Below are 226,731 nucleotides of genomic sequence, written 5' to 3' on the forward strand. Positions count from 1 at the left end.
CCACCGAGCTGTCCGCGCCGAGCAGCACGCGATCGCGGTCGTGCGCGGTCCGTACGGTGAACACCGATCCGACCGGCACGGCGTTCCGCCGGGGGCCCCGGAACACCGAAGACTCCAGTGCCATTCCTTTCTCCTAGAACCTGTTCTATCTTGACGCACCGTCAGATCACCGACCCCGTCGGAGGGACAGGCCGTGGACTTCACCTTCAGCGAGGAGCAACGGGCGGCGGCCGAGGCGGCGCGCGGGGTGTTCGCCGGCGTGGCACCGGACGCGGTGCCCAGCCCGGCACTCACCACAGGTGCCGTGGCCGAGGGCTTCGACCGGGAACTGTGGTCCCGGCTGGCCGAGGCGGATCTGCTGAGCCTGCTGCTCGACGAGGCGCACGGCGGTTCCGGGCTGGACGCGATCGCGCTGTGCCTGGTGCTGCGGGAGTCCGCCAAGGTGCTCGCCCGGGTGCCGCTGCTGGAGCACAGCGCGGCGGCAGCGGCCGTACAGGCCTACGGGAGCGCGCAGCTCGCGGACCACGTGCTCGCCCGGGCCGGGCGGGGTGAGCTGGTGCTGACCGTCGCGGCGAACGGCCGCAGTGGCCACGACCCGGCCGAACTGGCCGTCGGCGCACGGCGGGACGGTCCGGTGTGGGTGCTGGACGGGATGCAGACGGCGGTGCCGTGGGCGTACGACGCGGACCTCGTCGTCGTACCGGCGCACCTCGAGGGCACGGCCGCCGAGCGGACCGTGCTCGCGCTGGTACCGCGCGAGCTGGACGGGGTGGTGCTCGCCGAGCAGGTGTCCACCAGCGGGGAGCGGCTGGCCGAGCTGCGGCTGACGTCCGTGCGGATCGACGCGGACGACGTCATCGAGGCCGACGGCGCCTGGGAGTGGCTGTACGCACTGCTCGCCACCGGCAGCTGCGCGCTGGCGCTCGGGCTGGGCGAACGGGTGCTGAGGATGACCGCCGAGTACACCGGAAAGCGGGAGCAGTTCGGGTATCCGATCGCGACCTTCCAGGCGGTGGCCGTGCAGGCCGCGGACCGGTACATCGATCTGCGCGCGATGGAGGCCACCCTCTGGCAGGCCGCCTGGCGGATCGCCTCCGGGGCGCCGGGGGCGCTGCCCGCCGCCGGGGATGTCGCGGTGGCGAAGATCTGGGCGGCGGAGGGGGTGCGCCGCGTGGTGCAGACGGCACAGCATCTGCACGGCGGGTTCGGCGCCGACACCGACTACCCGCTGCACCGCTATCACGCCTGGGCCAAGCACCTGGAGCTGGCGCTCGGCCCGGCGGCGGCGCACGAGGAGAGGCTCGGGGACCTGCTGGCCGCCCATCCTCTGGGCTGACCACGCGACCCCGGGACCGCGGGGAATCGAGCTACAGGACGAAGCCGGGCCGGCCGTCGTCGGCGATCACGGGGCGGCCCGCGGCCTGCCAGACCTGCATGCCGCCGTCGACGTTCACCGCGTCGATGCCCTGCTGGACCAGGTACATGGTGACCTGCGCCGAGCGGCCACCGGAGCGGCAGATGACGTGGACACGGCTGTCCTGCGGGGCGGCCTCGGTCAGCTCGCCGTAGCGGGCCACGAACTCGCTGATGGGGATGTGCAGCGCTCCCTCGACGTGGCCCGCCTGCCACTCGTCGTCCTCGCGGACGTCCAGCAGGAAGTCGCCGTCCTTGAGGTCCGTGACCTCGACCGTGGGCACACCAGCTCCGAAACTCATGTCCCCGACGCTACCCGAAGGTCCCCGAAGCCTGCCGAGGCGAGTCTCGGCTCAGCCCTGCTCCAGCAGGGCCGCCAGCTCCGCCTCCCGCTGGGCGATGTCGGAGCGCAGCTTGGCGGCGATCTCCTCGAGCAGCCCGTCGGGGTCGTCCGGTGCGAGCCGGAGCATGCCGGCGATCGCGCCCTCCTCCAGTTCACGGGCGACGAGGGTGAGCAGTTCCTTGCGCTCGGCGAGCCATTCGAGGCGGGCGTACAGCTCATCGGCCGGGCTCGGGCGCCGCTCCGGCGGCACCGGGCCTGCCGCCCACTCCTCGGCCAGATCCTTCAGCAGCGTCTCGTCGCCGCGGGCGTAGGCGGCGTTGACGCGGCTGAGGAACTCCTCACGCCGCTGCCGCTCCTCTTCCTCCTGTACGAGGTCGGGGTGCGCCTTGCGGGCCAGCTCGCGGTAGAGCTTGCGGGCCTCCTCGCTGGGCCGCACCCGCTCCGGGGGCCGTACGGCCTGGTCGGTGAGCATGGCGGCGGCTTCCGGGAACAGGCCGTGGCCGTCCATCCAGCCGTGCAGCAGCTCCTCCACACCGGGGATCGGCAGGATCCGCGCGCGGGCCTCCTCGGCGCGGCGGAGGTCCTCCGGGTCCCCGGTGCGGGCGGCTCTGGCCTCGGCGATCTCGGCGTCCAGCACCTCGATGCGGGCGTAGAGCGGGCCCAGCCGCTGTTCATGCAGCCGGGAGAAGTTCTCGACCTCGACGCGGAACGTCTCCACGGCGATCTCGTACTCGATCAACGCCTGCTCGGCGGCCCGTACGGCCTGTTCGAGCCGCTCCTCGGGGCGCGGGGACTGTTCGGCATCCGGGGTCGTCACGCGAACAGGGTAGGCGGTGGGGATGCGGCAGGGCGCCGTAGGGGCTACCGGTCGTCTGCCGGGTGCGCGTCCGTCGTGGTTGCTCGGGCAGTTCCCCGCGCCCCTGACGGGGCGCTGCGGCTCCGCCCTGGAAAGCCCCCCTCGCCTCACACGCCCAGCTCCGCCGCGATCCGGCCCGCCCGGATCCCCGTCACCAGCTCCGCATGATCCGCCTCCGTGCGGTCGGCGTAGGTGACGGCGAAGGCGGCTATCGCCTCGTCCAGCTCCTCGTTCTTGCCGCAGTAGCCGGCGATCAGGCGGGGATCGGCGCTGTGCGAGTGGGCGCGGGCCAGCAGGGCACCGGTCATGCGGGCGTAGTCGTCGATCTGGTCGGCGGCGAGGGCGGCGGGGTCGACGCTGCCCTTGCGATTGCGGAACTGGCGGACCTGGAAGGGACGGCCACAGGCCGTGGTCCAGCCGAGGAGGATGTCGCTGACCACCTGCATCCGCTTCTGGCCGAGGACGACCCGGCGGCCCTCGTGTCCCACCGGCGGCGCCTCGAAGCCGGCCGTGGCCAGATGCGGGACGAGCGCCGAGGGGCGGGCCTCCTTCACCTGGAGGACCAGCGGCTGCTCACGGTGGTCGAGGAGCAGGACGACGTAGGACCGGGTGCCGACGCTGCCGGTGCCGACCACCCGGAAGGCCACGTCGTGCACGGTGTGCCGGGCGAGCAGAGGGTGCCGGTCCTCGGACAGCGTCGTCAGGTAATCCTCCAGGGACGCGGCGACCGCCGCCGCCTCGGCGTCCGGGATGCGACGCAGGACCGGCGAGGCGTCCACGAAGCGGCGTCCGCCGTCCGCCGCCGCCTCGGTCGACTTCGCCGCGAACCGGCCGCTGGTGTTGGCGCGGGCCTTCTCCGAGACCCGCTGCAGGGTGCCGAGCAGGTCGTGGGCGTCGGTGTGGGAGACAAGTTCCTCGTCCGCGATGGCGTTCCACGCCTCCAGCACCGGCAGCTTGGCGAGCAGGCGCATGGTGCGGCGGTAGGCGCCGACCGTGTCCCGTGCGGCCGCGCGGCAGGTGTCCTCGTCGGCGCCCGCCTCCCGCCCGGCGAGCACCAGCGAGACGGCGAGCCGCTTCAGATCCCATTCCCAGGGGCCGTGCACGGTCTCGTCGAAGTCGTTGAGGTCGATGACGAGGTCACCGCGGTGATCGCCGTACAGGCCGAAGTTGGCCGCGTGCGCGTCTCCGCATATCTGGGTGCCGATCCTGGTCATGGGGGTGCGGGCCAGGTCGTACGCCATGAGTCCGGCCGAACCGCGCAGGAAGGCGAAGGGGCTCGCGGCCATCCGTCCGACGCGGATGGGGGTCAGCTCCTCGATACGTCCGGCGTTGGACTCTATGACCGCGCTCACCGCGTCGGGGCGGGAGGCGTCCAGGTCGAGCGTGCGGTGCGCGCCGCGCGGCACGCTCGTCCGCAGCGCCTTGCCCTCCTCCTTCGGCGAGCCCTGCCGCGGCCACTGGGCGAACCCGCGCACCCACGGCAGCCGCCGTGTCTCCCGGTCCACCGCGTCCGCCAGCGCTTCCCGACCGGTTCCGGTCACCGCGACCGCCTCCCCCGAACGCCCTTCGGCGCGAACATCGACACGAACATCAACTCGTGCAGACCGTACAACCGGCGCCCGTAACGCGTCAGACCCTGTGGATGACGGTCTGTGGATGAGGGCGTGTGGATTACGACAGCCTGTGGATGACGCCTTGTGGACAACCCGCGCCGCACGGCGAGGCACCGACCACCATGTGAGGAAGCTCTCGCCCATCAGCCGGTGTGCGTCAAGTGCTCGGCCCTGTCGCACGGGGTGGGTGGAGCAGGGAGAGCGAACGGTACGAACGGCAACGCGCCGGGCACTCGAAAGCACGTGCCGCGCCGGACACCCGCACCCACCTTCGGCATCGGCTCCGTCATCGTCATCGTCATCGTCATCGTCATCGGCCCAGCGCAGCGAGGAGGCTGCCATGGACCTGAGGCACAAACGAGCGTCCGCGACCACATCCGCTCCGGCTCCCGCACCCACACCCACACCCGCTCCGACGTTTCTCCCCCGTCAGGCCCCGGGCGTCGTAAGCCGCCGCAAGGACGTCCGCCATGCCTGAGCTGCCGGACGACGAGGGGTTCCGCAGGGTGCTCGTGTCCTGCGCGAAGGGCAGGGCCATCGCCCGCGTCGACGTGCGCGACGCGGGCGTCCTGCACGGGGTGAGCGCACAGCGGCTGCGCGACGCGCTGGAGGGCCGGCGGTTCACCGAGCCGGAGCGGCACGGCAAGTGGCTGCTCGCCCACACCGGCGGCCCCACCCTCCTGCTGCACTTCGGCATGACCGGCCGGCTGCTCTGCGCCCGTCCCGACGACGCCGTCGAGGCACATGACCGCGTCCTGTTCGACCTGAGTGGCGACCGCCAGCTCCGCTATCGCGACCAGCGCAAGCTCCAGGGCCTCTGGCTGGCCGACGACGACTCCGGTGTCGCCCGGCTGCTGGACCGTCAGGGTCCCGATGCGCTGGCGGTGGACCGTGAGGACTTCGAGGCCGTGCTCGGCGCCCGCCGCGGTCACATCAAAACGGCGCTGACCGACCAGTCCGTCCTGGCCGGTCTCGGCAATCTGCTCGCCGACGAGATCCTGTGGCGTGCGGGGCTGCACCCCGGCACCCGGGCCGGCGATCTGACCGAGAGCGAACGCCGGCACCTGTACACCCAGATGCGGCGCACGCTGCGTTCCGCGGTCACCGCCGGCTGCGTGCCACCGCGCGATGCGTGGCTCACCGGCCACCGCGACGCCCCCGACCCGATCTGCCCCCGCTGCCACACCCACCTGCGCCGCTCCCGTCTGGGAGGCCGCGGGACGGTGTGGTGCCCACGGTGCCAGCCGAGCGAGACCTGAGCCCCAGGAGAACCGAGGATCCGGCGCCGACCGGCCACCTCACCCCGGCGCACGCCCCGCGCCGGGACCGCACCCTGTGCACAAGCCCGAACACCCAGCCGGCCCCGGAGGCCCGACCGGCCCCTTCCGTGAGATAGCTCACCGATGGCCCGGCCCCGTCCGTCCACAGCCTGTGCGATCCCTCACGGCACGGAGCAAAACGCGAGACGGGTCTCTGCCGTGACTTCCGTCACCGGCAGAGACCCGTCTCGTCTCTGTGCGCGAGGGGGGAGTTGAACCCCCACGCCCTTGCGGGCACTGGAACCTGAATCCAGCGCGTCTGCCTATTCCGCCACCCGCGCATTGGGTGCGTCTTCCGACTCCCGCCCTTTCAGGCTGGCCCCTTCCGACACCCAGAACATTAGCACGTCGTACGGGGTGGGTTCACATCCCTTCCCTCCGCCCCACACCCGGCCCGAGACCGCCCCAACACCCGAGAAGGCCCAGTCCCGCCACGCCCCGGCAGACCGCCGACGCAACCCGCCACGCCCAGCGCCGGCACCCGCACTCGCGCCCGCGCCCGCGCCCGCGGCCAAGACGCAAGATCAAGCCCAAGAACCCCAAATCAACCCAACGACCCAAGGACCCCAAGGACCCCAAGGACCCCAAAGCGCCCCTCCTACCCACCCCCTCCACCCCCCACGTATCAGGGAGACCCAGTTCACGTATCAACCTCGTACCGGTCCCCGGCATCTCCCCAGGAGGCGGCCCGGGTCCACAGCCAGGTGCGGGACACTGGTCTGCGCCCCCCTCTACGATCCATGGCAGCAGGAGCGCGTACCGGGAGTTCGAAGGGGAGCCGCTGGGGGAACCGGCTGATTGCCGGGCGCGTAGATACGATCAGTAGCAGTACCAGCGGAACCAGCAGTACAGGCAAGGCAGCGGCCACACAGCAGGGCAAGGCAACGGCAAGGATTGAGGAGGTGCCCCATGGGAGTCCTGAAGAAGTTCGAGCAGCGTCTCGAAGGTCTGGTGAACGGCACCTTCGCCAAGGTCTTCAAGTCCGAGGTCCAGCCCGTGGAGATCGCCGGCGCGCTCCAGCGTGAGTGCGACAACAACGCCACGATCTGGAACCGCGACCGGACCGTCGTACCGAACGACTTCATCGTGGAGCTGAGCACGCCGGACTACGAGCGCCTCAGCCCCTACTCCGGGCAGCTCGGCGACGAGCTGGCCGGCATGGTGCGCGACTACGCCAAGCAGCAGCGCTACACCTTCATGGGCCCGATCAAGGTCAACCTGGAGAAGGCCGACGACCTCGACACCGGCCTGTACCGGGTGCGCTCGCGCACCCTCGCCTCCTCCAGCAGCCAGCAGGCGCAGCAGGCCCCCGCGGCCTCGGCCCCCGGGCGTCCCGGGCAGGGCGCCCAGGGCGGGTACGGCTACCCGCCCGCCACGCCCGCCGGCGCGCCCCCGATGCCGTCCGCGCCGCCGCCCGGCGCCCGCCCCGGCGGCTACGGCTATCCCCAGCCCGCCACCCAGCGGCCCGCGGCCGCTCCGATGAGCGGCGGGCGCACCCGCTACTGGATCGAGATCAACGGCACCCGCCACCAGATCTCCCGCACGACGCTGGTGCTGGGCCGCAGCACCGACGCCGACGTGCGGATCGACGACCCCGGCGTCTCCCGCCGGCACTGCGAGATCCGGACCGGAACGCCCTCGACGATCCAGGATCTCGGTTCCACCAACGGCATCGTGGTGGACGGGCAGCACACCACCCGCGCTACGCTCCGCGACGGCTCGCGGATCGTCGTGGGCAGCACCACCGTTATCTATAGGCAAGCCGAAGGGTGAAGCGGGGGCAATGTCAGAGCTGACCCTCACGGTCATGCGGCTGGGTTTCCTGGCCGTACTGTGGCTGTTCGTGATCGTGGCCGTGCAGGTCATCCGGAGCGACCTGTTCGGTACGCGCGTCACCCAGCGCGGATCACGCAGGGAGGCCGGGCGTGCGCAGGCGCCGGGCCGGCAGCAGGCGGCCCGGAAGCAGTCCGCGCCCCCGCCGCAGCGCGCCCAGCAGGGCGGCGGCCGGCGCGGTCGTAACGCTCCCGCCAAGCTGGTGGTGACCGAGGGCACGCTGACCGGCACGACGGTCGCGCTGCAGGGCCAGACGATCACGCTGGGCCGGGCCCACGACTCGACGATCGTGCTGGACGACGACTACGCCTCCAGTCGTCATGCCAGGATCTACCCGGACCGCGACGGCCAGTGGATCGTCGAGGACCTCGGCTCCACCAACGGCACATACCTGGACCGGTCCCGGCTGACGACCCCCACGCCGATCCCGCTGGGCGCGCCGATCCGCATCGGCAAGACCGTCATCGAGCTGCGGAAGTAGTACGACAATGAGCGAGCGGAGCGAGCACGCAGAAGCAGGCCGCACCCCGGCCTCCGGCGCGCTCCCGACCGGAGGGTGGGCAGTGTGGCTCGACACGACCGGCTGCATTCGGAGCCGACGGGCGAGGTGCGCATGAGTCTGTCACTGCGCTTTGCCGCCGGATCGCACAAAGGCATGATCCGGGAGGGCAACGAGGACTCGGGTTATGCCGGCCCGCGGCTGCTCGCGATCGCCGACGGCATGGGCGGCCAGGCGGCCGGCGAGGTCGCCTCCTCCGAGGTGATCTCCACCCTGGTCACGCTCGACGACGACGTGCCCGGCTCCGACATCCTCACCTCCCTCGGCGCGGCCGTGCAGCGCGCCAACGACCAGCTGCGCGCCATGGTCGAGGAGGACCCCCAGCTGGAGGGCATGGGGACGACCCTCACCGCCCTGCTGTGGACCGGCCAGCGGCTCGGCCTGGTGCACGTCGGCGACTCCCGCGCCTATCTGCTGCGTGACGGAGTTCTCACGCAGATCACCCAGGACCACACCTGGGTGCAGCGGCTCGTCGACGAGGGCCGGATCACTGAGGAAGAAGCCACCACTCACCCCCAGCGTTCCCTGCTGATGCGCGCCCTCGGCAGCGGCGACCACGTCGAGCCCGACCTGTCGATCCGCGAGGTCCGGGCCGGCGACCGCTATCTGATCTGCTCCGACGGTCTGTCCGCGGTCGTCTCCCACCAGACGATCGAGGAGACCCTCGCCAGCTACCAGGGCCCGCAGGAGACCGTGCAGGAGCTGATCCAGCTCGCGCTGCGCGGCGGCGGCCCCGACAACATCACCGTCATCGTCGCCGACGTCCTGGACCTGGACACCGGTGACACCCTCGCCGGGCAGCTGTCCGACCAGCCGGTCGTGGTCGGCGCGGTCGCCGAGAACCAGCACCATCTGCACGACAACGGCATCATGCAGACCCCGGCCGGCCGAGCCTCCCACCTGGGCCGCCGGGGACCCGGGCACGGCGGCGGCGAGTTCGGCCCGCCCGGCTCCGGCGACACCACCGGGTACATCCCGGCGGGCAGCTTCGACGACTACGCCGACGGCGACTTCACCAAGCCGCGCGGCGGGCGCAAGTGGCTGAAGAGATCCCTCTACAGCGCGCTCGCCCTCGCCGTCGTCGGCGGCGGCCTCTACGGCGGCTACCGCTGGACGCAGACGCAGTACTACGTCGGCGCCAACAGCGAGCACGTGGCGCTGTACCGCGGGATCAGCCAGGACCTGGCCTGGGTGTCGCTGTCGAAGGTGGAGAAGGACCACCCCGAGATCGAACTCAAGTACCTGCCGCCCTACCAGCAGAAGCAGGTCAAGAACACGATCGCGGCGGGCGGTCTGCAGCAGGCCCAGGCGAAGATCGAGGCACTGTCGGTGCAGGCCTCCGCGTGCAAGAAGCAGGCGGAACGCACGGCGGCCGAGTCGCAGCAGAACGCCAGGACGGGCCAGGGCGAGGCCGGAGGCACCACGGGAGCCACCCGTACCGCCTTCACGTCCAAGGCGTCACCGACACCGCACCCATCCGGTTCGGCGCCCGCTACGAAGAACCCTTCGAAGCCCCCGTCCGCATCCGCCACTCCGAACCCCGGCCCGAGCCTCTCCGAGGATGAGCAGAAGGTCGTCGATCAGTGCGGCAAGCAGTAGCGAAGCCGCGAGAGGCCCTGTCACACGATGAGCAGTACGACTAACTCGCCGACGCACCACACGTCCACGATCGGCGCGATCGGCGCGCCGAGCCGCCGCAACACCGAACTGGCCCTGCTGGTCTTCGCCGTGGCCATCCCGGTGTTCGCCTACGCCAACGTGGGTCTGGCCATCAACGACTCGGTGCCCGCCGGGCTGCTGAGCTACGGCCTCGGTCTCGGTCTGCTGGCCGGCGTCGCCCATCTCGCCGTACGGAAGTTCGCCCCGTACGCCGACCCGCTGCTGCTGCCGCTGGCCACGCTGCTCAACGGGCTCGGGCTCGTCGTCATCTGGCGGCTGGACCAGTCGAAGCTGCTGCAGTCGCTGCGCGGCTTCTCCCCGGCCGCGCCCCGCCAGCTGCTGTACACGGCGCTGGCCATCGCCGTGTTCGCGGCGGTGCTGATCTTCCTGAAGGATCACCGGGTCCTGCAGCGCTACACCTACATCTCGATGTTCTGCGCTCTGGTCCTGCTCATCCTGCCGCTGGTGCCGGGCCTCGGGGCCAACATCTACGGCGCCAAGATCTGGATCAGGATCCCCGGCCTGGGCTCCCTCCAGCCCGGTGAGTTCGCGAAGATCATCCTCGCGGTCTTCTTCGCCGGCTACCTGATGGTCAAGCGCGACGCCCTGGCCCTCGCCAGCCGCCGCTTCATGGGCCTGTACCTGCCGCGCGGCCGCGACCTCGGCCCCATCCTGGTCGTCTGGGCGATCTCGATCCTCATCCTGGTCTTCGAGACCGACCTCGGCACCTCGCTGCTGTTCTTCGGAATGTTCGTCATCATGCTGTACGTCGCCACCGAGCGGACCAGCTGGATCGTCTTCGGTCTGCTGATGTCCGCGGTCGGCGCCGTCGGCGTGGCGAGCTTCGAACCGCACATCCAGACGCGTGTGCAGGCCTGGCTCAACCCGATGCGCGAATACCAGCTCAGCCGCCAGGTCACCCACGACGGCATCCTCCACTCCGACCAGCTTCAGCAGTCTCTGTGGGCGTTCGGCTCCGGCGGCACCCTCGGCACCGGCTGGGGCCAGGGCCACTCGGACCTGATCAAGTTCGCCGCCAACTCCGACTTCGTCCTCGCGACCTTCGGCGAGGAGCTGGGTCTCGCGGGCATCATGGCGATCCTGCTGATCTACGGCCTGATCGTGGAGCGCGGCGTGCGCACCGCCCTCGCCGCCCGCGACCCGTTCGGCAAGCTGCTCGCTGTCGGCCTGTCCGGCGCCTTCGCCCTGCAGGTGTTCGTCGTGGCCGGCGGTGTGATGGGCCTCATCCCGCTGACCGGCATGACCATGCCGTTCCTGGCCTCCGGTGGCTCCTCCGTGCTGGCCAACTGGGCGCTGATCGGCATCCTCATCCGCATCAGCGACACCGCCCGCCGCCCGGCGCCTGCCCCCGCCACGAACCCCGACGCCGAGATGACCCAGGTGGTCCGCCCGTCATGAACAAGCCCCTGCGCCGGATCGCGATCTTCTGCGGCCTCCTCGTGCTGGCCCTGCTGATCCGTGACAACTACCTCCAGTACGTCAAGGCCGACCAGCTCGCCGGCGACCAGGACAACCTCCGGGTCCGCATCGAGCGCTACTCCCACCCGCGCGGCGACATCATCGTCGACGGCAACCCGATAACGGGCTCCGCCGAGTCCAAGGGCAGGCAGTTCAAGTACCGGCGCACCTACAAGGACGGGCCCATGTGGGCGCCGGTCACCGGCTACTCCTCTCAGGCCTTCGACGGCAGCCAGCTGGAGAAGCTCGACGACGGCATCCTCACCGGCAACGACGACCGGCTCTTCTTCCGCAACACCCTCGACATGATCACCGGCAAGCCCAAGCAGGGCGGCAACGTCGTCACCACGCTGAACGCGGCCGCGCAGAAGGCGGCGTTCAGCGGGCTGGCCAAGCAGGGCGGCAAGGGCGCGGTCGTCGCCCTGGAGCCCTCCACCGGCAAGATCCTGGCACTGGCCTCCTACCCGTCGTACGACCCCTCGTCCTTCGCGGGCGACCGCGACAGCGACTCCAAGGCCTGGACCAAGCTCCAGAAGAAGAACAACCCCTCCGACCCGATGCTGAACCGCGCACTGCGCGAGACCTACCCGCCGGGCTCCACGTTCAAGGTGGTCACCGCCGCGGCGGCGCTGGAGAACGGGCTGTACAACTCGGCGGACCAGGCCACCGACTCCCCGCAGCCCTACACGCTGCCGAACACCACGCGCGAGCTGAAGAACGAGGGCAGCATCCAGTGTAAGAACGTGTCCCTGCGGGAAGCGCTGCGCATCTCCTGCAACACGGTCTTCGGTCACATCGGTGACCAGCTCGGCAAGGACAAGATGCTGAAGGAGGCCGAGAAGTTCGGCTTCAACGCCGAGCAGTTCACCCCGGTGCGGTCGAACGCGTCGGTCTTCCCCAAGGAGATGGACCGCCCCCAGACGGCGCTCAGCTCGATCGGCCAGTTCGACACCGCCGCGACCCCGCTGCAGATGGCCATGGTCGCCTCGGCGGTCGCCAACGACGGCAAGCTGATGAAGCCGTACATGGTCGACGAGCTGCAGTCCTCCAACCTCGACCCGGTCCAGAAGACCCAGCCGGAGGAGATGAGCCGGCCGCTGTCGCCGGCCAACGCGCAGATCCTGCAGTCGATGATGCAGACGGTGGTCGAGAAGGGCACCGGTACGAACGCGCAGATCAACGGTGTCACCGTCGGCGGCAAGACCGGTACCGCCCAGCACGGTGTGGCGAACAGCGCCAACCCGTACGCGTGGTTCATCTCCTACGCCAAGCTGCCCGACGGCAGCTCGCCGGTCGCCGTGGCCGTGGTGATCGAGGACGAGAGCGCCAACCGCGACGACATCTCCGGCGGCGGCCTGGCCGCGCCGATCGCCAAGAACGTGATGCAGGCGGTCATCAAGAGCAAGTCAGGTTCCTGACATCCGTCCGGTTCTCGACTCCCTTCGGTGATCACGACGGCACTACGATCTTCACCGTTCATGACAACGACGGGGGAGATGTGAACAAGGTTCGCGCGGGCGTGCTCGCCGCGGCGATGACCGCTTCGGCCCTCGCCCTTGGAACGACGCAGGCACAGGCGGCCGCCCTGGCCTCGCCGGCCTCCCAGTGCGGTTCGGGCTACTCCGTGATCGACAGCCACGTCGTCACCGGTTACGGCGCCACCGTCTACCTGCTCTTCAACGGGACCAGGAACTGCGTGGTGACGCTCAAGACGAGCAACCTCGACAAGAAGACCGTGACGATGGCTCTCGTCCAGACCCCCGGCAACCCGAGCCACGAGGACTCCGACTACTACTACGAGTACGCGGGTCCGGTCTACTCCGAGCCGTCCGCGGGCAAGTGCATCCGCTGGGGCGGCGGCCAGACCTACAAGTGGGAGAGCAACTGGGAACACTGCGGCTGAGCGGGAGAATTCCCTCCGATGCCCTGCCCGGAACCCGGGGCAGGGCATTTTTTCGTCTCTTTTCACCCCCCTTCATTCCCCACATTCGGAATGAACGCTTCCGATTTTTTACTGTGCTTGAAGCGAACAGTTCAAACCCGTAAGATCCACAAGCGCGCCATCGAACACATCTACGAAGGAGGGGTTTCCCATCTCCGGAATCCGCCGCGCGGTTGCCGTCGCTTGCTCCGCCGCAGCCCTTTTCGCGATAGCCAGCGGGACGTCGTACGCCGGTAGCTACAACGGCAGCTGTGAAAGCTCCAACGGCGGCGAAGTCTGCCTCTACTACAACGCCAACTACTCCGGTGCTGTTTACGACACGCTGTACAGCAAGCCGGACTACACCGGTACCTATTACGGCACCAATACGTCGATCGACAACTCCGTCTCCTCTTCCTGGAACCGCGACCCCGACACCACGGTCTGGTTCTTCACCTACTCCAACTACACCGGCTTCAGCCTGGGTCTGAGCGGTGGCGGCAAGCAGAACTGGGGCTCCCTGGGCGAGGACAACACCTGGAGCTCGCACTGCTTCGCCAGTAATTCGACCTGCCCCAAGTAAGCATTTCCCCGGAATACCGGCCGGGGCAGCAGGTCGCCGGGCCGCCGGAAGCCAGCCGGCGGCCCGATCTTTCTGGAAGGCTCATGAACAAGAAGTACGGTCTCGCTCTCCTGGTCGTCCTCCTCACGACGTCGTGCACATTCGGCTCCGCGACGACGAACCGCGCCGAGTCCACGTCCCGGGTGAAGGTCTCCAGCGACCCGGATCTGTACAACGGCACACGCTTTCGGATGCCGTTGGACGACTACTTCTTCGATCAGGACCAGATGGGCGACCTGGAGATCGCGGTGGACAAACTGGCCGGCGCCTGTATGAACCGCCTGGGCCGGAAATGGCCCGCCAAGCCCGAGAAGTCCGCGAACATTCCCTGGAACTCGCGCCGCTACGGAGTGACCGATCTGAATTCGGCCCGCCGGTACGGATACAAAGCGCCGCTCCCCGCGGGCATGTCCGCCAAGCAGGCAACCGAGCTGGACAAGAAGGCCAACCACAGGCTCGACCATGTCAGCCGCCGCACGATAGCCATCTACACCGGCGAAGACAGCGCGAAGATCACAGGCGTCGAGGTCCCGGCCGGCGGATGCCGCGGGGAGGCCTACCGGAAGCTCGGGCTGCCGGGCCCCGACCTGCCGTTCCAGACGCGGGTCACCGTCCTGCAGAAGAGGATCTGGGACGACGCGCTGAAGACCGGCCCCGTGCTCTACGCACAGAACAAGTGGCGTGACTGCATGAAGGCAAAGGGCTACCCGTACAAGAACCCCGTGGAAGCCCTGGAGGACCCCAAGTGGTCCGCCCCGGGCACGAAGTCCTCCGTCGCGGCAAGCAGCTACACCGCCGCCCCGCAGGAGACCGCCACCGCGGTCGACGACGTCGAGTGCAAGAAGAAGTCCTTGTACGCAGAGACATGGCACACAGTCGAGGTGGCCCTGCAAAAGCGCGCCATCCGGCAGAACGCCAAGCCCCTGAAAGCGGCCGCCGCACAAGCCAGGGCGGCGCTCGCCAAGATTGACTCGGAAATCCGCTGACATCTACCGTTTTGCGCGAAGACCACCAGTCGAATGAGCTGTACCGGTCCGGTATCAGCTTTCCCTGCCGTGCCGAGCACAAGGGTGACGCCCGGTAGCGTATGCCAGGGACAGCACACCGCCGGACCACACGTGGGTGTGGTCGGGACCGACGGAGAGGGCTGGTAGGTAGCTATGGAAGAGCCGCGTCGCCTCGGCGGCCGGTACGAGCTGGGCCAGGTGCTCGGCCGTGGTGGCATGGCCGAGGTCTACCTCGCGCATGACACCCGCCTGGGCCGCACCGTGGCAGTGAAGACCCTGCGCGCCGACCTGGCACGCGACCCTTCCTTCCAGGCCAGGTTCCGCCGGGAGGCCCAGTCGGCCGCCTCGCTCAACCACCCCGCGATCGTCGCGGTCTACGACACGGGCGAGGACTACATCGACGGGGTCTCCATCCCCTACATCGTGATGGAGTACGTCGACGGCTCCACCCTGCGTGAGCTTCTTCACAGCGGCCGCAAGCTGCTGCCGGAGCGCGCGATGGAGATGACCATCGGCATCCTCCAGGGCCTGGAGTACGCCCACCGCAACGGCATCGTCCACCGCGACATCAAGCCGGCCAACGTCATGCTCACGCGCAACGGCCAGGTCAAGGTGATGGACTTCGGCATCGCCCGCGCCATGGGCGACGCCGGCATGACCATGACCCAGACGGCCGCGGTGATCGGCACGGCCCAGTACCTGTCGCCGGAACAGGCGAAGGGCGAGCAGGTCGACGCCCGCTCGGACCTGTACTCGACGGGTTGCCTCCTGTACGAGCTGCTGACGGTACGGCCCCCCTTCGTGGGCGACTCCCCCGTCGCGGTGGCCTACCAGCACGTCCGCGAGGAACCCCAGCCCCCGTCGGTCTTCGACCCCGAGATCACGCCCGAGATGGACGCGATCGTCCTGAAGGCACTGGTCAAGGACCCGAACTACCGCTACCAGTCGGCCGACGAGATGCGCGTCGACATCGAGGCCTGCCTGGACGGCCAACCGGTCGCGGCGACGGCCGCGATGGGCGCGGTGGGCTACGGCGGCTACCCCGACGACCAGCCGACGACGGCCCTGCGCCCGGACGCCGGCGCGGGAGCGACCAGCATGCTCCCGCCGATGAACCCGGACGACGGCGGCTACGGCTACGACGAACCCACCGGCCGCCGCCGCCAGCAGAAGAAGTCCAACACCTCCACGATCCTCCTCGTGGTCGCGGGCATCCTGGTCCTGATCGGCGCGATCCTGATCGGGAAGTGGGTCGCCAGCGGCGGCAACACGGGCGACGGCAAGGTGCCGGTGCCGACGTTCGTCGGCCAGCCGGCGGACACGGCCAGGAAGATGGCCGAGAACGTCGACCTGAAGGTGTCGATCACCAGGAAGCCCTGCGACGACCAGCCCAAGGGCAACGTCTGCACCCAGGACCCGCAGGCGAAGACGGAAGTGGACAAGGGCAGCACGGTCAACTTGACGGTGTCCACGGGCGCGCCGAAGGTCACCGTGCCGGACGTCCGCGGCATCCAGTTCGACCAGGCCCAGTCCCAGCTGACGGACAAGGGCTTCAAGGTCGAGAAGAAGACCCAGGTGTCCTCCCAGACACCCAACGTGGTCATCAACCAGGACCCGGCGGGCGGCACAAGCAAGCAGAAGGGCACCGTGATCACCCTCACGGTCGCCAAGGCCGAGGACAAGGTCACCATCCCCAGCGACATCGTCGGCAAGTCCTGCGACGAGGCGAGGGCCGAGCTGCAGCAGCTGGGCCTGGCACCCAGCTCCACCTGCACCCCGACCCCCACCCCCAACCAGGACGACGACGGCAAGGTCCTCTCGACCAACCCGGCGGTGGGCCAGCAGGTCAGCAAGAACACACCCGTAACGGTCAACGTGGGCCAGTTCCAGGGCCAACAGCAGACGCCGGTGCCGAACGTCACGACCCTGACCCTGAAGCAGGCCCAGGACATCCTGCATCAAAAGGGCTTCACGAACATCCAGGTCAACGGCCCGAACGACGACAAGGCCCGGGTCGTCCAGCAGACCCCGACACAGGGCACCCCGGCCGACCCGAGCAACACCCAGATCATCCTGCAGACCGTCGACGTCGGCGGCGACAACGGCGGTAACAACGGCGGCATCTTCGGCGGCATCAACGGCTGACCCAGCCACCGACATACGGGTCAGCCCAGGAACCTGGTTCCTGGGCTGACCCGTATTCGTGCGGGTGATGCAGCGGGACCTTGCCGTGATCGCACCGCGGTGCCCCTACCGATCCTGTCTTCGCATGACACGGCTCGTTGATCGGGTGGGGTGGGGAATCGAGTCTCTGCCCAGGCCAGATGGCCACGACGACCCGAAGGGCAGAACGTGATCAACGAATCGGCGCTGCTGGAATCCAAGACACTGCGCAGCAGCGTGCTGAACCGCACGGACGTGCTCGACAGAGTCAAGGCGCTGTCACTGCTGCCGGACGGGATGCATGTGACGACGGCGATGGTGGCGGCGTACTTCAATGTCGGCCTCAAAGCCATCGAATCGGTAGTTGTCGACCACCGGGAGGAACTGGAAGCCAGCGGGTACCGAGTTTTGGCAGGTACAGAACTGACTTCCTTCAAGGAGGTCTGTGGGATCCGTTCACGCTCCCGATCACTCGCGCTGTATCCCCGCCGCGCCGTCCTCAACGTCGCCATGCTGCTCCGCGACAGCGAAGTCGCACGTCAGGTACGTGTGTACCTCCTCGACATGGAGTACCTGGCCCGTACCCAGCCTGTGGAAAACCCGGTCCACACAGCGCCGCTGTCCCTCGACGACCGCATCGACCAGCGCATCACCCGCATCCTCGGCAAGACGGTCGTGCCGATGTTCAACGCCTTGATCGAAACGTCGGGCGAGCATCGCAGGGAGCTGATCGCTCTGCGGGCGGGAGTTCAGCGCATCGAACGACGGCTCCACCAACACCATGCCCGGCTGGAGCGGCTCGAAGGGACGCGAGACGACCGACCCGCCGGCGGAGTCATGGCCTCCATGGACGCCATGAACGGACGCACATTCGAGCAACACATCGCCACACTGCTGCGCCGTGACGGATGCACCGACGTCGTCGTGCAGGGCGGGCATGGAGACCGGGGTGTCGACATCACCGGGCGCACGGCCGGCGGTCGACGCCCTGTCGTCCAGTGCAAGCGGTTCGCGCCCTACCTCGACATCACCAGCCCCGACGTGCAGAAGTTCGTCGGCGCTGCCAAGGTTCTGTACAGCGCGGAAGTGGCGCTCTTCGTGGCGACCTGCCCCTTCACCCGTGACGCTGTGCGCATCGCCGCCGAGACGGGGATCACGGCCGTACACCGTGGGCTGCTTGAGGAATGGAGCTCCGGGGAGCCGTTGAAGGTGCTGGAGTAGCACGGCCTGACACAAAGAGGTCCGAAGCCGCAATGAGTGGTTGCGGCTTCGGACCTTCGACATGCTAGAGGACAGAGGTACTCGAAGAACCTCTGTCAGCCTCGCAACTCCGCCGGAGGCGTCCGCTCACTGTCCACCTTCTCCACCCGGACCAGCTCGCCCCACACCACGTACCGGTACTCCGAGGTGTACACCGGCGTGCACGTCGTCAGCGTGATGTAGTGCCCCGGCTTCTTCTTGCCGGACTCCTTCGGGACCTGGTCGATGACCTTGACGTTGTACTTCGAGGTCTCCGGCAGGATCGAGTAGACCTTGTAGACGTACCAGTCGTCCCGCGTCTCGAAGACGATCGGATCGCCCTTCTTCAGCTTGTCGATGTTGTGGAACTTCGCGCCGTGCCCGTCCCGGTGGGCGGCGAGGGTGAAGTTGCCGTCCTTGCCGGTCATGGGGAGGGCCGCCTTGACGGGGTCCGTGTAGTAGCCGGCCACACCGTCGTTCAGGACGTTCGTGCCCGTGCCCTTCTCGACCAGGACCTCGCCGTTCTTCATGGCCGGCACGTGCAGGAAGCCGATGCCGTCCTTGGTGTCCAGTGCACCGGGCCCGGAGTCCGTGGCGTGCACCCAGTGCTGACGCACCTTTTCGGCCTGCTTGTCCGCTTTGCGGTCCGCTATCACGTTCGTCCACCACAGCGAGTAGACGACGAACAGGGCGAGCAACAGCCCGGCTGTGATGAGGAGTTCACCGAGGACGCTGACAGCCGTCGCTATACGGCCCGGACGCCGGCCCCGCCGCGCGGGTCTCGAATCGGACGCGTCCGTGTGTTCTTCGGTGTCGTCGGCGGTCGCTGCCACAGTGTCCTCTGCCTCTGCCCTAACTCGCGTCAGCCCTGTTCGATGAGCGCGTCCGGCTTGCCCTTGCTGCGCGGGCGTTCCTCGACCATCTTGCCCCAGACGATCAGCCGGTACTTGCTGGTGAACTCCGGCGTGCAGGTGGTGAGGGTGATGTAGCGGCCGGGCTTGGTGAAGCCCGAGCCCTTCGGGATGGGGTCCAGCACGCTCGTGTTGGCCGGCGAGGTCACCGGCAACGTCGAAGTCACCTTGTACACGAAGTACGAATCCTGCGTCTCGACCACGACAGCATCCCCCGGCTCGAGCCTGTTGATGTACCGGAACGGTTCGCCGTGCGTGTTGCGATGGGCGGCGAGACCGAAGTTGCCGGTCTTCGCATCGGGCATCGCCGTCTTCAGCGGGGCCTCGCCGTAGTGCCCGACCATGCCCTTGTTGAGCACCCTCTCGGTGCTGACGCCCTCCGCGATCGGCGCGACCACGTCCAACTTGGGTATGTGCAGGATGGCGAAACCCTGACCGGGCGCGAAGACCCCCGGGTTGCGCTTGCCGCTCGCCCAGTCGTTCTGGAGCTGGTGCGTCTCGCTGCCCGCCTGCGCGTTGGCGCGGACGTTGGTCCACCACAGCTGATAGGTGACGAACAGCAGCATCAGCACGCCGGTGGTGATGAACACCTCGCCGATCGCCCGGCTCGCGATGACGCCCGGACTCGGCTTGCGCAGCCGCGCCTGCCGCCGCGCCTCCATCCGGGACAACGGCCGGCCGGGCTCCCCGGTCTCCGCCGTCTCCGTGGCTGCCGCCTCCCGTCCGCCGCCATGGCGCCCTCCACGGCGCTTGGCGGCCTTTCTGCGGGCCGCACGGCCACCGACCGGGGGTGCGGTGGCGAAGGAGGCGGAAGGGGCCCTAGAGGCCACAGAGGCGGCGCCCACGGGCTCCCCATCGGCACCCGGCCGCGGATCACCGGGAATCCGCAGCGCCATCGTCTCGTCGTCCGGGACAGGCCGGTACACGTCGTCATACCGATCGTCGTACCGATCCCCGTGCCGATGGCCGTAGTGATCGGCGTACTGATCGCTGTACGACGCCTCAAATGACCCGCCATACGGTTCACCACGCGACTCGCCGAACTGCTCGCCGTACTGCTCCTGCTGCGCCGCGCCCGCCGCGTCCCAGTCCCCAAGCGCACCGGAAGCCTCGTACGACTGATCCCCGTACGAGGCATCGGTCTCGCGCTCCGGGCGCAGCGCGGTCACGCCGTGGCCCTGCCCACCACCGGGGCCAGCCCCGTCGACCTCGCCACGGCACCCTGATCGCCGCACTCCACCAGCCAGTTGGCCAGCATCCGGTGCCCGTGCTCGGTCAGGACCGACTCGGGGTGGAACTGGACGCCCTCGACCGGAAGTTCACGGTGCCGCAGGCCCATGATGATGCCGTCGTGGGTGCGGGCGGTCACTTCCAGCTCGGCCGGTACCGTCGCCGGCTCGGCGGCCAGGGAGTGGTAGCGGGTCGCCGTGAACGGCGAGGGCAGGCCCGTGAAAACACCCTTGCCCTCGTGCTCCACCAGCGAGGTCTTGCCGTGCAGCAGCTCCGGCGCCCGGTCCACCACACCGCCGTACGCCACCTGCATCGACTGCATGCCGAGGCAGACACCGAAGACGGGGACACCGGTCGACGCGCAGTGGCGAACCATGTCCACACACACGCCCGCCTCCTCCGGCGTCCCCGGTCCGGGCGAGAGCAGCACCCCGTCGAAGCCGTCCTGGGCGTGCGACGTCGACACCTCGTCGTTGCGCAGCACCTCGCACTCGGCCCCCAGCTGATACAGGTACTGGACGAGGTTGAAGACGAAGCTGTCGTAGTTGTCGACGACGAGAATCCGCGCACTCACTGGTTGTCCACCGTCACATCGTTGAAGGGCAGCAGCGGTTCGGCCCAGGGGAAGACGTACTGGAAGAGGATGTAGATCACGGCCAGGATCAGGACGAGGGAGATCAGCGCCTTCATCCACGCGTTTCCCGGCAGATGCCGCCAGATCCAGCCGTACATGCCGTTCCTTCCGTATCCCCACGGCACCTGACTCACGCCGTACGCCACCAGACTAACGGCGCAGAGCCCTCGGTTCGCCTGCCTCCACAGACTGTGTCGAGTCCAGGTGCGCCCAGACGATCAGCCGGTGACTGTGTCCCCATTCCGGATCGCACGTGGTCAGCGTCAGATACCGGCCCGGACGCGTATACCCGGACTTACGTGGCACAGGGTCGATCACCTCAACGTCCGTGGGCACGGTTTTGTAGGGCCCTTTGTCGATCCGATACGTGAACCAGGTCGTCCCGTCCGTGAGGACAACGGCGTCCCCACGCCGCAACTTGGGGAAGTCCTTGAACGGGTCACCGTACGTGCGCCGGTGACCGGCCACCGCGAAGTTCCCCTCCTGTCCGAGCTGGGCAGTGCCCGCGTAGTGGGCGAGTCCCTTCGCCAGCACATCCCGGCCGGTGCCCTCCAGGACCGGCTTGTTCCACGTGAAACCGAGCCGTGGGATGTACATGATCGCGAAGGCCTTGCCGTAGTGGTACGGCGCCGGTTTCGTCACGGCGACCGTCTGCTCACCCGCGGCGGCCGCCTTCTTGCCCGGTGCGGCCGTCGGCCGCACGCTCCCCTGCGACCACTGCCGGTGCAACTGGTCGATCTGGTCGTTCATGGCGCCGTCGGCCCGCACGCCCGTCCAGAACAGCACATAAGCAACGAACAGCACGATCAGGGCACCGACGGTGATGCACAGCTCGCTGACGGTCCGGACGATCACGCGCACCGGCGCCTCCGTTGACGGACGGCTGGCGGACGGCCGACGAATGGCTACTGCCGGCTACTTCACGGGCTTCGCGTAGTGCAGATCCACTGTGCCCGAGTAACCGGGAAGAGTCACCGTCCCGTCGTCGGCGACTTTCCAGCCGAGGCCGTAGACGTTGACGTACACCATGTAGGTCTGGATCGCCTTGCTCGCCGCCAGCGCCTGCTGCAGCCTGTCCGGATCACCGATCGCCGTGATCTTGTACGGCGGCGAGTAGACCCGGCCCTGAAGGATCAGTGTGTTGCCGACGCAGCGCACCGCACTGGTGGAGATCAGCCGCTGGTCCATGACCTTGATGCCCTGGGCGCCGCCCTGCCACAGGGCGTTCACCACGGCCTGCAGATCCTGCTGGTGGATGACCAGGTAGTCGGGCTGCGGCTCGGGATAGCCGGGAAGCTTGGCCGTCGCGTTGGGCGGGGCGTCATTGAGGGTGACGGTGATGGCGTGACCAGTGAGCTTCTGCGTGCCGGCGCTCTTCTCCAGCCCGCTGAGCCTGCGGTCCTGCGCCTTGCTGCTGCCGGCGTCGCTCTCGGCGAGGGACTCCACCCTCCCACGCAGGGCCGCGTTGGACTCGTCCAGCCCCTTGTTCTTGCGGCTGCGCTGCTGGATCAGGTCGGACAGCTTCAGCAGGGAGCCGTCCTGACGGATGTCGGTGCCCTTGGCCGTGTTGAAGCTGGTGAAGAAGATCAGTCCCGCGAGCGCGAAGACGGCCGCCGTGAGAATCCGCGCGGGGCGGACACGCAGGCGGCGGCCAGGGCCGGAGCCCGTTGATTGCGTCCCGGGGGAGTCGGCAGAATTGCTCAACGTACCCTTATCTCCTTCGGCGCCACGGAAGCACTACGCTAACGGACGCCCCGGGGAGCACACAGAGCCGCCATATTGGCCCCTTGTACGCTGCCCCGAGCCCCGAACCGGTTACCTGCGCGGCCACGCAGCGCATCGACAGGAGAGACCCTCGTGCCGAAGTCACGTATCCGCAAGAAGGCCGACTACACGCCGCCGCCGGCGAAGCAGGCACAAGCGATCAAGCTGAACAGCCGCGGCTGGGTCGCGCCTGTCATGCTGGCCATGTTCATCATCGGTCTGGCCTGGATCGTCGTCTTCTACGTGACCGACGGCTCGCTGCCCATCGATGCGCTGGACAACTGGAACATCGTGGTCGGCTTCGGCTTCATCGCCGCCGGCTTCGGCGTCTCCACCCAGTGGAAGTAGCTCTACCCAGGGCTATCCACTGAGTTATCCACAGGGTTGTCCACATGGGGAAAAAGAACGACGATCTGTGGATAACCCATCGGGCGTTGACGCCGGTATGACTGGCCCACCCCCTCTCATACACCTGTTGGCCCCCTGTCTCACCTGCGGAAACACATCCGAGCGACAGGGGGCACAACTGTGCCCGCACACGGAGCACAAGATCCGCCACGCCCTGTGGACAACGGTTCGGCATCAGGTGAGCTGAGCGGTCCTGACCAGCGTGAGAACCACCACGACGGCGAGTACGACCGCACAGGCGCCGTACTGGACCAGCGTCCGCCTCCGGCGCGGGGCGTGGACCATCGCATAGCCGACGGCGACACCGGCGACGAGCCCGCCGATGTGGGCCTCCCAGGCGATGTGCATGGCCGGGGTGAAGGTGATGATCAGGTTGATCACCAGCAGGGCGACGAGCGGGCGCAGGTCGTAGTTGAGCCTGCGCATCAGCACGCCGGTTGCGCCGAAGAGGCCGAAGATCGCTCCGGAGGCGCCGAGGGACTGCTGGGTGGGGTCGGCGATCAGATAGGTGAGGGCGCTGCCCGCCAGGCCCGAGACGAAGTACAGCGCGAGGTAGCGGGCGCGGCCGAGGGCCGCTTCCAGGGGGCCGCCGATCCACCACAGGCTGAGCATGTTGAAGAGGATGTGGGCGTAGCCGCCGTGCAGGAACATCGAGGTCAGCAGGCGGTAGTACTGTCCCTCGGCGACGCCTTCGACGGGGCCGAACAGGGAGAACTGGGCCCGGCCGATCAGCTCGAACCGGTCGGTGAAGCTGCTGCCCAGGGCGAGCTGCGCCAGGAACACGGCGAGGTTGATGCCGATCAGCACCTTGGTGAGCAGCCGCGGGTCGGCCGTGACCGGGCCGCCGGCGACCGTGCGGGGCCGGGACGCCGCCGGTGCGGGTCCGGTGGCGCTGCCGCCGCGTACGCACTCGGGGCACTGGAAGCCGACCGAGGCGCTGACCATGCACTCGGGGCAGATGGGGCGCTCGCAGCGGGTGCAGCGCACACCGGTTTCGCGGTCCGGGTGCCGGTAGCACACGGGCACGCGGTGGGCGGCGTCCTGCGTGCTGCCTTCGGCGTGGTCCATCGGTTCCCCTTGTCGGTCGTCGTGGGACTGCCCCCGGCAATGCCCCGCCCCGCTCATCCTTGGTACGGACGAGCGGGGCGTTTTGTTCCCTGCGGGAGGTTCCGGTGTGTCGCCGTGGGACGTGCCGGCGTTTTCCAGCGGGGCGGTGCGGGAGCGGTGGGCTCAGCCCTCGCGCTTCTCGACGACGACCTCGTTGATCACGACGTCGTTGACCGGGCGGTCGTTACGGCCGGTGGGCACGCCGATGATGGCGTCGACGACCTTCTGGCTGGCCGGGTCGGTGACTTCGCCGAAGATGGTGTGCTTGCGGTTCAGCCACGTCGTGGGGGCGACGGTGATGAAGAACTGCGAGCCGTTGGTGCCGGGGCCGGCGTTGGCCATGGCCAGCAGGTACGGCTTGTTGAAGGACAGGTCCGGGTGGAACTCGTCCCCGAACTTGTACCCGGGGCCGCCGATGCCGCTGCCCAGCGGGTCGCCGCCCTGGATCATGAAGCCGCTGATGACACGGTGGAAGATCGTGCCGTTGTAGAGCGGCTTCTTGCTCTTCTCACCCGTGCCGGGGTGGGTCCACTCGCGCTCGCCCTGCGCCAGCTCGACGAAGTTCTTGACCGTTTCCGGCGCGTGGTTCGGGAAAAGCTGGATCACGATGTCGCCGTGGTTGGTCTTCAGGGTGGCGTAAAGCTGCTCAGCCACGATCTGCCTTCCGTTGTCTTCCTGTGACTCCCCGATCCTCGCACGGTCGGGCCCGTACGTCGCCCGGCAGCCACGAGTTCCGCCCGTAAGGCAGCGCTCGCCGGTGATTCGTGGCAGTGTCGACGGCAGGATCAGGTTGTCCGGGAATTACCGGAATGGCTCCGAAGGGAGCAATCGACACCCATATGCCCCGCCCTCGCATGCCGCGCGAACCGTTGGCAGGCATGATCCGTAAAAGGGTGGAAAGTCGAAATACCGTACGCCACCGAGGAGGAGGAACCCGTGACCCGCATCGACAGCGTGCGCGCCGCGACCGGCTCGGCGAAGGACAGCGTGCTGCACGCCGCGGAAGTGGTGGCGCCTTACGCCGACACGGCCAAGGAGCGTGCCGCGCTCTACGCGCAGGAGGCACGCGTACGGCTTGCCCCAGTGGTGTCGCAGGCAGCCGAACAAGCCCGCGTGCAGTACGGCGCCCGGCTCGCCCCGCGTCTGGAGCAGGCTCGTGCGCATGTGCCGCCGAAGGTGGACCTGGCGGCGCAGGAGGCCGCCGTCCGCGCCCGTAAGGCTGCCCGGCAGGCGGCCGAGTACTCGCGTCAGGCCGCCGAGTACTCGCGTCCGAGGATCGAGCAGGCCGTGGCCGCGACGGCTCCGGCTCGTGAGGAGGCCGCCGCGCGTGGCGCGGCCGCGCTGGCCGCACTGCGTGGCCAGGTCTCGGCGGAGGAGATCCAGAAGCTGGCCCGCCGGAACGCGCGTCGGTGCAGGGCCGGACGGGCCGTGAAGGCGCTGGCGCTGCTGACCCTGCTGGCCGGTGGTGCCGTCGCGGCCTGGAAGTGGTGGGACAAGCAGGCCAACCCCGACTGGCTGGTCGAACCGCCGGCCGCGACGGAGGTACCGGAGTCGGGCGGCCGGCTCAGCTCGGTGGACGGCAGTGGCACCTCGGCCCTGGACCCCGAGGTCCAGGCGAAGCAGGCCGAGGAGGACGCCGCGAACCAAGACGACGAGCAGTAGCCGGCCGGAAAGCACCGGAGGTCATCGGGTAGCACAGGACACGGATCACATACCGTCGGCCGTCAAACGGGCCGTGGGACAGGCGAGTTGATTCTTGCCGCCCTCGGCCCGTTTCACGTGAAACGGGCCGGGCCGTCCGCCGGGTCAGGCTCAATAGCCCAGGGGGCAACCGGACTTCATCCTGGGTGAACCTGGTCGGTCAGCCTGGTTGCCGGGCAGGAGAGGCCGCACTCACCCACCCCCACCTACGGCCAAGACCTCCACCCTCATCCGGGCAGGCCGTCCACACCGGGTCCGGCTGCTGTCCGGCTGAGGCGGTTTCCGGCTGGGTCGGCGTCCGGCTGGTCCGGCGTCCATCGCGGCCCCCGGCCCGAGCCCTCACTCGCCGAGCGACAGCCCCGCTTCCCGGGTGACCGCTCCACCACCTTGGGTACAGCTAGTGGCCTGCGCATGAAAAATGCCTCCCGAATCGACGTTTCCGCAGGTCGGGAGGCATTTCGGGGTGGAGCCTAGGGGAGTCGAACCCCTGACATCCGCCATGCAAAGACGGCGCTCTACCAACTGAGCTAAGGCCCCGGGAAGCAGCGGCCGACCGGAGGAATCGCGTTCCGGTGGTCGCCGCAGACCAGAGTACCGGGTCACCCCCGGTATCCCGCAAAAAGATTGGGGGGTCCCCGCGAATGACCACGCTCCGTAAGATGCTCGACGTGGTTCGCTACAGCGAACCGCGCGGTTTTTTGGGGAAGCGATGGGGAGACGCAATGGACGCCGCACAGCAGGAAGCCACCGCGAGAGCGCGGGAGCTGCAGCGGAACTGGTACGGGGAGCCGTTGGGGGCGCTCTTCCGTAAGCTCATCGACGATCTCGGGCTCAACCAGGCCCGTCTCGCTGCGGTCCTGGGGCTGTCCGCTCCGATGCTCTCGCAGCTGATGAGCGGCCAGCGCGCGAAGATCGGCAATCCTGCCGTGGTCCAGCGGGTGCAGCTGCTGCAGGACCTGGCGGCGCAGGTGGCGGACGGCAGTGTGAGCGCGGCCGAGGCGACCGAGCGCATGGACGAGATCAAGAAGTCGCAGGGGGGCTCCGTGCTCAACAACACCACCCAGACCACCAGCGGTTCGGGGGCGCCGACGGTCAAGCGGGTGGTCCGCGAGATCCAGTCGCTGCTGCGCTCGGTGGCCGCCGCGGGCGACATCATCGACGCCGCGGACAGCCTTGCGCCGACGCATCCCGAGCTGGCGGAGTTCCTCCGCGTCTACGGCGCCGGCCGCACCTCGGACGCCGTCGCGCACTACCAGTCCCACCAGAACTAGGACCCACGTCCCGGTCCACGGAGGGGGTCCGTGGGCCGGGCCGGGGCCGAGTCCGGTGAGGGGGCGACTGGGCGCGGGGTGTCGGTCCATGGGGGTGGACCGGTCCTCGGACGTGGAGCGGGGTCGTATCACTCATCACGGGGGAGACCAAGGGGGAACCGAGGGGGAGCGGGGAACCAAGGGGGCGGGGGGACCGGCGCGGGTTCCGGGGGAGGAGCGATGGGCTGCCATGGGTGAGGTGTTCGCCGGCCGGTACGAGCTGGCCGACCCGATCGGACGCGGGGGCGTGGGCGCCGTATGGCGTGCCTGGGACCACCGCCGGCGGCGCTATGTGGCCGCCAAGGTGCTCCAGCAGCGCGACGCCCACTCCCTGCTGCGCTTCGTGCGGGAGCAGGCTCTGCGCATCGACCACCCTCATGTCCTCGCCCCGGCCAGCTGGGCGGCCGACGACGACAAGGTGCTCTTCACCATGGACCTGGTCGCCGGTGGCTCCCTGGTCCACCTCGTCGGCGACTACGGGCCTCTGCCGCCGGCGTTCGTGTGCACCCTGCTCGACCAGCTCCTGTCCGGTCTCGCCGCCGTGCACGCCGAGGGCGTCATCCATCGGGACATCAAGCCCGCCAACGTCCTCCTGGAGGCGACCGGGACCGGTCGGCCGCGGCTGCGGCTGTCCGACTTCGGTATCGCCATGCGGCTCGGCGAGCCCCGCCTGACGGAGACCAACCTCGTGGTGGGCACGCCCGGTTACCTCGCCCCCGAGCAGATTCTCGGCGCCGAACCCGACTTTCCCGCCGACCTGTTCGCCGCGGGCCTGGTCGCGCTGTATCTGCTCGAAGGCGCCAAGCCTGACGCCAAGGCGCTCGTGCAGTACTTCGCGGAGAACGGGACGCCCGGGCCGCCCAAGGGCATCCCGGAACCGCTCTGGCAGGTCGTGGCCACCTTGCTCCAGCCCGACCCGGCCGCGCGTTTCCGTACCGCCACGGGCGCGCGCAAGGCGCTTGCCTCTGCGGCGGAACTCCTGCCGGAGCCCGAGCCCGACGACGAGCTGATCGAGATCTTCGACCAACTCGGCCCGCTTCCACCCGGGTTCGGCCCCGACGGCCCCGTCAAGAGGGCCTCTGGGATCGCCCTGGAACTTACCGAGGACACGGATACGAGTCCGGCGGCGGGCGACGGTGCCGGCGGCGGTCCCCGTGCCGGTGCCGACCCCAGTACTGGTACCGGTGCCGGTGGCAGCACGGATTCGGGTGCGGACGCGGGCACCGGCTCTCTCTCGGACACCGGCAGTTTCCGTCTGCCGCCGCCCCAGGAGCCCCAGGCCTCGGCCCGGGAACCCCAGGCGCCGGCCCAGGAGCCCCCCACCCACGAGCCGTACGCCCCGCAGGCACGCCAGCGCGCCGACGAGCAGAGCACGTACAGCCCGCCGCAGGTATCGCAGGCCGTAGCCCCATCCCCGTACCCCCCACACGTCCACCAGCTCCAGCCCCCCTCGCACCACTCGCACGCCTCCCGCCCAGCTCATCCCCCTCGGCTCCCCCTCCACGAGCCGTACACAGACCCCCAGGCCCACGGCCCCTACGCTCACCAAGGTCCTCGGACTCTGCAGGCCCCCTGGAGCGCCGCGCCGACCCCCTGGTCGATGGCGGGTCATCGCGTCGATGCCTCTACTGCTTCGTACACCGCTCAGGACGCCCAGGTTCCCTCTCCGGCTCAGCCGTTTTCGGGCGTGCCCGCGCAAGGGCGCGCAGCGCGCCGGGCCAGGCGGAATCGGCGGCCCGGCCCGCCGGCCAAGGTCGCGATCCCGATCCTGTTGCTGGCGCTGGCCTGCTACGCGGTGGGCTTCTGGGCGTTGACCCGCGTCTGAATCCGCTGAGTCCGCCGCGCCGTCACCGTCCAGCCGGCGAGCACCAGCAGCAGCGCCGTCCCCAGGCCGAACCCACCGATCGCGACCAGCCTCATCACGGAATCGTGCCCGCCTTCGGTGGTCCCGGTGAGCGCCGCCTCCCGATCCTGCTCCGAGACCGTGAACACCTCCCCCGGCACGGGTCGCCCGGCGTATTCCGGGCCGGCGTGCGCTCGTCCGGCCACCCGGACCCGCAGGGTCACCCCGAAGGGCCCCCGCCCGAAGGAGTCGGCCGTCTGCTCGCTGAGATGCAGCACCAGGTAGTAGTCGCCGGCGAAGCGGACGGAGGTCATCCCGGCGGGAACGGCGTAGCGGTTGGCGTACTCGACCGGCGGGAGCGGGGCGAGTACGGCTGGCTTCTGTGTTCCGGTGTAGCCGAGGGCGGCGTCCTCGACGTAGCCGCGGACGGGGTTGTAGAGGGAGAGGTTCAGGGCGCCGCCCACATAGCCGTGACCGGTGGCGCTGCCCAGTTCGGCGGAGGCGTGGAGCTGTCGGCCCCAGTCGAGCGGCACCTTGTAGAACCGTGTCTGGCCAGGCACGAGGGATGTCCGCCAGACTCCTTGGCCCAGGGGGCTCGCGGAGGCGAATCCGGTGCCGCCGAACCGGTCGCGGGGCTCACCGGTGAGCGGCTCGGGCGTGGCGGAGTCCCAGGTCTGCGGTGCGGAGGTGGTCTCGGCCCGGGCGGTACGCGGTTCCGTGGCGGGCGCGATCTCCAGGTCCCAGCGCTGCGTGGGGGCGGTCGTACCGGAGCCCTGGGCGTCGAGGCGTCGGACGACCACGTAGTACGTGCCCCTGCCCTGGCACACCGCCTTGCCGGTCTCCCGCTGGCCCAGCGCGGTGACCGGGCGCGGGCTGAGGCCGGCGCCGAAGCGGGCGCTGGCGAAGGAGCAGGGCGTGCCGGTGGCATCCTGGACCGACACGGTGATGCCGTCGGTGGCGGAGACGGTGGCGTTCGCCGGAGGGACGGCGGTGACGGGGACGTAGGCCGTGTCGGTGGACCCGAGCTCGAGCCGGTAGTAGAGCTTGCCGTTCCTCGGGAGGGAGCTGCGGTAGGTGCGGCCGGCGTCCAGCCGTGGTGCCGTCGCGGTGCCCGGCGCGCCCGCGACGGTCCGGGCGCCGGGCGTGAAGGCGTACGACTGCGGCGACCCGTTCTCGGCGGCGGTCGGGTTCCCGTACGCGGCCGCCGTACCGGCCGGCAGGACGAGCAGCGCGCACAGTCCCGGCATCAGGGCGGTCCGCAGGGCCGTCCGCAGGGCGCCGGAAACCGCCCGGCGGCCGTTGCGCCGCCACCACTCCGTACGCCGCCCTCGCTCCCGCACGTGCCGCCCTCCCCAGTCGTACCGGACCGCGCTCCATCCTGCCCGCTACGCCCTTGCACCATCCGGACAACGCGTACAGCCGTCCGAAACGCCCGGGCAAGGCCCGCAAGGCCCTGTAGGGCCCGGCCGCCCGGTGGGGCACGGATCGGCGTCTACAGCACCCCGCGAGCCCCCGCAACACACAGGCGGGACCGCGGGCAGCACAAAGCCCCGACCGCGAAGGCGGTCGGGGCCTGTTTCAGATTCTGGTATCGGCACTCACGAACCCGTGGGCACGGAGTCAGTCGCCTCCGTCCACAGGTCCTGCTCGGCGCGATCCGCCTGGATCTGGCGGTACACGAGGAGCCCGCCGATGGCGGCCAGTGCGACCAGGAGCAGCTTCTTCACCGCGCGACCTCGTCTTTCCTTGACGTAGGGGACCTCTGGCGCCCGACTATACACACCGACCGATATCGATCGGTGACCTGCGTCGGGCCCCAACTCCCGCCTCGGACAGCGCATTAGGCCAGGTCCGGCGCCATTCCGATCGGAGGGTGATCACACCTCCACGGACGGTTACTTTGCTCCCCCTTCGCTCGCGCTCGTCAGCATTTGGGAGCTTTCCGCTGCTCTTGCGGCCATCCGAGTGGTGTTGATCTGAACATCGACGCGCCACGGGCGTCGGTCCACCACTTCGCGGCCCCGATACACATCATGAGGAAAGTACGCAAATCGCCCAACCCGAAAGTGAGGGGCCATGACCAAGAACAAGGTCATGCAGCTGTGGACCGCCATCGTCACCGCCTTCCTCGCGCTGTGCACGGCGCTCGGACTCGTCACCACCACGACCGCCACGACCGCGGCGGCCGCGACCCGGCCCGAGAGCCCCAGCACCGGCACCGCGCACAGGACCATCCCGACGATCCCGGCGCCACGCCACTGGTCCTGGTCCCATACCAGGGCCCTGCCCCCCACGATGAAGCAGCGGATCCGGGCCGAAGCCCACGGGAAGTCTCCCCGCTGCCGGCAGCGTCCCCTCCTCGACACCCAGGCGGAGACCGCGACCACCCCCGCAGAGCACTCGGCGTCCACGCTCGACTGCTGATCTCCAGCCGCCACGTAGTACCGCAACGTCTCGACACCACGGCGACTTGCGTACGCATCAGTCGACACGAAATGACCCCCGGCCGGGTTCGGCCGGGGGTCTTGCACTGTTGTTGGGTGGATGACCTGGGAGGATGATCGACAACACCCCGGAAAGGTGGTGAGTGCTGCCGTGACCCGGCGCGTCACCGTTGTCACCGCTGTCCACGGCCCGTCCGCGCGTTTCCTGCCGGACGCCCACGCGTCCCTGTGCGAGCAGCGGCTTCCCGGTGGCTGGGAGTGGGAGTGGGTGATCCAACAGGACGGTACGACGGACGAGGTCCGCCCGTACGTCCCGGACGACACGCGTGTGAGCTTCGGCCAGAGCCGGCCGGGCGGGCCCGGAGTCGCCCGCACGATCGCGCTGGCGCGCGCCGATGGCGCGTACGTGAAGGTGCTGGACGCCGACGACCGGCTCACGCCGGGTGCGCTGGCCCGCGATGTGGCGGTACTGGAGGCGCACCACAGCGTCGGCTGGACGGCGTCCCGGGCCCTGGACCTGCTGCCGGACGGCTCGACGGTGGGTTTTCCGGGCGATCCGGGCGAGGGCCCGCTCGAACGCGGTGCCATGCTCGATCACTGGAAGCGGAACGACTTCCGCGCATCGGTCCATCCGGCGACCCTGTGCGTTCGGCGTGAGCTGCTCATCGCGCTCGGCGGCTGGATGGCCCTGCCGGCGTCCGAGGACACGGGCCTGCTGCTGGCGCTGGACGCGGTGAGCCGCGGCTGGTTCTCGGCGGATGTCGGCCTGCTGTACCGAAAGTGGGAGGGTCAGGTCACCGGCCAGGCGTCCCACGTCGATCCCGTCGAGCGCACGGCCCGGATGGCGGTCGTCGAGGCCCGGGCCCGCGCACTGGCCGACTTCGAGTGGTCCTACCCGGCCGGGACGGCCGCCACGTCGTCGACGGCTCGCCGGGTCACTGCTCCGTGAGCCCGATCGCCTGCGAGGGGCACTTCTCGGCCGCCTCCTGGACCTGCGGGTCGTCCGCGGACTCCTCCCGGCCGGGCCGTACGACGCCGTAACCGTCCTCGAACACGAACACGGCCGGCGCCCGGTGCGCGCACTCGGCAGAGCCGTAGCACAGGGAGCGGTCGACGGAGACCTTCATGCGTCCTCCAGCCCTAGACGGTGGCTTCGTGGACGTCACTGCCCGGCGAACCGCCCGCTGAACCGGCCCAGTTCGCGCTGCCGCCTGCCGAACCGGCCCCGCTCGCGCTAGCGCCCGCCGAACCGGGCCGGTACGCGCTACCGGCAGCCGGACCGGGCCCGTTCCCGCTGCCACCCGCCCGCACGCTCGCTGAAACAGTCCTGTTCGCGCTGCCGGCGGCGGAATCGGACCTGTTCCGCAACCGCCCGCCGGACCGGACCCGTCCCGGCCACCGCCCGCTCGCCGGACCTGCCCTGCGCACGCTACCGTTCCGCGCCCGACCGCTCCGCGCCCGCCACCGAGAGCCAGTGGGCCACCCGGCGGACCGTGGGTTCGTCGAGCAGGTCGGCCATCGTCTGCACCGCCTCGCCGTCCTCGGCGCTCAGGTCGTACAGGCCCGCCTTGCTCAGGCCGGCCATGAGCACCTGGTGCCGCCGGTCCGTCATGCGTTCCGTGAGCTTGGCCGGTGTACCGGCGCCGGGCGCGGGCGGGTCGGCCGAGGTGACCGGGGCGGGAGCGGACGCCTTGCCGGACGGGGTGTCGAAGAGGTGCCAGGCACCGTCCTCGGGCCCCCACAGCGCGACCGTCACCTCCTCGCCGCGCGCCCGCACGGTCTGGGTCATGTCCCCGACGGCGTACAGCACGGGAGCCCGGTCGGGAGACTCGGCACCCACCGTCCAGGAGTCCTGGGAAGGCTGGTGGAACATCGCGACCCAGCGCGGAGCACCGGGCGGTCGCGGGCACGGAGGACGCTTGTGCATGACACTCACCCCTTCGGGAACAGCCGCCGGCACGCACGGTATCTGGCAGACCGTCAGATATCCAGGGCGTGGGGCCTGCCCGGGCCACACCCGCGCTTCTGGCATCTTCACGGTCGACGTGGCACCCTGCCCGTCCCCAGGACCAGGGTGCGGTGTCGTCCCGGACGAGGGAGGCCGAGGATGAGCGGACCGGAAGAAGCGGCGGCGGAGCGGTCACGGAGGAGGCCGAGGCGCTGCGCAGGCTCCACGGACCCGTGCGCACAGCGCCTACGACCGCGCGGTCGCCGCGTGCCGGTACGCCGGTGTCGGCCAGCACGCGGCCGAGGTCGTCCCGAGGGACCCCGTCGGCCGGGCGGCCAACGCGCTGCGGCTGTCGGCCAAGTCGCTCGCCGCGCTCACCGTGTCCGCCCCCGACCCGGCCGCGGACGCCCGCTGCGCGCGCAACGCCGCACTGGCCGCCCAGGTGCCCGCGACACGGGACGGCGCGGACACTTCACCCTCTGCCACGACCTCAGCCAAGTCGTCCACCACCGCCTCCGCCGCGGCCCTGCGCCCGGCACTGGGGGCGTCCCCGGCCGCCGCACTCGCGGCCGGTGGTAGCGCGGGGGCAGGACGCGTCCCTGAACGCCGCCGCCGGGGAGGCCGAACGCCACGCCATTGCCACGGCCCGCGCGGCTGGATAGCTCGAGGTGAACACCACGGCCGACTGAAACAGGGGCAGAAGTAGAAACAGAGGCAGAAGCAGCAGATGCGGCAGTCGTCCGAGATCCCCCGGTGTTTCACGTGAAACACCCACCCGTCCGGCGCCGGTCCCTCCCCTCGTGGGGACCGGTGCCGGACGGTGCGGGGCGTCGACCGGTGCCGCGTCGGCTCGGTACCGGTCGAAGTAAAGAAGTTGGCCGAGATCGTTCGGCGCCAAGGGCTGTCCGTCCGAGCTCGGCGCCGTGGCCTGTTCAGACGGTGTGTGACGGGTCCGCTACCGGGTCCGGATCCTGCCATCTGTTGCCCACGCCGAGGAGACCACGGCCTCCGGTCCGATGCTTATCCGCAGGTCAGGCGTATAGGGTGGGTTTTCCGGTCCGGACGTCCAGATACGGGGGGAAGTAAAGGGGTGGGACCTTGAGTTCCGACTCAGGGGCACGCACAGCTTTCGCCGAGCGCCTCGCGCTGCTGTACAAGGAGGCTGGAAACCCTCCCCTCAAGAGCGTCGCCGAGGCGGTCGTACGGCTGCAGCGGGTCGATGAGCGCGGGCGGCCCGTACGGGTGTCGGCTCAGCGGATCAGCGACTGGCGCCGGGCCAAGAACGTGCCGGCCCAGTTCACCGCCCTCGCGGCGGTGTTGCACATCCTGATTCCGGAGGCGCGGCGGCTGCGGCCCGCGCCGGTGTCCACGGGCCTGTACGACCTCGCGCACTGGCAGCGGCTGTGGGAGCGCGCGCTGGCCGACCCGGTGGGCGACCGGCCCGCGCCGACGCCCGAGGAGATCCGGCAGCCTCCCGCTCAGGCCCCGCCCGTCACCGGAGGCGTCTGCCCCTACCGGGGGCTCGCCCCCTACCGGCAGGAGGACGCCCGGTGGTTCTTCGGCCGGGACCGGAGCACGGGCACGCTCATAGCCCAGCTCCGCGCCGCCGAGTGGACCGGCGGTCTGGTGATGCTGGTGGGCGCCTCGGGAGCGGGGAAGTCCTCCCTGCTGAACGCCGGCCTGGTCCCCGCCGTACGCGGAGGCGCGCTGCGCGACGGACGCGGCACCGGCACACCGCACACAGGCGCCGCATCACCCCAGGCTCCGCGGGACACCCCCGCCGACTGCGTCCTGCACCTCGTTCCCGGCGCCGACCCCCTCGGTGAGCTGGTCCGCCGTATCCCTGATCTCGGCACGGTCGCCGCCGCCGCGCGCCGGGCCGAACAGGAGGCCACGCAGAATCCGGTGGTTCCCGGCTCCCCACGAGTGGCAAAGGCGGCCCGCGAGGCCGTGTCGGAGTGGGCCCGCCGCGAGACGTCCGGCAAGTGCCGCGCGGTCGTCGTCGTGGACCAGTTCGAGGAAGCGTTCACCCTCTGCTCCGACGAGACGGACCGGCGTACGTTCATCCAGCTCCTGCACGCCGCCTGCACTCCGCCCGCCGACTCGGGCGAGCCGGCACCGGTGGTCGTCGTCCTCGGCATACGCGCCGACTTCTACGAGCAGTGCCTCGGCTACCCGGAACTGGCCGACGCGCTCCAGCACCGGCACATGGTGCTCGGCCCGCTGACCAGCACCGAGCTGCGCGAAGCGGTGACCGGTCCGGCCAAGGCGGTGGGTCTGGAGCTGGAACCGGGGCTCGCCGAGCTGATCGTCCGCGAGGTCAGCGCCGACGGACCGCGCGGTGCGCACGACGCGGGCGTGCTCCCGCTGCTCTCGCACGCCCTGCTCGCCACCTGGCAGCGCCGCAAGGCCGGACGGCTGACGCTGGCCGGCTATCGCGCGGCGGGCGGGATCCAGGGGGCGGTCGCGGCGACCGCCGAGCGCGCCTGGTCGGGGCTGGACCCCGCGGCCCGTACGGCAGCCCGGCTGCTCCTGCTGCGGCTGGTCCGGCTGGGCGAGGACACTCAGGCCACGCGGCGGCGGGGCACCCGGCGACAGCTGGCGGAGGAGTCGGCGGACCCCGGCAAGACGGAGGAGTCCCTGGAGGCCCTCGTACGGGCCCGGCTGGTGACGCTGGACGCGGACACCGTGGAGATCACACACGAGGCACTGCTGCACGCCTGGCCCCGGCTGCGGCACTGGATCGACGACGACCGCAACGACCATCTGCTGCGCCAGCGGCTGGAGGAGGACGGCCGGGCCTGGGAGGACTCGGGCCGGGACAGCTCGCTGCTCTACCGGGGCTCCCGGCTGGAGCAGGCGCGCAGCTGGGCGCGATCGGCCGGGGACACATATCTGACCCGCAGCGCGGTGGAATTCCTGGCCGCGGCCGTCCGGCTGCGCAAGCGCACGGTGTGGATCAGCCGCGCCGCGGTGGCGGCGCTGGTGGTGCTGGCCCTGGTCGCGGGCGGGTCGTCGGTGATCGCCCGGCAGCAGCGGGACGACGCCGTCTTCGAGCAGGTGCTCGCCGAAGCCGACCGGGTCCAGCGCACGGATCCGTCCCTGGCCGCCCAGCTCGACCTGGTCGCCCACCATCTGCGCCCGGGCGACGAGGGAACGTACAGCAGGCTGATCTCGATCGTGAACGAGCCGCTGGCCACCCCCCTGTCCGGCCACACCGGTGCCGTCTACCTCACCTCCTTCAGCCCCGACGGCGAGACGCTGGCCACGGCCAGCTACGACCGGACCGTCCGGCTGTGGAACGTGGCCGACCCACGCCATCCCAAGCCGCTCGGCAGGCCGCTGACCGGCCACACCAGCTGGGTGAGCAGCGCCGTCTTCAGCCCGGACGGGCGCACCCTCGCCAGCGCCGGCGACGACGGGACGATCCGGCTGTGGAACGTGGCCGACCCCGCCCACCCGAAGCCGCTCGGCAAGCCGCTCACCGGCCACCGGGGCACGATCTACCTGGTCGCCTTCAGCCCTGACGGCCGCACCCTGGCGAGTGCCGGCGAGGACCGCACGGTACGGCTGTGGAACGTGGCCGACCCGCGGCGGCCGAGCGAGCTCGGCGCCCTGCGCGGGCACAGCGCCGCGGTGCGCAGCGTGGCGTTCAGCCCCGACGGGCACACCCTAGCGGCGGGCGGTGACGACGACGCGATCCTGCTGTGGAACACGGCCGACCCGCGCCGCCCCAAGCCGTACCCCACCACGCTGAAGGGCCACACGGACCTCGTGCACTCGGTGGCGTTCAGCCCCGACGGCCGCACCCTCGCCTCCGGCAGCGCGGACGACACGATCCGCCTCTGGAACGTCAGCGACCCCGCCCACCCGGCCGCGCTCGGCTCGCCGCTGGCCGGGCACACCGGCCCGATCTGGTCGGTGGCCTTCAGCCCGGACGGCAACCGGCTCGCCGCCGCGAGCGCGGACAGCACCGCCAGCCTGTGGAACGTGACCGATCCGTCGTCCCCGTCGCAGGTCGGGGAGCCGCTCGCGGGCAGCAGCGGGGAGATGTACGCCCTGGGGTTCAGCCCCGACGGGCGGACCCTGGCCACCGGCAGCGGCGACAGCAAGGTGCGTCTGTGGTCACTGTCGACCTCGGACATCATTGGCCGCACCGGCGCGTTCCGGCCGGACGGACGGGTGCTGGTCACGGCGGCCCGGGACGGCAGGCTGCGGCTGTGGAACGTGACGCGGCCCGAGCGGACCGTGCCGCTGGGGAATGCGTTCATGCAGGCGGACGGCGGCCATCGCGCCCCGCTGTTCTCCCCCGACGGCCGCACCCTCGCCGTCCTGACCAACAACCAGGCCGTGTATCTGTGGAACGTCGGCGATCCGTCCCATCCGGTCGCCGCCGGCCCGCCCCTCCGCTTGCGGACGCGCTTCGCGGGGCCGGGCACGCTCACATTCAGCCCGGACGGCCACACCCTGGCCACCGCCTACGACGACAACACGATTCAGCTGTGGAACGTCGCCGACCCCGCGCACCCGGTGGCGCTCGGCAGACCGCTGACGGGCCACCGGGGCTACGTCAACGCGCTCGCGTTCAGCCCCGACGGCCGCACCCTCGCCTCCGGCAGCGCGGACAGCACGATCCGCCTGTGGAACGTCACCGACCCGGCCCGACCGACCGGGCTCGGCCGGCTCACGAAGCACTCCGGCCCGGTCAACGCGATCGCCTTCAGCCCGGACGGCCAGGTTCTGGCCAGCGGCAGCGACGACGACACGGTCCGGCTGTGGAATGTCGGCCACCCCGCCTCGGCGACCGCGCTGGGCGCGCCGCTCACCGGCCACACCGAGGCGGTCAAGTTGCTGACGTTCAGCCCGGACGGGCACGTTCTGGCCAGCGGCGGCAACGACAACACGGTCCGGCTCTGGAACGTCGGCGACCCCGCCTCGGCGACCCCCATCGGCCAGTCGATGAGCCCCAACGCCAAGTCGGGCACGTTCCTTTCCTTCAGCTCCAGGAGCCGCGTCCTCGGGGTCTCCAGCGGCACGGACACGGTCCGCCTGTGGAGCCTCGACTCCGACGCGGCGATCGACCACATCTGCTCGGTCACCCGGGGCGTACTGACCCCGCAGAAGTGGCACGAGTACCTGCCCCGTCTCTCCTACGACCCTCCGTGCGACCACTGATCGGCCAACCTGACTTATTCCCTCCCGACTTTCCCCCGCGAGGCCTCTGGGCTTGTTACCCTTGGCCACAGCCCGATCGCTGGTGCATCCCCCGTCGCCAGCGGTCGGGCCCTTTTCGTTCCAGTTGGTTGTGGTCAGTGGGTGTTCCACCTGGTCGCTGCCGGAGACGCAGAAGACCCCCGATCCATCAGGACCGGGGGTCTTCGTGCTGGTGGGGCTAACAGGATTTGAACCTGTGGCCTCATCCTTATCAGGTCGATCACTGCGGGCGGGCGGCTTCGGTCAACCGCCTCTGTGCCTCGGCAGCTCGTTCGCTGAGGTCCGGCATCGACCGGTGCTGTCCGTGTCTGTTGGTGTCAGTTGTTGGTGTCAGCTGTCCGATGCAGCCTTGACAAGCCCCTCAGGGCCCGCATCACCAGTTCGGAAGATCGTGTAACCCCTAGCGATACGTCCACCAGGACGTCTCTGGCAGCCTCACCGGAGTTCCCCCGTGCTTCCTGGGCCACTACGGCGATGGCGCCGGCTTCCTGCGCCGGATGAACCGACGCAAGGCCACCCAGAGATTGATCAGGAACAGTGCTACTCCCGCGATGGGCCAGCCCACAGATCCACCGTTGCGGTAGGTGTCGATACCCAGCGCCAAGAGCATTACTCCGCCCGCCACGCCCATCAGGTCGAGGAGGATCTCAGCCTGCCTCGCGATCTTGGGAAGGTTGACCACGGCTTGATCGTGACAGGTGAACGGCTCGCCGCCAAGTGCGAGTTCTTCCCCCACCTCTACCCACCACTCTCCCCAGCTCCCATCCCGTCCGCCGTCGACCCACACACCGTGGAGCGGGCGTGGTCCATGGCGTCCAGGTGGAGCGCGCCACTGTACGAACGACCTGGACGCCATGGGCCGCGTCTGCTCGGCTTTGCCTGGGTCGACGGTGGATGGGATGGGAGCACCCGGCGCGCGCCACTACGTGCCCGCGGTCGGCGACGGCGCCCCCTCCATCCCGGTGTCGGCCGATCCCCCGCCGGAGGCATCGTCTTGACCCTGGGCCGCGCCCCACGGTGCTCGACTCATGACCACCGGCCCTATCCACATGTGGGCGCGCGTCGGCGCAGCGCGGGCGGAGCGGGCCGGAGGCAGGAGCGTCGCCCGCAGCGGAGCCGGGAAGCGCGCCCGGCGGAGCGGAGCGCAGCCGGGGCTTGATGAGGTAGAGAAACCTGTAACAGCTCATGGCCAATACGGGCCTTGGTGCTGGTCATGCCTCCGTGGTGATCTGGCAGCAAAGCGCAGGCAGGGGCAGGGTGCAGCCAGTACAGATGCTTAGCGCGTTAGACCGAAGGCTTGTCGGTGGCGAGGAGTCGGCTGGTGAATCCCGTACGGCACAACCGCTCGTAGGCCTCACGCACGTCATCCGGTACAGGCTGGCTGATCATGAAGCCCTGCTCCGGGTAGATCAGCAGTCGCTGTAGCGCGCCCACAAGCATGTCGATCACCAAGCGAGCGTTACCGATGGAGTCGACGTACTCGTCCAGCGTCATCGGGCTGGACGCGCTGACGATCTCAACTTCGGGCCACAGTTTGCGCGCGGTGGCGTAGGCCCGCCTCTCCTCGTACGGCTTGCTGATCAGCAGGACGGAGGAAACGTCGACGCCGGCCTCTTCCAAGAGCTCTCGGGAGAAGCGGATGTTCTCGCCCGTGTTCCGAGCGCGCGGCTCCACAAGGACGGCTGAGCTGGGGACGCCAAGCTCAAGCGCCCGCTCTCGGTAATGAACGGCTTCGCCTCGGGGCATGCGTTCCCTCGTCGTTGGGCTGGTGGCTCCGGTGAACACGAGCAGTGGAGCCATGCCGCGCTTGTACAGGTCGACCGCGGCATCGGCCACCCCCAGGTCGTGGCTGCCGAGTCCGATGGCAACCGAGCACGGCCGGGGCGCCTGGCCCATCTGGTGGTAGTCCCACAGGCGCCGCGTGTCCGCCCAATCCTGTGCCGTGATCATTGCTGACCTTCCCTGTCCTTCGCCGAGTCGGGGACCTTGAAGTCGTACTCCCACGCGAAGCGTGAAGCCGCGTGTACCCCGATGGCGAACTCGACCACCGTGCCGTCGGCCGTATAGGTCGTCCGATGCAGCTCCACGACCGGTTCCCCGGGTGGCAGCTGCAGGAGCTTCACTTCGTCCGGGGTAGGGGTACGGGCAAAGAGCTCTTCCTTCATGTGATCGATCTCGTAACCCGCGTCGTACAACACGCGAAATCCGCCGCCTCGGCCGGCTGGGCCCGGCGTCGGGTCCACCAGGCGCGTTCCTTCAACGTGCTCGGGCCGGTAGTAGCTGGTCAGCGTGTGCGTTGGCTGCTCGCCTTCCTTCACCAGCCGTGCGCGTGCGTAGACCTCGGCGCCGACCGGTAGCCCGTGAGCGGCTGCCACCGCGGGGGGTGCTTCAACGAGGCTGACTGTCTGGGTCTGCTCGTTGCGGCGGTACGCCCGGCCGGTAGCCACTCGGTCCGCGATGAACGCCACCTCGTCCCCGTCCCGCCACTTCGCCTTGTCGTACCGGGCGATGCCAAGTCGCTTGAGTGGGACCTGTTGCCGCACGACAGTGCCGTGGCCTCGGGACGAGGTGACCAGCCCTTCCGCTTCCAGCGCCTTGTAAGCGGCATGGACGGTGGCCTTGGAGCCCTCGCCGGCCTCGACCAGCTCTCTGATGTGCGGCAGCTGCTGGCCTGGTGCGTAGTCACCCCTCTTGATCTGCTCGGCCAGCTTGTCCGCTAGCTCTCGCCACTTGGGCGCCATCACGAACCCCTCTCGACAGGGTCTAGTGAAGCACATAGTCCTAGGACTGTTGACAGTCCTAGGACTGCGATGCAGTATCTCTCTTGTTGCTCGCAGTCCTAGGACAGCGGCGGCAAGCAGTCCTTCTTTGGGCTGTCCGACATCAACGCAAGGAGTACTGATGCCGTCCTTCAAGATCGACCTCTCGACCGCCGTGGTATTCGTGGCGACCGCCCCGGAACCCAAGATGGTCAACAAGAAGACCGGTGAGCGGGCCGTGGACCGGGAGTCCGGTGCGGACCTGTCGACGGTGGGCCTGCTGGTCTCGGACGAGGGGGAGGGCAACCTCTACCAGGTGGTCGTTCCGGAGACGGGCTACCCGGAGGGGCTGGCGCCGGGTATGCCGGTGCGGGTCACGGGGCTGAAGGCTCGTGACTGGGAGAACACGTTCAACGGCGAGAAGCGGCACGGCATCTCGTTCCGCGCCATCGCGATCACTCCGGTGGCCTGACCATGACCGACCTGACGATGTGGCTGGAGGCCACGGGGGGCCTGACGGCCGCTGGTGGTGTCGGCTACGCGAAGGTGCGGGCGCCGCGCGCCTATTGGGCGCTGGTGGGTCTGCCGGTGACGCTGACGCGGTTCGGGTTCTCGTACCGGTCCACGATGGACGTGTGCGGGCTGACAGTGCGGCCGTCGGGTCTGCGGGCGTTCGTGACGCGGAACATGGCCCGTCGTGAGGTGCAGCCGGTTCCGCCGAAGATTCGCCGGGTGCGGGGTACGTCGACCGGGCTGCGGGTGACGCTGCGGCTTCCGGCTGGCCTGGAGCCCGCCGATGTGGCCGCCGCCTCAGAACGGCTGCGTCACGCCTGGGGTGTGCACTCGGTGACTGTGGCGGAGACGAAGCCGGGCTTCGTTGAGCTGCGGATGACTGGGTATGACGTGCTGCGCCGGGTGCGGATGCCCCGCAAGGCCGTGCCGCACGACATGATCGTGCCGGTGGCGCTGCGCGATGACGGCACCGCCTTCGAGCGGGACTACCGCAAGGCACCCATGGCGCTCACCTTGGGCGCGAACGGGTCGGGCAAGTCCATGTACCAGCGCAACCTGATCAAGGGCTTGGCTCAGCTCCCGATCGCCCTGGTCGGGGTGGACTGCAAGCGAGGGGTAGAACAGTCCGGCTACGCGCCGCGTCTGTCGGCACTGGCCACCACCCCGGACGATGCCTCGTCACTGTTCGGCGTGCTGGTCGCCGAGATGGAAGACCGCTTCGACCTGCTGAGCAAGCACGGCGCCTCCGACATATGGGACCTGCCCGGGGGCCTGCGGCCGGTGCCCGTGGTCGTCCTGGTGGACGAGGTCGCGGAACTGTTCCTGATCTCCTCGAAGAAGGATGAGGAGCGGCGGGAGCGGATCGTGACCGCGTTGATCCGGCTGGCGCAGATGGCCCGTGCGGTTGGGATCTACCTGGAGGTCTGCGGTCAGCGGTTCGGCTCCGACCTGGGCAAGGGCGCCACGATGCTCCGCGCTCAGCTCACGGGCCGGGTCGTGCACCGGGTCAACGACAAGCAGACCGCCGAAATGGGCCTCGCCGACGTCGCCCCGGACGCCGTACCGGCCGCGAGCCTGATCCAGATGGACCGCCCCGGCACCGCCGTCGCGGCGGACACCTCCGGCGGCTGGTCGAAGATCCGCACCCCGGCCATCACCCGAGACGAAGTGATCGCCGTCTGCCGGGACTTCGCCCACCTGGTCCCGGACCTTCCGTTCCTCGAACCCTTCCGCCCCTACGTGCCCGCCGAGGCGCCGGCGAACGGCCCGTCGCTGGTCAAGCCGCGACCGGTCGCCGAGTAACGCCCCCTTCCACGGTCGGCGCGACCGTCCTTCGCGCCACGTCCCTACCCCCTCCATGCCTGAATCCGAAGGGAACCCCGATGTTCTGCGAGTACTGCGGCGACGTCGACGGCGAGGAAACCGGCGTCGACCACGACGAACGCGACTGCCCCTGGTACGACACCGACAACGGCACGGTGACGATCGACGCTGACCAGCTGGCCGACACCCTGACGGCCACGGCGGACGGCGTCCCCGCCCAGCGGGCCGCGATCGGCCTCCTGGTCGCCCACGGCCTGTGGATCAACCGCCTCGCCGAACGGCCCGGACTGCTCCTCATCGACTACTCCGGCCCCACCCCTGCGCCCTACGGCGTCGACTGGGTCAAGGTCGTCGAAGCCCTGGACGCGAAGGAGTTGCCCGCCTCCAGCGGGGAGCTGCGCATCCTGGCACTCGCCGCCTCCCTCGCCCACCCTGCCGCCCGGATCCCGCTCGGGGATGCGGTCAGCGGACTGGACGCGGCCAACCTCGACCTGATCCTGACGGCCATCGCCGAAGCCAACGGCCGCCCCAGGGTGCAGTGATGGCCTCCCGACCGCGCCCGGACGCCGTTCTCATCCAGGCCGTCATCGCGGGCGCGCTGTCTTTCGCCCACCTGCACGACCTGGCCGAGGCGGCCGGCCAGTCCGGGTGGAAGGCCTGGGCCTACCCGGTCTCCGTCGACTTACTGTTGGTCGCCGCCTGGCGCCGACTGCGCAACGCCCGGCGCGACCGCTCGGCCTGGACCTGGTTCGTCATCGCCCTGGGTGCCTCGCTCGGCGCCAACATCGCCACCGCCGGACTCCTCGACCTGCACCAGGTGCCCTCCTGGCTGCGCATCCTCGTGGCTGGCTGGCCCGCCCTGGCCTTCCTCGGCGGCACCCTGCTCGTCCACTCGCCCACCACCCCGGCCCCGGCCGTTGCTGAACCGGAAGTTGCGGAACCGGCCGTGCCGGACGTGGAGGTCGAGCGCGCCGATGAACCCGCCGCGTCGGCTCCGGAACTGGCTCCCGCGCCGGACCCGGCGCCCGTGAAGCCCGCGGTTCCTGCCCTCGTCGTCCCGGCGGCTCTGCTGGATCACGCCCGCAAGCTCGCCGAAGCCCACCGGGCCTCCACCGGCTCCCCGATGCCCGCCGACACGCTCTCCGCCCGCCTCGGCCTACCCGAGGACATGACCCGCGCCATCGCCGATCAACTCCAACTCGCCTGACCCAAGGGGGATTCGCCGTGACCGTCTACCGCCGATTCCGTGACGTGATCCGCATCGGCCCCGTCCAGGTCGCCACGTACTTCGACGGCCGTGGCCGGGACAAGCACACCGCCGCCTGCACTGCCCCCGGCTGCGGCTTCTCCGCCGATTACCCCGACCGCTCCGCCGCCGAACTCGCTGCCCGCACCCACCGCTGCAAGGCCTAGGAGGACAGCTCGTCATGAACGTTCCGCTCTGGCTCGCCGTGATCGGCCTCGGCTACCTCGGCGTCAAGCACGTCCGCCCGCCGTGGTGGCTCGTGGCCCTGCTCCTCCTCGGCGGCTACCTCCTCGCCCACAGCGCCCTCGGCCCCGTCGTCGGCTCCCTGGTCAACTAACCCACCGAAGGGACACCTGCCGTGTTCACCCCGAAATACCCGCCCCCGGACACCGCCCCGGCCCCGGCCGTCATCCAGCCGCAGACCACCGCCCCGGCCCCCGTCCAGACGGCCCCGGCCCCGGTCGCCCCAGCCCCGAACCGGCCCACCGTCCAGCTCACCCCCGGCAGCGCGCTCGCCCTCGCCGCCGGCGGAGGCGCCGTGGTCCTCGTCGTCGGCGCGGTCCTGGTCTCGCTGCTGCTGGCGGTCGCCATCACCGGCGTCTCCGTCGCCGTGGTCGCCGTCGTCCTGCGCCTGCTGATCAAAGACCTGAACAAGGGGCGGTGACCGACATGGACACGAACCTGATCGCTGCGGGCTTACCGGCCCTCGGCTGGACCCTCCACGGCGGAGTGCTCCTGCGCCGCCTGGCCACCGCCCGCCGCGACCCCCTCACCGGTCTGCACACCCGCGACGGCTGGACGGCCCGCGCCGAACGCCTGCTCGCCAGGCACCCCGGCGCCCTGGTGCTCCTGATCGACCTGGACGACTTCAAGGCGATCAACGACACCCACGGCCACGCCGCCGGAGACGCCGTGCTCACCGCGACCGCCCGCCGTCTGAGCACCTGGTGCGGACGCAACGGCATCGCCGCGCGCCTCGGCGGAGACGAGTTCGCCGCGATCGTCACCCACCCCGACCACACGGACGGGCTCCCCGCCCTGCGGCACGCCTTGGACCAACCGGTCGACCACCACGGACACGCCCTGCCGGTCTCCGCCTCGGTCGGCTTCTGCCACCGCCTCCACCTGGCAGTCCCGACCCTCACCGACGCTCTCTCCGCCGCCGACTGCTCGATGTACGCGGCCAAGGGCCACGGCAGGCGCAACACACGCTAAGCGGCCCCCGGAGCGGCCTCGGTCGCCAAACTTCCGCCGCTCCGGGCGCCTGGACCCCTTCAAATCCAACGGACCCGAAAGGGAGACCCATCATGCCCCAGCACGCCTTGCGTCGGCGGATCTGCCGCGACTGTGACGGCTTCGCCGCCGTCGCGATCAGCACTGGCACCCGCCACCGCGACGGCTCCCGCGTGACCATCCGCGTCACCTGCCCGACCTGCAAGGGCACCGGCACGGCTCGCCGCGTGCGCACGCAGGAGGTGACCGTCTGATGCCCCGCAACTGGAGCCGTGGAGTCGACCGCATCCACTACGAGGGGATCGACGGCGACTACGACCGCTTGAAGAAGACCGCCAAGGCACACGAACTGCACGACCACCAGCGGAACGCGAAGCCGTCCCGGCCGGGCCGCACGGATCTGTCCGGGCCGACCAGCAACGACGCCAACACGCCCAAGAAGCGGCGTTGGGGCCGGTGATCAAGTGACCGACACCGCCACCATGGCGGGCCTGGACCCGGCCACCCTCGCCGACGTGCTGAGGCTGGCCGGGTCCACCGGCTTCGACCGCCTCCAGGAACAGATCCGCCGCACAGGCGGCTGTTCCGACCCGATCCACCTGATGGGCTCCACCGTCACTCGCGATACTTCCACCGGGCAGGTACTCCACGCCTATGCGACCGACGGCGAACCCGGCGGCCGACTCCGCGTCGCCTGCGGCAACCGCCGCGCCTCGCGCTGCCCTTCCTGCGCCTGGACCTACGCCGGCGACACCTACCACCTCATCCGCGCCGGCCTCGTCGGCGACCCCGCCAAGGGCACACCGCACACGATCCGGGATCACCCCCGCGTCTTCGCCACCCTCACCGCGCCCTCGTTCGGCCCGGTCCACAACCGGCCCGGCAACCGGCCCTGCCGCTGCGGCACCCGCCACCCGGAGGACGCGTCCGAACTCGGCACCCCTCTCGATCCCGAGTCGTACGACTACGCGGGCGCGGTGCTGTGGAACAACCACGCCCCCGAGCTGTGGCGCTACTTCACGATCTACCTGCGCCGCGAGATCGCCCGCCGCGCCGGACTCACGCAGAAGGAAGCTCACGAAGAGTCCCGCGTCTCCTTCGGCAAGGTCGCCGAGTACCAAAAGCGCGGAGCCGTCCACTTCCATGCCGTGATCCGCTTCGACGGCCCCGACGGACCCGACAGCCCGCCCCCGGCCTGGGCCACCCTCGACCTGCTCACCGACGCCATCCGCGCCGCAGCCGCCCGCGTCGCCGTCGACATCGACCCGGCTGGAGACCAACCCGCACGCACGCTCACCTGGGGCACGCAGCTGGACGTGCGCCCGATCCGGTCCTTCGGCGAGGGCTCCGAGATCACCGAACAGGCGGTTGCCTCCTACGTCGCCAAGTACGCCACGAAAGCCGCCGAGATCTCCGGCGCCGCCGATACTCCGGTCCACTGCCGCAAATGCCGGGGCTCCGGCCGGTCCGCCGTCTACGACCGCGCCAGCTCCTCGCTCAGCCGCTGCACCGGCTGCCACGGCACCGGTCTGGGCGAAGACCTCGCCCGCCTGGAGATCTCCGAACACGCCCGGCGCCTGATGGCAGCCTGCATCGACCTCCAGGCGCTCTACCCCGAACGCCAACTGGCCCGCTGGGCTCACATGCTCGGCTTCCGCGGCCACTTCTCCACCAAGTCCCGCCGCTACTCCACCACCCTCGGCGCCCTCCGCAAGGTCCGCGCCGACTACCGCGCCGCCCAGCAACGCGCCGCCCTCGGCCTTCCCGACCCCGACGACGAGGAGGCAACCACGCTCACCCTCGCCCACTGGGCCTACGCCGGCCACGGCCACACCCCCGGCGAATCCTGGCTCGCCGCCAACATCCGCCGCGACATCCAGCACAACCGCGAAATCGCCCGCGAGGAACTACCCGCCCTGCTCGATCTGGAAGGAGCCGCCGCATGACCACCGCTACGCCCGTGCTGCTGACCGTGGATGAGGTGAAAGTGCGGCTCAAGGTCGGCCGGACCAAGGTCTACGACCTGATCCGCACACACCGCCTCGTCTCCCTCAAGGTCGACGGCTGCCGTCGCATCCCCGAGAGTGCCGTGAGCGACTTCATCGCAGGCCAGATCGAGGGAGCCGCCTGATGGCCAAGCGTCGCCCCAATGGCGGGGGAACGATCAGCAAGCGCAAGGACGGCCGCTACCAGGGCGCTGCCTACGTCACGGACACCGACGGCAACCGGGTCCGCAAGTACGTCTACGGCGCCACCTGGGACGAAGCGAACGAGAAGCTCGGCAAGCTCCAGGACCAGGAGCGCAACGGCATCCCCGTACCCTCCCGCTCATGGACGCTCGGTGAGTGGCTGACGTACTGGCTGGAGCACATCGTCAAGCCGGAGCGCGAGTACAACACGTACGCCAAGTACGAGTCGAAGATCAGGCTCTACCTGCTGCCGCATCTCGCCAAGAAGCCGTTGGTCAAGCTCACACCGGCGCAGGTCCGCACCTTCATGGCCGCGCTGAAGCGTGAGGAGGTCGGCGCCTCGACCCGTTTCGAGACGCTCCGAGTCCTCCGCAACGCCCTAAACCGGGCCATCCATGAAGAGCTGCTGACGCGCAACGTCGCGCTTCTGGTGGACATGCCCAAGGTCACCAAGGACAAGGGCAAGGCGTGGAACGCCCGTGAAGCGATCACGTTCCTCCGCTCGATCCGTGCTCACCGCCTCTACGCGGCCTGCGTGCTGGTGCTCGTTCTCGGCCTCCGCCGGAGTGAAGTCCTGGGCCTGCGCTGGCAGGACATCGACTTTGAGGCTCGTCAGTTCACACCGATCAAGCAGGTGCAGCGGGTCAAGGGCGTCGGCCTGGTCCTCAAGGACCTCAAGACCGAGTCCTCACAGGCGGTGCTGCCCCTGCCGGAGTTCTGCGCCCGTGCCCTGGAAGAGCGGCGGGAGTTGCAAGAGCTGGAAGAGAAGATCGCTGGTGAGCACTGGTCGCAAGAGCCGGACCGTGACCTGATCTTCTCCTCGGAGCACGGCGGCATGATCGATCCGGTCGGCTTCTCCCGGACCTTCGAGCGGCTCGTGAGGCGCGCCGGCGTCCGCCGGATCACCGTCCGGCTCGCCCGGCACACCTGCGGCACCCTGCTCGCCTTCCTGAAGGTGCACCCCAAGGTCGCTCAGGCGATCCTCCGGCACAGCCAGATCAGCATGACCATGGACGTCTACACGCACGTGGTGGGTGACAGCGAAAGGGAAGCTGTCGGGATGCTCGCCGAACTCCTGGAAGACCCGCTCATAGGCTGATCGCCGCAATTCGCGGCCGTTGATGTCAGCCGTAGATGTCAAAGACCCCCAACCATGATCGGTTGGGGGTCTTTTCGCTGGTGGGGCTAACAGGATTTGAACCTGTGGCCTCATCCTTATCAGGGATGCGCTCTAACCAACTGAGCTATAGCCCCGCCGCGCTTTGCGGTGTGCGTTCCGCGCGCTGACTCCTGAAGATTAGCGCACGACCACGGCAGTCCCAAAATCGGTTGTCGGGGGACCGTCAGGTCAGGGGACCCGCAGTACGTCCGCAGGCCCTCCGCAGGGCCTATTCGTCCTCCGCCAGGGTCAGCTCGACGCCGCCGACGAAGCCTGCCGAGAGGTTGTAGATGAACGCGCCGAGCGTCGCGAGCGCCGTGGCCAGGACCACGTCGATGACCGCGATGATCGTCGTGAACGTCAGGACGTGGGGGAGCGACAGGAACGCCTGGAGGTCGAAGCCGTTCCCCTCGTTCGAACCGGTCGCCTCCGAGATCGTGCCGCCCACCGTCGAGAACACGCCCATCGCGTCCATGACCATCCACAGCACCGCCGAGGCGGCGATCGTGCAGATGCCGAGCGCGATGGAGAGCAGGAAGCTGACCTTCATCACCGACCAGGGGTCGGCTTTGGCCACCCGCAGCCGCGCCTTACGGGTGCGCGGCGCCGTACGCGCGCCGGTACGGGGCCGTCGTACGGCGCCGGCGGGCGGCTGGGCCGGGTAGGCCTGCGGCGGGTGGTACGGCCCGGAGGGCTGCTCCGGGCGCCGCTCCCCGGGGAGCGGAGACGACGACTGCGCCTCGCCGGCCGCGGCCGGGCCTCGGGTGTCCGTCACAGTTCCCCCCTGGGATCCAGACGTGCCGGCGGAGTCCTTCGCGGACACCTTCACCGGCTTCAGGTTGGTCGTGTGCGGGTCGGTCACGCTCCCCGCACCCGCCCCGTGCGCGGCGGAGCCACGGCCGCCGCCGTCCGTCTCCGTACCCGTGGGGGTACCAGCCGATCCGGCGCCCGTGGCTCCGCTCACGATGACTCTCTCCTCGTGCTACTCGGCCGAGGGCGCCTCACCCTCGTCCGTGCCGCTGGCCTGGGCACCCTCGGCGGCATCGACGGCCTCCTCGCCGTCGACCTCCTCCGCCTCGCGCCCCGCCTCGGCGTTACGTGCGATACCCACCACGGCATCGCGCTTGCCCAGGTTGATCAGCTGGACGCCCATGGTGTCACGGCCCGTCTCCCTGATCTCATTGACCCGCGTACGAATCACACCGCCTGACAGGGTGATCGCAAGGATCTCGTCGGTCTCCTCGACGACCAGCGCCCCGACGAGCGAACCACGGTCCTCCACGATCTTGGCGGCCTTGATACCGAGGCCGCCGCGGCCCTGGACGCGGTACTCGTCGACTACGGTCCGCTTCGCGTACCCGCCGTCGGTGGCAGTGAACACGAACGTACCGGGTCGAACAACATTCATCGACAGAAGTTCATCGCCTGCGCGGAAACTCATACCCTTGACGCCGGAGGTGGCGCGGCCCATCGGGCGCAGCGACTCGTCGGAGGCCGTGAACCTGATCGACTGTGCCTTCTTGCTGATCAGAAGCAGGTCGTCGTCGGCCGAGACCAGCTCGGCACCGATCAGCTCGTCGTCCGTTCCGTCCTCGCGCTCGCGCAGGTTGATCGCGATCACGCCGCCGGAGCGGGGCGAATCGTAATCCTTCAGAGGCGTCTTCTTGACCAGACCGGACTTGGTCGCGAGGACCAGGTACGGCGCCGCCTCGTAGTCGCGGATGGCGAGGATCTCGGCGATCGCCTCGTCCGGCTGGAAGGCCAGCAGGTTCGCCACGTGCTGCCCGCGCGCGTCCCGGCCGGCCTCGGGCAGTTCGTACGCCTTCGCCCGGTACACCCGGCCCTTGTTGGTGAAGAACAGCAGCCAGTGGTGGGTGGTGGAGACGAAGAAGTGGTCGACGATGTCGTCTTCCTTCAGCTTCGTGCCGCGCACGCCCTTGCCGCCGCGCTTCTGCGCCCGGTAGTCGTCCGTCTTGGTCCGCTTGACGTAGCCGCCGCGGGTGACCGTGACGACGATGTCCTCCTCGGCGATCAGGTCCTCGATGGACATGTCGCCCTCGTACGGGATCAGCTTCGTCTGGCGGTCGTCGCCGTACTTCTCGACGATCGCGGCCAGTTCCTCGCTGACGATCCCGCGCTGACGGACCGGGGAGGCGAGGATCTCGTTGTACTCGTTGATCTTCGCCTGGAGTTCGTCGTGCTCCTGGACGATCTTCTGCCGCTCCAGGGCCGCCAGGCGCCGCAGCTGCATCTCCAGGATCGCGTTCGCCTGGATCTCGTCGATCTCCAGCAGGCCCATCAGGCCGTTGCGCGCGATCTCGACGGTCTCGCTGCGCCGGATCAGCGCGATGACCTCGTCGATGGCGTCCAGGGCCTTCAGCAGACCGCGCAGGATGTGCGCGCGCTCCTCGGCCTTGCGCAGCCGGAAACGGGTACGGCGGACGATGACCTCGATCTGGTGCGTCACCCAGTGGCGGATGAACGCGTCCAGGGACAGGGTGCGCGGCACGCCGTCGACCAGCGCCAGCATGTTGGCGCCGAAGTTCGTCTGCAGGTCGGTGTGCTTGTACAGGTTGTTCAGGACGACCTTGGCGACCGCGTCCCGCTTCAGGACGATGACCAGGCGCTGGCCCGTACGGGAGCTGGTCTCGTCGCGGACGTCCGCGATGCCGCCGATCTTGCCGTCCTTCACCAGGTCGGCGATCTTCTGCGCCAGATTGTCCGGGTTCACCTGGTACGGCAGCTCGGTCACCACCAGGCACTGCCGGCCCTGGATCTCCTCGACCTCGACCACCGCGCGCATCGTGATGGAGCCGCGCCCGGTGCGGTACGCCTCCTCGATGCCCTTGCGGCCCACCACCAGGGCGCCGGTCGGGAAGTCCGGGCCCTTGATGCGCTCCATGAGCGCGTCCAGCAGCTCCTCGTGGGAGACCTCGGGGTTCTCCAGGTACCACTGGGCGCCGGCCGCGACCTCGCGCAAGTTGTGCGGCGGGATGTTGGTCGCCATGCCGACCGCGATACCGGCCGAGCCGTTGATCAGCAGGTTCGGGAAGCGGGCCGGCAGGACGGTCGGCTCCTGGGAGCGGCCGTCGTAGTTGTCCGTGAAGTCGACGGTCTCCTCGTCGATGTCACGGACCATCTCCATCGACAGCGGCGCCATCTTGCACTCGGTGTACCGCATGGCGGCCGCCGGGTCGTTGCCCGGGGAGCCGAAGTTGCCGTTGGAGTCCACCAGCGGCATCCGCATCGACCACGGCTGGGCGAGGCGCACCAGGGCGTCGTAGATCGAGGAGTCGCCGTGGGGGTGGTAGTTGCCCATGACGTCACCGACGACACGGGCGCACTTGTAGAAGCCGCGGTCGGGGCGGTAACCGCCGTCGTACATCGCGTACAGCACGCGCCGGTGGACGGGCTTGAGACCGTCCCGGACGTCGGGCAGCGCACGGGACACGATGACGGACATCGCGTAGTCCAGGTACGAGCGCTGCATCTCCGTCTCGAGCCCGACGGGCTCGACACGCATCACGAGCTCGCCGCCCTCGGTCTCAGGGGTTTGCGGAGTGTTCTCGTCGGCCATTGCTGGTGAAGATCCTTCCTGGTGCGGTCAGCTGAGACCGACTCAGATGTCGAGGAAGCGGACGTCCTTGGCGTTGCGCTGGATGAACTGGCGGCGCGCCTCGACGTCCTCGCCCATCAGGACCGAGAACAGGTCGTCGGCCTGGGCGGCGTCGTCCAGCGTGACCTGGCCGAGGACCCGGTGCTCCTGGTCCATCGTGGTCACACGCAGCTCCTCGGCGTTCATCTCGCCGAGGCCCTTGAAGCGCTGGATCGAGTCCTCACGGACGCGCTTTCCGCGCTGGCGGCCCATCTCGATCAGTGCGTCGCGCTCGCGGTCCGAGTAGGCGTACTCCGCGTCGTCCCGGCCCCACTTGATCTTGTACAGCGGGGGACGGGACAGGTACACGTGCCCGGCCTCGACCAGCGGCCGCATGAAGCGGAACAGGAAGGTCAGCAGGAGGGTGCTGATGTGCTGACCGTCGACGTCGGCGTCCGCCATCAGGATGATCTTGTGGTAGCGGAGCTTCTCGATGTCGAAGTCCTCGTGCACACCCGTGCCGAAGGCCGAGATCAGCGCCTGGATCTCCTGGTTCTGCAGGATCTTGTCGATCCTGGCCTTCTCCACGTTGAGGATCTTGCCGCGGATCGGGAGGATCGCCTGGTACTGCGGGTTGCGGCCGGACTTGGCCGAGCCGCCGGCGGAGTCACCCTCGACGATGAAGATCTCGCACTTGGTCGGGTCGTTCGACTGGCAGTCGGACAGCTTGCCCGGCAGGGACGCCGACTCCAGCAGGCCCTTGCGGCGGGTCAGGTCGCGGGCCTTGCGGGCCGCCACGCGCGCGGTGGCCGCCTGGATGCCCTTGCGGATGATGTCCGCGGCCTCGACCGGGTTGCGGTCCAGCCAGTCGTTGAGGTGCTCGTAGACCGCCTTCTGCACGAAGGTCTTGGCCTCCGTGTTCCCCAGCTTGGTCTTCGTCTGGCCCTCGAACTGCGGCTCGCTCAGCTTGACCGAGATGATCGCGGTCAGACCCTCACGGATGTCGTCACCGGTGAGGTTGTCGTCCTTCTCGCGCAGCAGCTTCTTGTCGCGCGCGTACTTGTTGATCAGCGACGTCAGCGCGGCCCGGAAGCCCTCTTCGTGCGTACCGCCCTCGTGGGTGTGGATGATGTTCGCGAAGGAGTACACGCCCTCGGTGTAGCCGCTGTTCCACTGCATCGCGACCTCGAGGGACAGGCTCTTGTCCTTGTCCTCCGCCTCCAGGTCGATGACGGTGGGGTGCACCACCTCTCCCTTGCGGGAGTTGAGGTACTTCACGAAGTCGACGATGCCGCCCTCGTAGTAGTACGTGACGGCCTTGACCTCGGCCTTCTCGTCCGCGCCCGCCTCGTCCGCGCCGCTGGTGGCCTTCGCCGACTCGCGCTCGTCGGTGAGTTTGATCGTCAGACCCTTGTTGAGGAACGCCATCTCCTGGAAACGCCGCGACAGCGTCTCGAAGGAGTACTCGGTGGTCTCGAAGATCTCCGGGTCGGCCCAGAAGGTGACCGACGTGCCGGTCTCCTCGGTCGCCTCGTGCTTGTCCAGGGGGGCGGTCGGGACGCCCATCTTGTAGTCCTGCGTCCACCGGTGCCCGTCGGTCCTGACCTCGACGGAGACCTTCGTGGACAGCGCGTTCACGACGGACACGCCCACACCGTGCAGACCGCCGGAGACGGCGTAACCGCCGCCGCCGAACTTGCCGCCCGCGTGCAGCACGGTCAGCACGACCTCGACGGCCGGCTTGCCCTCGGAGGGCACGATGCCCACCGGGATGCCACGGCCGTTGTCGACGACCCGGACGCCGCCGTCGGCGAGGATCGTGATGTCGATCGTGTCCGCGTACCCGGCCAGTGCCTCGTCGACCGAGTTGTCGACGACCTCGTACACCAGGTGGTGCAGGCCGCGCTCGCCCGTGGAACCGATGTACATGCCGGGCCGCTTGCGGACCGCGTCCAGCCCTTCGAGCACGGTGATGGCACTGGCGTCGTACGAAGCCGAGGCGGTTGCCTCGGCGTTCACGCCGGCGTCGGTGGACGGGATGTTCTCGTTGGGGTTGCCGGAATCGGCCACGAAGCGCCCTTTCTGGCACAGCACGAGCCGGGCTCGTCGGCGGGTTGCCGGAGCGGCTGCGGCATGTTGCGGTGGTAAGCCTTGATCAGCGTTGCTCAGCTTTTCCCGGGCGGTCCCCACAGTGGGGCGGGATTGTCTCCCAGTCTACCGGTAGCTCCGACATCGATGGGGGTTTGCCGGTACCTGAGTCCCCATGTGCCGCCCTGAACCGACCTCGATCGGGTCCCGATATGCGGATGGGGGCTCCGAGGGGCTCACAGCGGCACTCAGCGCTTCGAGTCGTCAACCCTTGGCTACTGGGGGGTCAGATGACGATCCGCCGGTGCCGCGGCAGCTCTCCACACCTGTGTTACGGCGCCACGCCGACGGCACGGTCCCACTTTGCGACGTGATGTACGTCACCCGTACGTATCGCCGGGCCCGGAGCTCCCCGGAGCCCGCAGCGGGCCGTAGCGCCGGGCCGGGCCGCCCGGATTGAGCACCTTGATCATCCGTACGGTGCCGTGCCCCAGATCCTCGTTGAGGCGGGCGACCAGCGCGGGCGCGAGGTGGCGCAGCTGGGTCGCCCAGGCCGTCGAGTCGCAACCCACGACCAGCACGCGCTCGTCCTCGTCGTACCGCTGCGGCACACAGTGCTTGGCCAGGTCCTCGCCGACGATCTGCGGCCAGCGGCCCATCACCCCGCCGACCGCCGCGGGGGTCTCCCAGCCGCGCTCGGTCAGCAGCCGGTTGATCGCGGCGCCCAGCGCCATCGGGTCGCGGCCGTCGGCGCGCGCGCCGGAGCGCAGCCCGCCACCGCGACGGGCCTGCTTCTTCTGCCGCGCCGCGTCCCCACGCGCGCGTGCCTGTTCTTTCGCCGCGCGCAACGCCACGCGCGCGAGGTCGACGCCGGAGGGTTCGTTCCCGCTCTTCTTCGGATTCTGGGGGGTGGGTCCGTCGGCGCTCATACGCGCTCCACCGTCCCGCCGGACACGGCGTACCGCGCCCCGGCCAGTACCTGCGGGACGTCGTCGTCCACGGCGGCGGTGACCAGTACCTGCTCGCCCGGTGCGACCAGCTCGGCCAGCCGCTCCCGGCGGCGCGTGTCCAGCTCGGCGAAGACGTCGTCCAGGACCAGCACCGGCTCGTTGCCCTCGGCCCGCAGCAGGTCGTAGGAGGCCAGGCGCAGGGCGAGCGCATAGGACCAGGACTCGCCGTGGGAGGCGTACCCCTTGGCGGGCAGCTGACCGAGTTTGAGTATCAAATCGTCCCGATGAGGGCCTACGAGAGTGACACCGCGCTCGATCTCCTGCTTGCGCGCCTCCGCCAAAGCCGCCATCAGCTGGGCGTAGAGATCCTCGCGCGCGTGAGCCTCGCCGGGCGCGGACGGCTTGTACTCCAGCGCCAGCGGCCCGCCGCCCGGGGCCAGCTGCTCGTACGCCTTGTCGGCCAGCGGCTGCAGCGCGGCGATCAGGTCCAACCGCTGGGCGAGCAACTCGGCGCCCGCGCGCGCGAGATGCTGGTCCCACACGTCGAGCGTGGACAGATCCATGGACCGCCCGCCGTGCCGGCGCGCCAGGGCGGCCGTCTTGAGCAGGGTGTTGCGCTGCTTGAGGACGCGCTCGTAGTCGGAGCGCACCCCGGCCATGCGCGGCGACCGGGCCGTGATCAGCTCGTCGAGGAACCGCCGCCGTTCGCCCGGGTCGCCTTTGACGAGGGCGAGATCTTCGGGCGCGAACAGCACGGTCCGTACGATCCCCAGGACGTCCCTGGGCCTGGCCTGCGAGGACCGGTTGATGCGGGCGCGATTGGCCCTGCCCGGATTCAGCTCCAGCTCGACCAGCTGCTGCCGCTCGCCCTGCCGCACCTGCGCCCGGATGACGGCCCGCTCGGCGCCCATGCGGACGAGGGGCGCGTCGGAGGCGACCCGGTGGCTGCCGAGGGTGGCGAGGTATCCGACCGCTTCCACCAGGTTGGTCTTGCCCTGCCCGTTGGGGCCGACAAAGGCGGTGACGCCCGGGTCGAGCGGAACCTCGGCCCGGGCGTACGAGCGGAAGTCGGCCAGCGAAAGATGCGTGACGTGCATGGTCGTTTCGCCGGCCTTCCCCAGAGTGCTGATGAACTGTGGATCCACAGGACTCACGACTGCGACTCTGTGGATCTGTGGATTACTTCTTCTCTACGGCGTGACCGCCGAACTGGTTGCGCAGCGCGGCGATCATCTTCATCTGCGGCGAGTCCTCCTGGCGGGAGGCGAACCGCGCGAACAGCGACGCGGTGATCGCCGGCAGCGGCACCGCGTTGTCGATCGCGGCCTCCACAGTCCAGCGTCCCTCGCCCGAGTCCTGTGCATAACCGCGCAGGCCCTCCAGGTGCTCGTCGTCGTCCAGCGCGTTGACCGCGAGGTCCAGCAGCCAGGAACGGATGACAGTGCCCTCCTGCCAGGAACGGAAGACCTCGCGGACGTTCTCCACGGAGTCGACCTTCTCCAGCAGCTCCCAGCCCTCGGCGTAGGCCTGCATCATCGCGTACTCGATGCCGTTGTGGACCATCTTCGCGAAGTGGCCCGCGCCGACCCTGCCGGCGTGCACCGACCCGAAGTCGCCCTCCGGCTTCAGCGCGTCGAAGATCGGCTGCACCTTGGCGACGTTCTCGGCGTCGCCGCCGTACATCAGCGCGTACCCGTTCTCCAGGCCCCAGACGCCCCCGGAGACGCCGCAGTCGACGAAGCCTATGCCCTTGGCCGCCAGCTCCTCGGCGTGCTTCTCGTCGTCCGTCCAGCGGGAGTTGCCGCCGTCCACGACCACGTCACCGGGCTCCAGCAGCTCGGCCAGCTGGTCGATGGTCGACTGGGTCGGCTCGCCGGCCGGGACCATCACCCAGACCACGCGCGGACCGCTGAGCTTGCCCACAAGCTCTTCCAGGCTGTGGACATCCGCGAGGTCCGCGTTGCGGTCGTATCCGATGACGGTGTGGCCCGCGCGGCGGATCCGCTCGCGCATGTTGCCGCCCATCTTGCCGAGGCCGACGAGACCGAGCTCCATCAGTTGTGTTCCTTAGATCGCTGTGTGGCGTGAGAGGCACCGGTGTGCCGAGCCGAGCCTAAACCCGACAACTCGCGCACAGCTGTGGGCATACGCGCTCATCCGTATCCCCTGCGACCTGCACTTTTCCACAGACCGCCGCCGCTGCGAGCAGTCGCGGCCCCACCGCCGACCAGCCACAGCGCCGGGCACCCACAAGAGCGCCCGACGCTGTGCACAGCTGTGGACGAACGGTCAGCCGCTGAGCCGCACCGGCATGATCAGGTACTTGTACGCGTCGTCGGCCTCGGCATCCACCGCGGGCTTACCGCTGAGCAGCGCCGGCTTCGTGGACGTCGTGAACGACAGCTGAGCGACCGGGGAGTCGATCGCGCTCAGACCGTCCAGCAGGAACGTCGGGTTGAAGGCGATGGAGATGTCGTCGCCGTCCAGCTGGGCGTCGACCCTTTCCACAGCCTGTGCGTCGTCGCTGGAGCCCGCTTCCAGGATCAGCACGCCCTGCTCGAAGCTCAGCCGCACCGGGGTGTTCCGCTCGGCCACCAGCGCCACACGCTTGACGGCCTCCACGAACGGCGCGGTCTCGATCACGGCGACGGAGTTGAACTCGGTCGGGAACAGCGTGCGGTACTTGGGCAGGTCGCCCTCGAGCAGACGCGTGGTCGTACGCCGCCCCGCGCCCTCGAATCCGATCAGGCCCTCGCCCGCGCCCGACCCGGACAGCGCCAGCGTCACGCTGTCCCCGGCACCGAGCGACTTGGCGGTGTCCAGGAGCGTCTTGGCCGGGACCAGGGCGACCGCGGAGGCGTCCGGGTTCTCCGGCTTCCACAGGAACTCACGGACGGCGAAGCGGTAGCGGTCGGTGGAGGCCAGGGTGACCGTGTCGCCCTCGATCTCGATGCGCACACCGGTGAGGACGGGCAGCGTGTCGTCACGGCCGGCGGCGATGGCCACCTGGGACACGGCGGCCGCGAAGACCTCGCCGGGGACGGTGCCCGTGGCGTTCGGCATCTGCGGCAGCGCCGGGTACTCCTCCACAGGCAGGGTGTGCAGGGTGAACCGGGAGGACCCACAGACCACGGTCGCCCGTACACCGTCTGTGGAAATCTCCACCGGCCGGTTGGGGAGGGCGCGCGAGATGTCGGCGAGCAGCCGGCCGGAGACGAGGACGGTGCCCTCCTCCTCGACCTCGGCTTCCACGGACACGCGCGCGGAGACCTCGTAGTCGAAGCTCGACAAGCTCAGCTGGCCGTCCTCGGCCTTGAGAAGGAGGCCGGCGAGGACAGGCGCCGGCGGACGGGCCGGGAGGCTGCGTGCCGCCCACGCCACTGCCTCCGCGAGTACGTCGCGTTCCACCCGGATCTTCACCGTAAGCCGCCTCCTGCTGTTGCTACTGAGTCCTCCGACTCGGTGTCACCGCCCACTGCGAAGGGAAGGACACCGGGGACCAGTCTGACGCACCGCACTGACAGTAGGTGCCCGTCGGGGTCAAGTCGCTCCGGGAGGCAGCCGGACGCGAGACAGCGAGTTGTGCACAGGCCCCGCTTCAAAGCGATTCCCGAACTCTCTCTAGTCGGGAGTAGTAGTAGGGGCTGTGGATACCGTGGATAACCGCGTTTGCCCAGCTCAGGGCCAAGATTTTGTCCACGGGGCCTGTGGGTGACGGCGGTGGACAACCGGGGGCATCTGTGGAGAACGGAAAGTTCTGCACACCCCGCCCACAGCCCGAGGTCAGTTCTCCCCAGCTGCGTCCCCAGGTTTACCCACGTTTCCCACACCCCAATCCGGCACCTTCGTGTGACGGCTTTCACTCGACGCGGTGAGCGGGTGCGTCGCGTTGCCGAACAGTGGACAGCCATGTGGAGAAGCGGGCGATCACTGGGGACAACCGGCTCCAGCCTGTGGGGCGCCGGTGGAAAACCTCGTACACAGCCTGTGGATCTTCGCTCGGTCCACAGCCTGTGGAGATCGTTCGTCCACGATTCCACAGGCAGCTGAGCTGGGCGAACGCCGTATGAACAGGCTCCCTGTGGACGCCGCTCGGGACAACTCCACAGTCCCCAGGATGTGGACGGAAGAAACCCAGCGAATCTGTGGAGGATGGCCGTAACCCGGCTGAAATTCGAACACCCGGTGGCGTAGGAGGAACACTCCACCCGTACCCAGCGGCACCCCCGCCGGCGCGGGCAAGCCCCCGACCCTCGGCCGGCCACAGCACGGGGTGCCGACACCAGGCACCCGCCCCTGTGGACAGTGACCATGCCAAAGGGCGCCCTCAGGAGTCGTGTCCCGAAGGCGCCCTCAATGTCGGCGCGAGCCAGGCGCAGCCGCCGTCAGCCGTTCTTGATCCGGTTCGTCAGCTCGGTCACCTGGTTGTAGATCGACCGCCGCTCGGCCATCAGCGCACGGATCTTGCGGTCGGCGTGCATGACGGTGGTGTGGTCACGGCCGCCGAACTGCGCCCCGATCTTCGGCAGCGACAGGTCGGTCAGCTCCCGGCACAGGTACATCGCGATCTGCCGCGCGGTGACCAGCGCGCGCCCGCGCGACGTGCCGCACAGGTCCTCCACCGTGAGCCCGAAGTAGTCCGCGGTGGCCGCCATGATCGCCGTGGCCGTGATCTCCGGGGCGCTGTCCTCGCCGCCGGGGATGAGGTCCTTCAGGACGATCTCGGTCAGGCCGAGGTCGACCGGCTGCCGGTTCAGCGAGGCGAACGCCGTCACCCGGATCAGCGCGCCCTCCAGCTCACGGATGTTCCGTGAGATCCGGGAGGCGATGAACTCCAGCACCTCCGGCGGGGCGTTGAGCTGCTCCTGCACCGCCTTCTTGCGCAGGATCGCGATACGCGTCTCCAGCTCGGGCGGCTGCACGTCGGTGATCAGACCCCACTCGAAACGGTTCCGCAGCCGGTCCTCCAGCGTGACCAGCTGCTTCGGCGGCCGGTCGGAGGACAGCACGATCTGCTTGTTCGCGTTGTGGAGCGTGTTGAAGGTGTGGAAGAACTCCTCCTGCGTCGACTCCTTGTCCGCGAGGAACTGGATGTCGTCGACGAGCAGGATGTCCATCTCGCGGTAGCGCTTGCGGAAGCTGTCGCCCTTGCCGTCGCGGATGGAGTTGATGAACTCGTTGGTGAACTCCTCCGAGCTCACGTACCGCACGCGCGTGCCCGGGTAGAGGCTGCGCGCGTAGTGCCCGATGGCGTGCAGCAGATGCGTCTTGCCGAGCCCCGACTCCCCGTAGATGAACAGGGGGTTGTAGGCCTTCGCCGGTGCCTCGGCGACGGCGACCGCGGCCGCGTGCGCGAACCGGTTGGAGGCGCCGATGACGAACGTGTCGAAGAGGTACTTCGGGTTCAGCCGCGCCGTCGGCTCGCCGGGACCGCTCGCCGGCGCGGGCTGCGCGGCCAGCGGGCCGGGCGCGCCGGTCGTGGGCAGGTCCGGTCGGCCGGGGCCACCGCGGCGCGCCGGGCCGCCGCCCGTCGGCTGCTCGGGCAGCTCACGGCGGACGGCGTCGCGTTGGTCGTACTCGGTGCGGGACGGGTCGTACTCGGGGCGTGCGGAGTCGTAGTCCGGGCGCCCCGAGTCGTAGTCGGCGCGCGGGTTGTCGTAGTCGCCGCGCTGCTGCTCGTACGACGGCCGGTCCATGCCCTGCGAGCGGTAGTCCGAGGCCGGCGAGCCGTAGGCCTCGGGGCCGGAGCCGTAACCCTCCGGGCCGGAGCCGTAGGCGTCCTGGGACGACGGCGAGGCGTACGGGTCGCGCTCGGGGAAGCCGAGCCGCGGCTGCTGCCAGCTGTACTCGTCCTGCGTGGGCCGCGGCCAGGTGCCGGGCTCGCGGCGCTGGTATTCGGAGGGATACGCCGGGCGTACGACGGGGAGCTGGTCGGCGCGGCCGTTGGGCCGCTGGTCGGCGCGGTGCTGCTGCTCGGCCGGCGGCTGCTCGGCGGCGCGATGGCGGCCGTAGCCCTCGTAGGACCGTTCCTCGTACGACGGGGCGGACGGCAGCTCGGGCTCTTCGTAGCGCGGCTTGGGCGGCTGCTGCACCGGCGCCGCGGGAGCCGGGGGCTCGCCCGCGGAGTCGTCCACGGTGATCGCGATACGGATGGGGCGGCCGCACTCGCGGCTCAGCGTCTCGCTGACGACCGGCGCGAGCCGGCCCTCCAGTACGCCCTTCGCGAATTCGTTCGGTACGGCGAGCAGAGCGGTGTCCGCGACCAGCGCGAGCGGCTGGCAGCGCCGGATCCAGTGCTCGTCCTTCGCCTCGACACCCTGTCCGCGGCCCTCTCCGAGGAGCTGCTCCAGTACTCGCGGCCACACTGCGGCAAGATCGGCGGGTACGTCAGCCACAGGGCACGCTCTCTCACAGGTCCCACGAACGTGTGATCGCGGAACGGGTCGGGGGGTACTTCGGGTGATCGGTGGGTCAAACCCGCCGGGGCGGGGGACAAAAGAACGAATCGGAGTTCAGCCACGGTAGTCAGCGCGGCGGGTGCGGTTCAAGTTGTTGTCCCCAGCCTGTGGATAGTGTCTCTCTGTGACCCCCGGTTTGACCGGATGGCGCAGCCCCGCGTACCGTAACCAGGTCGAGTTGTCGATGGCTGCTGCCGCCTGCCTCCGATGGGCACAGATCACGTCAGGTGATCGGGAAGCGGTGCACTCGGGCGTGACGCGAGCTACTCGTGGGCGCACGGTGACAGCCAGGACGGCACCCCGCCACCACCGATTGATTTCTGGAGCCCCCGAGTGAGCAAGCGCACCTTCCAGCCGAACAACCGTCGTCGCGCGAAGACCCACGGCTTCCGGCTGCGTATGCGCACCCGTGCCGGCCGCGCGATTCTCGCGTCCCGCCGTAGCAAGGGTCGCGCCCGCCTGTCCGCCTGATCCCGATCAGGTCATGACGTCGTGCTGCCCACCGAGAACCGGCTGAGGCGGCGCGAGGACTTCGCGACCGCGGTTCGGCGAGGTCGCCGGGCAGGACGCCCGACCCTCGTCGTCCACCTTCGTAGCGGTGCCACGGACCCGCACGCGCCTGGGGAGAGCGCTCCCCCGACGCGTGCGGGTTTCGTCGTGAGCAAGGCTGTGGGTGGAGCGGTCGTGCGCAACAAAGTGAAGCGCAGACTGCGTCATCTGATGCGTGAGCGAGTCGCCCTGTTTGCCCCCGGTAGCCTGGTAGTCGTACGAGCGCTGCCCGGAGCGGGCGACGCAGACCACGCACAGCTGGCCCGAGACCTGGATGCCGCCGTTCAGCGGCTGCTGGGAGGGGGCGCGCGATGAAGTACCCGCTGCTGGCTCTGATCAAGCTGTACCAGTGGACGATCAGTCCACTGCTGGGGCCGGTGTGCAAGTACTACCCGTCGTGCTCCCACTACGGGTACACGGCCATCGACCGGCACGGTGCGATCAAGGGAACGGCACTTACCGCCTGGCGCATCCTCCGGTGCAATCCGTGGTCGCTGGGTGGTGTGGACCATGTCCCGCCGCGCAAGCGCCCACGGTGGCACGAAATGCTGCGGAACGCTTGGCGTGCACGCAAGGGCGGGCCCTCCGCCGCCGAACCGGCCACCGAAGTGAAGCCCGAGAGTCCTTCTTCCGAGCTTCCTTCGAGCCCGGCCGCAGAGACCTCGTCCCATGCCCAAGGAGCATGATTAGTGGACACGATTGCCAGCCTCTTCAGCTTCATCACGACACCCGTTTCATGGGTCATCGTCCAGTTCCACAAGGTGTACGGCGCCATCTTCGGCGCTGACACCGGGTGGGCCTGGGGCCTGTCCATCGTGTCCCTGGTGATCCTGATCCGCATCTGCCTGGTCCCGCTCTTCGTGAAGCAGATCAAGGCCACCCGCGCGATGCAGACGCTCCAGCCGGAGATGAAGAAGATCCAGGAGCGCTACAAGAACGACCGGCAGCGCCAGTCCGAAGAGATGATGAAGCTGTACAAGGAGTCGGGTACCAACCCGCTCTCCTCGTGCCTTCCCATCCTGGCGCAGTCCCCGTTCTTCTTCGCCCTGTACCACGTGCTCAACGGCATCGCGACGGGCAAGACGATCGGCGTCATCAACGAGCCGCTGCTCGCCAGCGCCCGTAAGGCGCACATCTTCGGCGCCCCGCTCGCGGCGAAGTTCACGGACAGCGCGGACAAGGTCGCCTCGCTCGGCGCCACGCTGACCGACGTCCGGGTCGTCACCGCGATCATGATCGTCCTGATGTCGGCGTCGCAGTTCTACACGCAGCGTCAGCTGATGACGAAGAACGTCGACACCACGGTGAAGACGCCGTTCATGCAGCAGCAGAAGATGCTGATGTACGTCTTCCCGGTCATGTTCGCCGTCTTCGGTATCAACTTCCCGGTCGGTGTCCTCGTCTACTGGCTGACCACGAACGTGTGGACCATGGGCCAGCAGATGTACGTCATCCACAACAACCCGACCCCGGGTTCCAAGGCCCAGGCCGCCTACCTGGAGCGTCTGACCAAGCACGTCACGCAGCACGGCAAGGTCCGCCGGCGCAGCGAGAAGGCCATCGTCAAGGCGATCGTCGCCAAGGGCCGCGACCGCAACGAGTTCGAGCGCAAGTTCATCAACGCCGTGAGCAAGGCCGGTCTCGCCGCCCAGGCCGACGGCACCGTGCTGAAGAGCACAGCCCAGGCAGAGGCGCAGACCGCGGACGCTGCGGAGACCAGCTCGGCGGCCGGCGCCGGCACCGCCGCCCGGCGCCAGCAGCCCAAGCGCCAGTCCAAGTCCCAGCGTCAGTCCGGCGGGCCCAAGCAGGCGGGCGGGTCCGGCTCGTCCACCTCGCTGGAGAAGTCCGACGATCCGCAGGACGACAAGCCCGCCGCTGCCCAGCAGGCCGAGAAGCCCGGCTCCGGCACCCGTAGCAAGGCCCAGTCCGGCCAGCGCAAGGGTGGCCCGCAGCGGCCCAAGTCCCCGTCCAAGAAGTAAGAAGGAGCCCATCCCGTGACGGAAGGCACCACCTCTGCCGCTGCCGAAGGTGCAGACGCCCTGACCCGCCTGGAGCAGGAGGGTGAGATCGCGGCGGACTACCTGGAGGGTCTGCTGGACATCGCCGACCTCGACGGCGACATCGACATGGACGTCGAGGCCGACCGCGCCTCCGTGTCGATCATCAGCGACACCGGCAGCCGCGAACTGCAGAAGCTCGTGGGCCGGGACGGCGAGGTGCTGGAGGCACTGCAGGAGCTGACGCGCCTGGCCGTGCACCGGGAGACCGGCGACCGCAGCCGGCTGATGCTGGACATCGCGGGTTACCGGGCCAGGAAGCGGGCCGAGCTGTCCGAGATCGGCGCCAAGGCCGCCAGCGACGCGAAGAACACCGGCGAGCCCGTGAAGCTCAAGCCGATGACCCCGTTCGAGCGCAAGGTCGTGCACGACGCGGTCAAGGCCGCGGGACTGCGCAGCGAGTCCGAGGGCGAGGAGCCGCAGCGGTTCGTCGTCGTGCTGCCCGCCTGATCGGCCCCCACGTTCCACCGGCCCCGTCTGTTGAGCAGACGGGGCCGAACTTTGTCAGCCTGGTAGTTCTGGTGGCCGGTGCCCGAAGCGCCGGCGCTGTACGGAAGGACGGTCCCCGTGACGGAGGCAGCGGAGCTTCCCCCCGTGCCCGAGCAGGCGCGGCAAGTTTTTGGTGATCGCTTCGCCGATGCGGTCCGCTACGCGGAGCTGCTCGCCGAGGCGGGGGTGCAGCGCGGCCTCATCGGCCCGCGGGAAGTGCCCCGTCTGTGGGAGCGGCACCTGCTGAACTGCGCGGTGCTCTCCGAGGCCGTCCCCGAGGGAGTGACGGTCTGCGATGTCGGCTCCGGTGCCGGTCTGCCCGGGATCCCGCTGGCCCTGGTCCGGGACGACCTGAACATCACCCTGCTGGAGCCGCTGCTGCGGCGCACCAACTTCCTCACTGAGGTCGTCGAGCTGCTCGGCCTGGATCACGTCACGGTGGTGCGAGGCCGGGCCGAGGAGGTCCTGGGCAAGCTGCCGCCGGTCCATGTGGTGACCGCCCGGGCCGTGGCCCCGCTGGATCGCCTGGCCACCTGGGGCATCCCGCTGCTGCGTCCCTACGGCGAGATGCTTGCACTGAAGGGAGACACCGCCGAGGAGGAGCTGAAGGCGGCGGCCACGGCACTCAGCAAGCTCGGTGCGGTGGAGACGTCGATCCTGCATGTGGGTGAGGGCATCGTGGACCCGTTGTCCACGGTGGTGCGGGTCGAGGTCGGGGAGAGCCCGGGTGGTGTGCGGTTCGCGGCCAAGCGTGCTAAGGCGGCCCGGACGGGCCGGGCCCGTCGTCGCCGTTGAGCAGGGGCAGGGGCGTCTCGGATCCGTCCTGAGGACGAGACGTACTCCACACAAGCTGCCAAACCTACGCAGGTCGGAGTGTCGCGAAGGTCCGGTCGCCGCCGCTGTGCATCGTGTTTCACGTGAAACGTCGCTCACTTCTCCACGGCATCATCAGTCGCGGCCGCGCTGCGGCCGAACCTCGTGACCGCAAGCCCCTCGGTTCCTTGGCGGAGGATCCCGTCTCCCAGGGCACTCCGGTCCTCTCCAGGGGCACGGAGTTGTCCACAGAGGTGGATTTCTCCACAGAACACCAGGCCTCACTGGTTCACGACCCCGAAGACATGGGAGGCTCTGTTCATTGCGAGCCTGAAGTCGAGGAGAGTGAATCCTTGCGGTCCGACGCCAACATCGCGGGACCGATGACCGATCCGGTCCCCGGTCCCCGTACCGAGTCGATGGGGGCGGATGTTTCACGTGAAACACCGCCTCCGATGGACGACACTCCGATCGGTCGTGCGGCCCAACTGGCGGTAGAGGCTCTGGGCCGCGCCGGCGAAGGCCTGCCTCGGCCGGAGCAGACCAGAGTCATCGTGGTCGCCAACCAGAAGGGCGGCGTGGGCAAGACGACGACCACCGTCAACCTTGCTGCTTCGCTGGCTCTGCACGGCGGCCGCGTCCTGGTGATCGACCTCGACCCGCAGGGCAATGCGTCCACCGCCCTCGGGATCGACCACCACGCCGAAGTTCCTTCGATCTATGACGTGTTGGTGGAGAGCAAGCCTCTCGCCGAGGTGGTCCAGCCGGTCCCCGATGTAGAGGGTCTCTTCTGTGCCCCCGCCACCATCGATCTCGCCGGTGCGGAGATCGAGTTGGTGTCCCTGGTGGCCCGTGAGAGCCGACTACAGCGGGCGATCCAGGCCTATGAACAGCCGTTGGACTACGTCCTCATCGACTGCCCGCCCTCGCTCGGCCTGTTGACGGTCAACGCGCTGGTAGCGGGCCAGGAGGTCCTCATCCCGATCCAGTGCGAGTACTACGCACTCGAGGGCCTGGGGCAGCTGCTGCGCAACGTCGACCTGGTGCGGGGGCACCTCAACCCTGCGCTGCATGTGTCGACCATCCTGCTCACCATGTACGACGGCCGGACGCGTCTCGCTTCCCAGGTCGCGGAAGAGGTGCGCACCCACTTCGGTGACGAGGTGCTGCGGACGAGCATTCCCCGCTCCGTCCGTATCTCCGAGGCGCCGAGCTACGGGCAGACGGTACTGACATACGATCCTGGATCGAGCGGTGCTCTCTCGTACCTTGAGGCGGCCCGGGAAATCGCGCTGAAGGGCATCGGCATCAGCTATGACGCGAGCCAGGCCCACATCGGCGCCCAGAACGACCCAAGCATGGTGGAGGGGATCCAGTGAGCGAGCGACGGAGGGGGCTGGGCCGTGGTCTAGGCGCACTGATCCCCGCTGCCCCGACGGAGAAGACCCCGGCTCCGGCCGCGCTGGGTGGTGGAGTCTCCACCTCCCCCGCAGCCGTCCCGGCGCTGACGACCGACCGCGGGGTTGCCGCGGCGAAGGTGGCCGCGCTGCCGCCTATTTCACATGAAACCGAAGAGCCCCCCGCAAGCCCCCTCACGGAGGCGCCGGCTGCTCCGATGGGCGCGCACTTCGCCGAGATTCCGCTCGACACGATCTCGCCCAATCCGCGCCAGCCGCGTGATGTCTTCGACGAGGACGCGCTCCAGGAGCTGGTCACCTCCATCAAGGAGGTCGGTCTCCTCCAGCCCGTCGTCGTACGGCAGCTGGGACCCGCCCGCTATGAGCTCATCATGGGCGAGCGCCGCTGGCGGGCCTGCCGCGAGGCCGGTCTGGAGGCCATCCCGGCGATCGTCCGGGCCACGGAGGACGAGAAGCTCCTCCTGGACGCGCTGTTGGAGAACCTGCACCGCGCGCAGCTGAACCCACTGGAAGAGGCCGCCGCCTACGACCAGCTGCTTAAGGACTTCAACTGCACGCACGACCAGCTGGCCGACCGGATCGGGCGCTCCCGGCCCCAGGTCTCCAACACGCTGCGTCTGCTGAAGCTCTCGCCAGCCGTCCAGAAGCGCGTGGCTGCCGGTGTCCTGTCCGCCGGGCATGCCCGAGCCCTGTTGTCCATCGAGGACTCCGAGGAGCAGGACCGGCTGGCTCACCGCATCGTGGCCGAGGGGCTGTCGGTGCGAGCCGTCGAGGAGATCGTGACCCTCATGGGTTCGCGGCCCCAGAAGCCTCAGCGTCCCAAGGGGCCGCGCGCCGGCTCCCGGCTCTCCCCGGCCCTGGACGAGCTGGCGACCCGTCTGTCGGACCGCTTCGAGACACGGGTGAAGGTCGACCTCGGCCAGAAGAAGGGCAAGATCACCGTCGAGTTCGCCTCGGTGGACGATCTTCAGCGGATCTTGAGCACGCTCGCTCCGGGCGAGGGGCCGGTGCTGCATCAGGAGCTGCAGAACGCGACTGACGAAGAGGACGACTGATCCCGGCCCGCCCGCTCGGCCGCATAGGAGCGGGCCGTGTCCGGTGTGTACCGGAACACGGCCCGCTCTTTGCTTTGAGGCGGTATCGAGCGAATCACATCGTGGATACGATGCGAACGGGTATGGCGCATCCACCGGACAGCATCTGCATCTCTGAGTGGGGAGACGGGGGCCATGCGATCGATGAGCCGCACCGGACTGGTGAGCGCGGGCCTGAGCCTTGGAGCGGTCGGCGGATTCGTCGGCAGCCTGCTCAGGCAGCGGAGCGCTCTGACAGCCGCGCGTGATGCGGCAGGTGAAGGAAGCGAGGAACAGCCTTCATGGGGCGTCGGCTCGTGCCGCTCACGCTGGACAACCTTCAGGACGTTCCCCAACGCTGTCGGTCGTGTGTCTTCTGGGAGCTGGATCCCGTCAGCGGCGAAGCGGCGGTAAGGACGGGCACCTCGGCATTGGAGAAGGAAGCCTGGATCTCCGCCGTTCTGCTGGACTGGGGTTCGTGCGGCCGGGTGGTCTACGTCGATGACGTACCGGTGGGATTCGTTCTCTACGCCCCTCCGGCCTATGTCCCGCGCTCGTCGGCCTTCCCGACGAGTCCCATCTCGCCCGACGCCGTGCAGTTGATGACGGCGTTCATCATGCCCGGCTATCAGGGGCAGGGGCTGGGCCGAGTGCTCGTGCAGACGGTTGCCAAGGATCTGCTGCGCCGAGGCTTCAAGGCGATCGAGGCCTTCGGTGACGCTCGCTGGAAGGAACCCGCCTGCCTGCTACCGGCGGAACATCTTCTGGCCGTCGGCTTCAAAACGGTCCGGCAGCATCCCACGCATCCCCGGCTGCGGCTGGAGCTGCGGTCGACGCTCTCTTGGAAGGAAGACGTGGAGATGGCGCTCGACCGGCTTCTCGGAGCGGTCCAGAAGGAACCGGCGCTGAGGCCGCTGTAGCTGCTGGGTCAGTGGAGGGACATAAGCGAATGGGCCAACCCGTGAGGGTTGGCCCATTCGTGTTTCACGTGAAACATGCACCGTAGCTCGGACGGCACCGCACGGTTCTCGCCTTACTCGGCGATGAACTCATCGAGGTCGCGCACGATCGCGGCCTTCGGCTTGGCACCGACGATGGTCTTGGCGACCTCGCCACCCTGGTAGACGTTCAGGGTCGGGATGGACATGACGCCGTACTTGGCGGCCGTACCCGGGTTCTCGTCGATGTTCAGCTTGACGACCTCGATCTTGTCGCCGTACTCGGCGGCGATCGCCTCGAGGGACGGGGCGATCTGGCGGCAGGGACCGCACCAGGCGGCCCAGAAGTCCACCAGGACGGGCTTGTCGCTCTTGAGGACGTCCTCGTCGAAGGAAGCGTCGGTCACGTTCTTCAGGTTGGCCACAGCGGGCTCCTTGATCATGCGGTGGGGCAGGGGAAGAAGGGGAAGGTCAGACGGCGGCGGTTTTCTCGGGCTCCGCCTTGTCCTCGTCCGCGAGGGCGGAGAGGAAGCGCTCGGCGTCCAGAGCGGAGGAGCAGCCGGTTCCGGCCGCAGTGATCGCCTGGCGGTAGGTGTGGTCGACCACGTCACCGGCGGCAAAGACACCGGTCACATTGGTGCGGGTGGACGGAGCGGCGACCTTCAGGTAGCCCTCCTCGTCCAGGTCCAGCTGACCCTTGAACAGCTCGGTGCGCGGGTCGTGGCCGATCGCGATGAACAGACCGGTCACGGGCAGCTCCGACAACTCGCCGGTCTTGACGTTGCGCAGCCTCAGACCCGAGAGCTTCTGCTCGCCCTGGACCTCGGCGACCTCGCTGTCCCACACGAACTTGATCTTCGGGTCGCCGAAGGCGCGCTCCTGCATCGCCTTCGAGGCGCGCAGCGTGTCCCGGCGGTGGACAATCGTCACGGACTTGGCGAACCGCGAGAGGAAGGTGGCCTCCTCCATCGCGGTGTCGCCGCCACCGATCACGGCGATGTCCTGGTCCTTGAAGAAGAACCCGTCGCAGGTCGCACACCAGGAGACACCGCGACCGGACAGGGCGTCCTCGTTCGGCAGGCCCAGCTTGCGGTGCTGCGAGCCGGTGGCCACGATGACGGCCTTCGCCTTGTGGATCGTGCCCGCGGTGTCGGTCACGGTCTTGATCTCACCGGCGAGGTCAACGGAGACGATGTCGTCCGGGATGAGCTCGGCGCCGAAGCGTTCGGCCTGTGCCCGCATGTTGTCCATGAGCTCGGGGCCCATGACGCCGTCGCGAAAGCCCGGGAAGTTCTCGACCTCGGTGGTGTTCATCAGGGCGCCACCGGCGGTGACGGCGCCCTCGAACACCAGGGGCTTCAGCGAGGCACGGGCGGTGTAGAGCGCCGCCGTGTAGCCTGCGGGCCCGGAGCCGATGATGATCACGTTACGGACGTCGCTCACGGCTTGATTCCTCGTCTCTGGTCTGTGTCAGTCGACCGGTGGGAGCCCCTTTCAGGACTCTCACCCCACCCAACGGATCCTACGGGGCCCGCATTCCCGGTGTGCCGGGGCACACGCATGCGTCGGGTGACAGCGGGAGCGGCCCGGCAGATTCAGGGGCAGGCGTGACTCAGAGGCGGGCGGTCTCAGGGACCGGGGGCACTCATGGGCGCGCGAAGGAATGCTTCAGAAGAACCGTGCCGGCGGAGCCGGGCTGCTGTCCGATACAGGCCGCGTCGACGATGTAGACCGTGACACGTGTCCTGTCGGCGGCGTCGGGCACCACCACCAGGTAGGCGGACTTCCCGTCGTACGTTCCCGTCTTGGCGCCCAGGACGTCGTCGCCCCGGTGGAGCGCCGCCCGGACGCAGTCGGGGACGGCGACGTCGGTCTGGATCAGGGTGTTGGGACTCTCGGTCGGCTTGGGGGTGTTCTGCTCGGACTCAAGGCCCGATCGAGGCCGCTGGCCCTGCTGCCCGTTCTTCTTGTTGGTGAGCAGATCCTTCACCTGGCTCCGGACACTCGCGCCGGAGAACGGGCCGACGGAAGGCGTCGGCTTTCCATGGGCAGTGGTGGTGTCGGAGGAGTGATCGCCGAGCGACTGCAGCACCAGTGACCCCACCCCCAGGACGGCCGCGGTCAGGACAGCCCCCAGGACCACTCGCCTCCGGCGGCGGCCCCGCTCGTGCCCCTTTCGTCCCGGACCGGTCGCCGCCTGAGGACGGCTGGCGGGCCGGTCCGAGGGGAGCGATGTTTCACGTGAAACATGACCCTCGCCGGCCCCATGCGTCAGCGCGGTCTCCGGAGAGACCTGGGCGCTCAGCGGTTCCGGAGCCGAGGCGCTGAGCAGTGCCTCTGCGGCCAGCGCGGCGTAAATGCGTTCGGCCACGTCGGCCGGCATGCGCTCCGCTCCCGATACGGCTCCCAGGAGCCCCCGGATCTCCTCCAGCGAGGCACGCACGTCCGCGCACAGCTCACACGTCTCCAGATGGCGCCGTACGTCCGCGCTGCGGTCCGGAGGCAGAAGGCCTTCGGTGAGGTCGGAGATCTCCGCGACGTCCGGGTGCCCGGCAGTGTCTGTCGTGGAAGTCACGCTCGCCCACCTCCGCCCTTCACTACGGCTGAATCACTCGGTCCCGTGTCCTTGGGGCTCCCACTCGGAGCCCCCGTTGCCGGTGGGACGGATGTCCCCTCCACCCGGTTCCGTCCCACGCCGGGTTCTTTTCCGCTTCCGGAACCCTCGGGCCGTAGATGAGTGAGGAGAGGTAGCAGCCGGGCTCTGCCCCGGGCACACCGGCTCTTCACGGTGCCCGTCGGCACATCGAGGATCCGTGCGGCCTCGGCCACGGGATACCCCTGCATGTCCACCAGGACCAGGGCGGCCCGCTGGTCGTGCGGGAGGGTGCCGAGCGCTTCGAAGAGCTGGCGCTGGACATCGTTGCGTTCGGCCGGCGCCGAGGCCGACTCGTGTGGTTCCAGCAACTGTTCCAGCCGCTCGGTGTCGTCGACCGGAGCGGTCTTCCGTGAAGCCGCCTTGCGGGCGCGGTCCAGACAGGCGTTCACCGTGATTCGGTGCAGCCAGGTTGTGACGGCCGACTGGCCCCGGAAGGTATGGGCGGCCCGGTAGGCCGACACCAGGGCGTCCTGGACCGCGTCGGCGGCCTCCTCGCGGTCCCCCAGCGTTCGCAGCGCGACTGCCCAGAGCCGATCCCGATGCCGCCGCACGATCTCACCGAAGGCATCGGGATCGCCTTCCACATGACGGGCGAGGAGATCCTTGTCGCTCACCCGGTCGTATCCGGCGCCCTCCGCCATCTGCCCCTCCCGAGTGGAGACCTCAGCTGGTCACCTTGACGTCTGCCACTCTGCCCCGCCAGTGGCCCGCCCCGTCCGAGGGCAGCTCGGTCAGCCACACCAGGAGGTACCGGGTCTTGAGGGGCTTGTCGGGCATGAGTACCACCGTCGTGCCCGAGCCGCTGGCAGCCTTGCCGTAGGCGTCGAACGACGTCGGTTGCGAAACGGCGTCAGCGCTTGCGGCGCGGAGCTCGACCGAGGTGTCCCCCAGGAAGGTGACGGTTGCCTTTCCGACCTGCTGGACCTTGCCCAGATCGAGGATGACCCCGACGCCCGGCTTCAGGTTTCCGAACTTGGGGCTGAGATAGAAGTCCGTCTGCCAGTAGGTGGACGGGCTGTTGTCGTAGACCTTTCCTACGTCTGCGGGCTTCTCGGAGTGGTCCGCGCTGAACGGGTCGAAGTCGCGCGCCTTCTGGATGGCGATCGGCTTGCCGGAAGCCGAAGTCTTCGACCCCTTGTCCCCGTCGTCCGTCGTCTGGCTCTTGTTGGTGTCGTCGGACTTGCCGCCCTGGTCCATCAGTGCGTCCGCCAACTGCCAGCTGCCCAGACCGAGGGCGGCGATGAGGAGGGCGGACACCGCCCACTTCAGCACCTTGCCGGTACGGCTCTGCAGCGGGGGAGGCGGGGTGGTGATCGGCTGGGCTGCGCCGGGGTGGGGCGCCGGGCGGCCGTACGTGCCCTGCTGGTAGGTCGTGCGCTGGTACTCCGGCGGGGCCGTGAACGCCGGCTCCGGCGGGCGGATGCGCGGCATCTCGCCGACCGCCTTCACCAGCTCCTCCGGCGTGGTGCACGGGGCCTCGTGACGGGAGGCGGTGGCCCCGTCGTTGGCGAGTGCGCGCATGGACAGTTCGGACAGGCCCCGGTGAACTCCGGCCCGCACCTGGTCCGGTGCGATGAGGCCGACGCCCTTGGGTAGCCCGGACAGGCCGTAGGCGTCGCTCTCGTACGGCCAGCGCTGGGTCAGCGCCGCGTACAGCAGGGCGCCGATCGCCTCGGTGTCGGTGCGCTGTGGGGTGTCGGAGCTGATGCCGCGCAGCGCGGCGTTCACGGCGAGGCCCCGGATGCGCCACTGGCCGGTCGAGGTGCGCAGGACGGCGTTGGGGTTGAGCCGCAGATGGGCGAGGCCCTCGCGGTGGGCGGCGGCCATGGCGGAGCCGACCTGACTGACCATCTGGTAGGCGTCGTGCGGTTCCAGCGGGCCGTTCGTGAGGAGCGTGGTCAGCTCGGTGGCGTCGGGCAGCCACTCGTGCACGACGTAGACGAGGTCGTTCTCCTCGACGGCGTCGAGGACCTGGACGAATCGGGGGTCGCCGAGCAGCGCGGAGGAACGCGCGGCGGCGAGGACAGAACGGGCCCGTACGTGCTCCGCGGGCAGGATGTGGACGCCGACGGCACGACGAAGTTTCTCGTCGACCGCACGCCAGCTGCTGAATCCGTCCAGACGGGTGACGCACTCCTCCAGGCGGTAGCGTCTGGCGAGCTTGTGACCGCTGTGCATTTCGGGAGGCGCGGCCTTCTGTCCGGAGCTCTCGATCCCGCCGCTCCCCTGTGCCTCGTCGCTGTCCGTGTCCCGCTCCGGGTTCTTGGCCACCCCGTCGGCCGTGGACTGGTCCGCCTTGGCGGTCAGCGGCTGCTCGCCGCTGTTGTCTGCCACGTCGACGGCAGCTGTGCTCCGTTCCGCCACCGTCGTCCCTGCCTCCCCATCCGTTGCACGCTGTCCGACGCCGAAACCAATTGTGCCCACAGTCCGCCGCTATGCACGACACGCGGCGGCGGACGATGGTTGTGCGCCTACCCCTGCTTCAGCGGCCCAGACGCCCGCGGACCATGCCCACGAGCGAGTTGAGTTCCTCGATGCGCATCCGCCGGGCAGCGACGAAGAAGATGCCGAGCAGAACGGCCCCACCGACGAGCAGCGCGGCGAAGGAGCCGATGACGCCCTGGCCGAGGGTGTGCCCGATGCCGTAGCAGGCCGCGCCGCTGAGCAGGGCCGCGGGCACCGAGGCGATGCACAGGCGCGCGTAGGTCCGCAGTACCCGGGCACCGTCCAGGTCACCGCCGAGCCGCTTGCGCAGCCGCCGCCAGGCGACACCCACACCGATCGCGTAGGCGAGGCCGTACGCGGCCGCCATGCCGGCCACCGCCCAGCGGGCGGGCAGCAGGAAGTAGCAGAGCGCAGAGGCGCCCGCGTTGACCGCGGCGACGATGACGGTGTTGTAGAAGGGCGTGCGGGTGTCTTCGTAGGCGTAGAAGGCGCGCAGGACGACGTACTGCACCGAGTACGGGATCAGGCCGAGGCCGAAGGCCATCAGCATGTAGCCCATGTTGGTGGCCTCGCCGGTGCCCGAGGAGCCGAAGATCAGCGTGCACATCGGGATGCCGAGCGCGAGGAAGCCGAAGGCGATCGGGACGATGGCTACCGCGGTGGTCCGCAGGCCCTGGGAGATGTCGTCGCGGACCGCGCCGCCGTCGGCCTCGGCGGCCGAGCGCGCGATGCGCGGTAGCAGGGCGGCCATGAGGGACACCGTGATGATGGCCTGTGGCAGGCCCCAGATCAGCTGGGCGTTGGCGTAGGCGGCGAAGCCGGTGCCTGCGACGCCGGAGTCCTTGGCGGCCGCCGTGGACAGCTGGGTGACGATCATGGCGCCGGCCTGGTTGGCGAGGACGAACAGGACCGTCCACTTGGCGAGCATCGCGGCCTTGCCCAAGCCGTGGCCGCGCCAGTCGAACCGCAGCCGGATCCGGAAGCCCGTCTCGCGCAGGTACGGGATCATCGCCAGTGCCTGGACGACCAGACCGAGCAGCACACCGATGCCGAGCAGGCGCTGGCCCTCCGGCGGGATGTTCGTGACGGTCATGTGGGAGTTGGCGGCGGTGCCGTAGACCCAGATGAACATGCCGAGCGTCACGATGATGACGATGTTGTTCAGGACCGGCGTCCACATCATCGCGCCGAACTTCCCGCGCGCGTTGAGGATCTGACCCATCACCACATGGATGCCCATGAAGAAGATCGAGGGCAGGAAGTATCGGGTGAAGGTGACCGCCACGTCATTGGCCGCAGGGTTGGAGGCGACCGGGTTGGACAGCATGCGCACCAGCAGCGGCGCTGCGAACATCGCGAGACCGGTCAGCGCGGCCAGGGCCACCATCACCAGGGTCAGCAGACGGTTGGCGAAGGCCTCACCGCCGTCGTCGTCCTCCTTCATCGCCCGCACCAGCTGCGGCACGAAGACGGAGTTGAGACCGCCACCGACGGTGAGGATGTAGATCATCGTCGGCAGCTGGTAGGCGACCTGGAAGGAGTCGCCGAGGAAGCCGAGGCCGAGCGCCGAGACGATCAGCGCCGAGCGGATGAAGCCGGTGAGGCGGGAGACCATCGTGCCCGCCGCCATCACGGCACTGGACTTCAGGAGCCCGGCGGCTTTGCCGCCCTTCTTCGCGGGTGCGGCGGAAGCTGCGGGAGCCGCCGCCGGCTCCGCGTCCCGGTACGGACCGGCGGGATCCGGCGCCGCTGCCGGGGCGGGCACCGGCGGCTGACCCGGGTTCCCCGGAGCAGCCTGGTAGGGACCCCCGGCGTACGGGGTGCCCTGCTGGGCGCCCTGACCGGGCGCGGGCGGGTACTGGCCGACGGGGCCGTACCCGGTGCCCGGAGCGGCGGCCGGCCGGGAGTAGCCGGGCGGATCCATGGGCGCGTGCCCACCGCCGTGCTGCTGGTCCTTGAAGAGATGCGCGAAGGCGTCCGGCTCCTGGTACGTCTCTCCCGAGTGCGTGACCAGGTCGTCGACGCCCACGAACTGGGTCGTGCGCGGGTCGTCGCCGTACGGCAGGTACGGGGTCGCACGATCCGCCTCCGGCGCCGGCGTCTGTGCCCACACCTGCGGGTCGGGCGCGTACGGCGACTGGGCGGGCTGTCCGTAGAGCGGCTGCTGCCCGTGGCTGCCCTGTGGGGGCGGCGGGTGCGCGGCGCTGTCGTAGAGCGCCTCGGCGACCGGGTCCTGGGCCGCGAGGTCGTGCCCTCGGTAGGGGTCCTGGTCGTAGGCGTCCTGGAGGTACATGTCGGCCGCCGGCTGCGGCGGTACCTGGCCGGGCTCCTGCGGCGTCTCGGGGTAGCCCGAGCCGGCCGCGCCCTGGCCGCGATCACCGTCGTACGGCGCGTTCATGCTTACCCCACCTCATCGTCCCTGGCCCACGGGCCACGACATCGCTCAACGGTCCACTCTCTCACCCGTCCCGGACGGGTCGGGGCTTTCCGGTGCGGTGTCCGGAGCGGGGTCACTCGGGTGCTCCGGGTCGTCTGCCCCGGTCGGAGAGCCGGAATCCTCCGGTTCCTCCGGGAGACGGTCTGCGGGAGCGTCGGGGTTCCCGGACTCCTCGGCGGCCAGCTCTTCCGCGTCGGGTCCGTTCTCCTCAGTCTGGCGGGCGGATGCGCGCTTGCGCTGGGTGTACATCCGGAAACCGGCGAGGACGAGGAGGAGCACACCGCCGCCGATGACCAGCATCACGGTGGGCGTGATCTCGGTGACCTTCACATCGAAGCTGACGGCGTCGCCGTACTTCTGGCCGTCCTCGGTGTACAGCTGGGCGATCACCGTGACCCGGCCGTTGGCGTTGGCCGACGTGGTGAACTTCACGGACTGGCTGTGCCCGCCGGAGATCTCCACCGGCTGCTCGGAGTAGGCCTTGCCGCCGATCTTCAGGCGGGTCGGCATGGTCGAGGTCAGGCGCAGGACCAGATGGCCCACCGGCTGGACGAGGTTGTTCTGGACGGTCACCGGGATGGTGGCACTGCGTCCGGAGAGCTTGGTCTCCGACTTGTCGATCAGCTTGACCTGGTCGGCCAACTCGTCGAGCCACCCCTCCACGCCGTCGCGGTAGCTCTGGGCGTCGCCGCTCCTGCCACTCCACGACGTGGACATCTCACGGTTTATGGCTCGCCCGAACGGTGTGACGACGCGGGACTGGTCGGAGAGGATCACCTGGAAGCTGTCGAGCTTGTCCTGGGTGCGCGCGATCTGCTCGAAGGCCGTCCGCGGCAGTTCCTGCGAGCGCAGCGAGGAGGGGTAGGCGGACCCCGACGGGATGTGCGTGTTGGCGTTCGGGTCCGGCTCGTCCTTGGCCGCCGCGGAGAGGTCCTGGGACTCGGACCAGTTCCCGCCCTGGAGCGCCTTCAGCGCCGCCGCCATCGCCTGGGCCTGGCTCGCGGTGGGCATACGCTGCGGGGCGACCACGATGCTCCGCTGCTTGTCCGTCTGCGCGTTCACTTCGAGGCTCTGCGCCAGGAACTCCTGCACGGCGAGCGTGGTCGAGTCCGCCTTCGTCAGGTCGCCCTCGAAGGCCGTGGACAGCCGGGCGTCGGAGACCACCGCCGTGGTGCCGCCGCCGACCGGGCGGGCGGCGGAGGGCGTGTACGGCAGCCCGGCGGTCTCCTGGAGGCTGTCGCTGCGGGCGATCACGCGGTCGGCGCCGGCGGAGGTCGCGACCTTCATGATCGCCGGGTCCACGGCGCCCTCCACCGGCCAGGCGAAGTCGGTGCTCGGTGTGACGTGGAGCACGGTCTTGACGGTGGTGGCGGCGACGTCGGTGGCGTCCTTGAGGTGGCTGAGCGAGCCGGTGACGCTGGTGCCGTTGTGTGCGAGGGACGCCAGGTCCGGGTCGGCGAAGGGCAGCGCGACGACCTCCTTGCCCGTCACTGCCTTCTGGAGGCTGGCCAGCCACTGCTTGGCCAGTGCCTGGTGTTCCTTCGGGCCGGGCGTGGTGGTGCCCCCGTCACCCGGCAGCCGGTAGTTGCCGGTCGCCATCGCATCCACCGAGGCCAGCAGGTCCGGGTCGATCACCCAGGTGACGTCCAGGTCCTTGCCCAGTTCCACCATCTGGGCCAGCCGGCCTCCGGGCGCGAGTTCCTTGGCCAGGTTGTCGTTGCGGAACACCGGCGTCTGTAGCTCGCCGGCGCCTGTCTTGGCCGTCATGTGGACCGTGGAGATCAGCGGCCACAGGTACGTCGTCTTCGTCTTGGTGTCGGCCTCGGACGGCTGCCACGGCAGGAACGTCCGCTGGATGCCGAGCACCTGGTCCCAGGGCTGGGCGGCGGTCTTGCCGGAGAGGGAGACATCGAACTCGTAGACGCCGTCGTTGCCGAGGTCGAGCTTGTCCACGGGGACGGAGATGCTGAAGTGCTCCGCGACGCCAGGGGACAGTTTGGAGAACTTCTCCACGTACTTGCCGCCGACCTCGGAGCCGGTTCCGCCCGTCAGGTCGTCGGAGTGCTGGGCGACGGAGTCGATCCCCGAGCGGGTGTCCAGCATGGGGCCCACCCGCAGGCCCACGTGGGCGCCGGTGACGGTCTGCTTGCCGTTGTTGGTCACAGTGCCCGAAACGGTCAGCGTGTCCCCGTCGGTGGGGGCGCTGGGGGTCAGTGAGTCCAGGGCGACGGACACCGTGTCCGAGGAGGCGGCCTGGGCGGGCGCCGCGGCGGGCAGCTGGAGGAGCCCGGCCAGCAGCGGCGCACCAGCGAGCAGCCCGCCGGCGCGTCGCAGCCACCGGCGGGCAGGTGAGGCACTGGTCCCCTGGAATTCAGCCGCCTCGGCCACGCGCTCGCCCGTCCCTCGTCGTCAGTGGTCGTCGGAATGTGCGTCCACGCATGGTAACGATGCGCGCTGAGGGGAAGTGCCGCGGTCTACGTCACAAGATCGAAGAACACCGGCGTCCCGTCCTCTATATCCAGTATCGAGCGGAGAGGATCCGTACGCCGCGAGGGCAGTGCTTGCGGCGGGTATGAAGGGAGCTGTCCGCGGCCGTGCCGGCCGGCCGCCCCTCGGCCAAATGGAGGGCGCCCCTGGTCGCCGGGGCACGTACCCTCTTCTGTTGTGCCGAACCCGAACGAAGACACTCCCTCTGCCCTGAGCCAGGCGCAGCAGCGCGCGGTCGCCGAGCTGCTGCGGGTGGCCCCCGTTGCCGACGATCTCGCTCGCCGATTCCAGGAGGCGGGGTTCTCCCTCGCCCTGGTCGGCGGGTCGGTGCGGGACGCGCTGCTCGGCCGGCTCGGCAACGACCTGGACTTCACGACCGACGCCCACCCCGAGGACGTTCTGAAGATCGTCCGTCCCTGGGCGGACGCCGTCTGGGAGGTCGGTATCGCCTTCGGCACCGTCGGCGCGCACAAGGGCGCCCGTGTCGGTGACACTGATTGGCAGTTTCAGATCGAGATCACCACCTACCGGTCGGAGGCCTACGACCGCACCTCGCGCAAGCCCGAGGTGTCGTACGGCGACTCCATCGAGGAGGATCTGGCCCGCCGGGACTTCACGGTCAACGCAATGGCCGTGGCACTGCCGGAGAAGGAGTTCATCGACCCGCACGGAGGCCTGGAGGATCTCGCGGCGCGCGTGCTGCGGACGCCGGGCACACCCGAGGAGTCCTTCTCGGACGATCCGCTGCGGATGATGCGGGCCGCCCGGTTCGCCGCCCAGCTGGACTTCGCGGTCGCCCCCGAGGTCGTGACCGCGATGATGGAGATGGCCGGACGCATCGAGATCGTCTCGGCCGAGCGGGTTCGGGACGAGCTGAACAAGCTGATCCTTTCCGCGCACCCGCGCAAGGGGCTGGGTCTGCTCGTCGAGACCGGGCTTGCTGACCATGTGCTGCCCGAGCTGCCGGCGCTGCGCCTGGAGCGGGACGAGCACCATCGGCACAAGGACGTCTACGAGCACACGCTGATCGTCCTGGAGCAGGCGATCGCGCTGGAGCAGGGCGGTCCCGACCTCACGCTGCGGCTGGCCGCGCTGCTGCACGACATCGGCAAGCCGCGCACGCGCCGCTTCGAGAAGGACGGCCGGGTCTCGTTCCACCACCACGAGGTGGTCGGCGCCAAGATGACCAAGAAGCGCATGACCGCCTTGAAGTACTCCAACGAGCTGGTGAAGGACGTCTCACGGCTGGTCGAACTTCACCTCCGCTTCCACGGCTACGGCACTGGGGAGTGGACGGACTCGGCCGTGCGCCGCTACGTCCGTGACGCGGGCCCGCTGCTGGACCGCCTGCACAAGCTGACCCGCTCGGACTGCACCACCCGCAACAAGCGCAAGTCGGCCGCGCTGTCCCGGGCCTACGACGGCCTGGAGGACCGGATTGCCCAGCTGAAGGAGCAGGAGGAGCTGGACGCGATCCGTCCGGACCTCGACGGCAACCAGATCATGGAGATCCTGGGTGTCGGCCCGGGCCCTGTCGTCGGCGAGGCGTACAAGCACATGCTGGAGCTGCGTCTGGAGAACGGCCCGATGGAGCACGACGCGGCGGTGGCGGCCCTCAAGGACTGGTGGGCCGAGCAGAGCTGATCTCTGCTGGGCCGGGTTCGGCGATGTTTCACGTGAAACACCGGTCCGCACCAAGTGCAACGGAGGGGCGACGTTTCACGTGAAACATCGCCCCTCCGCGTGTTCGAGCGCTACTTGTTGTCTCCCAGGCACAGAACGAACGAGTCGCTGCCTTCCTTCCACTCGAGGGCCGCGGTCGTGCCCTTGACCGACTGGCAGGCGAGCTGGGCGATGCTGGTGCTGCCATCCTTCTTGAGCACCTTGTAGTCCGCCTTCGAGTTGCTGCAGTCCAGCTGCTCGATCTGCGGGTCGCTGTCGCTTCCCTTGTTCGTCAGGCAGTCACCAACAGCGAGCTTCTTGGTGTCGTCGCTGTTGTTGAAGTACCAACCGCCGGCGATGACGACGAGGGCGACGGCGACGCCGGCTATGCGCAGGTACTGCCTGACGCTACGCTTCGGCCGCTGAGGAGGCACCGGTGCATACGGTGCCGTGCCCTGCTGGGGGAATCCGGGCTGGCCCGGCTGCTGCGGGTAGCCGCCCTGGGGCGGGTACGGGGCCTGGGGCTGGGGCTGGCCGTATGGCTGCTGGCCCTGGGGTGGCGTGGTGGTCACTTGGGGGTCCCCCTATAGGAGTTGCTGAGCGCTCGCATAAGAAGCGCATAAGACGCAGGTAAGTTACCGGTTGCCACTGACGCTCCTGAAGCTCAAGGGGACTCTGTGGCTTTGATGTGACACTCACCGGCGTTCAAAGCGGGCCATAGTCCCAGCAACTGCCCCGTAGATGACGGCGACTGTGACGACCAGCGTGGCCGAGCGTCCATCCGGCGGCAGCATCAGGGCCGCCACTCCGGCCGCTCCGACGAAGGCCACGTTGAACAGCACGTCGTACACGGAGAAGACCCGGCCGCGGAAGCCGTCGTCGACGGCGGCCTGCACGATCGTGTCCGTGGAGATCTTCGCGCCCTGGGTGACCAACCCCAGGACGAACGCCGCGACCAAGAGGGGCCCGGTGGCGAACGGGAGGCCGAGGGCGGGCTCCATCACGGCGGCGGCCCCGGAGCACACCACGATCCAGCGCCCCGGACCAAGGCGTCCCGCCGCCCACGGCGTCACCGCGGCCGCCGCGAAGAATCCCGCACCCGACAGCGCCAGAGCGAGACCGAGCAGCCGGAGCCCGTCCTCGGGGCTCGCGGACAGGGCGTACCGGCACAGCATCAGCAGAAGAACGAGGAGCGCGCCGTAGCAGAAACGCATCAGCGTCATCGCGGCCAGCGCCCATGCGGCTTCCCTGCGCTGCGGCGCGGCCAGATGACGGACGGCTGCCCTGAGCTCGCGAGCCGTCTCGGTGAGGGCGGTCGCCATACGTGGCCGTGTCGGCTGCCGGTCGGGGCCGAGCAGTGCGGGAGGCATGGTCAGGGATGCCAGGCTGGCACACAGATAGAGGAGGGCGCCGAGGAGTACCACCGCCGCGTCGGAGTCGGACGCCACGAGCCGTACGGCGAAGGCGAGACCGCCGCCCGCGGTCGCGGCGAGAGTCCCGGCCGTCGGGGACAGGGAGTTGGCGAGCACCAGACGCTCGGCGTCCACCACCCGGGGCAGGGACGCGGACAGCCCGGCGAGGACGAAGCGGTTGACGGCCGTGACACACAGCGCCGAGACGTAGAAGAGCCAGTCCGGAACCTGGCTGACCATCAGCACGGCGGTGGCCGCGGCCAGCAGGGCACGCAGCAGATTGCCGTGGACGAAGACCTGCCGGCGGCGCCAGCGGTCCAGCAGGACGCCCGCGAACGGGCCGACCAGTGAATAGGGGAGGAGCAGGACCGCCATCGCCGAGGCGACGGCGGTGGGCGAGGTCTGTTTTTCCGGGGAGAAGACGACGTACGCGGCGAGCGCGACCTGGTAGACGCCGTCGGCGCCCTGGGACAGCAGGCGGATGCAGAGCAGGCGTCGGAAGTACCGCAGGCGCAACAGGACGCGCAGGTCACGGACGACGGGCATGGGGCACAGCCTCACACATGCGGAAGGTCCCCGGGTCAGGGAACCCGGGGACCTTCACAGCCCTGGCAGGAGCGTTCTCGTGCGCGCGATCGGCCGCTGCGGCGCCTCAGCGCACTGTGCCGCGCCGAGCCGGCGCGCCGCGTCTTGTCGAGCTAGCGCTCGACCTCGCCGCGGATGAACTTCTCGACGTTCTCGCGGGCCTCGTCGTCGAAGTACTGGACCGGCGGGGACTTCATGAAGTAGGAGGAGGCCGACAGGATCGGGCCGCCGATGCCGCGGTCCTTGGCGATCTTCGCGGCGCGCAGGGCGTCGATGATGACACCCGCGGAGTTCGGGGAGTCCCAGACCTCGAGCTTGTACTCCAGGTTCAGCGGGACGTCACCGAAGGCGCGGCCCTCGAGGCGGACGTAGGCCCACTTGCGGTCGTCCAGCCAGGCCACGTAGTCGGACGGGCCGATGTGGACGTTCTTCTCGCCGAGGTCGCGGTCGGGGATCTGGGAGGTGACGGCCTGCGTCTTGGAGATCTTCTTGGACTCCAGGCGCTCGCGCTCGAGCATGTTCTTGAAGTCCATGTTGCCGCCGACGTTCAGCTGCATCGTGCGGTCGAGGACGACACCGCGGTCCTCGAACAGCTTCGCCATGACACGGTGCGTGATGGTGGCGCCGACCTGGGACTTGATGTCGTCACCGACGATCGGCACACCAGCCGCGGTGAACTTGTCCGCCCACTCCTTGGTGCCGGCGATGAAGACCGGGAGGGCGTTGACGAAGGCGACCTTGGCGTCGATGGCGCACTGGGCGTAGAACTTCGCCGCGTCCTCGGAGCCGACCGGCAGGTAGCAGACCAGGACGTCGACCTGCTTGTCCTTCAGGATCTGGACGACGTCGACCGGCTCATCGGCGGACTCCTCAATGGTGGCGCGGTAGTACTTGCCGAGGCCGTCGAGGGTGTGGCCGCGCTGGACCGTCACACCGGTGTTGGGGACGTCGCAGATCTTGATGGTGTTGTTCTCGGAGGCGCCGATCGCGTCCGCGAGGTCGAGGCCGACCTTCTTGGCGTCCACGTCGAAGGCCGCGACGAACTCCACGTCCTTGACGTGGTAGTCACCGAACTGCACGTGCATCAGGCCGGGGACCTTCGACGCCGGGTCGGCGTCCTTGTAGTACTCGACTCCCTGCACCAGCGACGCGGCGCAGTTGCCCACGCCGACGATGGCTACGCGAACCGAACCCATTCCGGTTGCTCCCTGTGTGTACGAGTGAGGCCCTGAGTGGGTCTCACGTGGCGGTGTCGCCGGGCGTATCCGTCCGGGGGGTGTCCCCGTGACGGGGCAGGTCGCCCGTCGATCCATTGGTGGTGTCCTGCTGAGCGGACCCCCCGGACGCGGAACCCCGCAGATCCCGCCCGGCCCGCTCGCTCTCGATGAGCTCGTTCAGCCAGCGCACTTCGCGCTCCACGGACTCCATCCCGTGGCGCTGGAGCTCAAGCGTGTAGTCGTCGAGGCGCTCCCGCGTGCGCGCCAGGGAGGCCCGCATCTTCTCCAGACGCTCCTCCAGGCGGCTGCGCCGGCCCTCCAGCACGCGCATGCGTACATCGCGCGACGTCTGCCCGAAGAAGGCGAAGCGTGCGGCGAAATGCTCGTCCTCGTACGCGTCGGGACCGGTCTGCGAGAGCAGCTGCTCGAAGTGCTCCTTACCTTCTGCTGTCAATCGGTACACGATCTTCGCTCGGCGTCCGGCGAGCGGAGCGGCGTCCTCGTGGGTGCTGCCCGGCTCCTCGATCAACCAGCCGTTGACGACCAGCGTCTTGAGGCAGGGGTACAGGGTCCCGTAGCTGAACGCCCGGAACACCCCCAGGGACGTGTTGAGTCGTTTGCGCAGCTCATAGCCGTGCATCGGGGACTCGCGCAGCAGGCCGAGCACGGCGAACTCGAGGATGCCGGAACGTCGGCTCATCGTCGCCTCCTCTCGGTCCCGCGGGTCTCGCAGCGCTCCTCGGCGTCTTTATCTCGCGCTGATGTATCGACTCGATACATCAAGACGATAGAACGGCCGTCCGCGGGCGACAAGAGGGACGGTGGTGAACGGGGTCACATCACCGATTCATACGAGGCAGGTTGCCTGTTTTGGGGTGAAGTTCGGGGCTCGGCAGGTTTTGGCGGTGCGTAGTCTGTGCGGCATGCACAGCACCGGGAACCAAGTGGCGCCTGGGGAGCGTCGTTGTCCCCGGTGCAGTACGGGTGAATGCAGCACCGACCACATCCGTACTTCGGGGGGACCGGAAAACAGCCGCCGTTCCAGGCGCGCACGGGTGCGCCTGCCCGAGGAGTAGTCGTTCGATGAGCGAGCACCGTCGCAAACCGCCGCAGCCGCAGGGAGGCGGACGTGCCGCGGCCCGACGCGGCCAGCCCGGCTCGTCCTCCGGTCGCCGTGCGGCACCGCGAGGCGCCACCGGGTCTCCATCCGACTCCTATGGGTCCAGTTCCTATGGGTCGGATTCCAGCAGTCCGGGAGGTGAAGAGCGTCCCTATGGCGGCCGTGCCGAGGCCCGCCGTGCGGCGCAGAGAGGAACCCGCCGCAGAGACGCCGACGCAGGCCCTGGCGGCCGGCGCGGCGCCCCTGGCGGCCGGACCGGTCCCGGGCGCGGCAGAGGCCGTGCGTCGACCGCTCCCGGCAAGAATCGGCTGATCGACTATCCCCGAGCCGGGAAGTACGGCTGGCGTCGCTGGATGCCCTCCTGGAAGCTCGTCTCCGGGCTCTTCATCGGCTTCGTCGGAAGCCTGGTGGTGCTGGTCGGCGTCAGCTACGCGATGGTCTCGATCCCCAACGAGAACGACGCCGCCAAGTCCCAGAACAACGTCTACTACTGGGCTGACGGCAAGCAGATGGTGGCCACGGGCACGGGCGTCAACCGGCAGAACATCGACATCTCCCAGATCCCCGACGCCATGCAGTGGGCCGTGATCTCGGCTGAGAACAAGAGCTTCTACCAGGACTCGGGCGTGGACCCCATGGGCATCGCGCGCGCCGTGTTCAACATGGCAAGTGGTGGCCAGACCCAGGGCGGCTCCACGATCACGCAGCAGTATGTGAAGAACACGTACCTGAGCCAGCAGCAGACACTCACGCGTAAGTTCAAGGAGATGTTCATCTCCATCAAGGTGGGGACGAAGCTCGACAAGAAGCAGATCTTGCAGGGCTACCTGAACACTTCGTACTTCGGACGGGGTGCGTACGGCATCCAGTCGGCCGCACAGACGTACTACGGCAAGAACGCCGTGGACCTCACGCCGAGCCAGTGCGCGGTGCTCGCGGCGCTGCTCAAGGGCCCGACGTACTTCGACCCGGCGGGCAACGCGGACCTCGACCAGTCGGCGACCCCGGATGCCAACAAGAAGCGTTCGATGGATCGCTGGGGGTGGATCCTCGAGCAAATGCACAACGATCACCATCTGAGCGACGCCCAGTATCAGGAAGCCAAAGCGCAGTACCCCATGCCCGACGGCCGCAAGGCGACCAGGGGGATGACCGGCCAGATCAGCTACCTGGTGGACACGGCGAAGAAGTACGTCCTCGCACACTCCGACATCACGGAGGCGCAGTTCGACCGCGGTGGCTACCAGATCTACACGACGTTCCAGAAGAACAAGGTCAACGAGCTGACCTCGGCCGTGAAGAAGGTCCAGGCGGCACGCCTCGACCCGAAGCATCGTGCCCTGGACAAGTACGTGCAGTTCGGCGCCGCCTCGGTGAAGCCCAACGACGGCGCAATCGTCGCGCTGTACGGCGGTGACGGCTACGAGAACGGTCACTTCACCAACAACGCCGACACCTCGGGTGTGCCCGTCGGTTCGACGTGGAAGCCGTTCGTGCTGGCCGCAGCCATGGAGTACGGGACGTACAAGTCGGACGGTGCCGGCATTTCGCCACTGAGCAAGTACAACGGCAACGACCATCTCAAGGTCCGCAGGCCGGATGGGTCGTACTACCTCAACAAGGACAACTCGACCTTCTACCAGAACAACGAGTCTCCTCACCGCTGGGGATACATCACCCTCCGCAAGGCGATGGAGCAGTCCATCAACACGCCGTTCGTGCAGCTCGGTGTCGATGTCGGGATGACGCACGTCCGGGATGTGGCCAAGTCGGCCGGCATACTCCCCCAGAGCATGTCGGTGGACCTCAACCCGTCCTTCGCGATTGGTACGTCGACTCCGAGCGCCATCCGTATGGCCGACGCCTACGCCACGTTCGCCGCGTCGGGCAAGCAGACGGACCCGTACTCGGTGACGGCAGTGAAGACCAACGGCGTGGATGCGCCCAGCTTCACCAAGCCCAAGCCGAACCCCAAGGAGACGATGGATTCGAACATCGCCAACAACGTCACGGACGTCCTGCAGAACGTGATCCAGAACGGTACGGGTCAGAACGCCAAGGCTCTCGGGCGTACGGCGGCGGGCAAGACCGGTACCACTGACAAGAACAAGTCGGCCTGGTTCGTGGGCTACACCCAGCAGCTGTCCACCTCGGTGGCGATGTTCCGCGAGAACCCCAAGGACCACAAGCTGCTGTCCATGAACGGCACGGCGGGCGTGGACTCGATCCACGGTGGTGACATCCCGACGCTGGTGTGGACCGAGTACATGAAGGCCGCGCTGAAGGGAGCCAATGACCTTGGCTTCCCGAACGCCACCGAGATCGGCAAGGTCCAGGACGAGGCGGGTGCCCCGTCCCCGACCCCGAGCGTCACCATCACGCCGAGCCCGACGCCGAGCGACACCCCGAGTCCGACGCCCAGCGAGACGACCCCGTCTCCGTCCCCGTCGGCGAGCGACACCTGCCAGTGGAGCTGGGGCAACACCTGCAACGGCAACACCAACGGTGGCAACAACACGGGCGGTACCGACGGAGGCACCACTCCCACGCCGACCGTCACGGACACAACCGGCAGCGGCAGCACCCGTGGCAACGGCAATGGAGGCATCTTCGGAGGTCAGACCGGTTAGCCACCGAGCCTGACCGGTTGGCGCCCCTTTCGCCCGCCGCGGGTGTTTCACGTGAAACATGGGCCGTCGCACCCACCAGGTGCGGCGGCCCTCGGCGTTTCCCTAGACAGGTACGGCAGGATGTGCCCCATGCCCAGTGCAGAGATGACGCCCGCGAGCATGCCCGATCCCGAGCCCGTGCGGCCCACCACGGCAGAACCGGTGCGGCCGACTAGTGAGGACGAGATCGCCCGGGCCGGCAGTGAGCTGATCGGCGGCCCCCTGGGGCAGCGCGCCCTTCTCGGGATCTCCTGGTGGACCCCCGTTCGGGTTGTCGCGCTCGTGGCGATCGGCATGTTCGCCCTCGGCCTGGTCCAGAAGGCGCCCTGCTACCACAGCGCCTGGTTCTTCGGCGCGAGCAGTCAGTACACAAAGGCCTGCTACTCGGACATCCCGCACCTCTACCAGGGCCGCGGGTTCGCCGATCACCTCGTGCCGTACTTCGACAGACTCCCGGACGACATGTCCGGCGGCATGGGCTACCTCGAATACCCGGTGCTGACCGGTGTGTTCATGGAGGTGGCCTCCTGGCTGACCCCGCACAGCGGCACCATCCAGTACCAGGAGCAGTGGTACTGGTTCGTCAACGCCGGGATGCTGATGGTGTGCGCGGCCGTCATCGCCGTCTGCGTGGCCCGCACCCACCGTCGGCGCCCCTGGGACGGCCTGCTGGTCGCCCTGTCGCCCGCGTTCCTGCTCACCGCGACCATCAACTGGGACCTGCTGGCGGTGGCGCTCACGGCCGCCGCGATGCTGATGTGGTCCCGGAGCCGTCCCGTCGCCTTCGGTGTCCTCCTGGGCCTCGCCACGGCCGCCAAGCTCTACCCCGTGTTCCTGCTGGGTCCACTGCTCGTGCTGTGCTGGCGGGCCGGCAAGTGGCGGGAGTATGCCCAGGCCGTGGGCGGCGCGGTGATCGCCTGGCTCGTGGTGAACCTGCCGGTGATGCTCTTCGCCTTCCATGGCTGGTCGAAGTTCTACACGTTCAGCCAGGAACGGGGCGTCGACTTCGGCTCGTTCTGGCTGATCTGGGCGCAGAACTCCAGCAACCCGCCGAGCACGGGCTTTGTGAACACCGCCGCGATGGTGCTGGTGGTGCTGTGCTTCCTCGGCATCGCCGCGCTGGCGTTCACCGCGCCGCGCCGGCCGCGCTTCGCCCAGCTGGCCTTTCTGCTGGTGGCGGCCTTCATCCTCACCAACAAGGTCTACTCCCCGCAGTACGTCCTGTGGCTGGTACCGCTGGCGGTCCTCGCCCGGCCCAAGTGGCGCGACTTCCTGATCTGGCAGGCCTGCGAGGTGGCGTACTTCCTGGGCATCTGGATGTACCTGGCCTACACGACCAGCGGCGACGCCCACAAGGGTCTGCCGACGCAGGGATACCACTGGGCGATCGTGCTGCACCTGGCCGGCACGCTCTACCTGTGCGCCGTCGTCGTACGGGACATCCTCATGCCGGAACGCGACGTGGTGCGCCGGTCCGGCGACGACGACCCCTCGGGCGGGGTGCTCGACGGCGCGCAGGACCTCTTCGTGCTCGGCGCGGCTGCCCATCCGCCGCGGCACGCCGCCCACTTCGAGGGACCTCAGGTGGACTGGGGCAGGGCGGAGCAGCCATACCTCGAGGATCGTTCGCTCTGAGCGAACACGCGGTCGGAAGGCCATGAAGAAGGCCGTACACGCGGGGTGCGTGTACGGCCTTCTCGCTGTCCTGGGCCGGGCTCAGTGGTCCACGAGCCGGTCGAACTGTGTGGTCGTGTGCCGCAGATGGGCCACCAACTCGTCGCCGACCTTCGGCTCCGGGGCGTCCGAGGGGACGAACAGGATCGACACCTGCATGTGCGGCGGCTCGGCGAACCAGCGCTGCTTGCCGCCCCAGACGAACGGAGAAAGGTTCCGGTTGACCGTGGCGAGGCCGGCCCGTGCGACGCCCTTGGCGCGCGGCATGACGCCGTGGAGGGCCTTCGGGGCCTCCAGGCCCACCCCGTGCGACGTACCGCCCGCCACGACCACAAGGAAGCCGTCGGAGGCCGCCTTCTGCTGCCGGTAGCCGAACCGGTCGCCCTTGGACACGCGCGTGACGTCCAGGACGGCACCGCGGTACTCGGTGGCCTCGTGGTCCCCCAGCCACAGCCGCGTGCCGATGCGGGCGCGGAAACGGGTCTGCGGGAACTGCTGCTGGAGCCGGATGAGTTCATCGGCCTTGAGATGGCTGACGAACATCGTGTGCAGCGGCAGCCGGGCCGCGCGCAGTCGGTCCATCCAGCCGATGACCTCCTCCACGGCGTCCGAGCCGTCGGTGCGGTCCAGCGGCAGATGGATGGCGAAGCCCTCCAGCCGGACGTTCTCTATGGCCTGGTGCAGCTGTGGCAGGTCCTGCTCGCTGATGCCGTGCCGCTTCATCGAGGACATCACCTCGATGACGACACGCGCGCCGACGAGGCCGTACACGCCGTCGACCGACGACACCGAGCGCACCACCCGGTCGGGCAGCGGCACCGGCTCCTCGCCACGCCGGTACGGCGTCAGCACCAGCAGGTCACCGCCGAAGAAGTCCTTGATGCGCGCGGCCTCGTAGGTCGTGCCGACCGCGAGCAGATCCGAGCCCAGCCGCGTGGCCTCTTCCGCCAGCCGTTCGTGCCCGAAGCCGTAGCCGTTGCCCTTGCAGACCGGGACGAGGCCCGGGAACTGCTCCTGCACGTGCTTGTGGTGCGCCCGCCAGCGCGCGGTGTCGACGTAGAGCGTGAGCGCCATGGCCGGACCCGGAACCTTTCTCGTGGCTGCGGTGTATCAGAGGTGTGAAAGCTGTGAACCCTATGGAATCAAACGCCCGTGGCTCAGCGGCGCGACATGTAGATGTCGAGCGCCTTGTGAAGCAGCTTGTTCAGCGGGAAGTCCCATTCACCGAGGTACTCGGCGGCCTGACCGCCGGTGCCGACCTTGAACTGGATCAGGCCGAAGAGGTGGTCCGTCTCGTCCAGCGAGTCGGAGATGCCGCGCAAGTCGTAGACGGTGGCGCCGAGCGCGTAGGCGTCGCGCAGCATCCGCCACTGCATCGCGTTCGAGGGCCGGACCTCACGGCCGATGTTGTCGGAGGCGCCGTAGGAGTACCAGACGTGTCCGCCGACGATCAGCATCGTCGCCGCGGACAGGTTCACGCCGTTGTGCCGCGCGAAGTACAGCCGCATCCGGTTCGGGTCCTCGGTGTTGAGGGCCGTCCACATGCGCTGGAAGTACGACAGCGGGCGGGGCCGGAAGTGGTCGCGCACAGCGGTGATCTCGTACAGCCGCTGCCATTCGGCCAGGTCCTGGTAGCCACCCTGGACGACCTCGACGCCGGCCTTCTCGGCCTTCTTGATGTTGCGGCGCCACAGCTGGTTGAGGTTCTTGTGGACCTCTTCCAGGGAACGGTTCGCCAGCGGCACCTGGAAGACATAGCGGGGCTGCACGTCGCCGAAGCCGGCGCCGCCGTCCTCACCCTGCTGCCAGCCCATACGGCGCAGCTTGTCCGCCACCTCGAAGGCGCGCGGCTCGATGAAGTCGGCCTCCAGGTCCCGCAGGCGCTTGACGTCCTGGTCCTGGATGCCCTTCTTGATGGTGTCGGCGTTCCAGCGCCGGATGATCACCGGCGGGCCCATCTTCACGGAGAAGGCGCCCTGCTGCTTCAGGTGCGCCAGCATCGGCTGGATCCAGTCGTCCAGATTCGGCGCGAACCAGTTGATGACCGGGCCCTCGGGGAGATACGCGAGGTAGCGCTTGATCTTGGGCAGCTGGCGGTAGAGGACCAGACCCACACCAACCAGCTCGCCGGTGCGGTCGTCGAACCAGCCGAGATTCTCCGAGCGCCACTCCGCCTTCACATCGGCCCAGGCCGGGACCTGCATGTGGCTCGCCGCCGGCAGGCTCTGGATGTAGGCCAGATGTTGCTCGCGGCTGATGGTCCTCAGGGTCAGGCTCATGTCGGGGCGCTCCTCGGGCTGGTGTGTCCCCATGGGTACAGGGGCTCCGGCTCTCGCGCCGAAGCCTACTGCGCCGTGCGAGCGCCCCGACTGGGCGTACGGCTTAGAAGAGGCCGCCGAACAATCCGCCGTTCGCCATGCTGATGAGGAAACCGACTCCAGCGGCGCCCATTCCCACTACGAGCCCGAAGCGCTCCCGCGTGGTTACCGAGATCCACTGCCCGTAGATACCGACGAGCAGCCCCACCAGCCCCGTCCACGAGGACAGCAGGTGCAGGCTGGAGAAGAAGGACGTGATGAAGGCCAGCACGCCGAGGACGAGCGTGCCCGCCGTCAGAGCGTCCTGGACTGGACGGCGCTTGCCGTCCGTGGCGAAGAGGGAACCGGCGACGTTGGGATGCAATACCTGTGCCATGGGCACCTCCTGCGGAAGGCGGCGCACAGTAGCGCCGTACACACCCGACGTGTACAGGGTGACGGCCTTCACGGCCGGATTTCAACCCGAAGCGGGTGTGCGGGTAGTCTGTACCGTCTGCACTGGTGTCTGCCCATGCCTGCCCAGGTAACACTGCGGGATCCCTCAGAGGCCCCCGATTGTCAGTGGTGGCCGATACCGTTGCGTACGCATCACAACCCTCCTGCCACGGAACGACCGTGGCCGCTGAGTCCAAAGGAGGTGGGTTCCACATGCGTCACTACGAGGTGATGGTCATCCTCGACCCCGATCTCGAGGAGCGTGCGGTCTCCCCGCTGATCGAGAACTTCCTGTCCGTCGTCCGTGACGGTGGCGGCAAGGTTGAGAAGGTCGACACCTGGGGCCGTCGTCGTCTCGCCTACGAGATCAAGAAGAAGCCCGAGGGCATCTACTCGGTCATCGACCTGCAGGCCGAGCCTGCGGTCGTCAAGGAGCTCGACCGCCAGATGAACCTGAACGAGTCGGTCCTCCGGACCAAGGTCCTCCGCCCCGAGACCCACTGAGCCCTTCCGCTCAGCTGATCTCGGGATTCGAGTAGCAACCAAGCAGCCAGAGCAGCAAACCCGCCGAGAGGTTCCCCCATGGCAGGCGAGACCGTCATCACGGTCATCGGCAATCTTGTCGACGACCCCGAGCTGCGCTTCACCCCGTCCGGTGCGGCGGTCGCGAAGTTCCGTGTCGCGTCCACTCCCCGCACCTTCGACCGCCAGACGAACGAGTGGAAGGACGGCGAGAGCCTGTTCCTGACCTGCTCGGTCTGGCGTCAGGCGGCGGAGAACGTCGCCGAGTCGCTCCAGCGAGGCATGCGCGTCATCGTGCAGGGCCGGCTGAAGCAGCGGTCCTACGAGGACCGTGAGGGCGTCAAGCGCACGGTCTACGAGCTGGACGTCGAGGAAGTCGGCCCCAGCCTGCGCAACGCCACGGCCAAGGTCACCAAGACCGCCGGTGGCGCCCGCGGTGGCCAGGGCGGTTACGGCGGCGGTGGCGGCCAGGGTGGCGGCGGCTGGGGCGGAGGCCCCGGTGGCGGCCAGCAGGGCGGCGGCGCTCCGGCCGACGACCCGTGGGCGACCGGCGCTCCCGCCGGCGGCCAGCAGGGTGGCGGTGGCTGGGGCGGAGGCTCCGGCGGCGGTGGCGGCTACTCGGACGAGCCCCCCTTCTAGGTCTTCGGACCAGGGGCGGGTCGTACCCCAAACTTCTTGATCACACAGGAGAAACACCATGGCGAAGCCGCCTGTGCGCAAGCCGAAGAAGAAGGTCTGCGCTTTCTGCAAGGACAAGGTCACGTACGTGGACTACAAGGACACGAACATGCTGCGGAAGTTCATTTCCGACCGCGGCAAGATCCGTGCCCGCCGCGTGACCGGCAACTGCACGCAGCACCAGCGTGACGTCGCCACGGCCGTCAAGAACAGCCGTGAGATGGCGCTGCTGCCCTACACGTCCACCGCGCGCTAAGGGAAGGGTGACCGACACATGAAGATCATCCTCACCCACGAGGTCACCGGCCTCGGTGCCGCGGGCGACGTCGTCGACGTCAAGGACGGTTACGCTCGCAACTACCTGATCCCGCGGAAGTTCGCTATCCGCTGGACCAAGGGTGGCGAGAAGGACGTCGAGCAGATCCGCCGCGCTCGCAAGATCCACGAGATCCAGACCATCGAGCAGGCCAACCAGGTCAAGGCCCAGCTCGAGGGCGTCAAGGTCCGCCTGGCCGTCCGCTCCGGCGACTCCGGCCGTCTCTTCGGTTCCGTCACCCCGGCCGACATCGCTTCCGCGATCAAGGCTTCCGGTGGCCCCGAGGTCGACAAGCGCCGCATCGAGCTGTCCGCCCCGATCAAGACCCTGGGCGCCCACGAGACGTCCGTGCGTCTGCACCCCGAGGTTGCCGCCAAGGTCAACATCGAGGTCGTCGCGGCGTGACGCTGCGCTCGGCTTGAACAGCTGAGAGAGGGGCCGTCCCTTGCGGGGCGGCCCCTCTTCACGTGCGGTGTCGGGATGCGCAGCGCGCAGTGCGGCATGTTTCACGTGAAACCGGGACTGTGTGACCCTGCCGGTCCGTTCAGCGGGTGGCGCCGGTCACGATCCAGCGACCCGAGCGTGCGCGCAGCCACAAGGTCAGCATGCGGACGGTCATCATGAGCGTCATGGCCGCCCACAGCGCAGTAAGACCGCCGCCGAGGGTGAGCACGAGCAGGGCGACCGGAGCGAACACCACGAGGGTGACGACCATGGCCCAGGCCAGGTACGGCCCGTCGCCGGCTCCCATCAGGACTCCGTCCAGCACGAAGACGATCCCGCAGATGGGCTGCGAGAGCGCCACCATCAGCAGCGCGGGCAGCGCCGCGTCCTTGACCACGGAGTCACTGGTGAACAGCGGCAGGAACAGCGGACGGGCAGCCACCACGAGCAGACCCAGGACCACACCGGTGGCGATGCCCCACTGGACCATGCGACGGCAGGCTTCACGTGCTCCTTGGGCGTCGTTCGCACCGAGATAGCGACCGATGATGGCCTGTCCCGCGATCGCTATCGCGTCGAGAGCGAAGGCCAGCAGGCTCCACAGGGACAGGATGATCTGGTGGGCGGCGATGTCGGCGTCGCCCAGATGTGCCGCGACCGCCGTCGCGATCATCAGGATCGCCCGCAGCGACAGGGTGCGGACCAGGAGCGGAACGCCTGCCTGGGCTGAGGCCCGGATTCCGGCGGCGTCCGGGCGCAGGGAGGCACCGTGCCGATGGGCCCCGCGGATGACCACGGTCAGATAGACGGCAGCCATGCCGCACTGGGCGATGACCGTGCCCCAGGCCGAACCGGCGATGCCGAACCCGGCGCCGTAGACGAGTCCCGCATTGAGGGCGCCGTTGGCGACGAAGCCCGCGACGGCGACATAGAGCGGGGTCTTGGTGTTCTGCAGTCCGCGGAGCACTCCGGTCGCGGCGAGGACGATCAGCATCGCCGGGATGCCCAGCGAGGAGATGCGCAGATACGTCGTGGCATAGGGGGCCGCGGTTGTGGAGGCGCCAAAGAGGTCCACGATGCCGGGGGCCAGCGGAAGGACAACGGCGATGACGCCCATGCCGAGCAGCAGCGCCAGCCAGATACCGTCCATGCCCTGGCGAATCGCGGCCTGCAGATCGCCGGCGCCGACGCGCCGGGCCACGGCGGCAGTGGTGGCGTAGGCGAGAAAGACGAAGACGCTCACCGCGGTGGTGAGCAGGGCCGAGGCAATACCGAGACCGGCGAGCTGTGCGGTCCCAAGATGGCCGACGATGGCACTGTCCGCCATGACGAAGAGAGGCTCGGCGACGAGTGCGCCGAAGGCCGGGACGGCCAGCGCGACGATCTCTCTGTCGTGCCGCCGTCGGGTGGCCTGGGGTATCGCGGGAGCCTGTGTCATGAGCACTAATCTAATCGTCCACAGGTAAGTGATGCAACGGATGAGTGACCCTTACTTCTCCTCTCGGGGTGTGTCCTTTCGCGCACCGTTCGATCCGAACTTGGCCCGGCTGGGGAAGTTTTTCTTCTGCACAGCCGGTGGACGGTAAAGCGGCAGGTCAGAGCGATCTTGTGAGGGGGAGCGAGGGCTTGTTCACAGGGCTGTCCACCGGGTCGTGCACAGGTTTCGGTGAGTTCTCCACAGCATCCGGGCCGTCGTCCACATGGCCTGTGGATAACCAGATTGGCTGACGGTGCCGACGGGCCTACCGTTGTCCGGCGCCCGCTCCTTCCCTCGGCCCGGAAAGTGTCCTTTTCCCGGCCCGGGGATCATCACAAATCCGACGCGTCGGAACCGGAGTTGGGCCTCTCATTTGTCAGTGTCGTGCCGTACAACAGAGGGCACGGCGAGGTCCGCCGTGCGGACGGGAGGAGGTGGCTCGGTGAGCATTTCCGAGCCCTTGGACGATCCGTGGGCCGATGCCGGACCCAGTGATCGTCTGCCGGCCTCCCGTCGACGCGGTGACGGCGGCCGGGGTCGTGACGAACAGCACGACCGGGGCCGGGAGAGCGCCTCCTGGGACGGCGGGGGTTCGTCCTTCGAGCGGCTTCCGCCGCAGGACCTCGATGCCGAACAGTCGGTGCTGGGCGGCATGCTGCTGTCCAAGGACGCCATCGCCGACGTCGTCGAGATCCTCAAGGGCCACGACTTCTACAAGCCCGCGCACGAGACGATCTACCAGGCGATCCTGGACGTCTACGCCAAGGGCGAGCCGGCCGACCCGATCACCATCGCCGCCGAACTCACCAAGCGCGGCGAGATCAACAAGGTTGGCGGGGCCGCGTATCTGCACAGCCTCGTCCAGACCGTGCCGACGGCGGCCAACGCCGAGTACTACGCGGAGATCGTCCATGAGCGGGCGGTGCTGCGCCGCCTGGTCGAGGCGGGCACGCGCATCACGCAGATGGGATACGCGGCCGACGGCGATGTGGACGAGATCGTCAACAGCGCCCAGGCCGAGATCTACGCCGTCACCGAGCAGCGCACCAGTGAGGACTATCTGCCGCTGGGCGACATCATGGAAGGTGCCCTCGACGAGATCGAGGCGATCGGCTCGCGCAGCGGTGAGATGACCGGTGTGCCGACCGGCTTCACCGACTTCGACTCGCTGACGAACGGCCTGCACCCGGGCCAGATGATCGTCATCGCCGCTCGACCCGCCATGGGTAAGTCGACGCTCGCGCTGGACTTCGCGCGGGCCGCCTCGATCAAGCACAACCTGCCGAGCGTCATCTTCTCCCTCGAGATGGGCCGCAACGAGATCGCGATGCGACTGCTGTCCGCCGAGGCCCGGGTCGCCCTGCACCACATGCGGTCCGGCACGATGACCGACGAGGACTGGACCAGGCTCGCCCGCCGTATGCCGGATGTCTCGGCCGCACCGCTCTACATCGACGACTCCCCCAACCTGTCGATGATGGAGATCCGCGCCAAGTGCCGGCGCCTGAAGCAGCGCAACGACCTGAAGCTGGTCGTCATCGACTACCTCCAGCTGATGCAGTCCGGCGGCTCCAAGCGCGCCGAGAGCCGTCAGCAGGAGGTCTCGGACATGTCCCGTAACCTCAAGCTGCTCGCCAAGGAGCTGGAGATCCCGGTCATCGCGCTCTCCCAGCTCAACCGTGGCCCCGAGCAGCGCACGGACAAGAAGCCGATGGTCTCCGACCTGCGTGAGTCCGGCTCCATCGAGCAGGACGCCGACATGGTCATCCTGCTGCACCGCGAGGACGCGTACGAGAAGGAGTCCCCGCGCGCGGGCGAGGCCGACCTGATCGTGGCCAAGCACCGCAATGGCCCCACGGCCACCATCACGGTCGCCTTCCAGGGCCACTACTCCCGCTTCGTGGACATGGCCCAGACCTGATCGGAAGCCGTGCAGGGTCTGAGATTTCGCGTCCTAATCTCAGGCTCGATGGCCAAGTGATGGCAGACAGGACGGGGGGCTGAGACTGGCAGGTCAGGCCGTTCACCTTCGGGTCGCAGCGCGGACCGTCCGAGAACAGCGTGCCGGCACCGTGGCCGTACGGACAGTTGCCCGAGGATGGGGCTCGGTGGACGGTGCCGCTGCGACTGTCAGCATTTGTTGTGGAAGTTGCGAGTCGTCGAAGACCGAGCGTGGGCTGAAGTGTCCGTCGGGCTGCTGAACGGCCGTGCCCTGGCGAACGTTCCGCTGGTACAAGGGGCAGAGGCACTACTCCGGTGTCCACCGGTCGGCGACGATGCGGGACCACGTGGTCTACGAGTTGCGCCTTGAGCTGGCCCGACTGCTCGCCGACTTCGATCCTCCGTGCAGCGCATCACGGCCGAGCCCTTCGACGACGAGCCGGTGATCGGGCAGCCGCCCACCTCCCTGCTCGACGGGCTGGACCTGCCCGGCCCCGACCCCGCTCGCATCGACGTCCCGCGCCTGCACCAGCTCATCCGACAGCGCAGGAACCCGGCGCAGTACGCGGCCACAGCACTCGACACCTGCACCGAGGTGATCCGCTATGCCCTGGACGAACACTCCGCTCCCGCACCGCGGCCGAGCCCGTCAGAACGTGACGAAGGAGACGCTCGTCCCGCCTCGACCTGGACGAGCACCAGTCCCTGAACCAGACTGCCGCCCTCGCCGGGTTCTCCCGCTGCATGCTCACCGGCCTCGCGCGCGAGTACGGCAATCCGCTCCGCGACGGCCCACAGGACTACAAGCCCCGAGGAACCGTCAAACGGGACTGGCTGATCGAGGAGTACGTCAACCGCCGCCGGACCCTTGCAGACCTCGCACGTGAGAAGGGCATGAGTACCGCGAACATGCCGCGCTGGACCAATACCCACAACGCTGCGATCACGCGGAGGAGCCAGCCACAGCCAGGCACTTATCGCTGCCGACCAGGCCAATCGGGCGCCGCGTATCCTCCGGCCGGCACTCAGCGGCCAGCGGGCCAGCGAACGCCTGAGCCGATTCGCGGCCGCATCGGCCTACCCCAAGCCTGTTCACCCTCGTCGCGCAGGTCAGCCGGATCGAACGAGAGCTCGGCGGGCCGCTGCTGGTGAGAGCCGAACGCGGCCGGCCCATGACGCCGACCCCCTTGGGGAGGAGGGTGCTCAGGGCCCATTCGCACGTCTCAAGATGGTGCACAGCCCTGATACCCGGAGTGTTCACTCTGGGTCGGCAAGGCGATGAAACGCTCCTTCAAACTCTCCCGACGCAAGCAGCTCGGCGATCACGCTCACCCTGTGTACGCGCCGACGTTGTCGCTGGACGAGCGATATGCGGTGAAGGCTTCGGAACTCGGGGTCACTGATCGCACCGTTCGACGGTGGGTTGCCAACTTCCGCCGACACGGGGAGGCCGGCCTCGTCCAGCGGGCAAGTGCCGAGGCGCGGCCCCTCGGCGGGGCCGATGACCGAAGGGTGGAGACCGCGCTGAGGTCTTGATCGCGTCGGGCGGCCGGTTGCCTGGTCGTATTCAGCTACATTCAGCCAGGTTGGAAGAATGCGAGCATTTTCTGGCTGGCGTCCGGCGACATCAGCAATTCCTGCATGTCCGCGGACATCCGGGCGGCAGCGCCGGTGCGTTCGAACATCTCGCGTTCGTATTCATTGACGGCGGTGGGAAAGTCGTCCGGGTGCGCGGCCAGCGCGAGACCAAGCAGGGCGCCGTCGAGCAGCGCCATGTTGGCACCCTCCCCCACCGGCGGCATCAGGTGCGCGGCATCGCCGAGCAGCGTGACGCCTGGCGTCGACGGCCAAGTCAGGCCGACCGGGAGAGTAGTGATCGACCGTGGCACGATCGTGTCGTCGCAGGCCGCGATCAGCGCGGTGAACCGTGAGTCCCAGCCGGGGAGCAGGTCGATCAGCCGCGCCCGGGCGGCGGCAGGGTCGTCGAACGGGATCCCGCTGGTGGCGAACCAGCCCTCGGCGGTGTTGTAGAAACTGAGGCCGATGCGTACGCGGCCGTCGCCATTGCGCTGCGCCGCCAGGGATTGTCCGTTGCCGAGCACCCAGTAGTTGCCGCGCCCGATCATCGCCGCGAGGTCGGGGTAGGTGCGGTCGATGTCGGGGATGCAGAGCTCGACGACGTTTTGGCCGATGTGCGCTGGTCGAGCGTCGGTGAGCAGTGCGCGGACCCGGGAGTTCGCGCCGTCAGCGCCAACCAGCAGGTCATACGTCGCACTGCTGCCGTCAGCGAAGTGCAGCACGCCGTTGTCGGCGGATTCGAACGCGCGCCCCCAGCGCACCGCGTGTTCAGGAAGAGAGTCCAGCAGCAGGTTGCGCAGATCGGTACGGTCCACCTCGGGTCGCTCAAGCGGGGCGCCCTCGGGCGTGTCCTCCTGCAGCAGCAGGGTGCCGTCCGGCTCGAGAAGCCGCATGTCCTGGCCTTCACCACGGGCAATCGCGTGGAACTGGTCGATCAGACCGGCCTCGCGCAGCGCCCGCTGACCGGAGTGGATGTCGAGCATGCCGCCCTGACCGCGCGCACCGCGAGACGATTCACGTTCATACACGACGGAATCTATGCCGTTCACGTGCAGCACACGGGCGAGAGCCAGGCCGCCGAGGCCGGCCCCGACGATGGCGATGGTCATGGTTGCCTCCCCTTCGATACGCCGTACTGACCGATACACTGTATCGTTCGATGCGATGTATTGTTGGCGGCATGTTGGTGTGGGAGAGGCCGGAGCCACCGAATCGACCCGTGCCGGCCCCGCTGAACCGCGAGCGGATCCTGCGAGCTGCGATCCAGTCGGCCGACGCGGACGGCCTGGACGCGGTGTCGCTACGCAAGGTCGCCACCGCGCTGGGCGTCGGGCCGATGCGGCTGTACAGCTACATCGCCAGCAAGGAGGAGTTGCTCGACCTCATGGTCGACGCGGTCCACGCCGAGATCCGGCCGGTCGGAGACGGCTGGCGGGAGGTGCTCCGGTCTCTTGCCGAAACCACCCGGCAGGCCGCTCACGAGCACGAATGGCTCGCCGATCTGCTCGGTGGGCGACCGCAGCTCGGGCCGCACGCGCTGGCCAGGGGGGAGGCCGTGGTGGCCGCGCTGGATGGCGTTGATGTGGACGCCATCATGCCGATGGTCACGGCCGTCGACGCGTACGTGATCGGCGCGGTGCGTCGGGAGATCGCCGAGCGGCGTGCCGAGCGGGCCACCGGGATGGACGAGAAGCGTTGGCAAGCCTCACTCGGGCCCTATCTGGAGCGGACCTTCGCCACCGGCCGATTCCCCGCGCTGGCCACGGTGGTGCGCGATGCCGCCCACCTGGACGCCGACCAAACCTTCCGGATCGGCCTCGACTTCCTGCTCGACGGCATCGAAGCCCGCATCTCAAGGTGACGCGCGGCCGAAGGACCGGACCGGTACCGCCCATAGCACCGGGTCGGCGCCGATGTGTTGAGACGACGCAACCTCGCCAAAACGCGCGGAAACTGAAGAAATGCCACAGACCTGAGATTCAAGCCGCATCACATCCCGTGAGACAGCCCAGGGATCCGCTGGTCAGCTGAGATCAACATGTCACGCGATGTGAGTCCCCACAAGCCGGCCGGGAGAGGGCGGCTTTTGCCTGGGAAATGAACTCGACGTCCGCCGTCACAGCAGGTGGACTGGGCGCATGACGTCATCTCAGGAAGAGTTGCTCCCCGGAACGAGCCGCGCCCTGCTGCACCGGATCGCCGTCGCCCAGGAGCAGGGACGGGCGCCGTCGCTGGTCGCGACCGTGGTGCGGGGCGGACAGGCCGTGTGGCACGGGGCACGGACCTCCGTGGACGGGCACGGGCCGGACGAGAGCGTGCAGTACAGGATCGGGTCCATCACCAAGACCTTCACCGCCGTCCTGGTGCTGCGACTGCGTGACGAGGGCCTGCTCGACCTCGGTGACCCGCTGGAGAAACATCTGCCCGGCACCGGTGCGGGCGAGGCGACGATCGCCGAACTGCTCGCACACACTGCGGGTTTGGCGGCCGAGTCGCCCGCGCCCTGGTGGGAGCGGACCCCGGGCACCCTGCGCCCGGAGCTGATCGACGTGCTCGGTGAGCAGCCCCTGGTGCACCCCGTCGGCCGACGGCACCACTACTCCAACCCCGGCTATACGGTGCTCGGCGCGCTGGTGGAGGAACTGCGAGGCGCTCCCTGGGAGGAGGTACTGCGCCACGAGATCCTCGAGCCCCTGGGATTGCACCGTACGAGCACGCAGCCGCAGGCTCCGCATGCCGGCGGATGGGCCGTGCATCCGTGGGCGGACGCGATGCTGCCGGAGCCCTTGGAGGACCTGGGCAGGATGGCTCCAGCCGGCCAACTGTGGTCGACCACGGGGGACCTGGCGCGGTTCGCCGCGTTTCTCGCCGCGGGTGACGACCGGGTGCTGAGCGCGGAGTCGGTGCGGGAGATGCGCACGCCTGCGGCGCCCGCCGAGGCAGCGGACGTGCTGGACGGGGTCACGTACGGACTCGGTCTGCAGATCCAGCGCCGTGACGGCCGGCTCCTGGTCGGCCACTCCGGTTCGCTGCCGGGCTTTCTGGCGAACCTCAGCCTCAGCGTCGAGGACGACGTGGCCGCGGTGGTGCTCGCCAACTGCACCAGTGGACCGCTGCTCGGAGCGGTGGGCGCCGATCTCGTGCGGATCGTCGCCGAGGCGGAGCCGCGGATCCCGGAGCCCTGGCGGCCGCTGCGCGAGGTGGACCCGGCGGCCCTGGAGCTGGCGGGGCAGTGGTACTGGGGGACCAATGCCTTCGCTCTTCGGGTGACCGCCGACGGACTCCTCGCGCTCGGTCCGTTGAGCGGCAGCGGCCGACGCTCCCGCTTCCGCTCCAACGGTGACGGCACCTGGACTGGACTGGAGGGCTACTTCGCCGGAGAGCTGCTGCTGCCCGTACGGCGCACGGGCGGGTCCCTGAGCCATCTCGACCTCGGCTCGTTCGTGTTCACGCGGCAGCCCTACGACCCTGCGGCGCCGGTTCCCGGTGGCGTGGACTCCGAGGGGTGGCGGGGGATCAGCTAGCTCTGCACAGCACAGGGGGGTGTGTTTCACGTGAAACACACCCCCCTGTGCTGTTTCTGCTCCGGCGGCCCTGTCAGAGCCGCAGTTTGAAGCCCTCGTGCGTGGCGCTGAAGCCAAGCCGTTCGTAGAAGCGGTGGGCGTCGGTGCGTGTCTTGTCGGACGTCAGCTGCACCATCCGGCACTCCAGCCGACGGGCGGTGTCGATGGCCCACTCGATCAGCAGGCTGCCCAGCCCGCTGCCCCGTTCATCCGCGTGAATACGGACGGCCTCGATGAGCGCACGGGTCGCTCCCCTGTGGGAGAGCCCCGGAATGATCGTGAGCTGGAGGGTCCCGATCACGCGGCCCTCACGGACGGCGACGACGAGGTGCTGGTTCGGGTCGGTCTCCAGGCGTCCCAGCGCGGCCCGGTACGGGGTCATGTCGTCGGGGGACTCGCGCTGGGCGCCGAGCGGATCGTCGGCGAGCATCGCAACGATCGCCGGAAGGTCGTCGGCGGTCGCACGCCGTATTTCAAGATCTCCCATGCGTGCACCCTATGCCGGTACGTTCAGCGACTCCACGACCCGGACCAGCGGGGCCAGTTCAGGGTTCCGGGACGCCTCGTCCAGGGCCTCGCGCAGAGCGGCGTCATTGGTGGGGCGCGCCTCCTCCAGCAGTCGCAGGCCCGCCTCGGTGACGTTGGTGTAGATGCCGCGCCGGTCGGTGGGGCAGAGGTAGCGCTCCAGCAGGCCGCGGTCTTCCAGCCGGGTCACCAGGCGTGTGGTGGCGCTCTGGCTGAGGACGACCGCGTCGGCGACCTGCTTCATCTGCAGATGGCCCCCTTCGCCGTCGTGCTGGCGGCTCAGTACATCGAGCAGTGAGTACTCGCGCACGCTCAGGTCGTGCTTCGCCTGCAGGGCGCGTTCGAGGTGCGCCTCGATCCTTCCATGCAGGGCAGAGAGGGCGCACCAGCCCTGCGCGAGGGCAGTGAGCGCGGGGTCCGTCGCTGTCATTGGCGTTCTCCTCCGTCCCGGAGCGGCTGCATCAAGGGTAGAGCAAGCGTGCAATAGTGCGCGTTTGCATCTATCCCGCGTCTGCAATTATTGTGGACACACGCAAAGCGCACCTGCAATCGTCTGGAAGGCGTACCCTCCATGCCTCTCGCGCTCCTGGCCCTCGCGATCGGGGCCTTCGGAATCGGAACGACAGAGTTCGTGATCATGGGCTTGCTGCCCGAGGTCGCGGGCGCCTTCGGGGTCTCCATCCCCACGGCGGGCCTGCTCGTGACGGGCTACGCGCTCGGCGTGGTCATCGGTGCCCCGCTGATGACCGTGCTCGGCACCAAGGTCTCGCGCAAGCGCATGCTGATGCTGCTGATGGGCCTCTTCATCGCCGGAAACCTGCTGTCCGCGGTCGCCCCCACCTTCGCGATCATGCTGATGGGACGCGTGGTCGCCTCGCTCGCGCACGGTGCCTTCTTCGGTATCGGCTCGGTCGTGGCGGCCGAGCTGGTGGCGCCCCACAAGAAGGCCGGCGCCATCGCCATGATGTTCACCGGTCTGACCGTCGCCAATGTCGTCGGCGTCCCGCTGGGCACGCTCATCGGCCAGCACGTCGGCTGGCGCGTCACCTTCGGCATCGTCGCCGCCCTCGGGGTCGTCGGCCTCGCCGGCATCGCCAAGCTGGTGCCCGAGATGCCGAGGCCCGAGGGTGTGCACCTGCGGCACGAGCTGGCCGCCTTCAAGAACGCCCAGGTCCTGCTCGCCATGGCGATGACCGTCCTCGGTTTTGGCGGCGTCTTCGCTGCCATCACCTACATAGCGCCGATGATGACCCATATCGCGGGCTTCGCCGACGGCTCCGTGACCTGGCTGCTGGTCCTGTTCGGCCTCGGGATGGTCGGCGGAAACCTCATCGGCGGCAAGTTCGCCGACCGCGCCCTGATGCCGATGCTGTACGTCTCCCTGGGCGCCTTGGCCCTCGTCCTGGCGCTCTTCACGCTCACCGCGCACAACAAGATCGCGGCGGCCGTGACCATCGCCCTGATCGGCGCCCTGGGCTTCGCGACCGTACCGCCGCTGCAGAAGCGCGTGCTCGACCAGGCGCACGGTGCCCCGACGCTGGCGTCGGCCGTGAACATCGGCGCCTTCAACCTGGGCAACGCGCTGTCCGCCTGGCTCGGCGGCATCGTGATCGCGGCCGGCTTCGGCTACACGGCCCCCAACTGGGTCGGCGCCGCCCTCGCCGCGGCCGCCCTCGTCCTCGCCGTCCTGTCGGCGGGGCTGGAGCGCCGCGACGGCGCGCGAAGCACCGTGGTCGCCACCGGGAAGTCCGCCGGCCGGCAGACGCCGGTCCACCACTGAGTCGCGCACACCGCAGGGCGCCGCACCCGAATCCCCAAGACCTCCGTGCCGGGGCTCTCGTCCCCGGTACGGCAAGCACCCCCCTCTCAGCTACACGCGAGGAGAAAGTCTCCATGAGCACCACCGCCGTCGCCCCGCTGTCCATCGAGGACGCCGACCTGCTCGTCGCCACGGCCCGCCGTGCGGCCGAGGACGCCGGGGTCACCGTCAGCGTTACCGTCCTGGACGCGGGCGGCCACCTGCTCGCCTTCCGCCGGGACGACCGGGCCGTGCTGATCTCCGGCGAGACCAGCACCCGTAAGGCCTACACGGCACTCCAGCTCAACACCCCCACCGCCGACCTGGTCGACACCGTGCAGCCGGGCGGCCTCTTCCACACGCTGCCCACGGCCCTCGACCGGCCCCTACTGTTCATCGCGGGCGGAGTGCCCGTCCACCGGGACGGCCGTCTGATCGGCGCCATCGGCGTCGGCGGGGGTGCGCCGGAGCAGGACCACGGCTTCGCCACCGCGGCCGTGCGGGCGCTCACCTGAGCCACGACCCCCACAGAGACAACGCCGGTCTCGCCGCACGACGCGGCGGGACCGGCGTTCGTCGTACGACGGCTCAGCCCGCGGCCACGGTCAGCGGTGCGAACCGGCGGGTCCAGTCCCCCGGGAGATCCGTGATGCCGTAGGTCATCACGGCGTTGAAGGCGACGGAGGCCAGCCCCCGCGCCTTCGCCCAGGTCAGCAGTTCCTCGTGGCGCACATCGATGTCGGTGCGCAGCGGACGGTCCGTGTGGGCCGCCAGCGAGCTGATCAGAGCCTTGGCCGTCTCCATGTCCCGGGCCACCAGGGGACCGACGACATGGGTGTCCATGTTGGGCCACGCGGCCGCGTAGCCGATGATCCGGCCGTCCACCTCGGCCACCCGCAGCTGGTCGGCGAAGGCGGGCAGACGGGTGATCAGCGGAGTGCGATCGGCGCCGAACACCTCCTCGTCGAGACGCAGGATCACGGACAGGTCCTCCGCGGCAGCGGCACGCGTGAACACTCCGGATTCCGGCCCGCTGGGAGTGAAGCGGCCCGTCAGCATCTCCGCCCGGCCCGTCACCTTGAAGCCCAGCTCCTCGTACAGGGGACGGCCGTTGGGGGTGGCGTGCAAGGTGAGAGGAGTGGTCCCCATGGTCGACACGGCATGGCGCATCAAGCGGCGCCCGACGCCCTGGCGGGCATGGCGTCTGGCCACCAGAACCATGCCGATGGCGGCGAGATCCGGGCGCCCCCACGGGCCGTACTCTGTGACGACGCACGCGGCGACGAGTCCCCCCTGAGGGTCGTCGATACCGAAGCCCTTTCCGGCGGTGAGGAGGAATCCCCACTTGTGTTCCTCGCGTGGCCACCCCCGGTCCTCGGACAAGTCGGCGCAGGCGGTGAGATCGCGCAGCGTCAGACGGCGGATGGGCAGAGCGGCGAGGGAAGGAGTCGACACGCAGGTCAGGCTGTCCGACCGGCACCCCCGACGTCCACCCGTTTCCAAACGGACACACGTGCTTTTGGTCATGTCGTGGCGCCCCATGCACAGCCCTCGGACAGCAGGGCGTGTTTCACGTGAAACCTCGGCAGCCGGTTAGCCTCGGGGGCCATGGCGAGACTTCATCTCTTCGATCTTGACGGCACATTGCTGCACGGCAGTACGGCGCCGGTGGAGATTTCCCGCCAACTGGGTCTGGAAGCGGAGACCGTGGCGCTGGACCGGGCGATCACGGAGGGCCGGATCGGTCCGCCGGAGTATGCGGCGCAGGTGTGCGACCTGTGGTCCGATCTGACCGAGGCTCACGTCAGCGCAGCATTCGAGGCGGCTCCCTGGCTGGCCCGCATCCGGGAGGTCTGGGCGGAGATCAGAGACGCGGGCGAATACTGCGCGGTGGTGTCGCTCTCGCCGTCCTTCTTCGTGGAACGCCTTCTTGACTGGGGCGCTCACGCGGCGCATGGATCCCGCTTCCCGGCCGTTCCGTTCACCGAGCCCGTGGATCCGTCCGGGGTGCTCAGTGCCGCGGCCAAGGTGACCGTCGCGGACCGGCTCTGCGAGGAATTCGGCGTGGCACGGGCGGACTGTGTGGCGTACGGCGACTCATTGTCGGACAAGGACCTGTTTGCTGTCGTACCGGTTTCCGTGGCGGTCAATGCGGACGCCCACCTGGCAGGACTCGCAACACACTCCTACACGGGGCGGGATCTGTGGGATGCCTATGAATTGGTTCGTCCTGCCGGTAGTTGTCGGACTGCATGGTTCGCACCCTTGCCCGATTCGTGAGGAAGGAAGGGGGGACTTGTGTGCACGGCGACGGCCGGTAGGGTCGACTACGGTTCACGTCCGGGATGAAGTCCACAGGTCCCGTGCGGGCCGAGAGCAGGGCAAGCAGCGTAACGGGACGGAGAGCGCGAGATCCGCGTTTCCGGATATGTGACCGCGGCATCCGATCGGGATGCAACGCTGCGCGGTGCTACGGCAGGCCGCCCGACGGGGGGAAAGCATGCACCTTCTCCGGGAGAAGGTGCGCAGACCGACCGCAAGACGTTCGAGGCGAGGGCACACCATGGACGCTCCGACCACCACGTCGGGGGAGAACGGCATGCCGGACGGGGACGGCTGGTTCACGCCGCGCACGGCACCGTCGGCTCCGCCGCCGGACAGCCCGGAGCGCGTGCCGGCTCAGCGGCCGGCGCCGGCCGTCCAGGAGGGGTCTGCGGACGCCGTCCTCATACGCCGCACGATGGCCGAGATAGGCCCGATCGCCGACAAGGTCACCTCCTACTTCTACGCACTGCTCTTCGTCCGCCACCCCGAGCTGCGGGCGCTGTTCCCGGCCGCGATGGACATGCAGCGGGAGCGCCTGCTGAAGGCGCTGCTCACCGCGGCCGAGCACCTGGACAACACCTCGGTCCTCGTCGACTACCTGCGGAACCTGGGCCGTGGACACCGCAGGTACGGAACGCGCGCCGAGCACTATCCGGCCGTCGGGGAATGCCTGATCGGCGCGTTGAGCAGGTATGCCACCGCCGTGTGGAGCCCGGAGGCCGAGGCGGCCTGGGTGCGGGCGTACACGACGATCTCCCAGGTCATGATCGACGCCGCGGCGGCGGACGAACTGCGGTCTCCGGCCTGGTGGCACGCCGAGATTGTCACCCACGACCTCAGAACCCCCGACGTCGCGATCCTCACCGTCCGCCCTGACCAGCCCTATCCCTTCCTCGCCGGTCAGTACACGAGTGTGGAGACGCCCTGGTGGCCACGGGTGTGGCGGCACTACTCGTTCGCTTCCGCGCCCCGTTCGGACGGTCTGCTGACGTTCCATGTGAAGGCCGTACCGGCCGGCTGGGTCTCCAATGCGCTGGTCCGCCGCGCCCGGCCCGGAGATGTCATACGCCTCGGCCCGCCGACCGGCTCCATGACCGTCGACCATACGACCGACAGTGGACTGCTCTGTCTGGGCGGCGGCACCGGCATAGCGCCTATCAAGGCTCTGGTCGAGGACGTCGCCGAGCGTGGAGCGCGTCGGCCTGTCGAGGTGTTCTACGGCGCCCGCACCGACCACGACCTCTACGACATCGACACCATGCTCCGGCTCCAGCAGAGCCACCCCTGGCTGTCGATCCGGGCGGTCATCGACCAGCAGGCCCACATCCAGCTCCCCGATGCCCTGCGCGGCTACGGCCCCTGGAACGAGTACGACGCCTATCTCTCGGGCCCGCCCGGCATGATCCGCAGCGGCATCGACACGCTCCGGGACATCGGTGTTCCGTCGAGCCGCATACGGCACGACTCGGTGGAGGAACTGCTCGTCGCCGGAAGCTGAGGGCGCTAACCGAGGTCGGGAGCGTGCATGGCGCGCACCCCCTCGATGTTGCCGTCCAGATAGTGGCGCAGCGACAGCGGGACCAGGTGGACGGAGGCGATGCCGACGCGGGTGAACGGGACGCGGACGATCTCGTACTCACCGGACGGCTCGTCCACTTCGGGGCCGTGCCGCAGGGCCGGGTCCATGGACTCCAACCGGCAGACGAAGAAGTGCTGCACCTTCACGCCGGTCGCGCCGCCGTCCTCGCCGATGTGCTCGACGGTGTCCACGAAGCACGGCACCACATCGGTGATCTTGGCGCCGAGCTCCTCGGACACCTCCCGGTGCAGGGCGTCCACGACGGTCGAGTCCCCAGGCTCGACCCCGCCACCGGGAGTGACCCAGTAGGGATCGACACCGGGCTTGGTGCGCTTGATCAGGATCAGGTCGTCACCGTCGAGAAGAACGGCACGGGCGGTGCGCTTGACCACGGGTCGGACGGTCATGGGAGAAATGTGGCCCGGCTGGTTCCACGTGAAACATCGCAAAGAGTCACCTTGTGATCGCCATGCGTGCACGCTGTGCCGGAGGGCCTCAGCACCAGGTCGTGGCCGCCCGCTGAAGCCACTCATGGGCCCGTGCGATGTGGGGCATGGCGAGGGTGCCGGTGCGCATCACCAGGAAGTAGGTGCGCAGCGGCGGCACGGCCGGATCGTGCAGCGTCGCGATCGTGCCCTGGTCGAGGGCGGGGGCACACAGATAGCGGGGCAGTACCGCGAGTCCGGCACCTGCGATCGCGCAGGCGAGCACCGCGCGTAGATCCGGAACGATGACCGTCCCCGAGGCGGCTGGACGTGAGTCGAAGACGGAGGCCCAGTAGCGGGAGACGAAGGGCAGTGACTCGTGGACCTCGACGACGGGAAGATCCTCCAGCGCGGGCGCTCCCTTCAGGCGCAGCGCCTCCGCACCGATCCGCTCCAGCCAGCGAGGAGCGGCGACCAGTACGTGTTCCTCGTCGCAGAGCGGAGTCGCGGTCAGCAGTGCGCCGCGCGGACGGGCCGTGCTGATGGCGAGATCATGATGTCCGGAGGCCAGCCCCTCCAGCGTTTCCTCCGCCGTGCCAAAGGAGGCGCGGAGCGCGAACCCCTGGCCGTCGTCGCCGGTCAGCTCCGTCAGGGCCGGCAGGGCGCGTTCTGCGGTGAACTCGGGCGGGCCGGCGAGGTGCAGTGTTCTGAGCGTGGACCCGTCGTCCAGGCCGCTCTCGGCTATCTCCACCAGGGCGTCGAGATGGGGAGCGGCCTTGTGCGCGAGTTCGTCGCCGATGGTCGTCGGGGTCACCCCGCGCGCCTGACGGAGGAAGAGAGGCTTGCCCAGCTGCCGTTCCAGTGTGCGGATCTGCGAGGTGACGGCGGGCTGGGAGAGGCCGAGCAGAGCGGCGGCGCGGGTGAAGGAACCAGCCCGGTGCACAGTGACGAAAGTGCGCAGCAAGGCCAGGTCCATGGCGTTCCCTTCCCCCTATCCCTGCCCTCCTCCGGCGCCCAGGCAGGTCCCAACTATAAATAAGTCGATAGGCCTCTGTCGCTAGCGTGATTGGACACTGACAGAGAGTCAACTAGCCTTGTTCGCGCGGTTCTTCGCGCGCAGGAACCGAAGACGGTCCGAGCCACGAGGGGGGAGGCTCGGACCGTCGTGCGCCGTCGGGCGGACGGTCACGGGCTCACTCGGCCGACTCGTCCAGGGCCCGCAGCAGGTCGGCGATCAGGTCCTCGGGGTCCTCGGCGCCGACGGACATGCGGATGAAGCCCTCCGGCACCGCGTCCCCGCCCCAGCGGCGGCGGCGCTCGGCCGTGGAACGCACCCCGCCGAAGCTGGTGGCGTCCTCCACCAGGCGCAGGGCCCCGAGGAAACGCTCGGCACGCGCGCGCGTGGGCAGCGTGAAGGAGACCACGCAGCCGTAGCGGCGCATCTGCTGCGCGGCGGTCTTGTGCGCGGGGTCGTCGGGCAGTCCGGGATAGCGCAGGCCGGACACCTCGGGCCGCTGCTTCAGCGCCTCGGCGACAGCGAGGGCGGTGGCGTTCTGCCGGTCGACGCGCAGCTGGAGCGTGGCGATGGACCGGTGCGCGAGCCAGGCCTCCATGGGCCCGGAGATCGCCCCCACGATCTTGCGCCAGCGTCGTACGGCGGCCATCGACTCGGCGTCGCGGCCGACGACATAGCCCAGCAGCACGTCACCGTGGCCGGTGAGCTGCTTGGTGCCGCTGGCCACGGAGAAGTCGGCGCCCAGCCCCAGCGGACGCTGCCCGAGCGGGGTGGCGAGGGTGTTGTCGACGGCCACCAGGGCGCCCTGCGCATGGGCCGCCGCCACCAGCCGCCGGATGTCGCACACGTCGAGCCCCGGGTTCGACGGGGACTCGATCCACAACAGCCGGGCGCCGTCGAGAACCTCCAGCTGGGCATCGCCGCCGGTGGGGGCGGTGCGCACCTCGACGTCGTACGCCTCCAACTGGGCGCGGACCAGTGGCAGCACCTGGTAGCCGTCGGAAGGCAGCACGACCGCGTCCCCGGCGCGCAGCTGGGAGAACAGCACGGAGGAGATCGCCGCCATGCCGGAGGCGAAGACCAGCGTTTCGACGTCGTCCCGCCCGGGCGCCTCCAGCTCGCCGATGGCCCGCTCCAGCAGCGTCCAGGTCGGGTTCTCGTCACGGCCGTAGAGATACGGGCCCGTCGCCTCGCCGGGCAGGTGGAAATGCGCCGCGAACACCGGTCCCGGCAAGGTCGGCTCGTGCTTGACCGGTTCGGGTAGTCCGGCGCGTACCGCGCGCGTGCCGTCGCCGGTACGGCCCTGGTCCTCGGGGGTGTCACTCATGCGGCCCGTCCCTCCAGCTGCTCGCGTACGGCGGCGAGCAGACCGACGCTCGCCGCCTCCACCATCTCGAGGCACTCCTCGAAGCCGTCCCGGTGTCCGTAGTACGGATCCGGCACGTCGAGGTCGTCACCGGCGGCGGGATCGTACGACCGCAGCAGGCGGACCTTGCGCGCGTCCTCCTCGGTCGGCACGAGGCGGCGCAGGGCCTTGAGATGGCCGGAATCGAGGGCGATCACCAGGTCGAGGCGGGAGAACCACGACGGCTGGAACCGGCGCGCGACATGATCGCTGTCGTAGGCATGCTCCTCGAGGACCGCGATGGCCCGCGGGTCGGCGGGCTCGCCCTCGTGCCAGCCGCCGGTGCCGGCGCTGTCGACCGCCACCCGGTCCTCGAGGCCGGCCTCCGCCACGCGCGCGCGGAAGACGGACTCGGCCATCGGGGAGCGGCAGATGTTGCCGGTGCACACGAAGCAGACGCGGTAGGTCATGGCGCGCTCAGTCCTCGTCGGGCAGGACGACGTGCAGCGCCCAGGAGACGATGGAGACGATCAGGCCGCCGACGACGGCCGTCCAGAAGCCCTCCACATGGAAACTCAGGTCGAGCTTGCCGCATACCCAGGAGGTCAACAGCAGCATCAGCGCGTTCACGACCAGGGTGATCAGGCCCAGGGTCAGGATGAACAGCGGGAAGGTGAGCACCTTCACGACCGGCTTGACCAGCCAGTTCACCAGGCCGAAGATCAGCGCGACGACAATCAGCGTGCCGGCCTTCTTGGCCGTGCTGTCACCCGTCAGAGTGATCTTGTCCAACAGCCACACGGCGACCGCCAGGGCGCCCGCGTTGGCGATCGTCTTGACTACGAAATTCTTCATGTGTCTGATCGTGGCAGACCGGATCGGAACAGAGCAGAGGCGAGGGCGACAGCGGCGATGAAGGCATTCCGGCTGGACGAACTGGAGGCGGAGCGCGCCGCCAACGAGGGGGCCTACCTTCAGTTCCTGCGGGAGCGGAACATGTCGGTCGGCCTGTACGCCCTCAACGCGGGCGAGCACGACCCGCAGACGCCGCACAACCAGGACGAGGTGTACTTCGTCGTCAGCGGCCGGGCGTCCATCACAGTCGGACTGGAGACGACCGAGGTGGCGCGCGGCAGCGTGGTGTACGTGCCGGCCGGGGTTGCCCACAAGTTCCACCACATCAGCGAGGACCTGAGGGTTCTCGTCGTCTTCTCTCCCCCCGAGGCGTGAGCCCGGACCCCGGGGCTCCCTAGGGGACGGGTCAGGGGAGGACAAGGGACGCGAGGCCCCGCGGGACCCCTCGTCGGCCCTAGCATCGAGTGCAGGACATCGACGCCGTACGTGACAAGCGCGTACGAGCACTCAGACGAGAACGCAAAGGACGAGGGCGATGCGAGAGATCTTCACGGGACTGCCGTGGTGGGTGAAGTGGGTCGCGGTGCCGGTCATCGCCCTGGTCGTGTTCGGCGGCCTGATAGCGACGGTGGTCGGGTTCGTGATCGGTCTGCTGTTCAAGGCGTTGGTCTTCGTCGCCCTGGTCGGCGGGCTCATCTACATCGTGCGCAAGTTCATGTCGAACTCCTCGTCACGCAGCGACTGGTGACGGACCCCGGGACTGGTGACCGGCAACGGGATCACCGGTTCCCGGCAAGGCGATACCCGGTTTCCCTCGGGCGAGGGAAGTTTCCCGTGAGGCCGTCTGCGTGCGGCGGCAGACGATTAGAGTCCGGAACTCCCGCGGGGTCTGCCCCGCGGGCGGCGCAGACCCCCTCCGTGCTCTCCCCGCACGGGCTGCCCCTCGCGCTCCGGGAGTGACCCTTGGCCACGGTTGACACCGCACCGGCAGAACCGCACGCACCCTCCATCCCACCGCGCTCCTACGCACCGCCCACCCAGCGGCCGCCCGCCATCGCGGTGCCCGGACAACCGCACCCCACCGACGTCTCCGGACCACCGCACGCGAGCGGTATCCCCGGGGCACCTCACCCAACGGACGCCTCTGGGCCACTGCCCTGCGTCGACGCTCCCGGCCAGCCGGCCGCCGCGACGCTCATCGGATCCGTCCAGCGCGCCATGCGCCTGCTGGAGTCCGTCGCCGCACATATGTACGGCGCGCCTGCCAAACAACTCGCCCGCGAAACCGGCCTCGCTCTCCCGACGACGTACCACCTGCTGCGCACCCTGGTGCACGAGGGCTATCTACGGCGCGAGAAGGGGCTGTTCTTCCTCGGTGAAGCGGCCGAACGGCTGGGCAGCAGCGGAGCCCAGCAGAAACGTCGCAGCGCGGTGGCGGACACGCTTGCGCACTGGCGCGATTCCATCGGAGTGCCGGTGTACTACGCGATGTACCGGGACGGCGAGATCGACGTCATGTGCGTCTCCGACTCCCCCGAGGCGCCGGCGGTCGAGGAGTGGGCCGACTTCCGCGAGACCGGCCACGCGCACGCCATCGGGCAGTGTCTGCTCTCCCAGCTGGACGAGGACGCCCGCCGCGACCATCTCGCGCGCTACCCCGTGCAGCCCATCACCCCGTACACGGTGCGCGACAACGAGGCCCTGTTGCGGCGGCTGGCCCGGTTGCCGCGCATGGAGCCGGTGGTGGAGCGCCAGGAGTACGCGCTCGGGACGGTCTGCGCGGCGGTCCCGATCACGGTCGGCACCACCGTGGCCACGATGGCCATGTCGCTGCCCGCCCACCAGGCGGACCGGCTGCTGCCCGCGGCGCGTCGGCTGCAGACGGAGATCGGGCGGCATCTGGGAACGCTCGCCTTCTCTATCAGTATCTGAAAACTTACTCCTTGTGATCTCATGTGTACGTTCAGCAAGATTTGACCACGGTTAGAGGGATCAATCCCGGCCAGTCGATGTCCATACGACGGGGTAGACGATGCGCGAGTCCGTACAGGCAGAGGTCATCATGAGCTTTCTCGTGTCGGAGGAGCTCTCCTTCCGCATCCCGGTGGAGTTGCGCTACGAGACCTGCGATCCCTATGCCGTCCGGCTCACCTTCCATCTGCCCGGCGACGCCCCGGTGACCTGGGCGTTCGGACGCGAGCTGCTGATCGACGGCGTCGGCCGGCCGTGCGGGGAAGGGGACGTGCACATCGCTCCCGCCGACTCCGAGTTGCTGGGCGAGGTGCTGATCAGGCTTCAGGTCGGTGGCGACCAGGCCTTGTTCCGTTCCTCCGCGCCGCCGCTCGTGGCCTTCCTGGACCGCACGGACAAGCTTGTGCCGCTCGGTCAGGAGGGCGCGCTGGCCGATTTCGACGCCCATCTGGAAGAGGCATTGGATCGCATCCTGGCCGAGGAGCAGAGCGCCGGCTGAAGCGTTACGGCACGGGGCGCCGGGTGCTCCACCGTGCCGCGTGGGATTGTGCAGGAACGCTTCTGCATGGAGCGTCGAGACTCGGTCACCGCGTCTCGCACCGGCCACGGCGGGCTCGCTGCATCCCCGGGTCGGTTTCAGGCGGGCTCACCGCTTGCTTGAGCCGGCCTCAGGCAGGCCCACTGCCGCTTTCCGTCGGCTCGCCGGCCCTACCGCTTCCGGCGTCGTCCCCGGCCGCCGCGTGCCGGTGCCGGCCGCGTCGCGGCCGGCACCGGTGTGCCCGAGCCGGGGCGGTCGGCCGAGACCACCAGCGCGGCGAGCGCGGTGGTGACCGGCACCGAGGCGACCAGACCGATCGAGCCCACCAGCGTGCGCACGATCTCCTCGGCCACCAGCTCGCTGTTGGCCACGGTCCCGACGCCGCTCTGCGCGATCGAGAACAGCAGCAGCAACGGCAGCGCGGCACCGGCGTAGGCGAGGACGAGGGTGTTGACCACGGAGGCGATGTGGTCGCGGCCGATGCGGATGCCCGCGCGGTACAGCCCGCGCCAGCCCATCGTCGGATTGGCCTCGTGCAGCTCCCAGACCGCCGACGTCTGCGTCACGGTGACGTCGTCCAGAACGCCGAGCGAGCCGATGATGACGCCGGCCAGCAGCAGACCGCTCATGTCGATCGACGGATACAGGCCGTGGATCAGGCCGGTGCTGTCGTCCGTGTTGCCGGTGAGGGCGGCCCAGCCGATGAACTGCGAGCCGAGGACGCCGATCAGCAGCAGCGAGACCAGTGTGCCGAGCACCGCCACCGAGGTGCGTGCGGACAGGCCGTGGCACATGTACAGGGCGAGCAGCATGATGGCGCTCGATCCGACCACCGCCACGAGCAGCGGATTCGAACCCTGGAGGATCGCGGGCAGGATGAACAGGGTCAGCACCAGGAAGCTGGCGGCCAGTGCGACGAGCGCCATCACGCCGCGCAGCCTGCCGACCACCACGACCGCGAGCGCGAAGATTCCCGCGAGCAGCGTCATGGGGAACTTCCGGTTCACGTCGGTCACCGAGTACTGCAGGTCCTTCGGCGCCGAGGGCTCGTAGGCGACCACCACCTTCTCACCCTGGCTGAGCTGTCGGCTCTGGTCCGGCTGCACGATCTCGATGAACGTACGGCCCCTGTCCTTGCCGGTGTCGACCCGGACGGTCGCCTTCTTGCAGCTCCCCTTCGGCTCCTGATCCGCCGGGCTGCCCGCGGCGGTGGAGGTGTCGCCGGTCGGGGTGCCACCGGAGGCGTTCACCGACTTGCAGCTCACCTCGACGACCCTGGTGACCGTGGCCTGCTGGGTCGCCCGGTCGAAGCCGACGCCGCTGCGCTTGTGGGACGGGGCTCCCCCGGGCCAGAGCACGACCAGTCCGACGACGACCGCCACGGTGAACGGGACCAGGACCGCGGCGATGACCTTGCGCAGGTGCCGGGAGACGGGCGCGGCGGGTCCATGGCTGTGGCTGTGACCGCCGCTGTGACCGTGTGGCTGCCCGTGGCCATGACCGCGGCTGTCATCCCGGCTGTCCTCCCGCTCGGGGGTGTGGCCGTCATCGCCCTGCCTCGAGCTCGGTCGGTGGCGCGGCTCGGGAGGCCGATACGGGTACTGTTGCATTCCGGTCACCGCCCGATCATCGCAACAACGGCAGGGGGCCCACTGTTCACCGCGCCACTCATGACGCTAGCGTGGAGGCACCTTTGCACACGCGGGAGCTCGGAGCACCGGGCTGAGAGGGCGCTGACCTCCGTAGGCGCGATGTTTCACGTGGAACAAGCGATGTTCCGCGCGGATGTCGACAGACGGAAACCGCTGCGTCGACCGCCGAACCTGTTACCGGGTAATGCCGGCGTAGGGAGTAGGTCTCATGACCAACAAGGACGCATGCACGCCTGCCTCCGTTGAGGACGAGATGTCCCAGGAGGCCGGGAAGTCCATCGGCTGGCACAAGGCGTACGTCGAGGGTTCGCGCCCCGACCTGCGTGTGCCGGTCCGTCAGGTGCATCTCACCAACGGGCAGTCGGTCACGCTGTACGACACGTCGGGCCCGTACACCGATCCACTCGTCGACACCGATGTCCGCAGGGGCCTGCCGCCGTTGCGGGAGAACTGGATCATCGCCCGCGGGGACACCGAGGAGTACGCGGGCCGCCCCGTTCGTCCCGAGGACGACGGGATCAAGCACACCTCGCCGCGCGGCGGGCTGCGCAACCTGGACGCGGTCTTCCCCGGACGGCCGCGCCAGCCGCGCCGGGGCCGGGCCGGCGAGGCGGTCACGCAGCTCGCATACGCCCGCAGGGGCGAGATCACCCCGGAGATGGAGTACGTGGCCATCCGGGAGAACGTGTCTCCCGAGGTCGTCCGCGAGGAGATCGCGGCGGGCCGGGCGGTGCTGCCGGCCAACGTCAACCACCCGGAGATCGAGCCGATGATCATCGGCAAGCGGTTCCTGGTGAAGGTCAACGCCAACATCGGCAACTCGGCGGTGACCTCCTCCATCGAGGAGGAGGTGGAGAAGATGACCTGGGCGACCCGCTGGGGTGCCGACACGGTCATGGACCTCTCCACCGGCCGCAACATCCACACCACCCGCGAGTGGGTGCTGCGCAACTCCCCTGTCCCCATCGGGACGGTGCCGCTCTACCAGGCCCTGGAGAAGGTCGACGGCAAGGCCGAGGAACTGACCTGGGAGATCTACAAGGACACGGTCATCGAGCAGGCCGAGCAGGGCGTGGACTACATGACCGTCCACGCGGGCGTCCGGCTGCCGTTCGTGCCGCTCACCGCCAACCGCAAGACGGGAATCGTCTCGCGTGGCGGTTCGATCATGGCCGCGTGGTGCCTGGCGCACCACAAGGAGTCGTTCCTGTACGAGAACTTCGAGGAGCTCTGCGAGATCCTCGCCGCCTACGACGTCACGTACTCGCTGGGTGACGGCCTGCGGCCCGGTTCGATCGCGGACGCCAACGACGAGGCGCAATTCGCGGAGTTGAGGACGCTCGGGGAACTCAACCGGATCGCCAGGCGTTTCAACGTACAGACGATGATCGAGGGCCCGGGACACGTCCCGATGCACAAGATCAAGGAGAACATCGACCTTCAGCAGGAGATCTGCGATGAAGCTCCGTTCTATACGCTCGGCCCGCTGACCACGGACATCGCGCCGGCGTACGACCACATCACCTCCGGCATCGGCGCCGCGATGATCGCCTGGTGGGGCACGGCGATGCTCTGCTACGTCACGCCCAAGGAGCACCTGGGCCTGCCCAACCGTGACGACGTCAAGGCCGGCGTCATCACTTACAAGATCGCCGCGCACGCGGCCGACCTCGCCAAGGGGCACCCGGGCGCCCAGGAGTGGGACGACGCACTGTCCGACGCCCGCTTCGAGTTCCGGTGGGAGGACCAGTTCAACCTCGCTCTGGACCCGGACACGGCGCGGGAGTTCCACGACGAGACCCTTCCGGCGGAGCCGGCCAAGACGGCCCACTTCTGCTCGATGTGCGGGCCGAAGTTCTGCTCCATGAAGATCTCCCAGGACATCCGCCGTCAACACGGCGGCAGCCAGGAGGAGATCGAGGAGGGCATGGCCCAGAAGTCGAGGGAGTTCGCGGCGGCGGGTAACCGGGTGTACCTGCCGATCGCGGACTGAGGGCCAGGCGCAAGCGGTCCGCGTTTCCGAGCCGCCGCCCGGCGTCACGTGAGGCGCGGACCCCGCTGGTGTCGCTCAGGGCGTCAGGACGATCTTGCCGGTGGTGCGCTTTGCCGCGATGGTGCGTGTGCCTCGGTGGCTTCGGCCGGCCGTGACCCGCGCCGTTCGAGGTGCTTCGCCATGCGGCCGGGCATGACGCCGACCGGTCGGCCGACCGGGACGGCGGCACACCGGTGGGCCGCCCGGTCGGGCCCACGTCGGTCGGGAGCGCGAGCCGTGTCCGGGCTGCCGGTGGGGCTACTCGGGCTGGTGCTCCGGGCCACCGAAGTCCGGGCTCGTGTAGTCCGGGCTGGTGAAGCTCGGCCGGCCGGACTGGGTGCCGTCGTCGGGACTGCTGAAACCGGGGCGGTCGTACCCCAGGCGGGGCATGCGGCCGCGCGGGGCGGGTGGGGTCGTGCGGTGCAGGGGGGCCGCTGGTCGGGGCTCGGCGAGTGCCTCCGTGAGGAACGGCAGGATGCCGCGCTCCAGCAGGGCGTCCCGCCAGGCCTCTCTGGCGCTGTCCAGTTCCCGGTGCGCCGCGTCCAGCGCCTGGGCCTGTGGCGAGTTGCTGTTGCGCAGGGCGGTGAGGAGCAGTCCGACAGCGGCGAGGAGGATCGTGGCCGCGGTCACCGCGCCGAACACCCACCCCGCGGTCAGCATGGTTTGGGCGAAGGTCTGTCCGGGGCTCAGCGTCTTCAGGATGTATCCGACGAGCAGGAAGATCGCCGCGGCGGTTCCGGAGAGGACGGGAGCCAGTACGGCGATGACCGCGACGGCACCCGCGCCGGTGCTCTCGGTCGCCTCGCCGAAACCGCCGACGAGCCCGGGGACGGCCGAACTCTGGTCCGCGGGAGCGGAGTCACCGGAGGCCGAGGGGGTCATCGCCGGTTGACGCAGTTCCTGGCGGATCTTCACGTAGTGCTGGTATTCGGCCGCGGCGGCGGCCGTTATCAGTGCGGTGGCGTTGAGCGCCATGGTGCGCAGTTGTTCGGGATTGAGCCGCTCTCCGACGGCGGCCAGTTCCGGTCGCTGTGGTGCGGAGCGCAGCGCCTCATCGAGGAGCCGCTCGAATTCCTGGCGGTCCTCGCTCTGCAGGTGCTGCGGAACGCTGTTCATGTGCATCCCCCGATGCTCCGTAGGGCTTGGGGCTCGCACGCCGGCGAGCCGTCGGGCAGAAACGGAGGGGAGCCTGCTACGGATAAGCCGATGGTAGAGCCGTGACGGCACACGGTGACAGGGGGTTGCCGGAAATTGCCCACCGGCCTGCGGGTACTCCGCCGGGGGCGCCTGCTCGCGGAACGGTCAGGTGGCCAGGGGAAGTTGCCGGACCAGTAGCTTTCCGGCCATGGTCACCCCGCCGTCCATCGCGATGGCGAGCCCGTCGGCGTAGACGTGCGGTCCCTCCACGACGGGACCGGTGCCCTCCTCGCCGTCCTCGGAGCCGACCTCGCCGAGGAGATAGGGAATCGGGCTGTGACCGTGAACGATGCGGGTGCCGCCGTACGTATCGAGGAGCGAGCGCACGGCGTCGGCGCCGCCCTCGTAGCGGAAGGAGAAGCGCTTGGTGAACTTGCGGAACAGATCCCAGCACTCGTCCGCGTCGTTGCGGGTGAGAGTCTCGCGGACGGTGTCGTTGACCGCCTCGATGGAGTCGCCGTAGTCGAGGTAGGCGGTGGTGTCCGAGTGCACGAGCAGATAGCCGTCGACCTCCTCGACGGCGTCGAGCCGGGCCATCCACTGCAGATGGTGGTCCTGGAGGCGGTCCATGTCGGTCTTCTGTCCGCCGTTGAGCAGCCAGGCCGCCTGGAAGGTGGCCGTGCCCGCGCCGGAGTTGACGGGGGTGTCGCCGAAGCGCTTGGCGCCGAGCAGCAGCAGCTCGTGGTTGCCCATGAGGGCCTTGCAGTAGCCGCCGGCCGCCGCGGCCTCGGCGGACAGCCGCATCACGAGGTCGATGACGCCGATGCCGTCGGGCCCGCGGTCGGTGAAGTCGCCGAGGAACCACAGCCGGGTGGTGTCGGCGCACCACTGGCCGGAGGCGTCGATCAGTCCCTGCTCCTGCAGTGCGGCCATCAGTTCGTCGAGGTACCCGTGGACGTCTCCGACGACGAACAGCGGTCCCGGCCCGGTCTCGGGCTGCGGGGCCGGGGCCGCGGATGCCGTCTCGACGGGGACCTGGACCGTCTCGGTGCGGTTGATGACCGGGAGGTCGCGCTGGGTGGGTGTGTAGTCGTCGGGGTACGCCGGGTCGGCGGGCGGCGGGGTGTCGCCCGGGTGGGCGGTGCGGACGTACGGTCCGGTCTCGTGGACGTACGCAGGTACCCGGAAGTCGCGCAGCGTCGCCGTCCGCTCCACTTCGGGTCCCTGACCGGCCCCCTGAGTCATCAGACCCCTCCACCATCGCGCCGCATCTGCACCCCTTCGGACTGCCTGGTCGCAGCGGTCCGCGGTGTCGTGGGCCCATCATAGGAATGCGCGTCGCGCCGTGTGATGACCCAGGGGTGGTGAATCGGAACAAGACTCCAGTTCACCGCGGCTTTCGCCCCGTTTGGGCAGGTGTTCGGCCGGCTCTCGACCGGCCGAACCCCCGGCCCCCGGTCGCCGGCCCGCCGAGCCCCCTCTCTCGGCCGGTGCATGCACGGGGTGAGCGCCCCGCTTTCCGGCGCTATCTGCCGTCCGGCGACCGTGGGGGGCTGACCGTCGTGCGCGGCGGGCGCCGCTGCGAGGAGGTGCGCACGATCAGCTCGGTCGGTATCACCTGCTCGACCGGCTGGTCCGACTCCACGCCCTCGATGGCGTCGATGAGGAGCTGGACCACGGCGGTGCCGATACGGCGGGGCTTCAGGGAGAGCGTGGTGATGGGCGGCTCGGTGCTGGCGTACACCATGGACTCGCTGCAGCACACGAGCAGCAGGTCGTCGGGGACACGGAGCCCGTAGCGCCGGGCGGCGGCCAGCAGGTCGGTGCCGTTGGGGTCGAACAGGCCGTAGACCGCGTCGGGCCGGTCGGGGCGGGCGAGCAGCCGGTCGGCGGCCACGGCGCCCGCGCACGGGTCGTGCGCCGGGTAGGCCTCGTAGACCGGGTCCTGGCCCACCCGCTCGCACCAGTGCAGGTAGGCGGTGGTGGACAGGTGGGTGTACGTGTCCGTCGTCGTGCCGGTGAGCAGGCCGATGCGGCGGGCGCCGGCGTCGGCGAGGTGGTCGAGGATGCCGAGGACGGCGGCCTCGTGGTCGTTGTCGACCCAGGCGGTGACCGGCAGCGAGCCGGCCGGCCGGCCGTCGGAGACGACCGGCAGTCCCTGCCGGACGAGCTCGCTGACCACCGGGTCCTGATCGGAGGGGTCGATGACGACCGTGCCGTCCAGGGCGACGTTGGACCACACGTCGTGGCGGGAGGTCGCGGGCAGGATCACGAGGGCGTAGCCGCGGGCGAGCGCGGCCGAGGTGGCGGCCCGTGCCATCTCGGCGAAGTACGCGAACTCCGTGAAGGTGAAAGGTTCATCCCCGTACGTCGTCACGGTCAGGCCGATCAGACCCGACTTGCCGGTACGGAGGGTGCGGGCGGCGGCGGAAGGACGGTATCCCAGCCGGTCGGCGACCTCGCGGACATGGCGCCGGGTGGCATCCGGGAGTCTCCCCTTGCCGTTGAGGGCGTCGGAGACGGTCGTGATGGAGACTCCGGCGGCGGCGGCCACGTCTCTGATGCCCGCCCGGCCCGGCCGGCTGCCTCGACGTGAGGTTTCCGCGCGGCTCACCTGGTGCTTCCCTGCTGCTGTCATGGCGAGCCGATAGTAGGGCTCATGCGGTGGGGTAGTGCGGACGCATATGCACGCATTGACAGGCACGTTTCTGCATGGTCATACAGCGTCAACTGCCTTTGAAAGAGAGGAAGTTGAACGATCCTGCGGCAGGACGTGACGCAGTGACGCGTATGGACCTGCCAAGTGCCCGATGTCTCGAAGAGGTCTCAACTCACCTGCACGGGTGATGCGCGCCACGGCGCGAGCTACCGGCGCATAGATATATGTACGGCGCGCCCCCTGAAACGTACGCCTTCGTACGGTGATGCGCTGGGATGGCGCCGGGGCGGATCTGGTTCACGTTTTGCAGGACCGCCACCTGTACGCACCGGGGCCGAATCCTCATAAGGTGAGGAGTATTGGAAGCCGGCGGCGTCCGCCGGTGGTCGCGAGGAGGACTGCGGTGAGCGAGACGAGCCCCAAGCTGCGCGCCGAGCTGGAGGGTATCCCCACCTACAAGCCTGGCAAGCCCGCCGCGGCCGGCGGGCCGGTTGCCTACAAGCTGTCCTCCAACGAGAACCCGTATCCGCCGCTGCCCGGCGTGATGGAGAGCGTGACGGCGGCCGCCTGCGACTTCAACCGCTATCCGGACATGGCGTGCACCGGGCTGATGGAGGAGCTGTCGGAGCGCTTCGGCGTCCCGGTCTCCCACCTGGCCACCGGCACCGGCTCGGTGGGCGTCGCCCAGCAGCTCCTCCAGGCCACCAGCGGTCCCGGTGACGAGGTGATCTACGCCTGGCGGTCCTTCGAGGCGTACCCGATCATCACGCAGATCAGCGGCGCCCGGTCGGTGCAGGTGCCGCTCACGCCCGGCGATGTGCACGACCTGGACGCGATGGCGGACGCGATCACCGACCGGACGCGCCTGATCTTCGTCTGCAACCCCAACAACCCGACCGGCACGGTGGTGCGGCGGGCCGAGCTGGAGCGGTTCCTCGACCGGGTGCCCGGCGATGTCCTGGTGGTGCTGGACGAGGCCTACCGCGAGTTCATCCGCGACACCGAGGTGCCCGACGGCGTCGAGCTGTACCGGAACCGGCCCAACGTCTGCGTTCTGCGCACGTTCTCCAAGGCCTACGGCCTCGCGGGGCTGCGCGTCGGTTTCGCGATCGCCCATGAGCCGGTCGCGGCGGCGCTGCGCAAGACGGCGGTGCCCTTCGGTGTCAGCCAGCTCGCGCAGGAAGCGGCGATCGCCTCGCTGCGGGCCGAGGACGAGCTGCTCGGACGGGTCGGCTCGCTGGTGTGTGAGCGCGCGCGCGTGGTCGACGCGCTGCGCGCCCAGGGCTGGACGGTGCCGGAGACGCAGGCGAACTTCGTCTGGCTGCGGCTGGGGGAGCGTACGGTCGCGTTCGCTCAGGCCTGTGAGCAGCACGGTGTGGTGATCCGGCCGTTCCCGGGCGAGGGTGTGCGGGTGACGGTCGGGGAGAACGAGGCGAACGACATCTTCCTGAAGGTGGCGGAGGCGTTCCGCAAGGAGCTGTAGCCCTGGCGCGGGCTCTACTTGTCGATCAGTTCCACACGGATGGGGTCGCCATCTCGTACGGTCGCCAGAACGCGGGCATCCCCGTCCAGGCTTCCCAGAACGTTGCACGGGCTCGCGAGGCGGCATTCGTCGCCTCGCGAGATCGGTGTCGGGCCGTAGGGGAGGGCGAGCGCGTCGCCGTCTGTCCAGAAGGCCACCGTGCCCGGCTCCACGACCTGCAGGGCGTCCGTTTCACGTGAAACAGTGACACCTGTGTCGAAATAGACCTCCTTGCCCCATGTGTAGGCGCTGGAGGTGAGCGGCAGTGCCTTGGCGAGGGCCTGCACGGTGGGGGTGTCTGCTTCGAGGGTCGCGGTGATGTTTCCCGCGGGCCAGGAGATACGTATCTGCATGGCGCGCAATTCAACAAGATGTTGAAGTCGCTGCCAAGATCTTGACGTTGCGGCGGGAGGGCCACCCCGCCCTACCGGCCCGAAAATCGGTACGTCATAATGGCTTGTGAATGTGAACGCGTTCACAAGCACGTCCCGTTTGCCCCGTATGTGCGCGACAGACGGGGCGAATCGCCGCTGTATCGCGGCGTAGTAAGGAGAGTGACGACGTGGACCTGGCTCTGGCGCCGGAGACACTGGCGCGCTGGCAGTTCGGCATCACCACCGTCTACCACTTCCTGTTCGTCCCGCTGACGATCTCCCTGGCCGCCCTTACGGCCGGGCTGCAGACGGCCTGGGTGCGCACGGAGAAGGAGAAGTACCTCAGAGCGACGAAGTTCTGGGGCAAGCTCTTCCTGATCAACATCGCGATGGGTGTGGTCACAGGCATCGTGCAGGAGTTCCAGTTCGGCATGAACTGGTCGGACTACTCCCGCTTCGTCGGTGACATCTTCGGCGCCCCGCTCGCCTTCGAGGCACTGATCGCGTTCTTCTTCGAGTCCACCTTCATCGGCCTGTGGATCTTCGGCTGGGACAAGCTGCCCAAGAAGATCCACCTGGCCTGCATCTGGATGGTCTCGATCGGCACGATCCTGTCGGCGTACTTCATCCTCGCGGCCAACTCCTGGATGCAGCATCCGGTCGGCTACAAGATCGACAAGGCGAAGGGCCGTGCCGAACTGACCGACTTCTGGGCCGTGCTCACCCAGAACACCGCCCTCAGCCAGGCCTTCCACACCCTGTCCGCGGCCTTTCTGACCGGCGGTGCCTTCATGGTGGGCATCGCCACCTACCACCTGGCCTGCAAGAAGCACATCCGCGAGATGAAGACCTCGCTGCGGCTCGGCCTGGTCACCGTGGTCATCGCCGGTCTGCTCACCGCGGTCAGCGGCGACACCCTCGGCAAGGTGATGTTCAAGCAGCAGCCGATGAAGATGGCGGCCGCCGAGGCGCTGTGGGACGGCCAGAAGCCGGCACCCTTCTCGATCTTCGCCTACGGTGACGTGGAGAAGGGCCACAACACCGTCGCGATCGAGATCCCGGGCCTGCTGTCCTTCCTCGCCGACGACTCCTTCACCTCGTACGTCCCCGGCATTAACGACGTCAACAAGGCCGAGCAGCAGAAGTTCGGCCCGGGTGACTACCGGCCCAACATCCCGGTCGCCTTCTGGGGCTTCCGCTGGATGATCGGCTTCGGCATGGCCTCCCTCGCCATCGGCCTGGCCGGACTGTGGCTGACCCGCCAGAAGTTCATGCTGCCGCAGCATCTGCGGGTCGGCGAGGACGAGGTACCGCATCTGGTGCTGTTCAAGAACAAGGCGCTCAGCCCCAAGCTCACGCCCTGGTACTGGCGCATCGCGACCTGGACCCTGGCCTTCCCGCTGATCGCCAACTCCTGGGGCTGGATCTTCACCGAGATGGGCCGCCAGCCGTGGGTTGTCTACGGCGTCCTGCAGACCCGGCACGCGGTCTCCCCCGGTGTCTCCCAGGCCGAGGTCCTGACCTCGATGATCGTCTTCACCTCGCTGTACGCGATCCTCGCCGTGATCGAGGTCAAGCTGCTCGCGAAGTACATCAAGGCCGGCCCGCCCGAGCTGACCGAGGCCGACCTCAACCCGCCCACGAAGATCGGCGGCGAGACCCGTGACGCCGACAAGCCGATGGCCTTCTCGTACTAGGCCTGGGGGACAGTCATGCAACTTCACGACGTCTGGTTCGTCCTGATCGCCGTCCTGTGGACCGGCTACTTCTTCCTGGAGGGCTTCGACTTCGGGGTCGGGATCCTCACCAAGCTGCTGGCCCGCAACCGGCCGGAGCGCCGGGTGCTGATCAACACCATCGGGCCCGTCTGGGACGGCAACGAGGTGTGGCTGCTCACGGCAGGCGGCGCGACCTTCGCCGCGTTCCCCGAGTGGTATGCCACCCTCTTCTCCGGCTTCTACCTGCCGCTGCTGATCATCCTGGTCTGCCTGATCGTCCGGGGCGTCGCCTTCGAGTACCGGGCCAAGCGGCCCGACGAGAACTGGCAGCGCAACTGGGAGACGGCCATCTTCTGGACCTCGCTGATCCCGGCGTTCCTGTGGGGCGTGGCCTTCGGGAACATCGTGCGGGGTGTGAAGATCGACCAGCATTTCGAGTACGTCGGCAGCGTCGGGGACCTGCTCAACCCCTACGCCCTGCTCGGCGGTCTGGTCACGCTCACCCTGTTCACCTTCCACGGAGCGGTCTTCACCGCGCTCAAGACCGTGGGGGACATCCGGGTGCGGGCACGGAAGCTGGCACTGTGGGTCGGTCTCGTCACGGCCGTCGTGGCGGTCGGCTTCCTGCTGTGGACGCAGGCCGACAATGGTGACGGCAAGAGCCTGGTGGCCCTCGTTGTGGCGGTTGCCGCGCTGGTTGCCGCTCTGGTGGCCAACCAGTTCGGGCGTGAGGGATGGGCGTTCGGGCTGTCCGGCGTCACCATCGTGGCCGCCGTGGCGATGCTCTTCCTGTCGCTCTTCCCGAACGTCATGCCGTCCACGCTCAACGGTGACTGGAGCCTGACGGTCACCAACGCCTCGTCGAGCCCCTACACCCTGAAGATCATGACGTGGCTGGCGGCCATCGCCACGCCTCTCGTTGTGCTCTACCAGGGCTGGACCTACTGGGTCTTCCGCAAGCGGATCGGAACGCAGCACATCGCTCCCGATGCTGCGGCCGGCGCCGCGCACTGAGTCCGTCGAGGGTGGTTTCACGTGAAACACACCCTCTGGGCCGAAGGGCACGTTTCACGTGAAACCAATCGATCCACGTCTGCTGCGCTACGCCCGCGCCACGCGCTTTTTCCTCGTGGCGGTCGTCGGCCTGGGAGCCGTCGGCGCGGGGCTGGTCATCGCCCAGGCGATGCTTATCGCCGAGGTCGTCGTCGGTGCGTTCCAGCACGGGCAGTCCGTCGCTGAACTGCGCTCTCCCCTGCTGCTGTTGGCCGCCGTGGCCGTGGGTCGGTCGATTGTCGCGTGGCTCACCGAACTCGCCGCCCATCGGGCGAGCGCGGCGGTGAAGTCCGAACTGCGGGGGCGGCTCCTCGACCGGGCGGCGGCGCTTGGTCCCGGGTGGCTGGCCGGGCAGCGCACCGGTTCGCTGGTCACGCTGGCCACGCGCGGGGTCGACGCCCTCGATGACTACTTCTCGCGCTATCTGCCGCAGTTGGGGCTCGCGGTGGTCGTTCCGGTGGCGGTACTGGCGCGGATCGTCACCGAGGACTGGGTATCGGCGGCGATTATCGTCGGCACCCTGCCGCTCATCCCACTCTTCATGATGTTGATCGGCTGGGCCACCCAGTCCCGGATGGACCGTCAGTGGCGGCTGCTGTCCCGCTTGTCGGGGCACTTCCTTGACGTGGTCGCCGGGCTGCCCACGCTGAAGGTGTTCGGCAGGGCGAAGGCGCAAGCCGAGTCCATCCGCCGGATCACCGGCGAGTACCGGCAGGCCACCCTGCGGACCCTGCGGATCGCCTTTCTCTCCTCCTTCGCGCTGGAGTTGCTCGCCACGCTGTCGGTCGCCCTGGTCGCGGTGACGATCGGCATGCGGCTCGTGCACGGTGACATGGATCTGTACATCGGCCTGGTGATCCTTGTGCTGGCGCCCGAGGCCTACCTTCCGTTGCGGCAGGTCGGTGCGCAGTACCACGCGGCGGCGGAGGGGCTGGCTGCGGCGGAGGAGATCTTCAACGTGTTGCAGACGCCGGTTCCGGCGTCCGGCACGGGTGTGGTTCCGGGCGGCGCTGTGGCCTTCGAGGGGGTCACTGTTCGCTACCCCGGTCGTTCGGTGGACGCCGTGGCGGATGTGTCGTTCAGCGTCGAACCCGGTGAGACGGTGGCGCTGGTAGGGCCGAGCGGCGTGGGCAAGTCGACGCTGCTCAACGTGCTGCTCGGGTTCGTCTCGCCCAGCGAGGGGCGGGTGCGGGTCGGGGGAGCCGATCTCGCGGAGCTTGATCTGGAGGAGTGGCGGTCGCGGATCGCGTGGGTGTCGCAACGGCCGCATCTGTATGCCGGGACCATTACGGAGAATGTGCGGTTGGCGCGGCCCGATGCGGACGACCGTGCCGTACGGCGGGCGCTGCGGCACGCTGGTGCGCTGGAGTTCGTGAACGCGCTGCCCGAGAGGGCGGAGACCGTGCTCGGGGAGGACGGGGCCGGGCTGTCGGCGGGGCAGCGGCAGCGGTTGGCTCTTGCGCGGGCGTTTCTCGCCGACCGGCCCGTGCTGTTGTTGGACGAGCCGACGGCCTCGCTGGATGGGGCGACGGAGGCGGAGGTTGTGGCGGCGGTGCGGAAGCTTTCGGTGGGTCGAACGGTGCTGTTGGTGGTGCACCGGCCGGCCTTGCTGGAGGTTGCGGATCGAGTGGTGCGGCTGGAGAGTACGGAGTTGTCGAGCGCCCGGAGCGGCAGCTGGCCTTCCAGGGGGATCCGCCCCCTGGACCCCCTTCCTCGCCCACCCGCCACCCGACTCGGTGGGCTGGAAGGTGGTCCGTTGGTGTCCGGGCTCGGGGGGCTGGACGGTGGCCCGCAGACCGGTCGCCTCGGGAGGCTGGACGGTGGCCTGCGGGCCGGTCACCTCGTCGGGCTGTCAGGTGACCCACAGGGCTCCGGGTCCGGTCGGCTGGATGGGGTGGAAGGTGACCAGCAGGGCTCCGGGTCCCGTCGGCTGGATGGAGGCTCGCAGGCCTCGGGGATCGGTGGGCTGGAAGGTGGCCCGCGGGGCTCCGCGTCTGGTCAGCTGGATGGTGGGCCGGAGCGGGCTCGGCCGGGGCAGGTGGAGATTGGCTTGTCGGCGGCTCTGCGCGGGTCGTTGGAACATGGCTCGGTCGCGGGGCTTTCGGTGCGGTCCCGGCGTGTGCTGGCGCGGGTTCGTGCGCTTGCCGGGCCGCAGCGGGGGCGGCTGGTGTGGGCGTTGGTGCTCGGCAGCCTTGCGCTCGGTAGTGCCGTCGGGCTGATGGCGACCTCGGGGTGGCTCATCTCGCGGGCGTCGCAGCAGCCTCCGGTGCTGTATCTGATGGTGGCCGTGACGGCCACGCGGGCCTTCGGGATCGGGCGGGCCGTGTTCCGGTACGCCGAGCGGCTGGTGTCGCACGACGCCGTGCTGCGGATGCTGGCCGACACCCGGGTCGCCGTGTACCGGCGGCTGGAGCGACTGGCGCCGGCGGGGCTGCGGAGCGCCCGGCGCGGTGATCTGCTCACCCGGCTGGTCGCGGACGTCGACGAACTGCAGGACTACTGGCTGCGCTGGCTGCTGCCCGCCTCGGTCGCCGTCACCGTCTCCGCCGCCTCCGTCGGCTTCACGGCCTGGCTGCTCCCCGAGGCCGGGGCCGCCCTCGCGGCGGGTCTCGTGGCGGCCGGCGTCGGCGTCCCGCTGGTCACCGCGACCGTGGCCCGGCGGACCGAGCGACGGCTGGCCCCGGCCCGGGGCGCCCTCGCCACCCGGGTCACCGATCTGCTCACCGGAACCGCCGAGCTGACCGTGGCCGGCGCGCTGCCCGCCCGTGCGGACGCGGCCCGGCGAGCCGACGGCACCCTCACCCGGATCGCCTCGCGCGCCGCCGCCGTGACCGCGCTCGGCGACGGGCTCACCGCGCTGATCTCCGGCCTGACCGTCACGGCGGCCGCCTTGTTCGGCGCCCAGGCGGTGGCAGCGGGCCGGCTCGGCGGTGTGGCGATGGCCGTGGTCGTCCTCACTCCCCTGGCCGCCTTCGAGGCCGTACTGGGACTGCCGCTCGCCGTGCGCCACCGGCAGCGGGTGCGGCAGAGCGCGGAGCGAGTCCATGAGGTGCTGGACGCTCCGGAGCCCGTGCACGAGCCCGAGCTGCCCCGGCAGGCGCCCGCCTCGCCGTTCCCGGTGGTCGTCAAGGGGCTGGCAGCGCGGTACGAGGGGCAGCGGCAAGACGCGGTGGCCGGCTTCGATCTCACCTTGGAGGAGGGGCGGCGGATCGCGGTGGTCGGGGCGTCCGGCGCCGGCAAGACGACCCTCGCCCAGGTGCTGCTGCGCTTCCTCGACCCGCAGGAGGGCTCTTACACGCTCGCCGGTGTGGACGCGTACGCGCTGGACGGTGACGACGTGCGGCGACTTGTCGGGCTGTGTGCGCAGGACGCGCATCTCTTCGACAGCTCGGTGCGCGAGAACCTGCTGCTGGCCAGGAAGCACGCCACCGAGGCCGATCTGCGCCGGGCGCTGGACCGAGCCAGGCTGCTGGACTGGGTGGACGGGCTGCCCGATGGCCTGGACACGCTGGTCGGCGAGCACGGGGCCCGGCTGTCCGGCGGTCAGCGGCAGCGGTTGGCCTTGGCCCGCGCCCTGCTGGCCGACTTCCCCGTCCTGGTCCTCGACGAGCCCGCCGAGCATCTGGACCTGCCGACGGCCGACGCCCTGACCGCGGATCTGCTGGCCGCCACTGAGGGCCGTACGACGCTGCTGATCACGCACCGGCTGGCGGGACTGGAGGCGGTGGACGAGGTGATCGTGCTCGACGCGGGCCGGGTGGTGCAGCGGGGAACCTACGCGGAGCTCCTTGCGGTGGACGGGCCACTGCGGGCGCTCGCCCGGCGGGAGGCGGAGTCGGAGTCGCTGGTCGGAGCGCGGTGACGGTAACCCCGATTCGCCTTGCCGAGAGGGCGGTGCCTCAGATGCTGTCGGCTAGCAGTTGCTCGATCACGACCGCGACGCCGTCCTCGTTGTTGGCGACCGTACGGCCCGACGCGGCGGCGATGACGTCCGGGTGGGCGTTGCCCATCGCGTAGGACTGGCCGGCCCAGGTCAGCATCTCGACGTCGTTGGGCATGTCGCCGAAGGCTACGACCTCCTCGTGCGAGATACCCCGCTCGGCGCAGCACAGGGCGAGCGTGCTGGCCTTGGAGACGTCGGGACCGCTCAGTTCCAGCAGGGCGCTGGGGCTGGAGCGGGTGACGTTGGCGCGGCCGCCGATCGCGAGCCGGGCGAGGGTGAGGAAGGCGTCCGGGTCGAGATCCGGATGGTAGGCAAGGATCTTGAGCACGGGCTGGTCGGCGTCCGGGCCGTCGGCGGCGAGGAGGCGCTCGGCGGGCAGGAGGTTGTCCGGGATCTCCATGTGCAGCTTGGGATAGTACGGCTCCTGGTGGAAGCCGTACGTCTGCTCCACCGCGAACACCGTGCCGGGCGCCGCCGCGCGCAGCAGCCGTACGGCGGCCAGGGCGTTCTCACGCGCCAGTTCGCGCACCTTCACGAAGCGGTGGGCGCCGGGGCCGCCGTGCAGGTCGACCACGGCGGCGCCGTTGCCGCAGATCGCCAGGCCGTGGCCGTGTACGTGGTCGCTGACGACGTCCATCCAGCGGGCCGGGCGGCCGGTGACGAAGAAGACCTCGATGCCCGCTTCCTCGGCGGCGGCCAGCGCGGCCACGGTCCGCGGGGAGACCGACTTGTCGTCGCGCAGCAGGGTGCCGTCGAGGTCGGTGGCGATCAGCCGCGGCCGTACGGCGGCGGACGGGGTCCCGGGCTGTCTGGTCGCAGAGGTCACCCGGTCATTCTCGCGCATATGCCCGCACGGCCGTGCGGAACTCCGCACAGATGAGACACAGATGACGTCGAGCCCTCGCCGAAGTACCGATCAGTCCAGCTGGGCGGTGGCCTCCATGGCGATCTGCTCGAAGACCTTCTCGTCCGCGGCGAAGTCGGAGTCCGGGATGGGCCAGTGGATCACGATCTCGGTGAAGCCCAGTTCCCGGTGCCGGCCGGCGAAGTCCACGAAGGCGTCCAGGGACTGAAGCGGCCGGGCGCGGTCCGGGGTGAAGCCCGTGAGCAGGATCTTGTCGAGGCCGGTCACGTCCCGCCCGGCGTCCGCGCAGGCCTCGGACAGCTTGGCGATCTGCCCGCGCAGGGCCTCGACGGACTGCTGCGGAGTACCGTTCTCGTACAGCTTCGGGTCGCCGGTGGTCACCCACGCCTGGCCGTGCCGCGCGGCGAGCCTGAGGCCGCGCGGTCCGGTGGCCGCCACTGCGAACGGCAGCCGGGGCCGCTGCACGCAGCCCGGGATGTTCCGGGCCTCGTGCGCCGAGTAGAAGCGGCCCTCGTGCGTCACCGCGTCCTCGGTGAGGAGCTGGTCCAGCAGCGGCACGAACTCGGCGAACCGGTCGGCGCGCTCGCGCGGGCTCCACGGCTCCTGGCCCAGCGCCGTCGCGTCGAAGCCGGTGCCGCCGGCGCCGATGCCGAGGGTGATCCGGCCGCCGGAGATGTCGTCGAGGGAGATCAGCTCCTTGGCGAGGGTCACCGGGTGCCGGAAGTTCGGCGAGGTCACCAGGGTGCCGAGGCGCAGCCGCTCGGTGGCGGCAGCGGCGGCGGTCAGCGTGGGAACCGCGCCGAACCACGGGCCGTCACGGAAGCTGCGCCAGGACAGGTGGTCGTAGGTGTAAGCCGTGTGGAAGCCGAGCTGCTCGGCCCGCACCCAGGCCGAACGGGCGCCCTCGCTCCAGCGGCGGTACGGCAGGATCACGGTGCTCAGACGCAGACTCATGCGTCCGAGAGTAAGCGGACCCCGGGACAACGGACCAAACGGTCACCGTACGCGGCTGCTCAGCCACGGGCTGAGCAGGGCCAGGGGGACGTACTCCTTGTGCGTGCGGTCGCCGGGCAACGGGACGACGAGGCGGTAGCCGGGCGGGAAGCGGCGCGCCTTGACATGGGCGAGACCCTCGAAGGCGGAGCGGAGGAAGGCGGGCACGTCGTCGCGCGGGATGTCGGGACACTCGATGCCCTCGACGGTGATCAGCGCGTCGTCCTCCGGGTAGAGACGCACGCTCACCCGGGGTACGCCGCCGAACTCGACGTACGCCTCGTGCGGCAGGGAGCCGTCGGGGTCGGTGGTCACGCCGATGCCCGCGGCGCTGCGGCGCGAGGTCTGGTCGGCGCCGATGTCGTGGGTCACCTCGATCTCGCGCGCGTAGTGGGCGGCGAGGGCGCGCAGCGCGGTGACGGCGGCCTCGGTGGTCGGCAGGTGCTCGGGGCGGTCCGGCGGGTGGTCCATACCACTGATCATGACGGCAGACCGGTGTGCGTGTCAGCCGGGGGTCGGGGCAGGCACGGGACCGAACATTCAGCGCGATCCAGAAAACCGCAGGTAGCGCGGGGGTACGGCCTTCGTCAGCCAGACCCCGTTGGCGCTGACATGGAAGACGTGGCCATCGCGGTGCATGGCCCCGGCGTCGACGGTGAGCACCACGGGGCGGCCGCGCCGGGCGCCGACCCGCGTGGCGGTCTCGCTGTCGGCGGAGAGGTGGACGTCGTGCCGGCTCATGGGCTTGAGGCCGTCCGCCCGGATTGCGTCCAGGTTGCGAGCGACGGTCCCGTGGTAGAGGTACGGCGGCGGGGTCGCCGGTGGCAGCCCGAGATCGACCTCGATGCTGTGGCCCTGGCTGGCGCGGATCCGGCTGCCCTCGATCTTGAAGCGCTGTTTGTCGTTGGCGGCCACCACGTGGTCCAGTTCCTCGCGCGTGAACCGGAAGCCGTGGGCGGCGGCCGCGGCGATCAGTGTGTCGATCTCCACCCAGCCGCCCTGATCCAGGGTGAGCCCGATGCGCTCTGGCTGGTGGCGCAGGTGTTTCGAGAGGTACTTCGACACCTTCACGGTGCGTCTTTCATCCATGTGTCCAGGGTGCGGGAGAGACGTGGATCACGCAGGTTCTTTTTGCTCGTAGGTTTGGTCCACAAGCAAGTGGCTTTATCCACAGGGAAATTGACGAGTCTGTGGACAAGTGACTTGCGGATTAGGGCGTTTCGAGAACTTCCTTGTTCTGTGAGGCACCTGAGGTCCAAGGGTCCAAGGTGCTTGCGTTCACCTCGCGTTCGACTGCAAGGGCGATGAACCCGGAAACATGATCACTCCCAACAGGCCTTTGCACGGCGTAGATCGCCTCGGTGGGCGGAGCGGCGAAACGGGTGCCCGATGGCCCCTCCGCAGGTTTCTCCCCACCCCGGTGTGTGCGCAGATGGTGGGTCACCAATGCTCGTACGGCGTGGGCAAGTTCGGCATCCATGGTCTGCTGGGCCAGAGGGCTCAGTCTGCGTACCAGTGCCGCGGCTTCCGCCGCGTGCGTCGTCCGTACGGTGACCGGGATCGTCCAGGTGAGGGGCGAAGTCGTACTCGGTGGTGAACTCCAGGAAACGGGCGACGACGTGCTCGACCTGCCCCTCAACTCCCTTAGATGACGCGCGATCGCGCAGAGCGGCACACCGACCGCATGCAACTCGACGGCCACGGAAAGTCCTTGGGGGCCCGGCCCGGGGAACATGTCCGGATCACCGTTCATCCGCAGTCCTGGTAGGAGCGGACGGTTCTTACGGTGGTGTGGGTTTGGTCGGCCAAGTCCTCCACGGGGTAGGTTCTTTGGGGCCCGGGGAACTGCGCGACCAGCCACAACGCATCCGCACCCCGCAATGGCCTTCCCCCAACGGCGCGATCCCCAGGTCCTTACACCTTCGGCTCCACCCGAGCCAGCCCCCGCAACGCCCCCGGCAGAAAACGCGACAGCAGATGCGCGCCCCGCGCCTCCGGCGTCACCGGCACCACCGCTCTGTTGCGGGCCACGGCGTCCAGGACGGCCTCGGCGACCTTCTCCGGTGGGTAGTTGCGCAGACCGTACAGACGGGCCGAGTTCTTCTGGCGGCGCCGCTCCTCCGCCTCGTCCACTCCGGCGAAGCGGGCCGTGGAGGTGATGTTCGTGTTGACGATGCCGGGGCAGATCGCGCTCACCCCGATGCCCTGCCCGGCGAGTTCGGCGCGCAGGCACTCGGAGAGCATCAGCACCGCCGCCTTGGAGGTTGCGTAGGCGGGCAGGGCCCGGGAGGGCTGGAACGCCGCCGCCGAGGCGGTGTTGACGATGTGGCCGCCCTGGCCGCGCTCGGCCATCCGCGCGCCGAAGAGCCGGCAGCCGTGGATCACGCCCCAGAGATTGACGTCCAGGACCTTGCGCCAGTCCTCGGAGGTGGTGGCGAAGAAGGAGCCCGACAGCCCGATGCCCGCGTTGTTGACCAGCACGTCCAGCACGCCGTACTCGCGGTGCACCCTCTCCGCGAGCTTCTCCATCACCTGCTCGTCGGAGACGTCGGCCGTCTCCGCCCAGGCCTCGGGCGCACCGATCAGCCGGGACAGCTCGACGGTGCGGGCGGCGGCCTCGGCGTCGCGGTCGACGGCCACCACGCGCGCGCCGGCCTCCGCGAACGCGAACGCCGTGGCCCGGCCGATGCCGCTGCCGGCCCCGGTGATCAGGACCAGCTGGCCGCCGAACCGGTCGGCGTGCCGGCCGGTGGCCTTGGGCTCGGGGCGGCCGCCGTCCACGGACATGACGAATTCCTCGATCCAAGAGGCGAGTTGATCAGGGCGGGTGCGCGGGACCCAGTGCTTGGCCGGGAGCGTGTGGCGGGTCAGCCTGGGCACCCACTGCGCCAGGTCGTCGTACAGGCGCTCCGAGAGGAACGCGTCCCCCTGGGGCGTGATGAGCTGCACGGGCGCGTGCGCGTACGCGTCCGGGCGCGGCCTGAGCAGTCGGGCGCGGACGTTGTCCCGGTACAGCCAGGCGCCGTGCGCCGCGTCGGAGGGAAGGGAGGGGGTCGGGTAGTCGCCGCCGGGGACCTTCTCGAACCGCTGGAGGATCTTCGGCCAGCGTTTGCCGAGGGGGCCGCGCCAGGCCAGTTCCGGCAGGGCCGGAGTGTGAAGCAGGTACACGTACCAGGACTTGGCGCCCTGGCCGATGAGCTGGCCCACCCGGCGGGGCGTCGGACGCTTCACGCGCGCGTTGATCCAGTGCCCGAAGTGGTCCAGGGACGGGCCGGAGATCGAGGTGAAGGAGGCGATACGGCCCTCGGCGCGGCCGACCGTGACGAACTCCCAGGACTGCACCGAGCCCCAGTCGTGGCCGACCAGGTGCACCGGGCGGTCCGGGCTCACGGCGTCCACGACGGCCAGGAAGTCGTCGGTGAGCTTGGCCAGCGTGAAGCCGCCGCGCAGCGGCTTGGGCGCCGTCGAACGACCGTGGCCCCGAACGTCGTACAGGACCACGTGGAAGCGGTCGGCCAGGCGGACGGCGACCTCGGACCAGACCTCCTTGCTGTCCGGGTAGCCGTGCACCAGCACCACCGTGGGCTGCTCCGGATCGCCCAGCTCGGCCACGCACAGCTCGACCCCGCCGGTCGCCACCCGGCGCTCCCGCGCACCTTTCAGCGTCACTTCTCCTCCGCCCAGCGCCGCACGTGCGGCAGATCGTCGTCCAGCCAGAACGCGCTCTCCTCGGGGTCCTCGGAGTCGGTGACCACGAGGATCTCCTCGAACTTCGCACCCGTGCCCCGGAATCCGAGGTGCGGTTCGACCGCCCACAGGCCCGGCTGCGGCGGATGGTCGGAGAAGCGGTACGGCGACCACAGCGGCGACCAGCCCTCGCGGTGGCCGTGCAGCGCGTCGGAGGCCAGGCCCTTCAGGGACTGCGCGCCGAACCCGAACAGGTGCGGGGAGAAGCGGCCCTGCTTCACGCGGTCCACCTTGTGGGCGATCACGCCGAACGGGTACGCGCGATGCCGGTTGGCATACCCCTGGCCGACCATGAGCCGGTCCACTTCCTCGTAGATCTCGCGCAGCGGCCGCCGCTCGCGCACCTCGCGCAGGATCAGCTCGCGGTGCGCCTCCAGGTCGGCCATCAGCCGGTCCTGCACCGGGTTGACGCCGAGTGAGCCCGAGTAGCCGATGTCCGCCGTGCAGCCCTCGTAGACCGGCGCCATGTCCAGGATGAACGGCATCCCGGGCTCCAGGGCGCGGTCGGTGGGGAAGAACTGCAGCGGTATGCGGAAGTTCACGAACGCCGTGCGGTCGCCGAACCAGGCGAAGGGCAGGTGGAACCAGTCCCGCACCCCGCGCTCGCGCAGCCACTCCCGCTGCATCCGCGCCGCCTCGCGCTCGGTCACGCCCGGCTCCAGCCGCGCCGCGACTGCCTCCGCGCACTCGTAGGCGAGGCTCTGCACCCGCCTGAACCCCCGCAATTCCACGGAGAGTTCGCTGCTCACTGCCGTCGTCATGCCGCCCCGTCCCGTCGCGTCGCCGACTCGTCCCGTCGATGCGCCGACTCGTCTGTGGACCGCCGTACTCGTCCGTAACTTGACTCTGGTGAATGTGGCAGTTGTTAGAGGCCGCGTCAATAGGACGGCTGACAGGCTGTGGAGAACCCCGGGTAACCCTTAGGCGTGGCATCCCCTAGGGCCCCGTAATACTTGGGTCTGACACGAAGACGGCTCTGAGGTCTGACGACCGTCGTGGCCTGAATCACTACCGTCGTGGGCGTGACTGTGATCGCGACCGAAAGCCTGAGCAAGCGGTTCCCCCGGGTGACCGCGCTCGACCGGCTGTCCGTGGACATCGGAGCCGGTGTGACCGGACTCGTCGGAGCCAACGGCGCCGGCAAGTCCACCCTGATCAAGATCCTGCTGGGTCTGTCTCCCGCCACGGAGGGCCGCGCCGAGGTGCTCGGCCTCGACGTCGCCTCCAAGGGCGGCGCCATCCGCGAGCGCGTCGGCTACATGCCGGAGCACGACTGCCTGCCACCCGACGTCTCGGCCACCGAGTTCGTCGTCCACATGGCGCGCATGTCCGGCCTGCCGCCCACCGCCGCGCGTGAGCGCACCGCGGACACCCTGCGCCACGTCGGACTGTACGAGGAGCGCTACCGCCCCATCGGCGGCTACTCGACCGGCATGAAGCAACGGGTCAAGCTCGCCCAGGCGCTGGTGCACGACCCGCAGCTGGTGTTCCTGGACGAGCCGACCAACGGCCTCGACCCGGTCGGCCGGGACGAGATGCTCGGCCTGATCCGCCGCATCCATACCGATTTCGGCATCTCGGTCCTGGTCACCTCCCACCTCCTCGGTGAACTGGAGCGCACCTGCGACCACGTCGTCGTCATCGACGGCGGCAAGCTCCTGCGCTCCAGCTCCACCACCGACTTCACCCAGACCACGACCACCCTCGCGATCGAGGTCACCGACAGCGACACCCACCCCGATGGCACCCGCGCGGTCCGCGACGAGCTCCACGCACGCGGGGTGGAGACCGAGAACGAGGGCGCCGGACTGCCCGGCGCCGGACACATCCTGCTGCTCACCACCCAGGGCGAGGAGACGTACGACCTGGTCCGGGACGTGGTCGCCGACCTCGGCCTCGGCCTGGTGCGCATGGAGCAGCGCCGGCACCACATCTCCGAGGTGTTCACCAGCAGCGCCGAGCACAGCGGCGACGAGCAGCGGAAGGAGGCCGTCGGCCATGGCGGTTGAGCACCCCGTGCAGCCCATGACCTCGCCCATGGGCGACCAGACCCGCATCCACGACATCGGCTACCGCGGCTACGACGGCCCGCGCCTCGGCCGGGCCTACGCCCGCCGTTCGCTGTACGCGCAGTCCCTGCGCGGCGCCTACGGCCTCGGCCGCTCGGCCAAGTCCAAGGTGCTGCCGATGCTGCTGTTCGCCGTGATGTGCGTGCCCGCGGCCATCATGGTGGCCGTCGCGGTCTTCACCAAGGCGCATGAACTGCCGGTGGCCTACACCCGCTACGCGATCATGCTGCAGGCCGTGATCAGCCTGTACGTCGCTTCGCAGGCACCCCAGGCAGTCTCCCGCGACCTGCGCTTCAAGACGGTCCCGCTGTACTTCTCGCGGCCCATCGAGACCGCCGACTACGTACGCGCCAAGTTCGCCGCGCTCGCCTCGGCGATCTTCGTCCTGACCGCCGCTCCCCTGCTCGTGATGTACGTGGGCGCGCTGCTGTCCAAGCTGGGCTTCGCCCACCAGACGAAGGAATTCGCCGAGGGGCTGGTCTCCGTGGCCCTGCTCTCCCTGCTCTTCGCCGGCATCGGCCTGGTCATCGCCGCCGTCACCCCGCGCCGCGGCTTCGGCATCGCCGCCGTGATCGCCGTGCTCGTCATCTCCTACGGAGCGGTCAGCACCCTCCAGGCCATCGCCGATGTGCAGAACCACACCTCCGCCATCCCCTGGATCGGCCTGTTCTCGCCGGTCACGCTCATCGACGGCGTCCAGTCGGCCTTCCTGGGCGCGACCGCCCGCAACCCCGGCGCTGTGAACCCGTCGACCGGGCAGGGCCTGGTCTACGTCCTGGTCGTGCTCGCCCTGATCGCCGGCAGCTACGGCCTGCTGATGCGCCGCTACAAGAAGGTGGGACTGTGACCACGCTCAGCATCGACCACGTCTCGCGCTGGTTCGGCAATGTGGTCGCCGTCAACGACATCACCATGACCATCGGCCCCGGCGTCACCGGCCTGCTCGGACCCAACGGTGCCGGAAAGTCCACCCTGATCAACATGATGGGCGGCTTCCTCGCCCCCTCCACCGGCACGGTCACCCTCGACGGACAGCCGGTGTGGCGCAACGAGCAGATCTACCGGCACATCGGCATCGTCCCCGAGCGCGAGGCGATGTACGACTTCCTCACCGGCCGCGAGTTCGTCGTCGCCAACGCCGAGCTGCACGGTCTCGGTGACAAGGCCGCCCAACGGGCCCTCGCCACGGTCGAGATGGAGTACGCGCAGGACCGGAAGATCTCCACGTACTCCAAGGGCATGCGGCAGCGCGTGAAGATGGCGAGCGCGCTGGTCCACGACCCGTCGTTGCTCCTGCTGGACGAGCCGTTCAACGGCATGGACCCGCGCCAGCGCATGCAACTGATGGAGCTGCTGCGGACGATGGGCGACGAGGGCCGCACGGTGCTGTTCTCCTCGCACATCCTCGAAGAGGTCGAACAGCTCGCCCGGCACATCGAGGTCGTCGTCGCGGGGAGGCACGCCGCCAGTGGCGACTTCCGCAAGATCCGTCGGCTGATGACCGACCGCCCGCACCGCTACCTGGTCCGCTCCAGCGACGACCGCGCCCTCGCGGCCGCGCTGATCGCCGACCCCTCGACGGCGGGCATCGAGGTCGACCTGGCCGAGGGCGCGCTGCGCGTACAGGCCGTCGACTTCGGCCGCTTCACCGCCCTGCTGCCGCGGGTCGCCAGGGACCACGGCATCCGGCTGCTCACGGTCTCGCCGTCCGATGAGTCCCTGGAGTCCGTCTTCTCGTATCTGGTCGCGGCGTAGGAGGCCGAAGATGTACGACCCCACCGTCGCCCGGCTCACCTACCGGGCCCTGCTCGGCCGTCGCCGGGCCCTCATTCTCGGCGCGCTGCCGCTGCTGCTGATCGTGATCTCCGTGGCCGTACGCGGCCTGACCGGAGCCGACGACCAGACGGCCTCCGACGTGCTCGGCGGCTTCGGGATCGCCACGATGGTGCCGATCATCGGCGTCATCGCGGGCACGGGCGCGATCGGACCGGAGATAGACGACGGCTCCGTCGTCTATCTGCTGTCCAAGCCGCTGAAACGGCCCACGATCATCTTCACCAAGCTGATCGTCGCCATCGCCGTGACCATGGTGTTCTCGGCGGTCCCGACCCTGATCGCGGGCCTGATCCTCAACGGCAACGGCCAGCAGGTCGCCGTCGCCTACACCGTCGCCGCGCTGGTGTCCTCCATCGCCTACTCGGCGCTGTTCCTGCTGCTCGGCACCGTCTCCCGGCACGCGGTGGTCTTCGGGCTCGTCTACGCGCTGGTCTGGGAGGCGCTGTTCGGCTCGCTGGTGCCCGGCGCGCGCACGCTCAGCGTCCAGCAGTGGTCGCTGGCCGTCGCCCACAAGCTCGCCGGCGGTGACCTGGTGACCTCGGACGTGGGCCTGCCGACGGCCACGGTGCTGCTGGTGGCGGTGACCGTACTGGCCACCTGGTACGCCGGGCAGAAGCTGCGGACGCTGAAGCTGGCGGGCGAGGAGTAGGCCCGCCGGGGTTCCCGCCGGGGCTCCGGGTTCCCTCCGGGGCCCCGGCGGCCATGGCCCCTTCCGGCCCCCGCAGGCCTTGACGGGGACTTCACCTCGACCCGGGCACACTGGGCAAAGCGGATGTACGGCTAGGAGGCCGGTCATGGCAGAGGAGATATCGCAGAACGACGGGCGTGGGTGCTCCGGCGGTGACGCCTGGGACGAGCTGGTCCTGGACGAGTCCTTCGTGCGCTCCGCCGAGACCTCCGAGCCGTCCGCGAGAGCACGGATGCTGGCCGCCCGCTGGCGGGCCGAGGAGCCGGAGCCGCAGCCGTGGCGCTCCGACGAGCCGCCGGCGGGCTGGTTCTTCAGCAAGGCACGCCGGCGCAGATGGCGCCGGCGGTAGCAGCGCCCCTTTATTCGGTGGCGCCCAACTCGGCGGTGAGGCAGAGTGGTTGTGCCCCTTCCGCCGGGATCGTCCCGGCGCCGTGAACCGGGAGTGGAGGTGGGCGATGTCCATGCACGGCAGTACGCCCAGCTCCCGTCAGGGCAGCCCGAGGCCGGCTCCGGTGTAGTTACCCCGCCGTAGAGCCCTAGGAGCTGCCCGGGGCGGCCGCTTCGAGCACGCGATGTCGCTCTCGCGTGGGCCGCCCACCCGGAGGATTGGCCGAGTGGTAAGGCACCGGTTTGCTAAACCGTGGTCGGGCCTGGAAAGCCCGCGCACGTTCGATCCGTGCATCCTCCGCGAGACGTTGTCACCGGGACTTGACCGAGTGGTCAGCTGCGAGTACATGGAGTGGCGCCCGGTGCCGTGGCTGGGCGGGGGTGGGTGTGGCTTGCCCGCGCCGGCGGGGTGCCTCCCCCCACTCTCGGCTTCGCTCGAGCGGGCGCCCCACCGCCCACCCGTGCCGCCCCAGCGGCGCGACTGCCCTCAGCGGCGGCGGCGCCGCGAAAGCCGACGGCGCTGCCCCGCGATCAACCCAGCAGTCGCTCCAGCACCACCGCGATCCCGTCCTCCTCGTTGGAGGCGGTCGACTCGTCGGCCACCGCGCGGAGTTCCTCGTGGGCGTTGGCCATGGCTACGCCCCGGGAGGCCCAGGCGAACATCGGGATGTCGTTGGGCATGTCGCCGAAGGCGATCGTGTCCGAGGCCTTCAGGCCGAGGCGGCGGGCTGCCAGGGAGAGACCCGTGGCCTTGGACAGGCCCAGCGGGAGGAGTTCCACGATGCCTTCGCCCGCCATGGCCACGGTGACGAAACCGCCGGCTGCCTGCCGGGCGGCGTCCGCCAGCTCGTCGTCGCCCATCGTCGGATGCTGTATGTAGATCTTGTTGAGCGGAGCCGTCCAGAGGTCGGACGTGTCCGTGAAGGGGGTGGCGGGGAGTTTGCCCGTGACCGCGTAGCCCGGGCCCACCAGCACCTCGCCGTCGAGGCCGTCGCGGCTGGCCGCCAGGTACAGCGGACCCACCTCGGCCTCGATCTTCGCCAGGGCCACGCCCGCCAGCTGCCGGTCCAGGGTCACGGACGTCAGCAGGCGGTGCGCCCCGGCGTCGTAGACCTGGGCGCCCTGGCCGCAGACGGCGAGCCCCTCGTAGCCGAGGTCGTCCAGGATGTGCCGGGTCCACGGGACCGCGCGGCCGGTGACGACGATGTGGGCCGCGCCCGCCGCGGTGGCCGCGGCAAGCGCGTCCCGGGTGCGCTGGGAGACCGACTCGTCGGAGCGCAGGAGCGTTCCGTCGAGGTCGGTCGCGATCAGCCGGTAGGGGAAGCCGGTCACTTGGCGACCGGCTCCAGGACCTCCCGGCCGCCCAGGTACGGGCGCAGCACCTCGGGGACCCGGACCGAGCCGTCGGCCTGCTGGTGGTTCTCCAGGATCGCCACGATCGTGCGCGGTACGGCGCACAGCGTGCCGTTGAGGGTGGCGAGCGGCTTGACCTGCTTGCCGTCGCGGACGCGGATCGACAGTCGGCGGGACTGGAACTCGGTGCAGTCCGAGGTCGAGGTCAGCTCGCGGTACTTGCCCTGGGTCGGGATCCACGCCTCGCAGTCGAACTTGCGGGCGGCCGAAGCACCGAGGTCACCGGTGGCGACGTCGATGACGCGGAAAGGCAGCTCCAGCGAGGTCAGCCACTGCTTCTCCCACTCCAGCAGCCGCTGGTGCTCGGCCTGGGAGTCCTCGGGGGCGACGTACGTGAACATCTCGACCTTGTCGAACTGGTGCACACGGAAGATGCCCCGCGTGTCCTTGCCGTGCGAGCCGGCCTCGCGGCGGAAGCAGGGCGAGAAGCCCGCGTACCGCAGGGGCAGCTTGTCGGCGTCGATGATCTCGTCCATGTGGTAGGCCGCCAGCGGGACCTCGGAGGTGCCGACCAGGTACAGGTCGTCCTTGTCGAGGTGGTAGACGTCCTGGGCGGCCTGGCCGAGGAAGCCGGTGCCGGCCATGGACTGCGGGCGGACCAGCGCCGGGGTGAGCATCGGAGTGAAGCCGGCCGCGGTGGCCTGGGCCATCGCCGCGTTCACGAGGGCCAGCTCCAGCAGGGCGCCGACGCCGGTGAGGAAGTAGAAGCGGGAACCGGAGACCTTGGCGCCACGCTCGACGTCGATGGCGCCGAGGATTTGACCGAGCTCCAGGTGGTCCTTGGGCTCGAAGCCCTCGGCGCCGAAGTCACGGATCCTGCCGTGCGTCTCCAGCGTGGCGAAGTCCTCCTCGCCGCCTACGGGCACGTCGGGATGGACGAGGTTGCCGAGCTGGAGCAGCAGCTCCTGGGTCTCGGCGTCGGCCGCGTCGCGCTCGGCGTCGGCGGCCTTGACGTCGGCGGCGAGCTGGCTCGCCCGCTTCAGCAGCTCGGCCTTCTCGTCGCCGGTGGCCTTGGGGATGAGCTTGCCGAGCTGCTTCTGCTCGGCGCGCAGCTCGTCGAAGCGGACGCCGGAGGACCTGCGCCGCTCGTCGGCAGACAGGAGGGAGTCGACGAGCGCGACGTCCTCTCCACGGGCGCGCTGGGACGCGCGCACACGGTCGGGGTCCTCACGAAGCAGGCGAAGGTCAATCACGAGGCCAAGGCTACCGGTGCGGGCTCGCCGCTCACGAATCCCTATTCCAAGGAGTTCGGATTCGTCGCCCTTTGTCGCTTACGTTCCGCTATGCGCAAATTGCGCAACGTAACGTGTCAAAACCCGTCGGCATCCGCCGGAACTGCCGGAACCCGTCAAGGAGGAGTGTCTCACTCCCTGGGACGGGGCAGCGTTCCGGCGCCGGGTTGACCGGATTTCCTTGCGGAAAGCGGGACTTCGTGAGCCCGCTGTCCACAGCCATCCACACCCCTCCGGAGGGTTATCCACAGGCTGTGTGGAAGATCTGTGGATTTCGGAATTGATCACTCCGGAACATCGCGGCGGACTGGAGAATTCCCAGGACAAACCCGGTTCACGCCCACCTTTGAGTGGAAAGGGGTCGCTCCAAAAGATGAATCAATGGAAACGAGTGGACGAAGGGTGAGGTGCGCGATAGTGGCCGCATCGGGGGCACGAGGGGCGATTTGTCGACTGCCTCACGCACCCTTGTCGACTTGTCCCCAGGTCGAGAAGCGGACCTGTGGATAACTTCTGTGGATAACGAAGATATGCAGGTCGTACTGGCCGGAAGCAGTCTACGGCCGCCTCAGAACCGGCCGTCCTGGCAGCGCGCCACCCAGTCCGCCGCCGCCATGAACTCCTCGTCCGACGTCCCCGGCCGCGTCGCAGGAGCCTCGGCCGGCCCGATGTCCGCACGCGGATAGGAACCGAGGAAACGCACCTGCAGACAGATCCGCTTCAGACCCATCAGCGCCTCCGCCATCCGCCGGTCCGAGATATGGCCCTCGGCGTCGATGCAGAAGCAGTAGTTGCCGATGCCGGCGCCGGTCGGCCGGGACTGCAGCAGCATGAGGTTGATGCCGCGCGAGGCGAACTCCCCGAGCAGGTCGCGCAGGCCACCGGGATGGTCGTCGCGCTGCCACAGCACCACCGAGGTCTTGTCGGCGCCGGTCGGCGCGGCGGGCCGGGCGGGGCGGCCGACCAGGACGAACCGGGTCTGCGCGTTCTCCGCGTCGTGGATCCCGGTCTCCAGGGCCTGAAGGCCGTACCGGGCGGCGGCGAACTCGCCGGCGAAGGCGGCGTCGTAGCGGCCCTCCTGGACCAGGCGGGCGGCGTCCGCGTTGGAGGCGGCCGACTCCCAGTGCGCGTCCGGGAGGTGCTTGCGCATCCAGTTGCGCACCTGCGGCTGGGCCGCCGGGTGGGCGGAGACCGTCTTGATGTCCGTGAGCGCGGTGCCGGGCCGGACCAGCAGCGCGAAGGTGATCGACAGCAGCACCTCGCGGTAGATCATCAGCGGTTCGCCCGCGACCAGCTCGTCCAGGGTGGTGGTGATGCCGCCCTCGACGGAGTTCTCGATCGGTACGAACGCGGCCTCGGCCTCGCCGGTCCGCACCGCGTCGAGCGCGGACTGCACCGACACATACGGGACGAGCTCCCGGGTGGCCGTTTCCGGGAGCGTCCGCAGGGCGACTTCGGTGAAGGTGCCCTCGGGGCCGAGATACGCATAGCTCGCTGGCATGTCCTCACCCTAATCGCCGTAGGCCGCCGGGGCTCGGGTGTCTCACGACAACCACTCGACCGGGTGGTTTGAACCCCGAATACCCGCAAAGCGCGCAACCCCGACAGAGCCGTGGCCCGCTCGAACGCGTCCCCCCGTCATACGCAGGCTCAGCCCCCGTCACAGTCGGCCCGGGCCCTGTCACGCGCCGCCGGCTCAGCCCTCCAGCAGCCGCTGCCCCACGTACTCGCCCTTCGCGGCCCCACCCGGCACCGCGAACAGCCCGCTCGCCTCGTGCCGGATGTACTGCGACAGCGCGTCGCCCCGGTCGAGCTTGCGCTGCACCGGGACGAAGCCCCGCAACGGGTCGGCCTGCCAGCAGACGAAGAGCAGACCGGCGTCGGGCGTGCCATCCGCGTCGAAGCCGTCGTGGTAGGAGAAGGGGCGCCGCAGCATGGCCGCGCCGCCGTTCTTGTCGGGCCGGGTGATCCGGGCGTGGGCGTTGAGGGGGACGACGTACTCGCCCTTGGCGTCGGTCTTCTCCAGGTCCATCAGGGTTGTCTCGTCACCCCCGGACAGCGGCGCCCCGTTGGACTTCCGGCGCCCGATGACCGCCTCCTGGGCCGGCACCGACAGCTTCTCCCAGTCGTCGAGGAGCATGCGGATGCGTCGTACGACGGCGTAGGAACCGTTCGCCATCCAGGCCGGCTCGCCCGAGGAGGGCACGAAGATCCGCCGGTCGAAGTCGGTGTCGGCCGGCTTCGGGTTGCGGGTGCCGTCCAGTTGGCCCATGAGGTTGCGGGCGGTCATGGGGTGCGCGGTGGCGCCCGGGGTGCGGTTGAAGCCGTTCATCTGCCAGCGGATGCGGGCCGCGCCGCCCGCGTCCTTCTGGATCGCGCGCAGGGCGTGGAAGGCGACGAGGGCGTCGTTCGCACCGATCTGCACCCATAGATCGCCGTCGCTGCGTGCCTTGTCGAGGTGGTCGGAGGAGAAGTCCGGCAGCGGGTCCAGCGCGCTCGGGCGCTGCTTCTCCAGACCGGTCTTGCCGAAGAAGGAGTACCCGAAGCCGAAGGTGATCGTCAGCGAGGACGGCCCGGCGTCGCGGGCCACATCGGTGTCGTCGTGCGGCGCGGCCTCGCCCGTCATCAGCCGCTCGGCGGTCGTCGACCAGCGGCGCAGCAGGGCTGCGGCCTCCTTGCGGCCGGCGCCCGCCGTCAGGTCGAAGGCGACGAGATGGCTGCGAGCCTGGAGTCCTTCGGTGATGCCGGGCTGATGTTTCCCGTGAAACATCGCCCGGTCGGAGCCCACCGAGGTCAGCGGGGTCGCGGGGGCGGGCGCGGCGGTGTAGCCCACGGCACCGCCGGCCGCGCCGAGCACGAGCCCGGTGGCGCCCGCGGTGCCGAGCAGGGCGCGCCGGGAGATGCCGCGGCCGCCCGCGGACTCGGCCGCCTCGGAAACCTCGGTGGCGGTACGGGCCTGAGGGATGGACTGGTCGGGCATGGTGTCGTTCAGCCGATCTGCGCGTTCTTGGAGACGGTCACCTGGTCGATGTCGGAGGTCCGCACGGTGACGGCGATCTTCCAGTCGCCGGCCATGGGGATCTGCACTCCGCTCGCCGACCAGTGGCCGGTGGTGATGCGGTCGGGGGTCACGGGAAGCGGGCCGATCTTCTTCGCCTCAAGAGTGAAGGCGACCTTCACTTCGGGGACGTCGAAGGCCCGGCCGTTGGGCCGCTGGACGTACACATGCATCTCGTTGCCGCCCACGCGCGCGGGGTCGAGGTCGATGCTGACGACGCCCTTGCCGTCGGTGCCGCCGGTGTCGAAGGGCATGTCCAGGGTCAGCGCGCCGTTCGAGGGCGCCGTGGCCGAGGTGGAGGAGGACGAGGAGGCCGCCTTGGCGTCCAGCTCGGTGCGGCCCGGCTCGGTCTGGGTCAGCCAGGTGGTGACGGCGAGCAGCACGACCGCGACACCCGCCTCGGCGAGCACCGTACGGCGCAGCCCGAAGCGGTTCGTGTCGCCGTCCCGCAGCCGCTTCTGGCGGGCGGAGTCCATCGCGGCTCGCTGCCGGGAGAGCTGGGCGGCGCGCTCCGAGTCCCCGGAGCGGGTGCGCTTGCCGACCGCCTTCGCCGTGGCGGAACGCTCCTTCTCAGCCGCCCTTGCCGCCGTGACGTGCTCCTTTTCGGGCTCCTCGCCGGCCGCGACCGTGTCGGCGCTGTGCGCGTTGTCGGCGAGCCGCCCCGTCCACCGTCGCGATATCGAGGCGATGCCGACCAGCAGCGCCACCAGCCCGATCTTGACCAGCAGCAACTGCCCGTACCGGGTGTCGGTGAACGCCGGCCAGGAGCCCAGCTGCCGCCAGGACTGGTAGATACCGGTGGCGACGAGCGCGACGACGGAACCGAAGGCCAGCCGGGAGAAGCGGCGGACGGCGGCGGCCTCCACCGGTGTCTCGGCGGGCGCCCGGTACAGGGCGACCAGGAGAGAGGTGAGCCCGCCCAGCCAGGTGGCGACGGCGAGCAGGTGGACGACGTCGACGGGCATGGCGATGCCTGGCTGCAGCCCGACCGAGGCATGCTCGGCCATGGCCCAGCTGCTCGCGAGCCCCGCCGCGACGACCACACCGCCGATGGCGAGTCCGAAGGTCAGATCGCGCTTCTCCTGGCCCTCCTCGCTCGAATCAGGCAGTCGACGCGAAGCGCCGTCGGTCAGGGTGGTGGTGGGTGACGGGCGGGTGTAGGCGCCGAAGAGGACGGCGATGAACAGCGCGGCGGCGGCGAGCAGCAGCAGCCGGGAGACCAGCGCCGCGCCGGTCTTGGTCTGCAGCACCTGGCCCAGCAGACCGAGGTCGAAGACGTCGGCGAACTTCCCGGAGGTGGTGTAGGAGCCGCGCAGGAGCAGCAGCCACAGGGTGGCCGCGGTGAGCGTGAGCCAGCCGCCGACGACCAGCCGCTGCAGGGCCCGTACGCCCGCGCCGCGCTGCCAGCAGGCGAGCACGAAGGCCGCGCCGCCCACGAGCACGATGAACCCGGCGTACGACGCGTACCGCCCGAACGCGTAGAGCCCGCCCACTGCCCCGCCGCCCGCGACCGGGCCGGTGCCGGAGACCACGGTCTGCGAGGGCGCCCCGATGGAGAAGGTGTAGGCGCCGGAGACGGGGTGGCTGTCGGCCGAGACGACCTGGTAGGTGACCGTGTAGGTGCCCTTGCCGAGGCCGCTCTTGAGCTTCACCGCGTAGGTCGTCCCGCTCACGTCGGCGGGTGTGCCGGTCTGGACCGGCTTGCCCCGGGGGTCGAGGACGCGCAGGGAGTCGTCGTTCATCGCGACCTTCTCGGAGAAGGTGAGCGACACCTGGCTGGGCGCCTGCTTGACCACCACCCCCTGTGCGGGGTCGCTGCCGGTCAGCGCCGCGTGGGCGGAGGCCGGTCCGGCGCCCGCGAGCAGTGCGCCCGTGGCGGCGAGGAGCAGCAGCACCAGGGTGCGCAGGCTGCCCCGGTGTCCCGTGGGGGTGATGGTGCGCGTCACGGTGGTCGGTCCCTCCCTCAGTGGCCGGTCGACGGGTTGTACGTCGCGGACTTCACCGGCATCTCGACGGTGAGGGGCCCGGACTTGGCGAAGGTGAGCTTCACGGTGACCGTCTGGCCCTGCTTCGGCGTGTGCTTCAGCTTCTCGAACATCAGATGGTTGCCACCGCTTTTGAACACGAGTTGACCGTGGGCCGGTATGGCGAAGGAGCTCTTCTCCTGCATGGCGCCGCCCATGGTGCTGTGCATGGTGACCTGGCCGGCGACGTCACTGGTCACCGCGGTCAGCTCGTCCTCGGCGCCGCCCTTGTTGGCGATCGTCAGAAAGCCGGCGGCCATGTCGGCGGAGACCGGCTGCGGCATGTACGGCCCGCTCACCGACAGTTCGGCCTTCGAGGAGCCGGAGCCTGACGACCCCGAGCCCGAGCAGCCGGCGAGGGCCAGCGCACCGGCGAGCGCGGCGGCCGCGGTCACGAGGGCGGGACGGTGCCTCACGGATTCGCCCCCTTGACGAGCTTGGGCAGGTCCTTGGTGTAGTCGTCGACCGTGGTGTCCTCGCCGTAGAGGACGTAACCGCCGTTCGTCTTCGGGGAGAAGGCGATGACCTGGGTGCCGTGGACGGAGACGAGCTTGCCGTTCTTGTCCTTCGTCGTCGGTTCCACGGAGATGCCGACGGAGCGGGCACCGGCCTGGATGGTGGCGAAGTCCCCGGTCAGGCCGATGAACTGCGGGTCGATGCCCTTGAGCCACTTGCCCAGCTCGGCCGGGGTGTCGCGGCCGGGGTCGGTGGTGACGAACACGACCCGCAGGTCGTTCTGCTCGGCCTCGGGCAGCGCCTTCTTGGCGACGGCGATGTTGCTCATCGTCGTCGGGCAGATGTCGGGGCAGTGGGTGTAGCCGAAGTACAGCAGGGTCGGATGGCCCTTGGTCTCCTGGCGGAGGTCGTACTTCTTGCCGTGCGTGTCGGTGAGGACCAGGTCCGGCTTCTGGAAGGGCTGGTCGAGGACGGTGGCGGCCTTGCCCGAGTCGGACTCCTCCGAGACCACGGAGACCGGCGACTTGTCGTCGTTCCCGCTGCCGCAGGCGGAGAGGGTCAGGGTGGCGGCGGCGAGCAGCGCGGCCGCGGCGAACGTCTTCTTGCGCATAGAAAAATGTCCCAGATGTGAGTACTCCGGCGCGCACCGGGGTCGTACGACAGCCACGACAGCGTCGCACGCCCCGCACGACCCCGGTGCGCGGTCCAAAAGGGCTTAGGCGGTCCGGCGGCGGCCCGCGAGGACGCCGTAGGCGACGCCCGCGACGCCGACGACGATGCCGACCACGCCGAGCACGCGCGCGGTGGTGTCGGTGTAGTGGGAGCCGGATCCGGAATCGGCGGCTGCCGCGGTCGCGGTCTTGTCGGAGGCGTCCTCGGCGCCCGCCGTGCCGTGGTGGTCGTCGGTCGCGGCGGACAGCTGCAGCACGGGCGCCGGGTTCTCCGGCTCGTCCTGGCCGGCCTGCGGCACCTCGATCCAGCGAACGACCTCCTTGTTGGAGTACGTCTGGATCGCCTTGAAGACGAGCTGGTCGGTGTTCTCGGGCAGGGCGCCGAGGGAGAGCGGGAACTTCTGGAAGTAGCCGGGCTGGATGCCCTTGCCGTCGGCGGCGGTCCAGGTGACCTTGGTGACGGCTTCGTCGATCTTCTCGCCGTGCACGGTCAGCGGCTTGTCCAGCCGGGACTTGGTGACCTTCACGTTCCAGCCGGCGACGGGCTCGGGCATGACCGAGGCGAGCGGGTGGTCGGCCGGGAAGTTGACCTCGATCTTGGTGGTCGAGGCGCTATCGCGCTCGTTGGGGACCTTGAAGTCGACGACCGCGTAGCCGCCCTTGGCCGCGGTGCCCTCCGGCTGCACGGAGACGTGCGCGAAGGCAGGAACGGACAGCGCCAGGACGGCCGTGCCCGCGACGGCGCCGGCGGCAAGGGCACGGGAAGCGATACGAGAAGCCTGCATGGCAGGAGCACTCCACTCTGAGAGTTCTGGTGACGAAGAGAGGTACGCGTGCGCGTCGCCGTGCCCTTCGGCTGGTTCACGGTGCGCACGCGCGCGTGCCGCGCGACGGCGGCAGCCCTCTGCTCCGGTTCACCGGATCAGTGGAGTGGTGCGCGCGTCGCGTCAGGCGGCGAGACGGAAGCCGGCGGCGGGCGGGCCGCGCCGGATCACCGTGTGCTGGAGCGCGGTGGTGTGCGGGTCGGGTGCGTCGTCCCGGTCGGTACGACGGCCGCGCGGGAGGGGCTCGGAAGCGGGCAGCAGCCCGGCGCACAGGGCGCGCGCCAGCGCGAACGCGGCGCGCAGGGACCGTACGAGCGCCCCCTCTGCGACTCCGTGCGCCGACAGCTCGATCAGCCGCAGCAGCGCCAGGTCGCCCCGGCGCAGCAGCCAGCCCGCGGCGACGGCCGCGAGGACGTGGCCGAGCAGCATCGGCAGCGAGGGCAGCAGCGCGACGGAGGAGCCGGTGGCGTCGTACGCGTGGTGCATGCCGCCCATGACCGCCACGGGCTGCCCCGAGCGGTCGACGAGGTGCGCGGCGAACAGCAGGTGGAAGGCGCGCCCCGGGGTCAGGGCGGTCGGGCTCGACCCGCACAGCAGCCGTGCGGCCTGCTCGACCAGCGCGGTGTCGCTGAGCGAGGAGACCGTCGAGCCGGTGGAGTTCATCGACCCCATCGCCGTTCCGCCGGAGGCCATGGCGCTGCCGTGCTGGCCCAGCCCGAACAGCGTGTGCAGCGAGGTCTGGCCGAGCGCGAGGAGCGCGGCGATGCCCGGCAGCGAGCGAGCTCGCCCGGCGAGCGGCACCACGAGCAGCAGACAGCCGAGGAAGCCCGCGCCCAGCGTCCACAGGGGCACGCTCGCGCAGGAGGCGAGGGTGTGCCCGCACGCGGCCAGCGCGACGCAGACCGCGGCGAACACCGCGGCCCGCAGGATCCGGAGCCCGGCTCCGGGACGCGCCGTGCGCGGGTGGGGGGAAGTCATGGCGCGCTCATCATCGCACCGCGCTTACGGGCGCCCTACGGCAGGGCCGGGGGAACGTCCCTCATACACCGATTCCTCCCATGGCGCATCGGCCGTATGGGCGGAGTCACGTCAACTGTGTGCTTACGGCCCCCTACGGGCGGCAATACGTATCGGTATGTCGAGCCGCGGCCAGGAGGCTGGAGCATGAGCATCTGGTGGTCACTCCATCTGCGCCGCGAGGCCGCGAGCGTGCCGCTCGCCCGGCGGCTTTTGATCGGCACCATGGAGACGGCGGGTGTCGACCCGGAGGTCTCCTACGACCTGTCCGTCGCACTGACCGAGGCCTGCGCGAACGCCGTCGAACACGGCGGGAACACGCCGCACGGCGGCGTCTCGGAGGCGTACCGGGTGACCGCGTATCTCGACGGCGAGAAGTGCCGTATCGAAGTGGCCGATTCCGGACCGGGGTTCGCCCGCACCCAGGAGATCCGGCCCGCCCGCGCGGACGCCGAGCATGGCCGCGGGCTCTGTCTCATCCGGGAACTCGCCGACCACGTCCACATCGGCGCCAAGCCCGGCCGGGGCGGCACGGTGGTCAGTTTCGACAAGATTCTCAAGTGGACGAAGGACCCCTCGCTGCTGACGGCATAGTGAGGGCATGGAGATCGAGAGCGGCGACATAGCGGCCGGGGTGACGTTGCGGCTGCTGGCGCGGGCCGACGCGGACGCGCTGAGTGCGGCCTATGTGGACAACCGTGAGCACCTGCGGCCGTGGGAGCCGCGCAGGCCGGAGTCCTTCTTCACCGGGGCGGGGCAGCGGGAGCGGATCGACGGTCTGCTGCGAGTGTTCTCCGAGGGCGGCGCGGTTCCCTTCGTGTTCCAGGCGGCGGACGGGCGGATCGTCGGGACCATCACCCTGACCGGGATCACCCGAGGGCCCTTCTGCAGTTCCTCCCTCGGTTACTGGGTGGCCGCCGACCAGCAGCACCGCGGCCTGGCCACGGCCGCGGTGGAGCGGGTCTGCCGGATCGCGCGGGACACGGTGGGGCTGCACCGGATCGAGGCCTCCACGCTGCTCGGGAACACCGGCTCGCAGCGGGTGCTGACGAAATGCGGGTTCGAACCGATCGGCATGGCCCCGAAGTACCTGCACATTGACGGGGAGTGGCGGGACTGCCGGCTGTTCCAGCGGATCCTGCACGACCGCGATCCCGCCCTGTGACGAGCCCCTCTCAGACGTCCAGCACCCTGGCCAGCACCTCCAGTGCCTCCGGATACACCCGCTCGCGGGGCGTGCCGTAGCCGACGACCAGACCCTGCGGCCGGCCCTCGCGCCGGCCCCCGTCGGGGACCTGCCAGTGGTCGCCGAGGGCGCCGAGGGCGAGGCCCTCCGCCTCCGCGCGGGCCAGTGCCTCCGCCTCGTCGGGCACGTCGATCAGCGCGTGCAGCCCCGCCGCGATCCCGTGCACGCTCCGGCCCGCCCCCAGCCGGTCCAGCAACTGGTCGCGGCGGCGCCGGTAGCGCAGCCGGCACGCGCGCACGTGCCGGTCGTAGGCGTGGCTGTCGATCAGCTCGGCGAGCGCCAGCTGGCCGATGGTCTCGGTGTGGTGGTCGCTGTGCAGCTTGGCGTCGGCGACCGCGTCGACCAGGTGCGCAGGCAGCACCATCCAACCGAGGCGGAGTGCGGGGCCGAGCGTCTTGGAGGCGGTGCCCAGATAGACCACCTGGCCCGGCGCCATGCCCTGCAACGCGCCGACCGGCTGGCGGTCGTAGCGGAACTCCCCGTCGTAGTCGTCCTCGACGATCAGCCCGCCACGCGCGCGTGCCCAGTCGCCGAGCGCCCGCCGCCGCTCCGGGTGCAGGGTGACCCCCGTCGGGTACTGGTGCGCCGGTGTGACCACCACGGCCGCGGCGTCGCCCAGCTCCTCGGGGCGCAGCCCGCGCGCGTCGACCGACGCCGGCAGGACCGTTCCGCCATTGCGCCGCACGACCTCCCGGTGGAACGGTAGCCCGGGGTCCTCCATGGCGACGGCTGCGCCGTCCAGCACGCGCGTGAGCAGCGCGAGGCCCTGGACGTACCCGGAGGTGATGACGATCCGCTCCGGCGGCGCCAGCACCCCGCGCGCCCGGCCCAGATAGCCGGAGAGCGCCGTGCGCAGCTCGATCCGGCCGCGCGGGTCGCCGTAGTCGTACGCCAGTGAGGGCGCCGTGGCTATGGCCCGGCGCAGCGCGCGCAGCCAGGCCGCCGCCGGGAACGCGCCGACGTCCGGGCTGCCGGGTCGCAGATCGAAACGCGGGGCACGCGTGCGTGACGCCGTGCCGGGCTCCGCCGAGGCGACGGGCGGCAGCTCGGCGACCCGGGTGCCCGAGCCCTGGCGCGCCGTCAGGTACCCCTCGGCGACGAGCTGGTCGTAGGCGGCCTTGGCGGTGCCGCGTGAGATGCCGAGCTCAGTGGCGAGCCGCCGGGTGGCCGGCAGTCGGGTCCCGGGCACGAGCCGCCCGTCCCGCACGGCGTCCCGCAGGGCCCGCTCCAGTCCGATACGGCGCCCGTCCGCCGAGTCCGGCTCCAGATGCAGATCGACACCGACACCGGACCAGAAGTCGTTCACGAGAACCTTCCCCCTAGGCACGCGAATGGCCGGGCACCCTCCCGGTACCCGGCCATTGAAACCCAGATCAGCCCTTCAGCGCGGCCATCCACGTCTCGACCTCGTCGGAACGGCGCGGCAGGCCCGCCGAGAGGTTCCTGTTGCCGTCCTCGGTGACGAGGATGTCGTCCTCGATCCGGACGCCGACGCCCCGGTACTCCTCCGGCACGGTCAGGTCGTCGGCCTGGAAGTACAGCCCCGGCTCGACGGTGAGCACCATGCCCGGTTCCAGCGTGCCGTCCACGTACGTCTCGGTCCGCGCGGCGGCGCAGTCGTGGACGTCCATGCCGAGCATGTGGCCGGTGCCGTGCAGGGTCCAGCGGCGCTGCAGGCCCAGCTCCAGGACGCGCTCCACCGGGCCCTCGACCAGGCCCCACTCGACTAGCTTCTCGGCGAGCACGCGCTGGGCGGCGTCGTGGAAGTCGCGGTACTTGGCGCCCGGCTTCACGGCCGCGATACCGGCTTCCTGGGCCTCGTACACGGCGTCGTAGATCTTCTTCTGGATCTCGGTGTACGTGCCGTTGATCGGCAGCGTGCGCGTGACGTCGGCGGTGTAGAGGGTGTGGGTCTCCACACCGGCGTCGAGCAGGAGGAGGTCGCCGGAGCGGACCGGGCCGTCGTTGCGGACCCAGTGCAGGGTGCAGGCGTGCGGGCCGGCCGCGCAGATGGAGCCGTAGCCGACGTCGTTGCCCTCCACGCGCGCGCGGAGGAAGAACGTGCCCTCGATGTAGCGCTCGCTCGTGGCCTCGGCCTTGTCGAGGACCTTGACCACGTCCTCGAAGCCGCGGACCGTCGAGTCGACGGCCTTCTGCAGCTCGCCGATCTCGAACTCGTCCTTCACCAGCCGGGCCTCGGAGAGGAAGACGCGCAGCTCCTCGTCGCGCTCGGCGGTGACCTTGTCGGTCAGCGCGGCCTCGATGCCGGCGTCGTAGCCGCGCACCACGCGCACCGGGCCGGTGGCCTCGCGCAGCGTGCCGGCCAGCTCGCGCACGTCGGCGGCCGGGATGCCGTACAGCGCCTCGGACTCGGCGAGGGAGTGGCGGCGGCCGACCCACAGCTCGCCCTGGCCGGAGAGCCAGAACTCGCCGTTCTCGCGGTCGGAGCGGGGCAGGAGGTAGATCGTCGCCTCGTGGCCGTCCGCCGTGGGCTCCAGGACCAGGACGCCGTCCTCGGTCTGGTTGCCGGTGAGGTACGCGTACTCGACGGAGGAGCGGAAGGGGTACTCGGTGTCGTTCGAGCGGGTCTTCAGGTTGCCCGCCGGGATCACCAGGCGCTCGCCCGGGAAGCGGGCGGAGAGTGCGGCGCGGCGGCGCGCGGTCTCAGCGGCCTGCGGGACCGGCTGCAGATCACGCAGCTCCGTGTCGGCCCAGCCGGACTTCATGTTCTCGGCCAGCTCGTCGGAGACGCCCGGGTACAGGCCGTTCTTCCGCTGCTTGATGGGCTCCTCGGACTCAGCTTCCGGGGTCTCCGGGTTGAGCTCGTCGGACACGTGATCCTCCTCGGTACGGCGTGTGATCTCCCCCGGCGGCCCGTGCTGCTCGCGATCGTGTCGGAGCGGGGGCCTCCATCATCGTACGTTCGTACCGAGGGCGGACCAGGGTCGCAGGATCTGTTATGCCCGGTCATGCATGGCGATGATCGGCTGAAGCGGGCCGTCGGCGGCGGGGCGGTGCTCAGTCGAAGCGGGCCGCCAGCAGCACCACGTCCTCCTCGCTGTCGGCCGCGTCCAGACCGTCCGGCAGGACGGTGTGCAGGATGTGGTCGGCGACGGCGCCGGGGTCGCGGCGCAGCGCGCGCGGGACGCTCGCGGCGGCGGCGTGCAGGCGGGCGAAGGCGCGGTCCGTCGGGTCGCCGGTACGGTGCAGCAGCCCGTCGGTGTAGAGCAGCACCGTCTCCCCGGCCTCCGCCTGGAACTCCACGCTCGGTGCCTCCCAGCAGGCGAGCATGCCGAGCGGCGCGGAGACCGAGGTCTCGGCGAACTCGGTGCGCCGCGAGCCGATCAGCAGCGGCGGGCTGTGCCCGGCACCGGCCAGGGTGATCTTGCGCAGGGCGGGCTCGCAGTAGGCGAACAGCGCGGTGGCCGAGCGGGCGGGTTCGGTCAGCCGCAGCAGCAGCTCCAGGTCGGACAGGACGGCGACCGGGTCCTCGCCCTCCATCACGGCGTACGCGCGCAAGCTGGCGCGCAGCCGGCCCATCGCGGCCACGGCGCCCGGCCCGGAGCCGGTGACCGACCCGACGGAGAGGCCGAGCGCGGCGTCCGGCAGCGGCAGCGCGTCGTACCAGTCGCCGCCGCCCAGCGGGCCGGTGCGGCGCCGGGCCGCGAGCTGGACGCCGGGCACGCGGGGCAGCCGGGCAGGCAGCAGCTCCTCGGTGATGATCGCCACGCGCGCGCGTGCGCGTTCCAGCTCCACCAGCCGGGCGAGGTGCTCGGTGGCGTGCCGGACGTAGAGGCCTGCGAGGTGGCGCCGGCGCTCGTCGGGTTCGGCCGGTTCGTCGTAGAGCCAGACGGCGGCCCCGAGGCGGCCGGCGGACTCGGAGGCGAGGGGCAGGGCGTAGCTGGCGGCGTAGCCGAGGCGGGCGGCCACCTCGCGGTGCCGGGGGTCGAGGCCGTCCTCCGCGAGCAGGTCGGGGTGGACGATCTCGGCGGCCGTGCCGGTGTCGTACGGCAGCGCGCCGCGCGGGACGGTCTCGATGTGGCCGAGGTCGGCGCGGCCGAGGCCGAGACCGAGGGTGGTGCGGGGGCCGAGTCCGTCGCCGGGCTCCAGGGCGACCAGGCCGCGGCGGGCGCCGACGAGGGCGGCTCCTGCGCGCAGGAGTTCGTGGAGGGCCGGTTCCAGGGCGTTCGTGCGGGACAGGAGCTCGGTGAGTTCGTGGAGGGTCGTGAGGTCCGAGACCCAGCCGGCCAGCCGGTCCTGGAGGAGGGCGCCGGGCGCGGGGGTGTTCGGTGCGGGGACGAGAGCGGGGTCCGGGGAGGCACCGGCGCCGGCGGCGGGGGGAGTGGGCGCGACAGTGTGTGCGGGCGTTGGAACTGTTGGATCGATTCCAGCCACTTTCGGAGGGTGGGGGGCGTTCATGGCGTCCGGCCTTCAGACCGGTGCGTAGTGCTGAAAAGCATCGCAAACCCCCATGGCATTCTGCGCCGCTAGCAGTGTCTCCACATGTACACGCACTCGTGAGGGGATGTCCAGCATTGTCCTGCGGGGATTCCTGGTGTCCATGAGCCGGACGAGGTTTCCCTCGAACCCCTTGCCTTACTGCCAAGTTGGCTGAAAACTGCACCAGGTATCGGTCCATTGCGGTCGACTGGCCTTGCTCCACGGAGCGTCACAGCGGTCGTGATGGGTACGTACTCGGTGAAGGCCAGGGGTGGTTGGGGGCCACCCGGAACCTGGCGACGGACCCGGGCGTCATAGCCACCGACGGCCGAGCCCCATCCTCCCTGGCGGAGGCGGAGAGAAACACGCGCGACGGCAAAAACGCCATACTTCGCCACCCCCGCGCCGCAGCCGTGCTTGTGAAAGACGCACTATGGACGCGGACGCGGCCCTTGCTCGACCCCTTGGGGTTCCCCCTGCCGTGCGCAGGGGTGTGATGCGCCAACAGGTACGCACAGTGAAGTGATCGACACATGGTGTGATGTGGACCACGGTGTTGCCAGCGGTGCAACGGAAAGGAACGAGCGCTCATGCGCGAGATCCTCGGAAGGCGACGCAGGCTCCTGTCCAGGCGGAACGACGGGAGGCCCAGGCGGAACGACGAGAGGCCTGAGCTGATCGGCGCGGCCCTGACCTTCGCGACCGAGTGGCAGTGGCCGGTACTCCCGGGCGTGGCCCCGGACCCGCGCGGGCGGGCCCGCTGCGCCTGCCCCGACCCGGAGTGCACGGTGCCCGGGGCGCACCCCTTCGATCCCGGTCTGCTCGCCGCCACGACCGACGCGCGCATGGTGCGCTGGTGGTGGACCAACCGGCCGAGCGCACCGGTCATCCTGGCCACCGGGGGCAAGGCGCCCTGCGCGGTCAGCCTGCCGGCGCTCGCCGCCTCCCGCGCCCTCGCCCTGCTCGACCGGCGGGGCATGCGCCTCGGCCCGGTGATCGCCTCCCCGACCCGCTGGGCGCTGCTGGTGAAGCCGTATTCCATGGAGCAGCTGGGCGAACTGCTCTACGCCAAGGACTTCGTCCCCGGTTCGCTGCGCTTCCACGGCGAGGGCGGCTATCTCGCCCTGCCCCCGTCCGGGATCGGCCAGGGCGCCGTCCGCTGGGAGCGTGCCCCGCTGCCGGGCTCGGCCGCGCCCTGGGTGCCCGATGTGGAGGCGGTGGTGGACGCCGTGGTCGACGCCCTCACTCGTACGGGTGTGAGCGCGCCCGAGTTGTAGGGGTGTCGGGCGCGGGCGGGGCCGCGCGTCCCGCTCGCTCGTTATCTTCCGCACATGCTGCGAAATTCTGGGGGACAAGGCACTCGGTTCTCCGGGAGGCCTTCCGGGCGGCACGGCCGCCGATCGGTGCGGGGAGCGGCGCGGTCGGCGCGAGTGCGGCCGACGGGAGTGACCTCGACGGCTGTGCGGCCGACGCAGGTGCCGCCGGGGCGCGTGCGCCGACCGGACTCCCGAACACTGCGGTTGCTCGGGCTCGCCGCCGCCGTGACGGCCGCGGTCGTGCTGCCGCTGGCCGTGGCGTCCGCGGGACAGGTGGGCAAGGCGGCCCGGCACGAGGTGGCCGGGAAGGCGCGGGACGCCGTACGGGCCCCGGTGTCGCAGGACGCTTCCGGGAGCGACGGGGACCCCGGACGGCATGACCGGGGCCTCGGGCACGAGGATGCCAAGCAGCCTGCGCTCGACCGGACCCCTCGGCTGCTCGGGCTGGGCCTGGCCACCGCCACGCGGTGCGGCCCCCAGCTCACCTCCCCCGACGGCATCGAGGCGCAGACCTGTGTGCTGGCCGAGGGCACCGACACCTGGGCCCGCACCTACTACCGCAACTCCACCGGCAAGTCACTGGACTCCGCGCTCAGCCTGATGGGCCCGGGCGGCCGCAGCCTGCAGATGCGGTGCGTCACCGGCGCCGACGACGAGCCCGCCACCTGCGAGACACCCCGTGAGCACAGCCGGGGCGGCATGGACGCCTACACGGCCGTCACCGAGTTCGCCGCGCACGGGGCCGACGGCGCGCTGCTGCTGCGCTCGGGCAGCAACTCGGTGGACGCCGACGGCAACTCCGGTTCGACCGACGCGAGTTGATGCTCGGCGACGCGCCGTACACCGTTTGCGCGGGCATGGAAAGACCCGGTTGCTGGCGACGGGGGATGCACCAGCAACCGGGCTACTGGAACGGTAACAAGAGATCGGCGGTTCGCAAATTCCGCCCGGGGCATTCGGCCACCGATTTCCCTGTCACCAGGGGGAGTTGTGACAGGAGTCACCTGTTTTACGGCCTGCGCGCGCCTTACCGACCATTCAGTCCCAAGACGCGCGCGGCGTCGCGTCAGCTGAGCGTGACCTGCCGGTTGGTCAGTCCGCCACGCGCCCGGCGCTCTTCCGGCGTGAGCGGCTCGGTGGCGGCCAGGGCGGCGGCGAGCCGCTCGGCGAACTCGGCGGTCGGCTTCTCCACGTCGTCCGCCGTGACACCGCTCGGCAGGTCCCAGACCGGCACGGTGAGGCCGTGAGCACGGAAGGAGCCCACAAGCCGGGTGCCCTCGCCCAGATGGGAACGGCCCGCCGCGTGCAGCCGCGCGAGAGCGTCCAGAAGCCGCTCCTCCGGATGCGGCATCACCCAGCGCAGATGGTTCTTCTCCGGAGTCTCGCACCAGTACGCGGCGTCCACGCCGGTCAGCCTCGCCGTCGGGATGGCGGCGGCGTTGGCCCGCTCCAGGGAGGCGGCCACGTCGGGCGTGGCGTTCTCCGCGTCCGGCACCCAGAACTCGAAGCCGCTCTGCACGACCGGCTCGAACGGCGCCTGGAGGTCGATCAGGTCCTGCAGCCGCGGACTGTCGGCCGGGGCGCGGCGGCCCTGCACCGGGGTGCCGGGCTGGGCCTGGAGGGCGCGCTGGAGGGTGTCGGCGAGGTCGCGGCTGAGGTCACCGGACGCCGTGTCGTTCTGCAGGCCGAGCAGGATCGACCCGTCGTCGCGGCGCAGCGCGGGCCAGGCCATCGGCAGCACCGTGGCCAGCGTGATTGACGGGACGCCCTCGGGCAGGCCGCCCTTGAGGGTCAGCTCGACCGTCGCGGCCGGCACCAGCTCGCGCAGCGCCACCCAGTCGCACTCGCCGGGCAGCCCCTCGAACGGGCGCTGCACCAACTCGGTCGTCGCGTGCGCGGCGGCCCGGCCGTGGCACGCCTTGTAGCGTCGGCCACTGCCGCAGGGGCAGGGCTCGCGGGCGCCGACAACCGGGACCTCCGCATCGCTGAGCTGCGGCCGATCGGCCTTCGTCTGGGGTCGCTTCTTGGCCATCGTGGGTGTCTCCCGGTTACGGCTCTTCTCGTACGGGCGGGAGCCTAGCCGTTCAGGCCATGACCGGCGGGAACCTGTGGACAACGCACGTCCGCTCGACTCCAACGGTGTGAATCTGTGGACACCTTCGGGACGTCCTGCGGCTGGCTCCGGGTCCTCCGGGCGGAGGCCACCAGCGCCGGGTCGGCTCACGTCCGCCGGGTACGGCTTACGGCCGTCGCTACCGGAACTTGGGGTCCCGTCCGCCGGGCCGGTGTCCTTCGCCGCGGGGCTCAGGCCATCGATTACGCCCCTCGGCCCAACTCCTCGACCACGTCCGTCAGTCCAGGTCCTCGAACGCGTCCGCGAAGTCCAGCCCGGGCAGGTCCGGCACGGGGGACGTGACGCGCGTAGCGAAACCGCCCCGGCGGCACCCGGCATCGGGATCGTGGACGTCTTCGTGGACCACCACCCAGACCGTCACCTCGCCGTGCACGTCGTCCCGGACGCCCCAGTCGTCGGCGAGCGCCGTGATGATGTTCAGCCCGCGGCCGCCGTGCGCGGTCACCGACGGGGTGGCCGGCGCCGGGCGGGTCGGACCGCCGCCGTCCGTCACCTCGACGATGAGCCGGCCCCCCGCGTCGATGCGCCACGCGGCGAGCACATCGCCGTCGCCGGCCAGCGCGTCGCCCAGGGGCCGCCCGTGTTTGCAGGCATTGCTCAGCAGTTCGGAAAGGATCAGTACGGCATCGTCGATAACCGATTCGGACACGCCACCGCTGCGCAACTGCGAACGCATCCGGTGTCTCGCCTTCCCCACGCCCGCAGGGCCATGGGGAACGGCCATGCTCGACGACGTGGGCACCTCCTGTGCCACCACCAACGCCACCCCCGAGACCTCCTTTGCCCCACGCCACGGTGTGGATGCCCCATTGGCCTGTACCGGAAACCGGCCAATCCTCTTCCGGTGACGCATTCGCAACGGCCTTGCACGGAGCGAACGCGCCGGAGCACTCCCTGTGACGAAGGCCTTTCCTCGGGTGGTCGTATGGCTGGATTTCAGTGGTGTGGCCAAGAGTGGAGAATTCAGCAGCCGCACAGCTGGGGTCAAGGGACGGGTACGGCTCTTTACCGGCCTCTTTAGGTCACACCCGCCCCAGCTGACGCAGGACCGCGCGCGGGCGGTTGGTGATGATGGCGTCGATGCCCAGCTCGACGCAGAGATCGACGTCCTCGGGCTCGTTCACGGTCCACACGTGCACCTGGTGACCGGCGCGCTGCAGCCGCTCCACATAGGCGGGGTTGTTGCGCACGATGCGGATCGAGGGGCCGGCGATCCGCACGCCCGCGGGCAGCCGACCGTCACGCAGCCGAGGTGTGAGGAACTGCACCAGGTAGACCGTCGGCAACGTCGGCGCGGCGGCACGCACGCGGTGCAGCGAGCGCGCCGAGAAGCTCATGACCCGGACCTGGGACTCGGCGGCGGAGGCCGGCGCGTCCAGGGCGAACCGCTTCAGCAGCGTCAGCAGCCGCTCCTCGACCTGGCCGGCCCAGCGCGTGGGGTGCTTGGTCTCGATGGCCAGCTCCACCCGCCGCCCGGCGTCCGAGATCAGCTCCAGCAGCCGCTCCAGAGTGAGCACGGAGGTCTCCTCGCGGTCCTCCGGCCGGTGCTCCCAGTCGGGCTCCTCGTCGCGTCCGCGCCAGGAGTCGCGCGGCTTCCAGGAGCCGAAGTCGAGGGCGGCGAGATCGGCCAGCTCCAGCGCGGAGACGGCGCCACGGCCGTTGGAGGTACGGTTCACCCGCCGGTCGTGGACGCAGACCAGATGGCCGTCGGCGGTCAGGCGTACGTCGCACTCGAGGGCGTCGGCGCCGTCCTCGATGGCCTTCTTGTAGGCGGCCAGGGTGTGCTCGGGCGCGTCTTCGGAGGCGCCTCGGTGGGCGACGACCTGGACGGAGCGCTGTAGTGCGTGGGTCACCGCGTCATGGTGCCACCGTCCAGGGGTGCGCGGGGCGGCTCGAGCACACTTGGTGCCCGTTTATGTAACTTTTGCCAGTAACGCACTATATAAAGACTGGTCATGGACCCACAGCCACCGCTTATGGTGCTCTGACGGCCCGTGGGAAAAGCTGACTGCATACAAACGGAACAGTGGAAACTGACTACAGCACCATGCACAGCTGCCGAGCGTGACCGAGTGCGACCGAGAAACAACAGCCGTGGACCGAGGAGAAGAGCTGTGAGCACCGAGAACGAGGGCAACGAGGTACCCCAGGCCCCGTCCGCACCTCCTGTGCCGATGGCCTCTCCCGCCACTTCCCCGCAGGGCTCCAACCCCGGGGGGAACGAATCGACGGCTCCTCTGCCGCCGGTACCCCAGGATGCTCCGGCCACGGCCGGATCCCAGCCGGGCCAGGCCTCCACCCCGCACACGTCCGGCCCGTCCGCCTCGGGTCCGGCCCCCGACGGCTCCTGGCCGCCTCCGCCGCCGGCCAACCCGCCGTACGGCGAGGGCGCGGCCTACGGCGGGGGCGCGCCTTACGGTGACGGCGGTGCCGGTGCCGACGGCGGCTTCGGTGCGGGTGGTGCCGCCGGTATGGGCGGCGCCGACGGCTGGGGAGCGTCGTACCAGCAGCCCGCTCCCAAGCCGCGCAGCGGGCGCGGCGGTCTCGTCGCCGCGGTCCTGGTGGCCGCGCTGGTCGCGGGCGGCCTGGGCGGCGGCCTCGGCTACACCCTGGCCAAGGACAACGACAGCAGCGGCTCCACCACCGTCTCCGCCTCCGACGGCAGCGCCGCGCAGGTCAGGCGCGCGCCCGGCACGATCGCCAACGTGGCCGCCAAGGCGCTGCCCAGCACCGTCACCATCGAGGCCGAGAGCACCAACGGCGAGGGCGGCACGGGCACCGGGTTCGTCTTCGACACCCAGGGCCACATCGTCACCAACAACCACGTGGTGGCGGACGCGCTCGACGGCGGCAAGCTGACCGCCACGTTCCCGAACGGCAGGAAGTACGACGCGGAGGTCGTCGGCCACGCCCAGGGTTACGACGTGGCGGTCATCAAGCTCAAGAACCCGCCGACCGACCTCAAGCCCCTCGCCCTCGGCGACTCCGACAAGGTGGCCGTCGGTGACGAGACGATCGCCATCGGCGCCCCCTTCGGCCTGTCCAACACGGTGACGACCGGCATCATCAGCGCCAAGAACCGCCCGGTGGCCTCCAGCGACGGCAGCTCCACCAGCAAGGCCTCGTACATGAGCGCGCTGCAGACCGACGCGTCGATCAACCCGGGCAACTCCGGCGGCCCGCTGCTGGACGCCTCCGGCGCGGTCATCGGCATCAACTCGGCGATCCAGTCGACCAGCAGCGGCGGCTTCGGCTCCGGCCAGTCCGGCTCGATCGGCCTGGGCTTCGCCATCCCGATCAATCAGGCCAAGTACGTCGCCCAGCAGCTGATCAAGACCGGCAAGCCGGTGTACGCCAAGATCGGCGCCTCCGTCTCGCTGGAGGACTCCACCGGCGGCGCGAAGATCACCGACCAGGGCGCGGCGGGCTCCGCCCCGGTCGAGTCGGGCGGCCCTGCCGACAAGGCGGGCCTCAAGCCGGGTGACGTGATCACCAAGCTGGACGACATGGTGATCGACAGCGGCCCGACCCTGATCGGCGACATCTGGACCCACAAGCCCGGCGACAAGGTCACGATCACTTACAAGCGCGGCGGCCAGGAACACACGACCGAGCTGACCCTGGGCTCCCGAGCCGGCGACAACTGAGGCCCGGCGACTGCACGCACGCGTGGGGGCGCTTCTCGGCAGAGGGGCGCCCCTTGCCGCGCCGGGCCACGTGCGCCGGCGCGGGGGGTGGCCGTCTGTCACCGCATGGCCACCTTGGGTTCCGTACCGGCTCCCAAGGTTGGTTCCGCTACGGACCGCACCACCCGCCGGACGTTCGATCCCGGTACGCTGTACCCGCTCCGCCCCAGGTGGGCGGGAGCGAGGTGGGTTGCCCGAGCGGCCTAAGGGAACGGTCTTGAAAACCGTCGTGGCGCGAGTCACCGTGGGTTCAAATCCCACACCCACCGCAGTCGTTGAGAGCCTCTGACCAGCAGAGAATGGTCGGAGGCTCTCGGCTTCTCCACTTCCCGTGATTGACCGTGGTTCCCCGCGATTTCCGCCGTGCAGGCAGCGGCACACGGTCACGCGGATCTTCCACCGCCTGGTCGAGGAGCACGGCGCCGATGTCTCTTACCAGATGGTTGGCGTGCGTCTGTTCCCCACTCGGATTCGGGATGTGTGACGCTTACACATTCTTCCGCGCTGTTATTCCAGGGTACTCCTGTGACAGCTGTGCCCTGCCAGGTCAGTAATGACAACGATGGGACTTCAGGGCGGGGCATGAGAACTGAACACAGGATTCGCCGCGGTCGTCGAGCCGGACTGAAAACGCGTACGTGGGTGGCGCTCGGGGCGGTCATCGCTGGGGGCGGCGCGGCTGTCGCGACCGTCGCGATGGCCGGACCGGGCGGCCATGCGTCGGCCGCGTCGGGACCGGTCAAGACGCATGTCCACTCGCTCGCCCTGACCGGGGCCGGCGCGTCGCTCAAGACGCTAGGGGCCCAGTCGACAGCTGCGTTCAGCATGGTGGGCGTCACTTGGAACGGTGCGCACGCCAAGCTGCGCGGCACGGTGGAGGTGCGGACCCGTTCCGCTGCCAACGGTCACTGGACGTCATGGCTGAAGATGCAGCAGCCGGACGACCTCCCCGACGCCGCTGAGCTGAACCGTCCTGGTGTGCGTGGCGGGATGTCCCCGATGTGGTCGGGGCCGTCGAACGGCATCCAGGTCCGCGCGACCGGCGCGGGCAAGGCGACCGCGCTGCCCGCTGGGTTGCGGGTGGACCTGGTCGACCCGGGCAAGCCCGCCACCGGCGGGACGCAGGATTCCGGCATGGGCCTGGCGGGCTACGCCATGGACGCGGCGGCGACCGACACGGCGTCCCCGGCGGCCACCGACACCGCCACGCCGACGGACAGCGCCGCCCCGACGGACAGCGCCGCCCCGACCGACGCCGCGACGGCCACAGCAGGCACCGGCGCTTCGGGCACCCCGACCGCGACGGATTCCGTCTCGCCCACGGCCACCACGACGGCCACGGGCTCCGCCTCCGCCGCGCCGTCCTTCAGTGCCTCCGGCTCCGCCTCCGCCTCGCCGAGCGCGTCCCCGACGTCCTGGCCCAGCCAGCTTCCGTCGCTGTCCCAGGCGTACCCGTCCTGCTCGACCTCCTCGGCCAGCCCCTCCGCGTCGCCGACCGCGCCGGACCCGATGCCGGCCGCGACCACCTCGACGGTGGCGCCGCCCACTGTGGTCACCCGGGCCGGCTGGGGTGCGGACGAGTGTGCGCGGGAATCGGGTTACCCGTTGTACGGCTCGGCGGTGAAGGTGATGTTCGTCCACCACACGGACACCACCAACAACTACTCCTGCGCCGACTCCCCGGCGATCGTGCGCGGCATCTACGCCGAGCACCTCAACCAGGGCTGGCGCGACCTCGGTTACAACTTCCTCGTCGACAAGTGCGGCACCATCTTCGAGGGCCGCTTCGGCGGGATGGCGCTGCCGGTCGTGGGCGCCCAGACCTACGGGTTCAACACCAACAGCATGGGTGTGGCCGCCATCGGCACCTATACCGACCTCAGCGGCGGCGACTCCACGGCCAGCACCTTCGCCGGGGCCGCGCCGAGCCAGGCGATGCTGGCCTCCATCGCCCGCATCGCGGCTTGGAAGTTCGGCATGACCGGCGTGAACCCGGGCACCGGTACCGCGTCGCTGCCCGAGGGCGCCTCCGACAGTTACGGCTTCACCCTGGGCAACAACTACAGCTTCAACGTGATTTCCGGGCACCGTAACGGCTTCGCCACCGACTGCCCCGGCAACCAGCTCTACAACGCCCTGAGCAAGATCCGCTCCTACGCGGCCGGCCCGGTCGGCGCGGTCTCCGTCACCGGGATGTCCGGCGGGGCGACCAAGTCCGGGACGAGCTACTACACCAAGGGCGCGGCCACGGTGAGCTGGACGACCGCCACGCCGTCCGCGGTGATCTCCGGCTTCGACGTCCTGGTCGACGGCAAGGCCATTGCACACACCTCCGGCTCCGCCCGCTCCACCTCGATCTCTGTCGCCTCCGGCAGCCACACCGTCCAGGTGCGCGCCACCCACGTCCGGGGGGCGACCACGCTGTCCGGCTCGGTCACCCTGGTCGGCGACACGACCGCGCCCACCTTCCCGACCGCTGCCGGCGTGAAGGTACGCACCGGCACGGTGAACTCCACCGCGGTCCCGGTCACGGTGACCTGGAAGGCCGCCGACAACGCGGCGCTCGCCAAGGTCATGGCGACCTCGCCGTCCTCGGCCACCTTCGGCCCGACGGTGACGTCCTGGAACACCACCGCCAAGCCCGGCTCGTCGGACCTGTTCGCCCTGAAGGCGTACGACGTGGCCGGCAACACCGCGGGCGCCTCCGTCTACCGGACGCCGAACATCATCCAGGAGACCTCCACCACCCGGACCGGCACCTGGACCCACCGCAGCGGCACCAGCTACCTGGGCGGCTACTCCTACAGCTCCTCGTCCGCCGGGGCCTCGATCAGCTGGACCTTCACCGGACGCTCGGTGGCCTGGATCGTCTCGCGGGCCTCCACCTCGGGCCAGGCCTACGTCTACGTCGACGGCGTCAAGGTCACCACGGTGGACCTGAAGTCGTCCACGACCCTCTACCGCCAGGCGATCTGGACCAAGACCTGGTCCAGCTCCGCCAAACACACCCTGAAGATCGTCGTGGTCGGCACGTCGGGCCGCCCGACCGTCACCACCGACGGCATCGCGACCATCGGCTGACCGGCCGACCGCACCTGACGAAGGAGCCCTCTGCCCGCGGAAAGGCCGCGGGCAGAGGGCTCTTTCAGTGGCCTCGCTCCGAACGGCCGCACCGAATGTCGGTCTCCCCTCGATAATCGCCATCCACCACTTGAGACGGGACGGGTCAGCTCGCGCTCGTGGAGTCTGCCTCTGCGGCGGCGGCTGCCTCCGCCCGGACGGGCCGCCCAGGTCGAGGACACGCGGGACGAGTTCGACGCGGTGAAGCTCGTGCAGAACACGCTCGCGGCCGGTACCCCACCCCGGTGGGGCCGAGGATCGCCTGAAAAGCGGACGGTCGGCGGTACAGGAGCAAACCTTCAGGCTGCTCTGTGGCCATCCTCTGGCCAGAGCGCCGCTTGCAATGCAGGTGCATTGGCAGAAGGGGCAGGTCACGGATGGTCTGAGGAGCGACGGCTGGGCGGCCTTGAAAACCGTCGTGGCGCGAGTCACCGTGGGTTCAAATCCCACACCCACCGCGGACGTTGGAAAGGGGCGCCTCCTCAGGGGGCGCCCCTTTCACGTGCTCCGTCGGCTTCCCCGCCGTCACGGCTGGTGCCCCGTCATCCGGGCCGCCGAGGCGATCGTCGCACGGGCCTCGCGTTCGGACAGGCCGGTGTTGCAGGCGGCCTCTGTCAGGGGGTCGGCCAGGGCGGCGCCGATGCCGTTCTCGTAGGCGCGGCAGGCCGCCCAGAAGAGGCGGGTGTTGCGCTGGCCCTCGTGCGCGGAGAGGACGAACTGCACCAGGCCGCGGCCGTGGTCGCCGGGGACCGGAGGGTTCGGGTGCGGATGCGGGGGCCGGGGTGGTGGCACCAGCAGGCGCAGCAGGGACGGCGGACAGGGGGCGGGGGCCAGGTGCGTGGTGCCGGGGGCGGTCGTGTACACGCCGTGGTCGGTACGGGAGCCGGGGCCCACGAGGTAGCCGCCGGCGCCGCGGATGTCGATTCCGGGGGCGAGGCGCCCGGCGGAGTTCGGTACGACGACGTCCGGCGGGCCGGTGAGCCAGAGGTGGCGCCCGCCGCTCGGGGTGCGGACGACGACCGTCTCCGGAATGGTGAACAGATGGCGCAGGGCCAGTTCGCGCAGCGCGGTCGAGGAGTTCGTGCCGGACTTGGTGTCCAGGTCGACGCCGATCAGGTGGTACGGCGGCAGCCCGCAGGCGATGCCGTAGCCGGTGGCCCAGGGCGCGGCGGCGAACAGCTCGCGGATGCGGACGGGGTCGGTCGAGGCGTCGTACACGCCGTGGCCGAAACGGCCGCACTCGCCGTGGCAGCGGGGTCCGGCCGGGTCGGGGTCGTCGCGGTGGGGGGAGCGCAGGGCCGGGAGCTTCGTCCGGGACAGGGGGATGACGGCCAGTCCGCGTTCGGCGGCTGACAGGGCGTGTGCGAGGGCCAGCGTCGTGGCCTGCCGGTCGGTGTAGGCCATGACTCTATGTTCGTACGTATGTTCGAAAAAGGGAAGGGGGGTGGTGGCGGCGCGCCGGGGGCCGGGAAATTGGCCGGATATGTGGCGGAACGATTCACCCCTTGTGGCGCCTGATGAGCGAAAGAGCCGCCTAGTTCCTTTCAGTGCGTGAGGTAACGAAAGGTGGCGATAAGGGTTTATCGACTTGTCATCACGCTTGCGTGCGAATCGGATCTTCCGGGGTGGTTCGCAGGGGATTCGGTGGGCAACTCTGATCTCGCGACGTCGTCCACGACAGTCGGAGCGGTCGGCCAACCGCACTGACAACAGCCGTACTTCACGTACTTCCGGCCCTAGGGCCGCAGAGTTCTCGGTTCTGGAGGAACAACATGGCAAGCATCCGTACCGCCCGCGTTCTCGCCGCCGTCGCCGCGCTCCCGCTCGCAGCCGCCCTCTTCAGTGGCGTCGCGGCCGCCGGCAACGGCTCCTTCGCGGACAACGGATCGAGCGCCAACACCGGTGTGGCGGGCATCATCGGCAGCGGAGTCGGCCACAACAACAACGGCAACTCGTCCACCACGCAGCAGAACGCTGTCGGCAACGGTGCCTCGAACCAGAGCAACACCGCCCAGGTCAACGGCTCTGCCTGGACGGCCATCCAGCAGGGCAACGAGAACGTGGCCATCCACTTCACCCGCCTGTGGTGACCCTCGGGCGAGGTCTCTCCCGGTGAGGGGTCTCGTGGGGTGTGCTTCGGGGTCGTAACACGTCTGCGCGGCGGTACTTCGGTGCCGCCGCGCAGACGTTTTCCCGCACCTGGTGCCGCACCGGCCGATGTTGACGCGGCGGTCCGGCCTCGAGGGCCGATGGCCGCGACCGTGACCTTGACACCTACTTTTATCTGACGGAGAGTCAGAAACTGTCCTGACAGGTACGCGAGGCCGGGAGGGCCCCCGCCGTGCACCTCGCCCCCACCGAGCGGCAGCAACGCCTGCGCGCCGAACTCCGCGCCTACTTCGAGGCGGTGCTGCCGGACCACCGCGACCACCGTGAACCGGCCGACTTCACCGATGCCCGCGCCCTGTTGCGCCGCATCGGCGCCGACGGCTGGCTGGGCCTCGGCTGGCCGGTCGAGTACGGCGGCCGGGGCCGTGGCGCGGACGAGCAGTTCGTGTTCTTCGACGAGGCGCACCGGGCCGGCGCCCCCGTCTCCATGGTCACGCTCAACACCGTGGGCCCCACCCTCATGAGGTACGGCAGCGAGCGGCAGAAGGCCTACTTCCTGCCCCGCATCCTCAGCGGGGAGGTCGTCTTCGCGATCGGCTACACCGAGCCGTCCGCCGGTACCGACCTGGCCTCGCTGCGCACCCGGGCCGTGCGCGAGGGCGAGGGCTGGCGGATCGACGGGCAGAAGATCTTCACCTCGGGCGCCCAGCACGCCGACTGGATCTGGCTCGCCTGCCGCACCGACCCGAAGGCGCCCAAGCACCGGGGCATCTCCGTCCTCCTCGTCCCGACCGACGCGCCGGGGTTCTCCTGGACGCCGATCGAGACGGTGGGCGGGCAGACGACGACGGCCACCTACTACGACGGCGTCCGCGTCCCGGCCGAAAGCCTGGTCGGCGCCGAGAACGAGGGCTGGTCGCTGATCACCGGCCAGCTCAACCACGAGCGCGTCGCGCTCGCCGCCCTCGGCATGCAGGCCGAGGACTTCCTCGCCGCCGCGCTCACCGCCGCCCGTACCCCCGATCCGGTGACCGGGCGGCGTCGTGTCGACGAGCCGTGGGTGCGGTCACAGCTGGCCGAGGCCCATGCCCGGCTGGCCGCGACACGCCTGCTCAACTGGCGTCTGGTCGCGGACGTGTCGGCCGGCCGGCTCGCTCCCGGCGACGCGAGCGGCGTGAAGTTCGCGGGAACCGAATCGGCGGTCGCGGTGTATCGAATATGCCAGCACGTGCTCGGGACGGACGGGCTGGCGGGACTGATCCGTTCGGGGTCACCGGGTGCTTTCGGCGCCGGCGAACTGGAGCGGCTGAACCGGGCGGCGCAGATCAACACGTTCGGGGGCGGGGTGAGCGAGGTGCAGCGGGAGATCGTCGCGACGATGCGGCTCGGGATGACGAGGGGGCGGCGGTGAGCACGGAGGGTGTGGAGTCGCGTGCCACGGTGGGTATGGAGTCGTGGGCCACGGAGGGTATGGAGCGGCGGGCCACGGAGGGTGTGGAGGCGTGGGCCGGGCATGCGGCAGGCGCGGATCTCGACGAACTCGGCGTGCGGCTCAAGGCGTACGAGGGGCGGCCGGCCGCCGTCGCCGGGATGGGCAAGGACCCGGTGAACGCGCCGATGATCCGGCACTGGTGCGAGGCCATGGGCGACACCAACCCGGCCTACTCGGGCCCGGACGCCATCGCCCCGCCCACCATGCTCCAGGCCTGGACGATGGGCGGCCTGTCCGGACACGCGGGCCGCACGGGTGCCTACGACGAGCTGCTGTCCCTCCTCGACGCCTCGGGCTGTACGGCCGTGGTGGCCACCGACTGCGAGCAGGAGTATCCACGGCCCCTGCGCCCGGGTGACCGGGTCACGTTCGACTCGCTGATCGAGTCGGTCTCCGACCGCAAGACGACGAAGCTGGGCACGGGGTACTTCGTGACGACCCGCACGGACGTCCGCGTCGACGGCGACCTCGTGGGCACGCACCGCTTCCGCATCCTCAAGTACGCCCCGGCCCGCCGGAAACCCCCGGCTCCGCGCCCCCGCCCGGTGGTCAACCGGGACAACGCCGGCTTCTGGCAGGGCGTGGCCGAGCACAAGCTCCTCATCCAGCGCTGCACGGACTGCGGCACCCTACGGCACCCCTGGCTGCCGGGCTGCAACGCGTGCGGCTGCTTGGACTGGGACACGTTCGAGGCGAGCGGCGAGGGGACGGTCCACTCGTACGTGGTGATGCACCACCCGCCCTTCCCGGCCTTCGAGCCTCCCTATGCGGTCGGTCTGATCGAACTCGCCGAGGGCGTGCGGTTGGTGAGCAATGTGATCGGGGTGCCGTACGACAAGGTGCGCATCGGCCTGCCGGTCCGCGTGGTGTTCCGGACCTACGAGGACGCGGAGGGCGCGCTGGTCCTGCCGGCCTTCCGGGTCGTCGAGGGCGAGGGGGAGGCCTGACATGGACTTCACGCCCACCGAGGCCCAGACCGAGGCCCGTGACCTGGCCGTGCGGATCTTCGGCGACCTCTCCACCCACGAGCGCCTCAAAGCCGCCGGCACCGGCAGCGACCCCGCACTGTGGAAGTCCCTCTGCACGGCCGGCCTGGTCGGTGCCGTGGCGGACCTGGGCCTGCTCGGCCTGGTCCTGCTCCTGGAGGAACAGGGGCGTGCGACGGCCCAGGTGCCCTATGCGGCGAGCTGTGTGTACGGCGTCCTGGCGGTCGCCGCCTACGGCAGCCCAGAGCAACGGGACCGCCTTCTCCCGGCCCTGGAGGACGGCTCGGCGGTGGTGACCGGGGCGTTCCCGACGCAGCATGCCGTACGAGCCTCGACGGCGAGCGATTCCGTGTCTGCCTCGGCTGTGAAGGGCGCCGCGCCTGCCGCCTCGGCGCCGGGGGAGCTGACCGGCACCGTCCCCGTGGTGCCCTGGCTCCGGGACGCCACCCATGTCCTGGTCGCCGACACCGACCGCCGGCTGTGGCTGGCCCCGCTCGGCCGGGGTGCCGAGATCACCCCGGTGGAGCTGACGGCTCCCTGGGCGGCGGCCCGCCTCACCCTCGACCGGGCACCGGCCGAGCCGCTGGGCGGCCCGGACGCCTACGCCGATGTCCTCGCCACCGCCCGCACGGCCTTTGCCGGGCTCCAGGCCGGGGTGTGCGCGGGCTCCCTGGCGCGGGCCGTGGCGCACGTCACGGGCAGGGAGCAGTTCGGGCGCCCGCTCGCCACCCGGCAGGCGGTTCAACTCCGCGCGGCCGACGCCCATATGGATACCGAGGCGATACGGGTGACCGCCTACGAGGCCGCCTGGCGGCGGGACGCGGGGCTGCCGTACGCCTCCCATGCGCTGACCGCCGCCTGGTGGGCCTCCGAGGCGGGGCAACGGGTGGTGCACACCGGCCAGCATCTGCACGGCGGGGCGGGAGCCGACCTCGACCATCCGGTGCACCGGCACTTCCTGTGGGGCAGGCAGCTGGACGCCTACCTGGGATGTGGGGCCGAAGCACTTGAGGAGCTGGGGGAGTTGATCGCGAGTGGGGATGAGCCATGAGGACCACGCCGACGACGGCACTGACGGCGGGCGCCGAGCTGCCCCCGCTGGAGATCCCGGTCACGCGGACGCTGATCGTGGCGGGGGCGATCGCGTCGCGGGACTACCAGGACGTGCACCACGACGCAGAGTCGGCCAGGCAGAAGGGCTCACCGGACGTCTTCATGAACATCCTGACGACGAACGGCCTGGTCGGCAGATACATCACGGACCACTTCGGCCCGACGGCGATGCTCCGCAAGGTCGCCATCAGGCTCGGGGCACCCAACTATCCAGGTGACACGATGGTGTTGACGGGCACGATCGAGGCTGTCGACGGCGACACCGCCACCGTACGGGTCGTCGGTGCCAACGCCCTCGGCAGACATGTGACGGGCACGGTGACGGTCACGGTCCCGACGAACCCGGCTCCGTCTGGCCCGGCACCGGCGCAGACCCCGGCGGCGATGCGGGCCTCGGCCTCCTCCACGGCCCCGGACCCGGAGGACCGCTCATGAGTCTCCATGCCCGCGACACCCTGGCCGGCCGTGCCGCGATCGCGGGGATCGGGGCCACCGAGTTCTCCAAGGACTCCGGGCGCAGCGAGCTGCGGCTGGCCGTGGAGGCGGTGCGGGCCGCGCTGGACGACGCGGGGCTGACGCCGGCGGACGTGGACGGGATGGTGACGTTCACGATGGACACCAACCCGGAGATCACGGTGGCCCAGGCCTGTGGGATGGGTGAGCTGTCCTTCTTCTCCCGGGTGCACTACGGCGGCGGTGCGGCCTGCGCGACCGTGCTCCAGGCGGCGCTCGCGGTGGCGACGGGCGTGGCGGACGTCGTGGTCTGCTACCGCGCCTTCAACGAGCGCTCGGGCCGCAGGTTCGGTGCCGGCGTGCAGCACCGGGAGCCGTCGGCGGAGGGCGCCGCGCTCGGCTGGGTGCTGCCGTTCGGGCTGCTCACGCCGGCCTCCTGGGTGGCGATGGCGGCTCAGCGGTATCTCCACGCGTACGGGCTGACGCCGGAGGTGTTCGGGCATGTGGCCGTGGTGGACCGCAAGTACGCGGCGACGAACCCGGCGGCGTACTTCCACGGCCGCCCCATCACGCTCGCGGAACACGCGGCTTCCCGCTGGATCGTGGAGCCGCTGCGGCTGCTGGACTGCTGTCAGGAGACCGACGGCGGTCAGGCGATCGTCGTCACCTCGGTGGAGCGGGCCCGTGACCTGCCGCATCCCCCGGCGGTGATCGCGGCGGCCGCCCAGGGCGCCGGCCGGGCGCAGGAGCAGATGACCAGCTTCTACCGGGACGATCTGACCGGCCTTCCGGAGATGGGCGCGGTGGCCCGCCGGCTGTGGAGGTCGTCCGGACTCGGCCCGGCCGATATCGATGTGGCAATCCTCTACGACCACTTCACACCGTTCGTGCTGATGCAGCTGGAGGAGTTCGGGTTCTGCGGGAAGGGGGAGGCGGCGGACTTCGTGGCCGAGCAGCGGCTGCCGCTCAACACACACGGGGGCCAGCTCGGGGAGGCCTATCTGCACGGGATGAACGGGATAGCGGAGGCGGTGCGCCAGCTGCGGGGCACGGCGGTGAACCAGATACCGGGCACGACCCGGTCCCTGGTGACGGCCGGCACCGGGGTACCGACCTCGGGACTGGTCCTGACGGCAGACGCCTGACCACCGGGCCGCCTTCCCGTCCCCGAAGTCACAGCCCGGCTCCCCTCGAGCCGCTGACCGGCAGGGCTGAACCCCACCCTGTGACCGGGCCGGACCCGCACCGCCCGAGGGGTCGACCGGCGGGCGGAGCCAGGTCGGATCGGGGGTGGAGTCAGGGTCGTACCCGCATACGGGGTGCACCCGCCGTCCACCTTCAGGAGGTGGAGCCGGCCCCACCCCTACAACCTGAGGGGGACGCCGCTTCGGGACCTGGGGGCGATCCGCCGGAGGTCGGTCCGCTCCTAGCGTGGAGCCATGACCACACCCGTCTGCACCAGCGCCTCGGCCGCCGCCGCACCAAGGCGGCAGACCCTCCCGCACCCCCGGCTCCGGCCGAGCGGGGAGACTCCGACGTATCCGACGTTCGCGTCGTATGTGCGGGCTCGTCAGCCGGTCCTGCTGCGCACCGCGCGCTCGCTCACCGCGAACCTGAGCGACGCCGAGGACCTGCTGCAGACCGCGCTCGCCAAGACCTACGTGGCCTGGGAGCGGATCGAGGACCAGCGGGCGCTCGACGGCTATGTGCGTCGTGCGCTGCTGAACACCCGTACCTCGCAGTGGCGCAAGCGCCGGGTGGACGAGTTCACCTGTGACGAACTGCCCGAGCCGGAGCCCGTACCGGGCGACGACGACCCGGCCGAACGGCAGGCCTTGCACGACGCGATGTGGCGGGCGATCACGAGGCTGCCGGCGCGGCAGCGGGCGATGGTCGTCCTGCGCTACTACGAGGACCTCAGCGAGGCCCAGACCGCCGAGGTGCTCGGGGTGTCGGTGGGCACGGTGAAGTCGGCGGTGTCGCGTGCGCTCGGCAAGCTGCGTGAGGACCCCGAGTTGGGCTTGGTTCGCTAGTGGCCCGGTGTCGCAGGCAGTGCCCGGGGGGATTGCACCCGCGGCCCCCGCCCGCTTCGACCTGAGCGGTCTCGTCCGCGAACGCGGGACGAGCTGATTGTTCTCCCCTCCCTAGTGACATACCGCGCGGTATGTGCGCAGAATCAGCGCAACCTCTACCACCGCGTAGGCAATGCCGCCCCGGGAGGACTCCGTGCTGAGCACCATGCAGGACGTACCGCTGACCGTCACCCGCATCCTGACGCACGGGACGCTGGTGCACGGGCGATCCCAGATCATCACCTGGACCGGGGAAGCCGAGCCGCAGCGGCGCAGTTTCGCCGAGGCCGGGGTGCGCGCGGTGCAGCTGGCGAACGCCCTGCGCGACGAACTCGGCGTCCGGGGCGATGACCGGGTGGCCACCCTGATGTGGAACAACGCGGAGCACGTGGAGGCCTACTTCGCGATCCCGTCCATGGGCGCGGTGCTGCACACGCTCAATCTGCGGCTGCCCGCCGAGCAGTTGGTGTGGATCGTCAACCACGCGGCCGACAAGGTCGTCATCGTCAACGGCTCGCTCATCCCGCTGCTCGCCCCGCTGCTGCCCAAGCTGCCGACGGTCGAGCACATCGTCGTCTCCGGCCCCGGTGACCGCTCGCCGCTCCAGGGCACGCACGTCCGGATCCACGAGTACGAGGAGCTGATCGCGGACCGGCCGACCACGTTCGACTGGCCGGAGCTGGACGAACGCCAGGCCGCCGCCATGTGCTACACCTCCGGCACGACCGGCGACCCCAAGGGCGTGGTGTACAGCCATCGTTCGATCTACCTGCACTCCATGCAGGTCAACATGACCCAGTCGATGGGCCTGACCGACCAGGACACCTCTCTGGTCGTCGTCCCCCAGTTCCACGTCAACGCCTGGGGCCTGCCGCACGCCACCTTCATGACCGGCGTCAACATGCTGATGCCGGACCGCTTCCTCCAGCCCGCGCCGCTCGCCGAGATGATCGAGCGCGAGAAGCCGACCCACGCCGCGGCCGTCCCGACCATCTGGCAGGGCCTGCTCGCCGAGCTGCACAACAAGCCCCGCGACGTCTCCTCCCTCACCCAGGTCACCATCGGCGGCTCCGCCTGCCCGCCCTCCCTGATGGAGGCCTTCGACCGGCTCGGCATGCGCGTCTGCCACGCCTGGGGCATGACGGAGACGTCCCCGCTCGGCACGGTCGCCCGTCCCCCGGCCCACGCCGTCGGCAGCGAGGAGGAGTTCGCCTACCGCCTCACCCAGGGCCGGTTCCCGGCCGGCGTCGAGGCCCGGCTCACCGGCCCCGGCGGCGAACGCCTCCCCTGGGACGGCGAGTCGGCGGGCGAGCTGGAGGTGCACGGCCCCTGGATCGCCGGCGCCTACTACAACGGCCCCGACGCCGAACCCCTCCGCCCCGCCGACAAGTTCAGCGAGGACGGCTGGCTGAAGACGGGTGACGTCGGGACCATCTCCCCCGACGGTTATCTCACCCTCACCGACCGCGCCAAGGACGTCATCAAGTCCGGCGGCGAGTGGATCTCCTCGGTGGAGCTGGAGAACGCGCTGATGTCCCACCCGGACGTCGCCGAGGCCGCGGTGGTCGCCGTACCCGACGAGAAGTGGGGCGAGCGCCCGCTGGCCACGGTCGTCCTGAGGGAGGGCGCCACCGCCGACTTCGAGACCCTGCGCGTCTTCCTCGCCGAGGAGGGGCGCATCGCCAGGTGGCAGCTGCCCGAGCGCTGGACGATCGTCGAGTCGGTGCCGAAGACGAGCGTGGGCAAGTTCGACAAGAAGGTGCTGCGCAGGCGGTACGCGGACGGGGAGCTGGACGTCACCCGCCTGTGACACCGCGGGGCGCGCCGGGCAGCGGGTCTCGCCGCCCGGCGCGCGTCCGGCGTCAGCCGTCGAGCACCTGCCCGAAGGAGTGGTCGTCCCAGGCGCGTCGTACGAGGTCCGGGAGGCGCGTGAGCTAGTTGGTGCCGATCCGGGCCAGCAGGTCCACGATCCGGCTCTGGACGTCGGTGCTCGTGGACCGCTCCGCGAGGAACAGAACCGTCTCGCCCGAGGCCAGCCGGGGCAGCTCGGCCTGGTCGACGGCCGCGGTGTACACGACCAGCGGGGTGCGGTTGAGCTGCCCGTTCGCGCGCAGCCAGTCGATGATCCCGGTGACCCCGGCCTGCCGTTGCTGCACCTGCATCAGGTCCATCACCACGAGGTTCGGCCGGAACTGCCCCGCCAGCGTCACCGCGTCGCCGTCGCCCGCGGCCCGCGCCACCTGCATCCCGCGCCGCTCCAGCGTCGCCGTCAGCGCCAGCGCGATCTCCGCGTGCTGTTCGATGAGCAGTACCCGCGGCGGATGCTGCTCGCTGTCCCGCGGCGCAAGCGCCTTCAGCAGAACGGCGGGATCGGCGCCGTACGCCGCCTCGCGCGTCGCCTGCCCGAGCCCGGCCGTCACCAGCACCGGCACCTCGGCCGCGACCGCTGCCTGCCGCAGCGACTGCAGGGCCGTACGTGTGATGGGCCCGGTCAGCGGATCCACGAACAGCGCGGCCGGGAACGCCGCGATCTGCGCGTCGACCTCCTCACGGGAGTGCACGATCACCGGCCGGTAGCCACGGTCGCTCAGCGCCTGCTGGGTCGTCGCGTCGGGCGCGGGCCAGACCAGCAGCCGGCGCGGGTTGTCCAGCGGCTCCGGCGGCAGCTCGTCGTCGAGCGGCTGCGGACGCGGGGTGTCCGAGATCTCGATGGCACCCCCGGGGCCGTCCAGCGGCTCGGGGCCTTCGGCGGCGTCGGCGTCCGGTGCGCCTATGGCGTACGACCGTCCGGCGCCCTCGGTGCCCGGGGCGAGCCGGGCCTGCCCGGCCAGGGACGGATGCGCCGTCGTCGGCTGGTCGGCCGCCGGATGCGGCCGGGCCGCCTGCTCCGGCTGCTGCTCCGGACGCTTGGCCGGGTCCGGAGGCGTGCCCAGCTTGCGCCTGCGGCCGGAACCGCCCGGCGCGTGCGGCGGCGGGGTCGCCGTCGGCTGCTGCACCTGAGCGGCCTGCCGCGAGAACGGCACGCCCTGCCCGAGCGTGCGCACGCTGATCGCCCGTCCCTGCGTCGAGTTCGGGTCGGCCGCGGCACTCTCGGCGGGCAACGGCTGAGCGGCCCGCGGCACCTGGACTCCGGTGTGTGTCGCGGGCAGCGCGGTGCCGGGGGCGGGCGTGCCGGTCTGCGGTACGGGCGTGCCCGCGCCGGAGGTGTCACCGGCGCCGGGCCACTGCTGGGGCAGGCTGGGCGCCTGCACGGCACCGGCCTCCGCGGGCAGCGGCTGGGCGCTCGGCGTGCCACCGGGCGGCGTGGCGGGCGTTGCCGCCGCGGTGGGCTGCTGGGCCGGGACCGCCTGCCCCGGGGCCGCCGGAACCGGCCGGCCGACGGTGTCGTGCGCGGGCGCGGCGGGGTGCGGTACGGGCGCCTGCTGACCGGGCGCGGCGACACCGGCCGGGGCGCCGGGTACCGCAGCGGGCGTCTGCGCGGGAGGGACCTGGCCGGGGATGTTCTGCCCGGCCGTTCCCTGCGCCGGAATGCCGTGAACCGGCGTGCCCTGACCGGGAGTCGGCGTCCCCACCGGGTGCGGCCCGGCCTGCCCGGGAGCGACCGGAACCCCCTGAGGGGGAGTCACCTGACCCGGCACGCTCGGTGCGGCCTGCCCGGGAACGCCCTGCGCCGGAGCGGTCTGGCCCGCGGTGGCCGGGGTCGCGGGCGTCGATGCCGGTGCCGGGGCCGGCTGCGCGGGATGCGTCGGCTGGGCCACGGCCCGGCGGCGCCGCCCGGTCGGTGCGCTGGTCGGATGCGGCTGCGGCGGGGTGTGGTCGGCGGACTGGTCGAGCGGTACGGCGTCGTGCCGGCCGGCGTCACCCGGTACCCCCGCGGCGGCCGGCGGCAGCTGAGCGGGCACCTGCAGCGGACCGGAGGCCTGAGGAGGAACCGGAAGGGGACCGGCAACCTGTCCGACACCCGGACCGACGGGCACAGCGCCCCCCGGCCCCACCGGCACACCGGCACCCGGGACGCCACCGGCCGCCGGAACCGTGCCCACTCCGCTCGCCGAGTCCGGGGACTGCGGTGAGCGGTCGGCCTCGGCCGGCGGCAGGGCGAAGACCGTACGCGCACCGCCCGCCTCCGCCGCGGCGGCACGCTCCGCCGCGGCGGCCAGCGCACGCCGGCGCCGCCCGGTGGGCTGCCCACCGTCGGCCGGAACGACATCCGCACCCGGAACGGCCTGCGCACCCGGCATCGGCGCGCTGCCCGCCGCCGGCAGTGCGGGCGCGGGCGGCAGGGCGGCCTGCGGGGCCCCGGAGTCGGAGCGGGCGCGCCGGCCCGTGGGCGCGGGCACGCCCTGCGGCGGAACGGTCGGGCCGAGTCCGTTACCGGAGGCGGCGGCCCCCGAGCCATGCTCGGCCGCGGTCACCACCGCACCCTCGCTCACACCCTCGTTCACACCCGTGCCGCCCTCGGCGGGCCGGCCACGGCGTCGTCCGGTACCCCCGGAGGCGGTCTCCGCGCCCTCGGCCGGGACCGCGCCCGTCTCGTCGGCGGGCGCCGCGGCGCGCCTGCGGCGGCGCCCGGTCGGCGTGGGCGCGTCGGTCTCCCTGGTCTGGCCGGCACCGGGAACGTCACTCTCCAGGAAGGCGTCGGTGGAGGACCGCCGGGCCCGCCGCCGTCCGCCACCGGTGGCCTGCTCGGCGGCACCGTTCTCGGCCACGGCCACCACACCGGCGCCGGCGACCTGCCCGCCCGCATCCGGCGCGGCGGGCGGAAGCGCGGCGGCGGGCACCCGCCCCGCGCCGTCGACCGTCCCGGCGCCACCGCCGAGCGGCACCTCCAGCACATACGCGCTGCCGCTCATGCCCGGCACCTCGTGCGTCTGCAGCACGCCGCCGTGGGCCCGTACGATCCCGCGCACGATCGGCTCGTGCACCGCGTCTCCCCCGGCGTACGGCCCGCGCACCTCGATCCGCGCGACCTCACCGCGCTGCGCGGCCGCGACCACGACGGTGTTGTCCAGGTAACCGCCCGCGGAGACGGGCGAGTTGCCGGTCGCGTCGACACCGGCGACATCCGCCACCAGATGAGCCAGCGCGGTGGCGAGCCGCTGCGGGTCGACCTCGGCCTCGATGGGGGGCGCGTGCACGGCGAACTGCACCCGCCCCGGCCCGATCAGCTCGACGGCCCCGTCCACACCGGCGGCGACGACGGCGTCCAGCAGCACCTTCGTACGGGTGATGTCCTCGGTGCCCGCGTCCAGGCGCTGGTACCCGAGGACGTTGTCGATGAGCGTGGTGATGCGTGAATATCCGGCCGAAAGGTGATGCAGCACCTGGTTGGCCTCGGGCCACAGCTGTCCGGCGTCGTCGGCGGCCAGTGCCGCCAGCTCGCGCCGCAGCTCGTCCAGCGGTCCGCGCAGCGACTGCCCGAGCAGGGTCAGCAACTGCTCGTGCCGCCCGGTGAGGGCCTCGTACCGGTCCTTCTCCCGCTCGGCGAGCGCGGCGTACCGCTCCTCGCCGGCCGCGACCTCCTCGGCGTGCTTCTCGCGCAGCTCCTCGACCTCGGTCACATGCTGCTGGCGCAGCGCGGTCAGGTCGGAGGCGTGCTCCTCGGAGAGCCGCTCGACCTCCTCGGCGTGCGCCTTCTCCAGCGCGGCCTTCTCCTCGGCGAGGTCCTCGTAGGGCCGCCGGTCGGTGAAGGTCATCACGGCACCGACGAGCTGGTCCCCGTCGCGCACGGGCGCGGTGGTCAGATCGACCGAGACCTTCTCGTCCCCCTTGGACCACAGCACCTGCCCGCGCACCCGGTGCTTGCGCCCGGAGCGCAGGGTGTCGGCGAGCGGCGACTCCTCGTACGGGAACGGCGACCCGTCGGCGCGCGAGTGCAGCACCAGCGTGTGCAGCTCCTTGCCGCCGAGCTCCCCGGCCCGGTAACCCAGTATCTGGGCGGCGGCCGGGTTGACGAGCACGATCCGCCCGTCGGTGTCCGTGCCCACCACACCTTCCGAGGCGGCCCGCAGAATCATCTCGGTCTGCCGCTGCGAGCGTGCCAGCTCCGCCTCGGTGTCGACGGTCCCGGACAGGTCCCGGACGACGATCATCAGCAGCTCGTCACCCGTATAGCCGTAACCGTCGTACGCCTGCTGCCCGTTCTCCAGATTCGCGCTCGTGACCTCGACGGGGAACTCGGACCCGTCGGTCCGCCGCGCGACCATCCGCGCGGGCTTGGTCCGCCCGTGCGGATCCATGTGATCGGGCCGCCGCATGGACCCGGGGATCAGCCGCGAGTCGAATTCGGGCAGCAGATCGAGCAGCCCACGCCCCACGAGAGCCGTACCCGGCGCCTCGAACGCCTCGAGCGCGATGGTGTTGGCGTTGACGACGGTTCCGTTGGCGTTGACCAGGACCAACGCGTCCGGCAGCGCGTCGAGTATGGCTGCGAGGCGAGCAGCGCCTCGGGATGGCCTGCTGCTCACGAGACGCCTTCCTCCCTGTTACCGCATCTTGCCGACCGCTCGGGCCATCTTGCCAACCGGCCCGCGACGTGTCACGCGAGGGAGTCTAAGGGCACACGTTGCGCTCGCGACGCCGGATGAGAGTGAGGTCCCACGTCACAGTGAAACCGAACCGGGCCACCACCCGCCGACCACGGCCCGACCACGCTCTCCGACTCCGCGAGACCTTCGCGGGACCTTTACGGGACCGGTGATTTCGTTGGGGGGAGCCCGTGAGTCGCTTGGGTGTGGCCGGTGGGGGCGGGGCGGCGGGGCTACGGGCTGACGGGCCCACGGCCTCGCGCCGCCGAGCCCAACCTCGGCAGCAGCGGCACCATCCGGTCCCACCGCTCGATCTCGCATCCGTTGCTGCGGTCGTAGGCGGCGGCGACGCTGTGTCCGGCCCAGGTGCCGGTCACCCGGGCGGTGGCCGGTCCGCCGTAGAGCATGGTGCAGATGGTGCCGGGCGCCACCGGGGCGAAGAGGTCCCGCTCCCACTGCGTGTGCTCTTCCAGCGCCTGGCAGGCCCCCGCCGCGTCCGGGTGGCTCCCGCCGACCGGATGACAGAACAGCTCGTACGTCCCGTCCTGCCCGGACCCGGCGTGCTGCACGACGACCGTGAGGTGATCACCGGCCCGGTCCTCGGGCCGCACGGGCGGCGGCAGGACGGGCGCGGCGACGGCGGGCACCGCGGACAGGGCGACCAGGGCGGACACGTCGGCGAGGAGGGAGGCGCCACCGCCATGTACACGCCCCCGCTGAAGGGCTCTGCGCCCCTGACCCCGCTGCCGACCCGGCTGAAGAAGAGAAACCATGCCCTGCTCAACGCGCCGGCCCCCCGGACGTTGCGTCCGCGCCGCCGCGCCGGACGGAAGCCCTTTGCCCTGCGACCCGACTGCCTAGTACCGTGGGAGCCGATTGGTGACGAGCCGCTCGGCTGTGTCATCATCTGCACGCACCACTCGCGCGCTCGCGTGAGCGGTTGTGCTGGAGGCGTCGCCTAGTCCGGTCTATGGCGCCGCACTGCTAATGCGGTTTGGGCCTTAAAGCCCATCGAGGGTTCAAATCCCTCCGCCTCCGCACCGATCCCGAAGCCCCGGTCCCACAGGACCGGGGCTTCGGTGTTCCCGCCCCACGTCACCCCTCTGCCCGCCCAGGGGTATTTCCGCAGGTCACAAGGGGTATGCCCAACGGATTTCACATGTCGGCGGCAGTCATGTAATGTTCTTCCTGTCGCCGGGACGGGCCGAAAGGGCCGAAACGGAGAGAGCAAGAACAAAAGAACAAGCACTCGTAGCTTAACGGATAGAGCATCTGACTACGGATCAGAAGGTTGCAGGTTCGAATCCTGCCGAGTGCACAGAGACCAGAGGCCCCGGAGAGATCCGGGGCCTCTGGCGTTTTGTCGTGTGCGGCAGATCGACGTGGGCCCCGGGAGAGTCCGGGGCCCGGGCAGCGAGCGGCGTCAGCACTCCTCGTCCGGGTCGTTCCGGTTCAGCTTCTCCAGGTATTCGTGCGCCAGGGTGGTGGCCCGGGTGAACCAGTCGTGGATGATCGCCAGTTCCTCCGGGGAGTAGTCGGAGAACAGGTCCGTCAGGCGCTTGTAGTGGCCCGCGTACACCGCCTCCACGCGGGTGACGGCATCCGGTACGGCGGCCACGCGGACCCGGCGGCGGTCCGTGGGGTCGGGGCGGCGGGTGACGTAGCCGGCGCGTTCGAGGCGGTTGAGGATGCCGGTCACCGCGCCGGTGGTCACGTGGGCGCGGGCGGCGAGGTCGCCGGCCGTCAGCAGGTCGTCGCCCGCCTCCAGGACGAAGGCGAAGCAGGTCAGGTCCGTGACGTTCAGGCCCAGCCGCCGGGCCAGTTCCTGCTGTCCGATCAGGTGGGCGGCGATGAGGTGGTCCATCGCCGACAGCGCCTGGGCCGGAGTGGCGGGTGGTCGCGGCGTGCCCTGCATCTTTCGAAATCCCTTAGCTCGTGAGATATTCGGTTGAGGAGACTTCTTAGCTCGTGAGGGAATCTGTCTTCTCGTTCCCGGAGGTGCTGTATGAGTCTGTACGACGAGGGTCACACGGTCGCCGGCTGGACCGGCTTCGGCATCGCGACGCTGGGAAGCGGTGTGGTGGGGCTGGGAATGTGTACGGCCTCGCTGCCGCTGGTCGCGGGCGGGCTCGCCGGCGTGGCCGTGAGCGTTCTGGTGACATGGGTCCTGCATCTGGCCGGCTGGGGCAAGCCGCCGGGGGTGCGGCCACGCGGGGAGTGGGGGATGCGGGTCCGGGACGCGCAGGCCCAGGAGGGGCACCCCGGGTGCGTCAGCTGCCGGCTGGCTGGGCGGGGGCGGTGGGCTGTGGTGGCTGGGGCGGCAGGGCGGCCGACGGCTGCGGAATCGATACCTGTGTCACCTATCGAGTGAAGGTGCTTTCGACGAACGGCAGTTGATGATCGCCGTGCCTAGCTTCCGGGGTGGAGGTGATGCTCGATGTACGAGCAGAACGAGACCCCGTCGGAGCAGTCGACGGGACGTAGGCAGGACGCAATCGACGTCAACGACTTTGTCTTCGCGGCCACGGGGCACGGGTGCGGAGGCTGACCACGCCGGAGGGGGAGCACTGGGTCTCGGCGGTGGACGTCGCCGTCCAGCGCGACGGCTCCTACTCCCTCGACCCCGCCCCGTGCAACCCGCTCCGCGCGGTGGCACCGCCTACCTCATGCCCGGGCAGGTCGCCGACGCGATCGTCCGACTGGAGGAACGGAACATCAGGGTGGACGAGGCTCTGGCCGTCGCGCAGGTCGAGCGGATCGAGCAGATGCGCCGCACCAACGAGCATCTGGGCCGTGCCAACGACCACCTCGCCGTCCTCAGTGACCGCGTCGGCGGTGTGCATCATGTGCTCGGTCGTATCTCCGACACCCTCGACCTCATCGCCGACCGTATGCGGCCCTCCGCCCCGGTACCGCCCCCGCCCGCCACGACCCCCCAGCAGCTCCTCACCACCTGGCGGGCGAAGAACCTGGTCGTCACCGAGGACGTGCACGCCGTCGCCGCCCACCTCGCCCCGGCGCTGGTGCGTGAGCCGGTGACTGCCGGCTGGAGGAGGTCGCGGAGCGCACGGGGCTCACGCTCGACCGGGTCCATGAGTGCCTGCGCATGCTGATCAAGCGGGGGCGCGTGAGGCAGGTGGGGCTGGCGGGGGAAGGAACCCCTGTGTACGTCCTGCCGCAGAGTGCCGGTCGTAGCGCACGCAGACAGGCCCGAAGTCGCAAAAAGAGGTTGCGGCTTCGGGCCTTCGCTCACCCTACGCCCCTCCGCCGCCCGGAACCCGTTGTCAGACCCGACCCATACCCTGACGAGTGATGGCACACGTATGGAAGTGCACCGGACTGCGCTGGTCGCCCGATGGTCCCGTGCTGGTGTGGGACGGCGGGCGGCGCAGTGTGCTGCCGTGGGGGAAACGGGTCGCCTTCGCCGTGCCGGAGAGGAGCGCCCGGCACTGTGTGGGCGCCCGCGGCCACGCCTGTCCGGTAGGGGCGGTCGTGCCGGCGCGGAGCACCGGCGCCCGGTGCGAGGACTGCGCGAGGCTGGACCGGGCGCACTCCGTGGCCGCCGACACGATCGCCGACGACCCACGGCCGTACCGGGTGTATCTGGCGTGGTTCGGGCCCGGGATGGTGAAAGTCGGGATCACCGCGGCCGAGCGGGGCTCGGCCCGGCTGCTGGAGCAGGGCGCCGTCTGTTTCAGCTGGCTCGGCGCCGGCCCGCTGATGGCCGCCCGACGCACCGAGGAGCTGCTGCGGGCCGCGCTCCAGGTGCCGGACCGGATTCCGTACGCCGAGAAGCGCGCGGTGCGGTCGGCGTTGCCGGGGACCGAGGAGGAACGTGCGGCGCAGGTGCGGGAGCTGCATGCGCGGGCCGAGTCCCTCAGCGGATGGCCCGAGTCCCTGCGGCCGGAGCCCTGTGAAGTGACCGATCACATGGGGGTGTTCGGGCTTGCCGGTGCCGCTTCCGCGTTCGGGGAAGTGGTGGAACTCGTCCCCGGCGGCGGGGTCGGCGGTGAGCTGGTCGCGGCCGCCGGGCCCGATCTTCATCTGGCGGTCGGTGAGCGCGGCGTGGTCGTGCTCGACACACGGTTGATGACGGGCTGGGAGCTGGTGTCGCCGGCCGCTTCGTGGTCCGCCGGACTCACCTTTCCGCTGCGGGAGTTCACACAACCGCAGGAGGGGTTGTTCTGAGGCGAAGGCAAAGACTCGGATCCCGTATGGATCCCTTTCGGCAAGGGCCATGGACGCCGAACGGGCCCACGGCCGACCGTGGTTGTCATGAGCGATCAAACGGATGCCGCTGTACAGCCCACCCCCCTTCCCGAACCCCCTTACTACGCCGCCATCTTCACCTCACTCCGCACCGACGACGACCCCGGCGGATACGACCGCACCGCCGAGCACCTCTCCCGTCTCGTCCGTGAAGTCCCCGGCTTCCTCGGCGAGGACTCCGCCCGTACCCCCGGCGGACTCGCGATCTCCGTCGCCTACTTCAAGGATCTCGAAGGGATCGAGCGGTGGCGGCGGCACCCCGAGCATCTCGCGGCCAAGCGCCGCGGCCGGGAGCGGTGGTACGAGCGGTACGTGATCCACATCGCCAGGGTCGAGCACGCGCGCGTCTTCGCGCGGGAATGAACGCTTCCCAGGAGCTGCCTGAGAGGTGCCTGTGTGTTTCTCAGGGAAATCACAGACTGGGGAAAGCCTCTTCTCAGAGGACCCGGACAAGGTGTGCACCATGACCACGACCTCGCCCCAGGGGCGCACCGAACTGCTGAGGCCGGACGGGAGCCCCGTCCGAGTGCTTGTGGTGGACGACGAGTTGTCGATCACCGAACTGCTGAGCATGGCTCTTCGTTACGAGGGCTGGCAGATCAGGAGTGCGGGGGACGGGCAGGGCGCCGTCCAGACCGCCCGTGAGTTCCGGCCCGACGCCGTCGTGCTGGACATGATGCTGCCCGACATGGACGGGCTGACCGTCCTCGGGCGGCTGCGGCGCGAGCTGCCGGACGTGCCCGTCCTCTTCCTGACCGCCAAGGACGCGGTGGAGGACCGTATCGCCGGGCTCACCGCCGGCGGCGACGACTACGTCACCAAGCCGTTCAGCCTGGAGGAGGTCGTGGCGCGGCTGCGGGGGCTCATCCGCCGGTCCGGGGCCGCCGACCGGCGGTCCGACTCCGTGCTCGTGGTCGGAGACCTGACGCTCGACGAGGACAGTCACGAGGTGTCGCGGGCCGGGGAGTCCATCCATCTCACCGCCACCGAGTTCGAGCTGCTGCGCTTCCTCATGCGCAACCCGCGGCGCGTGCTCAGCAAGGCGCAGATCCTGGACCGGGTGTGGTCGTACGACTTCGGCGGGCAGGCCAATGTCGTCGAGCTGTACATCTCCTATCTGCGGCGGAAGATCGACGCGGGGCGTGAGCCGATGATCCACACCCGGCGTGGGGCCGGTTATCTGATCAAGCCCGCCGCGTCATGAGCAGGCGGCGACGGCCGGCTCCGCAGCAACGACGGAAGCGGCAGGAGCGACGTGGGGGTCCCCCCGCTCGAGCGAAGTCGAGAGTAGGGAAGGGACAGCCGCGCACCCTGCGGACCCGGCTCGTCGTCGCGTCGGTGGTGCTGATCGCCGTGGTGTGTGCGGTGATCGGTACCGTCACCACGGTGGCGCTGCGCTCGCATCTGTACCAGCAGCTCGAGGGCAAGGTGAACGAGACCGCCGCGCGGGCGCTCGGTCATATGCAGGCTCCGGCCGGCGCGCGGCCCGGTGCGGTCCCGGGGGGCCTGGACCCCTCGGCGTCGGACGCCGCGACACCGAGCAAGAAGGTCGACAACCTGCTCACCAGGGGCCCGACGCAGCCCCGTACGGTCGCGGCGTACGTGAAGAACGGCTCGATCACCTCCGCCGCCGTGGCCCAGCAGCAGAACGACGACTACGGCCTGTTCAAGCAGATGCGCGCCGACGACCTCACCGCCGCGCAGAAGACCGCGCTGAACGCCGTGGCCAAGGACAACAAGGCGCACAGCGTGGAGATCCCCGGACTCGGGGACTACCTCGTCAAGTACGTGTCGAGCCGGGACAGCGGCGACGCGTACTACATCGCCCTGCCGACGAAGGACGTCGACGACAACATCGACACCCTGATCCTGGTCGAGATCAGTGTCACCGCCGCCGGTCTCATCGCCGCCACCCTCGCCGGCACCGTCATCGTCGGCGTCGCCACCCGCCCCCTGCGCAAGGTCGCCGCCACCGCCACCCGGGTCTCCGAACTCACGCTGCACACCGGCGAGGTGAACCTCAGCGAGCGGGTCCCCGAGTCCGAGTGCGACCCGCACACCGAGGTCGGCCAGGTCGGTGCCGCGCTCAACCGGATGCTCGACCATGTGCACGGCGCCCTGCACGCCCGGCAGCAGAGCGAGACGCGGGTACGGCAGTTCGTCGCCGACGCCAGCCATGAGCTGAGGACCCCGCTCGCGTCCATTCGCGGGTACGCGGAACTCACCAGACGCGGGCGGGAGCAGGTCGGACCCGACACCCGACACGCCCTCGGCCGGATCGAGTCCGAGACGGGCCGTATGACCCTCCTGGTCGAGGATCTTCTCCTCCTCGCCCGCCTCGACGCCGGACGGCCGCTGCAGTTCGAGCAGACCGATCTCATACCGCTGGTCGTGGACACGGTCAGCGACTCCCGCGCGGCCGGAATGGACCACAACTGGCGGCTCGATCTGCCCGATGAGCCCGCCCTGGTGTCGGCGGACGCGGCACGCATCCAGCAGGTGCTGGTCAATCTGCTCGGCAACGCGCGCAAACACACCCCGCCCGGTACGACCGTGACCGCGCGCGTGCAGCGGCGCGGGCCGTGGATGTGCGTCGACGTCGAGGACAACGGGCAGGGCATTCCGCCGGATCTGCTGCCACACGTCTTCGAGCGGTTCGCGCGCGGGGACTCCGCGCGGTCCAGGTCGACGGGGTCCACCGGGCTCGGGCTGGCCATCGTGCAGGCGGTCGCGGCCGCGCACGGGGGTGCCGTCACCGTCGACAGCGTGCCCGGGCGGACCGTGTTCACCGTCCATCTGCCCGCGCTCGCCCCCGCCGTTCCGTGCCCCGCGCCCGAAACCGACTGGCAATCGCACTCACAGGCACAGCACAGTGCCACCACATGGGTGCAACAGGGGGCTTGAGTTGAGTCGGTGCCATGCGAACCGACTCTTCTCCCGGCACCCTGCCGGCGCGGGAGCACCTCCCGGCCGGAGACGCCGGTACGCCTGTCCTGGACGTAGTGATCCCCGTCTACAACGAGGAGAAGGACCTCCAGCCGTGCGTCCGCAGACTGCACGAGCACCTCACGCGCACCTTCCCGTACGCCTTCCGCATCACGATCGCGGACAACGCGTCCACGGACACCACCCCGCTGGTGGCGGCGCGGCTGGAGGCGGATCTCCCCGAGGTCACCAACTTCCGCCTGGAGCAGAAGGGCCGGGGGCGGGCCCTCAGGACCGTCTGGTCCGCGTCCGAGGCGCCGATCCTCGCCTACATGGACGTCGACCTGTCCACCGACCTCAACGCCCTGCTGCCGCTGGTGGCGCCGCTGATCTCGGGCCACTCGGACCTCGCGATCGGCTCACGGCTCGCCCGCACCTCCCGGGTGGTGCGCGGCCCCAAGCGCGAGTTCATCAGCCGGGCCTACAACCTGATCCTGCGCGGCTCGCTCCAGGCCCGGTTCTCCGACGCCCAGTGCGGGTTCAAGGCCATCCGGCGCGATGTGGCCCAGGTGCTGCTGCCGCTGGTGGAGGACACCGGCTGGTTCTTCGACACCGAGATGCTGGTGCTCGCCGAGCGGGCGGGGCTGCGCATCCACGAGGTGCCGGTCGACTGGGTCGACGACCCCGACTCCACCGTGCACATCGTGAAGACCGCCACCGACGACCTCAAGGGCGTCTGGCGGATCGGCAAGGCGCTGGCCACCGGTTCGCTCCCGCTGGACCGGCTCACCCGGCCCTTCGGCGACGACCCGCGCGACCGCGACCTGACCAACGTGCCCACGGGACTCGCCCGTCAGCTCGTCGGCTTCTGCGTCGTCGGCGGCCTGTCCACCCTCTTCTACCTCCTCCTCTACAGCGTCTTCCGGCAGTTCTCCGGCTCCCAGATCGCCAACGCGCTCGCCCTGCTGGTCTCCGCGATCGCCAACACGGCCGCCAACCGCCGGCTCACCTTCGGAGTGCGCGGCCGGGGCGGCGCCGTACGGCACCAGGCGCAGGGCCTGGTCGTCTTCGGCATCGGTCTCGCGCTGACCAGCGGCTCCCTGGCCGCCCTGAACGCGGCCGGCTCCAGCCCGGCGCACTCCACCGAACTGGCGGTGCTCATCGCCGCCAACCTCGCCGCGACCGTGCTGCGGTTCCTGCTCTTCCGCGCCTGGGTGTTCCCGGACCGCGGCGAGTCCGGCACCGGCTCGACGGTCGTCGCCTCCCACCCCCTGTCCTCGCCGACCTACAGCACGAGCACGACCCCGCCGCACGGCACGACCGCTCCGTACGCACCGCTGCCCCAGCGCCCGGTGCCGTACCCGCAGCCGTATCCGACGGCCACCCAGGTCCGCGCCGGTGATGCCGCGGACGGCAGCTGGAGGGACGCCACCATGCGACTGCAGCCGGTGCGCCCTCACGACACCGATCCGGGGGAACCCCGATGACCACCCATTACGACCCGCCGACCGCCCAGCACAGCGCTACGACCGACTGGGGCCCGCCCCCGACCGCTCCCCCGCAGGCCCCCGAGGCAGGTGAGCCCAAGCAGCCGCTCCTGCGCAGACTGTGGCGCGGCCGCCCCGAGGACCCCCGCTGGGTGCGGCCGGCCTTCCTCGGCCTGCTGGCCGCCACCCTCCTGCTCTACCTGTACAACCTCAGCGCCTCCGGTTACGCCAACTCCTTCTACTCGGCGGCCGTGCAGGCGGGCAGCAAGTCCTGGAAGGCGTTCTTCTTCGGCTCGCTGGACGCGGGCAACGCCATCACCGTCGACAAGCCCTCGGCCTTCCTGTGGCCGATGGAGCTGTCGGTGCGGATCTTCGGCCTGAACTCATGGGCCATCCTCACTCCCGAGGTCCTCATGGGCGTCGGCACGGTGGCGGTCGTGTACGCGGCCGTACGGCGCCGGTTCAGCCCGGCCGCGGGTCTGATCGCGGGCGCGGTGCTCGCGCTCACCCCGGTGGCCGCGCTCATGTTCCGGTTCAACAACCCGGACGCGATGCTGGCCCTGCTGATGGCGCTGGCCTGCTACTTCGTCGTACGGGCGGTGGAGGACGGCCGGACGAAGTGGCTGGTGTGGGCGGGGGCCGCGATCGGCTTCGCCTTCCTCGCCAAGACCCTGCAGGCCTTCCTGATCCTGCCGCCGCTGGCGATCGTCTACGCCGTCTGCGGTCCGGTGAGGCTGCGCAGGCGCCTGGTCCAGCTGGGCCTCGCCACCGTCGCGCTCGTGGTCGCCGGCGGCTGGTGGGTCGCGATCGTCGAGCTGTGGCCGGCCTCCTCACGCCCCTACATCGGCGGGTCGCAGAACAACAGCTTCCTGGAGCTGACCTTCGGCTACAACGGCCTCGGCCGGATCAACGGCGACGAGACCGGCAGCGTCGGCGGCGGTGGCGGCAGGACCGGCTCCGGCCGCTGGGGCGCGACCGGCTGGGACCGGATGTTCAACTCCGAGATCGGCGGCCAGATCTCCTGGCTGCTCCCGGCCGCGCTGATCCTGCTGGTCGCGGGCCTGTGGGCGACCCGCAAGCTGCGCCGTACGTCCGTGACGCGGGCCTCGTTCCTGGTCTGGGGCGGCTCGCTGCTGATCACCATGGTGGTCTTCAGCTACATGGCGGGCATCTTCCACCAGTACTACACGGTGGCGCTCGCGCCCTACCTCGCGGCCGTCGTCGGCATGGGCGCCGGGCTGCTGTGGGAGCGGCGCAGGGAGACCTGGGCGTCGATCAGCCTCGCCGCCGCGCTCGTGGCCGCGTCCGCATGGGGATACGTCCTGCTCAACCGCACCTCCGGCTATCTGCCCTGGCTGAAGTGGCTGGTGCTGATCGGCGGCATGGTGGCCGCGCTGGGCCTGATCTTCGCCGGGCGGATCTCCCGGCAGCTGGCCCTCGGGGCGGCGGCGGTGGGCCTGGTGGCCGCGCTGGCCGGTCCGACGGCGTACACCCTCAGCACGGTGGACTCCGCGCACACCGGTTCCATCCCGACGGCCGGTCCGGCGGGCGCGAGCATGATGGGCTTCGGCGGCGGCCGGGGGCCCGGCGGCGGCAACGGCGGCGGTATGCGCGGCGGCTTCGGCGGTGCGATGCCGGGGCAGCAGGGCCAAGGGCAGCAAGGTCAGCAGAACGGCAACGGCTTCCCCGGTGGCGGTGGCAGTGGCGGTGGCTTCGGCGGTGGCATGCCGGGCCGGCAGGGCCAGAACAGCCAGGGTCAGCAGAACGGCAACGGCTTCCCCGGCGCCGGCCGGATGGGCGAAGGCGGCATGGGCGGCGGCGGTGGCGCCGGCGGCCTGCTGAACGGCGCGAACGTCTCCTCCGCCGCCAAGAAGCTGCTGGAGAAGGACGCCGCCAAGTACACCTGGGTCGCCGCGTCCATCGGTTCGCAGAACGCGGCCAGCTACCAGCTCACCACCGGTGACCCGGTGATGGCGATCGGCGGCTTCAACGGCACCGACCCGTCGCCGACGCTGGCGCAGTTCAAGAAGTACGTGGCGGAAGGGAAGATCCACTACTTCATCGCCGGCGGAGGCAGGGGCGGTGGCATGGGCGGCAGCAGCAGCGGCACGTCGTCCCAGATCACCTCGTGGGTCGAGAGCACCTTCAAGAAGGTCACCGTCGGTTCGGCCACCTTCTACGACCTGACGCAGAAGACGAGCGGCTGAGACAAGGGGACCGGCTGACGGACATCCGTGGTGTGCACCGCACGGCGACCGCCGTGCGGTGAACACCACGTCGACGGTCTGATCAGCGCTGTCCGGGTGTTCTACGGGCTTTCGCGGCGCTTTCTCCGAGTCACCTGGAAATCAGTTGAACCGGCCGGCACCGCGGGCGGCAGCGACTCGCTCTTCGGCGGCCCCGGCAGCGACTTCCTCGACGGCGGCCCGGGTACGAACCACTGCGACGGGGACGGTGGCCACAACGTCCTTGTGAACTGCCGGACCTGACGGCCTGAGGGCTTCCTCGAAGGGGCTCGGCCGGGTTTCCGGCCGAGCCCCTTCCCCCTGCCCGCCTGGCGTCACGAGACGGACGCGGTCCGCAGGCCTGCATGGCCCCGCGCCTAAGGTTGGACCAGTGGCCGGAGTCTCAGGAGGATGCGCCGATGGTGAAGGCAGCGGGTCGGTCGGCGCGGGACAGTGTGTGGCTGCAGGAGAAGCCGCGGCGCGGCGGACGTGCCGGTCAGCCCTCCGGACTGGACCGGGAGCGGATCACCGCGACGTCGGTGCCGCTGCTGGACGCCGAGGGGCTGGAGAAGTTCTCCATGCGGCGGCTGGCCGCGGAGCTGAACGTCACCGCGATGTCCCTGTACTGGTACGTCGACACCAAGGACGACCTGCTCGAACTCGCCCTGGACGCGGCCTTCGGCGAGCTGCGGCTGCCGGATCCGGACGCCGAGGGCGAGGCCTGGCGCGAGCAGCTGCGCGGGCTGGCCACCGAGTACCGGGCGCTGCTGGTGCGCCACCCCTGGCTGTCGCCGCTGGCGGGGCGCTATCTCAACATCGGCCCGAACTCGCTGGCGTTCTCCCGTGCGGTCCAGCGGGTCGTCCGCCGGGCGGGGCTGCCCGCGCACGGGGTGATGGGGGCGATCTCGGCGGTCTTCCAGTTCGTGTACGGCTTCGGCACGATCGAGGGCCACCTCTTCGCCCGGATCGCGGACACCGGGCTGAGCCCCGACGAGTACTACGAGCAGGCCATGGCCCTGGTGACCGAGGCCCCGGGGACCGCCGAGGTCGTCGAGGAGTCGAAGGACCTCATGGCGGCCCGCGGCGGGGACACGGTCGACGAGATGCTGGACCGCGACTTCGACTTCGCCCTGGACCTGCTGATCGCCGGCATCGAGGCGATGGTCAGCCGAGGCTGACCACTCCCCGTCCGGCTGCTCCCCGTCCGGCTACTCCCCGTCCCCGACGAGCCGCGCCGGAAACCCCCCGGTCGCCACCGGCCCCCACCGCTCCGGTGTCACCCGGATGATGGACTTGCCCTGCTTGACCATCGCCTCGCGGTACTCGTCCCAGTCGGGGTGTTCGCCGGCGATGTTGCGGTAGTACTCGACCAGGGGTTCCACCGAGTCCGGTGCGTCGATGACCTCGGCCGTGCCGTCGATCTGGACCCAGGGGCCGTTCCATTCGTCGCTCAGGACGAGCAGGCTGACCCGGGGATCCCGCTTGGCGTTGCGGGTCTTGGCGCGCTCGGGGTAGGTGGAGACGACGATCCGCCCCGAGTCGTCGACCCCGCAGGTCAGCGGGGACGCCTGCGGTCCGCCGTCGGCGCGGCGGGTGATCAGCAGGGCGCGGTGACGGGGCCGTACGAAGTCCAGCAGCTCGTCCAGCGATACGCGGGTGTTGGTAGCGATGTTCGGTGCCATGGGGGCAGCCTAGGGGCAGTGCGCGCCCCTGTGGCTGACCCTGCTGTGCCTACGCCTGGGGCAGTGAGTCGCCCTGGACCGCCTGGATGTCCAGCTCCACCTTCAGCGTCGTACCGATCGCCGCGATGCCCGCCTGGAGAACCTGGTTGTAGTTCATCGCGAAGTCCTCGCGGCGCAGCTCGGCCGTCGCGCGGAACGCGGCCCTCGTGCCGCCCCAGGGGTCGGCGCCCGTGCCGAGGTAGGCGAGGTCCAGGTCCACCGGTCGTACGATCCCGTGCATGGACAGTTCCCCGTGGACCGTCCAGCGGTCGGAGCCCGACTGGGTCAGACCGGTCGAGCGGTAGGTGATCTGCGGATGCTGCTCGACGTCGAGGAAGTCCGCGGACTTCAGATGCCCGTCGCGCATGCCGTTGCCCGTGTCGATGGACGCGGCCTTGATCACCGCCTCCACGCGGGACTCGGTGACGTCGTCCGGTGCGATCTCGATCGTGCCGCCGAACTCGGTGAACCGCCCGTGCACGCTGGAGATCCCCAGGTGCTGGGCGACCGCGGCGACGGACGAGTGCACCGGGTCGATGGTCCAGGGCCCGGGCGGCGGCAGCTCGGTGCCGCCCTGCCGGGCCAGCGTGACCGTGCCGACCCCGGCCCGGCCGCTGGCGGTGACGATCGCGGAGGAGGCCGCGGGCGCGTACCCGACGGCCGTCACGATCACCGTGTACGCCCCCGGCGCCAGCTCGGTGGTGTCCCGTACGGCTCCCTCGGCGTCCGCCTCGGCGCGCAGCACCTGCGTACCGGTCATGTCGGTCACCGTGACGACCGCGTGCGACACGGCCCACCCGTCCCGCGTGCGGATCTTCGCGGTCAGTCCCATCCCGTTTTCTCCCTGCAAAGCCTTACAAATTGGTCGTATGAAACCGGCCCGTGGCGCACACACGACGGTATGTGTGCCACGGGCCGGGAGTGAACTACTCGCCGGGGTGGGCGAGTTCGATGTCGTGGCCGTCGACCCCGGTGCCGGCGACGGTCAGGGCCGTCGCCATCGGCGGGTAACCCGTCGCGATGACGGTGTACTCGCCGCTGTCCAGGTCGGTGAAGGCGTACGCGCCGTCCGTGCCGGTGGTGGCGGTGCCGACCACGTTGCCCGCCTGGTCGACGAGCGTCACGCGGGCGTCGGCCAGCGGACCGTGCGGGGCCTTGACGACACCCTGGAGGCGGGCGCCGGCGTCCAGGTCGATCTCGACCCGGGTGACCCCGGTGGCGCCGATCTCGACCGGCAGGGCGCGCGGCCGGAACCCGCTCGCGTTGACGGCCAGGGTGACCGTGCCGGGCACCAGGTCGGTGAGGGCGAAGTCGCCCTTCTCCCCGGTGGCGGCGGTGGCCAGCAGGTCACCGCGCACATCGGTGACGATCACCATCGCGTCCTTGACCGGCAGCGCGCTCCCGGCGGCCCGGACCACACCGGTCAGCCCGCTGGTGCCGCTGAGCAGGATGTCGTACGCCAGCGGTTCCTCGCCCACCACGACGGTGGAGGCCTGCGGCTGGTAGCCGTCGGCGGAGGCGATCAGGACGTACGACCCCGTGCCCGGGGCGTCGACGGAGTAGGAGCCGTCGGCCTGGGCGACCGCGCGGCCCAGCTGACGGCCGGACAGCGAGATCAGGGTGACCGCGGCCTGCGGGACCGGGGCGCTCTCGGCGCCGCGGACGAAGCCGTGGACCGGGGTGCCGCCACCGGTGCCGGGCTCGGCGACGGTGGCGACGGCGGTCATCTGCCGGGTGGCGGTCGCGGTGGCCGGCGCGTCCTGGAAGCGGTCCGCCGCGACGACGGGCTCGGCCCAGCCGGGCACCCGTTCCTGGGCCGGAGTCCCGGCGGCAGCCTCCGTGGCGGCCTCCGCAGTGGTGGCGGCCTCGGCCGGGACCCCGCCCTCGGCCGGAGCCTGACCCTCGGCGGCCTGCGCGAGCGCGCCCCTGGTCTTCAGCGGGACCTCCTTGATGAACAGCGTGATCAGGAACGCGACGGCGGCGAGGCAGCCGGCGATGAAGAAGACATCCGCGATGCCGTGGCCGTAGGCGCTCTCCAGCAGCGTCCGGATGGGCGCCGGGAGCTTGTTCATGTCCGGGATGGTGTCGGTGGAGCCCGAGCTGCCGGCCAGGGCCGCCCGGTACTTGGGGCTCAGGGCGGAGACGCCGTCCTGGACGTAGTGCGTGATCCGGCGGGACATCACCGCACCCAGCGCGGAGACGCCGACCGCACCGCCGAGGGAGCGGAAGAAGGTGACCGTGGAGCTGGCCGAGCCGAGGTCGGAGGGCGCCACCTGGTTCTGCGTGGCGAGCACCAGGTTCTGCATCATCATGCCGATGCCGAGACCCAGCAGGGCCATGAAGATGGCCATCTTCCAGTAGTCGGTGTCGTACCGGATGCCGCCGAGCAGCAGCAGGCCGGCCGTGACCAGGACGCCACCGCTGACCAGCCAGGCCTTCCAGCGGCCGGTGCGGGTGATGAACTGACCCGAGACGGTCGAGGAGACGAACAGACCGCCGATCATCGGGATGGTCAGGACCCCGGACATCGTCGGGGACTTGTCGCGGGCCAGCTGGAAGTACTGGCTGAAGAACACCGTGCCGGTGAACATCGCGACACCGACGAACAGCGAGGCCAGCGAGGCCAGCGTGATGGTGCGGTTCTTGAACAGGCGCAGCGGGATGATCGGCTCGCTGGCCTTGGACTCGATGAGCACGAAGATCGCGCCGAGCACGATCGAACCGCCGACCATCGCGTACGTCTGCCAGGACACCCAGTCGTACTTGTCACCGGCGAAGGTGACCCAGACCAGCAGCAGGGAGACGGCGGCGGAGATGAAGAACGCGCCGGCCCAGTCGACCTTGACCTCTCGTTTGACCACGGGCAGGTGCAGGGTCTTCTGCAGCACGATCAGCGCGATGACCGCGAAGGGGACACCGACGTAGAAGCACCAGCGCCAGCCCAGCCAGGAGGTGTCGGTGATGACACCGCCGAGCAGCGGGCCGCCGACGGTGGCGACGGCGAAGGTGGCACCCAGGTAGCCGGAGTAACGGCCGCGCTCACGCGGGGAGATCATCGCCGCCATGACGATCTGCGCCAGGGCGGACAGGCCGCCGACGCCGATGCCCTGCACCACACGGCAGGCGATCAGCATGCCCGGGTTCTGCGACAGGCCGGCCGCCATCGAGGCGACGACGTAGATGACGAGGGCTATCTGGACGAGAGCCTTCTTGCTGTACAGGTCGGCGAGCTTGCCCCACAGGGGAGTGGCCGCGGTCATCGACAGCAGGGCGGCGGTGACCACCCAGGTGTAGGCGGACTGGCCGCCGCCCAGGTCCCCGATGATGTGCGGCAGGGCGTTGGAGACGATCGTGGACGACAGGATCGCCACGAACATGCCGAGCAGCAGCCCGGACAGGGCCTCCATGATCTGCCGGTGCGTCATCGGGGCGTGGCCTGTGCCTTCCCCGTGCTTGGCGTGAGCCCGCACACCGGCTGGTGTGGTCGTTGCCATGGGCTTCCTTTTCTTACGTGCTTGCGGGTGTACGGGTGGTCTCTTCGGCTACGGGAGTGCTCTCCTGGACCACGGGCGCGGGGATCCGGACCGGGACGGACCGGCAGTCGCCGAAGGACGCGCGCAGCCGGGTCATCAGCCGGATCAGCTGGCCGACCTCGTCGTCGGTCCAGTCGGCGAGCCGCTCGGCGAGCAGGTGCGTGGTCCGCCGGGACAGCTCCTGGAGCTCTTCCAGGCCCGCGGGAGTCAGGCGCAGGATGCGCGAGCGCTTGTCCGCGGGGTCCGGGTGCCGTTCGATCCAGCCGCGCGCGGCGACGTGCGCGACATGCCGGCTGGTGACCGACATGTCCACGGCGAGCAGCTCCGCGAGCTTGCTCATGCGCATGTCTCCGTGGCGGCCGAGCAGGGTCAGCACGGCGGCCGAGCCGCCCGGACAGTCGGGCGGCAGGATCCGCCCCAGGTCCCGTTTCACGGCTCCGACGGCACTGAGCTGACGCGCCAGCTCTTCAAACTGCGCCTGCCCGGCCATCACACCTCCCGCATCGTTGCTTGAGGCAACCATAACCCTGTTTGGTTGCTGCAGGCAAATAAACCGGGGGCCGGACCGCGCAAAAACTTGGCAAAGGCAAGTATTGCAGTCGTCAATATGAAGGTCGGTGCGGGTGAGGTGCCCCCCTCTGTCCCGGTGGCCCCCCACTTGGGCGGCCCGGCCCGTCTTCGCTAAGGTCTCGGGCCATGGCTAACACCCAGGGCCCCCAGGGCAATTACGACCCTGCCGGCAGCACCCAGATGTTCCGCGCGTTCGTCGACGAGGCCCCCCAGGGCCGCCAGCAGCAGGCCGCGGCCCCCTCCGGGCCCCGGATCGGCCTGATCATCGGTGTCATCGTCGCCATCGCCGTGGTGGCCGGCGTCGCCTGGCTGGCGATGAAGTAGGACCGGCCGAAGCAGGGCCGGCTTCCGGCGATCACTTCCACTGGACGGACACGTCCCGCGTCTCGATGTGCATGCCGAGCGGCACGCGCCAGGCGTCGACGCACACCGTCCAGGTGTGGTCCTCGTGCGCGCCCGGCGCGATCGGCACCGGGAGGTCCACCGTCGAGTCGACCGTCCCCCAGTCGATACCGAGCGCGCCGATGACGTGCGTCCCGAAGGTCACCGAGCCCGCCCGCACCGCCGCGCCCCCGGAGTTCTCGAAACCGACGGTCACCTTCTGGCACCAGCGCTGATCCGTCGGCTTCGTCGTGGGGTCGCCCCAGGTGAGATCGGCGGGGGTGGGGCGCTTGCTGCTGCTCGGGGTGGGGCTGGGTGCTGGGACGGGCGAGGTGGCGGGCGGTGTCGTACCACTGTCCGTGCCGGTCGGAACGGGGGTGGCGGGGGAGCTGTCGCCGCTGGCGTCGGTGGCGGTCCGCTCCGGAGTGTCCGGGCTGCCCGAGCCGCTGGTGTCGCCCGAAGTCGCCGCACCGCCGGGGAAGTTACGGCCGCCCCCGCTCGTGCTCCTCCCTCCGTCGAGCGGCACCAGAGTCACGGATCCCGTCGGGGTGACCGAGCTCGGCCCGCGCTGCCCCGAGCCGACCGCGACATATCCGCCGCTCGGGCCGCCGCTCCCACACGCGGCCAGCACCCCGCCCAGGACGACGACGGCCGCCGACGCTGCCGTAACGGCGCCTCGGCGGCCACGTGTCCATGTCGCCCACGCAGGCCCTGTCACTCGCAGCATCGGGCCATGGTGGCTGACGTGTCGTCAGATAGGAACCCCCGAGGCGGCACCCAATCAGGGCCCACGCATGGGGTTGCGGTGGGGCGACGCGCCCACAGGTGCGCGGGGAACTGCGCGACCAGCCTCGACGATGCCGCTGACGAAAGACGGCAGATCTCGGCACTTCCCCACTCGTCACCACCCGCGCGGCGCTAGTCGGAGATCAAGCCCTCCCGCAGCTGCGCCAGCGTCCGGGTCAGCAGGCGCGAGACGTGCATCTGGGAGATGCCGACCTCCTCGCCGATCTGGGACTGGGTCATGTTGGCGAAGAAGCGGAGCATGATGATCCGGCGCTCCCGGGGCGGGAGCTTGGCCAGCAGGGGCTTGAGGGACTCGCGGTACTCCACGCCCTCCAGGGCCGTGTCCTCGTAGCCGAGGCGGTCGGCGAGCGAGCCCTCGCCGCCGTCGTCCTCGGGGGCCGGGGAGTCCAGCGAGGAGGCGGTGTAGGCGTTGCCGACCGCGAGGCCGTCGACCACGTCCTCCTCGGAGACGCCGAGCACGGCGGCCAGCTCGGTCACCGTCGGGGAGCGGTCCAGCTTCTGGGACAGCTCGTCGCTGGCCTTGGTGAGGGCCAGGCGCAGCTCCTGGAGGCGGCGCGGGACGCGCACCGACCAGGACGTGTCCCGGAAGAAGCGCTTGATCTCGCCGACCACCGTCGGCATGGCGAACGTCGGGAACTCCACGCCCCGTTCGCAGTCGAAGCGGTCGATCGCCTTGATCAGGCCGATGGTGCCGACCTGGACGATGTCCTCCATCGGCTCGTTGCGCGAGCGGAAGCGCGCCGCCGCGTAGCGGACCAGCGGCAGGTTCAGCTCGATCAGGGTGTCCCGGACATAGGCCCGCTCGGGGCTGTCCGCGTCCAGTGCAGCGAGCCGCAGGAACAGGGAGCGGGACAGGGTCCGGGTGTCGATGTCCCCGGAGGCCGGCGGGGCCGGGAGGTCTGCGGCCGCCGGGGCGGTCGGGGTCGGCACGGCGTCGAGGGCCGTGACGCCCTCGATGCCGTCGAGGACGTCGAGTGCGTCGAGCTCCTTGGGCGCTGCCTCGCTCGTCGCGGGCGTCAGCACCTTCGAGCTGCCCTGGTCTGCGGACATGCCACCCCCTTTGGGTCGCGGGACGGTCGTGGCGGCGCCTTCTTGCGAGCAACGCAGCCTTCACCTGAATACCGGCGCCGAAGGCCCGGCAAACGCGTCTCCCGCAGAATGTCACATGTCGGCAACACGCTGTAGTGACATGTCGACATGTGAGAAGTGAATCAGCCCTGGAAAGACGGGGTCTGACGCTTTTTAAGGGCCCGACTGTCGGCATCTGCGCTGGTGAGCGATTCGCTCTCGATGGTGATGCATCGATCGGGTTTGCGATGCAGGCGGTGATCCCGGGTGTGCTTCCGTGCGCCCGCTGTGCTCCGCCTCGGGAGCTTCTATGCGTCGATGCGATTCGCCGAGCGCAGCCGCTGGAAGCTGCGGGCGAGGAGGCGGGAGACGTGCATCTGGGAGACGCCGAGTTCCGCGCTGATCTGCGACTGGGTGAGGTTGCTGTAGTAGCGCAGGAGAAGGATTCGCTGTTCTCGTTCCGGTAGTTGGACGAGGAGATGGCGGACCAGGTCGCGGTGCTCCACGCCGTCCAGGGCCGGGTCCTCGTAGCCGATCCGGTCCAGCAGGCCGGGCAGCCCGTCGCCCTCCTGCGCGGCCTCCAGCGAGGTGGCGTGGTACGAGCGTCCCGCCTCGATACAGCTCAGCACCTCCTCCTCGCTGATCCTGAGCCGCTCGGCGATCTCGGCGGTGGAGGGGGAGCGGCCGTAGAGCGTGGTGAGGTCCTCGGTGGCGCTGTTGACCTGCACCCACAGTTCGTGCAGCCGGCGCGGCACGTGGACCGTGCGGACGTTGTCCCGGAAGTACCGCTTGATCTCGCCGACCACGGTCGGCATGGCGAAGGTGGGGAACTGCACGCCCCGGTCCGGGTCGAACCGGTCGATGGCGTTGATCAGGCCGATGGTGCCGACCTGGACCACGTCCTCCATGGGCTCGTTGCGGGAGCGGAAGCGGGCGGCGGCGTAGCGCACGAGCGGGAGGTTCGCCTCGATCAGCGCCCCCCGCACGCGGTGGTGCTCCGGCGTACCCGGCGTGAGGTCCTTCAGTTCGGCGAAGAGGACCTGGGTGAGGGCGCGGGTGTCGGAACCGCGCCGTTTCTCGGGGGGTTCGGGAGCGGGGTCCGAGGAGGGGGTGGGATCGGCGGAGGGGGCGGAGGCGGAGGGGGCGGAGGCGCAGGAGGAGGCGGGGGCGGTCGCCTCCTCCTGGGGCGGCGCAGTACTGGCCGACACGGTCAACGCCACCTCTTCATCGCTCAATCATCGGTCAAAAGCGGTCATAGCATCACAAGACATGTGCACTGTGTGCAAGCACCGGATAACGCCGTGTTGTGTTCAAACGCCACCAAGTTGGGGAGTAAGACGCACGAGAGCCCCCCGCCGTTCCGGCGGGGGGCTCTCGTGCGGAAGTGGTCAGAATTCGTAGTCGGCGATCACCCACGTGGCGAACTCGCGCCACAACGCGACGCCCGCCTGATGGGCCGGGTGCTCCAGATAGCGCTTGAGGGCGTCGGTGTCCTCGACCGCCGAGTTGATCGCGAAGTCGCAGGCGATCGGCCGGTCGGTGATGTTCCAGGCGCACTCCCAGAAGCGCAGCTCCTCGATCTGCCCGCCGAGGGCCCGGAAGGCCTCGACGCCCGCCACGACCCGCGGATCGTCGCGCTCGACGCCCTCGTTGAGCTTGAAGAGGACCAGGTGGCGGATCATGGGTTGTACCTCAGCTCTTTCCTCCGTTGGCGAGCCAGGTCATGAAGGTGCCGATGGCCTTGGCCGCGTCCGATATGCCCTCGAAGCCTATCTGGACGTAGTCGGCCGCCTTGGCCGGGTCCGTGATGATCACGTACAGCGCGAAGACCACGAGCACGTATACGGCGATCTTCTTGGCGTTCACCGCCACCGCGGCCTCCCCTGTGCGTGCGAGCCCCTGTTGCCGGGCGCGAGTGTAACCTTCGCGCTCTTTGCAAGGGACCAACGGCCCGCCACCCGAGGTCCTTTGCGTCCCGTCCTCACGACGCACGAAGGGCCCCGTCTTTCGACGGGGCCCTTCTTCGAGCGGTAGCGGAGGGATTTGAACCCTCGGTGACTTGCGCCACACTCGCTTTCGAGGCGAGCTCCTTCGGCCGCTCGGACACGCTACCGAGGGAGACCTTACAGCACACGGGGGCGTGCTCAGAAATCGGTATTCAACGGTCTCGGAAAAACTCGGTGAGGAGGCGGGCGCACTCCGGCGCGAGAACGCCCTCGACGACTTCCGGACGGTGATTGAGCCGCCGGTCGCGGATCACGTCCCACAGCGAGCCGGCCGCGCCCGCCTTCTCGTCCCGGGCGCCGTAGACGACCCGGTCGACGCGGGACTGCACGATCGCGCCCGCGCACATCGTGCACGGTTCCAGGGTGACCACGAGCGTGCAGCCGGCCAGCCGCCACTCCCCGAGCAGGGCGGCCGCCCGCCGGATCGCGAGGACCTCCGCGTGGGCCGTGGGATCGCCGGTGGCCTCGCGCTCGTTGTGCCCGACGGCGAGCACCGTCGCACCGTCCGGGGACAGCACGACGGCGCCGACGGGGACGTCCCCGCCCCGGACGGCCCGTTCGGCCTCGGCCAGGGCGAGTCGCATCGCGGCCCGCCAGCGGTCGCGTACCGGGTCCGGTGCGGCGGCCGGGTTCTCGACGGTCAGCGGACGGTCTCCAGCACCTCCGAGGCGCCCAGGGCCTCGGCGATCGCGCCCAGCGCGTCCTCGGCGTCCAGCGAGCGCAGCTCCTTCTCGCTGATGCCCAGGTCGTCGAGGATCTGACTGTCGCCCACCGGGCTGTGCGGAACGGCGTCGGCGGCGGCGCCCTCCTCGTCGTCCTCGTCGGACTCGTCGGACTCGCCGTCCTCCGTGCCGTCGAGGTCGAGGGAGTCCAGGTCGGGGCCGTCGTCGGCACCCGGCTCCCGGCCGAGCAGCTCGTCGGTGAGCAGCAGCTCGCCGTACGCGCTGCGCTGGGCGGCGGCCGCGTCCGAGACGTAGATGCGAGGGTCGTCCTCGCCGTCCACGCGGACGACACCGAACCAGGAGTCCTCCTGCTCGATCAGCACGAGCACCGTGTCCTCCTCGGGAGAGGCTTCACGGGCCAGGTCGGCAAGATCCGACAGGGTCTCCACATCGTCGAGCTCTGTGTCGCTCGCTTCCCACCCGTCTTCGGTGCGCGCGAGCAGTGCGGCGAAGTACACCGTGACTCTCCCACTGGTCATAGGCGTGCCGGTTGGGGGTCCCCCCGGCGGAGGTACGTGGGCGGAGAGAGCTGGGCTCCGAGCCCCACCCACTCGGAATCGTGGCAGAAACAAGGCGTTCAGGGGACGTCTTCGGCGCCCTGTGTCTTGCAGCCACCTGCGGATCGTACGCGGCTTTTCCAGCCACTCACGCATGCCCACCTTGCAAACAGCGGTGTGCGCGCGGATCTTCCTCAGCCTGGACTTGCCTACCGGGTCTTGCCCCAGCGGATTCCCATGAGGATTCCCAAGCGTGTCCCTCCCACAATCGGTCTACCAGCGGAACGTCCGCATGCGCATCGCCTGGCGCAGCCGGGCGGCCTCGGCGAGGTCGCGCAGGAACCGGGCGCGGCGGCGCCGGCGCTCGGCGTCCGTCTCCGGTACGGCGGCGCGGCGTATCGCGGGCTCACCGGTGCCCCCGGTGGCCTTGGCGTTCCAGGGCGCGTTCTCGGGCAGGTCGGGCACGTCACACCACCCCAGTTCCGTCCCTCCCACTTTCCCTCGTACGGCCGCGTCGACGCCAGGGCCAGAGGGGTGCCGGCCATGGTCCGGCCGGGTGTCCCGCCGGGGGTCCGGTCGCGGGTACGCCGGGACGGGCGGCGTTCTCGGCGCGGGTACCGTTAGGGGCATGCGTCTCCATGTCGTCGACCACCCCCTGGTCGCCCACAAGCTCACCACGCTGCGCGACCAGCGCACCGACTCCGCGACCTTCCGCCGGCTCGCCGACGAACTGGTCACCCTGCTCGCCTACGAGGCCACGCGGGACGTGCGCACAGAAGCCGTCGACATCCAGACCCCGGTCGCGCGGACGACCGGCGTCAAGCTCGCCCGCCCGCGCCCGCTGGTCGTGCCGATCCTGCGCGCCGGCCTCGGCATGCTGGACGGCATGGTCCGGCTGCTGCCGACCGCCGAGGTGGGCTTCCTGGGCATGATCCGCAACGAGGAGACGCTGCAGGCCTCCACCTACGCCTCGCGCATGCCGGAGGACCTCTCGGGCCGCCAGGTGTACGTCCTGGACCCGATGCTGGCCACGGGCGGCACGCTGGTCGCGGCGATCCGGGAGCTGATCAAGCGTGGTGCGGACGACGTGACGGCGGTTGTTCTGCTCGCTGCTCCCGAGGGCGTCGAGGTCATGGAGCGGGAGCTGGCGGGGACGCCGGTGACCGTGGTTACCGCGGCCGTGGACGACCACCTCAACGAGCACGGGTACATCGTGCCGGGGCTGGGGGACGCGGGGGATCGGCTTTACGGGGCGGCCGAGTAGAGCCGCGCATCGATTCGGCCCAGCGCCCCTGACGGGGCGCTGTTCAGCAGCTCTTCTTCGTAGGGGCCGCCGGCGCGGGTGCGGTCAGCTTGGTCAGCTCCTGCTGCGCGGCCGCCGGCTTGGCCAGACCCTTGAAGCCGTCCCCCAGGATGAGGTCGAGGTCGGTGCCCTTGCGGGCGTCGGTGCGCTGTTCGGCGCCGGCGAGCTGGGTCGCCAGCACCGGCAGTGAGGTGTTCTGGGCGGCGGCCGGTCCGAGCAGTATCCCGGCGCCCTTGACCTTCTTGTCGAACTCCCCGGGCGCGTTGCCCACGTCACCGATCTTGAAGCCGCGCTTCTTCAGCTCGTCGGCGGTGGACTTGGCGAGCCCGGTGCGCTCGGTGGCGTTGTAGACGTTCACGGTGATCTGGCCCGGCTTCGGCAGGGCCTTCACCTGTGCGGCCGTATCGGCCTTGGGGTGGCAGTCGGTCTTCGAGCCGGCCGCCGAGGCCTTCTTGCCGCCGGTGAAGACGTCGATGAGCTGCAGGGTGCCCCAGCCGATCAGGCCGAGCACGGCGACGGACGCCACCACGGCGGCCACGAGCCTGGCGCGTCGGCGCGGCGGACGCATCCGAGGGTATTTGTCCCCCGTGATCCGGTACTGGCCGCCCATGCCAGGGGGAGTGAGCATGCTCATGGGCGCAGCGTAGTGCGCCCGAGCGGCGCTGCCTATTAGATGATCAGTCGATGCCGCTCAGGGGAACCCGAAAGGGTCAAGGGGGCAAGGGCGGTGTCGCGCCGGTCAGTCGAGTTCGAGCACGCGCGCGTGCAGCACCTGGCGCTGCTGGAGGGCGGCGCGGACCGCGCGGTGCAGCCCGTCCTCCAGATAGAGGTCGCCCTGCCATTTCACGACATGCGCGAAGAGGTCGCCGTAGAACGTCGAGTCCTCCGCCAGCAGGGTCTCCAGGTCGAGCTGCTGCTTGGTGGTCACGAGCTGATCGAGGCGGACCGGGCGCGGCGCGACGTCCGCCCACTGCCGGGTGCTTTCCCGGCCGTGGTCGGGGTACGGCCGGCCGTTTCCGATGCGCTTGAAGATCACACGGAAAGCCTACCGGTCAAGACGTTCCGGGCGCAGCCATGGCGGCGGAGTGCGACGCTTGAAAAGATGCCGCAAATGGGGCATAGGCGCTGTTACTAGGAAACCGCTACTGCGAACAGTTGGCCGAGACCAGTGACGGCGAGCCCGAGACCGAGGCCGTCCGGCTGATCGCCGGGCAGAGTCCGACACGGCGGATTTCCCCCGTACGGCGGCCGGGAGACCGCCCGTTCGCTGTTCGGCACGGCAAGGCGCGGCCCGGCGGAGGCGGTGGTCCGCCCCCGCCGGTGCCGGTTCAGCGGTTCCGTTCCTCGGGCGGCCGCTGCGGTTCGTCCTTGTGCTCCTGCTCCGGCTTGGGTGCCGTCGACCGCCGGGCCTCAGCGCGCAGCAGGGCGCGCAGGACGGCGTAGGGATCCATGGGCATGACTGTGCTGCTCCTTGCGTCTGATCCTTGCGTCTGACTGACCGGTGACCGGCCTTTCGCGGGGGCGCGGTCTGTCAGCAGCGCAAGACCACCGTGCGGAGCCGGGGCGGGGCGTACGGCACCCGCGGTGTGCCGGGGCGGGCTCGTAGCGCCGGCCGGGCGGGCGCCCGGTCAAGGAGGGGTGCGGGCCGCTCGGGTCCGTCGGCCCGGTGGACGGCGGGGGCGGGCGGCCGTAGGACCGTGTCGAGGACGTCGTGCTCGAAGGACACGGCGGGCGTGCCCAGCGCGGGGGCCGCCTGGGCCTGCACATGTGCGCCGGGCACCCACAGCGCGAGGAGCAGCGCGAGCCCCCGCAGCCAGGTTCGGCTCCGGGGGACGCTCGCGGTCCTGCTCACGTCAGGTGTGTCCCCGGGGCGTGCGGGTGTGCAGCACGCCTGGCCCGAGATCCGCCCGCTCGGCGTAGGTGTGGGCCCCATGGTTGACGCCGGTCTTCACAGCGTCCGCGGGATCGCCTTGACCCGGCCGCGGATGCCGAACGCGGTGACGATCTCCGCGAGCCCCACGACGAGCAGCCAGATGCCGGCGACGACGGTCAGCACGGCGATCGACCGGAACGGCGCGTCGATGAGCACGATCCCGGCGATGAAGGTGAGCACCCCCAGGCAGATCTGCCAGGCCCGGCCGGGCATCCGGGAGTCCTGTGCGGCGGCGATGGTCTGGGTGATCCCGCGGATCAGCCAGCCGATGCCGATCCACAGGGCGAGCAGCAGGATCGACTGCATGGGCCCGCGGAAGCAGAGCAGGCCGAGCAGGATCGACAGGGCGCCGCTGATGAAGGCCAGCACGCGCAGCGAGGTCGTCTTGTGCGTGCCGAACGCGGAGACCAGCTGGAAGATGCCGCTGATCACGAGGTAGACGCCGAAGAGGACGCCGGCGGCGAGCAGGGAGTGGCCGGGCCAGACGAGCACCAGGACACCGAGGATCAGTGAGGCGATCCCGGTGACCAGCACCACCTGCCAGGCGGCCTGGGACAGGGCGTGCAGGGGCCCCTCGAACGGCGGCTCGGGCTCACGCCGGTCGCCCGGCGGCGCGGTCGCGTGCACGTTCCGGTCGTCGTACTCACGGCCCCACTCCGGACCGGTGTTCGGTGCCTCGGTCATGGTTCATGCTGTGAACGGCGGGGGCGGACCGGCCATCGGGGAGGGCCGGGCGAGTGATATTCAGGGCGCACTTTCACGTGGGGCGACTGGGCCAACCGAGGGGCGCGGGGCGGTATCGATATGCGGCTCCGCCGCCTGGCGCGACCAGCCCACCACGCACCCGCAGCCGAAAAGGCCGCCGCACCCGCCCCCGCGTCTATCGGCCCGGCTTGCCGGAGGCCTTCGCCGCCTTCGCCGCCGCCTTCGTCTCCTGTTTGTGCGCGCGGACCTTGGCCAGCGACTCCGGCCCGGTGATGTCGGCGACCGACCGGAAGGACTCGCGCTCGCCGTACGCCCCCGCGGCCTCCCGCCAGCCCTTCGGCGTGACGCCGAGCTGCTTGCCGAGCAGCGCGAGGAAGATCTGCGCCTTCTGCTTGCCGAACCCGGGCAGGTCCTCCAGCCGTTTCAGCAGCTCCGGACCGGTTTGCACGTCCCGCCAGACCGCCTCCGCGTCCCCGTCGTAGTGCTCGACGAGGTACTGGCACAGCTGCTGGATGCGCTTGGCCATCGAGCCCGGGTAGCGGTGCACGGCCGGCTTCTCGGCGAGCAGCGCGGCGAAGGTCTCCGGGTCCATCGCGGCGATGTCGTGCGCGTCGAGATCTCCGCCCGCTCCGACGCCGAGCCGGTCGGCGATGGTCCGGGGTCCCTTGAACGCCCACTCCATCGGGACCTGTTGGTCGAGCAGCATGCCGGTGAGTGCGGCGAGCGCGGACCGCCCGAGCAGCGCGTCGGCGTCGGGGTCCTGGGCGAGGTGCAGGGTGACGTCCATGCGTCGATGGTGGCCCGGCGGCGCGCGCGGCGCAGCCGGGGTGACCCGACGGCTCCGCCACCTCTCGCGTACGATCCCCCTCACGGAAAAATTAGGCAAGGCTAACCTAATACAGAAGAAGGCTTGGGTGACCATCGAGACGTACCGCGACGCCTGGGGCATCCCCCATCTACGGGCCTCCAGCACCCTCGAACTGGCCCGTGCCCAGGCCGGGTGACCGCGCTGGACCGAGCCTGGCAGCTGGAGGTCGAACGCCACCGCGCCCAGGGCACCTCGGCCGCCTTCCTCGGCGCCGGCGCCCTCTCCTGGGACGTCCTCGCCCGCCGGGCCCGCCTCGACGACACGGCCCGCCGCTGCTTCGCCGCGCTGGAACGCCGGGACCCGGAAACGGCCGACTGGGTCCGGGCGTACGTCGACGGCGTCAACGAGGGCCTGCCGGCCGGTGCCCGCCGGGCGCCCGAATTCGCCCGCACCGGTCTCACCCCCACCCCCTGGCAGCCCTGGACCCCGCTCGGCGTCTGGCTCGCCACCCACCTCCTGTTCGCCGGCTTCCCGGCCAAGCTCTGGCGCGAGCAGGCGATACGGCACCTCGGTCCCGACGCCGTCGGCCTGTTCGCCACGGACGGCCCCGGCACCGCCGGCAGCAACGGCTGGCTCGTCTCCGGCGCCCGTACCGCCACCGGGCACGCCCTGATCGCCGGCGACCCGCACCGCTTCATCGAGGACCCCGGCGTCTACCAGCAGATCCACCTCTCCTGCCCCGAGTTCGACGTCGTCGGCCTGGCCGTGCCCGGCGTCCCGGGCATCGCCCACTTCGGCCACACCGGCACGGTCGCCTGGGCCATCACCAACGCCATGGCCGACTACCAGGACCTGTACCGCGAACGCCTGCGCCGCACAGGCGCCGGCGTCCAGGCCCTCGGCCCGGACGGCCAATGGCACCGGGCCGCCCGGCACACGGAGACGGTGCGGATCGCGGAAGAGCCACCGATCGAGATCGAGGTGATCGAGACGGCGAGGGGCCCGGTGATCGCCGGGGGACCGGAGGGCCTGGAGGCGCGAATCATCGCCCCCGACGGGGACACCCCACCGGGGCCCCGCGCACCCGACGACGAAAGCGGTACCTCTGGTGCCGGCGCCAACACCGCCCTGTCTCTCCGCTGCCCACCGCGCGTCACAGAAGACCTCGGCTTGAGCGCCCTCCTCCCCCTCCTCAGGGCCCGCACGGTCCAGGACGTCGACCGTGCCCTGGACGCCTGGGCCGAGCCGGTCAACGTCGTACAGGCCGCCGACACCACCGGCGGCACCCTCCACCGCATCGCCGGCCGCGTACCGATCCGCGCGGAATCCAACCGCCTCCACCCGGTCCCCGCCTGGCAGCCCGGCCACGACTGGCACGGCTGGCAGGAAACCCCGTACGCCCCCGTCGCAGACGGCATCGCGGTGATGGCCAACCAGCGCGGCCTCGCCACCCCCCTCGGCGTGGAGTTCGCCCCACCGCACCACCAGGACCAACTCCCCTTGTGGCTCAAGGGAGAACTGGTCCCCGTCGTCACCGACTGGACCTTGCTGACCCTGCTGGAACCCACCGAGGAAACCCGATGACCGAGCCCACCGCCCCGTACGAACAGCACGTCGACGGCTTCGGCACCGTCCGCATCCGCCCCCTCGCCCCGGCGTCCGACGCGGACGTCGTCCACGGCTGGGTGAGCGAGGAACGCGCCGTCTTCTGGGGCATGAACGGCCTCACCCGGGACCAGGTCGCCGAGATCTACGCCCACATGGCCGGCTTCGACACCCACCACGCCCATCTCGTCACCAAGGACGGCATACCGGCGGCCCTGTTCCAGACGTACGAGCCGGCCGCGGACCGGGTCGGCGAGTGCTACGACGTCCGCCCCGGCGACCTCGGCGTCCACGTCCTCCTCGGCCCGGCCGGCCCCGACGGACCGCGTCCCGGCTGGACTTCGGCGCTGCTGACCGTGATGACGACGTACGCGCTGCGGGCCCTGGACCGGCACCGGCTCGTGGCCGACCCGGACGTACGCAACACCAAGGCGATCGCCCGCTTCGAACGCCAGGGCTTCGTGCGTGGCCCGGCGGTCGTCCTGCCCGAGGTGGACCTCCCCGATGTGTACCTGCCGGAGAAGCACGCACAACTGGCCTTTCTGGAGCGCGCGATAGCCTTCCTCGGGTGACGATGACGCCGGACGATCTGATCGCGCACTACGGCCTCGAACCCATCCCGCGCGAGGGCGGCCTGTTCCGGTGCACCTGGGAGGGGCCACAGCGGGCCGACGGCCGCCCGGAGGGCTCCGCCATCGTCGCCCTGCTCACCGCCGACGACTACTCCGCCCTGCACCGCCTGCCCACCGACGAGATCTGGCACTTCTACCTCGGCGACCCGCTCGGCCTCCTGCTGCTCACCCCCGACGGCGGCACCCGCGCCGCCGTCCTCGGCCCCGCCCCGCTGTCCGGGCAGCATCTCCAGCTGACCGTGCCCGCCGGCACCTGGATGGGCGCGCGGGTGGCACCAGGCGGCGCGTGGACGTTCTTCGGCTGCACGATGGCGCCCGGATTCACCTACGCGGACTACGAACACGGGAACGCGGCCGACCTCACGGCGCGTTATCCGGCCGAGGCCGCCCGGATCGCGGAACTGTGCCGCCCATGAACAGCAGCCCGCGGAACCTGCTCGACGGACAGACCGCCCTGGTGACCGGCGCGGGCGGCGGCATCGGCCGCGCCATCGCGCTGCGCTTCGCCGAGGAGGGCGCGGCGGTGGCCGTCCACTGCCGTACGGCGGTGGACGCGGCCGGTGAAGTGGCGGCCCGGATCCGGGAGTCGGGCGGCGAGGCCGTCGTACTCCGCGCGGACCTGACGGACGAGGGCGCCTGCCACCGTCTGGTCCGGGAGGTGACGGACTGGTCCGGCGACCGGCTCACCACCCTTGTCAACAACGCGGCCGTCCAGCCGATCCAGCCCCTGCCCGGCATGACGGCGACCGAGTGGCGCACGGTCGTCGACACCGACCTCACCAGCGTCTTCGCCTGCACCCAGGCCGCCGCCACCCATATGCGGGCCCACGGCGGCGGCACCATCACCCACATCGCCTCCATCGAGGCCGCCCGTCCCGCACCCGGCCACGCCCACTACAGCGCGGCCAAGGCTGCGGTGGTCATGCACGCCCGCGCGGCCGCCCTGGAGTACGGGCCCGACGGCATCCGGGTCAACAGCGTCTCGCCCGGCCTCATCGACCGGGAGGGCCTGGCCCAGGCCTGGCCGGACGGCGTACGCCGCTGGCTGGCCGCCGCCCCCACCGGCCGGCTGGGCCGCCCCGAGGAGGTGGCCGACGCCTGCGTGTTCCTGGCCTCGCCGCTCGCGAGCTGGATCAGCGGCCACGACCTGACGGTGGACGGCGGCGTCTCGGTCCGGCCGACCTGGTGAGCAAGGCGGCCGGTCTGTCCGTACGTAAGGGAACGCGGGCAAGGGAGGGGACGAGGTGCAGCGCGACCGACACCGCCGGCCGAGGCGGCTGACCCTGCTCTGTGCGGGCCTCTTCCTCCTGCTGCTCGGCACGGCGGCCCCCGCGTCCGCCCACGCGGGCCTGCGCACGACCGACCCCGCCGACGGAACCCTCCTGCGCACGGCCCCCCGGCACCTCACCCTGACCTTCACCGAATCGGTCGGCCTGCTCACCGACACCTTCCGCGTCTACGACCCCACCAACCACCGGCTGCGCACCGGCCCCGCCGAGCACGCCCCCGGCCGCTCGGACACGGCCCGTGTCTCCCTGCCCGCCAAGCTCGCCACCGGCACCTACACGGTCGCCTGGCGGGTGGTGTCCGCGGACAGCCACCCGGTGTCCGGCGCGCTCACCTTCTCGGTCGGCACCCGCACGGCGACGACCGCGAGCCCGGCCCCCGACGACCCGGAGAACCCCGCCACGGCGGCCCTGTACAACATCGCCCGCTACCTCGCCTACCTCTGCCTGGCCCTCCTCCTCGGCACGGCGGCGTTCGTGGCGTACTGCCGTCCGCCGACGGCGGCACCGCTGCGCGTCCCCGCCCTGGCCGCCGCCTGGACCCTCCTCGCCACGACAGCCGCCCTGTACCTCCTGCGCGCCCCCTACGAGGAGGGCACAGCGCCCGCGCTCTCCCTGCGCTCCCTGACCCACACGGCCACGACCCGCCCCGGCGCCCTCCTGCTCGCCCGCCTGGCCCTGCTCCTCCTCGCGGCGGCCGCCGTCGCGCTGTTGCGGGCCCGCCGCAGAAGGCTCCCGCGCCGTACGACGCTCGCCGTGGCCGGGGCCGTCTCCGTCCCGCTCGCCCTGACCTGGACGGCGGCCGACCACGCCTCGGCGGGCATCCAGGTCCCCCTGGCCATCACCTCCGCCACGCTCCACCTGCTGGCCATGGGGACCTGGCTGGGCGGCCTGGCGGCCCTCCTGCGCACCTTGCCCCGTACCTCCCTCACCACCCTGGCCCGCTTCTCCCGCCTGGCCTTCGCCTCGGTGACGGTCCTGGTCGTGAGCGGCGTCTACCAGTCCTGGCGGGGCCTCGGCTCCTGGCAGGCGCTCACGGACACGACGTACGGCCGCACCTTGCTGGCCAAACTCGCGGCGGTCACCGCGCTCCTCCTGGCGGCGGCCTGCTCCCGCACCTGGACGACCCGCCTGACCCGGGAACCCCAGGTCGCCGTCGCCCGCATCCCCGAACCGGCCACGGTCCCCCCACGCCCGCTGCCCCCGGAACCGCCTACGCCGCCCCCACCCCCGCCCCCGCCCCCGCCCTTGCACACCCTGCGCCGCTCGGTGCTGGCGGAGGCGGCCGTCGGCGTGGTGGTGCTGGCCCTGACGACCCTGCTGACCAGCACGGTTCCCGGCCGCGCGGCCACCGGGGCGGCGCGGACCGGAACACCGACGACCGGCATCCCGACGGCGTCCGTCACCACGATCCCCTTCGACGTCGGCACCCCCGGCGGGCACGGCGAGGTCCAGATCACCCTGGACCCGGGCCGCGTCGGCCGCACCTCCGTCCAGGCGGTGGTCTACGGCCCCGACGGCGGCCTGTCCACGGTCCCCGAACTCCGGGTCACCCTCACCCTGCCCGCCCAGCACCTGGGCCCCCTCGACACCCGCATCACCGACCGCGGCGGCTACTGGTCCACCGACTCCTTCGACCTCCCCCTCCCGGGCACCTGGACGATGAAGGCGACGGTCCGCGTGTCGGAACTGGACCAGGTGACGGTGTCGGCACCGGTGCGGGTGACGCGGTAGGCAGAAGGCGCCGGGTCCCCCGCACGTGAGGGGTCCGCGGAGCAGATGCCGCGCTGAACGGCCGCATGGCGGCTGAGATGAGACCAAGCCGAAACGGCCGCTCGGCTACAGCCGAGCGCATGCCATGGATGCGGCATGGGCATGACGTATAGGCATTCTGGTCACCACAATGCGACGGGGGTGGGGAGAAGGTGGCTGAGTGTCCGGGCGAAAGGAGCTGGTGCTCCTCAGCCTCTTCCTGGGCGGTGGCTTCTTGCCGGCGCCACCGCTCGTGTCGTGCTCCTGCACGAGAGGCTGGGATTCAGCGTGGCCAACACCCGTGACATCGTGATGAACCTCGGAGATCCCTTCTACCCCTTGGCGCATGGCGACGCTGCCGCCCGACAGCTCAGTCCCACCGATGTTGTGGCACGGCTTCTCGCGTACACCCTGTTCGCGGAGCGAGTGCACGTGGCTACCCGGTACGTTCTCAGCGGTGGTGTCCTGTATGAGGCTTTACGTCTGGCACCTCAGTTGCTGGATACGGGCCTGGTGTCGGTCGACCGCTACGAAGGCGTCGACAGTTTCGAGGACCTGGCGCGCAATCACGGCGGCTATTCCTCCGATGCACTGCCTCGGGCCGTCTGGCTCGACGAACATGCCGCGGCCGTCCGCTCCTTCAGGCCCAGCAGCCAGGGCGCTGTGTTTCATGCGCTCATCATGGAGGACCTGGGTCCAGGAGGCGCCCTGCGATTACACATCCGCGGCGGACAGCGTGGCGCTGCGGCTGCCCGCCTCGACCGCATCCGCGAGCAGTACGCCACATGCCCCGCCGACATCCGTGAGCGACTCGTCGATGTCGCAGCCATCCACCTCCCCGCTCACACCACGCTGTTCCGCCGCTGGGCGGCCATGCGTTACTACCTGGTTCCGACGCTGTTCGATCCTCCGCATCTGATCCGTGAGTTGCCCAAGTCAGCGGTGTCCCTGGCAGGCCGAGCGGACGCTCCGGTGAACGGCCGCTGGACCGCTCCTCTGGACGCAGGCAGCCCCGTCGAACCGTTCCTCCACTATCTGGTTCAGGTTCCGGCGTTGGCCCGACACGACCATCCCGATGCGGCCCGACAAGTGATCGACACCGTACTCAGCGTCCGGGAAGGGCGGCGGGACGCACGGCTGTCCTTCTCCCGCACGCTCGACGACGCTTCCCCTGACGCAACCGACCTGCGTGATGTGCTTCGGCGTGAGATGGCCCGTCAACATCGCGTGACGGCACACTCGTCTCGCAGAGCGCGCTCGATGCAATGGATCGGGGTCGGTATCGGGCTGGGTTCGACGGCCGCAGGTCTCGGCATGTCGCCGGAGCTGTCTACGCTTCTGGGACTCGCCACGACCATCGCCCCTGCCGCCGTGGACGGCGTGATCGCCCACATCCAGGACCGTAAGCGCCCATGGGTGCTTGCCTATGAGGAGATCACCCAGGCTCTCTCGAAGCCGATGTTCCAACAGCCGACGTGAATGCGGTGGCGGGCAGGAAGGCGTCCTTCGTATCTCGATCCTGTTGACCGCGCGGTTGGCCCACGCGGTTCCGGTGGCAGAGGACATGGCGGGCCAGGATGCCGCGCAGGCCGAACTGGAGGGTGCCCGAGCGTGCCGGGCCGGCGGGAGCGCTCTCAGGGCCACCGGTCTGCCTGCGGCGAACTGCAGCCAGGACTGCGGCGACAACACGACGAGGGCCCCGACCAAGGACTGGTCGGGGCCCTCGGGGCGCGTACAGGGCCGTTCACCTGCGTTCATGGGTGGTCCGGCTACCGGGGAGACGGCCCGCGGCCAGGTGCCGGAGTCACCGTCATCTGGAGCTAGGCCGCCTCGGGCCGCGCCGCACGTATGCCCGAGGCGGGCTCCTGTGCGTCCCCGAGCGGCAAGGTCTCGTCTTCCCCGAAGTCAGGGGCCTGGAAGGGGTTGGTCGCCGGAGGCGGCGATGCCGCGGTGGAGTAGCGGGGTTGCCCTTCCGGGGCGGAAAACAGCGACGTCAGATCGATGAGGGGACTCTCTTTCGTTACAGGTCCCTGAAGGGGCCTGGTGTGCCGTGACCGGGCACAGCGGTCCTACAGCTTGGTCATCTTGGCGTAGGGGCTCAAGATCCGCACTTGCGCCGAGCCGAAGTCCACGAGCGCCGCGACTCCGTCCTCGATGCCGATCACTCGGCCGAGGCCGTACATGTCGTGGGTGACCTGGTCGCCCACGGCGAAGTGCTTGGGAGCCGGTGTGACCGGGGCCTTGAAGGGGCTGGTAGGCAGATGACGCTTCGGCGCAGCAGGCTTTGTCATGACTCAGTATGAGCGTACGTGGATCCCGTTTGCTGTGGCCGTCGGCACAGATCCGGACGGGAACAACCGCTCCATGCCGCTGACCTGGGGGTTCCGAGACCTGGTGAGACAAAAATGGAACCTCCCCCCTTCGCCCGTGGAGATCTTCCTGTCCCTCGGCGTGCCGCCTACGGCCGGCGCAACGCGCGGGCTGGTCGGCCGTCAGCCGGCCTCGTCGAGCGGGCTCTGGAACGTCTCCCGGACGGCCAACGCGACGTCATGGCTTGATCGCCCCACTCTCTGCCAGGCACGCACGGGCGTGCGCTGTCGGTGCGTGGCCAGTGCCGTACCGTCCGCCCGCAAGAAGGGCCCCAGCGACCGGTCACCACCACCGTGGGCACGGCCGGAGCGCGAACACGCGCTGAAGAAATCCGGCCTGCCCTCATTCGTCGCTGGCGACGGCTCGCGGCTGAGCGCAGGAAGGGCAGCGATCTCCTCCGGCTTGGTGTCCGGCTCGGTGGCCGCTCGGATCACAACTCCTTCGGCGCACGCAGCGCGCACGGGCAGCTGCGTCACGTAACGATGGACACGCCCCGTCTTCGGCCGCCAGAAGCCCGGCCTGCCGCTGACGAGCCAGAGCCGGCACCTCGTCGCCATCCGTCCGCCCCATACTCAACGGAGGCCACCTTGGGACACGCGGTCGGTGATGTGCTGGGCCTGGCAGCCGGTGTCGCCGTCAGTCCCCTGCCCATCGTGGCGATCATCCTCATCCTGGCGACGCCCCGCGGCCGTCTCAACGGCTTCCTCTTCGCCCTCGGCTGGGTCCTGGGCCTCGCCGTCCTGGGGGCGATCATGCTCGCCGTGGGAGGCTCAGGCAGCGCCTCCACCCACAAGCACCCGGCCACCTGGGTAGGAGCTCTCAAACTCGCCCTCGGCCTGCTCCTGGCTCTGTTGGGCGCCCGACAGTGGCGTCGGCGCCCCGCCGACCCCTCCCAGGCGCAGTTGCCGAAGTGGATGGCCGCGATCGACCGCTTCACCCCGCTCAAGATGCTCGGACTCGGGCTGGCGCTGTCGGCGGCCAACGCCAAGAACGCCCCGCTGACCATCGCCGCCGGTGCCTCCATCAGCTCAGCCGGAATCCCCCTTCCGCAACAGATCGGCGCCCTCGCCATCTTTGTGATCATCGCCTCGGTCGGCGTGCTCGCACCGCTGGCCGTCTACGTGCTCATGGGCGAACGGGCGAAAAGCATCCTCAGCAACTGGCGAGACTGGGCCACCCGCCACAACGTCGCCGTCATGGCGGTCCTCTTCTTCGTCCTCGGCCTCAAGTTGCTCGGCGACGGCATCAGCGTCGTCGCCTCTTGAGGGAAGACGTCATCGCGCACATGAGGACGCTGTGCGCCGCGACCGTCCTTCTGATCCTCGGCGTCCCGGACGTCGTGATCGACGCGATCACGGTTGGGAGCCGGGGGATCGGCACGGATGCGCGCTCGCTACACGCATGTGACGGGCGTCATGCTCCGGAAAGTCGTTCAGCGAGTCGGAGACGTCCTCTGGGCGCCGTCGGAAGCGGGTCGGGAAGACAACTGAGACGGAAACCCGAACGCCAGAGGGCCGGACCACTTTCATGGTCCGGCCCTCTGAGCTGGCGGAGGATACGAGATTCGAACTCGTGAGGGGTTGCCCCCAACACGCTTTCCAAGTGTGCTCGTCTTTCTCAGAAGGCCGTACGGAGCCGTTCACCTGCGTCTAGGTGGGCTCGTCGTCCTGAAGCTCAGCCTGCTTTGGTACTCGTCTGGACGGGGCGGTACGCCTGCGAATGAGACCAGAACTGAGACCAGGGCCGGGACCGGCTTTGTACGGCCGAGGAAACTGATCACAGTCGGCCTACTCCCCCTGACCTGCGCTGCCACCTGTTGCTTGCGACGGCCGCCGAGGCATAGGAGGCTCTGTTCCGTGCTCAGGGAACCTATCCAGCTGACGATCGCAGAAGACGGCTCCGTCGTTCTTCCCCTCGGGGTGCTCGCCGAGGCAGGGCTATCGCCTGGGAGCTCTGTGCTGGCCTACAGCAATGGCGACGGCCGGATCGTTCTGCGCAGGGAAGAGGACGCGGTACAGGACCTCATCGAGTTCGGGCGCCTCGACTAGCCGAGGTAGCGGCGTCGACAACCGCGATGATGCGCTGCACAGCCTCCTCAGGCGCCTCGTGCTCCCATACGCGGACAACGGTCCACCCCGCGGCTGTCAGGGCCTCGTCGGCGGCCCTGTCCCGGGTGACGTTGCGCTCTAGCTTCGGCCCCCAGTAGCCACCGTTCACGCCAGGCTGCCGACCATGCTCGGGGCAGCAGTGCCAGAAACACCCATCCACGAAGACAGCCACCTGGGCGCGCGTAAAGACGATGTCTGGCCGCGGCCGCGCACCCTCCAGCTGCAAGCGGACATCCACGCGGTACCGCTTCCCTGCAGCGTGTAGCAGGGAACGGATGGTTCGCTCCGGCTTGGTGTCCCGCCGCTTGATCGCGGCCATGTTGCGCGAGCGGCCGGGAGTCGGCGGCGTCGACGTTGCGGGGTCAATGTTGAGGGCCATCGCTTACACCGTAGCCAACGCTGTCAGACCCTCGGTGTTTGATGCGTCAGGATGGTAGACCTGTGCAATCACGACCTGGAGGTACGAGCGTGGCTGATCTGACGGCCGTGGAGATCTGCGCGGGCGCTGGCGGTCAGTCGCTCGGCCTGGAGCTGGCAGGGTTTGCGCATGCACTCGCCGTTGAGCTCGATGAGAACGCGGTGAACACGCTCAGGAAGAACCGCCCGGACTGGGACGTGCGGCACGGCGATGTCGCTGATGAGGGGATCTGGGACCCTAAGGAGATCCCGCCCGTTGACCTGCTCGCTGGCGGAGTTCCCTGCCCTCCGTTCTCTATTGCCGGCAAACAGCTCGGTGCGACTGACGAGCGGGATCTTTTTGCGTGGGCCGTTGAACTTGCCGGAAGGATGCAGCCGAGGGCTGTCCTCTTGGAGAACGTGCGAGGGCTTTCGATGCCGCGCTTCTCCGCATACCGCCAGCACGTGAAGGACCGACTGAAGGAACTCGGGTACTGGTCCGACTGGAAGCTCCTGCACGCTAATGACTACGGTGTACCGCAACTGCGTCCCCGTTTCGTCTTGGTTGCGCTTCGCAACGAAGATGCACCGTGGTTTGAGTGGCCCGAAAAAACGCCTTGCAAGGACACTGTCGGGACAGCGCTGTTTGACCTGATGGCAGAGAACGGCTGGCCGGGCGCTGAGACGTGGAGGGAAAAGGCGAACGACATTGCACCCACTATTGTGGGTGGTTCCAAGAAGCACGGCGGAGCCGATTTGGGTCCGACTCGTGCCAAGGCTGCTTGGCGCGTACTTGGTGTCGATGCTATGGGTGTCGCCAATGAGGCGCCGACCGAGTCAGACCCCGTGGACTTTCTGCCCAAGCTCACGACCGAAATGGTTGCACGCATCCAGGGCTGGGGACCTGACCCGGACTATGCCTGGGAATTCACAGGTCGCAAGACGACGAAATACCGACAGATCGGCAACGCCTTCCCCCCGCCGGTGGCTAGGGCGGTTGGTACGTCGATCGCTAATGCTTTGAACCGAAAGGGCCAGCCGAAGGAGCTGTCCGAGGTGGAGAATGAGGTCATGCATGACCGACTCTACCTGGCTTTGAAGAACGCGCCAGCTGCGCTGACAGAGAAAGAGCTAGTGAAGCTGGCCGGAGAGAAGATCGATTCCCCCACATTCGAGCGACGCATGGCCATGCTCGCGAGGGATTTCATGATCGACGAGGATGACCAGCTTGGCGGTCGTGCGTACCGGCTCGTGGGCTTCAAGGGGTTTATAGGCCAAGAAGGCCACGAGCGGCACGCACGATTCTCTGAGATGCGTTCCCAGATCAGCTAGTTTCGCCGACGCGCTTGGCGAGATGTTCGATCAGCGCCGCCCGGTCCCTGTGGGCTAGCCTGCGTGCACGATCGTAAGCCTGGTCCACCTTCGACCGGGGGCGCTCACCCTTCCGCATCCAATTGAGGAGTTCGCCTGCCTCTTTGCTGGTCAGCCGTTTCAGTCCGGCGAGAACTTCGTCGTACTGCTCTGGGTCAGGAACTTCGTCCCGCATCGTTTCGTTGCAGCGGGAGCATTCAACGCGCCAGTTTTCCATGTCGTCTTTGGCGCCCCGAGACCTAAGCCGTTCCTGGGGCACAAGGTGGCCGATAGTGAGCCTGACGGAAGCACCGTCTTCGGGGTAAGTGTCGTCCACGCCCAGACCGCAGACCCGGCAACGCGAGCCATCCCGGTCCATGACGAGTCTGCGGACACGAGCGCTAGGGGCGAACCGCTCGTATTTTGCCCGCTCGCTGTCGATCCAGAGTTTCCCACCCTTGACCTCAAGGCGGTACTCGTCATGGGCGAGAGTGGCGTCGTTCCGCTGAGAGGGAATGACCCAGTCACACTTCCGCAGTTCGCGCAGCCGACGGTTCAGATGCTCTGAGCTGTCGGCTATATCCGGTCCCAGAGCAGCACGCAGCTCGCGCATCGTGAACGTGTCGCCCACGTTTTTCTTGAACCACAGCCAGGCCGCCAAGCGCCGCTCTTGGCCGAACCGCTTGTTCTGTGTGCCGGGCTGGATGGAGAGCTCCCACCACGGAGTCCCGTCCGGTGCTGTCGATCCATCGTGCTCGCTGACGTCCGAAGGCATGCACGGGAGTATGGCCGGCCCAGTGGATCTTTGACCAGGGATCAGATAGATAGTCACTACCCGCTCCCGCGACACCATTTGGGCGATCAGCTCCGGAACGGGGTGGACGCGGGCACCTCGCCGACGGCAGCCGCTTCGACGTCGTCTAGGCGCGGCGGTGACAGGAGGGTGCTACGGCGGTCATACCGGTTGCTACACGGCCTAGATGGACGCTGGCGGAGGGGGCCGTCCAGCGGTCGCGACAAGCCGCTGCTGTTCAACTCGCCTCAGTCCATGGGGGGTCCAGAGCATTCTCTCCGCATCTGGCTCGTCTACGACGCTTCGTGCAGGTGCCTTGACCGATAGCCCTCGCTACAAGAAGGTTGCGCCATGACAGACAGCACTGGTCCCGTTACTGAGGCAGCACCTGACTTTGAGGACCCCGAGGAGAGCCACGTCAGCGCTGACTCGGACGTGGTTGACCCCGAGGCCGACGACATCGAGAGCGAACCGATCCGAGCAGAGGACGCGCTTAGGTACTTCGGAGCCGACTTTGATGTCGATGGTCTGGTGAAGCGACTGGACAACGGGACCTTTGTAATCCCTACCTTCGATCCTCTTGCTGAAGACGACATCGCGGGCTTTGAAGGTTTTCAGCGAGGACTCGTTTGGAAAAAAAAGCAGATGGATCGGTTCATCGAGTCGATCCTGCTTGGCTATCCAGTTCCGGGAATCTTCCTTGTAGAACTGAAGGATCGAAGGTATCTGGTACTCGACGGCCAGCAACGCCTAACGACACTTCAAGCTTTCAAGCACGGCAAATACCGATCCGCGCGCGGCTTCAGTAAATTCGCGCTGCGCTATGTCGGTAATGAATTCAAGGGTCACACGTATGAAAACCTTGAAGCTCCGGCTCAACGCTTGTTTGACAACACTTTCATTCAAGCCACTATTGTGGTACCTAAGGGGGCAGAAGGGAAGCGTGGCGTCTATTCTCTGTTTGAGAGGATAAACAGCGGGGGAACGAACCTCAAGCCGCAGCAGATCCGCGTTGCCCTATATGCCGGCGATACGGTCAACTTCGTTCGAGATCTGAACCAGGACCCGAACTGGAGGGAACTGTTCGGTAAGCACAATCGTGATTTGAAGGATCACGAACTCATCTTGCGAGCCATCTCCCTGATGCCGACGGCGCGGGGCTTTCAGGTCTTCCGGCCACCGATGGCGCGGTTCTTGAATGACTATCTCGAAGTGAATCAGGATCAACTCCCTCCGGACGTTGACGGTATTCGTGAGCGCTTCACGACCGCAACCCGGCTGCTCAGGGAAGCTCAAGGTAGCCAAGCGCTCCGCATAAGGGGGGCGCAGGTCAACGCAGCGCATACTGACGCGGTATTGGTCGGCCTTATGACAGCAATTGAAGGGGGACGCGAAGTCACGGTGGAGCGCGTCAACTCCGCCCTTGACGCCCTGCTGGCCAACGATAGGTACCGGTACGCTGTGTCTGAAAGTACCTCGCACAGCGAACAAGTGAGCGCGCGCATCAATCTCGCAGCCAAGGCATTCCGGGGGGAATCTCTTGCCGACGAACAAGACTAGCGCGCGAACACAGATCCTTTCGATGAAGTCGGACCTCGATGCCTCTTATAAGCGGTATCGGGAAGGCCTTCTGACAATGGAGATCTCTCTCCAGGAGGATTTCCATAAATATATGTGCATTCGCCTCTCCGGCTACCTGGAACAGCTAATGTTCGAGGCGATATCTGGTTACATTTCCAGTACCGTGAATGGAGCCGCGAAGAATTTTGCCATATCCTTCTTCAAGAAGTCGCCAAATCTCACGCCAGACGCTCTAGAGAAGCTTATAGCAAGATTTGGGGAACCCTGGGATACTGAACTCTCGGCCTTCCTGGATTCCGACGAGCGACGAAACTCGCTGGGACGCCTCTTGGGGGTTCGCAATAAGGTAGCTCATGGACAGAGCTATCGCGGCGGACAGCTAAATGTCGCTACCTACAAGAAGCTTGTGGATGACATCCACTCTTGGGTGGTTTCAAGAATGCTGGCTTAGCCCGCGTGTGACTCAGACGGAATCTAGGCGAGAGATAACAAGCTGAGGGCGGTGGAACGACTTTGGCCGGGAGCTGCTTTGGCGCGAGTGATCATGGCCCCGTAAGCTTCCGGCGCGTCGGGCAGTCTGTGGACCTGCCCGTTAAAGCACGACGTTGGGGCCATGATCTGCGAGGCTCGCGCCAAAGTGGCTGGCTAAAGTCGTGGAGCCGACCGCCCCAGCCACAGCGGGGTTTCCCCTTCTCATGCCGCGCCCGCCCTCCGGCCGATGGCCTGGTGTGGGATCAACGGGCCGCATGAACGCCCGTGCATCTGGCAGCGTTGGCCCGCATTCCGCCGGCACCACGATCCGGCCTCTTGCGGGAACACAAAGCGTCTCTGACCTGCACCGTTGGGGGATCACAGCTCGCCCCTGTGCCCGTGTTGGAATGTGGCCGCTGCGTGCGGCGACGGGCGGGCGGCGACGTGCGGCCGGTGGCGAAGACAAGTGAGGCGGCGCGGCGGCGACCGACCGGCGCCGCCGCGCTTGGCGCGGCCCCTCGGGTCTTGATCCGATCTACTGGTGTAGGCAACCGGGTGGAAAGGGGTGCGCGGTGGCCTCGGAAGTGGGGCGTTTGGGGTCTAGCTGCTGTTGCGTCTTTCCATTCCTGAGGCCGGATCGTGGTGGCGGTGGTGTGCGGGCCGGGAGCGGCCAATGATGTGCTTGGGCGGAATGTGCGGTGGTCGGGTTGGCGATGATCGATGAGCACCGTTGGTCACCGGGCGAGCGAGCGCAGCGAGCCTTGATGATGTAGGGAAACTTCCACCGCGCGGGGCTTCGGGCGTTGACCGCCTAGATGACGGCGCTTCGCTCGGCCAAGTTGCGCAGCGGTTCGGGGATGCGAGGGTCCGAGAGCTGGATCAGGTCGCGGATGACCTCGCGGGCCAAGTGGTGGTCGTGAATCTGCTCGGGCGCCAGAGCCTCGGCCTCCATGAGTGCGGCTGTGGCCTCGCCGACGTGTCGCCGCTGCGCGTGTGCTCGCGCCACGTCAAGCAGGAAACGTGACTGCCGTTCGGGCGAAAGACCCGTTGCGTCAACGTGCTGGGCCACCTCTAGGGCAAGCCCCGCGTCTCCCAACTCCACTGCCGTACTTACAGCGTGGATCTCGACGTTCGTCGGCCCGAACTCCGTGTCGAAGTCATTGCGGTCCCCGCCCAACCGCGCTGCGATTCCGCGCGCTCGGTCGATGTGCTCATGAGTCCGTCCTCGGTTGCCCTCCCTCGCGTTGATCACTGCAAGGACGAGGTTCATGGCACCGAAGAGTGACAGCTCTTCCGGCGGGCAAGCCGGGGCCTCTGTCCTCGGGCCCATGACGGCTACAGCGGATTGCGCTGCCTGCTCGGCCTGGTCCATGTGCTGCTGCCGCATGAAGGCGTGTGCCATACGGAAGAGACTGGCCACGACTTCCAACGGCTGTCCGGCGAGTTCGGCTGCCTGTAGTGCTCGGTCGGCCGCGATCCATGCCGCATCCGCCTGATCTTGTCGGGTGAAACTCGCCGCGGCCACCTGGTACGCCTTGGCACGTAGGGCGTGGAGTTCTGTGCGTTCGCTTGCTGGCGCGTGGCGTACAGCGGCCTCGATGCTCGGGAGGAGCTTGGCGAGATGATCGCTCAATGCCGCGTAGCTCGATGCGTGAACGAGCGTCCACGCCTCGTCTACTTGCTGACGGAAGTCGGCAAGCGATGGAGCAGGTTCGGCCGGGGGCTGCTGGAAGAGGCTGCCTAGCGCGGGGTGACCGGTAAGGGCTACTCGTAGACCGTCTAGATCGTTGCTTCTTGCCTGCTTCTCTGGCTCGGCTTCCACCGCCGGGGCGGTGGCGTCCGGCCGTAGATCGCGCACGGGCACGTTGAGTGCATCGGCGAGGGCTTGAAGGACTGACAGCCGTTCGACGGGCTGTACGCCTCTTTCGACCTGTGACACCCAGCTCTCGGAGCGTGCCATC

211 protein-coding genes, 8 tRNA genes, 1 pseudogene and 1 riboswitch (1 of these 221 only partly in view) are annotated in these 226,731 nt (G+C 69.8%); of the genes and pseudogenes, 113 read left to right on the forward strand and 107 right to left on the reverse strand.

Annotation, left to right across the window (positions count from 1 at the left end):
* The first annotated feature begins 193 nt into the window (after positions 1–193).
* Positions 194–1,336, forward strand: a complete 1,143-nt coding sequence (locus AB0M27_RS10865) for an acyl-CoA dehydrogenase family protein (protein WP_365720176.1) — start codon at positions 194–196, stop codon at positions 1,334–1,336.
* 31 nt (positions 1,337–1,367) lie between these two features.
* Here the strand turns inward: AB0M27_RS10865 and AB0M27_RS10870 are convergent, their stop codons facing one another.
* From AB0M27_RS10870 to AB0M27_RS10880, 3 genes are all read right to left on the reverse strand, one after another.
* Positions 1,368–1,697 (reverse strand): rhodanese-like domain-containing protein, encoded by a 330-nt coding sequence (locus AB0M27_RS10870; protein WP_365720607.1) that lies wholly within the window; start codon positions 1,695–1,697, stop codon positions 1,368–1,370.
* A 69-nt stretch (positions 1,698–1,766) separates the two neighbouring features.
* Positions 1,767–2,573 carry a hypothetical protein gene (locus AB0M27_RS10875; RefSeq protein ID WP_365720178.1) on the reverse strand — a complete coding sequence of 269 codons (807 nt, stop codon included), beginning with the start codon at positions 2,571–2,573 and terminating at the stop codon, positions 1,767–1,769.
* A 146-nt stretch (positions 2,574–2,719) separates the two neighbouring features.
* Positions 2,720–4,153, reverse strand: a complete 1,434-nt coding sequence (locus AB0M27_RS10880; protein WP_365720180.1) for a DUF2252 domain-containing protein — start codon at positions 4,151–4,153, stop codon at positions 2,720–2,722.
* Positions 4,154–4,695: 542 nt separating this feature from the next.
* On the opposite strand from AB0M27_RS10880, the gene AB0M27_RS10885 reads away from it, so the two are divergent.
* Complete coding sequence (locus AB0M27_RS10885; RefSeq protein WP_365720183.1) at positions 4,696–5,484, forward strand: DNA-formamidopyrimidine glycosylase family protein; 789 nt, start codon at positions 4,696–4,698, stop codon at positions 5,482–5,484.
* A gap of 257 nt (positions 5,485–5,741) precedes the next feature.
* Here the strand turns inward: AB0M27_RS10885 and AB0M27_RS10890 are convergent.
* Positions 5,742–5,825, reverse strand: a tRNA-Leu gene (locus tag AB0M27_RS10890).
* 628 nt (positions 5,826–6,453) lie between these two features.
* Here AB0M27_RS10890 and AB0M27_RS10895 point away from each other — a divergent pair.
* The 10 genes from AB0M27_RS10895 to AB0M27_RS10940 all read left to right on the forward strand — a co-directional run bounded on the left by AB0M27_RS10895 (position 6,454) and on the right by AB0M27_RS10940 (position 18,008).
* Positions 6,454–7,317, forward strand: coding sequence for a DUF3662 and FHA domain-containing protein (locus AB0M27_RS10895; RefSeq protein WP_365720185.1), 864 nt, complete (start codon positions 6,454–6,456; stop codon positions 7,315–7,317).
* Positions 7,318–7,327: 10 nt separating this feature from the next.
* Positions 7,328–7,858, forward strand: coding sequence for an FHA domain-containing protein (locus tag AB0M27_RS10900; RefSeq protein WP_365720187.1), 531 nt, complete (start codon positions 7,328–7,330; stop codon positions 7,856–7,858).
* Between the two features lie 132 nt (positions 7,859–7,990).
* Complete coding sequence (locus AB0M27_RS10905; protein WP_365720189.1) at positions 7,991–9,535, forward strand: Stp1/IreP family PP2C-type Ser/Thr phosphatase; 1,545 nt, start codon at positions 7,991–7,993, stop codon at positions 9,533–9,535.
* Positions 9,536–9,562: 27 nt separating this feature from the next.
* A complete protein-coding gene (locus AB0M27_RS10910) occupies positions 9,563–11,014 on the forward strand; it encodes an FtsW/RodA/SpoVE family cell cycle protein (RefSeq protein WP_365720191.1) in 1,452 nt (483 codons plus the stop codon).
* Positions 11,011–12,492 (forward strand): penicillin-binding protein 2, encoded by a 1,482-nt coding sequence (locus tag AB0M27_RS10915; RefSeq protein WP_365720193.1) that lies wholly within the window; start codon positions 11,011–11,013, stop codon positions 12,490–12,492. The genes AB0M27_RS10910 and AB0M27_RS10915 overlap by 4 nt, the downstream gene beginning before the upstream one ends.
* 80 nt (positions 12,493–12,572) lie before the next feature.
* Positions 12,573–12,977: an acetyltransferase gene (locus tag AB0M27_RS10920; protein ID WP_365720195.1), complete on the forward strand. Its 405-nt coding sequence runs from the start codon at positions 12,573–12,575 to the stop codon at positions 12,975–12,977.
* A 247-nt stretch (positions 12,978–13,224) separates the two neighbouring features.
* Positions 13,225–13,578 carry a peptidase inhibitor family I36 protein gene (locus tag AB0M27_RS10925; protein ID WP_365720609.1) on the forward strand — a complete coding sequence of 118 codons (354 nt, stop codon included), beginning with the start codon at positions 13,225–13,227 and terminating at the stop codon, positions 13,576–13,578.
* Between the two features lie 83 nt (positions 13,579–13,661).
* On the forward strand, positions 13,662–14,603 hold the full coding sequence (locus AB0M27_RS10930) for a hypothetical protein (protein WP_365720197.1): 942 nt from the start codon (positions 13,662–13,664) through the stop codon (positions 14,601–14,603).
* Positions 14,604–14,777: 174 nt separating this feature from the next.
* Entirely contained in the window at positions 14,778–16,769 is a 1,992-nt protein-coding gene (gene pknB, locus AB0M27_RS10935; RefSeq protein WP_365720199.1) for a Stk1 family PASTA domain-containing Ser/Thr kinase, read from the forward strand.
* Between the two features lie 207 nt (positions 16,770–16,976).
* Complete coding sequence (locus tag AB0M27_RS10940) at positions 16,977–18,008, forward strand: restriction endonuclease (RefSeq protein WP_365720201.1); 1,032 nt, start codon at positions 16,977–16,979, stop codon at positions 18,006–18,008.
* Positions 18,009–18,103: 95 nt separating this feature from the next.
* On the opposite strand, the gene AB0M27_RS10945 is transcribed toward AB0M27_RS10940, so the two are convergent.
* The 6 genes from AB0M27_RS10945 to AB0M27_RS10970 are packed head-to-tail and all read right to left on the reverse strand — an operon-like array spanning position 18,104 to position 22,505.
* Positions 18,104–18,859 (reverse strand): class E sortase, encoded by a 756-nt coding sequence (locus tag AB0M27_RS10945; protein ID WP_365720203.1) that lies wholly within the window; start codon positions 18,857–18,859, stop codon positions 18,104–18,106.
* 29 nt (positions 18,860–18,888) lie between these two features.
* Positions 18,889–20,106, reverse strand: a complete 1,218-nt coding sequence (locus AB0M27_RS10950) for a class E sortase (RefSeq protein WP_365720205.1) — start codon at positions 20,104–20,106, stop codon at positions 18,889–18,891.
* Positions 20,103–20,741, reverse strand: a complete 639-nt coding sequence (locus AB0M27_RS10955; RefSeq protein WP_365720207.1) for an aminodeoxychorismate/anthranilate synthase component II — start codon at positions 20,739–20,741, stop codon at positions 20,103–20,105. Before AB0M27_RS10955 ends, AB0M27_RS10950 begins: the two co-directional genes overlap by 4 nt.
* Positions 20,738–20,899 (reverse strand): hypothetical protein, encoded by a 162-nt coding sequence (locus AB0M27_RS10960; protein ID WP_365720209.1) that lies wholly within the window; start codon positions 20,897–20,899, stop codon positions 20,738–20,740. Before AB0M27_RS10960 ends, AB0M27_RS10955 begins: the two co-directional genes overlap by 4 nt.
* A gap of 52 nt (positions 20,900–20,951) precedes the next feature.
* Positions 20,952–21,662 (reverse strand): class E sortase, encoded by a 711-nt coding sequence (locus tag AB0M27_RS10965; protein WP_365720211.1) that lies wholly within the window; start codon positions 21,660–21,662, stop codon positions 20,952–20,954.
* 54 nt (positions 21,663–21,716) lie between these two features.
* A complete protein-coding gene (locus AB0M27_RS10970) occupies positions 21,717–22,505 on the reverse strand; it encodes a DUF881 domain-containing protein (protein ID WP_365720213.1) in 789 nt (262 codons plus the stop codon).
* Positions 22,506–22,658: 153 nt separating this feature from the next.
* Between AB0M27_RS10970 and crgA the strand changes: the two genes are divergently transcribed.
* A complete protein-coding gene (crgA, locus tag AB0M27_RS10975; protein WP_365720215.1) occupies positions 22,659–22,913 on the forward strand; it encodes a cell division protein CrgA in 255 nt (84 codons plus the stop codon).
* 234 nt (positions 22,914–23,147) lie between these two features.
* Here crgA and AB0M27_RS10980 read toward each other — a convergent pair whose 3' ends face one another.
* Entirely contained in the window at positions 23,148–24,041 is an 894-nt protein-coding gene (locus tag AB0M27_RS10980; protein WP_365720217.1) for a rhomboid family intramembrane serine protease, read from the reverse strand.
* A 162-nt stretch (positions 24,042–24,203) separates the two neighbouring features.
* Positions 24,204–24,734, reverse strand: coding sequence for a peptidylprolyl isomerase (locus AB0M27_RS10985; protein WP_365720219.1), 531 nt, complete (start codon positions 24,732–24,734; stop codon positions 24,204–24,206).
* 282 nt (positions 24,735–25,016) lie between these two features.
* On the opposite strand from AB0M27_RS10985, the gene AB0M27_RS10990 reads away from it, so the two are divergent.
* Complete coding sequence (locus tag AB0M27_RS10990) at positions 25,017–25,742, forward strand: DUF5324 family protein (protein ID WP_365720221.1); 726 nt, start codon at positions 25,017–25,019, stop codon at positions 25,740–25,742.
* Positions 25,743–26,245: 503 nt separating this feature from the next.
* Here AB0M27_RS10990 and AB0M27_RS10995 read toward each other — a convergent pair.
* Positions 26,246–26,318, reverse strand: a tRNA-Ala gene (locus tag AB0M27_RS10995).
* A 185-nt stretch (positions 26,319–26,503) separates the two neighbouring features.
* Between AB0M27_RS10995 and AB0M27_RS11000 the strand changes: the two genes are divergently transcribed.
* Positions 26,504–27,052 (forward strand): DNA-binding protein, encoded by a 549-nt coding sequence (locus tag AB0M27_RS11000; protein ID WP_365720223.1) that lies wholly within the window; start codon positions 26,504–26,506, stop codon positions 27,050–27,052.
* Between the two features lie 229 nt (positions 27,053–27,281).
* Positions 27,282–28,916, forward strand: a complete 1,635-nt coding sequence (locus AB0M27_RS11005) for a protein kinase (protein WP_365720225.1) — start codon at positions 27,282–27,284, stop codon at positions 28,914–28,916.
* Here AB0M27_RS11005 and AB0M27_RS11010 read toward each other — a convergent pair.
* Both AB0M27_RS11010 and AB0M27_RS11015 read right to left on the reverse strand, forming a co-directional pair.
* The gene (locus AB0M27_RS11010) at positions 28,880–30,274 is read right to left on the reverse strand and encodes a hypothetical protein (protein ID WP_365720227.1); all 1,395 of its coding nucleotides are present in this window, start codon (positions 30,272–30,274) and stop codon (positions 28,880–28,882) included. The genes AB0M27_RS11005 and AB0M27_RS11010 overlap by 37 nt on opposite strands.
* A gap of 258 nt (positions 30,275–30,532) precedes the next feature.
* Entirely contained in the window at positions 30,533–30,661 is a 129-nt protein-coding gene (locus AB0M27_RS11015; RefSeq protein ID WP_003999697.1) for a DLW-39 family protein, read from the reverse strand.
* A gap of 349 nt (positions 30,662–31,010) precedes the next feature.
* On the opposite strand from AB0M27_RS11015, the gene AB0M27_RS11020 reads away from it, so the two are divergent.
* Positions 31,011–31,358, forward strand: coding sequence for a DUF6344 domain-containing protein (locus tag AB0M27_RS11020; RefSeq protein ID WP_365720229.1), 348 nt, complete (start codon positions 31,011–31,013; stop codon positions 31,356–31,358).
* A gap of 171 nt (positions 31,359–31,529) precedes the next feature.
* Positions 31,530–32,327 carry a glycosyltransferase family 2 protein gene (locus tag AB0M27_RS11025; protein ID WP_365720231.1) on the forward strand — a complete coding sequence of 266 codons (798 nt, stop codon included), beginning with the start codon at positions 31,530–31,532 and terminating at the stop codon, positions 32,325–32,327.
* Here the strand turns inward: AB0M27_RS11025 and AB0M27_RS11030 are convergent.
* The 3 genes from AB0M27_RS11030 to AB0M27_RS11040 all read right to left on the reverse strand — a co-directional run bounded on the left by AB0M27_RS11030 (position 32,314) and on the right by AB0M27_RS11040 (position 33,812).
* Complete coding sequence (locus AB0M27_RS11030) at positions 32,314–32,505, reverse strand: ferredoxin (protein ID WP_365720233.1); 192 nt, start codon at positions 32,503–32,505, stop codon at positions 32,314–32,316. The genes AB0M27_RS11025 and AB0M27_RS11030 overlap by 14 nt on opposite strands.
* 302 nt (positions 32,506–32,807) lie before the next feature.
* Complete coding sequence (locus AB0M27_RS11035; protein ID WP_365720235.1) at positions 32,808–33,305, reverse strand: hypothetical protein; 498 nt, start codon at positions 33,303–33,305, stop codon at positions 32,808–32,810.
* Positions 33,306–33,572: 267 nt separating this feature from the next.
* Positions 33,573–33,812: a hypothetical protein gene (locus AB0M27_RS11040; RefSeq protein WP_365720237.1), complete on the reverse strand. Its 240-nt coding sequence runs from the start codon at positions 33,810–33,812 to the stop codon at positions 33,573–33,575.
* Positions 33,813–34,424: 612 nt separating this feature from the next.
* On the opposite strand from AB0M27_RS11040, the gene AB0M27_RS11045 reads away from it, so the two are divergent.
* A complete protein-coding gene (locus AB0M27_RS11045) occupies positions 34,425–38,501 on the forward strand; it encodes an AAA family ATPase (protein WP_365720239.1) in 4,077 nt (1,358 codons plus the stop codon).
* Between the two features lie 505 nt (positions 38,502–39,006).
* On the opposite strand, the gene AB0M27_RS11050 is transcribed toward AB0M27_RS11045, so the two are convergent.
* The 3 genes from AB0M27_RS11050 to AB0M27_RS11060 form a co-directional block, all read right to left on the reverse strand.
* The gene (locus AB0M27_RS11050; protein ID WP_365720241.1) at positions 39,007–39,276 is read right to left on the reverse strand and encodes a hypothetical protein; all 270 of its coding nucleotides are present in this window, start codon (positions 39,274–39,276) and stop codon (positions 39,007–39,009) included.
* A gap of 548 nt (positions 39,277–39,824) precedes the next feature.
* Complete coding sequence (locus AB0M27_RS11055; protein WP_365720243.1) at positions 39,825–40,490, reverse strand: YdcF family protein; 666 nt, start codon at positions 40,488–40,490, stop codon at positions 39,825–39,827.
* A complete protein-coding gene (locus AB0M27_RS11060) occupies positions 40,487–41,281 on the reverse strand; it encodes a GntR family transcriptional regulator (RefSeq protein WP_365720245.1) in 795 nt (264 codons plus the stop codon). Before AB0M27_RS11060 ends, AB0M27_RS11055 begins: the two co-directional genes overlap by 4 nt.
* A gap of 160 nt (positions 41,282–41,441) precedes the next feature.
* On the opposite strand from AB0M27_RS11060, the gene AB0M27_RS11065 reads away from it, so the two are divergent.
* From AB0M27_RS11065 to AB0M27_RS11125, 13 genes are all read left to right on the forward strand, one after another.
* Positions 41,442–41,771 (forward strand): hypothetical protein, encoded by a 330-nt coding sequence (locus tag AB0M27_RS11065; RefSeq protein ID WP_365720247.1) that lies wholly within the window; start codon positions 41,442–41,444, stop codon positions 41,769–41,771.
* A 2-nt stretch (positions 41,772–41,773) separates the two neighbouring features.
* Complete coding sequence (locus AB0M27_RS11070) at positions 41,774–43,114, forward strand: FtsK/SpoIIIE domain-containing protein (protein ID WP_365720249.1); 1,341 nt, start codon at positions 41,774–41,776, stop codon at positions 43,112–43,114.
* 80 nt (positions 43,115–43,194) lie between these two features.
* Positions 43,195–43,677, forward strand: coding sequence for a hypothetical protein (locus AB0M27_RS11075; RefSeq protein ID WP_365720252.1), 483 nt, complete (start codon positions 43,195–43,197; stop codon positions 43,675–43,677).
* A complete protein-coding gene (locus tag AB0M27_RS11080; RefSeq protein ID WP_365720254.1) occupies positions 43,677–44,342 on the forward strand; it encodes a DUF2637 domain-containing protein in 666 nt (221 codons plus the stop codon). The genes AB0M27_RS11075 and AB0M27_RS11080 overlap by 1 nt, the downstream gene beginning before the upstream one ends.
* Before the next feature lie 17 nt (positions 44,343–44,359).
* Positions 44,360–44,548, forward strand: coding sequence for a mobile element transfer protein (locus AB0M27_RS11085; protein WP_365720256.1), 189 nt, complete (start codon positions 44,360–44,362; stop codon positions 44,546–44,548).
* A gap of 14 nt (positions 44,549–44,562) precedes the next feature.
* Positions 44,563–44,718, forward strand: a complete 156-nt coding sequence (locus AB0M27_RS11090) for a hypothetical protein (protein ID WP_361193809.1) — start codon at positions 44,563–44,565, stop codon at positions 44,716–44,718.
* A gap of 21 nt (positions 44,719–44,739) precedes the next feature.
* A complete protein-coding gene (locus AB0M27_RS11095) occupies positions 44,740–45,045 on the forward strand; it encodes a SpdD protein (RefSeq protein WP_365720258.1) in 306 nt (101 codons plus the stop codon).
* Positions 45,046–45,050: 5 nt separating this feature from the next.
* Positions 45,051–45,596 (forward strand): GGDEF domain-containing protein, encoded by a 546-nt coding sequence (locus AB0M27_RS11100; protein ID WP_365720260.1) that lies wholly within the window; start codon positions 45,051–45,053, stop codon positions 45,594–45,596.
* A 92-nt stretch (positions 45,597–45,688) separates the two neighbouring features.
* Complete coding sequence (locus tag AB0M27_RS11105; protein ID WP_365720262.1) at positions 45,689–45,868, forward strand: hypothetical protein; 180 nt, start codon at positions 45,689–45,691, stop codon at positions 45,866–45,868.
* Entirely contained in the window at positions 45,868–46,074 is a 207-nt protein-coding gene (locus AB0M27_RS11110; protein WP_365720264.1) for a hypothetical protein, read from the forward strand. Before AB0M27_RS11105 ends, AB0M27_RS11110 begins: the two co-directional genes overlap by 1 nt.
* 4 nt (positions 46,075–46,078) lie before the next feature.
* A complete protein-coding gene (locus tag AB0M27_RS11115) occupies positions 46,079–47,560 on the forward strand; it encodes a replication initiator (protein ID WP_365720266.1) in 1,482 nt (493 codons plus the stop codon).
* Complete coding sequence (locus AB0M27_RS11120) at positions 47,557–47,745, forward strand: helix-turn-helix domain-containing protein (RefSeq protein WP_365720268.1); 189 nt, start codon at positions 47,557–47,559, stop codon at positions 47,743–47,745. Before AB0M27_RS11115 ends, AB0M27_RS11120 begins: the two co-directional genes overlap by 4 nt.
* Entirely contained in the window at positions 47,745–48,902 is a 1,158-nt protein-coding gene (locus tag AB0M27_RS11125; protein WP_365720270.1) for a tyrosine-type recombinase/integrase, read from the forward strand. The genes AB0M27_RS11120 and AB0M27_RS11125 overlap by 1 nt, the downstream gene beginning before the upstream one ends.
* A 78-nt stretch (positions 48,903–48,980) precedes the next feature.
* Here the strand turns inward: AB0M27_RS11125 and AB0M27_RS11130 are convergent.
* The 9 genes from AB0M27_RS11130 to dnaA form a co-directional block, all read right to left on the reverse strand.
* Positions 48,981–49,057: transfer RNA gene (locus tag AB0M27_RS11130), tRNA-Ile, on the reverse strand.
* Between the two features lie 134 nt (positions 49,058–49,191).
* Complete coding sequence (locus AB0M27_RS11135; RefSeq protein WP_365720272.1) at positions 49,192–49,926, reverse strand: DUF3566 domain-containing protein; 735 nt, start codon at positions 49,924–49,926, stop codon at positions 49,192–49,194.
* Between the two features lie 18 nt (positions 49,927–49,944).
* Positions 49,945–52,539 carry a DNA gyrase subunit A gene (gene gyrA / locus AB0M27_RS11140; RefSeq protein ID WP_365720274.1) on the reverse strand — a complete coding sequence of 865 codons (2,595 nt, stop codon included), beginning with the start codon at positions 52,537–52,539 and terminating at the stop codon, positions 49,945–49,947.
* Positions 52,540–52,581: 42 nt separating this feature from the next.
* Complete coding sequence (gyrB, locus tag AB0M27_RS11145; RefSeq protein ID WP_365720276.1) at positions 52,582–54,651, reverse strand: DNA topoisomerase (ATP-hydrolyzing) subunit B; 2,070 nt, start codon at positions 54,649–54,651, stop codon at positions 52,582–52,584.
* Between the two features lie 374 nt (positions 54,652–55,025).
* Positions 55,026–55,574, reverse strand: coding sequence for a DciA family protein (locus tag AB0M27_RS11150; RefSeq protein WP_365720278.1), 549 nt, complete (start codon positions 55,572–55,574; stop codon positions 55,026–55,028).
* The gene (recF, locus tag AB0M27_RS11155; protein WP_365720611.1) at positions 55,571–56,692 is read right to left on the reverse strand and encodes a DNA replication/repair protein RecF; all 1,122 of its coding nucleotides are present in this window, start codon (positions 56,690–56,692) and stop codon (positions 55,571–55,573) included. The genes AB0M27_RS11150 and recF overlap by 4 nt, the downstream gene beginning before the upstream one ends.
* 82 nt (positions 56,693–56,774) lie before the next feature.
* Positions 56,775–57,650, reverse strand: coding sequence for a phosphogluconate dehydrogenase (NAD(+)-dependent, decarboxylating) (gnd, locus tag AB0M27_RS11160; protein WP_365720280.1), 876 nt, complete (start codon positions 57,648–57,650; stop codon positions 56,775–56,777).
* Between the two features lie 234 nt (positions 57,651–57,884).
* On the reverse strand, positions 57,885–59,015 hold the full coding sequence (gene dnaN, locus AB0M27_RS11165; protein WP_069779831.1) for a DNA polymerase III subunit beta: 1,131 nt from the start codon (positions 59,013–59,015) through the stop codon (positions 57,885–57,887).
* 965 nt (positions 59,016–59,980) lie between these two features.
* Complete coding sequence (gene dnaA / locus AB0M27_RS11170; RefSeq protein WP_365720282.1) at positions 59,981–61,990, reverse strand: chromosomal replication initiator protein DnaA; 2,010 nt, start codon at positions 61,988–61,990, stop codon at positions 59,981–59,983.
* Positions 61,991–62,386: 396 nt separating this feature from the next.
* Here dnaA and rpmH point away from each other — a divergent pair, with 396 nt between their 5' ends.
* From rpmH to AB0M27_RS11215, 9 genes are all read left to right on the forward strand, one after another.
* Positions 62,387–62,524 (forward strand): 50S ribosomal protein L34, encoded by a 138-nt coding sequence (rpmH, locus tag AB0M27_RS11175; RefSeq protein ID WP_003956500.1) that lies wholly within the window; start codon positions 62,387–62,389, stop codon positions 62,522–62,524.
* A gap of 21 nt (positions 62,525–62,545) precedes the next feature.
* The gene (rnpA, locus tag AB0M27_RS11180) at positions 62,546–62,917 is read left to right on the forward strand and encodes a ribonuclease P protein component (protein ID WP_365720284.1); all 372 of its coding nucleotides are present in this window, start codon (positions 62,546–62,548) and stop codon (positions 62,915–62,917) included.
* Positions 62,914–63,288, forward strand: a complete 375-nt coding sequence (gene yidD / locus AB0M27_RS11185) for a membrane protein insertion efficiency factor YidD (protein ID WP_365720286.1) — start codon at positions 62,914–62,916, stop codon at positions 63,286–63,288. The genes rnpA and yidD overlap by 4 nt, the downstream gene beginning before the upstream one ends.
* A gap of 3 nt (positions 63,289–63,291) precedes the next feature.
* Entirely contained in the window at positions 63,292–64,581 is a 1,290-nt protein-coding gene (gene yidC / locus AB0M27_RS11190; RefSeq protein ID WP_365720288.1) for a membrane protein insertase YidC, read from the forward strand.
* A 15-nt stretch (positions 64,582–64,596) separates the two neighbouring features.
* Positions 64,597–65,109 carry a R3H domain-containing nucleic acid-binding protein gene (locus AB0M27_RS11195; RefSeq protein ID WP_365720290.1) on the forward strand — a complete coding sequence of 171 codons (513 nt, stop codon included), beginning with the start codon at positions 64,597–64,599 and terminating at the stop codon, positions 65,107–65,109.
* Positions 65,110–65,226: 117 nt separating this feature from the next.
* Positions 65,227–65,943, forward strand: a complete 717-nt coding sequence (gene rsmG / locus AB0M27_RS11200) for a 16S rRNA (guanine(527)-N(7))-methyltransferase RsmG (RefSeq protein WP_365720292.1) — start codon at positions 65,227–65,229, stop codon at positions 65,941–65,943.
* A gap of 323 nt (positions 65,944–66,266) precedes the next feature.
* Positions 66,267–67,340: a ParA family protein gene (locus AB0M27_RS11205; RefSeq protein WP_365720613.1), complete on the forward strand. Its 1,074-nt coding sequence runs from the start codon at positions 66,267–66,269 to the stop codon at positions 67,338–67,340.
* The gene (locus AB0M27_RS11210) at positions 67,337–68,434 is read left to right on the forward strand and encodes a ParB/RepB/Spo0J family partition protein (protein ID WP_365720294.1); all 1,098 of its coding nucleotides are present in this window, start codon (positions 67,337–67,339) and stop codon (positions 68,432–68,434) included. The genes AB0M27_RS11205 and AB0M27_RS11210 overlap by 4 nt, the downstream gene beginning before the upstream one ends.
* Before the next feature lie 320 nt (positions 68,435–68,754).
* On the forward strand, positions 68,755–69,372 hold the full coding sequence (locus AB0M27_RS11215; protein WP_365720296.1) for a GNAT family N-acetyltransferase: 618 nt from the start codon (positions 68,755–68,757) through the stop codon (positions 69,370–69,372).
* Positions 69,373–69,485: 113 nt separating this feature from the next.
* Here the strand turns inward: AB0M27_RS11215 and trxA are convergent, their stop codons facing one another.
* The 7 genes from trxA to AB0M27_RS11250 all read right to left on the reverse strand — a co-directional run bounded on the left by trxA (position 69,486) and on the right by AB0M27_RS11250 (position 79,316).
* The gene (gene trxA, locus AB0M27_RS11220; protein ID WP_365720298.1) at positions 69,486–69,815 is read right to left on the reverse strand and encodes a thioredoxin; all 330 of its coding nucleotides are present in this window, start codon (positions 69,813–69,815) and stop codon (positions 69,486–69,488) included.
* 46 nt (positions 69,816–69,861) lie between these two features.
* Positions 69,862–70,833, reverse strand: a complete 972-nt coding sequence (trxB, locus tag AB0M27_RS11225; RefSeq protein WP_365720300.1) for a thioredoxin-disulfide reductase — start codon at positions 70,831–70,833, stop codon at positions 69,862–69,864.
* Between the two features lie 202 nt (positions 70,834–71,035).
* The gene (locus AB0M27_RS11230) at positions 71,036–71,965 is read right to left on the reverse strand and encodes a hypothetical protein (protein ID WP_365720302.1); all 930 of its coding nucleotides are present in this window, start codon (positions 71,963–71,965) and stop codon (positions 71,036–71,038) included.
* The gene (gene sigM / locus AB0M27_RS11235; protein ID WP_365720304.1) at positions 71,962–72,687 is read right to left on the reverse strand and encodes an RNA polymerase sigma factor SigM; all 726 of its coding nucleotides are present in this window, start codon (positions 72,685–72,687) and stop codon (positions 71,962–71,964) included. The genes AB0M27_RS11230 and sigM overlap by 4 nt, the downstream gene beginning before the upstream one ends.
* 22 nt (positions 72,688–72,709) lie before the next feature.
* The gene (locus AB0M27_RS11240) at positions 72,710–74,410 is read right to left on the reverse strand and encodes a protein kinase family protein (protein WP_365720306.1); all 1,701 of its coding nucleotides are present in this window, start codon (positions 74,408–74,410) and stop codon (positions 72,710–72,712) included.
* A gap of 118 nt (positions 74,411–74,528) precedes the next feature.
* Entirely contained in the window at positions 74,529–76,889 is a 2,361-nt protein-coding gene (gene murJ / locus AB0M27_RS11245) for a murein biosynthesis integral membrane protein MurJ (RefSeq protein WP_365720308.1), read from the reverse strand.
* A gap of 45 nt (positions 76,890–76,934) precedes the next feature.
* Entirely contained in the window at positions 76,935–79,316 is a 2,382-nt protein-coding gene (locus tag AB0M27_RS11250) for a DUF6049 family protein (protein WP_365720310.1), read from the reverse strand.
* Positions 79,317–79,592: 276 nt separating this feature from the next.
* On the opposite strand from AB0M27_RS11250, the gene AB0M27_RS11255 reads away from it, so the two are divergent.
* On the forward strand, positions 79,593–81,059 hold the full coding sequence (locus AB0M27_RS11255) for a CCA tRNA nucleotidyltransferase (protein ID WP_365720312.1): 1,467 nt from the start codon (positions 79,593–79,595) through the stop codon (positions 81,057–81,059).
* Positions 81,060–81,169: 110 nt separating this feature from the next.
* On the opposite strand, the gene AB0M27_RS11260 is transcribed toward AB0M27_RS11255, so the two are convergent.
* The 4 genes from AB0M27_RS11260 to AB0M27_RS11275 all read right to left on the reverse strand — a co-directional run bounded on the left by AB0M27_RS11260 (position 81,170) and on the right by AB0M27_RS11275 (position 84,991).
* Positions 81,170–81,649: a hypothetical protein gene (locus AB0M27_RS11260; protein ID WP_365720314.1), complete on the reverse strand. Its 480-nt coding sequence runs from the start codon at positions 81,647–81,649 to the stop codon at positions 81,170–81,172.
* A gap of 123 nt (positions 81,650–81,772) precedes the next feature.
* Positions 81,773–83,035, reverse strand: coding sequence for an MFS transporter (locus AB0M27_RS11265; RefSeq protein WP_365720316.1), 1,263 nt, complete (start codon positions 83,033–83,035; stop codon positions 81,773–81,775).
* A 152-nt stretch (positions 83,036–83,187) separates the two neighbouring features.
* Positions 83,188–84,270: an inositol-3-phosphate synthase gene (locus tag AB0M27_RS11270; protein ID WP_365720318.1), complete on the reverse strand. Its 1,083-nt coding sequence runs from the start codon at positions 84,268–84,270 to the stop codon at positions 83,188–83,190.
* Positions 84,271–84,313: 43 nt separating this feature from the next.
* A complete protein-coding gene (locus AB0M27_RS11275; protein ID WP_365720320.1) occupies positions 84,314–84,991 on the reverse strand; it encodes a helix-turn-helix transcriptional regulator in 678 nt (225 codons plus the stop codon).
* 773 nt (positions 84,992–85,764) lie between these two features.
* Between AB0M27_RS11275 and AB0M27_RS11280 the strand changes: the two genes are divergently transcribed.
* Together AB0M27_RS11280 and AB0M27_RS11285 are read left to right on the forward strand one after the other, a co-directional pair.
* On the forward strand, positions 85,765–88,041 hold the full coding sequence (locus AB0M27_RS11280; RefSeq protein ID WP_365720322.1) for a transglycosylase domain-containing protein: 2,277 nt from the start codon (positions 85,765–85,767) through the stop codon (positions 88,039–88,041).
* Between the two features lie 129 nt (positions 88,042–88,170).
* Positions 88,171–89,715 (forward strand): glycosyltransferase 87 family protein, encoded by a 1,545-nt coding sequence (locus tag AB0M27_RS11285; RefSeq protein WP_365720324.1) that lies wholly within the window; start codon positions 88,171–88,173, stop codon positions 89,713–89,715.
* 81 nt (positions 89,716–89,796) lie between these two features.
* Here the strand turns inward: AB0M27_RS11285 and AB0M27_RS11290 are convergent, their stop codons facing one another.
* From AB0M27_RS11290 to AB0M27_RS11300, 3 genes are all read right to left on the reverse strand, one after another.
* Positions 89,797–90,828: an alanine racemase gene (locus AB0M27_RS11290; protein ID WP_365720326.1), complete on the reverse strand. Its 1,032-nt coding sequence runs from the start codon at positions 90,826–90,828 to the stop codon at positions 89,797–89,799.
* Positions 90,829–90,911: 83 nt separating this feature from the next.
* The gene (gene femX / locus AB0M27_RS11295; protein ID WP_351802864.1) at positions 90,912–92,033 is read right to left on the reverse strand and encodes a peptidoglycan bridge formation glycyltransferase FemX; all 1,122 of its coding nucleotides are present in this window, start codon (positions 92,031–92,033) and stop codon (positions 90,912–90,914) included.
* Between the two features lie 103 nt (positions 92,034–92,136).
* Positions 92,137–92,448: a hypothetical protein gene (locus AB0M27_RS11300; RefSeq protein ID WP_365720329.1), complete on the reverse strand. Its 312-nt coding sequence runs from the start codon at positions 92,446–92,448 to the stop codon at positions 92,137–92,139.
* A gap of 272 nt (positions 92,449–92,720) precedes the next feature.
* Between AB0M27_RS11300 and rpsF the strand changes: the two genes are divergently transcribed.
* The 4 genes from rpsF to rplI all read left to right on the forward strand — a co-directional run bounded on the left by rpsF (position 92,721) and on the right by rplI (position 94,428).
* Positions 92,721–93,011 (forward strand): 30S ribosomal protein S6, encoded by a 291-nt coding sequence (rpsF, locus tag AB0M27_RS11305; RefSeq protein ID WP_014673750.1) that lies wholly within the window; start codon positions 92,721–92,723, stop codon positions 93,009–93,011.
* Between the two features lie 78 nt (positions 93,012–93,089).
* Positions 93,090–93,668 carry a single-stranded DNA-binding protein gene (locus tag AB0M27_RS11310; protein ID WP_030640108.1) on the forward strand — a complete coding sequence of 193 codons (579 nt, stop codon included), beginning with the start codon at positions 93,090–93,092 and terminating at the stop codon, positions 93,666–93,668.
* Between the two features lie 58 nt (positions 93,669–93,726).
* The gene (gene rpsR, locus AB0M27_RS11315) at positions 93,727–93,963 is read left to right on the forward strand and encodes a 30S ribosomal protein S18 (RefSeq protein WP_003949403.1); all 237 of its coding nucleotides are present in this window, start codon (positions 93,727–93,729) and stop codon (positions 93,961–93,963) included.
* 18 nt (positions 93,964–93,981) lie between these two features.
* A complete protein-coding gene (gene rplI / locus AB0M27_RS11320; RefSeq protein WP_208899907.1) occupies positions 93,982–94,428 on the forward strand; it encodes a 50S ribosomal protein L9 in 447 nt (148 codons plus the stop codon).
* A 139-nt stretch (positions 94,429–94,567) separates the two neighbouring features.
* On the opposite strand, the gene AB0M27_RS11325 is transcribed toward rplI, so the two are convergent.
* Entirely contained in the window at positions 94,568–95,905 is a 1,338-nt protein-coding gene (locus tag AB0M27_RS11325; RefSeq protein ID WP_365720331.1) for an MATE family efflux transporter, read from the reverse strand.
* 481 nt (positions 95,906–96,386) lie between these two features.
* Here AB0M27_RS11325 and dnaB point away from each other — a divergent pair, with 481 nt between their 5' ends.
* From dnaB to AB0M27_RS11340, 3 genes are all read left to right on the forward strand, one after another.
* Positions 96,387–97,865 (forward strand): replicative DNA helicase, encoded by a 1,479-nt coding sequence (gene dnaB / locus AB0M27_RS11330; RefSeq protein ID WP_365720333.1) that lies wholly within the window; start codon positions 96,387–96,389, stop codon positions 97,863–97,865.
* Between the two features lie 423 nt (positions 97,866–98,288).
* On the forward strand, positions 98,289–98,594 hold the full coding sequence (locus tag AB0M27_RS11335) for a hypothetical protein (protein WP_365720334.1): 306 nt from the start codon (positions 98,289–98,291) through the stop codon (positions 98,592–98,594).
* Between the two features lie 569 nt (positions 98,595–99,163).
* Positions 99,164–99,421, forward strand: a complete 258-nt coding sequence (locus AB0M27_RS11340) for a helix-turn-helix domain-containing protein (RefSeq protein ID WP_365720336.1) — start codon at positions 99,164–99,166, stop codon at positions 99,419–99,421.
* Positions 99,422–99,462: 41 nt separating this feature from the next.
* Here AB0M27_RS11340 and AB0M27_RS11345 read toward each other — a convergent pair whose 3' ends face one another.
* Positions 99,463–100,572: an FAD-dependent monooxygenase gene (locus AB0M27_RS11345; RefSeq protein ID WP_365720338.1), complete on the reverse strand. Its 1,110-nt coding sequence runs from the start codon at positions 100,570–100,572 to the stop codon at positions 99,463–99,465.
* A gap of 71 nt (positions 100,573–100,643) precedes the next feature.
* Here AB0M27_RS11345 and AB0M27_RS11350 point away from each other — a divergent pair, with 71 nt between their 5' ends.
* Both AB0M27_RS11350 and AB0M27_RS11355 read left to right on the forward strand, forming a co-directional pair.
* Positions 100,644–101,324, forward strand: a complete 681-nt coding sequence (locus AB0M27_RS11350) for a TetR/AcrR family transcriptional regulator (RefSeq protein ID WP_365720615.1) — start codon at positions 100,644–100,646, stop codon at positions 101,322–101,324.
* Between the two features lie 277 nt (positions 101,325–101,601).
* A complete protein-coding gene (locus tag AB0M27_RS11355; RefSeq protein ID WP_365720340.1) occupies positions 101,602–102,987 on the forward strand; it encodes a serine hydrolase domain-containing protein in 1,386 nt (461 codons plus the stop codon).
* A 73-nt stretch (positions 102,988–103,060) separates the two neighbouring features.
* Here AB0M27_RS11355 and AB0M27_RS11360 read toward each other — a convergent pair whose 3' ends face one another.
* Positions 103,061–103,513 carry a GNAT family N-acetyltransferase gene (locus AB0M27_RS11360; protein WP_365720342.1) on the reverse strand — a complete coding sequence of 151 codons (453 nt, stop codon included), beginning with the start codon at positions 103,511–103,513 and terminating at the stop codon, positions 103,061–103,063.
* Positions 103,514–103,522: 9 nt separating this feature from the next.
* A complete protein-coding gene (locus AB0M27_RS11365) occupies positions 103,523–103,981 on the reverse strand; it encodes a MarR family transcriptional regulator (protein WP_365720344.1) in 459 nt (152 codons plus the stop codon).
* A gap of 141 nt (positions 103,982–104,122) precedes the next feature.
* On the opposite strand from AB0M27_RS11365, the gene AB0M27_RS11370 reads away from it, so the two are divergent.
* On the forward strand, positions 104,123–105,331 hold the full coding sequence (locus AB0M27_RS11370; protein ID WP_365720346.1) for an MFS transporter: 1,209 nt from the start codon (positions 104,123–104,125) through the stop codon (positions 105,329–105,331).
* Positions 105,332–105,444: 113 nt separating this feature from the next.
* Positions 105,445–105,864 (forward strand): heme-binding protein, encoded by a 420-nt coding sequence (locus AB0M27_RS11375; RefSeq protein ID WP_365720348.1) that lies wholly within the window; start codon positions 105,445–105,447, stop codon positions 105,862–105,864.
* Between the two features lie 73 nt (positions 105,865–105,937).
* On the opposite strand, the gene AB0M27_RS11380 is transcribed toward AB0M27_RS11375, so the two are convergent.
* Positions 105,938–106,804 (reverse strand): GNAT family N-acetyltransferase, encoded by an 867-nt coding sequence (locus AB0M27_RS11380; protein WP_365720350.1) that lies wholly within the window; start codon positions 106,802–106,804, stop codon positions 105,938–105,940.
* Between the two features lie 153 nt (positions 106,805–106,957).
* Here AB0M27_RS11380 and AB0M27_RS11385 point away from each other — a divergent pair, with 153 nt between their 5' ends.
* Together AB0M27_RS11385 and AB0M27_RS11390 are read left to right on the forward strand one after the other, a co-directional pair.
* Positions 106,958–107,629, forward strand: coding sequence for an HAD-IB family phosphatase (locus AB0M27_RS11385; protein ID WP_365720352.1), 672 nt, complete (start codon positions 106,958–106,960; stop codon positions 107,627–107,629).
* A 283-nt stretch (positions 107,630–107,912) separates the two neighbouring features.
* A complete protein-coding gene (locus tag AB0M27_RS11390; protein WP_365720354.1) occupies positions 107,913–109,172 on the forward strand; it encodes a globin domain-containing protein in 1,260 nt (419 codons plus the stop codon).
* A 5-nt stretch (positions 109,173–109,177) separates the two neighbouring features.
* Here the strand turns inward: AB0M27_RS11390 and AB0M27_RS11395 are convergent, their stop codons facing one another.
* The 5 genes from AB0M27_RS11395 to AB0M27_RS11415 form a co-directional block, all read right to left on the reverse strand.
* Positions 109,178–109,660 carry an NUDIX hydrolase gene (locus AB0M27_RS11395; RefSeq protein ID WP_365720356.1) on the reverse strand — a complete coding sequence of 161 codons (483 nt, stop codon included), beginning with the start codon at positions 109,658–109,660 and terminating at the stop codon, positions 109,178–109,180.
* An 88-nt stretch (positions 109,661–109,748) separates the two neighbouring features.
* Positions 109,749–110,654 (reverse strand): LysR family transcriptional regulator, encoded by a 906-nt coding sequence (locus AB0M27_RS11400; protein WP_365720358.1) that lies wholly within the window; start codon positions 110,652–110,654, stop codon positions 109,749–109,751.
* 217 nt (positions 110,655–110,871) lie between these two features.
* Positions 110,872–112,020, reverse strand: a complete 1,149-nt coding sequence (locus AB0M27_RS11405) for a cystathionine gamma-lyase (protein ID WP_365720360.1) — start codon at positions 112,018–112,020, stop codon at positions 110,872–110,874.
* On the reverse strand, positions 112,017–112,508 hold the full coding sequence (locus tag AB0M27_RS11410) for a low molecular weight protein-tyrosine-phosphatase (protein ID WP_365720362.1): 492 nt from the start codon (positions 112,506–112,508) through the stop codon (positions 112,017–112,019). Before AB0M27_RS11410 ends, AB0M27_RS11405 begins: the two co-directional genes overlap by 4 nt.
* Before the next feature lie 7 nt (positions 112,509–112,515).
* A complete protein-coding gene (locus AB0M27_RS11415) occupies positions 112,516–112,893 on the reverse strand; it encodes a phage holin family protein (protein WP_365720364.1) in 378 nt (125 codons plus the stop codon).
* A 57-nt stretch (positions 112,894–112,950) separates the two neighbouring features.
* Here AB0M27_RS11415 and AB0M27_RS11420 point away from each other — a divergent pair, with 57 nt between their 5' ends.
* The 4 genes from AB0M27_RS11420 (at position 112,951) to AB0M27_RS11435 (ending at position 115,363) form a co-directional block, all read left to right on the forward strand.
* Positions 112,951–113,268 (forward strand): cupin domain-containing protein, encoded by a 318-nt coding sequence (locus AB0M27_RS11420; protein ID WP_351802829.1) that lies wholly within the window; start codon positions 112,951–112,953, stop codon positions 113,266–113,268.
* Between the two features lie 160 nt (positions 113,269–113,428).
* The gene (locus AB0M27_RS11425; protein ID WP_365720366.1) at positions 113,429–113,641 is read left to right on the forward strand and encodes a DUF5326 family protein; all 213 of its coding nucleotides are present in this window, start codon (positions 113,429–113,431) and stop codon (positions 113,639–113,641) included.
* 404 nt (positions 113,642–114,045) lie between these two features.
* On the forward strand, positions 114,046–114,825 hold the full coding sequence (locus tag AB0M27_RS11430) for an IclR family transcriptional regulator C-terminal domain-containing protein (protein WP_365720617.1): 780 nt from the start codon (positions 114,046–114,048) through the stop codon (positions 114,823–114,825).
* Positions 114,826–114,925: 100 nt separating this feature from the next.
* Positions 114,926–115,363, forward strand: a complete 438-nt coding sequence (locus AB0M27_RS11435; RefSeq protein ID WP_351802823.1) for an SsgA family sporulation/cell division regulator — start codon at positions 114,926–114,928, stop codon at positions 115,361–115,363.
* Positions 115,364–115,572: 209 nt separating this feature from the next.
* On the opposite strand, the gene AB0M27_RS11440 is transcribed toward AB0M27_RS11435, so the two are convergent.
* Positions 115,573–117,021 (reverse strand): YibE/F family protein, encoded by a 1,449-nt coding sequence (locus tag AB0M27_RS11440; RefSeq protein ID WP_365720368.1) that lies wholly within the window; start codon positions 117,019–117,021, stop codon positions 115,573–115,575.
* Between the two features lie 72 nt (positions 117,022–117,093).
* A riboswitch (TPP riboswitch) is annotated at positions 117,094–117,270 on the forward strand.
* Between AB0M27_RS11440 and thiC the strand changes: the two genes are divergently transcribed.
* Entirely contained in the window at positions 117,263–119,047 is a 1,785-nt protein-coding gene (gene thiC / locus AB0M27_RS11445; RefSeq protein WP_365720370.1) for a phosphomethylpyrimidine synthase ThiC, read from the forward strand. It overlaps the preceding riboswitch by 8 nt.
* A gap of 297 nt (positions 119,048–119,344) precedes the next feature.
* On the opposite strand, the gene AB0M27_RS11450 is transcribed toward thiC, so the two are convergent.
* The 3 genes from AB0M27_RS11450 to AB0M27_RS11460 all read right to left on the reverse strand — a co-directional run bounded on the left by AB0M27_RS11450 (position 119,345) and on the right by AB0M27_RS11460 (position 122,861).
* The gene (locus AB0M27_RS11450) at positions 119,345–120,208 is read right to left on the reverse strand and encodes a hypothetical protein (RefSeq protein ID WP_365720372.1); all 864 of its coding nucleotides are present in this window, start codon (positions 120,206–120,208) and stop codon (positions 119,345–119,347) included.
* Between the two features lie 180 nt (positions 120,209–120,388).
* The gene (locus tag AB0M27_RS11455; RefSeq protein ID WP_365720374.1) at positions 120,389–121,468 is read right to left on the reverse strand and encodes a metallophosphoesterase family protein; all 1,080 of its coding nucleotides are present in this window, start codon (positions 121,466–121,468) and stop codon (positions 120,389–120,391) included.
* Between the two features lie 280 nt (positions 121,469–121,748).
* Positions 121,749–122,861, reverse strand: coding sequence for a LacI family DNA-binding transcriptional regulator (locus AB0M27_RS11460; RefSeq protein WP_365720376.1), 1,113 nt, complete (start codon positions 122,859–122,861; stop codon positions 121,749–121,751).
* 424 nt (positions 122,862–123,285) lie between these two features.
* Here AB0M27_RS11460 and hisC point away from each other — a divergent pair, with 424 nt between their 5' ends.
* Positions 123,286–124,365 carry a histidinol-phosphate transaminase gene (hisC, locus tag AB0M27_RS11465; protein ID WP_365720378.1) on the forward strand — a complete coding sequence of 360 codons (1,080 nt, stop codon included), beginning with the start codon at positions 123,286–123,288 and terminating at the stop codon, positions 124,363–124,365.
* A gap of 14 nt (positions 124,366–124,379) precedes the next feature.
* On the opposite strand, the gene AB0M27_RS11470 is transcribed toward hisC, so the two are convergent.
* The gene (locus AB0M27_RS11470; RefSeq protein WP_365720380.1) at positions 124,380–124,757 is read right to left on the reverse strand and encodes a cyclophilin-like fold protein; all 378 of its coding nucleotides are present in this window, start codon (positions 124,755–124,757) and stop codon (positions 124,380–124,382) included.
* Between the two features lie 209 nt (positions 124,758–124,966).
* Between AB0M27_RS11470 and AB0M27_RS11475 the strand changes: the two genes are divergently transcribed.
* Genes AB0M27_RS11475 through cydD form a run of 3 tightly spaced genes read left to right on the forward strand, consistent with a single transcriptional unit; the run spans position 124,967 to position 131,411 of the window.
* Positions 124,967–126,475, forward strand: coding sequence for a cytochrome ubiquinol oxidase subunit I (locus AB0M27_RS11475; protein WP_365720382.1), 1,509 nt, complete (start codon positions 124,967–124,969; stop codon positions 126,473–126,475).
* A gap of 15 nt (positions 126,476–126,490) precedes the next feature.
* Positions 126,491–127,510 carry a cytochrome d ubiquinol oxidase subunit II gene (cydB, locus tag AB0M27_RS11480; RefSeq protein ID WP_365720384.1) on the forward strand — a complete coding sequence of 340 codons (1,020 nt, stop codon included), beginning with the start codon at positions 126,491–126,493 and terminating at the stop codon, positions 127,508–127,510.
* Positions 127,511–127,568: 58 nt separating this feature from the next.
* The gene (gene cydD / locus AB0M27_RS11485) at positions 127,569–131,411 is read left to right on the forward strand and encodes a thiol reductant ABC exporter subunit CydD (protein WP_365720386.1); all 3,843 of its coding nucleotides are present in this window, start codon (positions 127,569–127,571) and stop codon (positions 131,409–131,411) included.
* A gap of 37 nt (positions 131,412–131,448) precedes the next feature.
* Here the strand turns inward: cydD and AB0M27_RS11490 are convergent, their stop codons facing one another.
* From AB0M27_RS11490 to AB0M27_RS11515, 6 genes are all read right to left on the reverse strand, one after another.
* On the reverse strand, positions 131,449–132,336 hold the full coding sequence (locus tag AB0M27_RS11490) for an HAD-IIB family hydrolase (protein ID WP_365720388.1): 888 nt from the start codon (positions 132,334–132,336) through the stop codon (positions 131,449–131,451).
* A 72-nt stretch (positions 132,337–132,408) separates the two neighbouring features.
* Positions 132,409–133,311, reverse strand: a complete 903-nt coding sequence (locus AB0M27_RS11495) for an LLM class flavin-dependent oxidoreductase (RefSeq protein ID WP_365720390.1) — start codon at positions 133,309–133,311, stop codon at positions 132,409–132,411.
* 42 nt (positions 133,312–133,353) lie between these two features.
* Positions 133,354–133,821: a hypothetical protein gene (locus AB0M27_RS11500; RefSeq protein ID WP_365720392.1), complete on the reverse strand. Its 468-nt coding sequence runs from the start codon at positions 133,819–133,821 to the stop codon at positions 133,354–133,356.
* 69 nt (positions 133,822–133,890) lie between these two features.
* Positions 133,891–134,439, reverse strand: coding sequence for an RNA 2'-phosphotransferase (locus AB0M27_RS11505; RefSeq protein WP_365720394.1), 549 nt, complete (start codon positions 134,437–134,439; stop codon positions 133,891–133,893).
* An 825-nt stretch (positions 134,440–135,264) separates the two neighbouring features.
* Positions 135,265–137,019 carry an SDR family oxidoreductase gene (locus tag AB0M27_RS11510; protein WP_365720396.1) on the reverse strand — a complete coding sequence of 585 codons (1,755 nt, stop codon included), beginning with the start codon at positions 137,017–137,019 and terminating at the stop codon, positions 135,265–135,267.
* Positions 137,016–137,858, reverse strand: a complete 843-nt coding sequence (locus AB0M27_RS11515) for a M24 family metallopeptidase (protein ID WP_365720398.1) — start codon at positions 137,856–137,858, stop codon at positions 137,016–137,018. Before AB0M27_RS11515 ends, AB0M27_RS11510 begins: the two co-directional genes overlap by 4 nt.
* 267 nt (positions 137,859–138,125) lie before the next feature.
* On the opposite strand from AB0M27_RS11515, the gene AB0M27_RS11520 reads away from it, so the two are divergent.
* From AB0M27_RS11520 to AB0M27_RS11545, 6 genes are all read left to right on the forward strand, one after another.
* Positions 138,126–139,106, forward strand: a complete 981-nt coding sequence (locus AB0M27_RS11520; protein WP_365720619.1) for an ABC transporter ATP-binding protein — start codon at positions 138,126–138,128, stop codon at positions 139,104–139,106.
* Positions 139,096–140,013, forward strand: coding sequence for an ABC transporter permease (locus AB0M27_RS11525; protein ID WP_365720399.1), 918 nt, complete (start codon positions 139,096–139,098; stop codon positions 140,011–140,013). Before AB0M27_RS11520 ends, AB0M27_RS11525 begins: the two co-directional genes overlap by 11 nt.
* Positions 140,010–140,921, forward strand: a complete 912-nt coding sequence (locus AB0M27_RS11530; protein WP_365720401.1) for an ABC transporter ATP-binding protein — start codon at positions 140,010–140,012, stop codon at positions 140,919–140,921. Before AB0M27_RS11525 ends, AB0M27_RS11530 begins: the two co-directional genes overlap by 4 nt.
* 10 nt (positions 140,922–140,931) lie before the next feature.
* The gene (locus AB0M27_RS11535; RefSeq protein WP_365720403.1) at positions 140,932–141,651 is read left to right on the forward strand and encodes an ABC transporter permease; all 720 of its coding nucleotides are present in this window, start codon (positions 140,932–140,934) and stop codon (positions 141,649–141,651) included.
* Positions 141,652–141,796: 145 nt separating this feature from the next.
* Complete coding sequence (locus AB0M27_RS11540) at positions 141,797–142,039, forward strand: hypothetical protein (protein ID WP_365720405.1); 243 nt, start codon at positions 141,797–141,799, stop codon at positions 142,037–142,039.
* A 251-nt stretch (positions 142,040–142,290) separates the two neighbouring features.
* Positions 142,291–142,378: transfer RNA gene (locus AB0M27_RS11545), tRNA-Ser, on the forward strand.
* Between the two features lie 230 nt (positions 142,379–142,608).
* Here the strand turns inward: AB0M27_RS11545 and AB0M27_RS11550 are convergent.
* The 9 genes from AB0M27_RS11550 to AB0M27_RS11590 all read right to left on the reverse strand — a co-directional run bounded on the left by AB0M27_RS11550 (position 142,609) and on the right by AB0M27_RS11590 (position 152,733).
* Complete coding sequence (locus AB0M27_RS11550; RefSeq protein WP_365720407.1) at positions 142,609–143,409, reverse strand: HAD family hydrolase; 801 nt, start codon at positions 143,407–143,409, stop codon at positions 142,609–142,611.
* On the reverse strand, positions 143,406–144,683 hold the full coding sequence (gene serS, locus AB0M27_RS11555) for a serine--tRNA ligase (protein ID WP_365720409.1): 1,278 nt from the start codon (positions 144,681–144,683) through the stop codon (positions 143,406–143,408). Before serS ends, AB0M27_RS11550 begins: the two co-directional genes overlap by 4 nt.
* Before the next feature lie 607 nt (positions 144,684–145,290).
* Complete coding sequence (gene pheA / locus AB0M27_RS11560; protein WP_365720411.1) at positions 145,291–146,223, reverse strand: prephenate dehydratase; 933 nt, start codon at positions 146,221–146,223, stop codon at positions 145,291–145,293.
* Positions 146,224–146,418: 195 nt separating this feature from the next.
* Complete coding sequence (gene efeB / locus AB0M27_RS11565; protein ID WP_365720413.1) at positions 146,419–147,702, reverse strand: iron uptake transporter deferrochelatase/peroxidase subunit; 1,284 nt, start codon at positions 147,700–147,702, stop codon at positions 146,419–146,421.
* A gap of 8 nt (positions 147,703–147,710) precedes the next feature.
* The gene (locus AB0M27_RS11570; RefSeq protein ID WP_365720415.1) at positions 147,711–149,726 is read right to left on the reverse strand and encodes a copper resistance protein CopC; all 2,016 of its coding nucleotides are present in this window, start codon (positions 149,724–149,726) and stop codon (positions 147,711–147,713) included.
* A 17-nt stretch (positions 149,727–149,743) separates the two neighbouring features.
* Entirely contained in the window at positions 149,744–150,220 is a 477-nt protein-coding gene (locus AB0M27_RS11575; protein WP_365720417.1) for a copper chaperone PCu(A)C, read from the reverse strand.
* Positions 150,217–150,870: an SCO family protein gene (locus AB0M27_RS11580; RefSeq protein WP_365720419.1), complete on the reverse strand. Its 654-nt coding sequence runs from the start codon at positions 150,868–150,870 to the stop codon at positions 150,217–150,219. The genes AB0M27_RS11575 and AB0M27_RS11580 overlap by 4 nt, the downstream gene beginning before the upstream one ends.
* A gap of 105 nt (positions 150,871–150,975) precedes the next feature.
* Positions 150,976–151,716 carry a YcnI family protein gene (locus AB0M27_RS11585; protein ID WP_365720421.1) on the reverse strand — a complete coding sequence of 247 codons (741 nt, stop codon included), beginning with the start codon at positions 151,714–151,716 and terminating at the stop codon, positions 150,976–150,978.
* Between the two features lie 162 nt (positions 151,717–151,878).
* A complete protein-coding gene (locus AB0M27_RS11590; RefSeq protein ID WP_365720423.1) occupies positions 151,879–152,733 on the reverse strand; it encodes a hypothetical protein in 855 nt (284 codons plus the stop codon).
* A 186-nt stretch (positions 152,734–152,919) separates the two neighbouring features.
* On the opposite strand from AB0M27_RS11590, the gene AB0M27_RS11595 reads away from it, so the two are divergent.
* Positions 152,920–153,366 (forward strand): ATP-binding protein, encoded by a 447-nt coding sequence (locus AB0M27_RS11595; RefSeq protein ID WP_365720425.1) that lies wholly within the window; start codon positions 152,920–152,922, stop codon positions 153,364–153,366.
* A 7-nt stretch (positions 153,367–153,373) separates the two neighbouring features.
* On the forward strand, positions 153,374–153,937 hold the full coding sequence (locus tag AB0M27_RS11600) for a GNAT family protein (protein ID WP_365720427.1): 564 nt from the start codon (positions 153,374–153,376) through the stop codon (positions 153,935–153,937).
* 10 nt (positions 153,938–153,947) lie between these two features.
* Here the strand turns inward: AB0M27_RS11600 and AB0M27_RS11605 are convergent, their stop codons facing one another.
* From AB0M27_RS11605 to AB0M27_RS11615, 3 genes are all read right to left on the reverse strand, one after another.
* Positions 153,948–155,324, reverse strand: coding sequence for a PLP-dependent aminotransferase family protein (locus AB0M27_RS11605; protein ID WP_365720429.1), 1,377 nt, complete (start codon positions 155,322–155,324; stop codon positions 153,948–153,950).
* 67 nt (positions 155,325–155,391) lie between these two features.
* The gene (locus AB0M27_RS11610) at positions 155,392–156,852 is read right to left on the reverse strand and encodes an aminopeptidase P family protein (protein ID WP_365720431.1); all 1,461 of its coding nucleotides are present in this window, start codon (positions 156,850–156,852) and stop codon (positions 155,392–155,394) included.
* 184 nt (positions 156,853–157,036) lie between these two features.
* Positions 157,037–158,437, reverse strand: coding sequence for a SpoIIE family protein phosphatase (locus AB0M27_RS11615; RefSeq protein ID WP_365720433.1), 1,401 nt, complete (start codon positions 158,435–158,437; stop codon positions 157,037–157,039).
* 611 nt (positions 158,438–159,048) lie between these two features.
* Here AB0M27_RS11615 and AB0M27_RS11620 point away from each other — a divergent pair.
* Positions 159,049–159,735, forward strand: a complete 687-nt coding sequence (locus tag AB0M27_RS11620; protein ID WP_365720435.1) for a bifunctional DNA primase/polymerase — start codon at positions 159,049–159,051, stop codon at positions 159,733–159,735.
* Between the two features lie 213 nt (positions 159,736–159,948).
* Entirely contained in the window at positions 159,949–160,596 is a 648-nt protein-coding gene (locus AB0M27_RS11625; protein ID WP_365720437.1) for a hypothetical protein, read from the forward strand.
* 244 nt (positions 160,597–160,840) lie between these two features.
* Here the strand turns inward: AB0M27_RS11625 and AB0M27_RS11630 are convergent, their stop codons facing one another.
* The 3 genes from AB0M27_RS11630 to AB0M27_RS11640 all read right to left on the reverse strand — a co-directional run bounded on the left by AB0M27_RS11630 (position 160,841) and on the right by AB0M27_RS11640 (position 163,761).
* Complete coding sequence (locus AB0M27_RS11630) at positions 160,841–161,806, reverse strand: DUF5926 family protein (protein WP_365720439.1); 966 nt, start codon at positions 161,804–161,806, stop codon at positions 160,841–160,843.
* A gap of 319 nt (positions 161,807–162,125) precedes the next feature.
* Entirely contained in the window at positions 162,126–162,761 is a 636-nt protein-coding gene (locus AB0M27_RS11635; protein ID WP_365720441.1) for an ATP-binding protein, read from the reverse strand.
* A 169-nt stretch (positions 162,762–162,930) separates the two neighbouring features.
* Positions 162,931–163,761 carry a glycerophosphodiester phosphodiesterase gene (locus AB0M27_RS11640; protein WP_365720443.1) on the reverse strand — a complete coding sequence of 277 codons (831 nt, stop codon included), beginning with the start codon at positions 163,759–163,761 and terminating at the stop codon, positions 162,931–162,933.
* A 261-nt stretch (positions 163,762–164,022) separates the two neighbouring features.
* Between AB0M27_RS11640 and AB0M27_RS11645 the strand changes: the two genes are divergently transcribed.
* The 3 genes from AB0M27_RS11645 to AB0M27_RS11655 all read left to right on the forward strand — a co-directional run bounded on the left by AB0M27_RS11645 (position 164,023) and on the right by AB0M27_RS11655 (position 168,675).
* A complete protein-coding gene (locus tag AB0M27_RS11645) occupies positions 164,023–165,555 on the forward strand; it encodes a trypsin-like peptidase domain-containing protein (RefSeq protein ID WP_365720445.1) in 1,533 nt (510 codons plus the stop codon).
* A 223-nt stretch (positions 165,556–165,778) separates the two neighbouring features.
* A tRNA-Ser gene (locus AB0M27_RS11650) sits at positions 165,779–165,863 on the forward strand.
* Between the two features lie 556 nt (positions 165,864–166,419).
* Positions 166,420–168,675, forward strand: coding sequence for a peptidoglycan recognition protein (locus AB0M27_RS11655; protein ID WP_365720447.1), 2,256 nt, complete (start codon positions 166,420–166,422; stop codon positions 168,673–168,675).
* 564 nt (positions 168,676–169,239) lie between these two features.
* Here the strand turns inward: AB0M27_RS11655 and AB0M27_RS11660 are convergent.
* Positions 169,240–170,118 (reverse strand): bifunctional DNA primase/polymerase, encoded by an 879-nt coding sequence (locus AB0M27_RS11660; protein ID WP_365720449.1) that lies wholly within the window; start codon positions 170,116–170,118, stop codon positions 169,240–169,242.
* A 368-nt stretch (positions 170,119–170,486) separates the two neighbouring features.
* Between AB0M27_RS11660 and AB0M27_RS11665 the strand changes: the two genes are divergently transcribed.
* The 8 genes from AB0M27_RS11665 (at position 170,487) to AB0M27_RS11700 (ending at position 178,749) form a co-directional block, all read left to right on the forward strand.
* Positions 170,487–170,804 carry a hypothetical protein gene (locus AB0M27_RS11665; RefSeq protein WP_365720451.1) on the forward strand — a complete coding sequence of 106 codons (318 nt, stop codon included), beginning with the start codon at positions 170,487–170,489 and terminating at the stop codon, positions 170,802–170,804.
* A 251-nt stretch (positions 170,805–171,055) separates the two neighbouring features.
* Complete coding sequence (locus AB0M27_RS11670) at positions 171,056–172,234, forward strand: acyl-CoA dehydrogenase family protein (protein ID WP_365720453.1); 1,179 nt, start codon at positions 171,056–171,058, stop codon at positions 172,232–172,234.
* A 59-nt stretch (positions 172,235–172,293) separates the two neighbouring features.
* Positions 172,294–173,262, forward strand: a complete 969-nt coding sequence (locus AB0M27_RS11675; protein WP_365720621.1) for a bifunctional MaoC family dehydratase N-terminal/OB-fold nucleic acid binding domain-containing protein — start codon at positions 172,294–172,296, stop codon at positions 173,260–173,262.
* Position 173,263: 1 nt separating this feature from the next.
* Positions 173,264–174,352: an acyl-CoA dehydrogenase family protein gene (locus tag AB0M27_RS11680; RefSeq protein ID WP_365720455.1), complete on the forward strand. Its 1,089-nt coding sequence runs from the start codon at positions 173,264–173,266 to the stop codon at positions 174,350–174,352.
* 20 nt (positions 174,353–174,372) lie between these two features.
* Entirely contained in the window at positions 174,373–174,849 is a 477-nt protein-coding gene (locus AB0M27_RS11685) for a MaoC family dehydratase (RefSeq protein WP_365720623.1), read from the forward strand.
* Positions 174,846–176,012, forward strand: coding sequence for a lipid-transfer protein (locus tag AB0M27_RS11690; protein WP_365720457.1), 1,167 nt, complete (start codon positions 174,846–174,848; stop codon positions 176,010–176,012). Before AB0M27_RS11685 ends, AB0M27_RS11690 begins: the two co-directional genes overlap by 4 nt.
* A 294-nt stretch (positions 176,013–176,306) precedes the next feature.
* Complete coding sequence (locus tag AB0M27_RS11695; RefSeq protein ID WP_365720459.1) at positions 176,307–176,900, forward strand: SigE family RNA polymerase sigma factor; 594 nt, start codon at positions 176,307–176,309, stop codon at positions 176,898–176,900.
* Positions 176,901–177,072: 172 nt separating this feature from the next.
* The gene (locus tag AB0M27_RS11700; protein WP_365720461.1) at positions 177,073–178,749 is read left to right on the forward strand and encodes a long-chain fatty acid--CoA ligase; all 1,677 of its coding nucleotides are present in this window, start codon (positions 177,073–177,075) and stop codon (positions 178,747–178,749) included.
* A gap of 124 nt (positions 178,750–178,873) precedes the next feature.
* Here AB0M27_RS11700 and AB0M27_RS11705 read toward each other — a convergent pair whose 3' ends face one another.
* Positions 178,874–183,406 carry a PAS domain-containing protein gene (locus AB0M27_RS11705; RefSeq protein ID WP_365720463.1) on the reverse strand — a complete coding sequence of 1,511 codons (4,533 nt, stop codon included), beginning with the start codon at positions 183,404–183,406 and terminating at the stop codon, positions 178,874–178,876.
* 293 nt (positions 183,407–183,699) lie between these two features.
* Positions 183,700–184,140 (reverse strand): SSI family serine proteinase inhibitor, encoded by a 441-nt coding sequence (locus AB0M27_RS11710; protein WP_365720465.1) that lies wholly within the window; start codon positions 184,138–184,140, stop codon positions 183,700–183,702.
* Between the two features lie 273 nt (positions 184,141–184,413).
* Here AB0M27_RS11710 and AB0M27_RS11715 point away from each other — a divergent pair.
* Both AB0M27_RS11715 and AB0M27_RS11720 read left to right on the forward strand, forming a co-directional pair.
* Positions 184,414–184,504: transfer RNA gene (locus tag AB0M27_RS11715), tRNA-Ser, on the forward strand.
* Between the two features lie 207 nt (positions 184,505–184,711).
* A tRNA-Arg gene (locus AB0M27_RS11720) sits at positions 184,712–184,784 on the forward strand.
* Between the two features lie 105 nt (positions 184,785–184,889).
* Here AB0M27_RS11720 and AB0M27_RS11725 read toward each other — a convergent pair.
* The gene (locus tag AB0M27_RS11725) at positions 184,890–185,381 is read right to left on the reverse strand and encodes a MarR family transcriptional regulator (RefSeq protein WP_365720467.1); all 492 of its coding nucleotides are present in this window, start codon (positions 185,379–185,381) and stop codon (positions 184,890–184,892) included.
* A 90-nt stretch (positions 185,382–185,471) separates the two neighbouring features.
* Between AB0M27_RS11725 and AB0M27_RS11730 the strand changes: the two genes are divergently transcribed.
* From AB0M27_RS11730 to AB0M27_RS11780, 11 genes are all read left to right on the forward strand, one after another.
* Positions 185,472–185,837, forward strand: coding sequence for an HGxxPAAW family protein (locus AB0M27_RS11730; protein WP_365720469.1), 366 nt, complete (start codon positions 185,472–185,474; stop codon positions 185,835–185,837).
* A 259-nt stretch (positions 185,838–186,096) separates the two neighbouring features.
* On the forward strand, positions 186,097–186,579 hold the full coding sequence (locus AB0M27_RS11735; RefSeq protein ID WP_365720471.1) for a hypothetical protein: 483 nt from the start codon (positions 186,097–186,099) through the stop codon (positions 186,577–186,579).
* Positions 186,513–186,779: a hypothetical protein gene (locus AB0M27_RS11740; RefSeq protein WP_365720625.1), complete on the forward strand. Its 267-nt coding sequence runs from the start codon at positions 186,513–186,515 to the stop codon at positions 186,777–186,779. The genes AB0M27_RS11735 and AB0M27_RS11740 overlap by 67 nt, the downstream gene beginning before the upstream one ends.
* Positions 186,779–187,654 (forward strand): DUF2797 domain-containing protein, encoded by an 876-nt coding sequence (locus AB0M27_RS11745; protein WP_365720473.1) that lies wholly within the window; start codon positions 186,779–186,781, stop codon positions 187,652–187,654. The genes AB0M27_RS11740 and AB0M27_RS11745 overlap by 1 nt, the downstream gene beginning before the upstream one ends.
* 87 nt (positions 187,655–187,741) lie before the next feature.
* Positions 187,742–188,098, forward strand: a complete 357-nt coding sequence (locus tag AB0M27_RS11750; protein WP_365720475.1) for an antibiotic biosynthesis monooxygenase — start codon at positions 187,742–187,744, stop codon at positions 188,096–188,098.
* Positions 188,099–188,198: 100 nt separating this feature from the next.
* Positions 188,199–188,939 carry a response regulator transcription factor gene (locus AB0M27_RS11755; protein WP_055710393.1) on the forward strand — a complete coding sequence of 247 codons (741 nt, stop codon included), beginning with the start codon at positions 188,199–188,201 and terminating at the stop codon, positions 188,937–188,939.
* Positions 188,936–190,639: a HAMP domain-containing sensor histidine kinase gene (locus AB0M27_RS11760; protein ID WP_365720477.1), complete on the forward strand. Its 1,704-nt coding sequence runs from the start codon at positions 188,936–188,938 to the stop codon at positions 190,637–190,639. The genes AB0M27_RS11755 and AB0M27_RS11760 overlap by 4 nt, the downstream gene beginning before the upstream one ends.
* Positions 190,640–190,653: 14 nt before the next feature.
* The gene (locus AB0M27_RS11765) at positions 190,654–192,147 is read left to right on the forward strand and encodes a bifunctional glycosyltransferase family 2/GtrA family protein (RefSeq protein WP_365720479.1); all 1,494 of its coding nucleotides are present in this window, start codon (positions 190,654–190,656) and stop codon (positions 192,145–192,147) included.
* On the forward strand, positions 192,144–194,354 hold the full coding sequence (locus AB0M27_RS11770; protein WP_365720481.1) for a glycosyltransferase family 39 protein: 2,211 nt from the start codon (positions 192,144–192,146) through the stop codon (positions 194,352–194,354). Before AB0M27_RS11765 ends, AB0M27_RS11770 begins: the two co-directional genes overlap by 4 nt.
* Before the next feature lie 96 nt (positions 194,355–194,450).
* Positions 194,451–194,636, forward strand: a complete 186-nt coding sequence (locus tag AB0M27_RS11775; RefSeq protein WP_365720627.1) for a hypothetical protein — start codon at positions 194,451–194,453, stop codon at positions 194,634–194,636.
* A gap of 155 nt (positions 194,637–194,791) precedes the next feature.
* Positions 194,792–195,550 carry a TetR/AcrR family transcriptional regulator gene (locus AB0M27_RS11780; RefSeq protein WP_365720483.1) on the forward strand — a complete coding sequence of 253 codons (759 nt, stop codon included), beginning with the start codon at positions 194,792–194,794 and terminating at the stop codon, positions 195,548–195,550.
* 30 nt (positions 195,551–195,580) lie between these two features.
* On the opposite strand, the gene AB0M27_RS11785 is transcribed toward AB0M27_RS11780, so the two are convergent.
* The 4 genes from AB0M27_RS11785 to AB0M27_RS11800 form a co-directional block, all read right to left on the reverse strand.
* On the reverse strand, positions 195,581–196,054 hold the full coding sequence (locus tag AB0M27_RS11785; RefSeq protein WP_365720485.1) for a PPOX class F420-dependent oxidoreductase: 474 nt from the start codon (positions 196,052–196,054) through the stop codon (positions 195,581–195,583).
* A 49-nt stretch (positions 196,055–196,103) separates the two neighbouring features.
* Entirely contained in the window at positions 196,104–196,925 is an 822-nt protein-coding gene (locus AB0M27_RS11790) for a YceI family protein (protein WP_365720487.1), read from the reverse strand.
* 94 nt (positions 196,926–197,019) lie between these two features.
* On the reverse strand, positions 197,020–199,587 hold the full coding sequence (locus AB0M27_RS11795) for an MFS transporter (protein WP_365720489.1): 2,568 nt from the start codon (positions 199,585–199,587) through the stop codon (positions 197,020–197,022).
* A gap of 13 nt (positions 199,588–199,600) precedes the next feature.
* On the reverse strand, positions 199,601–200,116 hold the full coding sequence (locus AB0M27_RS11800) for a MarR family transcriptional regulator (RefSeq protein WP_365720491.1): 516 nt from the start codon (positions 200,114–200,116) through the stop codon (positions 199,601–199,603).
* Between the two features lie 206 nt (positions 200,117–200,322).
* On the opposite strand from AB0M27_RS11800, the gene AB0M27_RS11805 reads away from it, so the two are divergent.
* On the forward strand, positions 200,323–200,520 hold the full coding sequence (locus tag AB0M27_RS11805; protein WP_153540132.1) for a hypothetical protein: 198 nt from the start codon (positions 200,323–200,325) through the stop codon (positions 200,518–200,520).
* A gap of 31 nt (positions 200,521–200,551) precedes the next feature.
* Here the strand turns inward: AB0M27_RS11805 and AB0M27_RS11810 are convergent, their stop codons facing one another.
* The 9 genes from AB0M27_RS11810 to AB0M27_RS11850 all read right to left on the reverse strand — a co-directional run bounded on the left by AB0M27_RS11810 (position 200,552) and on the right by AB0M27_RS11850 (position 206,142).
* Entirely contained in the window at positions 200,552–201,112 is a 561-nt protein-coding gene (locus tag AB0M27_RS11810; protein WP_365720493.1) for a hypothetical protein, read from the reverse strand.
* A gap of 383 nt (positions 201,113–201,495) precedes the next feature.
* Complete coding sequence (locus tag AB0M27_RS11815) at positions 201,496–202,434, reverse strand: RNA polymerase sigma factor SigF (protein ID WP_365720495.1); 939 nt, start codon at positions 202,432–202,434, stop codon at positions 201,496–201,498.
* 326 nt (positions 202,435–202,760) lie between these two features.
* Positions 202,761–203,666: an RNA polymerase sigma factor SigF gene (locus tag AB0M27_RS11820; protein WP_365720497.1), complete on the reverse strand. Its 906-nt coding sequence runs from the start codon at positions 203,664–203,666 to the stop codon at positions 202,761–202,763.
* Positions 203,667–203,840: 174 nt separating this feature from the next.
* Positions 203,841–204,134 (reverse strand): Dabb family protein, encoded by a 294-nt coding sequence (locus AB0M27_RS11825; RefSeq protein WP_365720499.1) that lies wholly within the window; start codon positions 204,132–204,134, stop codon positions 203,841–203,843.
* Positions 204,135–204,144: 10 nt separating this feature from the next.
* Positions 204,145–204,324: a hypothetical protein gene (locus AB0M27_RS11830; protein WP_365720501.1), complete on the reverse strand. Its 180-nt coding sequence runs from the start codon at positions 204,322–204,324 to the stop codon at positions 204,145–204,147.
* Positions 204,325–204,480: 156 nt separating this feature from the next.
* Positions 204,481–204,565 (reverse strand) — tRNA-Ser (locus AB0M27_RS11835).
* Positions 204,566–204,610: 45 nt separating this feature from the next.
* Positions 204,611–205,042: a tRNA adenosine(34) deaminase TadA gene (tadA, locus tag AB0M27_RS11840; RefSeq protein ID WP_365720503.1), complete on the reverse strand. Its 432-nt coding sequence runs from the start codon at positions 205,040–205,042 to the stop codon at positions 204,611–204,613.
* Positions 205,043–205,098: 56 nt separating this feature from the next.
* The gene (locus AB0M27_RS11845) at positions 205,099–205,638 is read right to left on the reverse strand and encodes a hypothetical protein (protein WP_365720629.1); all 540 of its coding nucleotides are present in this window, start codon (positions 205,636–205,638) and stop codon (positions 205,099–205,101) included.
* 312 nt (positions 205,639–205,950) lie between these two features.
* A complete protein-coding gene (locus AB0M27_RS11850; RefSeq protein WP_365720505.1) occupies positions 205,951–206,142 on the reverse strand; it encodes a hypothetical protein in 192 nt (63 codons plus the stop codon).
* A gap of 163 nt (positions 206,143–206,305) precedes the next feature.
* On the opposite strand from AB0M27_RS11850, the gene upp reads away from it, so the two are divergent.
* Positions 206,306–206,941: a uracil phosphoribosyltransferase gene (gene upp, locus AB0M27_RS11855; RefSeq protein WP_365720507.1), complete on the forward strand. Its 636-nt coding sequence runs from the start codon at positions 206,306–206,308 to the stop codon at positions 206,939–206,941.
* 43 nt (positions 206,942–206,984) lie between these two features.
* On the opposite strand, the gene AB0M27_RS11860 is transcribed toward upp, so the two are convergent.
* The 6 genes from AB0M27_RS11860 to AB0M27_RS11885 all read right to left on the reverse strand — a co-directional run bounded on the left by AB0M27_RS11860 (position 206,985) and on the right by AB0M27_RS11885 (position 210,405).
* Positions 206,985–207,614 (reverse strand): LytR C-terminal domain-containing protein, encoded by a 630-nt coding sequence (locus AB0M27_RS11860; protein WP_365720509.1) that lies wholly within the window; start codon positions 207,612–207,614, stop codon positions 206,985–206,987.
* Between the two features lie 105 nt (positions 207,615–207,719).
* A complete protein-coding gene (locus tag AB0M27_RS11865) occupies positions 207,720–208,016 on the reverse strand; it encodes a type II toxin-antitoxin system VapB family antitoxin (protein WP_004943146.1) in 297 nt (98 codons plus the stop codon).
* Positions 208,017–208,308: 292 nt separating this feature from the next.
* Entirely contained in the window at positions 208,309–208,437 is a 129-nt protein-coding gene (locus AB0M27_RS11870; protein ID WP_365720511.1) for a hypothetical protein, read from the reverse strand.
* 74 nt (positions 208,438–208,511) lie between these two features.
* A complete protein-coding gene (locus AB0M27_RS11875) occupies positions 208,512–208,832 on the reverse strand; it encodes a hypothetical protein (protein WP_365720513.1) in 321 nt (106 codons plus the stop codon).
* A 96-nt stretch (positions 208,833–208,928) separates the two neighbouring features.
* Entirely contained in the window at positions 208,929–209,597 is a 669-nt protein-coding gene (locus tag AB0M27_RS11880) for an HdeD family acid-resistance protein (RefSeq protein WP_365720515.1), read from the reverse strand.
* A gap of 196 nt (positions 209,598–209,793) precedes the next feature.
* The gene (locus AB0M27_RS11885) at positions 209,794–210,405 is read right to left on the reverse strand and encodes an HhH-GPD-type base excision DNA repair protein (protein ID WP_365720516.1); all 612 of its coding nucleotides are present in this window, start codon (positions 210,403–210,405) and stop codon (positions 209,794–209,796) included.
* Between the two features lie 127 nt (positions 210,406–210,532).
* On the opposite strand from AB0M27_RS11885, the pseudogene AB0M27_RS11890 reads away from it, so the two are divergent.
* The 6 genes and pseudogenes from AB0M27_RS11890 to AB0M27_RS11915 form a co-directional block, all read left to right on the forward strand.
* Positions 210,533–211,923 (forward strand): annotated as a pseudogene (locus AB0M27_RS11890) (penicillin acylase family protein); the annotation flags it as partial.
* Positions 211,924–212,006: 83 nt separating this feature from the next.
* Entirely contained in the window at positions 212,007–212,603 is a 597-nt protein-coding gene (locus tag AB0M27_RS11895) for a GNAT family N-acetyltransferase (RefSeq protein ID WP_365720518.1), read from the forward strand.
* A gap of 2 nt (positions 212,604–212,605) precedes the next feature.
* Positions 212,606–213,079: a cupin domain-containing protein gene (locus AB0M27_RS11900; RefSeq protein ID WP_365720631.1), complete on the forward strand. Its 474-nt coding sequence runs from the start codon at positions 212,606–212,608 to the stop codon at positions 213,077–213,079.
* Positions 213,076–213,852, forward strand: a complete 777-nt coding sequence (locus tag AB0M27_RS11905; RefSeq protein WP_365720520.1) for an SDR family NAD(P)-dependent oxidoreductase — start codon at positions 213,076–213,078, stop codon at positions 213,850–213,852. Before AB0M27_RS11900 ends, AB0M27_RS11905 begins: the two co-directional genes overlap by 4 nt.
* 55 nt (positions 213,853–213,907) lie before the next feature.
* Complete coding sequence (locus tag AB0M27_RS11910; RefSeq protein WP_365720522.1) at positions 213,908–215,683, forward strand: copper resistance protein CopC; 1,776 nt, start codon at positions 213,908–213,910, stop codon at positions 215,681–215,683.
* Between the two features lie 306 nt (positions 215,684–215,989).
* Positions 215,990–217,180, forward strand: coding sequence for a hypothetical protein (locus AB0M27_RS11915; protein WP_365720524.1), 1,191 nt, complete (start codon positions 215,990–215,992; stop codon positions 217,178–217,180).
* Positions 217,181–217,770: 590 nt separating this feature from the next.
* Here the strand turns inward: AB0M27_RS11915 and AB0M27_RS11920 are convergent.
* Positions 217,771–217,992 (reverse strand): hypothetical protein, encoded by a 222-nt coding sequence (locus tag AB0M27_RS11920; protein ID WP_365720526.1) that lies wholly within the window; start codon positions 217,990–217,992, stop codon positions 217,771–217,773.
* A 666-nt stretch (positions 217,993–218,658) separates the two neighbouring features.
* Here AB0M27_RS11920 and AB0M27_RS11925 point away from each other — a divergent pair.
* Together AB0M27_RS11925 and AB0M27_RS11930 are read left to right on the forward strand one after the other, a co-directional pair.
* Entirely contained in the window at positions 218,659–219,336 is a 678-nt protein-coding gene (locus tag AB0M27_RS11925; RefSeq protein WP_365720528.1) for a GAP family protein, read from the forward strand.
* Positions 219,337–219,927: 591 nt separating this feature from the next.
* The gene (locus tag AB0M27_RS11930) at positions 219,928–220,119 is read left to right on the forward strand and encodes a hypothetical protein (RefSeq protein ID WP_365720530.1); all 192 of its coding nucleotides are present in this window, start codon (positions 219,928–219,930) and stop codon (positions 220,117–220,119) included.
* On the opposite strand, the gene AB0M27_RS11935 is transcribed toward AB0M27_RS11930, so the two are convergent.
* Complete coding sequence (locus AB0M27_RS11935; RefSeq protein WP_365720532.1) at positions 220,094–220,558, reverse strand: very short patch repair endonuclease; 465 nt, start codon at positions 220,556–220,558, stop codon at positions 220,094–220,096. The genes AB0M27_RS11930 and AB0M27_RS11935 overlap by 26 nt on opposite strands.
* Before the next feature lie 89 nt (positions 220,559–220,647).
* Here AB0M27_RS11935 and dcm point away from each other — a divergent pair, with 89 nt between their 5' ends.
* Entirely contained in the window at positions 220,648–221,907 is a 1,260-nt protein-coding gene (dcm, locus tag AB0M27_RS11940) for a DNA (cytosine-5-)-methyltransferase (RefSeq protein ID WP_365720534.1), read from the forward strand.
* On the opposite strand, the gene AB0M27_RS11945 is transcribed toward dcm, so the two are convergent.
* The gene (locus AB0M27_RS11945) at positions 221,900–222,700 is read right to left on the reverse strand and encodes an HNH endonuclease (RefSeq protein ID WP_365720536.1); all 801 of its coding nucleotides are present in this window, start codon (positions 222,698–222,700) and stop codon (positions 221,900–221,902) included. The two genes, dcm and AB0M27_RS11945, sit on opposite strands and share 8 nt — an antisense overlap.
* A 369-nt stretch (positions 222,701–223,069) precedes the next feature.
* On the opposite strand from AB0M27_RS11945, the gene AB0M27_RS11950 reads away from it, so the two are divergent.
* Positions 223,070–224,278, forward strand: coding sequence for a DUF262 domain-containing protein (locus AB0M27_RS11950; protein ID WP_365720538.1), 1,209 nt, complete (start codon positions 223,070–223,072; stop codon positions 224,276–224,278).
* Between the two features lie 22 nt (positions 224,279–224,300).
* On the forward strand, positions 224,301–224,750 hold the full coding sequence (locus AB0M27_RS11955; RefSeq protein ID WP_365720540.1) for a HEPN domain-containing protein: 450 nt from the start codon (positions 224,301–224,303) through the stop codon (positions 224,748–224,750).
* A gap of 831 nt (positions 224,751–225,581) precedes the next feature.
* Here the strand turns inward: AB0M27_RS11955 and AB0M27_RS11960 are convergent.
* Positions 225,582–226,731 carry the 3' portion of a helix-turn-helix transcriptional regulator gene (locus tag AB0M27_RS11960; RefSeq protein ID WP_365720542.1) on the reverse strand. 89 nt of this gene lie beyond the right edge of the window, so the window shows 1,150 of its 1,239 coding nt (coding positions 90–1,239); its start codon lies off the right edge, out of view — the gene reads right to left on this strand; the stop codon is at positions 225,582–225,584.

Source organism: Streptomyces sp. NPDC052107 (genome assembly GCF_040680215.1).
Lineage (GTDB): Bacteria > Actinomycetota > Actinomycetes > Streptomycetales > Streptomycetaceae > Streptomyces.

What these genes read in the sequence shown, in the direction of transcription:
- AB0M27_RS10885 (WP_365720183.1), top strand. Translation starts at nt 4,696, where the DNA reads ATGCCTGAGCTGCCGGACGACGAGGGGTTCCGCAGGGTGCTCGTGTCC.
- AB0M27_RS10895 (WP_365720185.1), top strand. Translation starts at nt 6,454, where the DNA reads ATGGGAGTCCTGAAGAAGTTCGAGCAGCGTCTCGAAGGTCTGGTGAAC.
- AB0M27_RS10900 (WP_365720187.1), top strand. Translation starts at nt 7,328, where the DNA reads ATGTCAGAGCTGACCCTCACGGTCATGCGGCTGGGTTTCCTGGCCGTA.
- AB0M27_RS10905 (WP_365720189.1), top strand. Translation starts at nt 7,991, where the DNA reads ATGAGTCTGTCACTGCGCTTTGCCGCCGGATCGCACAAAGGCATGATC.
- AB0M27_RS10910 (WP_365720191.1), top strand. Translation starts at nt 9,563, where the DNA reads ATGAGCAGTACGACTAACTCGCCGACGCACCACACGTCCACGATCGGC.
- AB0M27_RS10915 (WP_365720193.1), top strand. Translation starts at nt 11,011, where the DNA reads ATGAACAAGCCCCTGCGCCGGATCGCGATCTTCTGCGGCCTCCTCGTG.
- AB0M27_RS10930 (WP_365720197.1), top strand. Translation starts at nt 13,662, where the DNA reads ATGAACAAGAAGTACGGTCTCGCTCTCCTGGTCGTCCTCCTCACGACG.
- pknB (WP_365720199.1), top strand. Translation starts at nt 14,778, where the DNA reads ATGGAAGAGCCGCGTCGCCTCGGCGGCCGGTACGAGCTGGGCCAGGTG.
- AB0M27_RS10960 (WP_365720209.1), bottom strand. Translation starts at nt 20,899, where the DNA reads ATGTACGGCTGGATCTGGCGGCATCTGCCGGGAAACGCGTGGATGAAG.
- AB0M27_RS10980 (WP_365720217.1), bottom strand. Translation starts at nt 24,041, where the DNA reads ATGGACCACGCCGAAGGCAGCACGCAGGACGCCGCCCACCGCGTGCCC.
- AB0M27_RS11000 (WP_365720223.1), top strand. Translation starts at nt 26,504, where the DNA reads ATGGACGCCGCACAGCAGGAAGCCACCGCGAGAGCGCGGGAGCTGCAG.
- AB0M27_RS11005 (WP_365720225.1), top strand. Translation starts at nt 27,282, where the DNA reads ATGGGTGAGGTGTTCGCCGGCCGGTACGAGCTGGCCGACCCGATCGGA.
- AB0M27_RS11020 (WP_365720229.1), top strand. Translation starts at nt 31,011, where the DNA reads ATGACCAAGAACAAGGTCATGCAGCTGTGGACCGCCATCGTCACCGCC.
- AB0M27_RS11030 (WP_365720233.1), bottom strand. Translation starts at nt 32,505, where the DNA reads ATGAAGGTCTCCGTCGACCGCTCCCTGTGCTACGGCTCTGCCGAGTGC.
- AB0M27_RS11035 (WP_365720235.1), bottom strand. Translation starts at nt 33,305, where the DNA reads ATGCACAAGCGTCCTCCGTGCCCGCGACCGCCCGGTGCTCCGCGCTGG.
- AB0M27_RS11055 (WP_365720243.1), bottom strand. Translation starts at nt 40,490, where the DNA reads ATGATCACGGCACAGGATTGGGCGGACACGCGGCGCCTGTGGGACTAC.
- AB0M27_RS11060 (WP_365720245.1), bottom strand. Translation starts at nt 41,281, where the DNA reads ATGGCGCCCAAGTGGCGAGAGCTAGCGGACAAGCTGGCCGAGCAGATC.
- AB0M27_RS11065 (WP_365720247.1), top strand. Translation starts at nt 41,442, where the DNA reads ATGCCGTCCTTCAAGATCGACCTCTCGACCGCCGTGGTATTCGTGGCG.
- AB0M27_RS11070 (WP_365720249.1), top strand. Translation starts at nt 41,774, where the DNA reads ATGACCGACCTGACGATGTGGCTGGAGGCCACGGGGGGCCTGACGGCC.
- AB0M27_RS11075 (WP_365720252.1), top strand. Translation starts at nt 43,195, where the DNA reads ATGTTCTGCGAGTACTGCGGCGACGTCGACGGCGAGGAAACCGGCGTC.
- AB0M27_RS11080 (WP_365720254.1), top strand. Translation starts at nt 43,677, where the DNA reads ATGGCCTCCCGACCGCGCCCGGACGCCGTTCTCATCCAGGCCGTCATC.
- AB0M27_RS11090 (WP_361193809.1), top strand. Translation starts at nt 44,563, where the DNA reads ATGAACGTTCCGCTCTGGCTCGCCGTGATCGGCCTCGGCTACCTCGGC.
- AB0M27_RS11100 (WP_365720260.1), top strand. Translation starts at nt 45,051, where the DNA reads ATGGACACGAACCTGATCGCTGCGGGCTTACCGGCCCTCGGCTGGACC.
- AB0M27_RS11105 (WP_365720262.1), top strand. Translation starts at nt 45,689, where the DNA reads ATGCCCCAGCACGCCTTGCGTCGGCGGATCTGCCGCGACTGTGACGGC.
- AB0M27_RS11110 (WP_365720264.1), top strand. Translation starts at nt 45,868, where the DNA reads ATGCCCCGCAACTGGAGCCGTGGAGTCGACCGCATCCACTACGAGGGG.
- AB0M27_RS11120 (WP_365720268.1), top strand. Translation starts at nt 47,557, where the DNA reads ATGACCACCGCTACGCCCGTGCTGCTGACCGTGGATGAGGTGAAAGTG.
- AB0M27_RS11125 (WP_365720270.1), top strand. Translation starts at nt 47,745, where the DNA reads ATGGCCAAGCGTCGCCCCAATGGCGGGGGAACGATCAGCAAGCGCAAG.
- gyrA (WP_365720274.1), bottom strand. Translation starts at nt 52,539, where the DNA reads ATGGCCGACGAGAACACTCCGCAAACCCCTGAGACCGAGGGCGGCGAG.
- AB0M27_RS11150 (WP_365720278.1), bottom strand. Translation starts at nt 55,574, where the DNA reads ATGAGCGCCGACGGACCCACCCCCCAGAATCCGAAGAAGAGCGGGAAC.
- recF (WP_365720611.1), bottom strand. Translation starts at nt 56,692, where the DNA reads ATGCACGTCACGCATCTTTCGCTGGCCGACTTCCGCTCGTACGCCCGG.
- gnd (WP_365720280.1), bottom strand. Translation starts at nt 57,650, where the DNA reads ATGGAGCTCGGTCTCGTCGGCCTCGGCAAGATGGGCGGCAACATGCGC.
- yidD (WP_365720286.1), top strand. Translation starts at nt 62,914, where the DNA reads ATGAAGTACCCGCTGCTGGCTCTGATCAAGCTGTACCAGTGGACGATC.
- AB0M27_RS11205 (WP_365720613.1), top strand. Translation starts at nt 66,267, where the DNA reads ATGGGAGGCTCTGTTCATTGCGAGCCTGAAGTCGAGGAGAGTGAATCC.
- AB0M27_RS11215 (WP_365720296.1), top strand. Translation starts at nt 68,755, where the DNA reads ATGGGGCGTCGGCTCGTGCCGCTCACGCTGGACAACCTTCAGGACGTT.
- sigM (WP_365720304.1), bottom strand. Translation starts at nt 72,687, where the DNA reads ATGGCGGAGGGCGCCGGATACGACCGGGTGAGCGACAAGGATCTCCTC.
- murJ (WP_365720308.1), bottom strand. Translation starts at nt 76,889, where the DNA reads ATGAACGCGCCGTACGACGGTGATCGCGGCCAGGGCGCGGCCGGCTCG.
- AB0M27_RS11265 (WP_365720316.1), bottom strand. Translation starts at nt 83,035, where the DNA reads ATGCCCGTCGTCCGTGACCTGCGCGTCCTGTTGCGCCTGCGGTACTTC.
- AB0M27_RS11270 (WP_365720318.1), bottom strand. Translation starts at nt 84,270, where the DNA reads ATGGGTTCGGTTCGCGTAGCCATCGTCGGCGTGGGCAACTGCGCCGCG.
- AB0M27_RS11275 (WP_365720320.1), bottom strand. Translation starts at nt 84,991, where the DNA reads ATGAGCCGACGTTCCGGCATCCTCGAGTTCGCCGTGCTCGGCCTGCTG.
- AB0M27_RS11280 (WP_365720322.1), top strand. Translation starts at nt 85,765, where the DNA reads ATGCCCTCCTGGAAGCTCGTCTCCGGGCTCTTCATCGGCTTCGTCGGA.
- AB0M27_RS11285 (WP_365720324.1), top strand. Translation starts at nt 88,171, where the DNA reads ATGCCCAGTGCAGAGATGACGCCCGCGAGCATGCCCGATCCCGAGCCC.
- AB0M27_RS11290 (WP_365720326.1), bottom strand. Translation starts at nt 90,828, where the DNA reads ATGGCGCTCACGCTCTACGTCGACACCGCGCGCTGGCGGGCGCACCAC.
- femX (WP_351802864.1), bottom strand. Translation starts at nt 92,033, where the DNA reads ATGAGCCTGACCCTGAGGACCATCAGCCGCGAGCAACATCTGGCCTAC.
- AB0M27_RS11300 (WP_365720329.1), bottom strand. Translation starts at nt 92,448, where the DNA reads ATGGCACAGGTATTGCATCCCAACGTCGCCGGTTCCCTCTTCGCCACG.
- rpsF (WP_014673750.1), top strand. Translation starts at nt 92,721, where the DNA reads ATGCGTCACTACGAGGTGATGGTCATCCTCGACCCCGATCTCGAGGAG.
- AB0M27_RS11310 (WP_030640108.1), top strand. Translation starts at nt 93,090, where the DNA reads ATGGCAGGCGAGACCGTCATCACGGTCATCGGCAATCTTGTCGACGAC.
- rpsR (WP_003949403.1), top strand. Translation starts at nt 93,727, where the DNA reads ATGGCGAAGCCGCCTGTGCGCAAGCCGAAGAAGAAGGTCTGCGCTTTC.
- rplI (WP_208899907.1), top strand. Translation starts at nt 93,982, where the DNA reads ATGAAGATCATCCTCACCCACGAGGTCACCGGCCTCGGTGCCGCGGGC.
- AB0M27_RS11325 (WP_365720331.1), bottom strand. Translation starts at nt 95,905, where the DNA reads ATGACACAGGCTCCCGCGATACCCCAGGCCACCCGACGGCGGCACGAC.
- AB0M27_RS11340 (WP_365720336.1), top strand. Translation starts at nt 99,164, where the DNA reads ATGAAACGCTCCTTCAAACTCTCCCGACGCAAGCAGCTCGGCGATCAC.
- AB0M27_RS11345 (WP_365720338.1), bottom strand. Translation starts at nt 100,572, where the DNA reads ATGACCATCGCCATCGTCGGGGCCGGCCTCGGCGGCCTGGCTCTCGCC.
- AB0M27_RS11350 (WP_365720615.1), top strand. Translation starts at nt 100,644, where the DNA reads ATGTTGGTGTGGGAGAGGCCGGAGCCACCGAATCGACCCGTGCCGGCC.
- AB0M27_RS11355 (WP_365720340.1), top strand. Translation starts at nt 101,602, where the DNA reads ATGACGTCATCTCAGGAAGAGTTGCTCCCCGGAACGAGCCGCGCCCTG.
- AB0M27_RS11360 (WP_365720342.1), bottom strand. Translation starts at nt 103,513, where the DNA reads ATGGGAGATCTTGAAATACGGCGTGCGACCGCCGACGACCTTCCGGCG.
- AB0M27_RS11365 (WP_365720344.1), bottom strand. Translation starts at nt 103,981, where the DNA reads ATGACAGCGACGGACCCCGCGCTCACTGCCCTCGCGCAGGGCTGGTGC.
- AB0M27_RS11370 (WP_365720346.1), top strand. Translation starts at nt 104,123, where the DNA reads ATGCCTCTCGCGCTCCTGGCCCTCGCGATCGGGGCCTTCGGAATCGGA.
- AB0M27_RS11375 (WP_365720348.1), top strand. Translation starts at nt 105,445, where the DNA reads ATGAGCACCACCGCCGTCGCCCCGCTGTCCATCGAGGACGCCGACCTG.
- AB0M27_RS11385 (WP_365720352.1), top strand. Translation starts at nt 106,958, where the DNA reads ATGGCGAGACTTCATCTCTTCGATCTTGACGGCACATTGCTGCACGGC.
- AB0M27_RS11390 (WP_365720354.1), top strand. Translation starts at nt 107,913, where the DNA reads ATGGACGCTCCGACCACCACGTCGGGGGAGAACGGCATGCCGGACGGG.
- AB0M27_RS11395 (WP_365720356.1), bottom strand. Translation starts at nt 109,660, where the DNA reads ATGACCGTCCGACCCGTGGTCAAGCGCACCGCCCGTGCCGTTCTTCTC.
- AB0M27_RS11400 (WP_365720358.1), bottom strand. Translation starts at nt 110,654, where the DNA reads ATGGACCTGGCCTTGCTGCGCACTTTCGTCACTGTGCACCGGGCTGGT.
- AB0M27_RS11405 (WP_365720360.1), bottom strand. Translation starts at nt 112,020, where the DNA reads ATGAGTGACACCCCCGAGGACCAGGGCCGTACCGGCGACGGCACGCGC.
- AB0M27_RS11410 (WP_365720362.1), bottom strand. Translation starts at nt 112,508, where the DNA reads ATGACCTACCGCGTCTGCTTCGTGTGCACCGGCAACATCTGCCGCTCC.
- AB0M27_RS11415 (WP_365720364.1), bottom strand. Translation starts at nt 112,893, where the DNA reads ATGAAGAATTTCGTAGTCAAGACGATCGCCAACGCGGGCGCCCTGGCG.
- AB0M27_RS11420 (WP_351802829.1), top strand. Translation starts at nt 112,951, where the DNA reads ATGAAGGCATTCCGGCTGGACGAACTGGAGGCGGAGCGCGCCGCCAAC.
- AB0M27_RS11425 (WP_365720366.1), top strand. Translation starts at nt 113,429, where the DNA reads ATGCGAGAGATCTTCACGGGACTGCCGTGGTGGGTGAAGTGGGTCGCG.
- AB0M27_RS11435 (WP_351802823.1), top strand. Translation starts at nt 114,926, where the DNA reads ATGCGCGAGTCCGTACAGGCAGAGGTCATCATGAGCTTTCTCGTGTCG.
- thiC (WP_365720370.1), top strand. Translation starts at nt 117,263, where the DNA reads ATGACCAACAAGGACGCATGCACGCCTGCCTCCGTTGAGGACGAGATG.
- AB0M27_RS11450 (WP_365720372.1), bottom strand. Translation starts at nt 120,208, where the DNA reads ATGCACATGAACAGCGTTCCGCAGCACCTGCAGAGCGAGGACCGCCAG.
- AB0M27_RS11455 (WP_365720374.1), bottom strand. Translation starts at nt 121,468, where the DNA reads ATGACTCAGGGGGCCGGTCAGGGACCCGAAGTGGAGCGGACGGCGACG.
- AB0M27_RS11460 (WP_365720376.1), bottom strand. Translation starts at nt 122,861, where the DNA reads ATGACAGCAGCAGGGAAGCACCAGGTGAGCCGCGCGGAAACCTCACGT.
- AB0M27_RS11470 (WP_365720380.1), bottom strand. Translation starts at nt 124,757, where the DNA reads ATGCAGATACGTATCTCCTGGCCCGCGGGAAACATCACCGCGACCCTC.
- cydB (WP_365720384.1), top strand. Translation starts at nt 126,491, where the DNA reads ATGCAACTTCACGACGTCTGGTTCGTCCTGATCGCCGTCCTGTGGACC.
- AB0M27_RS11490 (WP_365720388.1), bottom strand. Translation starts at nt 132,336, where the DNA reads ATGCGCGAGAATGACCGGGTGACCTCTGCGACCAGACAGCCCGGGACC.
- AB0M27_RS11495 (WP_365720390.1), bottom strand. Translation starts at nt 133,311, where the DNA reads ATGAGTCTGCGTCTGAGCACCGTGATCCTGCCGTACCGCCGCTGGAGC.
- AB0M27_RS11500 (WP_365720392.1), bottom strand. Translation starts at nt 133,821, where the DNA reads ATGGACCACCCGCCGGACCGCCCCGAGCACCTGCCGACCACCGAGGCC.
- AB0M27_RS11505 (WP_365720394.1), bottom strand. Translation starts at nt 134,439, where the DNA reads ATGGATGAAAGACGCACCGTGAAGGTGTCGAAGTACCTCTCGAAACAC.
- AB0M27_RS11515 (WP_365720398.1), bottom strand. Translation starts at nt 137,858, where the DNA reads ATGACGACGGCAGTGAGCAGCGAACTCTCCGTGGAATTGCGGGGGTTC.
- AB0M27_RS11525 (WP_365720399.1), top strand. Translation starts at nt 139,096, where the DNA reads ATGGCGGTTGAGCACCCCGTGCAGCCCATGACCTCGCCCATGGGCGAC.
- AB0M27_RS11535 (WP_365720403.1), top strand. Translation starts at nt 140,932, where the DNA reads ATGTACGACCCCACCGTCGCCCGGCTCACCTACCGGGCCCTGCTCGGC.
- AB0M27_RS11540 (WP_365720405.1), top strand. Translation starts at nt 141,797, where the DNA reads ATGGCAGAGGAGATATCGCAGAACGACGGGCGTGGGTGCTCCGGCGGT.
- pheA (WP_365720411.1), bottom strand. Translation starts at nt 146,223, where the DNA reads ATGCCAGCGAGCTATGCGTATCTCGGCCCCGAGGGCACCTTCACCGAA.
- efeB (WP_365720413.1), bottom strand. Translation starts at nt 147,702, where the DNA reads ATGCCCGACCAGTCCATCCCTCAGGCCCGTACCGCCACCGAGGTTTCC.
- AB0M27_RS11580 (WP_365720419.1), bottom strand. Translation starts at nt 150,870, where the DNA reads ATGCGCAAGAAGACGTTCGCCGCGGCCGCGCTGCTCGCCGCCGCCACC.
- AB0M27_RS11585 (WP_365720421.1), bottom strand. Translation starts at nt 151,716, where the DNA reads ATGCAGGCTTCTCGTATCGCTTCCCGTGCCCTTGCCGCCGGCGCCGTC.
- AB0M27_RS11590 (WP_365720423.1), bottom strand. Translation starts at nt 152,733, where the DNA reads ATGACTTCCCCCCACCCGCGCACGGCGCGTCCCGGAGCCGGGCTCCGG.
- AB0M27_RS11595 (WP_365720425.1), top strand. Translation starts at nt 152,920, where the DNA reads ATGAGCATCTGGTGGTCACTCCATCTGCGCCGCGAGGCCGCGAGCGTG.
- AB0M27_RS11600 (WP_365720427.1), top strand. Translation starts at nt 153,374, where the DNA reads ATGGAGATCGAGAGCGGCGACATAGCGGCCGGGGTGACGTTGCGGCTG.
- AB0M27_RS11615 (WP_365720433.1), bottom strand. Translation starts at nt 158,437, where the DNA reads ATGAACGCCCCCCACCCTCCGAAAGTGGCTGGAATCGATCCAACAGTT.
- AB0M27_RS11620 (WP_365720435.1), top strand. Translation starts at nt 159,049, where the DNA reads ATGCGCGAGATCCTCGGAAGGCGACGCAGGCTCCTGTCCAGGCGGAAC.
- AB0M27_RS11630 (WP_365720439.1), bottom strand. Translation starts at nt 161,806, where the DNA reads ATGGCCAAGAAGCGACCCCAGACGAAGGCCGATCGGCCGCAGCTCAGC.
- AB0M27_RS11635 (WP_365720441.1), bottom strand. Translation starts at nt 162,761, where the DNA reads ATGCGTCACCGGAAGAGGATTGGCCGGTTTCCGGTACAGGCCAATGGG.
- AB0M27_RS11655 (WP_365720447.1), top strand. Translation starts at nt 166,420, where the DNA reads ATGGTGGGCGTCACTTGGAACGGTGCGCACGCCAAGCTGCGCGGCACG.
- AB0M27_RS11660 (WP_365720449.1), bottom strand. Translation starts at nt 170,118, where the DNA reads ATGGCCTACACCGACCGGCAGGCCACGACGCTGGCCCTCGCACACGCC.
- AB0M27_RS11665 (WP_365720451.1), top strand. Translation starts at nt 170,487, where the DNA reads ATGGCAAGCATCCGTACCGCCCGCGTTCTCGCCGCCGTCGCCGCGCTC.
- AB0M27_RS11675 (WP_365720621.1), top strand. Translation starts at nt 172,294, where the DNA reads ATGGAGCGGCGGGCCACGGAGGGTGTGGAGGCGTGGGCCGGGCATGCG.
- AB0M27_RS11680 (WP_365720455.1), top strand. Translation starts at nt 173,264, where the DNA reads ATGGACTTCACGCCCACCGAGGCCCAGACCGAGGCCCGTGACCTGGCC.
- AB0M27_RS11690 (WP_365720457.1), top strand. Translation starts at nt 174,846, where the DNA reads ATGAGTCTCCATGCCCGCGACACCCTGGCCGGCCGTGCCGCGATCGCG.
- AB0M27_RS11695 (WP_365720459.1), top strand. Translation starts at nt 176,307, where the DNA reads ATGACCACACCCGTCTGCACCAGCGCCTCGGCCGCCGCCGCACCAAGG.
- AB0M27_RS11700 (WP_365720461.1), top strand. Translation starts at nt 177,073, where the DNA reads ATGCCGCCCCGGGAGGACTCCGTGCTGAGCACCATGCAGGACGTACCG.
- AB0M27_RS11725 (WP_365720467.1), bottom strand. Translation starts at nt 185,381, where the DNA reads ATGCAGGGCACGCCGCGACCACCCGCCACTCCGGCCCAGGCGCTGTCG.
- AB0M27_RS11730 (WP_365720469.1), top strand. Translation starts at nt 185,472, where the DNA reads ATGAGTCTGTACGACGAGGGTCACACGGTCGCCGGCTGGACCGGCTTC.
- AB0M27_RS11745 (WP_365720473.1), top strand. Translation starts at nt 186,779, where the DNA reads ATGGCACACGTATGGAAGTGCACCGGACTGCGCTGGTCGCCCGATGGT.
- AB0M27_RS11750 (WP_365720475.1), top strand. Translation starts at nt 187,742, where the DNA reads ATGAGCGATCAAACGGATGCCGCTGTACAGCCCACCCCCCTTCCCGAA.
- AB0M27_RS11755 (WP_055710393.1), top strand. Translation starts at nt 188,199, where the DNA reads ATGACCACGACCTCGCCCCAGGGGCGCACCGAACTGCTGAGGCCGGAC.
- AB0M27_RS11760 (WP_365720477.1), top strand. Translation starts at nt 188,936, where the DNA reads ATGAGCAGGCGGCGACGGCCGGCTCCGCAGCAACGACGGAAGCGGCAG.
- AB0M27_RS11765 (WP_365720479.1), top strand. Translation starts at nt 190,654, where the DNA reads ATGCGAACCGACTCTTCTCCCGGCACCCTGCCGGCGCGGGAGCACCTC.
- AB0M27_RS11770 (WP_365720481.1), top strand. Translation starts at nt 192,144, where the DNA reads ATGACCACCCATTACGACCCGCCGACCGCCCAGCACAGCGCTACGACC.
- AB0M27_RS11780 (WP_365720483.1), top strand. Translation starts at nt 194,792, where the DNA reads ATGGTGAAGGCAGCGGGTCGGTCGGCGCGGGACAGTGTGTGGCTGCAG.
- AB0M27_RS11785 (WP_365720485.1), bottom strand. Translation starts at nt 196,054, where the DNA reads ATGGCACCGAACATCGCTACCAACACCCGCGTATCGCTGGACGAGCTG.
- AB0M27_RS11790 (WP_365720487.1), bottom strand. Translation starts at nt 196,925, where the DNA reads ATGGGACTGACCGCGAAGATCCGCACGCGGGACGGGTGGGCCGTGTCG.
- AB0M27_RS11795 (WP_365720489.1), bottom strand. Translation starts at nt 199,587, where the DNA reads ATGGCAACGACCACACCAGCCGGTGTGCGGGCTCACGCCAAGCACGGG.
- AB0M27_RS11800 (WP_365720491.1), bottom strand. Translation starts at nt 200,116, where the DNA reads ATGGCCGGGCAGGCGCAGTTTGAAGAGCTGGCGCGTCAGCTCAGTGCC.
- AB0M27_RS11805 (WP_153540132.1), top strand. Translation starts at nt 200,323, where the DNA reads ATGGCTAACACCCAGGGCCCCCAGGGCAATTACGACCCTGCCGGCAGC.
- AB0M27_RS11815 (WP_365720495.1), bottom strand. Translation starts at nt 202,434, where the DNA reads ATGTCCGCAGACCAGGGCAGCTCGAAGGTGCTGACGCCCGCGACGAGC.
- AB0M27_RS11825 (WP_365720499.1), bottom strand. Translation starts at nt 204,134, where the DNA reads ATGATCCGCCACCTGGTCCTCTTCAAGCTCAACGAGGGCGTCGAGCGC.
- tadA (WP_365720503.1), bottom strand. Translation starts at nt 205,042, where the DNA reads ATGCGACTCGCCCTGGCCGAGGCCGAACGGGCCGTCCGGGGCGGGGAC.
- upp (WP_365720507.1), top strand. Translation starts at nt 206,306, where the DNA reads ATGCGTCTCCATGTCGTCGACCACCCCCTGGTCGCCCACAAGCTCACC.
- AB0M27_RS11860 (WP_365720509.1), bottom strand. Translation starts at nt 207,614, where the DNA reads ATGAGCATGCTCACTCCCCCTGGCATGGGCGGCCAGTACCGGATCACG.
- AB0M27_RS11870 (WP_365720511.1), bottom strand. Translation starts at nt 208,437, where the DNA reads ATGCCCATGGATCCCTACGCCGTCCTGCGCGCCCTGCTGCGCGCTGAG.
- AB0M27_RS11880 (WP_365720515.1), bottom strand. Translation starts at nt 209,597, where the DNA reads ATGACCGAGGCACCGAACACCGGTCCGGAGTGGGGCCGTGAGTACGAC.
- AB0M27_RS11885 (WP_365720516.1), bottom strand. Translation starts at nt 210,405, where the DNA reads ATGGACGTCACCCTGCACCTCGCCCAGGACCCCGACGCCGACGCGCTG.
- AB0M27_RS11895 (WP_365720518.1), top strand. Translation starts at nt 212,007, where the DNA reads ATGACCGAGCCCACCGCCCCGTACGAACAGCACGTCGACGGCTTCGGC.
- AB0M27_RS11900 (WP_365720631.1), top strand. Translation starts at nt 212,606, where the DNA reads ATGACGCCGGACGATCTGATCGCGCACTACGGCCTCGAACCCATCCCG.
- AB0M27_RS11905 (WP_365720520.1), top strand. Translation starts at nt 213,076, where the DNA reads ATGAACAGCAGCCCGCGGAACCTGCTCGACGGACAGACCGCCCTGGTG.
- AB0M27_RS11920 (WP_365720526.1), bottom strand. Translation starts at nt 217,992, where the DNA reads ATGACAAAGCCTGCTGCGCCGAAGCGTCATCTGCCTACCAGCCCCTTC.
- AB0M27_RS11935 (WP_365720532.1), bottom strand. Translation starts at nt 220,558, where the DNA reads ATGGCCCTCAACATTGACCCCGCAACGTCGACGCCGCCGACTCCCGGC.
- AB0M27_RS11945 (WP_365720536.1), bottom strand. Translation starts at nt 222,700, where the DNA reads ATGCCTTCGGACGTCAGCGAGCACGATGGATCGACAGCACCGGACGGG.
- AB0M27_RS11950 (WP_365720538.1), top strand. Translation starts at nt 223,070, where the DNA reads ATGACAGACAGCACTGGTCCCGTTACTGAGGCAGCACCTGACTTTGAG.
- AB0M27_RS11955 (WP_365720540.1), top strand. Translation starts at nt 224,301, where the DNA reads ATGAAGTCGGACCTCGATGCCTCTTATAAGCGGTATCGGGAAGGCCTT.